At 56.1% G+C, this 229,781-nt stretch carries 215 protein-coding genes, 5 tRNA genes, 1 other RNA gene, 1 pseudogene and 1 riboswitch (2 of these 223 running past the window's edge); of the genes and pseudogenes, 88 read left to right on the forward strand and 134 right to left on the reverse strand.

The window, feature by feature from the left end:
* The 3 genes from gshB to ruvX all read left to right on the forward strand — a co-directional run.
* On the forward strand, positions 1 to 257 hold the end of the coding sequence (gene gshB, locus FA92_RS14565; RefSeq protein WP_013358974.1) for a glutathione synthase. Its footprint begins 688 nt before the window's first position; 257 of the gene's 945 nt are visible here — the last part of the coding sequence; its start codon lies beyond the left edge, outside the window; the stop codon is at positions 255 to 257.
* Between the two features lie 87 nt (positions 258 to 344).
* A complete protein-coding gene (locus FA92_RS14570) occupies positions 345 to 908 on the forward strand; it encodes a YqgE/AlgH family protein (protein ID WP_013358975.1) in 564 nt (187 codons plus the stop codon).
* Positions 908 to 1,327 carry a Holliday junction resolvase RuvX gene (gene ruvX / locus FA92_RS14575; protein ID WP_013358976.1) on the forward strand — a complete coding sequence of 140 codons (420 nt, stop codon included), beginning with the start codon at positions 908 to 910 and terminating at the stop codon, positions 1,325 to 1,327. The genes FA92_RS14570 and ruvX overlap by 1 nt, the downstream gene beginning before the upstream one ends.
* A gap of 5 nt (positions 1,328 to 1,332) precedes the next feature.
* Here ruvX and FA92_RS14580 read toward each other — a convergent pair whose 3' ends face one another.
* The gene (locus FA92_RS14580; RefSeq protein WP_013358977.1) at positions 1,333 to 2,328 is read right to left on the reverse strand and encodes a type IV pilus twitching motility protein PilT; all 996 of its coding nucleotides are present in this window, start codon (positions 2,326 to 2,328) and stop codon (positions 1,333 to 1,335) included.
* Positions 2,329 to 2,342: 14 nt separating this feature from the next.
* Here FA92_RS14580 and FA92_RS14585 point away from each other — a divergent pair, with 14 nt between their 5' ends.
* From FA92_RS14585 to hemW, 4 genes are read left to right on the forward strand one after another with little or no spacing between them, the layout of a single operon-like run.
* Positions 2,343 to 3,050, forward strand: a complete 708-nt coding sequence (locus tag FA92_RS14585) for a YggS family pyridoxal phosphate-dependent enzyme (protein ID WP_033784017.1) — start codon at positions 2,343 to 2,345, stop codon at positions 3,048 to 3,050.
* Between the two features lie 12 nt (positions 3,051 to 3,062).
* Complete coding sequence (locus FA92_RS14590; RefSeq protein ID WP_013358979.1) at positions 3,063 to 3,617, forward strand: YggT family protein; 555 nt, start codon at positions 3,063 to 3,065, stop codon at positions 3,615 to 3,617.
* 21 nt (positions 3,618 to 3,638) lie between these two features.
* Positions 3,639 to 4,232 (forward strand): XTP/dITP diphosphatase, encoded by a 594-nt coding sequence (locus FA92_RS14595; RefSeq protein ID WP_033784018.1) that lies wholly within the window; start codon positions 3,639 to 3,641, stop codon positions 4,230 to 4,232.
* On the forward strand, positions 4,225 to 5,364 hold the full coding sequence (gene hemW, locus FA92_RS14600) for a radical SAM family heme chaperone HemW (RefSeq protein WP_013358981.1): 1,140 nt from the start codon (positions 4,225 to 4,227) through the stop codon (positions 5,362 to 5,364). The genes FA92_RS14595 and hemW overlap by 8 nt, the downstream gene beginning before the upstream one ends.
* 49 nt (positions 5,365 to 5,413) lie before the next feature.
* Here hemW and FA92_RS14605 read toward each other — a convergent pair whose 3' ends face one another.
* The 3 genes from FA92_RS14605 to trmB form a co-directional block, all read right to left on the reverse strand.
* Positions 5,414 to 6,130, reverse strand: coding sequence for a DUF2884 domain-containing protein (locus FA92_RS14605; protein WP_013358982.1), 717 nt, complete (start codon positions 6,128 to 6,130; stop codon positions 5,414 to 5,416).
* Positions 6,131 to 6,195: 65 nt separating this feature from the next.
* Positions 6,196 to 6,522, reverse strand: coding sequence for a YggL family protein (locus FA92_RS14610; protein WP_003853403.1), 327 nt, complete (start codon positions 6,520 to 6,522; stop codon positions 6,196 to 6,198).
* Positions 6,522 to 7,241 (reverse strand): tRNA (guanosine(46)-N7)-methyltransferase TrmB, encoded by a 720-nt coding sequence (gene trmB / locus FA92_RS14615; protein WP_013358983.1) that lies wholly within the window; start codon positions 7,239 to 7,241, stop codon positions 6,522 to 6,524. The genes FA92_RS14610 and trmB overlap by 1 nt, the downstream gene beginning before the upstream one ends.
* Before the next feature lie 154 nt (positions 7,242 to 7,395).
* Here trmB and mutY point away from each other — a divergent pair, with 154 nt between their 5' ends.
* The 4 genes from mutY (at position 7,396) to FA92_RS23350 (ending at position 10,418) form a co-directional block, all read left to right on the forward strand.
* On the forward strand, positions 7,396 to 8,481 hold the full coding sequence (gene mutY, locus FA92_RS14620) for an A/G-specific adenine glycosylase (protein WP_033784019.1): 1,086 nt from the start codon (positions 7,396 to 7,398) through the stop codon (positions 8,479 to 8,481).
* Positions 8,481 to 8,753: an oxidative damage protection protein gene (locus FA92_RS14625; RefSeq protein ID WP_003853409.1), complete on the forward strand. Its 273-nt coding sequence runs from the start codon at positions 8,481 to 8,483 to the stop codon at positions 8,751 to 8,753. The genes mutY and FA92_RS14625 overlap by 1 nt, the downstream gene beginning before the upstream one ends.
* Before the next feature lie 54 nt (positions 8,754 to 8,807).
* Entirely contained in the window at positions 8,808 to 9,887 is a 1,080-nt protein-coding gene (gene mltC / locus FA92_RS14630) for a membrane-bound lytic murein transglycosylase MltC (RefSeq protein ID WP_013358985.1), read from the forward strand.
* 384 nt (positions 9,888 to 10,271) lie between these two features.
* Entirely contained in the window at positions 10,272 to 10,418 is a 147-nt protein-coding gene (locus tag FA92_RS23350; RefSeq protein WP_156105716.1) for a hypothetical protein, read from the forward strand.
* Positions 10,419 to 10,807: 389 nt separating this feature from the next.
* Here FA92_RS23350 and FA92_RS14640 read toward each other — a convergent pair whose 3' ends face one another.
* Positions 10,808 to 12,961 (reverse strand): ornithine decarboxylase, encoded by a 2,154-nt coding sequence (locus FA92_RS14640; RefSeq protein WP_033784021.1) that lies wholly within the window; start codon positions 12,959 to 12,961, stop codon positions 10,808 to 10,810.
* A 564-nt stretch (positions 12,962 to 13,525) separates the two neighbouring features.
* On the opposite strand from FA92_RS14640, the gene FA92_RS14645 reads away from it, so the two are divergent.
* Positions 13,526 to 14,509: an MDR family oxidoreductase gene (locus FA92_RS14645; RefSeq protein ID WP_013358989.1), complete on the forward strand. Its 984-nt coding sequence runs from the start codon at positions 13,526 to 13,528 to the stop codon at positions 14,507 to 14,509.
* 31 nt (positions 14,510 to 14,540) lie between these two features.
* Here the strand turns inward: FA92_RS14645 and FA92_RS14650 are convergent, their stop codons facing one another.
* The 6 genes from FA92_RS14650 to FA92_RS14675 form a co-directional block, all read right to left on the reverse strand.
* The gene (locus FA92_RS14650; RefSeq protein ID WP_033784022.1) at positions 14,541 to 15,038 is read right to left on the reverse strand and encodes a CinA family protein; all 498 of its coding nucleotides are present in this window, start codon (positions 15,036 to 15,038) and stop codon (positions 14,541 to 14,543) included.
* A 93-nt stretch (positions 15,039 to 15,131) separates the two neighbouring features.
* Positions 15,132 to 15,908, reverse strand: a complete 777-nt coding sequence (locus FA92_RS14655) for a heme ABC transporter ATP-binding protein (RefSeq protein WP_197061515.1) — start codon at positions 15,906 to 15,908, stop codon at positions 15,132 to 15,134.
* Complete coding sequence (locus tag FA92_RS14660; protein WP_033784024.1) at positions 15,908 to 16,906, reverse strand: iron ABC transporter permease; 999 nt, start codon at positions 16,904 to 16,906, stop codon at positions 15,908 to 15,910. Before FA92_RS14660 ends, FA92_RS14655 begins: the two co-directional genes overlap by 1 nt.
* Complete coding sequence (locus FA92_RS14665) at positions 16,899 to 17,720, reverse strand: hemin ABC transporter substrate-binding protein (protein WP_013358993.1); 822 nt, start codon at positions 17,718 to 17,720, stop codon at positions 16,899 to 16,901. The genes FA92_RS14660 and FA92_RS14665 overlap by 8 nt, the downstream gene beginning before the upstream one ends.
* Positions 17,717 to 18,748, reverse strand: a complete 1,032-nt coding sequence (locus tag FA92_RS14670; protein ID WP_033784025.1) for a hemin-degrading factor — start codon at positions 18,746 to 18,748, stop codon at positions 17,717 to 17,719. The genes FA92_RS14665 and FA92_RS14670 overlap by 4 nt, the downstream gene beginning before the upstream one ends.
* Before the next feature lie 48 nt (positions 18,749 to 18,796).
* The gene (locus FA92_RS14675) at positions 18,797 to 21,169 is read right to left on the reverse strand and encodes a TonB-dependent receptor (RefSeq protein ID WP_033784026.1); all 2,373 of its coding nucleotides are present in this window, start codon (positions 21,167 to 21,169) and stop codon (positions 18,797 to 18,799) included.
* Positions 21,170 to 21,408: 239 nt separating this feature from the next.
* Here FA92_RS14675 and FA92_RS14680 point away from each other — a divergent pair, with 239 nt between their 5' ends.
* On the forward strand, positions 21,409 to 21,705 hold the full coding sequence (locus FA92_RS14680) for a SelT/SelW/SelH family protein (protein ID WP_033733740.1): 297 nt from the start codon (positions 21,409 to 21,411) through the stop codon (positions 21,703 to 21,705).
* Here FA92_RS14680 and FA92_RS14685 read toward each other — a convergent pair whose 3' ends face one another.
* From FA92_RS14685 to FA92_RS14720, 8 genes are all read right to left on the reverse strand, one after another.
* Complete coding sequence (locus FA92_RS14685) at positions 21,706 to 22,245, reverse strand: PadR family transcriptional regulator (RefSeq protein ID WP_033784027.1); 540 nt, start codon at positions 22,243 to 22,245, stop codon at positions 21,706 to 21,708.
* Positions 22,246 to 22,315: 70 nt separating this feature from the next.
* Complete coding sequence (locus FA92_RS14690) at positions 22,316 to 23,098, reverse strand: siderophore-interacting protein (protein ID WP_033784028.1); 783 nt, start codon at positions 23,096 to 23,098, stop codon at positions 22,316 to 22,318.
* Between the two features lie 386 nt (positions 23,099 to 23,484).
* Positions 23,485 to 23,667: a hypothetical protein gene (locus FA92_RS14695; protein ID WP_223811653.1), complete on the reverse strand. Its 183-nt coding sequence runs from the start codon at positions 23,665 to 23,667 to the stop codon at positions 23,485 to 23,487.
* 230 nt (positions 23,668 to 23,897) lie between these two features.
* Positions 23,898 to 24,767 carry a helix-turn-helix domain-containing protein gene (locus FA92_RS14705; RefSeq protein ID WP_033784030.1) on the reverse strand — a complete coding sequence of 290 codons (870 nt, stop codon included), beginning with the start codon at positions 24,765 to 24,767 and terminating at the stop codon, positions 23,898 to 23,900.
* 330 nt (positions 24,768 to 25,097) lie between these two features.
* Positions 25,098 to 25,271: a DUF2474 domain-containing protein gene (locus FA92_RS22775; protein WP_071822193.1), complete on the reverse strand. Its 174-nt coding sequence runs from the start codon at positions 25,269 to 25,271 to the stop codon at positions 25,098 to 25,100.
* Position 25,272: 1 nt separating this feature from the next.
* Positions 25,273 to 26,277, reverse strand: a complete 1,005-nt coding sequence (cydB, locus tag FA92_RS14710) for a cytochrome d ubiquinol oxidase subunit II (RefSeq protein ID WP_013359001.1) — start codon at positions 26,275 to 26,277, stop codon at positions 25,273 to 25,275.
* 1 nt (position 26,278) lies between these two features.
* Positions 26,279 to 27,691, reverse strand: coding sequence for a cytochrome ubiquinol oxidase subunit I (locus tag FA92_RS14715; RefSeq protein WP_013359002.1), 1,413 nt, complete (start codon positions 27,689 to 27,691; stop codon positions 26,279 to 26,281).
* A gap of 782 nt (positions 27,692 to 28,473) precedes the next feature.
* On the reverse strand, positions 28,474 to 28,854 hold the full coding sequence (locus tag FA92_RS14720; protein WP_033784031.1) for a helix-turn-helix domain-containing protein: 381 nt from the start codon (positions 28,852 to 28,854) through the stop codon (positions 28,474 to 28,476).
* Between the two features lie 98 nt (positions 28,855 to 28,952).
* Between FA92_RS14720 and FA92_RS14725 the strand changes: the two genes are divergently transcribed.
* Positions 28,953 to 29,810 (forward strand): SDR family oxidoreductase, encoded by an 858-nt coding sequence (locus tag FA92_RS14725; protein ID WP_033784032.1) that lies wholly within the window; start codon positions 28,953 to 28,955, stop codon positions 29,808 to 29,810.
* A 351-nt stretch (positions 29,811 to 30,161) separates the two neighbouring features.
* Positions 30,162 to 31,820: an alpha,alpha-trehalase TreF gene (gene treF / locus FA92_RS14730; protein WP_071822194.1), complete on the forward strand. Its 1,659-nt coding sequence runs from the start codon at positions 30,162 to 30,164 to the stop codon at positions 31,818 to 31,820.
* A 74-nt stretch (positions 31,821 to 31,894) separates the two neighbouring features.
* On the opposite strand, the gene FA92_RS14735 is transcribed toward treF, so the two are convergent.
* The 5 genes from FA92_RS14735 to FA92_RS14755 all read right to left on the reverse strand — a co-directional run bounded on the left by FA92_RS14735 (position 31,895) and on the right by FA92_RS14755 (position 35,826).
* Positions 31,895 to 32,401: a DUF892 family protein gene (locus FA92_RS14735; RefSeq protein ID WP_033784033.1), complete on the reverse strand. Its 507-nt coding sequence runs from the start codon at positions 32,399 to 32,401 to the stop codon at positions 31,895 to 31,897.
* A 10-nt stretch (positions 32,402 to 32,411) separates the two neighbouring features.
* Positions 32,412 to 32,894, reverse strand: coding sequence for a DUF892 family protein (locus FA92_RS14740; RefSeq protein ID WP_033784034.1), 483 nt, complete (start codon positions 32,892 to 32,894; stop codon positions 32,412 to 32,414).
* 503 nt (positions 32,895 to 33,397) lie between these two features.
* Positions 33,398 to 33,562 carry a general stress protein gene (locus FA92_RS14745; RefSeq protein ID WP_004571242.1) on the reverse strand — a complete coding sequence of 55 codons (165 nt, stop codon included), beginning with the start codon at positions 33,560 to 33,562 and terminating at the stop codon, positions 33,398 to 33,400.
* Between the two features lie 751 nt (positions 33,563 to 34,313).
* Positions 34,314 to 35,279 carry a sensor domain-containing diguanylate cyclase gene (locus tag FA92_RS14750; RefSeq protein ID WP_013359008.1) on the reverse strand — a complete coding sequence of 322 codons (966 nt, stop codon included), beginning with the start codon at positions 35,277 to 35,279 and terminating at the stop codon, positions 34,314 to 34,316.
* 471 nt (positions 35,280 to 35,750) lie between these two features.
* Positions 35,751 to 35,826 (reverse strand) — tRNA-Phe (locus FA92_RS14755).
* A 222-nt stretch (positions 35,827 to 36,048) separates the two neighbouring features.
* Here FA92_RS14755 and FA92_RS23810 point away from each other — a divergent pair.
* Positions 36,049 to 37,368, forward strand: coding sequence for a PAS domain-containing methyl-accepting chemotaxis protein (locus FA92_RS23810; protein ID WP_013359009.1), 1,320 nt, complete (start codon positions 36,049 to 36,051; stop codon positions 37,366 to 37,368).
* Between the two features lie 29 nt (positions 37,369 to 37,397).
* On the opposite strand, the gene mrdA is transcribed toward FA92_RS23810, so the two are convergent.
* The 13 genes from mrdA to FA92_RS14820 form a co-directional block, all read right to left on the reverse strand.
* Positions 37,398 to 39,269 (reverse strand): penicillin-binding protein 2, encoded by a 1,872-nt coding sequence (mrdA, locus tag FA92_RS14765; protein WP_033784035.1) that lies wholly within the window; start codon positions 39,267 to 39,269, stop codon positions 37,398 to 37,400.
* A 221-nt stretch (positions 39,270 to 39,490) separates the two neighbouring features.
* Positions 39,491 to 40,204 carry a purine-nucleoside phosphorylase gene (deoD, locus tag FA92_RS14770; protein ID WP_013359011.1) on the reverse strand — a complete coding sequence of 238 codons (714 nt, stop codon included), beginning with the start codon at positions 40,202 to 40,204 and terminating at the stop codon, positions 39,491 to 39,493.
* A 26-nt stretch (positions 40,205 to 40,230) separates the two neighbouring features.
* Complete coding sequence (deoB, locus tag FA92_RS14775) at positions 40,231 to 41,454, reverse strand: phosphopentomutase (protein ID WP_033784036.1); 1,224 nt, start codon at positions 41,452 to 41,454, stop codon at positions 40,231 to 40,233.
* A gap of 95 nt (positions 41,455 to 41,549) precedes the next feature.
* Positions 41,550 to 42,878 (reverse strand): thymidine phosphorylase, encoded by a 1,329-nt coding sequence (gene deoA, locus FA92_RS14780; protein ID WP_033784037.1) that lies wholly within the window; start codon positions 42,876 to 42,878, stop codon positions 41,550 to 41,552.
* 62 nt (positions 42,879 to 42,940) lie between these two features.
* Positions 42,941 to 43,720, reverse strand: coding sequence for a deoxyribose-phosphate aldolase (deoC, locus tag FA92_RS14785; protein WP_013359014.1), 780 nt, complete (start codon positions 43,718 to 43,720; stop codon positions 42,941 to 42,943).
* A 234-nt stretch (positions 43,721 to 43,954) separates the two neighbouring features.
* Positions 43,955 to 44,752 (reverse strand): TatD family hydrolase, encoded by a 798-nt coding sequence (locus tag FA92_RS14790; protein ID WP_033784038.1) that lies wholly within the window; start codon positions 44,750 to 44,752, stop codon positions 43,955 to 43,957.
* Positions 44,749 to 45,801 carry a patatin family protein gene (locus tag FA92_RS14795; protein ID WP_033784039.1) on the reverse strand — a complete coding sequence of 351 codons (1,053 nt, stop codon included), beginning with the start codon at positions 45,799 to 45,801 and terminating at the stop codon, positions 44,749 to 44,751. Before FA92_RS14795 ends, FA92_RS14790 begins: the two co-directional genes overlap by 4 nt.
* Positions 45,802 to 46,022: 221 nt before the next feature.
* Entirely contained in the window at positions 46,023 to 46,184 is a 162-nt protein-coding gene (locus FA92_RS22780) for a DUF1328 domain-containing protein (RefSeq protein ID WP_003848537.1), read from the reverse strand.
* A 97-nt stretch (positions 46,185 to 46,281) separates the two neighbouring features.
* Positions 46,282 to 46,896 (reverse strand): molecular chaperone OsmY, encoded by a 615-nt coding sequence (osmY, locus tag FA92_RS14800; protein WP_013359017.1) that lies wholly within the window; start codon positions 46,894 to 46,896, stop codon positions 46,282 to 46,284.
* 257 nt (positions 46,897 to 47,153) lie between these two features.
* Positions 47,154 to 48,740, reverse strand: coding sequence for a peptide chain release factor 3 (gene prfC / locus FA92_RS14805; RefSeq protein WP_033784671.1), 1,587 nt, complete (start codon positions 48,738 to 48,740; stop codon positions 47,154 to 47,156).
* A 290-nt stretch (positions 48,741 to 49,030) separates the two neighbouring features.
* Positions 49,031 to 50,134, reverse strand: a complete 1,104-nt coding sequence (locus FA92_RS14810; RefSeq protein WP_033784040.1) for a M20 peptidase aminoacylase family protein — start codon at positions 50,132 to 50,134, stop codon at positions 49,031 to 49,033.
* A 4-nt stretch (positions 50,135 to 50,138) separates the two neighbouring features.
* Positions 50,139 to 50,612, reverse strand: a complete 474-nt coding sequence (locus FA92_RS14815; protein WP_003848518.1) for a YjiG family protein — start codon at positions 50,610 to 50,612, stop codon at positions 50,139 to 50,141.
* Positions 50,602 to 51,270, reverse strand: coding sequence for a nucleoside recognition domain-containing protein (locus FA92_RS14820; RefSeq protein WP_013359020.1), 669 nt, complete (start codon positions 51,268 to 51,270; stop codon positions 50,602 to 50,604). Before FA92_RS14820 ends, FA92_RS14815 begins: the two co-directional genes overlap by 11 nt.
* Before the next feature lie 490 nt (positions 51,271 to 51,760).
* On the opposite strand from FA92_RS14820, the gene ftnA reads away from it, so the two are divergent.
* Entirely contained in the window at positions 51,761 to 52,267 is a 507-nt protein-coding gene (gene ftnA / locus FA92_RS14825; protein ID WP_010248984.1) for a non-heme ferritin, read from the forward strand.
* Positions 52,268 to 52,627: 360 nt separating this feature from the next.
* On the opposite strand, the gene FA92_RS14830 is transcribed toward ftnA, so the two are convergent.
* Positions 52,628 to 54,991, reverse strand: a complete 2,364-nt coding sequence (locus tag FA92_RS14830; RefSeq protein WP_033784041.1) for a glycoside hydrolase family 31 protein — start codon at positions 54,989 to 54,991, stop codon at positions 52,628 to 52,630.
* Positions 54,992 to 55,001: 10 nt separating this feature from the next.
* Positions 55,002 to 56,312: an MFS transporter gene (locus FA92_RS14835; protein WP_033784042.1), complete on the reverse strand. Its 1,311-nt coding sequence runs from the start codon at positions 56,310 to 56,312 to the stop codon at positions 55,002 to 55,004.
* 23 nt (positions 56,313 to 56,335) lie between these two features.
* Here FA92_RS14835 and FA92_RS14840 point away from each other — a divergent pair, with 23 nt between their 5' ends.
* Together FA92_RS14840 and FA92_RS14845 are read left to right on the forward strand one after the other, a co-directional pair.
* Complete coding sequence (locus FA92_RS14840; RefSeq protein WP_239780542.1) at positions 56,336 to 56,539, forward strand: hypothetical protein; 204 nt, start codon at positions 56,336 to 56,338, stop codon at positions 56,537 to 56,539.
* Positions 56,536 to 57,600: a LacI family DNA-binding transcriptional regulator gene (locus FA92_RS14845; protein ID WP_033733874.1), complete on the forward strand. Its 1,065-nt coding sequence runs from the start codon at positions 56,536 to 56,538 to the stop codon at positions 57,598 to 57,600. Before FA92_RS14840 ends, FA92_RS14845 begins: the two co-directional genes overlap by 4 nt.
* An 11-nt stretch (positions 57,601 to 57,611) precedes the next feature.
* Here FA92_RS14845 and FA92_RS14850 read toward each other — a convergent pair whose 3' ends face one another.
* Both FA92_RS14850 and FA92_RS14855 read right to left on the reverse strand, forming a co-directional pair.
* Positions 57,612 to 60,461 carry a bifunctional diguanylate cyclase/phosphodiesterase gene (locus FA92_RS14850; protein WP_033784043.1) on the reverse strand — a complete coding sequence of 950 codons (2,850 nt, stop codon included), beginning with the start codon at positions 60,459 to 60,461 and terminating at the stop codon, positions 57,612 to 57,614.
* A gap of 272 nt (positions 60,462 to 60,733) precedes the next feature.
* Positions 60,734 to 61,345 (reverse strand): cupin domain-containing protein, encoded by a 612-nt coding sequence (locus tag FA92_RS14855; RefSeq protein ID WP_033784044.1) that lies wholly within the window; start codon positions 61,343 to 61,345, stop codon positions 60,734 to 60,736.
* Positions 61,346 to 61,676: 331 nt separating this feature from the next.
* Here FA92_RS14855 and FA92_RS14860 point away from each other — a divergent pair, with 331 nt between their 5' ends.
* Positions 61,677 to 62,159, forward strand: a complete 483-nt coding sequence (locus FA92_RS14860) for a YlaC family protein (RefSeq protein ID WP_013359026.1) — start codon at positions 61,677 to 61,679, stop codon at positions 62,157 to 62,159.
* Here FA92_RS14860 and FA92_RS14865 read toward each other — a convergent pair.
* The 3 genes from FA92_RS14865 to FA92_RS14875 form a co-directional block, all read right to left on the reverse strand.
* Positions 62,156 to 63,559 carry a PLP-dependent aminotransferase family protein gene (locus FA92_RS14865; RefSeq protein ID WP_033784045.1) on the reverse strand — a complete coding sequence of 468 codons (1,404 nt, stop codon included), beginning with the start codon at positions 63,557 to 63,559 and terminating at the stop codon, positions 62,156 to 62,158. The two genes, FA92_RS14860 and FA92_RS14865, sit on opposite strands and share 4 nt — an antisense overlap.
* 127 nt (positions 63,560 to 63,686) lie before the next feature.
* Positions 63,687 to 65,834 carry a bifunctional diguanylate cyclase/phosphodiesterase gene (locus tag FA92_RS14870; RefSeq protein WP_033784046.1) on the reverse strand — a complete coding sequence of 716 codons (2,148 nt, stop codon included), beginning with the start codon at positions 65,832 to 65,834 and terminating at the stop codon, positions 63,687 to 63,689.
* A 144-nt stretch (positions 65,835 to 65,978) separates the two neighbouring features.
* Positions 65,979 to 68,060 carry a bifunctional diguanylate cyclase/phosphodiesterase gene (locus FA92_RS14875; RefSeq protein WP_033784047.1) on the reverse strand — a complete coding sequence of 694 codons (2,082 nt, stop codon included), beginning with the start codon at positions 68,058 to 68,060 and terminating at the stop codon, positions 65,979 to 65,981.
* A gap of 545 nt (positions 68,061 to 68,605) precedes the next feature.
* Between FA92_RS14875 and FA92_RS14880 the strand changes: the two genes are divergently transcribed.
* The 5 genes from FA92_RS14880 to FA92_RS14900 are packed head-to-tail and all read left to right on the forward strand — an operon-like array spanning position 68,606 to position 73,863.
* Positions 68,606 to 69,175 (forward strand): spore coat protein U domain-containing protein, encoded by a 570-nt coding sequence (locus tag FA92_RS14880; RefSeq protein ID WP_013359030.1) that lies wholly within the window; start codon positions 68,606 to 68,608, stop codon positions 69,173 to 69,175.
* Between the two features lie 22 nt (positions 69,176 to 69,197).
* Positions 69,198 to 69,713, forward strand: a complete 516-nt coding sequence (locus tag FA92_RS14885; protein WP_013359031.1) for a spore coat U domain-containing protein — start codon at positions 69,198 to 69,200, stop codon at positions 69,711 to 69,713.
* 25 nt (positions 69,714 to 69,738) lie between these two features.
* On the forward strand, positions 69,739 to 70,434 hold the full coding sequence (locus tag FA92_RS14890; RefSeq protein WP_033784048.1) for a molecular chaperone: 696 nt from the start codon (positions 69,739 to 69,741) through the stop codon (positions 70,432 to 70,434).
* A gap of 7 nt (positions 70,435 to 70,441) precedes the next feature.
* Positions 70,442 to 72,889 (forward strand): fimbria/pilus outer membrane usher protein, encoded by a 2,448-nt coding sequence (locus FA92_RS14895; protein ID WP_033784049.1) that lies wholly within the window; start codon positions 70,442 to 70,444, stop codon positions 72,887 to 72,889.
* Complete coding sequence (locus FA92_RS14900; RefSeq protein ID WP_033784050.1) at positions 72,886 to 73,863, forward strand: spore coat U domain-containing protein; 978 nt, start codon at positions 72,886 to 72,888, stop codon at positions 73,861 to 73,863. Before FA92_RS14895 ends, FA92_RS14900 begins: the two co-directional genes overlap by 4 nt.
* Here the strand turns inward: FA92_RS14900 and FA92_RS14905 are convergent.
* The 3 genes from FA92_RS14905 to exbB form a co-directional block, all read right to left on the reverse strand.
* Entirely contained in the window at positions 73,860 to 75,182 is a 1,323-nt protein-coding gene (locus tag FA92_RS14905) for an MFS transporter (RefSeq protein WP_033784051.1), read from the reverse strand. The genes FA92_RS14900 and FA92_RS14905 overlap by 4 nt on opposite strands.
* Positions 75,183 to 75,419: 237 nt before the next feature.
* On the reverse strand, positions 75,420 to 75,842 hold the full coding sequence (gene exbD, locus FA92_RS14910; protein ID WP_013359036.1) for a TonB system transport protein ExbD: 423 nt from the start codon (positions 75,840 to 75,842) through the stop codon (positions 75,420 to 75,422).
* A gap of 6 nt (positions 75,843 to 75,848) precedes the next feature.
* Positions 75,849 to 76,571, reverse strand: coding sequence for a tol-pal system-associated acyl-CoA thioesterase (gene exbB / locus FA92_RS14915; RefSeq protein WP_197061516.1), 723 nt, complete (start codon positions 76,569 to 76,571; stop codon positions 75,849 to 75,851).
* Positions 76,572 to 76,920: 349 nt separating this feature from the next.
* Between exbB and FA92_RS14920 the strand changes: the two genes are divergently transcribed.
* The 5 genes from FA92_RS14920 to FA92_RS14940 all read left to right on the forward strand — a co-directional run bounded on the left by FA92_RS14920 (position 76,921) and on the right by FA92_RS14940 (position 81,911).
* Positions 76,921 to 77,892 (forward strand): TRAP transporter substrate-binding protein, encoded by a 972-nt coding sequence (locus tag FA92_RS14920; protein ID WP_033784053.1) that lies wholly within the window; start codon positions 76,921 to 76,923, stop codon positions 77,890 to 77,892.
* A 49-nt stretch (positions 77,893 to 77,941) separates the two neighbouring features.
* The gene (locus FA92_RS14925) at positions 77,942 to 78,448 is read left to right on the forward strand and encodes a TRAP transporter small permease (protein ID WP_033784054.1); all 507 of its coding nucleotides are present in this window, start codon (positions 77,942 to 77,944) and stop codon (positions 78,446 to 78,448) included.
* Between the two features lie 14 nt (positions 78,449 to 78,462).
* The gene (locus tag FA92_RS14930) at positions 78,463 to 79,749 is read left to right on the forward strand and encodes a TRAP transporter large permease (RefSeq protein ID WP_033784055.1); all 1,287 of its coding nucleotides are present in this window, start codon (positions 78,463 to 78,465) and stop codon (positions 79,747 to 79,749) included.
* A 133-nt stretch (positions 79,750 to 79,882) separates the two neighbouring features.
* Positions 79,883 to 81,073: a cystathionine beta-lyase gene (metC, locus tag FA92_RS14935; RefSeq protein WP_033784056.1), complete on the forward strand. Its 1,191-nt coding sequence runs from the start codon at positions 79,883 to 79,885 to the stop codon at positions 81,071 to 81,073.
* A gap of 175 nt (positions 81,074 to 81,248) precedes the next feature.
* Positions 81,249 to 81,911: a DedA family protein gene (locus tag FA92_RS14940; protein ID WP_033733897.1), complete on the forward strand. Its 663-nt coding sequence runs from the start codon at positions 81,249 to 81,251 to the stop codon at positions 81,909 to 81,911.
* Between the two features lie 30 nt (positions 81,912 to 81,941).
* Here the strand turns inward: FA92_RS14940 and FA92_RS14945 are convergent, their stop codons facing one another.
* Positions 81,942 to 82,850 (reverse strand): AraC family transcriptional regulator, encoded by a 909-nt coding sequence (locus tag FA92_RS14945; RefSeq protein ID WP_013359043.1) that lies wholly within the window; start codon positions 82,848 to 82,850, stop codon positions 81,942 to 81,944.
* 203 nt (positions 82,851 to 83,053) lie between these two features.
* On the opposite strand from FA92_RS14945, the gene dkgA reads away from it, so the two are divergent.
* Positions 83,054 to 83,878: a 2,5-didehydrogluconate reductase DkgA gene (gene dkgA, locus FA92_RS14950; RefSeq protein WP_013359044.1), complete on the forward strand. Its 825-nt coding sequence runs from the start codon at positions 83,054 to 83,056 to the stop codon at positions 83,876 to 83,878.
* A 91-nt stretch (positions 83,879 to 83,969) separates the two neighbouring features.
* Here the strand turns inward: dkgA and ftsP are convergent, their stop codons facing one another.
* The 4 genes from ftsP to FA92_RS14970 all read right to left on the reverse strand — a co-directional run bounded on the left by ftsP (position 83,970) and on the right by FA92_RS14970 (position 89,556).
* Positions 83,970 to 85,400 (reverse strand): cell division protein FtsP, encoded by a 1,431-nt coding sequence (gene ftsP, locus FA92_RS14955; RefSeq protein WP_013359045.1) that lies wholly within the window; start codon positions 85,398 to 85,400, stop codon positions 83,970 to 83,972.
* A gap of 142 nt (positions 85,401 to 85,542) precedes the next feature.
* The gene (locus FA92_RS14960) at positions 85,543 to 86,280 is read right to left on the reverse strand and encodes a 1-acylglycerol-3-phosphate O-acyltransferase (RefSeq protein ID WP_033733902.1); all 738 of its coding nucleotides are present in this window, start codon (positions 86,278 to 86,280) and stop codon (positions 85,543 to 85,545) included.
* Between the two features lie 45 nt (positions 86,281 to 86,325).
* Positions 86,326 to 88,599, reverse strand: coding sequence for a DNA topoisomerase IV subunit A (parC, locus tag FA92_RS14965; RefSeq protein WP_033784057.1), 2,274 nt, complete (start codon positions 88,597 to 88,599; stop codon positions 86,326 to 86,328).
* 192 nt (positions 88,600 to 88,791) lie between these two features.
* On the reverse strand, positions 88,792 to 89,556 hold the full coding sequence (locus FA92_RS14970) for a transporter substrate-binding domain-containing protein (protein ID WP_033784058.1): 765 nt from the start codon (positions 89,554 to 89,556) through the stop codon (positions 88,792 to 88,794).
* Between the two features lie 167 nt (positions 89,557 to 89,723).
* Here FA92_RS14970 and FA92_RS14975 point away from each other — a divergent pair, with 167 nt between their 5' ends.
* Together FA92_RS14975 and FA92_RS14980 are read left to right on the forward strand one after the other, a co-directional pair.
* Positions 89,724 to 90,305, forward strand: coding sequence for an NAD(P)H-dependent oxidoreductase (locus FA92_RS14975; RefSeq protein ID WP_013359049.1), 582 nt, complete (start codon positions 89,724 to 89,726; stop codon positions 90,303 to 90,305).
* A gap of 48 nt (positions 90,306 to 90,353) precedes the next feature.
* Positions 90,354 to 90,662, forward strand: a complete 309-nt coding sequence (locus tag FA92_RS14980; RefSeq protein WP_013359050.1) for a putative quinol monooxygenase — start codon at positions 90,354 to 90,356, stop codon at positions 90,660 to 90,662.
* A gap of 373 nt (positions 90,663 to 91,035) precedes the next feature.
* Here the strand turns inward: FA92_RS14980 and FA92_RS14985 are convergent, their stop codons facing one another.
* From FA92_RS14985 to nudF, 6 genes are all read right to left on the reverse strand, one after another.
* The gene (locus FA92_RS14985) at positions 91,036 to 91,935 is read right to left on the reverse strand and encodes a LysR substrate-binding domain-containing protein (protein ID WP_033784059.1); all 900 of its coding nucleotides are present in this window, start codon (positions 91,933 to 91,935) and stop codon (positions 91,036 to 91,038) included.
* Positions 91,936 to 92,028: 93 nt separating this feature from the next.
* Positions 92,029 to 93,924: a DNA topoisomerase IV subunit B gene (gene parE / locus FA92_RS14990; protein ID WP_033784060.1), complete on the reverse strand. Its 1,896-nt coding sequence runs from the start codon at positions 93,922 to 93,924 to the stop codon at positions 92,029 to 92,031.
* 49 nt (positions 93,925 to 93,973) lie between these two features.
* Complete coding sequence (yqiA, locus tag FA92_RS14995; RefSeq protein ID WP_013359053.1) at positions 93,974 to 94,555, reverse strand: esterase YqiA; 582 nt, start codon at positions 94,553 to 94,555, stop codon at positions 93,974 to 93,976.
* A 3-nt stretch (positions 94,556 to 94,558) separates the two neighbouring features.
* The gene (cpdA, locus tag FA92_RS15000) at positions 94,559 to 95,386 is read right to left on the reverse strand and encodes a 3',5'-cyclic-AMP phosphodiesterase (RefSeq protein WP_013359054.1); all 828 of its coding nucleotides are present in this window, start codon (positions 95,384 to 95,386) and stop codon (positions 94,559 to 94,561) included.
* Between the two features lie 42 nt (positions 95,387 to 95,428).
* Positions 95,429 to 95,854, reverse strand: a complete 426-nt coding sequence (locus tag FA92_RS15005; RefSeq protein WP_008925735.1) for a DUF1249 family protein — start codon at positions 95,852 to 95,854, stop codon at positions 95,429 to 95,431.
* Complete coding sequence (gene nudF, locus FA92_RS15010; protein ID WP_033734725.1) at positions 95,851 to 96,486, reverse strand: ADP-ribose diphosphatase; 636 nt, start codon at positions 96,484 to 96,486, stop codon at positions 95,851 to 95,853. Before nudF ends, FA92_RS15005 begins: the two co-directional genes overlap by 4 nt.
* A gap of 213 nt (positions 96,487 to 96,699) precedes the next feature.
* Here nudF and tolC point away from each other — a divergent pair, with 213 nt between their 5' ends.
* The 3 genes from tolC (at position 96,700) to FA92_RS15025 (ending at position 100,148) form a co-directional block, all read left to right on the forward strand.
* Positions 96,700 to 98,166 (forward strand): outer membrane channel protein TolC, encoded by a 1,467-nt coding sequence (tolC, locus tag FA92_RS15015; protein ID WP_033784061.1) that lies wholly within the window; start codon positions 96,700 to 96,702, stop codon positions 98,164 to 98,166.
* A 142-nt stretch (positions 98,167 to 98,308) separates the two neighbouring features.
* Positions 98,309 to 98,980, forward strand: coding sequence for a DUF1190 family protein (locus tag FA92_RS15020; protein WP_033733914.1), 672 nt, complete (start codon positions 98,309 to 98,311; stop codon positions 98,978 to 98,980).
* 7 nt (positions 98,981 to 98,987) lie between these two features.
* Positions 98,988 to 100,148, forward strand: a complete 1,161-nt coding sequence (locus tag FA92_RS15025) for a glutathionylspermidine synthase family protein (protein ID WP_013359058.1) — start codon at positions 98,988 to 98,990, stop codon at positions 100,146 to 100,148.
* 53 nt (positions 100,149 to 100,201) lie between these two features.
* On the opposite strand, the gene ygiD is transcribed toward FA92_RS15025, so the two are convergent.
* Both ygiD and ribB read right to left on the reverse strand, forming a co-directional pair.
* Positions 100,202 to 100,987, reverse strand: a complete 786-nt coding sequence (gene ygiD / locus FA92_RS15030) for a 4,5-DOPA dioxygenase extradiol (protein ID WP_033784062.1) — start codon at positions 100,985 to 100,987, stop codon at positions 100,202 to 100,204.
* Positions 100,988 to 101,223: 236 nt separating this feature from the next.
* On the reverse strand, positions 101,224 to 101,880 hold the full coding sequence (ribB, locus tag FA92_RS15035) for a 3,4-dihydroxy-2-butanone-4-phosphate synthase (RefSeq protein ID WP_033784063.1): 657 nt from the start codon (positions 101,878 to 101,880) through the stop codon (positions 101,224 to 101,226).
* A 110-nt stretch (positions 101,881 to 101,990) separates the two neighbouring features.
* A riboswitch (FMN riboswitch) is annotated at positions 101,991 to 102,148 on the reverse strand.
* Between the two features lie 171 nt (positions 102,149 to 102,319).
* Between ribB and FA92_RS15040 the strand changes: the two genes are divergently transcribed.
* Entirely contained in the window at positions 102,320 to 102,709 is a 390-nt protein-coding gene (locus tag FA92_RS15040; protein WP_013359062.1) for an accessory factor UbiK family protein, read from the forward strand.
* A 38-nt stretch (positions 102,710 to 102,747) separates the two neighbouring features.
* On the opposite strand, the gene hldE is transcribed toward FA92_RS15040, so the two are convergent.
* The 3 genes from hldE to FA92_RS15055 form a co-directional block, all read right to left on the reverse strand.
* Positions 102,748 to 104,172 (reverse strand): bifunctional D-glycero-beta-D-manno-heptose-7-phosphate kinase/D-glycero-beta-D-manno-heptose 1-phosphate adenylyltransferase HldE, encoded by a 1,425-nt coding sequence (gene hldE, locus FA92_RS15045; protein WP_013359063.1) that lies wholly within the window; start codon positions 104,170 to 104,172, stop codon positions 102,748 to 102,750.
* A 70-nt stretch (positions 104,173 to 104,242) separates the two neighbouring features.
* The gene (glnE, locus tag FA92_RS15050) at positions 104,243 to 107,095 is read right to left on the reverse strand and encodes a bifunctional [glutamate--ammonia ligase]-adenylyl-L-tyrosine phosphorylase/[glutamate--ammonia-ligase] adenylyltransferase (RefSeq protein WP_033784064.1); all 2,853 of its coding nucleotides are present in this window, start codon (positions 107,093 to 107,095) and stop codon (positions 104,243 to 104,245) included.
* A gap of 33 nt (positions 107,096 to 107,128) precedes the next feature.
* Positions 107,129 to 108,439 carry an inorganic triphosphatase gene (locus FA92_RS15055; RefSeq protein WP_033784065.1) on the reverse strand — a complete coding sequence of 437 codons (1,311 nt, stop codon included), beginning with the start codon at positions 108,437 to 108,439 and terminating at the stop codon, positions 107,129 to 107,131.
* Between the two features lie 272 nt (positions 108,440 to 108,711).
* Here FA92_RS15055 and FA92_RS15060 point away from each other — a divergent pair, with 272 nt between their 5' ends.
* Positions 108,712 to 109,332, forward strand: coding sequence for a TIGR04211 family SH3 domain-containing protein (locus FA92_RS15060; RefSeq protein ID WP_008925741.1), 621 nt, complete (start codon positions 108,712 to 108,714; stop codon positions 109,330 to 109,332).
* Between the two features lie 159 nt (positions 109,333 to 109,491).
* The gene (locus tag FA92_RS15065; protein ID WP_033784066.1) at positions 109,492 to 110,724 is read left to right on the forward strand and encodes a multifunctional CCA addition/repair protein; all 1,233 of its coding nucleotides are present in this window, start codon (positions 109,492 to 109,494) and stop codon (positions 110,722 to 110,724) included.
* A gap of 15 nt (positions 110,725 to 110,739) precedes the next feature.
* Here FA92_RS15065 and bacA read toward each other — a convergent pair.
* Positions 110,740 to 111,557 (reverse strand): annotated as a pseudogene (bacA, locus tag FA92_RS15070) (undecaprenyl-diphosphate phosphatase).
* A gap of 190 nt (positions 111,558 to 111,747) precedes the next feature.
* Positions 111,748 to 112,107 (reverse strand): bifunctional dihydroneopterin aldolase/7,8-dihydroneopterin epimerase, encoded by a 360-nt coding sequence (folB, locus tag FA92_RS15075; RefSeq protein ID WP_033784067.1) that lies wholly within the window; start codon positions 112,105 to 112,107, stop codon positions 111,748 to 111,750.
* A gap of 108 nt (positions 112,108 to 112,215) precedes the next feature.
* Between folB and plsY the strand changes: the two genes are divergently transcribed.
* A complete protein-coding gene (gene plsY, locus FA92_RS15080) occupies positions 112,216 to 112,821 on the forward strand; it encodes a glycerol-3-phosphate 1-O-acyltransferase PlsY (RefSeq protein ID WP_003848436.1) in 606 nt (201 codons plus the stop codon).
* Between the two features lie 226 nt (positions 112,822 to 113,047).
* Here the strand turns inward: plsY and tsaD are convergent, their stop codons facing one another.
* Positions 113,048 to 114,061 carry a tRNA (adenosine(37)-N6)-threonylcarbamoyltransferase complex transferase subunit TsaD gene (gene tsaD, locus FA92_RS15085; RefSeq protein WP_033784068.1) on the reverse strand — a complete coding sequence of 338 codons (1,014 nt, stop codon included), beginning with the start codon at positions 114,059 to 114,061 and terminating at the stop codon, positions 113,048 to 113,050.
* A 277-nt stretch (positions 114,062 to 114,338) separates the two neighbouring features.
* On the opposite strand from tsaD, the gene rpsU reads away from it, so the two are divergent.
* From rpsU to rpoD, 3 genes are all read left to right on the forward strand, one after another.
* Entirely contained in the window at positions 114,339 to 114,554 is a 216-nt protein-coding gene (gene rpsU / locus FA92_RS15090; protein WP_001144069.1) for a 30S ribosomal protein S21, read from the forward strand.
* A 118-nt stretch (positions 114,555 to 114,672) separates the two neighbouring features.
* A complete protein-coding gene (gene dnaG / locus FA92_RS15095) occupies positions 114,673 to 116,418 on the forward strand; it encodes a DNA primase (RefSeq protein ID WP_033784069.1) in 1,746 nt (581 codons plus the stop codon).
* A 364-nt stretch (positions 116,419 to 116,782) separates the two neighbouring features.
* Positions 116,783 to 118,624 (forward strand): RNA polymerase sigma factor RpoD, encoded by a 1,842-nt coding sequence (gene rpoD / locus FA92_RS15100; protein ID WP_013359071.1) that lies wholly within the window; start codon positions 116,783 to 116,785, stop codon positions 118,622 to 118,624.
* A 74-nt stretch (positions 118,625 to 118,698) separates the two neighbouring features.
* Here rpoD and mug read toward each other — a convergent pair whose 3' ends face one another.
* Positions 118,699 to 119,217 (reverse strand): G/U mismatch-specific DNA glycosylase, encoded by a 519-nt coding sequence (gene mug, locus FA92_RS15105; protein ID WP_033784070.1) that lies wholly within the window; start codon positions 119,215 to 119,217, stop codon positions 118,699 to 118,701.
* The gene (locus FA92_RS15110; RefSeq protein WP_033784071.1) at positions 119,214 to 119,798 is read right to left on the reverse strand and encodes a TetR/AcrR family transcriptional regulator; all 585 of its coding nucleotides are present in this window, start codon (positions 119,796 to 119,798) and stop codon (positions 119,214 to 119,216) included. Before FA92_RS15110 ends, mug begins: the two co-directional genes overlap by 4 nt.
* A gap of 138 nt (positions 119,799 to 119,936) precedes the next feature.
* On the opposite strand from FA92_RS15110, the gene FA92_RS15115 reads away from it, so the two are divergent.
* Both FA92_RS15115 and FA92_RS15120 read left to right on the forward strand, forming a co-directional pair.
* Positions 119,937 to 120,728, forward strand: coding sequence for an SDR family oxidoreductase (locus FA92_RS15115; RefSeq protein ID WP_033784072.1), 792 nt, complete (start codon positions 119,937 to 119,939; stop codon positions 120,726 to 120,728).
* 202 nt (positions 120,729 to 120,930) lie between these two features.
* Positions 120,931 to 121,006, forward strand: a tRNA-Ile gene (locus FA92_RS15120).
* Positions 121,007 to 121,264: 258 nt separating this feature from the next.
* Here FA92_RS15120 and FA92_RS15125 read toward each other — a convergent pair.
* Complete coding sequence (locus tag FA92_RS15125) at positions 121,265 to 121,486, reverse strand: hypothetical protein (RefSeq protein ID WP_051926536.1); 222 nt, start codon at positions 121,484 to 121,486, stop codon at positions 121,265 to 121,267.
* Positions 121,449 to 122,093, reverse strand: coding sequence for a hypothetical protein (locus FA92_RS15130; RefSeq protein WP_033784073.1), 645 nt, complete (start codon positions 122,091 to 122,093; stop codon positions 121,449 to 121,451). Before FA92_RS15130 ends, FA92_RS15125 begins: the two co-directional genes overlap by 38 nt.
* Before the next feature lie 270 nt (positions 122,094 to 122,363).
* Between FA92_RS15130 and ddlA the strand changes: the two genes are divergently transcribed.
* A complete protein-coding gene (gene ddlA / locus FA92_RS15135) occupies positions 122,364 to 123,461 on the forward strand; it encodes a D-alanine--D-alanine ligase (protein WP_033784074.1) in 1,098 nt (365 codons plus the stop codon).
* A gap of 20 nt (positions 123,462 to 123,481) precedes the next feature.
* On the opposite strand, the gene FA92_RS15140 is transcribed toward ddlA, so the two are convergent.
* The 4 genes from FA92_RS15140 to FA92_RS15155 form a co-directional block, all read right to left on the reverse strand.
* Positions 123,482 to 124,903, reverse strand: coding sequence for a GGDEF domain-containing protein (locus FA92_RS15140; protein WP_033784075.1), 1,422 nt, complete (start codon positions 124,901 to 124,903; stop codon positions 123,482 to 123,484).
* 269 nt (positions 124,904 to 125,172) lie between these two features.
* A complete protein-coding gene (locus tag FA92_RS15145; protein ID WP_033784076.1) occupies positions 125,173 to 126,648 on the reverse strand; it encodes a SulP family inorganic anion transporter in 1,476 nt (491 codons plus the stop codon).
* Complete coding sequence (locus FA92_RS15150; RefSeq protein WP_033784077.1) at positions 126,645 to 127,280, reverse strand: carbonic anhydrase; 636 nt, start codon at positions 127,278 to 127,280, stop codon at positions 126,645 to 126,647. Before FA92_RS15150 ends, FA92_RS15145 begins: the two co-directional genes overlap by 4 nt.
* 579 nt (positions 127,281 to 127,859) lie before the next feature.
* Positions 127,860 to 128,669 (reverse strand): 5'-nucleotidase, lipoprotein e(P4) family, encoded by an 810-nt coding sequence (locus FA92_RS15155; RefSeq protein ID WP_033784078.1) that lies wholly within the window; start codon positions 128,667 to 128,669, stop codon positions 127,860 to 127,862.
* Positions 128,670 to 128,775: 106 nt separating this feature from the next.
* Here FA92_RS15155 and FA92_RS15160 point away from each other — a divergent pair, with 106 nt between their 5' ends.
* Together FA92_RS15160 and FA92_RS15165 are read left to right on the forward strand one after the other, a co-directional pair.
* The gene (locus FA92_RS15160) at positions 128,776 to 129,483 is read left to right on the forward strand and encodes a polyphenol oxidase family protein (RefSeq protein WP_033784079.1); all 708 of its coding nucleotides are present in this window, start codon (positions 128,776 to 128,778) and stop codon (positions 129,481 to 129,483) included.
* A gap of 209 nt (positions 129,484 to 129,692) precedes the next feature.
* A complete protein-coding gene (locus tag FA92_RS15165) occupies positions 129,693 to 131,711 on the forward strand; it encodes an NADPH-dependent 2,4-dienoyl-CoA reductase (protein ID WP_033784080.1) in 2,019 nt (672 codons plus the stop codon).
* Here FA92_RS15165 and rlmG read toward each other — a convergent pair whose 3' ends face one another.
* Positions 131,712 to 132,830 carry a 23S rRNA (guanine(1835)-N(2))-methyltransferase RlmG gene (rlmG, locus tag FA92_RS15170; RefSeq protein WP_033784081.1) on the reverse strand — a complete coding sequence of 373 codons (1,119 nt, stop codon included), beginning with the start codon at positions 132,828 to 132,830 and terminating at the stop codon, positions 131,712 to 131,714.
* A gap of 83 nt (positions 132,831 to 132,913) precedes the next feature.
* Here rlmG and FA92_RS15175 point away from each other — a divergent pair, with 83 nt between their 5' ends.
* Complete coding sequence (locus FA92_RS15175; RefSeq protein ID WP_013359120.1) at positions 132,914 to 133,417, forward strand: M48 family metallopeptidase; 504 nt, start codon at positions 132,914 to 132,916, stop codon at positions 133,415 to 133,417.
* Here the strand turns inward: FA92_RS15175 and FA92_RS15180 are convergent.
* Positions 133,414 to 135,102, reverse strand: coding sequence for a chloride channel protein (locus tag FA92_RS15180; protein ID WP_033784082.1), 1,689 nt, complete (start codon positions 135,100 to 135,102; stop codon positions 133,414 to 133,416). The genes FA92_RS15175 and FA92_RS15180 overlap by 4 nt on opposite strands.
* A 146-nt stretch (positions 135,103 to 135,248) precedes the next feature.
* Between FA92_RS15180 and FA92_RS15185 the strand changes: the two genes are divergently transcribed.
* The 3 genes from FA92_RS15185 (at position 135,249) to sstT (ending at position 138,927) form a co-directional block, all read left to right on the forward strand.
* Positions 135,249 to 136,235: a Gfo/Idh/MocA family oxidoreductase gene (locus tag FA92_RS15185; protein WP_033784083.1), complete on the forward strand. Its 987-nt coding sequence runs from the start codon at positions 135,249 to 135,251 to the stop codon at positions 136,233 to 136,235.
* A gap of 255 nt (positions 136,236 to 136,490) precedes the next feature.
* On the forward strand, positions 136,491 to 137,459 hold the full coding sequence (locus FA92_RS15190; RefSeq protein ID WP_013359123.1) for a TerC family protein: 969 nt from the start codon (positions 136,491 to 136,493) through the stop codon (positions 137,457 to 137,459).
* A 235-nt stretch (positions 137,460 to 137,694) separates the two neighbouring features.
* Positions 137,695 to 138,927, forward strand: coding sequence for a serine/threonine transporter SstT (gene sstT, locus FA92_RS15195; protein ID WP_033784084.1), 1,233 nt, complete (start codon positions 137,695 to 137,697; stop codon positions 138,925 to 138,927).
* 340 nt (positions 138,928 to 139,267) lie between these two features.
* On the opposite strand, the gene FA92_RS15200 is transcribed toward sstT, so the two are convergent.
* From FA92_RS15200 to uxaC, 5 genes are all read right to left on the reverse strand, one after another.
* Entirely contained in the window at positions 139,268 to 139,576 is a 309-nt protein-coding gene (locus tag FA92_RS15200; protein WP_033784085.1) for a CcdB family protein, read from the reverse strand.
* The gene (locus tag FA92_RS15205) at positions 139,576 to 139,815 is read right to left on the reverse strand and encodes a type II toxin-antitoxin system CcdA family antitoxin (protein ID WP_013359125.1); all 240 of its coding nucleotides are present in this window, start codon (positions 139,813 to 139,815) and stop codon (positions 139,576 to 139,578) included. Before FA92_RS15205 ends, FA92_RS15200 begins: the two co-directional genes overlap by 1 nt.
* A 278-nt stretch (positions 139,816 to 140,093) precedes the next feature.
* Complete coding sequence (locus FA92_RS15210; protein WP_033784086.1) at positions 140,094 to 141,584, reverse strand: altronate dehydratase family protein; 1,491 nt, start codon at positions 141,582 to 141,584, stop codon at positions 140,094 to 140,096.
* Between the two features lie 4 nt (positions 141,585 to 141,588).
* On the reverse strand, positions 141,589 to 143,037 hold the full coding sequence (locus FA92_RS15215) for a tagaturonate reductase (protein ID WP_033784087.1): 1,449 nt from the start codon (positions 143,035 to 143,037) through the stop codon (positions 141,589 to 141,591).
* 2 nt (positions 143,038 to 143,039) lie between these two features.
* A complete protein-coding gene (uxaC, locus tag FA92_RS15220; RefSeq protein ID WP_033784088.1) occupies positions 143,040 to 144,455 on the reverse strand; it encodes a glucuronate isomerase in 1,416 nt (471 codons plus the stop codon).
* A gap of 400 nt (positions 144,456 to 144,855) precedes the next feature.
* Between uxaC and FA92_RS15225 the strand changes: the two genes are divergently transcribed.
* From FA92_RS15225 to FA92_RS15270, 10 genes are all read left to right on the forward strand, one after another.
* Complete coding sequence (locus FA92_RS15225; protein ID WP_033784089.1) at positions 144,856 to 146,160, forward strand: MFS transporter; 1,305 nt, start codon at positions 144,856 to 144,858, stop codon at positions 146,158 to 146,160.
* 86 nt (positions 146,161 to 146,246) lie between these two features.
* A complete protein-coding gene (gene exuR / locus FA92_RS15230) occupies positions 146,247 to 147,023 on the forward strand; it encodes a transcriptional regulator ExuR (RefSeq protein WP_013359130.1) in 777 nt (258 codons plus the stop codon).
* Positions 147,024 to 147,346: 323 nt separating this feature from the next.
* Entirely contained in the window at positions 147,347 to 148,021 is a 675-nt protein-coding gene (locus FA92_RS15235) for a DedA family protein (RefSeq protein ID WP_003850219.1), read from the forward strand.
* The gene (gene mzrA, locus FA92_RS15240) at positions 148,021 to 148,368 is read left to right on the forward strand and encodes an EnvZ/OmpR regulon moderator MzrA (RefSeq protein ID WP_013359131.1); all 348 of its coding nucleotides are present in this window, start codon (positions 148,021 to 148,023) and stop codon (positions 148,366 to 148,368) included. Before FA92_RS15235 ends, mzrA begins: the two co-directional genes overlap by 1 nt.
* Positions 148,369 to 148,558: 190 nt before the next feature.
* Positions 148,559 to 148,933, forward strand: a complete 375-nt coding sequence (locus tag FA92_RS15245; protein WP_033784674.1) for a DUF1090 domain-containing protein — start codon at positions 148,559 to 148,561, stop codon at positions 148,931 to 148,933.
* 35 nt (positions 148,934 to 148,968) lie between these two features.
* Positions 148,969 to 149,274, forward strand: a complete 306-nt coding sequence (locus tag FA92_RS15250) for a YqjD family protein (protein WP_033733985.1) — start codon at positions 148,969 to 148,971, stop codon at positions 149,272 to 149,274.
* A 2-nt stretch (positions 149,275 to 149,276) separates the two neighbouring features.
* The gene (locus FA92_RS15255; RefSeq protein WP_033733987.1) at positions 149,277 to 149,672 is read left to right on the forward strand and encodes a phage holin family protein; all 396 of its coding nucleotides are present in this window, start codon (positions 149,277 to 149,279) and stop codon (positions 149,670 to 149,672) included.
* Positions 149,672 to 149,956 (forward strand): YqjK-like family protein, encoded by a 285-nt coding sequence (locus tag FA92_RS15260; RefSeq protein WP_033784090.1) that lies wholly within the window; start codon positions 149,672 to 149,674, stop codon positions 149,954 to 149,956. Before FA92_RS15255 ends, FA92_RS15260 begins: the two co-directional genes overlap by 1 nt.
* Before the next feature lie 202 nt (positions 149,957 to 150,158).
* Positions 150,159 to 150,572, forward strand: coding sequence for a DoxX family protein (locus FA92_RS15265; RefSeq protein ID WP_013359135.1), 414 nt, complete (start codon positions 150,159 to 150,161; stop codon positions 150,570 to 150,572).
* 76 nt (positions 150,573 to 150,648) lie between these two features.
* The gene (locus FA92_RS15270) at positions 150,649 to 151,623 is read left to right on the forward strand and encodes a glutathione S-transferase family protein (RefSeq protein WP_033784091.1); all 975 of its coding nucleotides are present in this window, start codon (positions 150,649 to 150,651) and stop codon (positions 151,621 to 151,623) included.
* Between the two features lie 175 nt (positions 151,624 to 151,798).
* Here the strand turns inward: FA92_RS15270 and rnpB are convergent.
* Positions 151,799 to 152,177: RNase P RNA component class A (gene rnpB, locus FA92_RS22360), an RNA gene on the reverse strand.
* Between the two features lie 33 nt (positions 152,178 to 152,210).
* Positions 152,211 to 153,077 (reverse strand): 16S rRNA (cytidine(1402)-2'-O)-methyltransferase, encoded by an 867-nt coding sequence (rsmI, locus tag FA92_RS15275; protein WP_013359137.1) that lies wholly within the window; start codon positions 153,075 to 153,077, stop codon positions 152,211 to 152,213.
* A 62-nt stretch (positions 153,078 to 153,139) separates the two neighbouring features.
* Between rsmI and FA92_RS15280 the strand changes: the two genes are divergently transcribed.
* The 4 genes from FA92_RS15280 to dolP are packed head-to-tail and all read left to right on the forward strand — an operon-like array spanning position 153,140 to position 156,712.
* Positions 153,140 to 155,170, forward strand: a complete 2,031-nt coding sequence (locus FA92_RS15280; protein WP_033784092.1) for a penicillin-binding protein activator — start codon at positions 153,140 to 153,142, stop codon at positions 155,168 to 155,170.
* A complete protein-coding gene (locus FA92_RS15285; RefSeq protein ID WP_033784093.1) occupies positions 155,128 to 155,523 on the forward strand; it encodes a YraN family protein in 396 nt (131 codons plus the stop codon). The genes FA92_RS15280 and FA92_RS15285 overlap by 43 nt, the downstream gene beginning before the upstream one ends.
* Positions 155,524 to 155,537: 14 nt before the next feature.
* Positions 155,538 to 156,125 carry a DnaA initiator-associating protein DiaA gene (diaA, locus tag FA92_RS15290; protein ID WP_003855538.1) on the forward strand — a complete coding sequence of 196 codons (588 nt, stop codon included), beginning with the start codon at positions 155,538 to 155,540 and terminating at the stop codon, positions 156,123 to 156,125.
* Between the two features lie 14 nt (positions 156,126 to 156,139).
* Positions 156,140 to 156,712 carry a division/outer membrane stress-associated lipid-binding lipoprotein gene (dolP, locus tag FA92_RS15295; RefSeq protein WP_013359140.1) on the forward strand — a complete coding sequence of 191 codons (573 nt, stop codon included), beginning with the start codon at positions 156,140 to 156,142 and terminating at the stop codon, positions 156,710 to 156,712.
* A gap of 52 nt (positions 156,713 to 156,764) precedes the next feature.
* Here the strand turns inward: dolP and FA92_RS15300 are convergent, their stop codons facing one another.
* Complete coding sequence (locus tag FA92_RS15300; protein WP_033784094.1) at positions 156,765 to 157,469, reverse strand: pirin family protein; 705 nt, start codon at positions 157,467 to 157,469, stop codon at positions 156,765 to 156,767.
* Between the two features lie 129 nt (positions 157,470 to 157,598).
* Between FA92_RS15300 and FA92_RS15305 the strand changes: the two genes are divergently transcribed.
* Positions 157,599 to 158,498, forward strand: a complete 900-nt coding sequence (locus FA92_RS15305) for a LysR family transcriptional regulator (RefSeq protein WP_013359142.1) — start codon at positions 157,599 to 157,601, stop codon at positions 158,496 to 158,498.
* Between the two features lie 22 nt (positions 158,499 to 158,520).
* Here FA92_RS15305 and FA92_RS15310 read toward each other — a convergent pair whose 3' ends face one another.
* The 11 genes from FA92_RS15310 to pmbA all read right to left on the reverse strand — a co-directional run bounded on the left by FA92_RS15310 (position 158,521) and on the right by pmbA (position 168,204).
* Positions 158,521 to 160,431 (reverse strand): PRD domain-containing protein, encoded by a 1,911-nt coding sequence (locus FA92_RS15310; protein WP_033784095.1) that lies wholly within the window; start codon positions 160,429 to 160,431, stop codon positions 158,521 to 158,523.
* 107 nt (positions 160,432 to 160,538) lie between these two features.
* A complete protein-coding gene (locus tag FA92_RS15315; protein WP_033784096.1) occupies positions 160,539 to 161,279 on the reverse strand; it encodes a KDGP aldolase family protein in 741 nt (246 codons plus the stop codon).
* The gene (locus FA92_RS15320; protein ID WP_033784097.1) at positions 161,276 to 162,397 is read right to left on the reverse strand and encodes a DgaE family pyridoxal phosphate-dependent ammonia lyase; all 1,122 of its coding nucleotides are present in this window, start codon (positions 162,395 to 162,397) and stop codon (positions 161,276 to 161,278) included. The genes FA92_RS15315 and FA92_RS15320 overlap by 4 nt, the downstream gene beginning before the upstream one ends.
* Positions 162,381 to 163,511 carry an amidohydrolase/deacetylase family metallohydrolase gene (locus tag FA92_RS15325; RefSeq protein ID WP_033784098.1) on the reverse strand — a complete coding sequence of 377 codons (1,131 nt, stop codon included), beginning with the start codon at positions 163,509 to 163,511 and terminating at the stop codon, positions 162,381 to 162,383. Before FA92_RS15325 ends, FA92_RS15320 begins: the two co-directional genes overlap by 17 nt.
* A 43-nt stretch (positions 163,512 to 163,554) precedes the next feature.
* Positions 163,555 to 164,196 (reverse strand): DUF4310 family protein, encoded by a 642-nt coding sequence (locus FA92_RS15330; RefSeq protein WP_033734006.1) that lies wholly within the window; start codon positions 164,194 to 164,196, stop codon positions 163,555 to 163,557.
* Positions 164,197 to 164,207: 11 nt separating this feature from the next.
* The gene (locus FA92_RS15335; protein ID WP_008925780.1) at positions 164,208 to 164,984 is read right to left on the reverse strand and encodes a DUF4311 domain-containing protein; all 777 of its coding nucleotides are present in this window, start codon (positions 164,982 to 164,984) and stop codon (positions 164,208 to 164,210) included.
* Positions 164,985 to 165,111: 127 nt separating this feature from the next.
* On the reverse strand, positions 165,112 to 165,411 hold the full coding sequence (locus tag FA92_RS15340; protein WP_033784099.1) for a DUF4312 family protein: 300 nt from the start codon (positions 165,409 to 165,411) through the stop codon (positions 165,112 to 165,114).
* A gap of 2 nt (positions 165,412 to 165,413) precedes the next feature.
* Complete coding sequence (locus tag FA92_RS15345) at positions 165,414 to 165,770, reverse strand: SFCGS family glycine-rich protein (RefSeq protein ID WP_010256477.1); 357 nt, start codon at positions 165,768 to 165,770, stop codon at positions 165,414 to 165,416.
* 13 nt (positions 165,771 to 165,783) lie between these two features.
* The gene (locus tag FA92_RS15350; protein ID WP_033784100.1) at positions 165,784 to 166,119 is read right to left on the reverse strand and encodes a glycine dehydrogenase; all 336 of its coding nucleotides are present in this window, start codon (positions 166,117 to 166,119) and stop codon (positions 165,784 to 165,786) included.
* Between the two features lie 294 nt (positions 166,120 to 166,413).
* Positions 166,414 to 166,800 (reverse strand): cytochrome b562, encoded by a 387-nt coding sequence (cybC, locus tag FA92_RS15355; protein ID WP_033734013.1) that lies wholly within the window; start codon positions 166,798 to 166,800, stop codon positions 166,414 to 166,416.
* Positions 166,801 to 166,863: 63 nt separating this feature from the next.
* Positions 166,864 to 168,204, reverse strand: coding sequence for a metalloprotease PmbA (gene pmbA, locus FA92_RS15360; protein WP_013359153.1), 1,341 nt, complete (start codon positions 168,202 to 168,204; stop codon positions 166,864 to 166,866).
* 115 nt (positions 168,205 to 168,319) lie between these two features.
* Here pmbA and yjgA point away from each other — a divergent pair, with 115 nt between their 5' ends.
* Positions 168,320 to 168,865 (forward strand): ribosome biogenesis factor YjgA, encoded by a 546-nt coding sequence (gene yjgA / locus FA92_RS15365; RefSeq protein WP_013359154.1) that lies wholly within the window; start codon positions 168,320 to 168,322, stop codon positions 168,863 to 168,865.
* Between the two features lie 38 nt (positions 168,866 to 168,903).
* On the opposite strand, the gene FA92_RS15370 is transcribed toward yjgA, so the two are convergent.
* Both FA92_RS15370 and mpl read right to left on the reverse strand, forming a co-directional pair.
* Entirely contained in the window at positions 168,904 to 169,644 is a 741-nt protein-coding gene (locus tag FA92_RS15370) for an oligogalacturonate-specific porin KdgM family protein (protein WP_033784101.1), read from the reverse strand.
* A 352-nt stretch (positions 169,645 to 169,996) separates the two neighbouring features.
* Entirely contained in the window at positions 169,997 to 171,349 is a 1,353-nt protein-coding gene (mpl, locus tag FA92_RS15375) for a UDP-N-acetylmuramate:L-alanyl-gamma-D-glutamyl-meso-diaminopimelate ligase (protein WP_033784102.1), read from the reverse strand.
* Between the two features lie 168 nt (positions 171,350 to 171,517).
* Between mpl and fbp the strand changes: the two genes are divergently transcribed.
* A complete protein-coding gene (fbp, locus tag FA92_RS15380) occupies positions 171,518 to 172,525 on the forward strand; it encodes a class 1 fructose-bisphosphatase (RefSeq protein ID WP_013359157.1) in 1,008 nt (335 codons plus the stop codon).
* A 58-nt stretch (positions 172,526 to 172,583) separates the two neighbouring features.
* Here fbp and FA92_RS15385 read toward each other — a convergent pair whose 3' ends face one another.
* Positions 172,584 to 174,143, reverse strand: coding sequence for a methyl-accepting chemotaxis protein (locus FA92_RS15385; protein ID WP_033784103.1), 1,560 nt, complete (start codon positions 174,141 to 174,143; stop codon positions 172,584 to 172,586).
* Positions 174,144 to 174,312: 169 nt separating this feature from the next.
* On the opposite strand from FA92_RS15385, the gene FA92_RS15390 reads away from it, so the two are divergent.
* The 3 genes from FA92_RS15390 to ppa all read left to right on the forward strand — a co-directional run bounded on the left by FA92_RS15390 (position 174,313) and on the right by ppa (position 175,865).
* The gene (locus FA92_RS15390; RefSeq protein ID WP_033784104.1) at positions 174,313 to 174,723 is read left to right on the forward strand and encodes a lysozyme inhibitor LprI family protein; all 411 of its coding nucleotides are present in this window, start codon (positions 174,313 to 174,315) and stop codon (positions 174,721 to 174,723) included.
* 61 nt (positions 174,724 to 174,784) lie between these two features.
* The gene (locus FA92_RS15395) at positions 174,785 to 175,234 is read left to right on the forward strand and encodes a DUF441 domain-containing protein (RefSeq protein WP_033784105.1); all 450 of its coding nucleotides are present in this window, start codon (positions 174,785 to 174,787) and stop codon (positions 175,232 to 175,234) included.
* Positions 175,235 to 175,334: 100 nt separating this feature from the next.
* Positions 175,335 to 175,865, forward strand: a complete 531-nt coding sequence (ppa, locus tag FA92_RS15400; RefSeq protein ID WP_003855519.1) for an inorganic diphosphatase — start codon at positions 175,335 to 175,337, stop codon at positions 175,863 to 175,865.
* Positions 175,866 to 175,924: 59 nt separating this feature from the next.
* On the opposite strand, the gene FA92_RS15405 is transcribed toward ppa, so the two are convergent.
* The 3 genes from FA92_RS15405 to FA92_RS15415 are packed head-to-tail and all read right to left on the reverse strand — an operon-like array spanning position 175,925 to position 181,760.
* Positions 175,925 to 176,278: a gamma-glutamylcyclotransferase gene (locus tag FA92_RS15405; protein WP_013359161.1), complete on the reverse strand. Its 354-nt coding sequence runs from the start codon at positions 176,276 to 176,278 to the stop codon at positions 175,925 to 175,927.
* A 2-nt stretch (positions 176,279 to 176,280) separates the two neighbouring features.
* On the reverse strand, positions 176,281 to 180,048 hold the full coding sequence (locus FA92_RS15410) for a translocation/assembly module TamB domain-containing protein (protein WP_033784106.1): 3,768 nt from the start codon (positions 180,046 to 180,048) through the stop codon (positions 176,281 to 176,283).
* Positions 180,045 to 181,760, reverse strand: coding sequence for an autotransporter assembly complex family protein (locus FA92_RS15415; protein WP_179291186.1), 1,716 nt, complete (start codon positions 181,758 to 181,760; stop codon positions 180,045 to 180,047). The genes FA92_RS15410 and FA92_RS15415 overlap by 4 nt, the downstream gene beginning before the upstream one ends.
* A gap of 516 nt (positions 181,761 to 182,276) precedes the next feature.
* Between FA92_RS15415 and FA92_RS15420 the strand changes: the two genes are divergently transcribed.
* Entirely contained in the window at positions 182,277 to 183,599 is a 1,323-nt protein-coding gene (locus tag FA92_RS15420) for a hemolysin family protein (protein ID WP_013359164.1), read from the forward strand.
* An 81-nt stretch (positions 183,600 to 183,680) separates the two neighbouring features.
* Here the strand turns inward: FA92_RS15420 and FA92_RS15425 are convergent, their stop codons facing one another.
* The gene (locus FA92_RS15425) at positions 183,681 to 183,887 is read right to left on the reverse strand and encodes a DUF1107 domain-containing protein (protein WP_003855513.1); all 207 of its coding nucleotides are present in this window, start codon (positions 183,885 to 183,887) and stop codon (positions 183,681 to 183,683) included.
* Positions 183,888 to 184,202: 315 nt separating this feature from the next.
* On the opposite strand from FA92_RS15425, the gene FA92_RS15430 reads away from it, so the two are divergent.
* Positions 184,203 to 184,760, forward strand: a complete 558-nt coding sequence (locus FA92_RS15430; RefSeq protein WP_033784107.1) for a YtfJ family protein — start codon at positions 184,203 to 184,205, stop codon at positions 184,758 to 184,760.
* 66 nt (positions 184,761 to 184,826) lie between these two features.
* Here FA92_RS15430 and cysQ read toward each other — a convergent pair whose 3' ends face one another.
* Entirely contained in the window at positions 184,827 to 185,570 is a 744-nt protein-coding gene (gene cysQ / locus FA92_RS15435) for a 3'(2'),5'-bisphosphate nucleotidase CysQ (RefSeq protein WP_033734032.1), read from the reverse strand.
* 293 nt (positions 185,571 to 185,863) lie between these two features.
* Here cysQ and FA92_RS15440 point away from each other — a divergent pair, with 293 nt between their 5' ends.
* On the forward strand, positions 185,864 to 187,807 hold the full coding sequence (locus FA92_RS15440; RefSeq protein ID WP_033784108.1) for a bifunctional 2',3'-cyclic-nucleotide 2'-phosphodiesterase/3'-nucleotidase: 1,944 nt from the start codon (positions 185,864 to 185,866) through the stop codon (positions 187,805 to 187,807).
* 45 nt (positions 187,808 to 187,852) lie between these two features.
* On the opposite strand, the gene fklB is transcribed toward FA92_RS15440, so the two are convergent.
* A complete protein-coding gene (fklB, locus tag FA92_RS15445) occupies positions 187,853 to 188,473 on the reverse strand; it encodes an FKBP-type peptidyl-prolyl cis-trans isomerase (protein ID WP_010256433.1) in 621 nt (206 codons plus the stop codon).
* A gap of 220 nt (positions 188,474 to 188,693) precedes the next feature.
* On the opposite strand from fklB, the gene FA92_RS15450 reads away from it, so the two are divergent.
* A complete protein-coding gene (locus tag FA92_RS15450; RefSeq protein WP_156105718.1) occupies positions 188,694 to 189,371 on the forward strand; it encodes a LysM-like peptidoglycan-binding domain-containing protein in 678 nt (225 codons plus the stop codon).
* A gap of 82 nt (positions 189,372 to 189,453) precedes the next feature.
* On the opposite strand, the gene rplI is transcribed toward FA92_RS15450, so the two are convergent.
* The 4 genes from rplI to rpsF are packed head-to-tail and all read right to left on the reverse strand — an operon-like array spanning position 189,454 to position 190,894.
* A complete protein-coding gene (gene rplI, locus FA92_RS15455; protein WP_003855506.1) occupies positions 189,454 to 189,903 on the reverse strand; it encodes a 50S ribosomal protein L9 in 450 nt (149 codons plus the stop codon).
* 39 nt (positions 189,904 to 189,942) lie between these two features.
* The gene (gene rpsR, locus FA92_RS15460) at positions 189,943 to 190,170 is read right to left on the reverse strand and encodes a 30S ribosomal protein S18 (RefSeq protein ID WP_002210155.1); all 228 of its coding nucleotides are present in this window, start codon (positions 190,168 to 190,170) and stop codon (positions 189,943 to 189,945) included.
* Between the two features lie 4 nt (positions 190,171 to 190,174).
* Positions 190,175 to 190,492 carry a primosomal replication protein N gene (gene priB, locus FA92_RS15465; RefSeq protein WP_013359169.1) on the reverse strand — a complete coding sequence of 106 codons (318 nt, stop codon included), beginning with the start codon at positions 190,490 to 190,492 and terminating at the stop codon, positions 190,175 to 190,177.
* A gap of 6 nt (positions 190,493 to 190,498) precedes the next feature.
* Positions 190,499 to 190,894 (reverse strand): 30S ribosomal protein S6, encoded by a 396-nt coding sequence (gene rpsF, locus FA92_RS15470; RefSeq protein WP_003855334.1) that lies wholly within the window; start codon positions 190,892 to 190,894, stop codon positions 190,499 to 190,501.
* Positions 190,895 to 191,298: 404 nt separating this feature from the next.
* On the opposite strand from rpsF, the gene FA92_RS15475 reads away from it, so the two are divergent.
* Complete coding sequence (locus FA92_RS15475; protein WP_013359170.1) at positions 191,299 to 191,505, forward strand: hypothetical protein; 207 nt, start codon at positions 191,299 to 191,301, stop codon at positions 191,503 to 191,505.
* A 49-nt stretch (positions 191,506 to 191,554) separates the two neighbouring features.
* Here FA92_RS15475 and yjfP read toward each other — a convergent pair whose 3' ends face one another.
* Complete coding sequence (yjfP, locus tag FA92_RS15480) at positions 191,555 to 192,304, reverse strand: esterase (protein ID WP_033784109.1); 750 nt, start codon at positions 192,302 to 192,304, stop codon at positions 191,555 to 191,557.
* 159 nt (positions 192,305 to 192,463) lie between these two features.
* Between yjfP and FA92_RS15485 the strand changes: the two genes are divergently transcribed.
* Both FA92_RS15485 and bsmA read left to right on the forward strand, forming a co-directional pair.
* A complete protein-coding gene (locus FA92_RS15485) occupies positions 192,464 to 194,395 on the forward strand; it encodes a methyl-accepting chemotaxis protein (protein ID WP_033784110.1) in 1,932 nt (643 codons plus the stop codon).
* A gap of 56 nt (positions 194,396 to 194,451) precedes the next feature.
* Positions 194,452 to 194,778 (forward strand): biofilm peroxide resistance protein BsmA, encoded by a 327-nt coding sequence (bsmA, locus tag FA92_RS15490; protein WP_013359173.1) that lies wholly within the window; start codon positions 194,452 to 194,454, stop codon positions 194,776 to 194,778.
* Here bsmA and FA92_RS15495 read toward each other — a convergent pair.
* The 15 genes from FA92_RS15495 to nnr form a co-directional block, all read right to left on the reverse strand.
* Complete coding sequence (locus FA92_RS15495) at positions 194,752 to 196,380, reverse strand: isovaleryl-CoA dehydrogenase (protein ID WP_033784111.1); 1,629 nt, start codon at positions 196,378 to 196,380, stop codon at positions 194,752 to 194,754. The two genes, bsmA and FA92_RS15495, sit on opposite strands and share 27 nt — an antisense overlap.
* A gap of 220 nt (positions 196,381 to 196,600) precedes the next feature.
* Positions 196,601 to 197,335: a 23S rRNA (guanosine(2251)-2'-O)-methyltransferase RlmB gene (rlmB, locus tag FA92_RS15500; RefSeq protein ID WP_033734044.1), complete on the reverse strand. Its 735-nt coding sequence runs from the start codon at positions 197,333 to 197,335 to the stop codon at positions 196,601 to 196,603.
* Between the two features lie 81 nt (positions 197,336 to 197,416).
* Positions 197,417 to 199,912: a ribonuclease R gene (gene rnr / locus FA92_RS15505; RefSeq protein WP_033784112.1), complete on the reverse strand. Its 2,496-nt coding sequence runs from the start codon at positions 199,910 to 199,912 to the stop codon at positions 197,417 to 197,419.
* A gap of 16 nt (positions 199,913 to 199,928) precedes the next feature.
* A complete protein-coding gene (gene nsrR / locus FA92_RS15510; RefSeq protein WP_013359177.1) occupies positions 199,929 to 200,372 on the reverse strand; it encodes a nitric oxide-sensing transcriptional repressor NsrR in 444 nt (147 codons plus the stop codon).
* A 218-nt stretch (positions 200,373 to 200,590) separates the two neighbouring features.
* Complete coding sequence (locus tag FA92_RS15515) at positions 200,591 to 201,889, reverse strand: adenylosuccinate synthase (RefSeq protein WP_013359178.1); 1,299 nt, start codon at positions 201,887 to 201,889, stop codon at positions 200,591 to 200,593.
* Positions 201,890 to 202,055: 166 nt separating this feature from the next.
* Positions 202,056 to 202,256, reverse strand: coding sequence for a DUF2065 domain-containing protein (locus tag FA92_RS15520; RefSeq protein ID WP_010256126.1), 201 nt, complete (start codon positions 202,254 to 202,256; stop codon positions 202,056 to 202,058).
* A 56-nt stretch (positions 202,257 to 202,312) separates the two neighbouring features.
* Entirely contained in the window at positions 202,313 to 203,317 is a 1,005-nt protein-coding gene (gene hflC / locus FA92_RS15525) for a protease modulator HflC (RefSeq protein ID WP_013359179.1), read from the reverse strand.
* 3 nt (positions 203,318 to 203,320) lie between these two features.
* Complete coding sequence (gene hflK, locus FA92_RS15530) at positions 203,321 to 204,559, reverse strand: FtsH protease activity modulator HflK (RefSeq protein WP_013359180.1); 1,239 nt, start codon at positions 204,557 to 204,559, stop codon at positions 203,321 to 203,323.
* 227 nt (positions 204,560 to 204,786) lie between these two features.
* Entirely contained in the window at positions 204,787 to 206,067 is a 1,281-nt protein-coding gene (gene hflX / locus FA92_RS15535) for a ribosome rescue GTPase HflX (protein WP_013359181.1), read from the reverse strand.
* A 72-nt stretch (positions 206,068 to 206,139) separates the two neighbouring features.
* Entirely contained in the window at positions 206,140 to 206,451 is a 312-nt protein-coding gene (gene hfq / locus FA92_RS15540) for an RNA chaperone Hfq (protein ID WP_009087468.1), read from the reverse strand.
* Positions 206,452 to 206,555: 104 nt separating this feature from the next.
* Complete coding sequence (miaA, locus tag FA92_RS15545; RefSeq protein WP_013359182.1) at positions 206,556 to 207,506, reverse strand: tRNA (adenosine(37)-N6)-dimethylallyltransferase MiaA; 951 nt, start codon at positions 207,504 to 207,506, stop codon at positions 206,556 to 206,558.
* A complete protein-coding gene (mutL, locus tag FA92_RS15550; protein ID WP_033784113.1) occupies positions 207,499 to 209,358 on the reverse strand; it encodes a DNA mismatch repair endonuclease MutL in 1,860 nt (619 codons plus the stop codon). The genes miaA and mutL overlap by 8 nt, the downstream gene beginning before the upstream one ends.
* Positions 209,359 to 209,404: 46 nt before the next feature.
* Positions 209,405 to 211,075 carry an N-acetylmuramoyl-L-alanine amidase AmiB gene (amiB, locus tag FA92_RS15555; RefSeq protein ID WP_033784114.1) on the reverse strand — a complete coding sequence of 557 codons (1,671 nt, stop codon included), beginning with the start codon at positions 211,073 to 211,075 and terminating at the stop codon, positions 209,405 to 209,407.
* Positions 211,072 to 211,548: a tRNA (adenosine(37)-N6)-threonylcarbamoyltransferase complex ATPase subunit type 1 TsaE gene (tsaE, locus tag FA92_RS15560; protein WP_033784115.1), complete on the reverse strand. Its 477-nt coding sequence runs from the start codon at positions 211,546 to 211,548 to the stop codon at positions 211,072 to 211,074. Before tsaE ends, amiB begins: the two co-directional genes overlap by 4 nt.
* A complete protein-coding gene (gene nnr, locus FA92_RS15565; protein WP_072008987.1) occupies positions 211,545 to 213,065 on the reverse strand; it encodes a bifunctional ADP-dependent NAD(P)H-hydrate dehydratase/NAD(P)H-hydrate epimerase in 1,521 nt (506 codons plus the stop codon). Before nnr ends, tsaE begins: the two co-directional genes overlap by 4 nt.
* On the opposite strand from nnr, the gene queG reads away from it, so the two are divergent.
* Entirely contained in the window at positions 213,064 to 214,203 is a 1,140-nt protein-coding gene (gene queG / locus FA92_RS15570; RefSeq protein ID WP_013359187.1) for a tRNA epoxyqueuosine(34) reductase QueG, read from the forward strand. The genes nnr and queG overlap by 2 nt on opposite strands.
* A 351-nt stretch (positions 214,204 to 214,554) precedes the next feature.
* Here queG and FA92_RS15575 read toward each other — a convergent pair.
* The 4 genes from FA92_RS15575 to orn all read right to left on the reverse strand — a co-directional run bounded on the left by FA92_RS15575 (position 214,555) and on the right by orn (position 215,538).
* A tRNA-Gly gene (locus FA92_RS15575) sits at positions 214,555 to 214,630 on the reverse strand.
* Between the two features lie 25 nt (positions 214,631 to 214,655).
* A tRNA-Gly gene (locus FA92_RS15580) sits at positions 214,656 to 214,731 on the reverse strand.
* A gap of 28 nt (positions 214,732 to 214,759) precedes the next feature.
* Positions 214,760 to 214,835: transfer RNA gene (locus tag FA92_RS15585), tRNA-Gly, on the reverse strand.
* 154 nt (positions 214,836 to 214,989) lie between these two features.
* On the reverse strand, positions 214,990 to 215,538 hold the full coding sequence (gene orn, locus FA92_RS15590; protein WP_003855299.1) for an oligoribonuclease: 549 nt from the start codon (positions 215,536 to 215,538) through the stop codon (positions 214,990 to 214,992).
* A 101-nt stretch (positions 215,539 to 215,639) separates the two neighbouring features.
* Between orn and rsgA the strand changes: the two genes are divergently transcribed.
* From rsgA to mscM, 3 genes are all read left to right on the forward strand, one after another.
* A complete protein-coding gene (rsgA, locus tag FA92_RS15595) occupies positions 215,640 to 216,689 on the forward strand; it encodes a small ribosomal subunit biogenesis GTPase RsgA (RefSeq protein WP_033784116.1) in 1,050 nt (349 codons plus the stop codon).
* Between the two features lie 171 nt (positions 216,690 to 216,860).
* Positions 216,861 to 217,760, forward strand: a complete 900-nt coding sequence (gene asd, locus FA92_RS15600; RefSeq protein WP_013359189.1) for an archaetidylserine decarboxylase — start codon at positions 216,861 to 216,863, stop codon at positions 217,758 to 217,760.
* Between the two features lie 14 nt (positions 217,761 to 217,774).
* A complete protein-coding gene (gene mscM / locus FA92_RS15605; protein WP_033784677.1) occupies positions 217,775 to 221,104 on the forward strand; it encodes a miniconductance mechanosensitive channel MscM in 3,330 nt (1,109 codons plus the stop codon).
* Positions 221,105 to 221,153: 49 nt separating this feature from the next.
* On the opposite strand, the gene mdh is transcribed toward mscM, so the two are convergent.
* The gene (gene mdh, locus FA92_RS15610; protein WP_033784117.1) at positions 221,154 to 222,092 is read right to left on the reverse strand and encodes a malate dehydrogenase; all 939 of its coding nucleotides are present in this window, start codon (positions 222,090 to 222,092) and stop codon (positions 221,154 to 221,156) included.
* Between the two features lie 440 nt (positions 222,093 to 222,532).
* Between mdh and argR the strand changes: the two genes are divergently transcribed.
* The 4 genes from argR to yhcN (FA92_RS15630) all read left to right on the forward strand — a co-directional run bounded on the left by argR (position 222,533) and on the right by yhcN (FA92_RS15630) (position 224,448).
* The gene (gene argR / locus FA92_RS15615; protein ID WP_013359192.1) at positions 222,533 to 223,003 is read left to right on the forward strand and encodes a transcriptional regulator ArgR; all 471 of its coding nucleotides are present in this window, start codon (positions 222,533 to 222,535) and stop codon (positions 223,001 to 223,003) included.
* A 474-nt stretch (positions 223,004 to 223,477) separates the two neighbouring features.
* Positions 223,478 to 223,741 carry a peroxide/acid stress response protein YhcN gene (gene yhcN / locus FA92_RS15620; RefSeq protein WP_033784118.1) on the forward strand — a complete coding sequence of 88 codons (264 nt, stop codon included), beginning with the start codon at positions 223,478 to 223,480 and terminating at the stop codon, positions 223,739 to 223,741.
* A gap of 83 nt (positions 223,742 to 223,824) precedes the next feature.
* A complete protein-coding gene (locus FA92_RS15625; RefSeq protein ID WP_013359194.1) occupies positions 223,825 to 224,091 on the forward strand; it encodes a YdgH/BhsA/McbA-like domain containing protein in 267 nt (88 codons plus the stop codon).
* Between the two features lie 93 nt (positions 224,092 to 224,184).
* Positions 224,185 to 224,448 (forward strand): peroxide/acid stress response protein YhcN, encoded by a 264-nt coding sequence (yhcN, locus tag FA92_RS15630; RefSeq protein ID WP_013359195.1) that lies wholly within the window; start codon positions 224,185 to 224,187, stop codon positions 224,446 to 224,448.
* 65 nt (positions 224,449 to 224,513) lie between these two features.
* Here yhcN (FA92_RS15630) and FA92_RS15635 read toward each other — a convergent pair whose 3' ends face one another.
* The 5 genes from FA92_RS15635 to aaeX all read right to left on the reverse strand — a co-directional run bounded on the left by FA92_RS15635 (position 224,514) and on the right by aaeX (position 229,509).
* Positions 224,514 to 224,783: a hypothetical protein gene (locus FA92_RS15635; protein ID WP_013359196.1), complete on the reverse strand. Its 270-nt coding sequence runs from the start codon at positions 224,781 to 224,783 to the stop codon at positions 224,514 to 224,516.
* A 55-nt stretch (positions 224,784 to 224,838) separates the two neighbouring features.
* On the reverse strand, positions 224,839 to 226,290 hold the full coding sequence (locus FA92_RS15640; RefSeq protein ID WP_033784119.1) for an NAD-dependent succinate-semialdehyde dehydrogenase: 1,452 nt from the start codon (positions 226,288 to 226,290) through the stop codon (positions 224,839 to 224,841).
* A gap of 113 nt (positions 226,291 to 226,403) precedes the next feature.
* Positions 226,404 to 228,356, reverse strand: coding sequence for a p-hydroxybenzoic acid efflux pump subunit AaeB (gene aaeB / locus FA92_RS15645; protein ID WP_033784120.1), 1,953 nt, complete (start codon positions 228,354 to 228,356; stop codon positions 226,404 to 226,406).
* A 9-nt stretch (positions 228,357 to 228,365) separates the two neighbouring features.
* Positions 228,366 to 229,298, reverse strand: a complete 933-nt coding sequence (aaeA, locus tag FA92_RS15650; RefSeq protein WP_013359200.1) for a p-hydroxybenzoic acid efflux pump subunit AaeA — start codon at positions 229,296 to 229,298, stop codon at positions 228,366 to 228,368.
* A gap of 7 nt (positions 229,299 to 229,305) precedes the next feature.
* Entirely contained in the window at positions 229,306 to 229,509 is a 204-nt protein-coding gene (aaeX, locus tag FA92_RS15655; protein WP_003855277.1) for a p-hydroxybenzoic acid efflux pump operon protein AaeX, read from the reverse strand.
* A 232-nt stretch (positions 229,510 to 229,741) separates the two neighbouring features.
* Here aaeX and aaeR point away from each other — a divergent pair, with 232 nt between their 5' ends.
* Positions 229,742 to 229,781, forward strand: partial view of an HTH-type transcriptional activator AaeR gene (gene aaeR, locus FA92_RS15660; RefSeq protein WP_013359201.1) — the 5' portion only. Its footprint extends 878 nt past the window's final position; 40 of the gene's 918 nt are visible here — the first part of the coding sequence; the start codon lies at positions 229,742 to 229,744; its stop codon lies beyond the right edge, outside the window.

A 229,781-nucleotide genomic window follows, 5' to 3' on the forward strand; every position in this document is an offset into this window, starting at 1 on the left:
GTGAAACGCGTGGCAACCTCGCCGCCGGTGGTCGTGGTGAAGCGCGTCCGCTGAGCGAAAGCGACTGGGAAATTGCGCGCCGTGTTGGCCCGACACTGAAAGCAAAAGGACTGATTTTTGTCGGTCTCGACATCATCGGTGATAAACTGACTGAAGTTAACGTGACCAGCCCAACCTGCATTCGTGAAATTGAGGCTGCGTTCCCGATCTCCATCACCGGCATGTTGATGGATGCCATTGAGAAGCGCCTGGGCTGAGCAAGAAGCCGGGGCGTGGCTCCGTGATCAACCCAATACCGGTGCGGCCGTCGCGTGCCGGTTATTTTTTTGGTACATCGTGTGAGAATGAATTTACAACATCACTTTTTGATTGCCATGCCTTCATTGCAGGATCCTTTCTTCAAGCGTTCCGTGGTCTATCTCTGCGAACATAACGAAGAGGGCGCAATGGGACTGATCATCAATAAACCCATGGAAAACCTGACGGTTGAAGGCATTCTGAAGAAGCTGAAAATCTCTGCCGACGATCGCGACCCGGCCATCAGGCTGGATAAACCGGTGTTTACCGGCGGCCCGCTGGCAGAGGATCGTGGCTTTATCCTGCACTCAGCACAACGCACCTTTACCTCCAGCATCCGTGTCTCAGATAACACCATTATCACCACATCCCGTGACGTGCTGGAGTCGATCGGCACCGCGTCTCAGCCCACCAATGTGCTGGTCGCGCTGGGCTATTGCGCCTGGGAAAAAGATCAGCTGGAAAATGAGCTGATGGAAAATGCCTGGCTGACCACGCCAGCTAACAGCAATATCCTGTTCCAGACGCCGATTTCAGAGCGCTGGCGCGAAGCGGCGCGCAGTATTGGCGTCGATATTCACAACATGGCCAGCGACGCGGGACACGCCTGATGTCAACTCAGACTCTGTTAGGTTTCGACTTCGGCACCAAAAGTATTGGTGTCGCTGTAGGTCAGGAACTCACGGGCAGCGCCCGTCCGCTGACCGCGATTAAAGCGCAGGATGGCATCCCGGACTGGCAGGTGATTGAAAAGCTGCTGAAAGAGTGGCAGCCCGATTTCGTGGTCGTCGGCCTGCCGCTGAATATGGATGGCACCGAGCAGCCGCTGACCGATCGCGCGCGTAAATTTGCCAACCGCCTGCACGGTCGCTTTGGCATCCGGGTAGAGCTGCAGGATGAACGACTCAGCACGGTAGAAGCACGTGCTGGCCTGTTTGAGCGCGGCGGCTATCGCGCGCTCAACAAAGGGTCGGTCGATTCACAGTCCGCGGCCATCATTTTGCAGGACTGGTTCGAAAACCATTACTGATCTGCTTACTCAATCAGACCGGCGGCCTGACGCGCCAGCCGGCTCTGCTCAAACGTCTGCATACCGGCCTGCGCGCCGGTCTGCAGCAGCGCAGGGATTTGGTGCATCTTACCTTCCCGAATCAGATTAGTGATGCCGGGCGTGGCGATCAACACTTCAAACAGTCCGATGCGCGATCCGGCAATTGAAGGCACCAGCCGCTGCGCAATCACTGCTTTCAGGCTGCCCGCCAGCTGCGTACGCACCAGCTGTTTCTCCTCCGCCGGAAAGACATCCACCAGCCGGTCCACCGCCTGCGCTGCGCCGCGGGTGTGCAGCGTCGCCAGTACCAGATGACCAGTCTCCGCCGCCGTCAGCGCCTGACGGATGGTGTCGCTGTCGCGCAGTTCGCCCAGCAGGATGACGTCGGGATCTTCACGCAGCGCCGCCTTTATCCCCAGCGAGAACGAATCGCAGTGCAGGCCAATTTCGCGCTGCTGAATCAGCGACTGCTGGCTGTGATGGATAAATTCAATCGGGTCTTCCAGCGTAATGATGTGGCGCGCCTGCTGGCGGTTCAGCGCATCGACCAGCGCCGCCAGCGTGGTCGATTTACCGCTGCCGGTCGCACCGGTCACCAGAATCAGGCCATCCTGCTGCTCGAGCAGCGTCGGCACAACGGCGGGCAGTTGCAGGCTCTCCAGCGTCGGGCACGCGGTGGCAATGATACGCAGCGCCAGTGACAGGCCGTTGCGCTGCATAAACAGATTTGCACGCAGACGCTGGCCGCAGGTCAGGCTCAGGGCGAAATCGAGCTGCCCTGCATGCTCCAGCTGCTGACGCTGCGGGTCACTGAGCCAGCGGGTCATAAACTCTGCCATCCAGGCGGCAGAAAGTCTGGCCTGCTGCGGAATCACCTCCAGCCTTCCCTGCCGCCGCCAGTAGGGCAAATGTCCGCTGCAAAGGTGCAGATCGGCGGCATTATGCTTTACACTAAGCCCCACCATTTCATCCAGATTCATAATTTCTCCTGACTATGACTTCAATCCAGCAGAACCTACAGCAAGTGCGACAGCGAATCGCCGCCGCTGCCGCGCGTTGCGGCCGCGCTCCGGAAGAAATAACCCTGCTTGCAGTCAGCAAAACCAAACCTGCGAGCGCGGTCAAAGAAGCCTTTGCCGCTGGCCAGATTGCCTTCGGTGAAAATTACGTCCAGGAAGGGGTTGAAAAGGTTCAGGCACTGGCCGCACATCCTGAACTGGCGTGGCACTTCATCGGCCCGTTGCAGTCCAACAAAAGCCGTCTGGTGGCAGAGCATTTCGCCTGGTGTCACACCATTGACCGCCAGCGCATTGCGCAGCGGCTCAACGATCAGCGGCCCGCCTCGCTGCCACCACTGAATGTGTTAATTCAGGTAAATATCAGTGACGAGAACAGCAAATCTGGCATCATGCTGGAGGCCATTTCCGGGCTGGCGGAGCAGATCGCTGCCCTGCCGCAACTGCGGCTGCGGGGATTGATGGCGATTCCGGCAGCGGAGAGTGATTACCAGCGGCAGCTGGCGGTGTGTCAGCAGATGGCGGAAGCCTTCCGGCAGTTGCAACAGCACTATCCGCAGGCAGATACGCTTTCGCTGGGAATGAGCGATGACATGGAGGCGGCAATCGCCGCAGGCAGTACGATGGTGCGTATCGGCACCGCCATTTTTGGCGCACGAGATTATGCGCACAACTCACAACAATAACAGAGGAACTTCATGTTAACACTGACGTTTTTAGTAAAAACGCTGATCGATCTCTACGTCATGGTGCTGTTGTTACGCATCTGGATGCAGTGGTCCCGCTGCGATTTTTACAATCCAGTGGCGCAGTTTGTCGTAAAAGTGACACAGCCGATTGTTAAGCCACTGCGCCGCATACTGCCGGCTCTGGGGCCGATTGATACCGCCTCGCTGCTGCTGGCCTTTGTGCTGACCACGCTGAAATACCCGATTTTACTGCTGATTCAGGTAGGCGTGTTCTCGGTCGATCCGACGAATCTCCTGGTCGGTCTGCTATCGCTGGTGAAATCCGCCGGCTATCTGGTCTTCTGGGTCATCATCGTTCGCTCTCTGATGAGCTGGATCAGCCAGGGCCGTGGCCCGGTCGATTATCTGCTGGTGCAGTTGACCGAGCCGATGATGGCACCTATTCGCCGTATTCTGCCTGCGATGGGCGGCATCGATTTCTCAGCGATGATCGTCATCCTGGTGCTGTATGCCCTGAACTTTCTCGGCATGGACCTGTTCCCGGGTCTCTGGTATCTGCTGTAAATGAATCAAACTGGAACTGTTATGCAAAAAGTTGTGCTCGCAACCGGCAATCCCGGCAAAGTGCGTGAACTGGCGGAGTTACTCTCCGCCTTTGGTCTGGATATCGTCGCGCAGACTGACCTTGGGGTTGAATCGGCAGAAGAGACTGGCCTGACCTTTATTGAGAACGCGATTCTCAAGGCGCGTCACGCGGCACAGATCACCGGATTACCGGCCATCGCCGATGACTCCGGTCTGGCCGTGGATGCGCTGGGCGGCGCGCCTGGCATCTACTCGGCGCGCTACGCCGGTGAAGAGGCCAGCGATCAGCAGAACCTGGAGAAACTGCTGCAGGCGCTGGAAAACGTGCCTGACGGTCAGCGCCAGGCGCAGTTCCACTGCGTGCTGGTCTATCTGCGTCATGCGGAAGACCCGACGCCGCTGGTGTTCCACGGCAGCTGGCAGGGCGAGATTGCCCGCTCCGCCTCTGGCGCCGGTGGCTTTGGTTATGACCCGATTTTCTTTGTCACGGCGCTGGGTAAAACCGCGGCCGGGCTGAGCAAAGCGGAAAAAGGTGCAGTTTCTCACCGGGGTAAAGCATTGACGCTGTTGCTGGAAGCGATGCGTAATGCCTAATCTGCCGCCGTTAAGTCTCTACATCCACATTCCGTGGTGCGTACAGAAGTGTCCCTACTGTGATTTTAACTCCCACGCGCTGAAAGATGAGGTGCCGCACGTTGAATACGTGCAGCACCTGCTGCGCGATCTGGAGATCGACCTGCCGCTGATCAATGGCCGGGAAGTGCGCACGATTTTCATTGGCGGCGGTACGCCCAGCCTGCTGAGCAGCAGTGCGATGCAGATGCTGATGGATGGCGTGCGGGCGCGTCTGACGCTCGCCCCTGATGCGGAAGTGACCATGGAAGCCAATCCTGGCACCGTGGAAGCTGACCGGTTCAGCGCTTATCAACGTGCCGGTATCAACCGTATTTCGATTGGTGTACAGAGTTTCAGTCCGCAAAAGTTGCAGCGTCTGGGCCGTATTCATGGTCCGGAAGAGGCCGTCCGCGCCGCCGAACTGGCAGAGTCGCTGTCGCTGCGCAGCTTTAACCTCGACCTGATGCATGGCCTGCCCGATCAGTCGCTGGAAGAGGCGCTCGACGATTTACGTCAGGCGATTGCGCTGAATCCGCCGCATCTCTCCTGGTATCAGCTCACCATCGAACCCAACACCCTGTTTGGCTCACGCCCGCCGGTGCTGCCGGATGATGATGCATTGTGGGACATTTTCGAGCAGGGCGATCGGCTGCTGCAGGCGGCCGGTTATCAGCAGTATGAGACCTCCGCCTACGCGAAGCCGGGATATCGCTGTGAACACAACCTCAACTACTGGCGCTTTGGCGACTATCTGGGGATTGGCTGTGGCGCACACGGCAAGCTGACCCAGCCGGATGGCCGCATTGTCCGCACGGTGAAAACCCGTCATCCGCGTGGCTTCATGCAGGGTAACTACCGCGAAAAGCAGTATGAGGTTGTCGATAGCGACAAGCCGTTTGAATATTTCATGAACCGCTTTCGCCTGCTGGAGGCCGCGCCGCGCGACGAGTTCAGCCGCTACACCGGTTTGTCAGAGCAGGTGATCCGTCCACAGATGGATGCCGCGATTGCCGCCGGTTACGTGACGGAAACCGCTGAGCAGTGGCAGATTACGGAGAAAGGGAAGCTGTTCCTGAATTCGCTGCTGGAGCTGTTCTTAGCGGAAGAGTGAGTGCGGAAGAGTAAAAAAGCGCCTCAGCCCGTCAGGCTGAGGCGTTAACTTATTTTTTCAGTGCGCCGGTAAGCTGTTTACGCTGATCTTCCAGCGAAATCACGCGATTACACACTTCGTGTCCGAAGTTCTGGAAATCCTGCTCCTGCTTGCTCCACTCAGCCTGAATCGACTGTTGCAGACCGCCCAGATTGCCCATAATCGCCTGCAGCGGATTACTGCCGCCACTGCCCTGCTTACTGCCCATCTCATTCAGACTGTCCTGCATCACGCCGCCCAGCGTTGACTGCACCAGCCTTTCGCCTTCGGCGCGCACCTGATCGATCGCCTGATGGTGGAACGTCAGACCGTCTTCACGGTGTTCAATGATGCGGTTCATCTGCTGTTTCAGCTGGCCATTCAGCGTGGTCAGGCGATTACGCACGTTGCTGTCGGTGCCCAGTTTTTCAACGATGACCCGATCCAGTGCCGCACGTCCTTTCTCCAGACGGGAGGTCGCTCCGCTGTCGATCCACGGCAGATCGCGCCGCAGCGCGTTCTGATAGTCGATCGCTTTCTGACGTTCAGCGATATCCAGCGAAACTTTCTGGCCATTGAACTGCACGTCGCCCTGCGGCGAGATTTCCATATTGCCGTTAGCACCGACCACCTGCACGCTCTGCGGTTTAATCACCACATCGTCCTGCGGCTTAACGCTGCATTCGTAGGCTGCCTGAGCCTGAGTTGCTGCCACCAGCAGCACAGCAAGAAGCGCTTTACGCATCATATCTACTCCCTAAGATCGGGTCTGAAACCCTCCGATCGGGCCGCAGCCCGACACTGTGTGACGACTTAGTCCCACCAGACGTCAAAGAGTTCCGTCATCTGCACATCCTGCAGCTTGCGGTCTTCCAGCCATTTGCGGACCAGCGCACGATGCTCATCGGTGCATTTGCCGGTTTTCTGCAGGCAAACCAGACCTTCCCACACCAGGTAGCCGCTGCCATCAAAGGCCAGGCCGTTAGGATCGATCGCTTCATTGATGAACTGGTTCAGCGTCTCATCAATTTCGCTTTCGCTGGTGCCTTCCGGGAAACGCCAGGCAACGGAGAAGCCCAGTTCCTGAAACTCGTCGATGTGCAGTTTTTTACGTAAACGGCGGCTGCGTTGTGTGGCCATTATTTCACCCTCTCAAACATTAAATCCCATACGCCATGGCCTAAACGCTGCCCGCGCTGCTCAAACTTGGTCAGTGGACGCGTCTCAGGACGCGGCACGTAATTCTGTTGCTCTGACTGATTGCGGTAGCCATCGATGCTGTTCATCACTTCCAGCATATGCTCCGCGTAGGCTTCCCAATCGGTCGCCATGTGGAAAACGCCGCCCAGCTTCAGTTTACGCATCACCAGTTCGGCGAACGGCACCTGGACGATACGGCGTTTATTGTGACGTGCTTTATGCCACGGGTCGGGGAAGAAGAGCTGAACCATGCGCAGCGAGTTATCCGGAATCATTTTCTCCAGCACTTCCACCGCGTCATGGCACATGACCCGCAGGTTCTGTACATCGGCTTCTTTGGCGGCGGCCAGACAGGCACCCACGCCCGGCGCATGCACTTCAATACCCAGGAAGTTCTGATGCGGCGTGTTCTGCGCCATGGTCACCAGCGATGCGCCCATGCCAAAGCCAATCTCCAGCGTGATCGGAGCTTCGCGGCCAAACAGCGCGGGCAGATCGACAGGCTCAGGCTGATATTCCACCCCCATGACCGGCCACAGGGTATCCAGCGCCTGCTGCTGGCCTTTGGTTAAGCGACCCTGGCGGCGCACAAAGCTGCGGATCCGGCGCAATGGCCGCCCGTTCTCATCAAATTCTGGGGTGATGACGTCATTAATCATGTAAAAGCCTGCTGGTTAGCCTGTTCCGGGAAACGGGCATTATGCAAAGTTCATAAGCAGAAGCAAGCCTTTGCAATCTTCCGGTTTACACCCAGGTGCGCATGTGCTGGAATTCCTGCCTGAGTGTAGAGTAAACACGGAAAATTTCCTTCTTATGATGCAAGCGCCGCAGTTCGCGCAACAGGTGCTGGACTGGTATCAGCGCTTTGGTCGCAAAACCCTGCCGTGGCAGCTGGAGAAAACGCCTTATAAGGTGTGGCTCTCCGAAGTGATGCTGCAGCAAACCCAGGTTGCCACGGTTATTCCCTATTTTGAACGCTTCATGGCGCGCTTTCCCACGGTCACCGATCTCGCTGCGGCACCGCTGGATGAGGTGCTGCATCTCTGGACCGGCCTCGGCTACTACGCCCGTGCGCGTAATCTGCATAAAGCGGCTAAGCAGATTGTCGAGGTTCACCGGGGCGAATTCCCGCGTAATTTCGATGATGTTTCTGCCCTGCCCGGCGTTGGCCGCTCCACGGCGGGCGCAATCCTGTCGCTGTCGCTGGGTCAGCATTTCCCGATTCTGGATGGCAACGTCAAGCGCGTGCTGGCCCGCTGCTATGCCGTCAGCGGCTGGCCGGGTAAAAAAGAGGTCGAAAAGCGGCTGTGGCAGATCAGCGAAGAGGTCACACCCGCCGAGGGCGTCAGCCAGTTTAATCAGGCGATGATGGATCTGGGTGCGATTGTCTGTACCCGCTCTAAGCCGAAGTGTGAAATCTGTCCGCTGAACAGCGGGTGTGAGGCGTACGCCAGCAGCAGCTGGGCGAGCTATCCCGGCAAAAAGCCTAAGCAGGTGCTGCCAGAGCGCAGCGGCTGGTTCCTGATGATGCAGGATGGCGATGATGTCTGGCTGGAGCAGCGCCCGCCTGTGGGATTGTGGGGCGGTCTGTTCTGTTTCCCGCAGTTCACCACCGAAGCGGCGCTGAATGACTGGCTGGCGGCGCGTGGCATCCATGCAAAACCGCAACAGCTTACCGCGTTTCGTCACACCTTCAGTCATTTCCATCTCGATATCGTGCCAATGTGGCTGTCGTGGCCTTCTGCCGGGGCGGCGATGGATGAAGCAGGCGGTCTCTGGTATAACTTAGCGCTGCCACCATCTGTGGGATTAGCTGCACCCGTTGAGCGCCTGTTACACGAGCTGCGCCATCCCCGACAACTGGCTTTGGACAGTTGTGAGATTAATGAGGAAGAGTAATGAGCCGCACCATTTTTTGTACTTTTTTACAGCGCGACGCGGAAGGTCAGGATTTTCAACTCTATCCGGGCGACCTGGGTAAGCGTATTTACAACGACATCTCCAAAGAAGCCTGGCAGAAGTGGATGGCGAAACAGACCATGTTGATCAATGAGAAGAAGCTCAACATGATGAATCCCGAAGATCGTAAGGTGCTGGAGAAGGAGATGATCAATTTCCTGTTCGAAGGCAAAGACGTTCATATCGAAGGCTATACACCGCCAGAAGCGTAAACATTCCGGGCCTCATCGCTGAGGCCGGTTATCCAGGTCAGGCTTGCATTTCCAATGAATAAAAAATTAATCGCCCTGCTGGTGATAGCACCACTTTTGGTTTCCTGTTCCGGGTCAAAGAATCAGCAATCCCACGAGGAGTGGGTTAAAGACACCAACGGCTTTGATATTCTGATGGGCCAGTTTGCTCACAATATTGAGAATATCTGGGGTATCAATGAGGTCCTGATCGCCGGACCTAAAGATTACGTCAAATATAGCGACAACTATTACACCCGCAGCCACATCAACTTTGAAAGCGGTAAGCTGACCATCGAGACCATTTCTGGCACCGATCCGATGGCCAGTCTGCGTCAGGCTATCGTGACCACGCTGTTGATTGGCGAAGATCCGGGTAATGTCGATCTCTATTCTGACGCTAACGACATCGAGATCAGTAAAGAGCCGCTGCTCTATGGTCAGGTGCTGGATAACACCGGTCAGCCGATTCGCTGGCAGGGTCGCGCGGAAGCCTTTGCTGACTATCTGATTCAGAATAAATTAATGCGCCGCACCTCGGGTCTGCATGTGATTTACTCTATTTCGATTCCGATGGTACCGAACCACCTGGATAAGCGTGCGCACAAATACCTGCCGATGGTGCGTAAAGCCGCCGAGCAGTATGGTGTGGATGCTTCGTTGATCCTGGCGATTATGCAGACTGAGTCGAGCTTCAACCCCTACGCCGTAAGCCATTCTGATGCGCTGGGTCTGATGCAGGTGGTGCAACATACCGCCGGTGTTGACGTGTTCCGCATGAAAGGTAAATGGGGCAAGCCGAGCCGCAGCTATCTGCTGGATCCGGAGAACAATATCGATGCCGGTACAGCTTATCTGTCGCTGTTGCAGCGCAGCTATCTGGGCGGCATTCAGGATCCGGTATCACGCCGCTATGCGGTGATCACCGCCTATAACGGTGGTGCAGGCAGCGTATTGCGCGTCTTCTCCAGCGATAAAGATCGGGCGTTCTCCATGATCAACGGCATGTCACCCAGCAAAGTCTATTCGACCCTGGCGAACCAGCATCCGTCGGCGGAGTCGCGTCGTTATCTGTATAAGGTGAGTACGGCGCAGAAGAGTTATCGGGGATTCTGATCGGAGCCGCTGAAGCGGAGGGTTGTTCGCTGCGCGAACGGGGCACGCTTCGCAGCGGGCTTGCTATGAAAAGGTTTCGCTTGCAGCAGGGTGGCACTGAGAAGGGTTTCGTTCGCCTGATCAGCTGGGCAGTTTCAGACACGCCTCTGCAGGCGACCGACAAGGGGCGCCAGTCGCCGCGCCCCTTGACCCCCGGCTCCGGCCTGCTTCACCGCCGCTTCGCGGTTCCTTCGCTTCTTCAGGATTTCTTACGGACCGGCAGGACGCGCCATCCCTGGCGCGAACCCGCCTCTTCGCGACATCCCTGTCGCTCGTCCTGAAATCCCTCATCCGCTCAGCGGTTCAGATGGCCTCCCTGACCCCTCGCTGTTATTTCGTGTTCTTGTGTTGGGTATTTTATCGCTTTACGTTTCCGGGATTGGCTTTGGCTTTGGCTTTGGCTTTGGCTTTGGCTTTGGCTTTGGCTTTGGCTTTGGCTTTGGCTTTTCAGGTCAGCAGACAATACAGCACCAGAGAAAACAAAAGAGATAACAGGCGGGGAATTACCAGAGGCATCCGAAGCGCTGAGGAACAACCGGAGGCCAGGATGAGCCGACAGGACGTCGGCGAAAGGACGGTTCGCGCCAGGGATGGCGCGTTCGGACGGTCCGCTGGCCGCAGGGCGTGACGAGGGCACCCCGCAAAGCGGGGCGCGCAGGCTGCCGGACGCCGGGATTGTTAAGGGGCGGGCGTCCGCCCCTTGACGCGTCCGCCTGCACGGGCGACCTGAAACTGCCCATCACCTAGCGGGCGAAACCTTCTCAGTGCCAGCCCGCTGCAAAGCATGCCCACCTCGTGAGACGAACGAAACTCTCTCAGCGCCCTTTCGCGCAGCGAACTAAAGGCCTGGCGGGCCGCTACCCGCCTCTGCCCCGCTCAGATCAGCGCCCCACCATCATATTGGCCACCAGATACTTACGTCCCTGCTCATCCTCTTCGGTGTAAACGCCCTGCAGCTCCGGCGAGAAGCCCGGCAGCAGATTAAGCCCCTCCTCCAGCGCCAGGAAGTAACGCTGCACCGCGCCGCCCCAGACTTCGCCTGGCACGACGCACAGCACGCCCGGTGGATAAGGTAACGCGCCTTCCGCAGCGACACGGCCTGCGGCCTCGGCGATCGGAACCAGCTCCACTTCGCCGCGAATATAAGCCTGATGTGCATCCTGCGGATTTACGCTGACCGGCGGGAACTCGGCGGCGCGGAACATCAGGCGCTGCAGATCCTTCACGTTATGGCTGACGTAAAGGTCATGCATCTCCTGACAAAGGCGACGCAGGGTATACCCGGCATAACGTTCGGCGTTTTTGCGGTAAATCGTCGGCAGCACTTCGGCCAGCGGCGCATCCTCTTTGATGTGCTGCTCAAACTGCGCCAGCATCGCCACCAGATTCGCCATCTTCTCCGGGCTCTCAGCCGGGGTCAGCAAGAACAGGATCGAGTTGAGATCGCACTTCTCCGGCACGATGCCGTTCTCACGCAGGTAGTTCGCCAGAATGGTCGCCGGGATCCCGAAATCACTGTATTCCCCGCTTGCCGCATCGATCCCTGCCGTGGTCAGCAGCAGCTTGCAGGGATCAATCCGATACTGATCGCGCGCGTAACCGGCGAAACCGTGCCACTTCGCCTGCGGTTCAAAGCTGAAGTAGCGCAGATCGCGGGCGATCGTCTCAACAGGCGCATCCTGCCAGCGCTGTCCATCAACAACTTCCGGCACAAACGGCAGGATCATTTCACAGCGTTCGAGGATCGCTTTACGCGCCTCAATGCCCAGCGTGACGCACTCATCCCACATGCGACGCCCTGCTTCGCCCTGATGCATTCTGGCGTTGATATCCAGTGCGGCAAACAGCGGATAAAACGGGCTGGTGGAAGCATGCAGCATAAAGGCGTTATTCAGACGCTTGTGCGGGCAGAAGCGCCGCTGTCCGCGAATGTGATTATCTTTTTTGTGGATCTGCGAAGTCTGCGAAAAACCGGCCAGCTGCTTATGCACGGACTGGGTGACAAAAATGCCGGGATCGTTTTCATTCAGATCCAGGGTCAGCGGCGAACAGCCTTCCATCAGCGGAATGAACTGCTCATAGCCGAGCCACGCGGAATCAAACAGGATGTAATCACACAGATGACCGATGCGATCCACCACCTGGCGGGCGTTGTAGACCGTGCCATCGTAGGTGCCGAGCTGGATAATCGCCAGACGGAAAGGCCTCGCCTCTTCTGCGCGCTGAGGGGCGACGACCGCGATCTGCTCACGCAGATAAGCCTCATCAAAGCAGTGCGCGTCAATGCCACCAATAAAGCCGAACGGGTTACGTGCTGCTTCAAGATAGACCGGGGTCGCGCCCGCCTGAATCAGCGCGCCATGATGGTTCGACTTGTGATTGTTACGGTCAAACAGCACCAGATCGCCGCGGGTCAGCAGCGCATTGGTCACCACTTTATTGGCGCTTGAGGTGCCGTTGAGCACAAAGTAGGTTTTATCGGCGTTAAACACCTTTGCCGCATACTTCTGCGCATCTTTAGCCGAACCTTCGTGGATCAGCAGATCGCCCAGTTTGACGTCGGCGTTGCACATGTCAGAGCGGAAAACATTCTCGCCGTAGAAGTCATAAAACTGTTTGCCTGCCGGATGCTTTTTGAAGAACGCGCCGCCCTGATGTCCGGGACAGGCAAAGGTGCTGTTTTGCATATCGACATAGCGGGTCAGCGTTTCGAAAAAAGGTGGCAGCAGCGCCGCTTCATACGCCTGCGCAGCTGTTTCCAGCGCAAGCCACTCCTGCGGCTCGCCATTCAGCTCCCCGTTGACGCCGGGCAGGTGCATCACCTCTTCTTCAAACGCATTTGCGACAAATACCGGCAGATTAAAGCCGGTGTGACGCAGCAGCGCCAGCACGCCGCTGCGGGTATCCGCCAGCGAGACGACGACCGCAGCCACATCCGTAAAGTCGGTATTATCCAGCGTCACTACGTCACGCGCGGTGTTCAGGGTCAGGCTGGGCGCGACAGCGGCGCTGGCAGCAATTTTCAGTGGAGTCATAACAGGATCCCTAACGTCAGGGAGGAGGTGCCAGAAGCACAAGTATGGGGACAGCGCCCCGGCGAATAATTAAGCGTCAGAAGGCATAGTGCAGTGTGGCGAGCAGATCCACAGCCGCTGCCTGGCTGGCCTCACCGCATGGCGAATAACGGAGAGTGCGGAAAACAGGAAAACCCGGTGAGCGCCGGAAAAAGCGAACGGTAATCCGGGCAGGTGCGCGGTGAACCGGACATGGCGACGTCCTCTGTAGTGAACAAGCAGGGGCCAAAAAGTGGCGGTCATAATGTCATCTTTTTTATGCACGAACAACCCGACCCAGGCAATTATTCAGTCACATAATAAAAAGATAACAACATGATTTTTATAGTCTATTTATCGTAAAAAATTCATGATACGACTAATTATATGAATTATATGCAGATTTATGCATGTAATTTGCTAGCGCTGTCAGCGCACTTTTCCCTGCCTGTTGCCTCCTTAAACCGAAGAGGCGGCCATTGCCCTACCGCATTGCCACTCACGAGCGTAAACTTACCCTCTAATTCACACTCTGCCGGAGGCTACATGTTTAAGGCACTGGTCATTGAAAATGACGAACAAGGTTACCGTTCCCTGCTGAAAGATCTCCCCGAATCCCAACTGCCCGACTATGATGTCACGCTCGACGTCAGCTACTCATCCCTGAACTATAAAGATGCCCTGGCTATCTGCAATAAAGGCCCGATTGTGCGCCAGTTTCCGATGGTGCCAGGTATCGATTTTGTCGGCCGCGTGACGGCCAGCCGTCATCCCGACTGGAAAGAGGATGATGTGGCGCTGCTGACGGGCTGGGGCGCAGGCGAAAAACAGTGGGGCGGCCTGGCGCAGAAAGCCAGCGTCAGCGGCGACTGGCTGGTGCGCGTGCCCGCTTCTCTTAGCCCGCTGCAGACCATGGCCATCGGCACAGCAGGGCTGACCGCAATGCTCTGCGTCATGGCGCTGGAAAAACAGGGCATCACGCCCGAACATGGCCCCGTACTGGTGACCGGTGCCAGTGGCGGCGTCGGCAGCTATAGTGTCAGCCTGCTGGCGCGTCTGGGTTATCAGGTGATCGCCTCCAGCGGTCGCGCCAGTGACCATGCGTATCTTATCGATACGCTGGGCGCGGCATCGGTGATTGATCGCGAAGAGCTTTCCCATCCCGGTAAGCCGCTGGCAAAAGAGCGCTGGGCCGCCGCGATAGACAGCGTCGGCAGTCACACTCTGGCGAACGTGCTGGCCGGTATTCAGCGTGATGGGGTGGTGGCTGCCTGCGGTATGGCGCAGGGACTCGACCTGCCCGCCAGCGTCGCGCCTTTTATTTTGCGTGGCATCACGCTGGCGGGTGTCGACAGCGTGATGTGTCCGAAGCCGCTTCGTCAGCAGGCGTGGCAACGACTCGGTGAGCTGCTGGATAGCGATCGGCTCAGCAAACTGAGCCGGGTGATCCCGCTGAGTGAAGCCAGAGAAGGTGCGCAGGCATTGCTGGATGGCAGCGTACAGGGTCGTCTGATTGTCGACTGCCGCTAACCCGCGTTTATAAGGCGCGTACCGCGCGCCTTTATCGACTGGCTCGCTGCAGCCGTTTGATCAACCCTTCCAGCGCGAACTGCGTGCCCTGCTCCATCACGGATTTCGGATCGCCGCTGAACTGATGGCACTCCGCCTCGTCCCTGCCGTCCGGCAATACCCAGCCAAACCAGATAGTGCCCGCTGGCGTGCCATCTTCGCCACCATCGGGTCCGGCATAGCCGGTAATCGATAACCCTACCGGTTCGCCTGAACGGGCGCAGGCTCCCTGTACCATTTCACGCGCCGTCTGCTCGCTCACCGCCGTGTGCTGTTTCAGCGTGTCAGGATGCACGCCCAGCAGGCGGATTTTGGCATTTTCGCTGTAGGTCACGAAGCCGCTGGTATAGAAGTCGCCGCTGCTTTCCACCGCGGCCAGCGTGATGCTGATCAGCCCCGCGGTACAGGATTCGGCGGTCGTCAGATGAAGTCCGGAGGAGAGTAAAATGTTACCCAGTTGCTCAGCGGTTTGATCTAATGATTTTGCCATTATGGTCTCCTGAGTATTCTGTCCTGAACACCAGGTATAGCGCAAAATCAGTGATTAAAAGCACGCAAGGCAATGTTTTTAAAGCGAAACGGTCTAAACCCGCAGCTGGATATGTGGCTTCCCACTCTCTGCCTGTGACACCACCTGCAAATCAGCCTGATACCAGCGCGTCAGCGTCTTTTCAGTCATCACCGTCTGCGGTGAACCCTGAGCCACCAGTCTGCCCGCGTGCAGCAGCAGTATGCGATCGGCCCATAATGACGCCAGATTAAGGTCATGTAACACGGTGCAGACGGTGAGATCACCCGTGCGCGTCAGCTGACGTAATAAACGCAGAGTCTGCTGCTGCCAGAAGAGATCCAGCGCCGAGGTCGGCTCATCCAGAAACAGCCAGCCGCGCGGTCTTCCCTCCTGCCAGAGCTGCGCCAGCACCCGCGCCAGCTGCACCCGTTGCTGTTCACCGCCGGAGAGCTGGCGGTAATCGCGCTGCGCCAGCGAATCACAGCCGGTCAGTTGCATGACTTCAGCCACAATCTGCGACGTCTGCTTCTCAGGCCACGGCGCACGGCCCATCGCCACTACCGATTGCGCCGACTGGGCAAAGGTCAGGTTGTTCTGCTGCCGCATCATGGCCCGGCGTCGCGCCAGCTGCTCACGCGGCCATGCGGACAACACACGATCGCCCAGCCGGCACTCACCCCGGTCGGGCGCTAAAAATCCGGTGAGCAACCGTAGCAGTGTTGATTTACCTGCGCCGTTGGGCCCGATGAGCGCCACCCGCTCTCCACCTGACAGCGTAACGTCAAGATTATCGATAGCGGTTTTGCCGTCGCGCGCCAGACAGAGTCCCGTCGCCTCTAACCTTTCCATCATTCAAATCCTCGCTGCTGACGCAGGATCAACCAGAGAAACCAGGGACCACCAATCAGGCTGGTCAGCAGTCCGACCGGCATCTCTGCCGGAACCACAAGTGTGCGCGCCAGCGTATCGGCCAGCAGCAGCAGAATCGCGCCTGCCAGCGCTGAACCGGGCAGCAGCCAGCGATGATCGCTGCCAAGACAAAAGCGCATCACATGCGGCACCACTAATCCCACGAAGCCGATCACGCCACTGACCGAGACCGCCGTACCGACCAGCAGCGCACTAAGGATCAGCAGCTGATGCTGGGTACGCTTCACATCAATTCCCATGTAGTGCGCATCCTCTTCACCTGCCTGCAGCAGGTTGAGATGGCGGGCACGGCTCTGTAACAGCAGCAACGCAGGCAGAATCAGCAGCAGGCAGATGAGCAGCGCAGGCCACTGCGCCTGGCTGAGGCTGCCCATCCCCCACAGTGACAGCTGACGCAGCTGCTGGTCATCGCTCAGCCACGACAACACGCCGACCGCCGCACCGCAGAGCGCATTAATCGCAATGCCGACCAGCAACAGCCGGGAGAGATTGCCCTCTGCCAGCCGACTGAAACTGAAGATCAGCAGCGTAACCAGCAGGCTGCCGATGAAGGCGGCAATCATCGGTAGCCACAGTGCCAGCTGGGGTGGCAACGCCAGTGGAATAACGATTGCCAGCGCGACCGCCAGCCCCGCGCCGCTGCTGATACCCAGCAGGCCAGGATCGGCCAGCGGGTTACGGAAAACACCCTGCATCACCGCGCCAGAGACCGCCAGCGCCATACCGATCGCCACCGCCAGCAGCACGCGTGGCAGGCGGATATTCAGCCAGATCTGCCAGATGAGATCGCTGAGCGGTGCCTGCAATAGCGCCCGCACCGACAGCGACATCGCCCCCAGATTCGCCGCCACTACCATCGCCACCAGCAGGAAAATCAGCATCAGCGTCAGACCCCGCTGCGCATTGCCATTAATCATGGTTCAGCGATTCCGCAGCCTGCCGCAATTTCATTATTGCCTGCGGCGTATCAAGGCCAAATCCCAGCAGCGCCTGGGTATCAATGATCAGCAGACGATGCTGCTGTCCGGCTGGCGTCAGCGCCAGGCCGGGTAACTGCCACAGTTGCGCTTCACCACCCAGGGTTTTCAGGCCATCCTCGCCGATCATCACCAGATCTGGCGCGGCGGCGATCACGCCTTCCTGCGACAGCGCCTGATAGTGCGGCACCGAACCCATGGCATTCTCCAGCCCGGCGCTGCGAATAGCGCCGTCGGCTGCGGTCTGATTTCCGGCCGCCATCGTTTTCATGCCGCTGTTTGCCATGATGTAGAGCACCTTCACCGGCAGCGATTGCTGCGGCAACTGGCGAATCTGCTGCGTTATTTGCTGCACCAGGGCCTGAGCTTCGCTTTCACGCTGCAGCGCCTGACCCACCGTGATAATTTTCTGCGGGATCGCCTGCAGACTGTTGTCGCCGCTGACCGTCACTACCCTGACGCCCGCGCGGGCAATCTGTTGTAGTACCAGCGACGGCTTTGCCTGCGCGCTGGCGAGCACCAGCGTCGGCTTCAGCGCCAGGATACCTTCGGCATTCAGCTGGCGCATATAGCCCACATCCGGCAGCCGGGCAGCCTGCGCCGGACGCAGGCTGGTGCTGTCGCGCGCTACCAGCTGTGACTGAGCATCCAGCGCGTAGATAATCCGGGTGACGTCACCCCCAATCGACACCACCCGCTCCGCAGCCAGTGAGGGCAGCGTCAGCAGCAGCCACAACAGACTCAGGTGTTTCATGCCGCCGCTCCTGGCGTACGGAGTGCGTTCACCTGCTCACGCCAGCAGGCCTGTTCTGGCGTGCCTTCCGTACGCTGTCCATAGAGCTGGGCGATCTGCGTGCCGTCGGCGGCGAACAGTTCCAGACTGGTCACAAAGCCATCGCCGGTGGGTTTGCGTGTGACCCAGCTTTCGCTGATCTGGTCCGCCATCAGGTGCAGCGTGAAGCGGGGATTGAAGATGTTGAGCCAGTTATCCATAGGTACCAGCTTCTCTACTTTGCCGGTGAAAATCTGGGTACAGCCACGATTGCCGACAAAAATCATAATTTCGTTGCCCGCCTGCTGTGCCATCTCCAAAACATGCTCAAGTGCATCGTTGCCGGTTTGCCAGGCGAGATCCTCACCCACTGCGCGGAACGCCTGCGGCCGTGAGACCTGATGGCGCTTCAACAGGGCAAAAAACTGATGAACATCGGTCATGGCGCGCCATTCACGGTCAATCGCGGTGGCATCAATGGTCTCTGTCTGAGTAGCAGCGGTAACCGGCTCAACCACCAGCGGCGTCGCAGCGGCGTCAGTGTAGTCGGCGATCAGCGCGTGCCATGCCGCCATGTTGGTCTGCTCCGTGACGTAAACTTTCAGCACCGCATCGCCGTGACGATCGAAGACCTGAATGCTGTGACGTACGCCCTTCGCGGTTGTCTCCTGCAGGGCAAAGGCGCTGAACCACTGTCCGACAAACAGGCGCAGGTCGAGCGCCCGGGGATTCAGCACCAGGCCGCCATGTGCGCCGATCTGCACATTCTGATATTCGCCCAGATGCTCATGCACCGCATAAGCGTTACGGGTAATGCTTTTGGTCTCGCCGACCGCGCCCAGCGCCTTCAGCAGCGCCGGGAAATCGTGTTTCAGCGCCACGGCATCAACGCCGATACGCGCTTCACACAGTTCCGCTTCGCTGATACCGATCAGCGTGGCCAGATCGCGGGCATATTTCTTCGGATGTTCACTCTTCAGGGCGAGATAGTGCTGATAAATCGGGTTCATGATTCGCTTCTCTTAGTCATGCCCTGCATCAGCGCAGGGCGGCGGTGATTAAAAATCGACATTAACACCTAACTGGAAAGTACGACCCGGCATTACGGCCAGTGCCTGATCGTTACGATCCTGTTGGGTAGCGCTGGTCAGTTGACGGCTGCTGAGGTAATCCCGGTATTTACGGTCGGTTATGTTGTAAAGCCCGCCGCTTAACCTGACGTTGTGCGTGACGCGCCAGTAGGCCGTCATATCCACCAGGCCATAACCCGGCACCCGCATGTAATCGGTGCTGGAGTCAGTCAGGCTGTTGCCGGTGTTGGTAAAGCTGTTGCGATTTGTGGCGCTGGCTTTCTTACCTTTAACAAACGTGGCGGTGACGGCAGCACCATAGCCGCGCGCCTCATCATCCCAGGCGAGTCCGACAATTGCTTTCATCGGCGCAACGCTCTCCAGGTCGACGTAGCGGTCTCCCAGGTAGCTCGACTTCGCCGCACCCTGGGTGTACCCAAACGCCAGATTAGCGCTCAGCCCCTCGACCTCGCTGAACCAGCTGCCGACGTTCACCTTGCTGCTGATTTCAGCCCCATAGATATAGGCTTTGTCGCGGTTCTCCGCCTGATAGGTGGTATAGATGTTGCTGGGTACATTGACGAACTTACCCGGATTGGCCGCCCGGCTGTAGCGGGTAAAGGCAATGAAGTTTTTGTAGTCGTTATAGAACGCGGCAGCGTTAAGCGTCACGCCCTCTGCAACCTGGCCTTTTATACCCCATTCGTAGTTGTTGCTGGTTTCGGTTTTCAGATCGGCATTGCCAATCAGCGCATACTGCGCGGGACCGGCATAGCTGGAGCCAAGGTTCCATGAGCCATAGAGCTGAGAGTCGTTAGGGAACTGCGCGCCACGGGTATATTGCAGATAAGTCATCAATGCCGGGGTCAGATCGTACTGGAAGGCGATCGACGGCAACACCTGAGTGTCGCTGTTTGGCGAACCGTAGAGCGCGGAGACTTCGCTGGCGTCGAGCACACTGCTGTTTGTCGTCAGTGTCGCCACATCGCGTGGGCGGGTGTTCTGGTACGCCACACGCACGCCCGGCACGATAGCCGCACGGTGTCCGTCAGCATCGAAGCTGATGGTATCCTGCAGATAACCGCCAACCGTATAACTGCGGCTGTTGGCCTGCGGTTGCATGATCACGCTGGTGGCGCTCGCCGCAGGCGACTGACGGAAAGGCCGTTCGGTATCCACCAGACGCGCATTCAGCCCGGCGCTCAGTTCATGGCGCCCGATGTTTTTAAGCGCGCGGGTGTCAAAACCGTAGCTGTCGCTGTTGTAGTCGGAGTAGACGGTTTGCCAGGTGGTGGCACCTGACGGCATAAAGGTGTTGTCATGTGCCTGGGTCTGCTGCCAGTAAACGCGGGTTGTCAGACTGTCGATCAGGTCATTATAAGGCGTGTACTCATCCACCAGGCTGATGCCCCAGCGTCGTGTATCGCTCTGCTGCTGCGCCGTTCCCCAGACCGTATTGCCGGACGTGCTCCAGCTGTCGTAATGGCTGTGGTGCGTTTTGTGATAGTAATCGAAAGTCGCGCTGAGCTTGTGAAGATCATTGGGCTGCCAGATGCCCGAGGTCATAAAGGCATCGGAATGCCAGTTGGCTGGATAGGCATCAACCGTGTCGCTGTTGTTGCGGGTCTGTTGGCCGTCACGACGACTGTAAACAAAGATCCCCCGCAGCGTATCATCGCCTGCTGCTGCCGTAACGCCGTTGTGCCAGCTGCGGCTGGCGGAGTCATAGTCGCTTTGATAACCGAAATAGTTGCCTTTACCAGGATGCAGATAGTCATCCGGGGATTTGTTACGGAACGAGACATTGCCGCCAATCGAGTTATTCGGCTGATCCACTGCCGTGGCACCCTTCTCAATTCCGATATGGCCAAACATATAGGGATCGATGTAATCGCGGCCAATCCCAAAGCTGTCGAGACCGGCACGTCCCACGTAGCTGCGGCCGGTGGCCTGCGGCAACGGAATGCCATCCACATCGAGACCCACGCGGTTGCTCTCTAAACCACGAATGTTGTAGCCGGTGTAACCGGCCCGGTCAAAGCCGCTCTTACCGGCTGAGGAGCCGCCACTGGTGCCGGTGGCGCTGATCAGCGGTTCATAACGCATGATCGATCCAAAATCAGTAGCGCCACGTTGCTGCAGATCGCTGGCAGAGAGCGTGGTTTTACTGCCCGCCGTTTGTTTAATTTCCGGTGCATTCACCGTCATTACCGGTTCAGCACTGCTGCCATAGCGGTCGGAAAGGGTCAGCGTGGCAGGTTCACTGCCCGCAGCATAGGTGCAGGTGGTATTGATAAAGGTGGCGAGCAACGCCAGCTCAGACAGACGCGGTTGCGTCAATCTCCGAAAACGTGGTGACATAGGCGCGAATTACCTGATTAATTGTTAGTATTCGCTCACTTGCTTGCTGGAACATAAAAAACGGCTCTGCATAAAAGCCGTAAAAAGTCAGAACATCATGCGGGTGTAATCATTATCGCCGCGAATTTAATGCAACTGATAATCATTATCAATCCTATTTACATTAAGACATAAACCACAGCGCACAAATTGTTAACCCGAATGCATCTGCATTTATCAATACGTAAAGGAAGAGAGTTATGGCGCAAAAACCTGTGGTTGTTATTCACTACTGTATGCAATGCAACTGGCTGATGCGGTCAGCGTGGATGGCACAGGAACTGTTGCATACCTTCGCCGAGGATTTGGCAGAGGTCACGCTGAAACCCGGCACCGGCGGTATTTTTGAGATTACGCTGGATGGTCATCTGCTGTGGGAACGTAAGCGGGACGGTGGTTTCCCGGATGCGACTACCCTGAAACAGCGCGTGCGCGACATCTGTTTCCCGGATCGTACTCTGGGCCATATCGACAAGAATAAGAGTGAAATCAGCTGATTAACTGTGGGTGATTTTATCAGCCGCGTCGTGCAGCGCCTTAATCAGCGTCTGCAGCGCGGCTTCTGAAATATCTTCCTGCGCCAGTCGTTGATTCAGAGCCATCTTTAGCCCGTGAATCGCCTGTTCCACAGCAGGAATGCTGCGGTTATTGACCACGATCGCCAGCGTAGAGAGCCGCGTAATCAGGCTGGCTACGGTTTCGCGATTATCAGACAGCTGCGCCTCACCAGCCGCCGTCAATCGGTAGGCTTTACGCGCTGCCTGCGCATCCACCACCTGAATCGCCTCCATCTCTTCCAGCAGCGTCAGATTGGGATAGATGATCCCCGGGCTGGGCGAATACTCTCCCTTTGACAGCTCCTCAACGGACTTGATCAGCTCATAGCCGTGCGCCGCATTCTGCGCCAGGAAATGGAGCATCAGCAGGCGAATCTCACTCGCTTCCAGCATCTTTTCACGTCGTTTACGTCGTCCGCCGCAGCCGCCTGCGCGCGAAGTCTGTTCGTCAGATGAAGTGGAAGTCGGATGCTGTTTCATGACCTGCCCTGCTGAAAAAAGGAGAGTGATGGTAGTCCGCCATCTGGCAAAACTCAATTGCCAGCGCGGCTTACTTCTGATGCCAGTAGGCCACCGCCCGCACGAAGTCGCTGTCGAGACCACACTGCGAGGTAAAGTAGTCAGACAGCGCTTTGACAAACTCACCTTCGCCGGTCAGCCAGATAAAGTAATCCTCTGTCGGAATAGCGATCTGATCCAGCCGGGTAATCAGCTGGCTGAACTGCGCTTTTTGCATCTGACCGCTGCCCAGCCAGTTTGTCGTTACGTCTGCCGTATCCGCTAAATAGTCGCGACCGGTCGCTTCATCAGTAAAGGCATAGAGATGCAGCGCCTGGGCGCGGGCGTCACGCTGACGGCGGGCAAAAGCGGGCAGGCCGGTTTCGTCGCAGACGTAAAGCTGAAATGCGTAATCGGTCGGCACCACCAGCGAGCCGCGTGGCCCACCAACAATCAGTTTATCGCCCACCTGCGCCTGCGCGGCCCAGTCACTGGCCACGCCCTGCTGATGAATATAGAAGTCGAGGGTCAGTGAAGATTCACCATCGAATTCCAGCGGCGTGTAATCACGCGCCTGCGGACGTAAACCTTCCGGCCAGACAATGCCTGCGTCGGTAATCTGCGGCAGAGCCAGTGTTTCGCCTTCAGCAGCAGGGAAAAACACCTTGATGTGGTCATCAAAGCCTGGCGACGTAAAGCCTGCCAGATCGCTGCCGCTGAACCGGATGCGCCAGAATTTCCCGGCAATCCTGGTTTTACTGGCGACCTGAATATGGCGAAAACGCAGTTCATTGCGGACGCGCTGCGGCGTGCGCTTATCGGCTGTTGTAGTCAAAATTTTTCTCCTGAAACAGGGCTTATGCCCGATAGTCAGGGGCATACCCGCCATGATTAAACACCAATGGAATAACAATCATTCTCATCTGAAGCAACAAGATTAGCTATGATATATCTTCGGCACAAGAACGAAAAATGCGATTCTGCAACTTAAGATATATTTTAAGCAGTGTCGTAAGCGAGGAGATACGGACGGGAAGCGGCATGAATCAGAAGCATCAGAGATGCAGCATGCAGGTAAAGACTGTTTCAGATGCAGGTGAATGGGCCTCAGAGAGGAAGCCGCAGGTGCAGAGTATGAGCAGGTAAATCAGGCAGAAGCTGTCCGGCTCCTGATGAGCCGGGCATCATCTCGCGCCGCCGGTTCTGGCAGCGCATCAACACTTACAGCGTGTCGTTGAATCCGGAAAGGGAGGCATTACTGCTGGTGTGATCCGGCAGTTCACCATCACCCAGGATTTCATGCTGGGTAACCTGAGAATGCGGATGCAGTCCGGCAGGCGGTGAGAAAGGCTCAGCCTGCTGCGCCATCGCCATTGCAGGCAATGCCAGGATCAGGGAAATCATTAAGCGTCGCATAGTTGTCTTCGATTGTCGTTTTGGCCAGAAAAGGCCTGAAATGCAGATGAATGTTCCAGCCCTGCCACAGAAGTACGATGATTCAGATATGGCAGGGTTTCGGGGGAGGATTTTACGCCAGAATGGCAACTTATTTTATAAAATCGTGCGGTTTGTCACGGTTTATCGCACGAAAGATGCATTGGCAGGAGCAGAAGTGATCGCCCCTGCCCTGCCGGCTACGCCTGCATCACCGGAATAGAAAAAACGCCGCTGAGCCAGTCGGGCTTACAGTGCGCAAAATCAAGACGCAACAGGTCTTTGCCCGGACGGCGCGACACGCCCAGCATGGGCAAATGCTGATAGTAAATATCCTCGATAAAGCGCGTCAGCTGCTCCGGCCTGCCGCTCCAGCGTATCGACGCATAGAGGCCGCACACCTCGCTCCAGCTGGCAGTATTGTCACCCAGCAGCCCGGCATGTTGTGGTGCCAGCGCCTGAAACAGGCTGATATTCTGCTGGTCAGCAGAGCTATGGCCGGGACCATACTGAAAGCCTAACCAGCCGTGCGTCGCATGGCTGCCCGCCAGCGCGACCAGATGCCGTGCCTGCTCTGCCACCCGGTGGTCGTGGTCGGCAATATACTCACCAAACCTGCACTCCCACTCCAGTGTCTCTCCGCACAGATGCAGTTCTTCCTCACGTTCCACCAGCGTCGCACGCTCTGCCAGCGATCGCACCAGAATGCGGCCATGGAAGTTTTTAACCGGCAAGTGAGGAATACGGCGAAACGCGCCAGGCGTCAGTGAAAAGTGGCCTTTGAACACCCGCGTGAAGTTTTGCTGGTTATCAAAGCCAAAACGTACGGCGATATCGATCAGCGTCATGCGTGTCAGACGCAGCGCCATGGCCGCCATCGTCAGACGCCGTTTGCGGGTATATGCCGCCAGCGTCTGTCCGGTCATCTCCTTGAACATGCGCTGCATGTGCCATTTGGAATAACCTGATTTCAGGGTGATTTGATCGATATTGAGATCGTCGGTGAGGTTGGCTTCTATCCACTCGACCAGATCGTTAATGTGCTGCTTTTTAATAGCCTGACTGAGCATGATGGCGATTTACGACGCGGGTTAGGACTGGAATTTTCGTTACAAAAGAATAACAAAAATTGCGAATCGGTGTAAGGAAAGGGTAAGGCGCACGCGCCTGTTCGGGGCGATTCCGCATTAATTGCTTAGGTTACTAACTAAAAAAGGCTGACTGACGTCAGCCTCAGACAACTCAGAATGTAAAGCGATGGGAGCATACGCCAGGAGCAAAACATCGCGGGCCATGGATGGCCCGCGCTGAGCATGCCAGGGATGGCGTTTTTGCGTCTTTGCGGAGGGCGTATGCTCCCTGAGCTTGCTCGTTATCAATACTCGCAGTCGTCACGACAATTAATGACTACGCATTCCCGCCGCAGTCATCATCATACGGAACAGCGAGGCGACAACGCCCAGCGCCAGCACGCTGGCGGCGTAGATAAACACCAGCCACATCACACGCTTCCACCACGGTGCTTTTGTCTCTGCGGTGTGATTGTGGTCTTTCATGCTGCTGAGGCTTTTCATATCAATGATATCCTGCGTCTGCTTTGATTTTTCCACGGAACACGTAGTAGCTCCAGAAGGTATAGCCCAGGATCATCGGGATAATCAGCAGGCTACCCACCAGCATAAAGGCCTGACTCTGCGGAGGTGCCGCAGCGGCCCAGATGGTCACGGATGGCGGAATAATATTTGGCCAGATACTGATGCCCAGTCCGGAGAAGCCGAGGAAGATCAGCGCCAGCGTCAGCAGGAACGGTGAATAGTGCGCCTCGCGTTTGATGGCGCGAATAATGCCCCACGAACAGAGCAGCACCAGCACCGGAACCGGCAGGAACAGGAACAAATTTGGCGTGCTGAACCAGCGATGAGAGATGTCGGCATGCGCAAACGGCGTCCACAGGCTGACGATGCCAATAATCACTAATAGCGCAATCACCAGCGGCGTCGCCAGCGCAGACATCTTACGATGCAGTTCATTCTCGGTCTTCATGATGAGCCAGGTACAGCCCAGCAGCGCATAGGCCACCACCAGACCCACGCCGCAGAACAGCGGGAACGGTGCCAGCCAATCCATTGCGGAACCGGCAAAGCGGCGTCCCTCAACCGGAATACCATCCAGCAATGCACCGACCGCCACACCCTGACTGAAGGTGGCGATGATCGAACCGGCAATAAACGATTTGTCCCAGAATGCACGATGGCCTTCCACCGCTTTAAAGCGGAACTCGAAGGCAACGCCGCGGAAAATCAGACCGATCAGCATGGCGGTCAGCGGAATAGACAGTGCATCAGCGATGACTGCATAGGCCAGCGGGAATGCACCGAACAGGCCTGCGCCCCCCAGCACCAGCCAGGTCTCATTACCATCCCAGACCGGCGCGACGGTATTCACCATCATGTCGCGCTCGCCAGCATCTTTGTTGAACGGGAACAGCAGACCAATGCCCAGGTCGAAACCATCCATCACGATATACATCAGGGTTGCGAAGACGATAATCACAAACCAGATAACGGAAAAATCGATCATCTTAGTGGTCTCCATCCTTAAAGGTGGCAGCGGAAAGTGGACGCGCTGGCGTTTTCTTCTGACCCGGTCCACCCTCTTCGGTGATATGACCTTCGCCGACAACCGGTCCCTGCTTAATCAGACGCATCATATAGTGATACCCCACGCCAAACACCGAGCTGTAGACCAGAATAAAGGCAAGCAGGCTGATGCTCATGTGCATATCGCCATGTGCCGAGACCGCATCAATGGTGCGCTGCACGCCATAAACCACCCACGGCTGGCGACCGATTTCAGTGGTAAACCAGCCTGCCAGAATCGCAATCAGACCCGATGGACCCATCAACAGTGCAAACCACAGGAACGGACGCGACTCATAAAGACGCCCTTTGAAACGCAGCCACAGGCTGACCACGCCCAGTGTGATCATCAGCAGGCCCAGCGCCACCATCACGCGGAAGGACCAGAAAATTACCGTTGAATTAGGTCGATCCTCTTTCGGGAACGACTTCAGCGCCGGAACCTGCTTGTCCAGACTGTGCGTCAGAATCAGACTGCCGAGATAAGGCACTTCCAGCGCATATTTGGTGCGCTCCTGCTCCATGTCGGGAATACCAAACAGGATCAGCGGTGTGGCTTCACCCGGCGGGTTTTCCCAGTGACCTTCAATCGCCGCGATCTTGGCAGGCTGATGCTCCAGTGTGTTCAGACCGTGAGCATCACCAATCATCGCCTGAATCGGCGCAACGATCAGCGCCATCCATAACGCCATGGAGAACATCCTGCGGATGGCAGGATTATTGTTGCCCTTCAGCAGGTGCCAGGCCGCCGATGAACCGACAAAGAAGGCACTCGCCAGGAACGCCGCCACCGACATATGGAACAGCCGGTAAGGGAAAGAGGGGTTAAAGACGATTTTGAACCAGTCCTGCGGAACCACGATGCCATTCTGAATGATGTAGCCCTGCGGCGTATGCATCCAGCTGTTAGAGGCCAGGATCCAGAAGGTCGAAATCAGTGTACCCAGGGCGACCATGCAGGTGGCAAAGAAGTGCAGACCCGGACCTACGCGATTCCAGCCAAACAGCATCACGCCCAGGAAGCCCGCTTCCAGGAAGAACGCCGTCAGCACTTCATAGGTCAGCAGCGGACCGGTGATACTGCCGGCAAACTCTGAGAAGCCGCTCCAGTTCGTGCCGAACTGATAAGCCATCACCAGCCCTGACACCACACCCATACCGAAGTTAACGGCAAAGATTTTGGACCAGAAATGGTAGAGATCGCGATAGGTTTGATCGCGGGTTTTGAGCCACATACCTTCGAGTACGGCCAGGAAGCTGGCGAGACCGATGGTGATGGCGGGAAAGATAATATGGAAGGAAACAGTAAATGCGAACTGAATCCTGGCCAGATGAAAGGCATCTAATCCGAACATTGCTTACCTCTTTGCCACATAGAACACCATGTATTTACTTATTATTAACAACTTAAGCCTGATGCGCTGACTTCTCTGCGCTTATTGAAATTCCCGCCGCAAATTTAGAACTATTCGCGACGAGGAAACAGAAACAGTGGGGTTAATGAAAACTATAACAGTCTTTGTTGATTTTGATCATTGTTTTTAACGGGAATCACTTATTTAAAAATAAGGCTTAAAGGTTAATCAGAGCGTATTTATGTGTCGTTAATGTTACGGTATTTGTCACTTTAAAAATTCACATCGGCAAAGCAAACCCTGACTAAAAAAAGCCTTCAACCGGCTGTTTTCAGACGTTATTTTGTTATAAACCCTGATTTCAAAAAGGTCAAATTTGAGAGCGGATAAATTAAATAATCTTATTTTTTAACGAGTTAAATCAGTAAATGAGTACCACCACCGCTTTGTTTATTTTTTTTGTATTACCCTTGCTAATTCAGACCTGCACCCAGGCGAAAAATAGCCAGAGCGGCGCCTTTAAGCGCCACGGGAGATGTTAATAAAATGGGTCAAAAAGCTGGACTGAATTAACAGCGCATCCGAAGCAGTCGGTTATTCCGGGCCAGAGCCTGATGAAATGATTTAATAACCAGCAAAGAGGCGAAAAAACCGCTTAGGTTATTTTCGCTGCCGTTACGTTATTCCGGTTTCAGTGAGAGAAATGGGAGAGAAGAACAGATCAGAAATCTCCTGCCAGCATCTCCACACCTTCACGACGGGATGGCTGACAGGCGGGGATTTTACTCAGCTGCAGACTTTTCACGCTGTGCCAGAATCCGGCTCAGGTTCAGCTCCAGCCAGTCCGCCAGCCCCACTACCTGTTCACTGACTTCGCGACCAAGCGGAGTCAGACGATACTCCACGTGCGGCGGTACGACATCGTAAGCGATGCGCTGCACGAAGCCATCTTCTTCCAGGTAGCGCAGATTCTGCGCCAGCATCCGTTCACTGACGCCACCGACCGCCCGGCGCAACGCACTGAAGCGCAACGTCTGGTCCTGTAAGGCCAGCAGAATCAGTACGCTCCAGCGGCTGGTCACCCGTTTCAGTACGTCGCGCGACGGACAGTTAACGTTAAGCAGTTCACCACGACTAAATTTTTCACTCAATTTTTCAGACATTTAACCTGCGCACCTCAAACTAACAATTCTGTAAGTACTTACTAAAAATTAGTTTATACCCTAGTCTGAATTTCACCAACAGCCACAGGAGTCATCCCATGATTGCAGTTACAGGTGCCACCGGCCAGCTGGGCCGAATCGTTATCGATACATTACTGAAAAAAGTTCCGGCGGCAGAAATTGTTGCCGCTGTGCGTACGCCCGCCAAAGCGGCCGATCTTGCTGCGCTGGGCGTGATTGTCCGCCAGGCCGATTATGGCCAGCCAGAGACGCTGGAGGCCGCTTTTGCAGGCGTGGATAAGCTGCTGCTGATCTCGGGCAGTGAAGTGGGCCAGCGTGAGGCGCAGCATAAAGCTGTCATCGACGCTGCAAAGGCTGCAGGCGTGGGCTTTATCGCCTACACCAGTCTGCTGCATGCGGATACCTCACCGCTGGGTTTAGGTGTTGAACATCGCGCGACTGAAGCGCTGTTAAAAGCAGCGGGCATCCCGTTCGCCCTGCTTCGCAACGGCTGGTACACCGAGAACTATGCCGCCAGCATTCCTCCGGCGCTGGCACATCATGCGTTTATCGGCGCGGCAGGTGAAGGCCGCATCGCCTCTGCTGCACGTCAGGATTACGCTGAAGCGGCGGCTGAAGTAATAACCCGTGACGATCAGGCGGGCAAAGTCTATGAGCTGTCCGGCGACGACAGCTATACGCTGGCGCAGTTTGCTGCGGAGATTGCCGCACAGAGTGGTGAGAAAGTTGATTACGTCAATCTGTCTCAGGCTGACTTTGCCGCCGCGCTGAAAGGCGCTGGCCTGCCAGAGGGTCTGGCGGAGATGCTGGCGGATTCTGATGCCGGTGCAGAAAAAGGTGGCCTGTTTGATGATTCGCGTCAGCTGAGCAAACTGATCGGTCGCCCGACCACAAGCTGGCAGGCGGTGATCCGCGCAGCACTGGCGAACACTTAATCCAGCTCTCTCTGAGCGGGCAACCCTGCCCGCTCACTTCTCACTCCTGCCCTGATTTCCGTTGCGTATGCCATTTTCTGCACCCTTTGCGGCTGCGGTTTCTTTTACAAAATGTGAATAAATGCCAGTTTTCTTCAGCTTAAATTTTTTTATTCATGCTGCTAAGAGATTCATCCGAAATGTGTTTTTTGTGAACACTGCTATATTTGGTTGAATTGACTGGAATTTATTAAAAAGCCTCGATTAATCGACAATATTTATTACGTTCATAGATATTCTGCATTGTTGTTCCGCAGGCTGAGAGGTCTATAATTTCTCCTTTGTGCAACCACGACCGCTCAGGAGGCCGTTATTAATACCCATCGCCAGCAACAAAATGCACTTGAAGAGGTTCGTGCCGGGGCGGAAGTTGAGTATCAATACGATCCCCATGAACTGAAACTGGATCGCATGCAGGATTCTGAACCGGAACCGGAGCTGATTGAAGGCTTACCGGCACCGGATGCGCTCACGCCTGCCGATCGTTATCTGGAACTGTTTGAACATGTCCAGATGTCGCGGATTTTTGAGGACAGCAAAACCTTCCCCGACTGTTCGCCTAAGTACGATCCGCTGGATGTGCTGATGCGCTATCGTCGACAGAAACGCAGCAGTGATTTCGACCTGTCGCGTTTTGTCGCCGATCACTTTTATCTGCCTGGCGTAAACGAAAGTTTTTATGTTTCCAACCCGGATAAATCGCTCAACGAGCATATCGATGACCTGTGGCCGGTTCTGACCAAAATGCCGCAGCAGCATATGCCGCATTCATCGTTGCTGCCGTTACCGAAGCCCTATGTGGTACCGGGCGGACGCTTTGGCGAAACCTACTACTGGGACTCCTACTTCACCATGCTGGGCCTGGCGGAATCGGGCCGTGATGATCTGCTGCGTCATATGGCAGACAACTTTGCCTGGCTGATCGATAACTACGGCCATGTGCCAAATGGCAACCGTACTTATTATCTCAGCCGTTCTCAGCCGCCGGTATTTGCCCTGATGGTGGAGCTGTTCGAAGAGGATGGCGTGCGCGGTGCTAAGCGCTATCAGGAACAGCTGATGAAGGAGTATCAGTTCTGGATGGATGGTGCCGGCTCACTGATGCCAAACCAGGCTTATCGTCACGTCGTGCGGATGCCAAATGGCTCGCTGCTGAACCGTTACTGGGATGACCGCGATACGCCACGTGATGAGTCGTGGATGGAAGATGTTGAAACCGCGCGCGAATCTAAACGTCCGGCCAGCGAAGTCTATCGTGACCTGCGTGCTGGTGCTGAGTCGGGCTGGGATTACTCCTCGCGCTGGCTGCGTAACCCGAAACGTCTGTCGAGTATCCGTACGACACAGTTTATCCCTATCGATCTGAACGCGTTCCTGTACAAGCTGGAGCTGATGATTGCCACCCTGTCGCACGCCAAAGGCGAAGAGCTGACGGCGCTGGCCTGGCAGAAAAAGGCGGAAACGCGGAAACGCGCTATTACCCGTTACCTGTGGGACAGCACCGCTGGTGTGTTCCGTGACTACGACTGGCGTCGTGAGCGTTTTGGTGCCTTTACCGTTGCCTCGGTCGTTCCGCTGTTTGTGGGTCTGGCGACGCCGCATCAGGCGCATCTGCAGTCAATCTCCCTGCGTCATCTGTTGCTGAGCAACGGTGGCCTGCTGACCTCAATGGTGGAAAGCGGTGAGCAGTGGGACCGTCCTAACGGCTGGGCACCGATGCAGTGGATGGCCGTTGTGGGTCTGAATAACTATGGTGAAGAGACGCTGGCAAGTGAAGTCGCGGTGAACTGGCTTAATACGGTTAATAACTTCTATCAGTTGCACCACAAGCTGGTCGAGAAGTATGACATCAGCGGCGACCGCGCCCGTCCCGGCGGCGGCGGCGAGTATCCATTACAGGATGGCTTCGGCTGGACGAACGGCGTTACACGTAAGCTGATGACGATGTATGGGCATTTAATGGCTGACTGAGTGTCGCAGCCTGTAAATCACTAAAACGCAAAAGCCGGGTCATTCCCGGCTTTTTTCATACAGGCATTCAGGCGTTACTTCTTCGCTTCTGCGCCCGGCTGCGACGCACGTTGCAGGAATTTCTGAGTCACTTCAGGCAGGTGTTGCAGCAGCCACTCCGCCATGGCCACTTCCTGATCGCGAATCTCGTTGAGGATGCGAACGCCCTGCGTATCGCCCACCTGCTCCGCCGCGGCAATCAGGCTGGTGTAGCTGGCGATCTCAGCATTCTCAAAAACGTAGCCACTGATGGCACCCTTCACCACTTCATCGGAGTTAAACATACCGCCCACCGCCTGGCCGGTCGCCGCCATTTTACCCATCGCATCTTTCACCACAGAGTGATCGATAGCGTGGCTGTCGAGCAGCTGTTCCAGCAGGGTCAGCTGATGCCTGGTTTCTTCCAGATGTTGCGCCAGACGCTGTTCCAGCGCTGGATAGTGTTCAAGACGGCCTGACATCTTGCTCAGCATGCTTTCTGCCTGCTTTTCCATCGCATGCGCATCGCGCAGCCAGTCATGATAATGTTCAATCGCAGTCATGTGTCACTCCTTAAGAGACGGTAATCGCCTCGGCTACCGAGGTGAGTTTCTCATCCGTTTGTTTCTCTTCATTCAGGGTCGCTGCCAGCAGCTCTGCCGCTTTGGTATACCCCAGCTTCAGCGCCAGTGCATGCAGCGTGCCGTAGGTGGCAATCTCATAGTGCTCAACTTTCTGTGCCGCACCGATCAGCCCCTGATCGCGGACTTCGCCCTTTTCGACCGAGTCGATAATTTCCTGGGCTTCTTCAACCAGACCTTCAAGCGCATGGCATTTCATTCTTTTGATTTTGACTTCAGGTGTCACGTCTACCAGTTCATCCAGTCGTTCAATCTGAGCACGGGTCTCTTCAAGATGCTGATTAAACGCAGCGATAAGATTTTCGTCACTGGCAGCACGCGCCATTTTAGGCAATGCACGGGTTATCTGTTTCTCAGCGCTGTATACATCGGAAAGGTCGTGGATGAACAGATCGTTTAACGTTTTCACTGTCATAAGATAGCCTCATTGATTAAAAAGCTGCGTCGGTAATAACGCAACGCCGGTCATATCGTTGGCACCTGAAAAGTTTAGTGGAGATTCTTAATATCGCACGCTGTGGCAGTATGAATTTAATACAAAAGTGGCATGCAAAATGCATTTTTCTTTTTACAGCAGTCATTTAGCCTAAAAGGTTTTTATGGCTGCGGCTTCGCTCGCTGCGGTGGAATTTGTACAAAGCAATAAATCTCTGTATAAATTTTTTAGGATTAAGTGCATAAAAAAAGCACCAGTCAAAACTTAGTTGTACAGAACTTTATTAAACCGTATAGCTTTAATCGATCGGAAATAAAAAAACCGGCAGGGAAAACCCAACCGGTTTAATTAACGGCATCTCTCTGTGTCAATGATAAATCAGCGACATAATTCAGGAGGTAATTATCTTGCAGGAAAATGAAAAGAGAATCTGTGCAGCCCGGCAAACGCGTTAAGCTGCCATCCGGCAGCCTTAAAAGCGTTTAGCTTCTGCGGCTTACCTTACCTCCCTTGCGCCCGGCTTCGATGGCACGTTCGGGATCGTTCTTAAAGTTCCCGCCACTTTTCTGACCGCCTTTGCGCCCTGCTTCCGCAGCACGCTCTTTGTCAGCCGCAAAATTCCCGGCCCCACCACGATATTGAGTCATTCTGTGTTCCTCTTTGAAATTAAAATCAGAATTTGCACAGTTAATGCTTAATCAGGCCGATTCAGCAACCTAAATGTAGACAGAAAACCGTACCGATCAAGCGAGATAAATAAAAAACCCGCTACCGATCTGACTTATTGGCAGCTCAACCCTCATCCGGACTGGTAACGCATTTCAACTATCGCTCTGTTCTATTCAAAAAAGAGCTACGGCTCCAAATACATTTCTTACAAAAATCGCCGCGCCCTATTAATCGATCATTTTCGAAAAATGTCCAATTGAAAAAACAGTAACCGAAGCGGCAATGAGATAACTTCATCAATATCAGTTAGTGAAGATGATCAACAAACGATCAATTTCCCTAAGCGAAGCGGTAAATATATTTACACACCACTGTTTTGGAAGCTGAATTAAGCGAGACGCAAGGCTTTGACCGTGCCAGCTGAAAATAGCTGATTTTGATCAATAAACGATCAATTATACTGATTTAATGAAAATTTTAATCAGAATGATACGCAATAATTGGTACAGATATTCAGGATTAAACGAAGCGGTGATATTCAGGTAAATCGGGGATGAAAATCGGGTTTTCGGAATAGTACTAAAAAATGTTTTCTGTGGAGAAATTCATAGGTTTTATGAGCCTGCAGGCGGCGAGTAGAAGCACAAATTAAAAAATGACGGATGGAATCGTGCAGTGCCTGTCGGGAAATCGTGCGTCAGTGGCCTGCAGGGAGGAAGCCTGGCAGCGTCAGAGGGGGTCAGACACGGCGGAATAAAAGGCAACACCGCGTTTACCGTTCTTCTTTATGCGGTACATGGCTTCATCAGCACGTGCCAGGGCGGTATCAAAGTCATCTTTTACCTCAACCTGTGACACGCCTACTGACGCGCCTATGTGCGCGTGCCCGTTAGCCAAATCAAAAGGGGTAAGTACCGCATCAAGGCAGGCATGCGCCAGCTGTCTGACCTGCGGCTGCCTGAGTGCAAACGGCAATAGCAGGACGAACTCATCGCCGCCGAGCCGGCCAATGATTACTTCTGCCGGGGAGAGCTCAGTCAATCGCTGGCTTAACTGAATTAACACTTCATCACCGCTGCGATGCCCCAGGGTATCGTTGACGTGTTTAAAGTTATCCAGGTCAATAAAGACAACGCAGAGCGGCCCCTGCGCTTTCATTTCACAGAAATCATTTTGCAGGGCATGGCGATTATTGAGCAGCGTAAGGGGATCGTGCAGCGCCAGCAGAGCGAGCTGTTCTTCATATTGCTTTTCTTTGGTCATGTCGATGTGAGTACCGATGACTTTAACCGGCTCGCCATGCGCGTTCCACTCGCTGACCCGGCCCCGATCCAGCACCCACGTGATACTGCCATTTTTGGCGATCATGCGATGCAGCGCTTCATAGTAAGGCGCTTTTCCGGCGATATGATCGTTAAATGCCCGCAAAACTTCGGCGGCATCATCAGGATGCAGACTCTCTTTCCACGATTCGAAGTTGGCGTCGGTTTCTTTAGGCTGGAAGCCGAGCATCGCACCCCAGCGTCGGTTGAAGATCACCAGTTTGCCGCTGGGAATATCAAGCTGCCACAGGAATAATCCGGTGCCATCCAGTGCCGCGTTGAGTTTTGTACGAGCGTCATGCGCTATACGCTTCAGACGCGCATTATGCTTTTTCAGGTTCTGTATCTGCAGACGCAGCGCTTCTTCTGACATGATCATGAGAGAACTGTAAAAATGGCTATTGTGCCTGTCAGGTTGATTCTGTAAAGAGTGGCTACTAAAACACGATTAGCCGCGGCCAATTGCAGGCTGGACAGCACATCAGGCGGTGCGGGTCTGGCAACACAGCACAGAGGCGAAGCAGCAAATTGGTTTCACCGTGAAATCTGTTTGCATTGCTACAGCGTTGTGCGGCGAAATGCGCCGGACTGAAGTGAAATTCGGAAATGTCGGGGGAGTCTGGCGAACCTTCGATAACGGGTTCGTGCCATAACGCAAAAACCCGCCAGAGGCGGGTTCTTTAAAGATGGTGCCCGAACCCGGACTAAAATGCCGGGAGCATTTTTGCATCGCGCGTCAGCGCGACCCGAAGGGCGAGCCACAGGATGTGGCGAGTGTATCGAAACTTCGATAGCGGGTTCGTGCCAGAACGCAAAAACCCGCCAGAGGCGGGTTCTTTAAAGATGGTGCCCGAACCCGGAATCGAACCAGGGACACGGGGATTTTCAATCCCCTGCTCTACCGACTGAGCTATTCGGGCAACGGGGCGCATTAAACCAAAGCGGCCCGGCAGCGTCAAACGCTTTTCACCAAAATCACATCGACTGACGGCTTTTCCATCAACTCAAATATCGGGTTTGACCCGGCGCAAAAATCTCGCGTCTGGCCGGATAAATTTTAGTCAGCGGAGCGGTAAAGGCTCCATTGTGCCGCGATTTTGCCGATATATGAGGCGAGACCAACACTAATAATAAGGATCGCCATGTTTTCCACCATTACATCAGGTATCACTTCACGCCACGGCTGGCAGAAGCGGGCTCACTCAGCGGCCACGCTGAGCTCGCTCAACGGCTCCATCGCCATGGTTGAGTTCTCCCCCGATGGCACCATTCTCAGCGCCAATGCGCTGTTTCTGGCGCGCATGGGCTACACGCTGGCGGAGATTGAAGGCCAGCACCACAGCCTTTTTTGCACGCCGGAACAGCTTCAGTCGCGGGACTATCAGGATTTCTGGCTGCGGCTGAACCGGGGCGAAAGCTTCAGCGATAAATTTCTGCGCATGGCGAAAAACAGCCGCCCGATCTGGCTGGAAGCCAACTATGTGCCGGTGCAGAACCGCCATGGCCGGGTGATTAAAATCGTCAAACTGGCCACCGACATTACGGGCCATATCAACGATGCCCAGGAGCAGCGCGCCATTACCACCGCCATTGAACGGTCGATGGCGGTCATCGCCTTTAACCTCAAAGGTGAAGTGCTGAAAGCCAACGACAACTTTCTGAAAACCATGGGCTACCGTCGTGAAGAGGTCGAAGGGATCCACCACAGTCGTTTCTGTTCGCAGGCCGTACGCGACAGCCGCGAATATAGCGAGTTCTGGCAGCAACTGAACCGGGGTGAATTTGTCTCGGGTCAGTTTCCCCGGGTGAATAAACGGGGTGAGACGGTCTGGCTACGCGCCACCTACAATCCGGTATTTGACGAGCAGGGCCGACTCTACAAAATCGTCAAATTCGCCACGGATGTGACGGCACAAGTTGAAAAGAATCAGCAGGAGCATGATGCGGCGCAGCGGGCTTATCACACCGCACTGCAAACGGATGAAAGCACAAAGCTGGGTGCCGATGTGATCGCCAGCAGCGTGGAAACCATGAATGCGCTGGCGGGTGAACTGCAGGGGATCTCCGGTGATATTACCGGCCTGAGTGAGTCTTCTGATCGTATCGGCGCGATTGTAGAAGGTATTCGCCGGATCGCCGATCAGACCAACCTGCTGGCGCTGAATGCCGCCATTGAAGCAGCGCGGGCGGGCACCCATGGCCGCAGCTTTGCTGTGGTGGCTAATGAAGTCCGCACGCTGGCAGCCAACATTAACCGCGCCACTACCGACATTGAAAACCGGATTCAGCAAAATCATCTGCTGGCAAGCCGGGCGCTGAAAGGTATTGAGTCGAACCTGAAACGTGCCGATCAGGGTGTACAGCTGGCTCAGGAGGCGGGCGGCGTGATTGCAGAAATCCGTGAAGGCGCAACGGACGTGGTGCGTGCCATCGGACAGGTCACTAAAACGCTTAAAGTCTGATGCTCTGCGGGGGCCTTCGTCCCCCTTTTTTACGGTGTGGCCTGAGCGGGTGCTTCTGGCACCGGCGGGATAAAGATATGGTCCAGAATATCCCGCATCACGGGCGCAGCCGTTACCCCTTCCCCGCCACCATTCTCCAGAATTAACGCCACCGCCACTTTCGGGTCATTAAACGGTGCAAAGGCGGTATAGAAGATATGGTCACGCAGCCGCACTGGGATCATCTTCGCGTTATAAGTCTGGTTCTGACGCAGGCTGAATACCTGTGACGTCCCGCTCTTCGCCGCGATGCCATAAGGAGCCGTATGGAAATATTTATAACCGGTGCCGTTGGGCGCGTTAGCCATGCCAAACATCGCGTGACGCACCAGCGACCAGTATGGTGAGTGAGGATCGCCAATCTGCGCCTCGTGCTGTTGTGGATGGTAGTTTTCCACCAGCGTGCCGCGCTGGGTTTTCTCCAGCAGGTGCGGTGCGATGACCCGACCGTTATTGATCAGTGCGACCATCGCCTTCACCATCTGAATCGGCGTCGCAATCCAGTAGCCCTGACCAATGCCTACCGAAACCGTATCGCCCTGATACCAGGCCTTTTTATGCACCTTCTGCTTCCACTCACGGCTTGGCAATAAGCCGTTGTACTCTTCATTCAGGTCGATGCCGGTCGATTTACCATAGCCAAACTGGCTGAGCATGGTGTGAATCCGGTCAATGCCCATCATGAAAGCCACCTGATAGAAGAAGGTGTCGGCGGACTCTTCTATTGCGCGAGTGACATCCAGCATGCCGTGCCCGGTTTTCTTCCAGTCGCGATAGCGCCGGTCCGTGCCCGGCAGCGTCCAGGTCGGCGCACCAAAGAACTGCGACTGTGGCGTAATCACATGGGTCAGCAGCGCCGACATCGCCATATAAGGCTTCACCGTGGAAGCGGGTGGATAGAGTCCCTGCGTGACGCGGTTGATCAGCGGCAGGTCTTTATCCTGCAGCAGCTTTTTGTAGGCCTGATAGCTGATGCCTTTCACAAACGGATTCGGGTCGTAGCTGGGACTGGAGACCATCGCCAGCACGGAGCCGTCGCGCGGATCTTCAATCAGCAGCGCCGCACGCTGTCCGGCCAGCAGGCTCTCCACATACTGTTGCAGATGCAGATCCAGCGTCAGCGTCAGGTTTTTACCCGCGACCGGCGGCACCTCTTTCAGCACCCGCACAATGCGGCCATGGTTATCTACTTCCACTTCCTGATAGCCCGGCTTGCCATGCAACAGCGCTTCGTAATAGCCCTCAATCCCCTGCTTGCCGATGTTGTGGTCAGCCGCATAGTTTTCGGCGATACCTTCCGCATTCAGCCGTTTGTAGTCGTTATCGTTGATTTTCGAGACATAACCGATCACATGGGCCAGATCGGCCCCATAGGGATATTCACGATCCTGGTAGGTCTCAATGCTGGCACCGGTAAAGCGGAACTGATTGACCGCAAAGCGGGCAACCTGCTCTTCGGTCAGCTCCTCCTTCAGCACGACCGGCTTGTAACGACTGGTCTGCTTCAGCGCACGGCGGAAAGTGTCGATCTCATCGGGTGTCAGATTTACGATCGGCGTCAGCGCCCGCAGCGTGGCATTCATATCGTCAATTTTATAAGGCGTCAGCGTGATGGCGTACCAGCTGACGTTACGCACCAGCGGAATACCGTTGCGGTCATAAATCAGCCCGCGCGTCGGGGCGATGGGAATCATCTTGATGTCATTCTGGTTGGAGCGCGTCTGGTAGTAGGCATGGTCGCGCACCTGTAAGCGGAAAAGGTTTACGCCAAGAATAGTGAAACAGAGACAGACCAGAGCAAAGGCGATTGCGGCGCGACGGGCAAACAGCTTCTCTTCAGCATCGAAGTTACGAAAGTTCATCAGGGGGCATTATCAGGCGACTAATTATTATCTGTTATTGCACACTATGATAAAGCGCGATCGCAGGCGTGCCAGCGCGAAGATGCACAAGCCTCGGCAAAAGTGTGTCATTTGATGTGAATGTTACCGGGAAAGCGAGGCGGGAAACTCAGATCCTCCGGTTAGGGAGGATCTGAACAGGCGATCGGGCAGCAGTCGGGAATCGTCACCCGCCGCGCGGATTAATCACCCAGCAGGACAGACTCCAGCGCAATCTTGATCATGTCGTTGAAGGTTGTCTGACGCTCAGCAGCAGTCGTCTGCTCGTGCGTACGGATATGGTCTGATACGGTACAGATGGTCAGCGCTTTCGCACCGAACTCTGCAGCCACACCGTAGATACCCGCGGCTTCCATCTCAACGCCGAGAATGCCATATTTTTCCATTACGTCGAACATCTGCGGATCCGGCGTGTAGAAGAGATCGGCAGAGAAGATGTTACCTACGCGCGCTTCAACACCCAGGTTTTTCGCCGCATCAACCGCGTTACGCACCATGTCGAAGTCAGCAATCGCCGCGAAGTCGTGATCTTTGAAACGCATACGGTTCACTTTGGAATCAGTGCAGGCACCCATACCAATCACGATATCACGCAGTTTTACATCAGGGCGTACGGCACCGCAGGAGCCGACACGGATGATCTTCTTAACGCCGAAGTCCGTGATCAGCTCTTTGGTGTAGATGGAGCAGGAAGGGATACCCATTCCGTGACCCATTACAGAGACTTTACGGCCTTTGTATGTGCCGGTGTAGCCCAGCATGCCGCGCACGTTGTTCACTTCAACCGCATTTTCCAGGAAGGTTTCTGCGATGTGTTTTGCGCGCAGCGGATCGCCAGGCATCAGTACGACGTCTGCGAAATCACCCATTTCAGCATTAATATGAGGGGTTGCCATTGTTTAATCCTTATTAAATTGCTGATTTACAGCATGTTCTTGCCATAGTCCATCTCGGACAGGCCAAAATAGTGTGCAATTGTCTGACCAATATCAGCGAAAGTCTCGCGGTATCCCAGTGAACCCGGCTCCACTTTCGGTCCGTAGATCAGAATCGGAATGTGCTCACGCGTATGCTCGGTGCCTTCCCAGGTCGGATCACAGCCGTGGTCAGCAGTCAGGATCAGGATGTCATCTTCGCCAACCAGCGCCATCAGCTCAGGCAGACGACGGTCAAACAGCTCCAGCCCGCCCGCATAACCGGCGACATCACGGCGATGTCCCCAGGTTGAATCGAAATCAACGAAGTTGGTGAACACAATCGCCTGATCCGGCGCGGTTTTCATCTCCTGAATCGTCGCGTCAAACAGCGCATCCAGACCGGTCGCTTTGACCTTTTTGGTAATGCCCTGCTCCGCATAGATATCGGCGATTTTACCCACGGAGATCACGTGACCGCCCTTCTCATCCACCAGCTTTTTCAGCATGGTGGCGGATGGTGGCTCAACAGCCAGATCGTGACGGTTACCGGTACGCTCGAACTGACCCGCTTTATCACCCACAAACGGACGGGCGATCACGCGGCCAATGTTGTAGCCCCCTTCGGTCAGCTCTTCACGGGCGATTTCGCACAGCGCATAGAGCCGCTCAAGACCAAAGGTCTCTTCGTGACAGGCGATCTGGAATACGGAGTCCGCAGAGGTATAGAAAATCGGCTTGCCGGTTTTCATATGCTCTTCGCCCAGCTGGTCGAGGATCACCGTACCTGAAGAGTGGCAGTTACCGAGATAGCCTGGCAGGTCGGCGCGCGCAACCAGCTTGTCCAGCAGTTCCTGCGGGAAGCTGTTCTCTTTGTCGCTGAAGTAGCCCCAGTCAAACAGCACCGGCACACCGGCGATCTCCCAGTGGCCTGACGGCGTATCTTTACCTGACGAAAGCTCACTGGCGTAAGCATACGCGCCGGTGATTTTTGCCTCAGGATCCAGACCCGCCGGGAAGCGGCCGGTCGACAGCTCGGCGGCTTTACCCAGCCCCAGCGCGGTGAGATTAGGCAGATGCAATGGGCCTTTACGTCCCTTGTCTGCTTCACCGTTAAAACAGGCTTCGGCGATATGACCTAGGGTATCTGAACCTGCGTCGCCGAATTTATCGGCATCTTTACTGGAGCCAATTCCAAAGGAATCGAGAACCATAATAAAAGCACGTTTCATGCAAGTCTCCTGCGCATTGGCGCGTGACAAGTCAAAAAAAAGCGATCAGATCAGTATACCCGAATGCATCGCGGCTGGCACCGGTTACTGGTCAGTTAGCTGAGATCGCTCACACGGCGATAGACGACCGGCGTCTCAGCCGGGGCGGAATCCCCGAGCACCAGCGCAGCTTTAACCGCTGCGGCGGCCTGCTGCCATTTGTCTTCGCTGCTGGCGTGAATGACCGCCAGCGGACGATGCGCATCGGCACGTTCGCCCAGGGTGATCATTTCGCTGAAGCCGACGCTGTAATCGATGCTGTCGCTGGCGCGCTGACGTCCGCCGCCCATCGCCACCACCGCCAGACCCAGCGCACGGGTATCCATGCTGCTGACGATGCCTGGCTGGTCGGCATAGACCGGTTTGCTTAGCAATGGCGCGGGCAGATAAGCGTCGTAACGTTCGACGAAATCAGCCGGTCCCTGCTGGGCAGCGACCATGCGGCCAAACACCTCAGCCGCCTTACCGTTATCCAGCACCGTCATCAGCTTCTGACGCGCGTCGACGTCGCTGGCGGCGAGTTTGCCGGAGATCAGCATTTCGCTACAGAGCGCCAGCGTCACTTCCAGCAGGCGCGGATTCCGCTGTTCACCGGTCAGGAAGCGCACCGCTTCGCGCACTTCCAGCGCGTTACCGGCTGAAGAAGCGAGAACCTGATTCATGTCCGTCAGCAGCGCGGTGGTCTGGCAGCCTGCGCCGTTGGCAACGCCAACAATCGACTGCGCCAGACTTTCTGAGGCTTCATAGGTTGGCATAAATGCGCCGGAACCCACTTTGACATCCATAACCAGCGCATCCAGTCCTTCTGCCAGCTTCTTGGCCAGAATCGAGGCGGTGATCAGCGGAATGGAATCGACGGTGGCGGTGATGTCACGCGTCGCGTAGAAGCGCTTATCCGCCGGGGCCAGCGAGCTGGTCTGGCCGATAATCGCCACACCGACCTGCTTAATGATGTCGCGGAAACGGTCATCACTGGGGAAAATATCGAAGCCCGGAATCGCTTCCAGTTTATCCAGCGTGCCGCCGGTATGACCCAGACCACGACCGGAAATCATCGGCACATATCCACCGCAGGCAGCGACCATCGGCCCTAACATCAGCGACGTCACATCGCCGACGCCGCCGGTCGAGTGCTTATCCACCACCGGCCCGTTAAGATTGAGTGATTTCCAGTTAAGTACCGTACCGGAATCACGCATCGCCATCGTCAGCGCGACCCGCTCTGGCAGCGTCATGTCGTGGAAATAAATGGTCATCGCCAGCGCGGCAATCTGACCTTCCGAGACGGTGTTATCACGCACGCCATTAATGAAGAAGCGAATCTCCTCTTCAGTCAGCGCCTGGCCGTCACGTTTTTTGCGAATAATTTCTTGTGGCAGAAACAAAGTAGCCCCCTGGTTCAGGGAAATCAGGATGGAGAACAGGCGGTCAGCGACCGCCTGAAAGATCAGTAACCCGCTTTGCTGGTGTCGCTGTCATGACCCAGGGTGTTGAGCAGGCTCGCCAGCAGGCTTGATGCACCAAAGCGGAAATGGCGTGCATCGGCCCAGTCGGCACCTAGCGTCTCTTCTGCCATCTGCAGATAGATCGCGGCATCTTCAGCAGTGCGTACGCCGCCCGCCGGTTTAAAGCCAACTTCCTTACTAACGCCTTTGTCACGGATCACATTCATCATGATCTGCGCCACTTCCGGCGTGGCGTTAACCGGCACTTTACCGGTGGAGGTTTTAATGAAGTCGGCACCCGCGTCGATAGCAATCTCAGAAGCCTGACGGATCAGCGCTTCTTCTTTAAGCTCACCGGTTTCGATGATGACTTTCAGCAGCACGTTCGCTTCAGCACAGGCGGTTTTACAGGCTTTCACCAGATCGAAACCAACCTGACTGTTACCGGCGATCAGCGCGCGGTACGGGAAGACCACATCCACTTCATCTGCACCGTAGGCGATGGCGGCGCGGGTCTCTGCCAGTGCAATATCGATGTCGTCATTGCCGTGCGGGAAGTTAGTTACCGTGGCGATGCGGATTTCCGGCGTACCCTGCTCGCGCAGCGTTTTACGCGCAATCGGAATAAAGCGCGGATAGATACAGATGGCGGCGGTGTTACCTGCCGGGGATTTAGCCTGATGACAGAGGGCGATCACTTTTGCGTCGGTGTCGTCGTCATTCAGGGTGGTTAAATCCATCAGTTTCAGGGCGCGCAGGGCAAGAGGTTTAATATCGGTCATGAGGCTCTCCAAAAGATCGGGGTGCAACCCACCGGCTTGCCGGCGGAATGTTATAATAATAACACTCAGAAGCGGCCTGATATGTGCCAGTAGTCACATAGGGATAAGAAATTGATGCAATTGCGTCACAATCACTGTGACTTAAATCGCAGATAACAGCGTTTAATGGCCATTATACGCCAGCCGACCCAATGTTACTATTATCACATTTAAGCGCTGATGAGGCAGATCCGGTCAGTTACGCAGCGTTGGGAAAGCGGGATCGAGCCGGAACAGCTGCTGACTGTTGTGCCACAGTGCATCGGCAATCTCTTCGGGTGATTCCTCTCGCAAGCTGCAGAGTACTTCCCACACCTGACGCGCCCGTTCCGGGCGGTTTGGCTGGCCCTGAAAGCCCTGCAGTGGCATATCGGGTGCATCGGTTTCCAGCAGCAGCGCAGAGAGCGGCAGCTGTGCTACGGTCTGACGGGTTTTGCTGGCGCGTTCATAGGTAATGGTCCCGCCAATGCCAATCGCATAACCCAGCTTAATAAAGGCCTGTGCCTGCTGCAGGCTGCCTGCAAAACCGTGCACCACGCCACGGCGCGGCAGATCGAGACGACGCAGAATCTGCGCCAGCTTGTCATGGGTGCGCCGCGAATGCAGGATCACCGGCAGCTGATACTGTTTTGCCAGCTTCAGCTGTGCTTCGAGAAAGCGTTGCTGCTTATCAAACTGCGGATTGTCGCGATAGAGATCCAGCCCGATCTCGCCGATCGCCACCAGCTTACGTGGCCGCTGTTGCAGTAAGGTTTCCAACTGCCCGAGATGCACCTCAAGGTGATTTTCAATGACGATGGGGTGCAGGCCCAGCGCCGCGTAGAGCGGCGAATGTTCCGCGGCCAGCGCACAGACACGTTCGAAGCGGCTGGCATCAATCGCCGGAACAATAATCTTCTCTACGCCCGCCTCAGCTGCGCGCGCCAAGCTGGCGGCAACATCCCCTTCGAAAGGCGGAAAGTCGAAATGACAGTGCGTATCGATAAACGTCATGCCAGCGATCCCTTGTCGTAATCCGCATCATTGTCCGCCAGCGGCGGCGTGATAATCAATCGGGTATCCGGCGCATTGGCAACCGGCGCAGGCGGGGTGACGATGCGCGCTGAGACCATCGGTTCAGCATCGCTCAGCCACTGGCCCAGCGTGGCGAGGAAATAGCGACCACAGCGCCGCCCCAGATGATAATCCTGATTCAGCGCGGCAACCCGGCTGCCCAGGGCACTGCTGGCCAGCACGTGCGGCGGAAAAATTTCGATAATGCGCAAATCGTCGGGAGGATTCTCAATAAACTGCTGAATTTCCCGATAGCTCTGCTCATGCTTATTCAGCACGTTGATCATCGGCTGCAGCGCGCCAGTACTGAGCCAGCGCTCCATCCGTTTAAACCATTTTGGGGTGTAGAACATCTGCGATGGCACTGTGCGGATCACCACAATGGTATCCGCACCGCGACGTGCGGCCTCGCGCACCGGAATCGCATCGCTGATGCCACCATCGAGATAGCTTATCCCTTCCAGATTGACGCCCAGCCGGTAGAAACCGGGAATCGCACTGGAAGCTTTGATCAGATCCAGCCAGTTGTCGGCGGTGGGCGTAAAGTAGCCGGGCGAATAGTCGTCGCTGCGGCAGGCGCACATATAAAACTCGCGGCCGCTGGAGAACAGCTGTTCCGCACTACTCATCGCCAGCGGAAATTCACTGCGGGTGATATCGATCAGCCAGTCGAGGTCGATCAGGTTGCCGCCACGCACAAAGCGCAGCGGATCAAAAAAGAGTTTACTGGTGGTATAGCGGGTAATCACGCGACGGGCATAGCCGGGCTGACCACAGACAAAGGCAGAGAGATTTTGTGCACCGGCAGAGGTGCCGAGCATCAGTTGAAAAGGATTAAATCGGGCGCGCTGAAATTCGTCCAGTACCCCTGCGGTGAAAATGCCGCGCTGACCGCCGCCTTCACAGACCAGGGCAATTTTCTGAGCTTTAAAGGGTGTCAGGGCCAGAGGTTCAATGGCGCCGAGTGTGACAGGAATGCGTATACCCACTGTGCGAACCTCAAAAAAGGGTTCCGGGTATGCTGGAGGAGGGATCCGTTAAAGACAGCAGCATTCCGGAGAACCAGTCATCTATTCCTTTAACCGGCAGGCCAGCTGAACTGGCTTGCCATCGCAGCGATGTGAAGGTGTCCCTTTCTTCACGTCAGTCGCTGCAGATGACTGGTCTCCGCTCTATGCTTTGCGTTGCATTACGCTGCAGGACTCATCGGCTAAAGCTTTTTACGGCCGGTAAACAGGCTGATGAGGAACAGGATAATACCAACGACGAAGACAACTTTAGCTGCCCATGCTGCTGTGCCCGCTAAACCGCCAAAACCTAACGCTGCAGCGATCAGTGCGATCACCAGAAAAATAATGCCCCAACGAAACATAAGCCTCTCCTTACCCTATTTAAAAATCGAACTGCTTATTTAATCCCCGGATGGGTATCTTTTATCCATGCGGTCAACGAAGTGACCGCACGCAAGCTTAAGATTTAACCGTCAGGTCATTCTTAACGCTTTTCACGCCTTCAATGGCTTTAGCGATGCTTTCTGCACGATCTGACTGTGCCTGAGTAGCAACATGCCCTGAAAGCTGAACAACACCGTCGGTGGTCTCAACTTTTACGTTGCGCGACGGAACAATGTCGTCTGCTAATAGCTTAGCTTTAATTTCGCTGGTCGTAGCGGCATCGCCGGCATAACCTTTCACTGAAGATGATTTGCTGTCTCTGACGTGTAGTTTGTCGCTGACGGATTTAACACCTTCGATTTTCTGCACCACCGCCACAGCCTTTTCAGCCTGATCCTGTGAGGTGACGAAACCGCTTAAGGTCACGACGCCGCTATGCGTTTTTACCGAGATATCCGTGCTTTTAATGGCGTCGTCATCCACCAGTGCCGCTTTGGCTTTGGCGGTGATGCCGCTGTCATCCATATAACCATCGACTTTTTTCATAGAACTATCGATTTTCGAACCCGCGCTGTCGGCTGTCTGTGACGCTTTCTGCGACACTGATTCGTCAGCCAGTGCACTGCCGCTGATCAGTGCTGAGCCAATCATGGCGGCCATCAGGGTTTTAGCAATCTTAGTCTTGTTCATCGATATCTTCCTTCTATCAGTTAACTCACCCAAAACTGTGGGCGAAACAGAGGCACAGGTGCCGCTGCGTTACAGGACGTAAGGACAAGAGAAGTCTCTTCCGCCGTCCGATAGAATAATCATAGACGGCATTTTGCGATTTGCCTGGCTAACTGGTTGATCACACGTCAAAACAGAAAAAAAACGGGGTTTTTAGGAGGAGTCTGGAGTGGGGAAATCAGGGCCATTCCCTGCTGGAATGGCCCTGAAACAGGCGATTAGTGCTCGCGCGTTTTACGGAAGGTCACGTCGGGATAACGTTCCTGCGTAATATTAAGATTGACCATGGTTGGCGCAATATAAGTCAAATTATTGCCGCCATCGAGCGCCAGGTTAACTTCGTTTTTACGCTGGAAGTCCTCAAACTTTTTCGCGTCGCTGCATTCAACCCAGCGCGCCGTAGAGACGTTAATCGCTTCGTAGATCGCTTCGACGTTATATTCGCTTTTCAGACGTGCCACGACCACATCGAACTGCAGTACCCCGACCGCGCCAACGATAAGATCGTTGTTATGCACCGGACGGAACACCTGCACGGCACCCTCTTCCGACAGCTGAACCAGCCCTTTCAGCAGCTGTTTCTGCTTCAGCGGATCGCGCAGGCGAATACGACGGAACAGTTCTGGCGCGAAGTTCGGAATACCGGTGAACTTCATGTTCTCACCCTGGGTAAAGGTGTCGCCAATCTGAATGGTGCCGTGGTTATGCAGACCGATGATATCGCCAGGATATGCTTCTTCAACGTGTGAACGGTCGCCCGCCATAAAGGTCAGGGCGTCGGAGATCACCACATCTTTGCCGGTGCGTACCTGACGCAGCTTCATCCCTTTTTCATATTTACCGGAGACCACACGCATAAAGGCCACGCGGTCACGGTGTTTCGGGTCCATGTTGGCCTGAATCTTAAACACGAAGCCGGTGAACTTCTCTTCTTTCGCTTCAACCGTACGGGTATCGGTCTCACGGGGCATCGGACGCGGCGCCCAGGAAACCAGGCCATCCAGCATGTGGTCAACGCCGAAGTTACCCAGCGCGGTGCCGAAGAAGACCGGCGACAGTTCGCCACTCAGGAAGGCCTCCTGCTCGAACTCGTGCGAGGCGCCCTGCACCAGCTCCAGCTCTTCACGCAGCTGTGCCGCCAGATCTTCACCGACCGCGGTGTCGAGATCCGGGTTGTTCAGTCCCTTCACGATGCGCACATCCTGAATGGTATGCCCTTTACCGGTCTGGTAGAGATAGGTCTCATCTTTGTAGAGATGGTAAACCCCTTTGAACAGCTTGCCGCAGCCGATAGGCCAGGTGATCGGTGCGCAGGCGATTTTCAGCTCGCTTTCAACCTCATCCAGCAGCTCCATCGGATCGCGGATGTCACGGTCAAGTTTGTTCATAAAGGTCAGGATGGGCGTATCGCGCAGACGGGTCACTTCCATCAGCTTGCGGGTACGATCCTCGACGCCTTTGGCGGCATCGATCACCATCAGACAGCAGTCAACCGCAGTCAGCGTACGGTAGGTATCTTCCGAGAAGTCTTCGTGACCTGGGGTATCCAGCAGGTTCACCAGGCTATCGCGGTAAGGGAACTGCATCACCGAGGTGGTAATGGAGATACCACGCTGTTTCTCCATCTCCATCCAGTCCGACTTGGCGTGCTGGTTAGAGCCACGGCCTTTTACCGTACCGGCGGTCTGGATAGCCTGTCCGAACAACAACACTTTTTCGGTAATGGTGGTTTTACCGGCATCCGGGTGAGAAATGATCGCGAAGGTGCGGCGGCGTGCCACCTCTTCTAAAAAGGGATTAGACATGGAATTCTTCTCAATAGGCAGCGCAACGTACTGGCGCTGCTGATAAATCACGGTGGCCGGCAGAACCTTACCGGCGGGTAAACGGTGCCAAAACGATGTTTTATCGTTGGCGGGTCAGCGCGAAGTTACATTGGCGTGAAGTCCGGTTACCTGGTCAGCTTTAAGGCGGCATAGCATACAATATTTTGCGCGCGCGGCCTACAGGGAAGGGGCGGCATTTCGCAGAGGGAGAATCGGAGAACAGCGGATGCGGCAACAGAATCTGGCGGGTCTGCACCCGCCCCACTCTGTTATCCCAATACCTTTCTGACGCAGGCTTTGAAGATCTGCACACCAATCTCCAGCGAGCTGAGATCGAAACGCATGTCGGGATGATGCAGTCCTGGCGTCAGGTTAGTGCCCAGCCCCCAGAAGCCCGCCTTCACACCCGGACGCTTCACCGGATAGTAGAAAAAGTCCTCGCTGCCCGGCGTGGTTCGGATCGGCAGTGCGCCCTCTTCACCCAGCACTTCAACGATGGCCGCGCGGATTACCGCCGTCGCCTCATCATCAATCTCGGCGGCGGGCATCTCTTTCAGCACGCGGACCTCGGCAGTGGCACCCAGTGCCGCCACGCTGTGAGTAATGGCGCGCGTGACCTGCTCTTTCAGCTGCGTCATCGGCCCGTTCTCCTGCGAACGCAGATCCCATACCACGCGGGCTTCATCCGGCACCGAGTTGGTGACACCGGCATCACACAGGAAGCGGGTCGCCTTGACGCTCCAGGTCAGGCCGGGTGAAAGATGGAGGGCGTTGACGGCCTGAACCGCCTGCACGGCGGCATCCAGCGCGTTCACGCCAAGATGCGGTCGCGCCGCATGAGCGGGCTGGCCTGTGATCGTCGCTTCCAGCGTGCTGCAGGCGGAGTAGAGCACCGCAGGCACCGCCTGACCAACCACGCACTCCTCCAGCGGACGCAGATGGAAGCCCAGAATCATCTCCACATCATCCAGTGCGCCACCTTCGATCATCGAGAGCGCACCCGCACCCAGCTCCTCGGCGGGCTGGAACAGAATCTTCAGCCGGCCACGTTTCACCGTGCCCTCCTGCAGCAGCGCCGATGCTGCCGTCAGCACTACCGAAGAGTGTCCATCGTGACCACAGGTGTGACGCGCACACGGCACGCCATCAATGATGTGGCCCAGCGCATCCATATCAGCACGCAGCGCCAGCACCGGCCCCGGCACACCGCTGTCGATCTCCGCCACAATGCCGGTGGTGTTATTGATGTTGCGCGTCACCTTCAGGCCCGCTTTCTCAAGCTGATCGGCGATGTAGGCCGAGGTTTTCACCTCCTGAAAACCCAGCTCCGGAATTTCATGCAGATAGTGGTAATGCTCTAATACCTTAGACACAGCGTTACTCCTGAATAAACAGACGCATAACAGACATTGCGATCAGCGCGTTGATGATGCTCACCAGCATCAGCAGCGGCCAGTATTTTTTGGGCACATCGGCCACGCCCAGCAGCCGCCCCATATATTGCAGCTGCGATCCCATCAGGAAAATCGCCGGCGCCAGAATGGTGATATCTGCACCGGTCAGCAGCCCTTTGGTCAGCAAGCTTACCGCGACGCCGGTGCCCGCCGACGAGGAGAGCCAGGCGGTGAGCAACACAGTAATCGCCTCGCCCGGCAGGCCAAACAGCCCCATCACCGGCGCAAACACATGTCCGAGGAACTGCATAATGCCGAGCAGGTTCAGCACTTCTGCCAGCACATAGGCCATCACCACATTCGGCATCAGGTTGTGAATGGCGATATGAAAGCCTTTACGCGCACCGGTCACAAACACATCGAACGGATTACTGCTTGTCGCAATTTTATTTTCCATCCGCGAAATCCTTCTTATAAACACTGTTTAACACAGCGCGCGTTATCGCCGCACCGACAAATTTCAGCACGAACATTAATAACAGCGGAATAATGATCGGCAGCGTCATTGAGGCGAACAGCGCTGAACCGATGGCGAAGTAATTATTGATTAATCCGGCACCCGAATATTGCCAGGCACTCATCACCACCAGCTCTTTTTTGCCAATCTGTTTCTGGTCAGCCATCTCTTTGGTTAATGCCGCGCCCGCGTCGGTGCTTTGCAGGTCAGTGATTAACGCCAGACCGCAACGACCCGGCAGCCCCATCAGCGGCTTAAGCAGCGGCGTCAGTAAGCGATGTGCCGCGCGAATCGCGCCATAGTGGGTAAAGATTTCCAGCACGCCCAGCGCCAGCATTACCGTCGGCGTCAGCGACAGGGCAAACAGGAAGCCTGCTTTGGCACTGAGTCCGCCTGCGCCAAGAAAGGTGTTGCTGGCGGGATCTTTCATGGTGCCGAAGCTGCCGCCCAGCGTGGTGAAGTCAAACGCACCCAGCCATTTAAGGCCCTCGACGTTATAAAACAGCCCTGAGAAAAACAGAATGGCAAAAATTAAAGCGATATAACTGCCTTTGGTCGCCGTCATTTTTACCGGATTAACCACACTCTCTTCTGACATTATTTTCTCCTGATAACATGGCCTGCCGCCCGTTTCCTGCCGTGGCAAGTTTCAATATATGGAACTCAGTTCTAAGCAGGATTTATGCCAGAGCCGCCTGGAGAACGATTGGTAACGCCTTATTTGCCGACACAGGACGTTTAATCCACGCCATACCTCTTATCGCGCTCTGAAAATGATTTTTCAGAACACAACGTTATATTTCCGGGACGTCATCAGATGGTGGGTATTTCGTCTGCCGCAGCGACCATTGCACCAGCAGAATAGCTATCGCCCGCACTATCATGGTGCTGATTCTCCTGATGTTGTTGCCTGATATTGCGCGATACAGAATGAGAATTGGTCGCATTCAATTTCCGAAATAATTCTATTTAAATCAATCAGATAAATTGACTCATTTTGCGGAAAAGGCTTCACTTTACTAACATGTATGATGCATAATTCACCGCATCCACCTGTTTATTTAACATCTTCTTAAAAGGACTCGGCCATGCTGACTGCTGAAATGACTGGGCGTTTAAACGACCAGCTGAACCTGGAATTTTTCTCTGCCAATCTTTATCTGCAAATGAGCGCCTGGTGCAGCGACAAAGGCTTTGAGGGTGCCGCTTCCTTCCTGAAGATGCATTCACGTGAAGAGATGCAGCACATGCAGCGTCTGTTTGACTACCTGAGCGATACCGGCGGCATGCCGGTGCTGGGCACCATCGCAGCGCCACCGGTTTCTTTCACCTCGCTGAATGAAATCCTGCAGCAGGCGCTGGAGCATGAGCAGCTGATCACCAGCAAAATCAATGAGCTGGCACACGCCGCTATGACGTCACAGGATTACTCTACCTTCAACTTCCTGCAGTGGTATGTTGCCGAGCAGCACGAAGAAGAGAAGCTGTTCAAAACCGTGCTGGATAAACTGGCGCTGGTCAGCAACAGCGGCAACGGTCTGTTCCTGGTCGATAAAGACCTGGGCCGCATGAGTACCGAGAACCACGCAGAGTAATATCTTTCAGGTCGGTTCAGGCTGCTGACAATTCCCTGGTACGCTTTCAGGAAGCAATGATAAAGCTTATGTAGCAGGGAATACGGTCAGAGGAGGAAAGCGTCCCGCGCCATGGACAAAAAACGCCGGGAGCGTTTTTGAACAACGCAACGCGTTGGCCCGGCCAGGGGCGCACCTCAGGGATGAGGTGCGTAATCGCGCGGGTCGAGCGTGTCATGGATGACAGCTTTTGCGTCTTTCCGATCTGACCGTATTTCCTGTTCAAGCACGATCTCACAGCGAAGCAGGTCCGATTTTGCTGTTGCCCTTAACGGCCCTCGCTTCGGGGCCGGACTTTTCTTCACTGCCTCCTCAACACCGCTATCCCAGACGGTAACTCGCCGCTTTCTCGCCATTTACCCACAGCTCACGACGTTCACCCGCAGGCAGTAATAGCGCGATCTCCCGCCAGGCGGGCTGATAATCGCCGCGTTTTTCTACCGTCAGGTCGATTCGGCTGGCGCTGCTGCACAACGTCCAGCTCAGCCACAGCGCGTTGCCCTGCTGCCAGCCGTGGCTCTCGCCATCATCGTCAAACATTTCGCCTTGGGTGGTTACGCCTTCCGGTGCCGGCCACAGTTGCCACTGCCGCACAGTATCGCGCCGCGCATCGGTGGTGGTTTCGCACTCACCCAGCGGGATCACCGCACCCGCCCGCACCAGCAGCGGCAGCCGATCCAGCGGCGCATCAAGGGTGATGGTCTCGCCGCCCGCAAACGCTTTGCCGCTGTGCCAGTCATACCAGCCGCCCTGGTTACGTGGCAGATAGACTTTCCGACTGCGCGCGCCCTGCTCCACGACGCTAGCGACCAGCAGATCGCGGCCCAGCATAAAGTCATCACACTCCTCATACGTCAGCGGATCCTGCTCATGGTCGAGGAAGGTCGGACGCAGCATTGGCTCATCTTCCACGCTCGCCTGCCATGCCAGGTTGTAGAGATAAGGCATCAGACGATAACGCAGGCGGATCGCTTCGCGGATCATCGGTGTCACGTCCGGGTACATCCACGGCTCGTTCACCGTGTGATCGTCATTCCACGAGTGGATGGTAAAGCGCGGATGCATCACGCCATTCTGAACCCAGCGCACAAACAATTCAGCGTCCGGCTTGTCGCCAGAGAAGCCGCCGACATCGTGTCCGACGTTAAACAGCCCGGAGAGACTCATTCCCAGCCCCATGCGGATGTTATAGCGCAGGGTCTGCCAGCTGGTACGGTTATCGCCGCTCCAGGTCTGCACATAGCGCTGCATCCCGGCACAGCCGGAACGGGAGATCAGATAGGGGCGTTTGTCTGGCGCAAACTGCTGCTGCGCTTCCATCGAGGCGCGCATCATCAGCAGCGGCATCACCGGCCGGATATGCTTGATGGCGATCGGCTGACCAAAACCGTGACAGCGCGCCTCACCATCCCACACTTCATATTCGTTGTTATCGTTCCAGGTGGAATCGATGCCTTTCTCCAGCAGCTGCTGCGTGACATTCTCCTGCCACCAGCGCACCGCTTGCGGATGGGTGAAATCAAGGTGCGATCCCTCATCATCCCAGAACACCGAACGTTCGGGACGATCGAACTCAGAGTCACGAATAAACAGCCCCTGCGTCGCCACTTCCTGGTAGCGCGGATGATCCTGCAGCAGACAGGGCTTGATGTTGGCCGCCAGCTTCATTCCGGCAGTGTGAAATGCGTCGCTCAGCGCGTTGGGGTTCGGGACTTTGTCGTAGTTCCAGTTGAAGACATAGCGCTTGTTATTGATCGAGGTATAACCGGACGAGAGCTGGAACGAGTCGCAGGGGATTTCATGCTCGCGACACAGGCGGATAAAGGATTGCAGCTGCTGCTGTGCGTCCGGCGCGTCGGTGTAGTGCATGGTCGAACCGCTGTAGCCCAGGCTCCACTTCGGCTGAAACAGCGTACGCCCGGTCAGACGGACAAAAGCTTTGGTGACGTCGAGCAGCGTCGGGCCGAGCATCATATAGTAATCGAGATCGCCCGCCTCGGCACGGTAACGGCGATAAGGCAGATGGTAGTTATCCAGCTCGTTACCCAGATCGAGCCAGCTGCTGCTGAGGTTGTCATAAAACAGGCCGAAGCTGACGCCATCGCGCTGCGTCAGGGTAAACGGAATATGTTTATAGAGCGGATCGGTGCTGGCGGCGTTATAGCCCATCGCGTCGAGATTACGCATCTCGAAACGCCGGTTAACGCGGTTCAGGTCGCCGCTCTTCTCGCCCAGACCATACACCCGATCCTGCGGCTGACGACGCTGATAGTGCTCGACGCCATCGCCGTGGGCATTGAGCAGATAGGCACCGGTGTGACGATCGGCGGTCAGCGGCTGCCAGCTCTCACCATCAAACTGCTCCCAGCTCAGGCAGAGCGGCTGATGCACGGTGACCCGCAGCTGTCGGGTGCTGATGCGCAGTTGCTGCGCATCATGCTCCACCTGAAACGCGGGCAGCGTAAAGCCATCCAGCGCCTCACGGTCACGTCCCTGCCAGGGCACATCGTGCTCTGGCGCAATGCTCCAGGTGCGGTTCAGCGCCAGCTCGCCGTCGCGCTTCAGCAGCACGCGCACCAGCTTCTCTTCCAGCACGTAAAGTCGCAGGAAATGTCGAGCGTCGACCTTGAGTTCAACAAAGTGATCGGCCTGCTGATGCAGCGTCCAGTTCTTCAGGGTTTTCATCGCGATATCCTTATTGGTTAGCAGGGCGCTGGCGGCGTTCGGCGATCAGCATCACCAGGAAAACGGCACCAATCAGGTCAAAGAAGCCCATCGCCACAAACAGCGGATTAAAGCCGATGGTATCGGCGGTAACACCGATAATCAGCGAGAAGATAAAGCTGGCGATCCAGGCGCAGGAGCCGCGCATGCCGTTAACAGTGGCCATCTGGCGGCGATCAAAGCGCTCCACCACCAGCGCACTCAGCATGCAGGAGATCACCTGATGACCGAAGCCGCCGACGGAGATCAGGGCGATAGCCAGCCAGGGATCTTTCACCAGCGTCATCAGCGCCAGCGACACCATCAGCAGCGCACCGGTGACGGAACTGGCGATAATGGAATTCACGCGGGTCATACCAAACCAGCGCACATAGATTCTGGTGAGATAGCCGCTGGCGACGCTGCCGAGGTCGGCGGCCAGAAACGGCAGCCAGGCGAACATGACGATCTGCTTAAGATCCATGCCGCGCTCGTTGGCAAGATAGAGTGGCACCCAGAAGCTCAGCACCGCCCAGGCGGGTTCAGCCAGAAAGGCTGGAATGGCGATGCCGTAGAATTTCTTCTCTTTACCAATCACTTTCAGCGCGGTGAAGAACGGCAGCTTTTCACCCATCGCCTCGTTGTCCTGGTTAATAAAGGCGCGTTCATTATCGGAAAGACGGGGATGGCTCTCCGGCGAGTGATAGCCCCACCACCAGAGTCCCACCCACAGCAGGCCCAGGCCGCCGGTCAGCAGAAATGCGCCCTGCCAGCCAAAGGTAATGTGGGCAACATAGATAATCGGTGGCGCCAGCATCGCACCAATCGAAAAGCCGACGCCCGCCCAGCCCGCCGCAACCGGACGCTCCTTTTTCGGAAACCAGTCACCGATCGCTTTGGCGTTAGCAGGCGTGGCCGCCGCTTCGGACGCGCCCATGACAAAACGCAGCAGCGCCAGATGCAGCCAGCTTCCCGCACCGGCGTGCAGCAGACAGGTTACCGACCAGATCAGCGCGCAGATCAGGAAGCCCATCTTCAGTCCGATTACATCGATCAGCCAGCCGCAAATCGGCTGAAACAGGGTATAAGCGAGCTGAAATGCGGCTACGACCCACGAATACTGTTCGGTGGTCATGTTCAGACTGGTTTTCAGTTCCGGTGCCAGAATGCCGAGGGAGTTACGGGTGATGTAGTTGACGGTTACACCCAGCAAAAACATTCCCAGCATCCACCAGCGCAAATTTTTAATCACGCGCACCGTGCGTGACGCACTGATGGGTTTGGTTGTTGATTCGAGGCTCATTGTGCCACTCCTGATTGCCATTGATGACGCACACCGCCTGCTGGCGTACCGCGTGTGCTTTTATCGAACTTAGAAAAGTGCGAAACGTGGGTACAGCCACTTTTTTGCAACGCTTTTCATGGCAGGCTGAATCCCGACAGGAAATGGCACTGGAACGCTTATCTGACGCGATTCAGCAGACTATGAAAAATTTTTCATCAGCAGATTTGAAGGCGATCACAGAATGAAACAAAGGCTGAAAATCGGTGAGATTGCGGCGCTGAGTGGGGTCTCGATCAGTACGGTATCGCGGGTGCTGGCGGGAAAAGCGAATACCCGGCCCGCGACGCGGGACAAAGTGCTGGCCGTGGCGCAGCAGCAGGGCGTGCTGGATAACCTGCACAGCGGTCGCCTGCTGCTGAATAACCTGATGGTCTTTGCCCCGCCGCGCGCCTTTGACGTACGCAGCGACATTTTCTACTACAAGGTGATTCAGGGGATCAGCCAGGCGGTGGAGCCGCATGAGGTGCGGCTGCGCTACTGCCCGCTGGAAGAGGTAGAGAGTAATGCCGCGCTGTTTATCGATAAAATGCAGCAGACCGAAGCCGCCCTGCTGATCGGCATTGATGATGAGCATATTCATCAGCTGGCGGCGGAGATGAACAAACCCTGCGTGCTGATCAATGCCCGCGATCGCCGGATGCGCCTGCCCTCGGTCTCACCACATCATCAGCTGATTGGGGAATTCTCCGCGCGCTATCTGTTTGAGCAGGGACACCGGCAGATCCTGTCGCTACACTGCCTGCGCCGCTACACCATGGAGCAGCGCTTACAGGGCGTACGTGACGCCTGGCACGCCATGAATCTGCGCTTTGACAGCCGCCAGCATCTGCTGACCCTGAACAGTTTCAGCAGCAATGAGGCGGCGGAGCGACTGGGTGAATATCTGCGCCACTGCCCTGACGCGCTGCGCCCGACGGCGATTCTCGCCAGCGGGGATTACATCGCCGCAGGTGCCGTCACCGCGCTGGAGCAGGCCGGATTGCGGGTGCCGCAGGATATCTCAGTAATGAGCATGGACGGGTTTAACCTGGCCGCTATCCACGACATTCCGCTGACATCGGTACAGGTGCCACGTGATGAGCTGGGCGCCGCAGCAGTCAGAATGCTGCAGGAGATGCGGCTGAATCCCGGCACACCCACTGGCAGCCTGCTGCTGAATGGCAGGCTGGTGGTGCGCGAGTCGGTGCGCCGCATTCGCGATAATCTCAGCCATGCGCCGGTTCAGCAGCATGGCCTTTATGATTAACCCGGTGCTGATTAATCCAGCGTTTTCAGCCGCAATTCCGACGGCTGAGGCCGTCCGAACAGGAAGCCCTGGAACAGCGTACAGCCCTCATCGCGCAGCTTCGCGAACTGCTCATCGCTCTCCACGCCTTCAGCGGTAATCTGGATATCCAGACTGCGGCTCATGCCGGTAATCGCGCGGATAATCGCCAGCGCCTCGCGGCTGTCGCCCATATCGTTGATAAACGATTTGTCGATTTTGATTTTGTCGAACGGGAAGGATCGCAGATAGCTCAGCGACGAATAGCCGGTGCCGAAATCATCCAGCGCAATCTGTACGCCCAGCGCCTTGAGATTCTGCAGGGTACGGATATTCCCCAGTGAGTCATCCAGCAGCACCGATTCGGTGATCTCGACTTCCAGTCGCGCCGGATCGAGACCCGACTCTTTCAGCGCGCCTTCGACCACCGGCACCAGCGAGCTGTTTTTAAACTGCAGCGGTGAGAGGTTGACCGAGACCGACTGCTCCCCTTCCCAGCTCGCCGCTTCACGACAGGCTTCATAGAGCGCAAAAGCTCCCAGCATATGAATCAGGCCGGTCTCTTCTGCAATCGGGATGAAGTCGTTGGGCATGATCAGCCCGCGGATCGGATGATGCCAGCGCATCAGCGCCTCATAGCCAATAATCGTGCGATGATCGCCATTGGTGATGGGCTGATAGTAGAGCCGCAGATGCCCGCCGCTGATTGCATCGCGCAGATCGTTTTCAATCAGGCGGCGGCTGCGCGCAACATCATCCATCTCCAGCGTAAAGTGCTCATAGCGGTTGCGGCCATTACGCTTGGCTTCATACAGCGCCATATCCGCACAGCGCAACAGCTGCTCCGGCGTATTGGTGATGGTGGTGCTGAGCGCAATGCCTACGCTGAGCCCGACCGACAGATTATGACCCTCAACGTTAACCGGCGGACGAATCGCCTCGATCAGACGCTGCGCCACAATGCTCGCCTCCTCACTGTTCGCGACCGAGGGCAGCACGATAGCGAACTCATCGCCACCGATGCGCGCCAGCGTATCCTGATCGCGCAGCGTGTTACGCAGACGTTTAGCCACGCTGCGCAGCAGCTCATCGCCAATCTGATGGCCCAGCGCATCGTTCACATTTTTGAAGTTATCCAGATCAAGGCACAGCGCGGCGGTCTGGCGCTGCGTCTGATTCGCGGTGCGCAACGCCTCACTCAGACGCTGGCGGAACAGAATGCGGTTCGGCAAGCTGGTCAGGTTGTCGTGGTGCGCCATATGGTGAATACGGGCATCGGCGGCACGCTGGTCGGTGACATCTTCCACCAGCAGCATCAGGTAGTTGCGGCGTGCATCCTGGCCATTAATCGCGGTGGCGCGGGTATGCAGAATGCGTTCGCCGCTGGCGGTCATCAGTAACTGCTCACGCTCATGCATGCCCTCACTGCGCAGTGCAACGTCCGCCAGATTGTTAAAATAATCACTGAGCTCAGGTGACATGCATTCGTGCGGACGCTTGTTGACGATCAGTGCTTTCGACAGGCCAAACAGTTGCTGAGTACGGTCATTCACCAGCAGGATCTCGCGGGTGATCGCATCTTCAACAATCACGCAGGAGGGAATATTAGCAATGATATTGTCCAGGAATTTAGATAAGGCGGTTTTCTGCGTGCTCTGGGCTTCGGCCAGATCCCGGGCGCGCAGGATCTGCTGCTCCTGCTCACGGCCTTCCGTGCGGTCGCGGGTGATCTTGGCGAAACCGATCAGCTTACCGTCATCATCATGGATCGCGTCGATGACCACATGCGCCCAGAACGCGCTGCCATCTTTACGGTAGCGCCAGCCTTCATCCTCAAAGCGGCCGGTTTTCAGCGCGATACCGAGGTTGGCTTCCGGCGTGCGGTTCAGTCGCTCCTGAGCGCTGTAAAACAGCGAGAAGTGCTGACCCACTACTTCTTCCGCTTTATACCCTTTGGCGCGCTGGGCACCGGCATTCCAGTTGACCACCACGCCGTCGACATCGAGCATATAGATGGCGTAATCGGTAACGCCCTCTACCAGCAGGCGAAAACGCTGCTCCTGTTCCCGTTGCTCGCTGCGGACACGCTGCTGTTCGGTGCAGTCACGGGTGATTTTGGCGTAACCCAGCAATTTACCCTGATCGTCACGGATCGTGTCGATCACCACATGGGCCCAGAACGCGCTGCCATCTTTGCGGTAGCGCCAGCCCTCATCTTCAAAACGGCCGGTACGATACGCCGTTTGCAGGTTCTGGCTGGGGATATGATTGAGTCGATCCTGCGCGCTGTAGAAACGGGAAAAATGCTGGCCAACAATCTCTTCCGCCACATAGCCTTTGGCCCGCTGTGCGCCGGCGTTCCAGTTCACTACGTTTCCGTCCTGATCGAGCATGTAGATGGCGTAATCGGTGACGCCCTCCACCAGCAGGCGGAAGCGCATCTCCTGTTCCCGCTCTTTGCGCTGCTGCTCCTGCTGCCGGGTGCAGTCACGGCAGACAGCAGCAAATCCTATCAGCTGAGCGGTCTCGTCGCGGATCGGATAGATGACCACGTGTGCCCAGAAGCTGCTGCCATCCTTGCGGCAGCGCCAGCCTTCGTTTTCGTAACGTCCGGTGGTGACGGCGATATCGAGTTCGCGCTGCGGCTGACCGCGACGGCGATCCTCGTCGTTGTAAAACAGGGCGGCGTGCTGTCCAATAATTTCGTCTGGCCTGTAACCAAGGACGTGCAGACCCCCACCGTTCCAGCTGGCGACAGTTCCGTCCGGTTTAAGCATGGTGATCGCGTAGTCGATCACGCTTTGTACCAGCATGCGATACATGACATCAGAGTTATTATCCATTGTTATTTGCCTGCTGATCGGTAGCCCGGTAAAGGCTTAAGAATGTTCTTAATCGCGAGCCGAGACTACAGCGGAAAAGGTCTGCGAAGACAAGCGTATTAAGAAGAATAACTAATCTTAACAGGGGAGTTATCGGCAGCGGCGAGCAAATGTTCAATGATGTGATGATCGGGATAAGCGCCTGAGCTCAGGCGTTAAGGCAGGTTTTACAGCCAGCCAGGTCAGAGCGCGAGACTGGCTCGCGCTTAATCATTTCTTGGCAGAAACGACGTTTACAGGTCCATCTGTTGCTGTAAATGCATCGCGGCAATCGGCTGCCAGATCTCGGTTAACGCGCCCTCTTTACCGGTGAACGGATCCTGTGTCGGCAACGGCACTTTTTTCACCTGCTCCTGCGCCATTTTCAGCTTCGCGGGTTCGTCGCGCAGCGTCTCAGGCGACATGCCGTGCGGATAGGCGCCAATCACCATAAAATCTTCGCTGGCGCTGACCTGCCGATGACCGACACCCGCCGGGATCAGCACCGCATCGCCTGCGCGCAGGGTGACCATCCGGCCACTGTCGCCGCCAAACAGCACTTCCGCCCAGCCTTCCGCAACCCCGAGCAGTTCATGGGTGTTGGGATGAAAGTGGGTATAGGGGAAAATCGGATAGCGCCAGGCAGGTGGCCAGCCGTTTTCGTCGAAAGTTTTCTCAAACCACGCTGCGATCTCCTCCTCTTCCGGCACCACGCGCGGCCAGATAATCAGAGGTAACGGGTTATTAGGTACGCCGCCCGACGGGATGGCGAGCATCAGATGCTGAGGATTATCAGAGGCCCCGGCCGCAAAAGTGCCCGCGGCAAAGGACATCGTTAACAACAGACTGGAGGATGAGGCACGCATACAGGTTCTCCGGTTTTTTTCTAAGTGTGGCAAACCCGCAGCACAATGCAATGTGCGCCGGACGACACAATTGAGATAATGGACTGATATTGCTGACTAAAGCCAAATGTGTCGTTAACAATAGGGCCAGATAGTGCCTGTACGCCTGCGGATAGCGGTTCTTACTGCGGCAAAGTGTTGCAAAATGTCAGGCGGCCCGGCACGCAGATACGGCAGCCCGATGTCCGGACACTCTTTTGATAAACTGTTATACAAAAATCGCACAGATCTGTTTCTGATATGCTTGACTGTTATCTGTTGTAATAGCTAACAGATGACAGTGAGGTAACAAATGGACGCTATTAAACAAATCCTGATTGACGAGATCGCCACGCTTAACCGCGAAGAACGTCGCGACAATTTGCCGCGATTTAGCCTCTCGTTTCTGAAGAACCATCCCGGCCTCTGGGCCGTTATGTATCTCTGCTACGGCCTGTGCGTGGCGCTGATCTTCACCACCGAGATGCTCGGCTGGCCCGCCTTCTGGTTTGCCACCGCATTTGTGCTGGTGATGAGCGTGCTGATGCTGCTTGATATCAACCCGAAATATCGCTTTGAAGATATCGATGCGCTCGATCTGCGTGTCTGCTACAACGGTGAGTGGTATTACGTTCAGCCGGTGCGCGAACAGGCTATCTCACGCATTCTGTCGCTGCCTGAAACGCCGGAGCGGGTGAAAAGTGGTATCCAGCGTCTGCTGACGCAAAAAGGGGAAGTGGACTTTTATGATGTCTATTACCTGACCTGGGGCCACCAGGAAGCGGCACGCGTCTAATCCGCCTGCGGTTGCGCCATTAACTGACCCAGCGTCGCTATTGCCGCCTCGGCCCGGCTATCCCACGGCCAGGCGGTATTCAGTCTGAAGCAGTGACTGAACTGCTCTCCTGCCGAAAACAACTGCCCCGGTGCGATACTGATCCCCTGCGCCAGCGCCTGCTGGTAGAGCCGGGTAGTATTGATGCTGTCCGGCAACGTCACCCAGAGAAAATAGCCGCCGCGCGCTTCGCTGACCGTCGCCTGCGGCGGCAGCACCTTCAGCAGCGCCTGACGCACCATCTGCTGTCGCTTCGCCAGTATCTGTCGCAGCCGCTTCAGATGGGTGTCGTAACGCCGCGTGGCAAGAAAGTCGGCCAGCGCCAGCTGCATCGGTGCGCTGGTCGAGAGCGTGCTCATCAATTGCAGGCGCTGAATGCGCTGCGCATGCTGTCCCGCTGCCACCCAGCCGACGCGGAAACCCGCCACCAGCGACTTGGAAAACGAGCCACAGTGCAGCACGTTTCCCTGGCGATCCCAGGCCTTTGCGGGCAGCGGCGCAGCCTCACCCGCCCAGAGTTCGGCATAGACATCATCTTCAATCATCGGCACCTGATAACGCGCCAGCAGCGCCACCAGTTGCTGTTTGCGCTCCGGCGTTAACGTCACGCTCAGCGGATTCTGCAGCGTCGTCATCAGCCAGCAGGCTTTTACCGGCCAGCGTTGCAGTGCCTCCTCCAGCTGGATGAGATCGATGCCCTGCTTTGCATCGACCGGAATCGCCAGCGCCTTAAGCTTGAGCCGCTCGATCGCCTGCAGCGCGCCATAAAAACTCGGTTGCTCAATCACCACATAGTCGCCCGGCTCGGTCAGGGATTGCAGGCTGAGGTTCAGCGCCTCCAGTGCCCCGCTGGTGATGACAATTTCATCCGGCGACAGGGTGATGCCCTGACGCGCATAGCGCTGCGCCAGCAACTGTCGCAGCGTAGCGTTGCCGGGCGGCAGATTGTGCAGCGCATCGGTTGGGGTCAGATGATGTGAGACGTTCGCCAGCGAGCGCATCAGCTGACGCTGCGGAAAGAGTGCCGGATCGGGGAACGCAGAGCCAAACGGCACGATGGCGGGATCGCGCGTGGCCTGCAGTACATCAAACACAAAGTCGTTGATATCGACCTGCTCGCTGATTGCCACACTCAGCGGTGCGGGCGCTAAGGCGCGCGGTGCCACGTAGTAACCTGACTGTGGACGCGAGACGATCCAGCCCTGACTCTCCAGCAGCTCATAGGCATGCAGCACCGTCATCAGGCTGACACCCTGATGCGCAACCTGCTGACGCAGCGACGGTAAACGGGTGCCCGGCAGCCAGATGCCGGCCTCTATCTGCTGCTGAATCTCATCCATCAAGCGCTGGTATTTCGCCACGGGTCGCCTCTCCTTGTTTACCGCGAGTCGTCTGACCGCGAGACTTTACCACGCACGGCGGCCAATGACAGGCGGCGCGCATCGCTTATCGTCTCCGATTACGCTGATTCAGCGCTACTCAGGCGCGTCAGATCACCGCCACCTGCGGCGTCAGGGGCTGATCGGCCTCAGTCATCGGGCTCACGTTTGCCATCGCCACCTCCGTTTCCGGCACCACAAAATTAGCCAGATCCGGCACCCGCTCAGGGGGAACCGGCTTGCCCAGCAGATAGCCCTGCAGCGTATTGCAGCCCAGGCTGGTCAGAAAGGCCTGCTGCTCAGCGGTTTCAACGCCTTCAGCCACCACTTTCAGCTGCAGCGACTGCGCCAGCGCCACAATCGCCGACACGATGGTGGCATCTTCTTTCTGATGCTGCAGCTCATTCACAAAGGCCCGGTCGATCTTAAGCTCGCTGGCCGGCAGCCGTTTCAGATAGAGCAGGCTGGAGTAGCCGGTGCCAAAGTCATCAATCGAGGCTTTCACGCCGAGCTGGGTCAGCTCGGTGAGAATACGCACGCTCTCATCGGGATCGCGCATCGCAGTGGTCTCCGTCACTTCCAGCGTCAGCAGTTCGGCCGGAATCTGATGTTTTGCCAGCGCATCCACCACCGTCTCTACCAGATTCGATTGTTCAAACTGCAGCGCCGACAGGTTCACCGCCACCGACCAGTCCGGATGGCCCTGCAGATGCCACTGGCGCAGCTGACGACAGGCTTCATGGATCACCCAGTTGCCGATGCTGACAATCATGCCGGTCTTTTCCGCCATCGGCAGGAATTTATCGGGTGACAGCAGGCCACGCTTCGGATGCTGCCAGCGCAGCAACGCCTCAAAACCGAGGATCGGGCCGCGCGGCGCACAATATTTGGGCTGATAGAACAGGCGCAGTTCGTCGTTCTCCAGCGCATGCCAGAGATCGTTATTCAGCTGAAGCTGGCTCTGCGCCTGAATGTTCATTGAGGGCTGGAAGAAGGTGTAGCCGTTGCGGCCATTATTTTTGGTGTGGTACATCGCCGCATCGGCGTTGAACATCAGTTCCCGCTCATCCACGCCATCACCGGGATAGACGGCGATACCCAGACTCAGTGAGACCACCAGTTCATAGCGTGAGATATCAAACGGGCGATCCACCGCTTTAACCAGCTTATCGGCGATGGCAGCTGCATCATTGGGATCGTCTATCTCAACCAGCAGCACAAACTCATCACCACCGAGCCGCGCCAGGGTGTAGTAGCCGGTCATCTGCTGACTCATCCGCTCGGTCACACCGACCAGCAGACTGTCGCCAATGTGATGTCCGAAGGCGTCGTTAACCGCCTTAAACCCATCGAGATCCATAAACATCAGGGCAAACTGCGTCTGCTCACGGTTCGCTTTGTTGATCGCCTGCTCCAGTCGATCCTCCAGCAGGATACGGTTCGGCAGCCGGGTCAGGTTATCGTGCAGCGCCAGCTGAGCCAGCTCGCGATTCGCTTCAGCCAGCGAACTGGCGAGAATCGAGGTACGCGCCTGCATCCGCGCATCCAGCATCGAGACCAGCAGGGTAATGCCCAGAATCGAAATGGTGACCACCGTGACCAGAATCGCCAGCCAGTTGCTGTTGACGCCCTGCCCGACCGGATGACTGTGGGTGGGAAACTCTGCTGCCATCATGCCGGTATAGTGCATGCCAGCAATCGCACAGCCCATCACCACCGAAGCGCCAATGCGCAGCAGTGTGACCCGGCCAGTCTGACCCTCACGCAGGTTAAACGCCAGCCACAGCGCCGCGCCCGAAGCGGCCAGAGCAATCGCCACCGACAGCGCTACCCAGCCCCATTGCCAGACGATACCGGGCGAGAACATCAGCGCCGCCATGCCGGTGTAGTGCATCGCCGCGACACCACTGCCGAGGATCAGCGCGCCGCCCGCCAGACGCGGCAAAGGCAGATCGCCACTGCTGCAGACCAGCCACAGTGCAAATATCGACGCGCAGACGGCAATGGCGGCGGAGAAGGCGGTAAGTCCGGCGTTGTAGCTCATGACCATCTCCATGCTCATCGACAGCATGCCGATAAAGTGCATCGCCCAGATGCCGATGCCCATGGAGAAACCGCCGCCGAACAGCCAGACCAGCGCCACTTTGCCGGTAGAATGTACCACCCGCCCCGCCATATCTAAGGCGGTAAACGAAGCCAGCATCGCGACAAGAACTGAGACGATGACGATAAAAGAGTCGTATGAGGTTGCTAACATAGTGCATTCCCGCGAAAGCCGTGCTGGTGGTTGGGCAGAGGTTTTTTTAAATTTGTATGAGTTATCGGCATAGCCCGGCGGTTAATGAGCCGCGAACCCTGCCTCCTTTCCACTCATTCTGAGTGATGAAATCTATCGTCAGCTTCAGCCAGAAACCGACGACACCGGCTGCCGCAGTGCGGGAAAACTGAACGCGTCAACCCGATCCGGAGGCGTTGGCTTGCCCAGCAGATATCCCTGCAATGCATCAAAGCCTAAGCTGGTGAGCAGATGCTGCTGCTCTTCCGTCTCAACGCCTTCCGCTACCATGCGCAGGTTGAGGCTCTGCGCCAGCGTCAGCATGGCGCTGACCACGGTCGCATCTTCGCTGCCAGGTCGCAGGCAGTTGATAAAGCTGCGATCAATTTTAAGTTCACTGGCATCCAGATGCTTAAGATGCAACAGGTTGGCATAGCCGATGCCGAAGTTATCAATGGCGACGCTGACGCCTGCCTGCTGCAACTCCCGAATCCGCTGCTGGCTGAAAACAGGGTCGCGCATGGCAATCGTTTCGGTGATCTCCAGCATCAGCGCGCTCCCTGACAGCTGGTAACGCGCCAGCGTCCCGGTCAGCGTGCTGAGGAGATCACGCTGGTGAAACTGCAATGCCGAGAGATTCACCGAGACCGTCCAGTCGCTGTGTCCCTGGCTGTGCCAGATCCTTAACTGACGGCACGCCTCCTCAATCACCCAGTTGCCCAGCGCCACAATCTGACCGGTTTTTTCGGCGCGCGGCAAAAACAGCTCAGGCGTCAGCAGACCGCGCTGCGGATGCTGCCAGCGCAGCAGTGCTTCAAATCCCATTAATCGTGTGCCACCGGAACGGAATTTGGGCTGATAGAACAGCCGCATCTGCTGGCGATCGATCGCTTCCCACAGATCGTTGGCCAGCTCCAGCTGATGCTGCGTTGCCGCGCTCATGGCGGGCTCAAACAGGCACCAGCCGTTTCGCCCACTGTGTTTGGTGTGGTACATCGCCGCGTCGGCATTAAACAACAGCTCCTGCCGGCTGCGGCCATGCAGTGGAAAGATTGCAATACCGGCACTGAGTGAAACGTGCAGTACATAGCGGTCAAGTTCAAACGGCGAACCGATTACTTTCACCAGTTTTTGCGCCAACTGCCGGGCCGGGCTGATATCACACTCCGCCATCAGCACAAACTCATCCCCGCCCAGCCGCACCAGCAGCATGGTGTTACTGAGCTGACTGCGTAGCCGTTCCGCCACTGCCACCAGTAGCCGGTCACCGACGTGATGTCCCCAGGTGTCATTGACCGCCTTGAAGCCGTCCAGATCCATATAGATCACGGCAAAGCGATCTTCATTCAGCGTCGCCTGTTTGATGGCGAGATCAAGCTGCTGCTCCAGCATCACCCGGTTGGGCAGCGCCGTCAGGTTGTCATGCATCGCCAGCTGACGCAGCTCCTGGTTAGCGCGATTGAGCCGGGTTGCCAGCCGCGCGGCGCGCACCTGAGCGTCCAGCATCGAACTCAGCAGGGTGATCCCCAGAATACTCAGCGTAATCAGCGAGACCCATACCGCCAGTCCCGGATTACTGACGCCGTGCGGTAGCATGGTGCTGTCGTGGCTGAACACCGCCGCCGCCATGCCCACATAGTGCATGCCTGCAATCGCGATCCCCATCACTATTGAGGCCAGCCCACGCATCAGCAGCAGATGATGGTCACCCTGCCGCAGATGAAACGCCAGCCACAGCGCCACGCCCGAGGCGACGAACGCAATCAGCACCGAGAGCGCCACCAGCAGCGTATTCCACTCAGGTTGCGGATCAATCAGCAGGGCCGACATACCAAGATAGTGCATCACCACCACGCCCGCGCCCAGGATCAGCGTGCCGCGCAGCAGCCGCTGACGGGTGAGATGCAGGCCGCCAACCGTCTGGCCGAAGGCGAATATTGACGCCAGGATCGCCACCAGCAGCGAGAGGATCGTCAGCCGCGTGTCATAGCGCATCGTCATCGGCATCATCATTGCCAGCATCCCGATAAAATGCATGGCCCAGATGCCAATCCCCATTGCCGTGCCGCCCACCAGCAGCCAGAACCGCGCGCTCCAGCCATGGGAGACCGCCACCCGTCCGGCAGTGTCCAGCGCTGTAAAAGAGGCAATAAACGCCACGAGCAGCGAAACGCAGATCAGCACGCTATCCCAGGTGACAAGCAACATGTACAACTCCTCACCACCCGCAGAAAAGCAGGTGCTGTGTAAAGTCAGAAAAGTAATTTTAAAAACACCCAATGGGTGAAAGTTAATTAACTTCAGTATTTACTGGCCCTGAAGACCGGGCAAAACAGGCCCATAAACGCAGGGCCATTTGTGACCTGCATCTTATTAACCGCCTGCTGTCTCTGGCGGTAAATCGTTATTATGTCTGATTGGTACAGGAACATATCACCGAAGCAGAAAGCATACCAGAGGCCGAAAAAACAAGGGATTTTGTTTTGCCGTCTCGCTTTTACGCCTTGCTGTAACTGGGTTATCGGCCAGAAAGACCATTTGATTAACGAAAAATAAACAGCCGCACTTCGCGTAACGCTTTAACTGATCTATAGTAAATAAAACTGATATAAATCATCATTCTTAAGTCTGAGATTTTTCTTAGGGCTACGGCGCTGCCGGACTTGTTATTTTTATTTCCTTACTTTGGGTTGAATCGTTAATAAACACCGGGTGAAAAAGCACTGACTCTCGATAATCCGTAAGGAAATATTATGAAACTCAAGCTTTTTCTGTTTGCCGCTGCAGGATTAACTGTTGCTGTTCCATCATTAACCCAGGCGGCTACGACCTCGGGAACCATCAATGCCACGTTAACACTGACCACCGGTTGTCTGGTAAACGGACAGTCAGCCACGGCGGGCGTTAACTTTGGTACCCTGAACTTTGGTAGCAGCGCCGCCACCTTTGATACCCTGAACGCCACCCTGGTCGGTGCAGCCGGTAACGGTATTTTTGTGCGCTGCACCACCGGCCAGGATTACAACGTGGTGGTGACCAGCAGCAATGCTGCGCCAGCCACTATCTATGGCACCGCCTCTACGTCGCCGCGTTATCTGATTCTGGGATCGAATAATGCGCAGGGTATCGCCTATACCCTCTACAGTGACGCCTCCTTCACCACAGCGATCGCCAACAATACGCCGATCGCCTCCAGTGGTACGACCGATCCGACGCGGGGAACCAACTACGCCATTTATGGCCGGGTGGTCGGCGGCGGCTTTAACCCCCTGATCCCTGCCGGAACCTATACCGATACGATCAACGTTGCCGTGAACTATTAACTGCTCTCGCAGGTAAAGAAAGGTGGTTCTCTGGCGAGCCTGCCTGACGATCGCACGCGGTCTGCCTCTGCTGATAGGGAGCGTTAACGCCTGGAGTCTGCCTACCAGCACTTTCCAGGTTACGGCGTCGATTGTGGCAGGCTGCGTGATATCCGGTACCAATACCGGCGTTTTCGGCACGCTTGATTTCGGCACGCAGTCTGGTGTGGCGACCAGCACCGTCAACGCCAGCTTCGTGCAGAGCACTTCCATTAACCTTGCCTGTACGCCAGGCACCACGCTGAGCATGAGCATCAATCAGGGCAGCAACTTCACGACGACCCGTAATCTGAAGCTGCCCAATTTCACCAATACCGTTCCCTATACGCTCTTTAGCAACGCCAGCCGCACCACGGTCATCCCGGTAAACCAGGCGGTGTCGCTGAGCTATAGCAATGCCAATAACATTACGCTGCCGATCTATGGCCAGCTACAACTGCCCGGCACTGCGCGCGCCGGCGTCTATACCGACACACTGACCGTCACCCTGAGCTGGTGAGGCGATAGAAAACAAGGATATGATCATGAAGCCACTGCGCGCCCTGCTGCTGCTGAGTCCCACCCTGCTCTCTCCGGCCTTCGCCGCTAACTCGGTGATGATCTGGCCTATCGACCCCGCCATTAACCCTGAAGAGAAAGCCAGCGAACTCTGGCTGGAGAATCGCGGTAACAGTACGACCATGATGCAAATCCGGGTTTTCAGCTGGCAGCAGATTAACAGTCAGGAGCAGTATCAGACCCAGCAGCAGGTGGTCGCCAGCCCGCCGATGGTACGAATGGAGCCGGGCCAGAAACAGCTGGTCAGGCTGATTAAACAGACGCCCCCGGCGGCCGGTAAAGAGCTGGCCTATCGGGTGGTGCTGGATGAGATCCCGACGCCGAACATTCCTGGCGAGAATCAGGCCGGGCTGACCTTTCAGATGCGCTATTCGGTGCCGCTGTTCGTGTATGGTACCGGGCTCTCCACCGACAGCGCCCGCCCTGCTCTGCGCTGGCAACAGGTCAGCGAGGGCGGCAAGCGCTGGCTTCAGCTGACCAACAGCGGCAACGGCCACGCCCGGCTCAGCAATGTGGCGATTGGCGGTCGCAAACTGGGCGAAGGCTTATACGGCTATGTGCTGGCGGACAGCACGCATCGCTGGCCGCTCACCTCGCCGGTGGGGGGCGAACTTACCGCTGACGTGAACAAAAGCCAGTGGCGCAGCGCTGCTCAGAAGTAAGCGCTGAATGAGACCCTTTTCCCTGCATCCCTGCGCGCTGGCGGTGGCCAGCGTGATTTACGCGCTTACGCCGGATCCTTTGCTGGCGGAGACTTACTCATCCCTGCCCCCGCCGCCCAGCCTGCAGAGCACCGGCAGCGGTCAGCGTTATATGCTGGAACTGGTGATTAACCAGCAGGCGAACGGCAACATTGTGGCGGTGGAGCAGCGCAACGGTCATTTCTGGCTGCGCAGCGGCGATCTACAGCGTGCCGGTCTGCCACCGGCTAAGCTGGGCCAGCAGCCAGAGGTTGATGTCAGCAGCCTGCCATCCATCAGCGTGGAGTATGACGCTGCGCGGCAGCGCCTGCTGCTGACCGTGCCGCCTGACTGGCTGCCCGGTCAGGTCATTGGTGAGGCAAAGAACGGACCGCGTTATCCAGGCCGCACCAGTAGCGGTGCGCTGATTAACTACGATCTTTACGCCAGCCGTACCGATAACAGCGGCACCCGCCTTGCCGCCGGACATGAACTGCGGATGTTTGGTGAGACCGGACACGTCTCCACTAACGGTGTCTGGCAGCAACAGCTGGAAGGCAATAAGACTTATCAGAACGATGGCTACATCCGCTACGACAGCTGGTGGAGCAATGAAGATGAGAACACGGCGGTAAGCTGGCGGGTTGGCGATCTGGTCACCGATTCGCTGGCGTGGAGCAGCAGCGTGCGGCTTGGCGGCATCCGCGTCGGCCGCGACTTCAGCGTCCGTCCCGATCTGGTGACCTATCCGCTGCCCGCTTTTTCCGGCCAGGCCGCCGTTCCCTCCACTGTCGATCTCTTTATCAACGGCTATCGTTCCAGCCAGGCAAACGTGCAGCCCGGCCCCTGGTCAATGACCAATGTGCCGTTTGTTAACGGCGCGGGTGACGCGGTGATCACCACCACCGATGCGGTGGGCCGTCGCGTCACTACCACCATGCCGTTTTACGTCTCCAGTAATCTGCTGAAGTCGGGCCTGTCGGATTATGCCTTTTCCGCTGGCGCGATCCGCGAGAACTACGGCATAAAAAACTTCGATTATGGGCAGGCCGCCGCCAGCGGTTCTTACCGATACGGCATGACCGACTGGCTGACGCTGGAGAGTCACGCTGAAGGCAGCGAAAGCCTGGCGATGGGCGGGCTGGGCGGTCAGTTGCGCGTCGGCAGCTGGGGCGTGGTCAACGGCGCGGTAGCGCAGAGTCAGCTTGAGGGCGAGAGCGGCAGGCAATACAGCTGGGGTTATCAGTACAACAACAGCTGGTTCAATATCGGCACGCAGCAGACCCAGCGCAGCAGCGACTTCGGCAATCTGGCGCTGGTCGGCAGCCGTGCCGGAAGCCAGGCGGATAGCCGTTACGCGCTGTCGCGCCGGAGTGCGCAGTACAGCGCCAGCGTCTCGCTGAACCAGTTTGGCAGCGTCGGTGCCGCTTTCATCGATATCACCGACGGTCAGGGCGACCGCACCCGCCTGTGGAACCTCTCATGGAGTAAAAACCTGTGGGGTAACAGCAGCCTCTATGTCTCTGCCAGCCGCGATCAGCAGGAGAAGAGCTGGACCGGTGCCCTCTCGCTGGTGATCCCGTTTGGTGAACAGGGCAGCGCGGCCATCAGCACCGAACGCGATCAGCGCGGTCGCGACAGCCAGCGTATCTACGCCTCCAGCGCCATGCCCAGCGACGGCGGGTTCGCCTGGGATGCCTCATGGGCGAATCAGAGCGGTGACAGCGGCGATTATCGTCAGGGCAGTCTGCGCTATCGCAATAACCAGATTGATACCTCCGGCGGTTTTTATGGCGATGATGACAACCTCACGCAATGGGCCGATCTCTCCGGTGCGCTGGTATTAATGGATAACAGCGTCTTTGCCGCTAACGCCATCAACGACGCCTTTGTGCTGGTGAAAACAAGCTATCCCGACGTGAACGTGCGCTACGAAAATCAGTCGATGGGACGCACCAATCAACAGGGCTATCTGCTGGTGCCCGCCATCAGCAGCTACTATCCGGCCAAATATGATATCGACACCCTCGACCTGCCCGCCGATATGACCACGCCGCGGGTTGAGCAGCGCTTCGCGGTGAAACGTCAGAGCGGCTACCTGCTCAATTTCCCGGTGGAGAAACTGCGCGCCGCCAGTGTGATCCTGGTCGATGCGCAGGGCCAGCCGCTGCCGGTCTCAAGCCTGGTGCAGCGTCCTGACCATCCCACCGGATATGTCGGCTGGGATGGCATCGTCTGGATGGAAGATCTTACCGCCAGCAATCCGATCGAGGTAGTGACGCCAGATGGTCGCCGCTGCGAAACCGAATTGCATATCGCCAGCGGTCAGCCGCAGGCGCTGAAAACCTATGGCCCTCTGACCTGCGCGCTGCCGGCTCCTGTTGCAGGCAGCGCCGCCGCGCCTGCTGAACCTTTTACGTCCGGAAATCCACTATGATGAGATCGCTGTTACTGGCTGGCCTGTTGCTGCTACTGCCGTCACTGAGCTACGCCGCCTGTACCCTTCCCGCCTCCACGGCAAGCTTTGGTTCGGTCACCACCTTTGTGGCGAATACCACCGTCAGTTCGGTCACCACCAACGCCAACGTCAACTGTGGCTCCGGCTCGTCGCTGTCGCTGCTGGGCAATAACCAGATAACCTTTCAGCTGACCGGCGCAACCACTGTCAGCGGCACGCGCGGCATCCTCAAGCGTAGCGGTGACACCGGCAGCGATAATGTGCCGGTGCAACTCTGCACCGACAGTGCCTGCGCCACCGAACTGACTATCGGTGGCACGCCCTTTGTCTATGGCTCACAAACGCTGATTAACCTGGCGGGATTGCTGGGCAGCCTTAACTTCGCCATTCCGGTCTATCTGCGCACCGTTCCCGGTCAGGTGGTTGCCGCCGGAACCTATCAGGTGACGCTGAACATGGCGGTGACTTATCGCATCTGCACCAGCGTCGGCGTGGGCAATCTCTGCTTAAGTGAGCAGACCGGCAGCGGCGTAATCCCGATTAACATCACCGCTATCCTGACCAATGACTGCACGACGATTACCTCACCCAATATCAGCTTTGGCAGCGCGCCGCTGGTGGGCAGCTTTTCCACCGTCTCGCAGACCATCAACGTATTGTGCAGTAAAGGCAGCACCTATACCGTCGGACTGAGCAATGGCAGCTATGCGCTAAGCAGCGTCAGGAATATGGCGAGCGGGACGAATCGGCTGAGCTATGAGATTTATAAAAGTACCACCAGCAATCGCTGGGGCCCGGCAGGTACGGAACGCTGGAGCAGTACCACCTCGACGGCGGTATCTACGGATGGACTGACGCGCGGCTTTAACTACACCGCGCGCATCCTGACCACGCAAAACACGCCGCCTGCCGGTAACTACAGCGACAGCGTGGTGGTCGATTTGTCTTTTTAAAGGGAAGCGCTGGCCGGCGTCGCGCTGTGGCGCAACTGATACTGTTTCACCATCCGGCCAATCAACAGTGTACCGATCAGCCCGCAGACGGCAGCAAAGGTCAGCCAGACGCCCGGCATCGCCTTATCACCGGTGGCGTGGATCAGATAGCTGGAGATGGCAGGCGTGAAGCCGCCAAACAGCGCCGTCGCCAGACTGTAGGCCATAGAGAAACCGGCGGCGCGCACCTCAGCAGGCATAATCTCCGCCAGATACACCACCATTGCCCCGTTGTAACTGGCATAAAGAAACGACAGCCACAGTTCCGCTTCCAGCAGATGAGCGAAGCTGGCCGAGCCCACCAGCCAGTGCAGCACCGGCCAGGTGGTCACAATCATCAGCAGGGTAAAAATGATCAGCAGCGGACGGCGACCGACGCGGTCCGACAGCGCGCCCATCAGCGGCAGCCAGAACAGGTTTGAGACACCCACGCAGAGGGTGACCAGAAATGCCTGCTTATCGCTCATCATCAGCACGGTTTTACCAAAGGTCGGGGTAAAGGCAGTGATCATGTAGAACATCACCGTGGTAGTGACCACCATCAGCATGCCCGCCAGCACCAGCGCCCAGTTGCTGGCAACTGACCGCATGATTTCCGTCATGCTCGGGTGATGTTTACGTTTGCTGAACGCTTCGGTCTCTTCCAGCATCCGGCGAATGTAGAACAGGAAAGGCACAATCAGGCAGCCGACCACAAACGGGATACGCCAGCCCCACTCCGTCACCGCCTCTTTCGCCAGCAGATGATTGAGCATCAGGCCCAGCAGGGCGGCAAAAATCACCGCAATCTGCTGACTGCCTGATTGCCAGCTGACGAAAAAGCCTTTGCGGCCTTTCGGCGCGACTTCCGCCAGATAGACCGATACGCCACCCAACTCGACGCCTGCCGAGAAGCCCTGCAACAGGCGTCCCAGCAGAATCAGAATCGGTGCCGCCGCGCCCAGCGTGGCGTAGCCTGGCACCAGCGCAATGGTCAGGGTACCAATCGCCATTAAGCCCAGCGTCAGTAATAAGCCTTTACGACGACCATGATGGTCGATGTAGGCACCCAGAATGATCGCCCCCAGCGGACGCATCAGGAAACCGGCACCAAAGGTCATCAGAGTGAGCATCAGGGAAGCAAACGGGTCATCACCGGGAAAGAAGGTTTTGGCAATGGCGGTGGCGTAATAGCCAAACACCATAAAATCATACATCTCCAGAAAGTTACCACTGGTGACGTTAAAGATGGTCCGGGCAGCACTTTTCGGCGGCTTATGTAAAGACGGGGTGTGACTCATAACGGCTTCCTGTTGTTTTTTAGCCGTTTTAGCCTGCCTGAGGCGAGATTAATGTGACCTGGCTCACCATTGCACTTTACAATTCTGTGTACATAAGTAACAACCAATTAACAATTCAAATCAGCCAGCATAAGTGATCAGCTCTGGTGCTGATCTGCCTGATTTTATCTGGCTGAAGAGCCGCCATAAAAAAAAGGCGACCTTAACAGTCGCCTTTTCATATTGCCGGATAACCCGCTATTTCTTCACGGTTTCCATGCCCATCAGACCGATTTTCAGGTAGCCCGCCGTGCGCAGCTTATCCATCACGCTCATCAGCGTTTCATAATCTACCGACTTGTCTGCCTGGAAGAAAATGGTGGTCTCTTTATTGCCCTGCGTCTGGCTGGTCAGTACATTCACCAGCGAGTCCGGGGTGACCTGATCGTTACCCACGTAAAGCTGTTTATCTGCTTTAATCGACAGATAGACCGGCTTTTCCGGACGCGGTTGCGGCGCGCTGGTGGAAGCAGGCAGATTAACGCGCACATCGACCGTGGCCAGTGGCGCGGCCACCATAAAGATGATCAGCAGCACCAGCATGACGTCGATAAACGGCGTCACGTTGATCTCATGCATTTCACCATCGGTTTCCAGATCGTCGTTTAATCGCATGGCCATAACAACTTACCCTAAGCGCAGTTTCTGGGCGGTCGCAGGACGCGGAACCTCTGTAGCGACGGTGCCCAGATCGATATCACGACTCTGCAGCAGCATCACCTGCGCGGCGACATCACCCAGCGAGGCTTTGTAGTTGGCAATCATGCGGGCAAAAACGTTATAGATGACGACGGCCGGGATCGCAGCAACCAGACCAATCGCGGTCGCCAGCAGCGCTTCGGCGATACCCGGTGCCACCACCGCAAGGTTGGTGGTCTGGGTTTTCGCGATGCCGATAAAGCTGTTCATGATGCCCCAGACGGTGCCGAACAGGCCGATAAACGGAGCGACAGACCCGATGGTCGCCAGGAAACCGTTGCCACGACCCGCATGGCGGCTGAAGGCGGCTACACGGCGCTCGAGGCGGAAACTGGTGCGATCTTTAATGCCGTTGGTATCTTCCACGCCAGCCGACAGTTCAAGTTCATTCTGCGCATCGTTCAGCAGCACCACAGAGTGGCTGTGCCCGGTAAACGTCTGGGCAATGCGGGCGGCGTCATTCAGATTGCGGGCTTCGCCCAGTGCCAGTTGCTCACGCTTCAGGCGACGCTTAGCCGCGCTGAGTTCGGCATATTTGCCGAAGAAGATCGCCCAGGTCACCACTGAGGCCAATAACAGGCCAATCATGACCACCTTTACCACGATATCGGCATGTTGATACATGCCCCAAACGGAGAGGTCCGTTTGCATCAAATCACTGGCTACCACGCTGCTTCTCCAACTTCTGATTCAGGGATGCGAAACAAGCGCAAATAATAGCAAAACGGCGGCGAATTGATAGTAGTTCTCATTACTATTTACAAAGCTGATCCGCGTTATTGACCTGCTGTTGAGCAGGTTCAGGCACGGTTTGTGAGGATGTTTCGAAAATGTGAAGCCGCATGAAAATTTATTAAAACAACGTTTCAAAATGTGACGGAATTCATTCAATCAGCATTGCTGCATTTTACTCAGACACGTTTTCACTATGCTGGCTCCTTACGGCCCTCTGCGGTTAGCCCTGACCGCAGGCCGTATTACCTCTGCGGGAGACAATATAATGAGAATGATGAGAACATGCGTGGCCAGTGCCCTGGCGGCGATGATAGCGAGCGCCACCGCCACGGCACAGGTGATTAAAGTGGCTGAAGTGCAGCCTGCCGGTTATCCCACTGTGGTCGCTCTGCAACATATGGGCGACAAACTGAAACAGGCCACCGATGGACGGCTGGAGATGAAGCTCTACGCCGGTGGCGTGCTGGGTGATGAAGATCAGACGCTGCAACAGGTGCAGCTGGGGGCTATCGATATGATTCGCGTCTCGCTGGCCCCGGTCACCTCGATTGCCCCGGAAACCAGCGTGCTGACCCTGCCCTACATTTTCCGCGACGTTAATCATATGCACAACGTGCTGGATGGCGATATAGGCCGCGAGATTGCCGACAAATTCGATAACGATCCCAACGCCCGCATGGTGTTCCTGGGCTGGACCGATGCCGGTGAGCGCAACATGATCACCAAAAAGCCGCTGGCAAAACCGGACGACCTCAAAGGCATGAAGATCCGGGTACAAAACAGCGCCATCTCGCTGGCAACCCTGAAAGCGATGGGCGCCAATCCGGTGGCGATGGGCGTCAGTGAAGTGTTCAGTGCGATGCAGACCGGCGTGGTTGATGGCACCGAGAACAACCCACCTACCTTCGTCGCCCATAACTATATGCCGGTCGCGAAGTATTACACCCTCAGCGGCCACTTTATCCAGCCAGAGATGATCCTGTTTTCAAAACGCGCCTGGGATCGCCTGAAACCCGACGATCAGGCCCTGCTGAAAAAGCTTGGCAAAGAGGCACAGGATGAGGAGCGCCAGCTCTGGGCGACCTATACCGAAGCGTCGATCGCCAAAATGAAGGCGGGCGGGATCACCTTCCAGCAGACCGACCGCGACTTTTTCGTCAAAGCGACTCAGCCGGTACGCGATCAGTTTGGCGGCAAATATCAGGATCTGATGACCCGTATCGCTGAGGTGAAATAACCCTTCCCGCGCCACGCTGCCGTGTGGCGTACTTAATCAGGTATCAATTATGTCTGCTTATGCACGTCTGATGGATGGGCTTTATCTGCTCTGCATGCTGGTGGCCGCCGTGGCGCTGTTGATCATGGTGACGGTGATCCCGATTGGGATCTTCGCCCGTTACGTGATGAACGGCGCGCTCTCGTGGCCAGAGCCGGTTGCCATTATCTGCATGATTATTTTTACCTTTATTGGCGCGCCGGTGGGTCTGCGCGCCGGAACCCATATCTGCGTGTCGATGGTCACTGACCGCCTGTCGCCTGCCCGGCAGCGCCTGATGCTGCGCGTCAGCGATCTGTTGATGATCGTCACCTGTCTGGTGATCTTCCAGGCCAGTTACAGCCTGTGCGAAGCGATGTGGGTGCAGACCCTCGCCTCACTTCCGGCGGTGACCTACGGCGAGATGTATCTGCCGATCCCGATTGGCGCAATTTTCACCCTGCTGTTTGTTATTGAGCGCCTGCTGATCGGCGATCAGAGCCAGCGGCCGATTGTCACGCTGGGCGGCACCCACTAACGCGGAGCAGAAAAATGGATGCATTGATCTTGATAGGCAGTTTGCTGGTGTTACTGATGGTGGGTTTTCCGGTCGCCTTTGCGGTGGGACTGAGCGCCTTTATCGGAGCCTGGTGGATCGATCTGCCGCTGGAAGCGGTGGTGATTCAGGTGACCAACGGGATTAACAAATTTTCGCTGCTGACCATTCCGTTCTTTATCCTCGCTGGCGCGATTATGGCAGAGGGCGGTATTGCCCGTCGTCTGGTCAACTTCGCCTATATCTTTGTCGGCTTTATTCGCGGCGGGCTGTCGCTGGTTAATATCGTCGCTTCAACCTTTTTTGGCGCTATCTCCGGGTCGTCGGTAGCCGATACCGCCTCGATTGGTTCGGTGATGATTCCGCAGATGGAAGAGAAAGGCTATCCGCGTGACTTTGCGGCGGCCGTAACCGCCAGCGGCTCCGTTCAGGCGGTGCTGACGCCCCCCAGCCACAACTCGGTAATTTACTCGCTGGCAACCGGCGGCATGGTGACTATCTCCTCACTGTTTGTCGCCGGGATCTTTCCTGGCCTGCTGCTGGGGGCCTGCCTGATGGTGATGTGTCTGGGCTTTGCCCGTAAACGCGGCTATCCCAAAGGCGAGCGCATTCCGTTTCGTCAGGCGCTGAAGATTTTCTTCGACGCGTTCTGGGGTCTGTTTACCGTAGTGATCATTATGGGGGGGATCCTCTCCGGCATCTTTACCGCCTCGGAGTCCGCTGCGATCGCCTGCATCTGGGCGTTCTTCGTCACCATGTTTATCTATCGCGACTTTAAATGGAGCCAGTTGCATATCCTGCTGTTCCGCACCATTAAAACCGTCACCATCGTGATGGTGCTGATCGCTTTCGCGGCCGGGTTTGGCGCGGTAATGACCTTTATGCAACTGCCAACCATTATTACCGAAGCGTTCACCAGCCTCTCCGATAACAAATATGTGATCCTGATGTGTATCAACATCCTGCTGCTGGTGGTGGGCACGCTGATGGATATGGCGCCGCTGATTCTGATCCTGACGCCGGTGCTGCTGCCGGTAGCGACCACGCTGGGGGTCGATCCGGTTCACTTTGGCATGATCATGCTGACTAACCTGGGCATCGGGCTGATTACGCCGCCGGTCGGCACCGTACTGTTTGTTGCCAGCGCGGTGAGTAAGCAGAAGATTGAGCAGGTCGTCGGGGCGATGCTGCCGTTCTACGGCATGCTGTTCCTGGTGCTGATGCTGATTACCTATATTCCCGCTATTTCACTCTGGCTGCCGCGCCTGATGGGCGTGATGTAAGGCAATGAAAACCGGCTCGCTTGCGGGCCGGTTTTTTTCCTGCGACGCACTCTGATAATCACCATTGAGTCTCAACCCTGCTGGCCGTTTCATGATAACGTGAAGGCTTAGTGTGAAGCGGTAAAGGCGACTCATGACCACCAGAAAAATTGATACCACGCTCGTCAGTGCAGGACGCAGCAAGCGTTATACTCAGGGCTCGGTGAACAGCGTCATTCAGCGCGCCTCTTCGCTGGTTTTTGATACGGTTGCGGAGAAGAAACGCGCCACCGCCGGTCGGGCAAAAGGCGAACTCTTTTATGGCCGTCGCGGCACCCTGACGCATTTTGCGCTACAGGATGCGATGACCGAGCTGGAAGGCGGTGCGGGCTGTGTGCTCTACCCCTGCGGCGCGGCTGCCGTGGCAAACGCGATTCTGGCATTTGTCGAGGCGGGCGACCACGTACTGATGAGCGGCGCGGTCTATGAACCGACGCAGGACTTCTGTACTAAAATTCTCGCTAAGCTGCAGGTTTCCACGGGCTGGTTCGATCACTGCATCGGCAGTGAAATCGGTGAGCTGGTGCAACCCAACACCCGTGTTGTCTTCCTGGAGTCGCCCGCTTCAATCACGATGGAAGTTCAGGATATTCCGGCGATTGTGGCATCGGTACGCGCTAAAGCGCCCGAGGCGATCATCATGATCGACAACACCTGGGCGGCCGGTATTCTGTTTAACGCGCTGGCGTACGGCATCGACATTTCGATTCAGGCTGGCACCAAATATCTGATTGGTCACAGCGATGCGATGATCGGCACGGCGGTCGCCAATGCACGCTGTATCGACCAGTTGCGTGAGAACTCTTATCTGATGGGCCAGATGGTGGATGCCGATACCGCCTACATGGCGAGCCGCGGTCTGCGTACGTTGGGCACCCGTCTGCGTCAGCATGAAGAGAGCGCAATTCAGGTGGCTGAGTGGCTGGCGGCGCGCCCGGAAGTGGCACGTGTCAATCACCCGGCACTGGCGCAAAGCAAAGGTCATGCATTCTGGCAGCGCGATTTTAACGGCAGCAGCGGCCTGTTCTCGTTCATCCTGCAGGAAAAATTAGACGCGCCCCAACTGGCGGAATATCTCGATCACTTCCATCATTTCAGCATGGCTTACTCCTGGGGCGGCTATGAATCGCTGATCCTGGCAAATCAGCCGGAAGAGCTGGCTGAGATTCGTCCGGCGGGCGGTGTGGATTTCACCGGCACGCTGGTGCGGCTGCACATTGGTCTGGAGCACGTTGATGATCTGCTGGCTGACCTGGAGGCCGGTTTTGCGCGCCTGACGCGCTAAGTCAGATAAACAGAAAGTAAACAGAAGATAAACCACGTAGCGGCGGCCCGGAGAGTTTGCCGGGCACCGGCTCATTTGTTGTTAAAATTTATCCCGCATCGTTCAGCTTACCGGTGAGATTGCCGTGCTGCCTGAACGCAGACGGATTGTTCCTTGTGACGTGATGGAATCGCTAATGGGTGTTTTACACGAGATTGTCCAGGCGCTCTGGCATCAGGATTTTGCCGCGCTGGCAAATCCGGATGTGGTGTGGGTGGTGTACGGCGTGATGTTCCTGACGCTGTTTCTGGAAAATGGTCTGTTGCCCGCCTCTTTCCTGCCGGGCGACAGTCTGCTGCTGCTGGCAGGCGCGATGGTGGCTAAAGGGGTGATGGATTTTGTGCCGACGATGGTGATCCTCACGACCGCCGCCAGCCTCGGCTGCTGGCTGAGCTATCTGCAGGGCCGCTGGCTGGGGAATACCCGACTGGTGAAAAGCTGGCTGATGCATCTGCCGGCACAGTATCACCAGCGCGCCTGGAATATGTTTAACCGTCACGGGCTGATGGCGCTGCTGGTTGGCCGTTTTCTTGCCTTTATCCGCACTATCCTGCCGACCATGGCGGGCATTGCAGGCCTGCAGAATGGCCGCTTCCAGCTGTTTAACTGGCTCAGCGGCGTGCTGTGGGTCGGCATTGTGGTTGCCTTTGGCTATGGCATCAGCCAGGTGCCGTTTATCAAGCGTCATGAAGATCAGGTAATGGCGATTCTGATGATACTGCCGATGGTGCTGCTGGTGCTCGGCCTGTCCGGCAGCATTGTGGTGATCTGGAAAAAGCGTCGCCAGAAACGCGCCTGACGCGCGTCTGGCTTTCGGATCCGCCGCCACTCAGGCGGACGGATCCGCTACCGTCTGCCTGACACGACTCACCTCTTCCCCCGGCGTCACGCCGAAATAGCGTTTAAACTCCCGCGAAAATTGCGAAGGGCTTTCATAGCCCACCCGCACCGCCGCCGCACTCGCCTTGAGTCCATCGTGCAGCATCAGCAGCCGCGCCTGATGCAGGCGATAGCGCTTGAGATACTGTAACGGTGAGGTCTGCGTCACCGCTTTGAAGTTATGGTGAAAGGCTGAGACGCTCATGTTCACTTCCGCGGCCAGCGCATCGACGCTGAGGTTTTCCGCATAGTGATTCTCAATCCGTCGCAGGGCGCGCGCGATCAGGCTGAACTGCGTCTGTCGGCTCACCAGCGAAAGCAGCGCGCCGCCAATCGGGCCGGTCAGCACATAGTAGATAATTTCCCGCACGATATGCGGCCCCAGCACGCGCGCATCGCGCGGCTGGGTCATCACATCCAGCAGTCGCTCCGCGGCGCACAGCATCGGTTCCGTCAGCCAGGCCGAGTGAATACCCGAAGTCTGCGGCTGCGGCTGAAACTGATCGTCGTCGCCAATTTCAATCAGCAGATCCTGCAGGCTGGCGGTATCAACCCTGAGACACAGCCCGGCAATCGGGATCTCCGGCGAGGCCCAGGTTTCGCACTCCACCGGCAGCGGCACGGTCAGCATCAGGTATTTGCTGGCGTCATACTGAAACACGGTGCTGCCGAGATAGCCGGTTTTGCTGCCCTGAAACAGGATGACAATGCCGGGCTGATACATCATCGGCGTACGGGGACGATATTGATTGGCATAAATCAGCGACACATTTTCGACCGGGCAAAGACGGTCGCGACCATGGGTCATTAAGGTGACTACCTGCTGTGCCAGCCGGTGACACAGTGCATCGTGCGCCATAGCGACTCCTTTACGGGCAAAAAGCCAGTGTGCCGTGCTAATGCCTGAACCGCCAGCAGCCTGGAGAATCAGGCAAGAAATTTACCGAATCGGGCAGAAGAGCAGACCCGCTGTTGTTGCTGGCGCTGAGCAGGCTGAAAATTGTTGGCTAGACTTAAGCACAGTGAATTCTCACGGGTTAACCGCAACGGAAAGGAGCAACTATGGCAGACCAACCCATTATCAAACTGCGCGATGGCAATATGATGCCGCAACTCGGACTCGGTGTGTGGCAGGCCAGCATCGAAGATGCGCGTCATGCGGTGCTGAAAGCGCTTGAGGTCGGCTATCGCTCAATCGATACCGCCGCCGCCTATAAGAATGAAGAGGCGATTGGCCAGGCTCTGCAGGAAACCGACGTACCGCGCGAAGAGATTTTCGTGACCACCAAACTGTGGAACGACGATCAGCAGAATGTTCAGCAGGCGATGGAAACCAGCCTGGAGAAACTCAAACTGGATCAGGTCGATCTCTATCTGATGCACTGGCCGTGCCCGGAAAAAGACCACTACGTTGATGCCTGGAAGAAGATGATTGAACTGCAGCAGCAGGGGCTGACCAAAAGCATCGGCGTCTGTAACTTCCATGAAGCGCACCTGAAGCGTCTGCTGGATGAAACCGGTGTGACGCCGGTCGTGAACCAGATAGAGCTGCACCCGATGCTGCAGCAGCGCACGCTGCATGCGTGGAACGCGCTGCACCAGATCCAGACCGAATCCTGGAGTCCGCTGGCCCAGGGCGGCAAAGGGGTCTTCGATCAGGAGATCATCAAGTCGCTAGCGAAGAAATATGGCAAGACCCCGGCGCAGATCGTGATCCGCTGGCATCTGGATAGCGGTCTGGTGGTGATTCCGAAGTCGGTGACGCCAGCGCGTATCGAAGAGAACTTTAAGGTGTTCGACTTCCGTCTGGATAAGCATGAAGTGAGTGATATTGCGAAACTGGACAGCGGCAATCGTCTGGGACCGGATCCGGAAACCTTTAACTGACGTGAAGGTGACCTTAACTACTTGGCCCTGCTGTTGACGGGCAGAAAAGGCTTAACGTGGTCAGGCGGGTTCTTCCCGCCTGACCACGCTGTTATGCCGTGGGCTGCACCACCAGCTGACCCGCCGTACCGCGATCGGCCAGTTCCAGGGTCTGACTGTGGTAGACAAACGGGAAGTGATCTGACGAACTTTGCGGGAAGCTGACCATCAGTTCCACGCTGCCATCGACCCACACCGTATCTTTCCAGCCACGATCTTCACCCATCGGTTGTGCGCCATTCACACTTTTAATCAGGAACATCACGCCCTGAATATGCAGCGACTGCGGCCGATCGGCGTGCAGGATCCAGCGCTCAAAGGTGCCCTGCTGCGCAGTGGTGTCAATGCGGTTCATATCCCAGAGCGCGCCGTTGATGCCCGGCATGCTATCACCGATGCGGAATTCACGGGTGCGCACCGCCACGCCATCCAGAATCTGGTCGGCCAGCAGCCGCATCGGCAGATTATCCGTCACCAGCGGCAGTAAGCCGGTTGGGCGCAGCGTCAGGATCAGGGTGGAGGTCAGAATAGAAGATGGCTCAAAGAACCCGCGCAGCCGATCCATAATGCCTGCCGCCGTTCCCGCCGTAATCGACACTTCATCACCCTGCGACATATCCACCAGCACTTCACGACGTTCGCCCGGCGCCAGTGACAGACGCTGCACCGCAACCGGCGCAGGCAGATAGCCCTGATCGCTGGCAATCACCATAAATGGACGATTGTCGCTGAGCACCATCTCATAGCGTCGCGCATTCGAGGCGTTCAGCAGACGCAGGCGCACCCAGCCGCGTGACACCTCAACATAAGGATTGCGTACCCCATTCACCAGCAGCGTATCACCCAGGAAACCACCATCCTGCGGCGGGTCATAGACCGGCGTGGCAAAGTTATCGAGCCGCTTGTCCTGAATGATGATGGGGAAGTCATCGACGCCGTAATGTTTCGGCAACGGCAGCTGTTTGCCGATGTCATCTTCCACCAGCCACATGCCCGCCAGACCGTTATAGATATGCGGCGCCATGCGGTTTGGGGTATTGGCGTGATACCAGCAGGTTGAGGCTGCCTGACGAATCGGCAGCACCGGCGCCCAGTCGACACCGGCCGACATCATACGTGGCGCGCCACCCATTAACGCACCCGGCAGCTGCAAACCGCTGACGGTCATGGAGACGGACTCATTCAGCCGGTTGCTGTAGATCAGCTTAACGTCGTCACCGCTGTAAACCCGGACGGTCGGGCCAAGGTAGAGGCCATTGATGCCCCACACCGGCACTTTGTTATTGTCGCCATTAAATGACCAGTGGCTGCGCTGCATCGTCAGGAACAGCGGCTGGCCGCGACGGGATTCCAGCAACGGCGGAACCGGAAGTGGCGTATCGCCATTAGCTGAAGAAGCGGCATGTGCCGCATGAGGGAGTAAACTGGCGCTAAGCGCCGCTCCGGCAGAAAGCTGGATGAACTGACGTCTGCTGAAAGACATAAAACTTCTGACCCTTTACGCGTGGCGCTAAGCGCCGGCCCTGTTTTTATTGATCTGTTTTTGCTGTGCTGCGTTCACGACGAGCCGGATAAGGCTCGCCGCGCGGCATCCATGCAGGATAGTTCGGCGAATGACTCGCCGGTCAGATTTTTCCGTTTTTTTCGCGTTCTGCGACTTCGGCATTGAGCTCTTCCAGCTTCGCCGCCATCAGTTCGCGGCAGTGAGTTGCCAGCTTACGCACCGACGAAGACTCGAATGCTTTTACATCAACCGGCGGCAGCATCTCAACAATGACCAGACCGTTGTTCCAGCGATTGAGATCGATCTTGCCATGGGTATTGGAGACCACAATCGGAATGATCGGCACGCCCGCCGCCACGGCAGCGTGGAAGGCACCGGTTTTAAACGGCAGCAGGCCACGGCCACGACTGCGCGTCCCTTCCGGGAACATCCAGATAGAGATGCGCTTGCGGTTAAACTGATCCACCAGCTCACCGATGGTGCCGCGCGCTTTCGCCCGGTCATCGCGGTCAATCAGCAGGTTGCCGGTCAGCCAGTAGAGCAGGCCAAAAAACGGCACCCACAGCAGGCTCTTCTTGCCCACGGTAACCGTATAGGGCTGCACCATTTTGGCCGCGGTGACCATGTCGTAGTTGTTCTGATGGTTGGCGATATAGATCGCATTGCCATAATTCTCCGCGCCTTCCGGTCTGCGCAGATCGACTTTAAGACCAAATACCGTCGACAATTTGCCGAACAGATGGCCAAAAGTGGCGACGTGGCGCGGATCGCGTGGTGAAAAAAGACACCAGATACAGCCAAAGATACAGATCAGGATCGAATAAATGACGACAATAATGGCACGCAGAATCAGTAACATAGTTCCCTCATTGAGCCACGGCTGACGCAGGGTCAGCCGGGTTGTTTACGCTTCGCTATCCGGGCTCACCGGACGCGCAGGCGCATCCAGTTCAACACGATCAATTTTTTGCAGGCCGCGCGGTAACAGCGTGCCGCGACGTCCGCGATCGGCGCGGAATTTCTGCAGCTCTTCACTGCGCAGCAGCATTTTACGCTTGCCCACGTGCAGTGTGATCGCGCTGCCCGGCGGCAGGATCATCAGCCAGGCCAGTTTGTCCTGACCCGCAGCAGCTTCTGCTGACGGAATGGAAATGATTTTGTTGCCCTTGCCTTTCGACATCTGCGGCAGTTCGCCAACCGGGAACATCAGCATGCGTCCCGCCTGGGTAATCGCCAGCAGCATGTCATCTTCATGATGCACCGCCATTGGCGTCATCACGCGGGCATTGTCCGGCAGCGTCAGCAGCGCTTTACCGGCGCGGTTGCGCGACACCAGGTCGCTGAAGGTACAGATAAAGCCGTAGCCCGCATCAGACGCCATCAGCAGACGCTGGTCATCTGGCTCCATCAGCACCTGTTCAACCACCGCACCCGGCGGTGGCGTCAGCTTACCGGTCAGCGGCTCGCCCTGTCCGCGCGCAGAAGGCAGCGATGTCGGATCCAGCGTATAGCTGCGGCCCGTGGAGTCGATAAAGGCCACAGGCTGATTGCTCTTGCCGCGTGCGGCAGCCAGATAGCTATCACCCGCTTTATAGCTCAGTCCGGCGGGATCGATATCGTGGCCTTTGGCGCTGCGCACCCAGCCCATCTGCGACAGCACAATGGTGACCGGTTCAGACGGCACCAGCTCGGTTTCGCTCAGGGCTTTGGCTTCTTCACGCTCACACAGCGGCGAACGACGATCGTCGCCGTAGCTGGCGCTGTCAGCCTGTAACTCTTTTTTCAGCAGGGTATTCATCTTGCGTTCAGACGCCAGCGTCGCCTGCAGCTGATCGCGCTCTTTTTCCAGATCCGCCTGCTCGCCACGGATCTTCATCTCTTCCAGTTTTGCCAGGTGGCGCAACTTCAGTTCGAGGATCGATTCGGCCTGCGTTTCACTGATGCCAAAGCGCGACATCAGGACCGGCTTCGGCTCATCCTCAGTACGGATGATCTCGATCACTTCATCGATGTTCAGGAATGCGACCAGCAAACCTTCCAGAATATGCAGGCGGCGCAGCACGCGATCCAGTCGGTAGTTCAGACGACGTTTAACCGTGTCGCGGCGGAACACCAGCCATTCGGTCAGGATCTCATGCAGGTTTTTCACCGCCGGGCGGTTATCCAGGCCGATCATATTGAGGTTAACGCGGTAACTCTTCTCCAGATCGGTGGTGGCGAACAGATGGTTCATCACCTGATCGAGATCGACGCGGTTAGAGCGCGGCACGATCACCAGACGGGTCGGGTTCTCGTGATCTGATTCATCACGCAGATCCTCCACCATCGGCAGCTTTTTGTTGCGCATCTGGTTAGCAATCTGCTCCAGCACGCGCGCGCCTGATACCTGATGCGGCAGCGCGGTGATAACCACCTCGCCCTCTTCTTTCTTCCATACCGCACGCTGGCGGATGGAGCCGCGCCCGGTCTGATAAATTTTGCGGATTTCGTCACTCGGCGTAATGATCTCCGCCTCGGTCGGATAATCAGGTCCCTGGACAATATCCAGCAGCTGGTCCAGCGTGGTTTTCGGCGCGTCGATCAGTGCGATCGCCGCCTGAGCCACTTCGCGCAGATTGTGCGGCGGAATATCGGTCGCCATACCTACGGCAATACCGGTGGTGCCATTGAGCAGAATATTGGGCAGACGCGCTGGCAGAATTTTCGGCTCCTGCAGCGTGCCGTCAAAATTTGGCTGATATTCTACCGTTCCCTGGCCTAACTCACCTAACAACAGCTCGGCATATTTTGACAAGCGTGATTCGGTGTAACGCATAGCTGCAAACGACTTAGGATCATCCGGCGCACCCCAGTTACCCTGACCGTCGACCAGCGGATAACGATAGGAGAACGGCTGCGCCATCAATACCATTGCTTCATAGCAGGCGCTGTCGCCGTGCGGATGGTATTTACCCAGCACGTCACCCACGGTACGCGCCGATTTTTTAAATTTGGCGCTGGCATTAAGACCCAGTTCCGACATGGCGTAGATAATGCGTCGCTGTACAGGCTTCAGCCCGTCGCCGATATAAGGCAACGCGCGGTCCATGATGACGTACATCGAATATTTTAAATACGCATCTTCGGTAAAGGTATGCAGGGCAAGACGCTCTGCACCATCCTGCGTCAGTTCACTCATGAATTTTTCATCCTCACATCGTGACCCACAACGGCGGGACACCCGGCGGTGGTTTGGCGAGGATAGTACCTTATTCCCTGGTGTTAGTCACAGGGGAAGCACGGGACAAGAGGCGTCCCGCCGCGCGATTTCATGTGCCGGAGGCACGCCGGATTCAGACCGGCAAGTCCCTGACCTCTCTGCGGAAGTGAATCAGGGCTTTGCTCCTATCCACTGGCGGGCAATATCGCGATATTCACCGGTGGCGGTGCTGAGATGCACCCACTGATCGACATAGAGCTTCCAGCTGATGTCGTCACGCGGGATCATGTAAGCCTTCTCGCCATACTGCAGCGGTTTATCAGGATTGATCGCGCACAGCGTCGGGTAATGCTGCTGCTGAAAACGCGCTTCAGAGGCATCGGTGATCATCACATCCGCCTTGTTGTCGACCAGCTGCTGAAAGATGGTGACGTTATCGTGGAACAGCGTCAGTGAGGCTTCTGGCAGATGGCTGTGGACAAAGGCTTCGTTAGTACCGCCAGCCGGTTCAATCAGCCGCACGTCTGGCCGGTTGAGCTGTTCGATAGTCTGGAAGCGATCTTTATCGCTACAGCGCACCAGCGGGATTTTGCCATCCACGTCCAGCGGCTGTGCGAACCAGGCGGTCTGCTGGCGCTTCAGCGTGACGGAGACGCCGCCAACGGCAATGTCACACTGCTTTGCCAGAAAGTCTGGCATCAGGTTTTTCCAGCTGGTCTGTACCCACTCCACCTTCGCACCAAGCGAGGTAGCCAGCGCGTTCGCCATGCTGATATCCAGCCCTTCATACTGACCATTGGGTCGCAGATAGCTGTAGGGTTTGTAATCGCCGGTGGTGCAGACTTTGAGCGTCTTAGAACTGAGAACGGTGTCGAGATGAGACTGCGCCTGGACAGCACCGCTGACCAGCAGCAAAGCGAGAACTGATTTTTTCATTCTGATTATTTTCTATGATTTTTTATGGTGAGTTTGCCCACCGATGGTGCCATAAACCGGCGTATTGTTGCTGCTACAGCAAAAGTGTTGTGATCAACCTCGCATTTTTCTGCGGCTGCGGCGCGCGTAAGCTGAGCGCCATATTCAGGAAACGAGGCAACCTATTCATGAGCAGGATTTTAATTATCGATGGCGGCAAAACTTTTGCCCACTCTAAAGGCGAACTGAACCACACGCTGACCGATGTTGCGGCCAGCCAGCTGCGTGACATGGGACATGAGGTGTCAGTCACCGTAGCTGACAGCGATTACGTGATCGCCGATGAAGTGCAGAAATATGTCGACAGCGATGTGGTGATTTATCAGATGCCGGGCTGGTGGATGGGCGAGCCCTGGACGGTGAAGCGTTACATCGATGAAGTCTTTACTGAAGGCCACGGTTCGCTCTATGCCAGCGATGGCCGTACCCGTTCCGATGCAGCAAAAAAATATGGTTCCGGCGGTCTGCTGCAGGGCAAAAAATATATGCTGTCGCTCACCTGGAATGCGCCGCTGCAGGCCTTTACCGACCCGGAGCAGTTCTTTGAAGGCGTCGGCGTCGATGGTCTCTATCTGCACTTCCACAAGGCCAACCAGTTCCTGGGAATGGACGCGCTGCCGACCTTTATCTGCAACGACGTGATTAAAGCGCCGGACGTGCCACGCGATATTGCCGCTTATCGGACCCATCTTAGCCGCGTTTTTGCGTAAGATGGTAAGGGGCTATCCCCTATTTTCCCACGAAAGAGGAATTCGCGAATGTTAACAGTCGTTGCTGAAATTTGTGTTAAACCCGGTCGCCGTCAGGCTGTGCTGGATGCAGTGAAAAAGCTGATCCCGCAGGTCTTAGAAGAAGATGGCTGCCATCAGTATGACGCGCTGCTGGATCACCAGGCGCAGGTGCCATGGAAGCAGAACTCGCCAGACTCTATTTTCATGCTGGAGCAGTGGGAAACGCTGCGCCATCTTGAGCAGCATCAGCAGATGCCGCACATGGATGCGCATCGCGCCATCATTAAAGATGATGTGGTGGATGTGAAGATTCTGGTGCTGGAACCGAGTGCCTGACTAATAAGCTGATTGCTAATGCTCCTGTATTCGTGCCGGAGGCTGCTGGCAAACTCAAAGCTGAGTGGCTCTGGCAGCAACGCATTAGCTCAACCCGAAGGGAATATGGGCAGAAGAGGAAAGCGTCCCGCGTCAGGGACAAAAACGCCGGGAGCGTTTTTGAACAACGCAAAGCGTTGGCCCGACAGGGGCGCACCTCAGGGATGAGGTGCGTAATCGCGCGGGTAGAGCGACCAGGGACTGGCTTGAGCGTCTTTCCGATCTGTCCATATTCCCTGAGCGGGCACAATCAGAAAGCAAAACCGGCCAGACTTTGTCACCCTCCTCAAACCTCTGTTCTGTGACAGAGGTTTTTTGTTTCTGACATACCGGTTTAAAGCATCTGACGCCGATCAATCTCGGTGCGGAGAAAATCGAGAAAACAGCCGATACGCGACGAGAGCGTGGTATTACGGTAATAAACCGCATGCACCGGCAACCGCAAATCGCGGGTTTCCGCGGTAAGAACCGGCACCAGTCGGCCAGCGGCACAATCTTCCCGGCTGACAAAGTCGGAGAGCCGTGCGATACCCTGTCCTGCCAGCGCCAGCTGCCGGATGGTTTCACCGCTGGAGGCTACGAGTGTCGGCTTGACGCGCATAAAATCCCCATCAGGCTGCCAGATCGGCCAGACGTTGAGGCTGTCAGGATAACTGAAGCCGATGGTCTGATGCTGCGCGAGATCGGCAACACTCTGTGGCGTGCCCGCTTTCGCCAGATAGGCCGGACTGGCCATCAGCCGGATTGCACTACTGCCAAGCAGCCGGGCGCGCAGCGTGGAGTCGCGCAATTCCCCGATACGAATGGCAATGTCGGTCTGCTGCTCCAGCAGATCGATCATAATATCGTCGGTATTCAGCTCAAGCTGGATCAGCGGATAGCGGGCGCGAAAATCGTCCACCAGCGGCACAATCACATGCAGCATAAAGGGCGTCGCAGCGTTCACCCGCAGCCGTCCTGACGGCATCTCGCGCCGCAGCGCAATCTGCTCTTCCGCCTGCTCAACCGAGGCCAGGATCTGGCGCGCATGCTCCAGAAAGACCTGTCCCTCTTCAGTCAGCGCCAGCCGTCGGGTAGTCCGATGCAACAGCGTGGTCTGCAGCTTACTCTCCAGCCGCGACAACGCCCGGCTAATGCCCGAACTGGTCTGCGCCAGCTGGGTTGCCGCCGCCGTAATGGAACCGCTGTCCACCACCGCCACCCAGGCGCGTAGCTCTTCCAGGGTAATTTTCACAAGGGTTACTGTCTCTGCTCTGAATCTGCCGGGTTCTCTGAGGATGTGCGGGCTGAAGCACAAAGAGAACAGGACGCTTTCGCGTCCTGTTTTTTACACTTCAATATCGGCCAAATCGCCTTTTTCCTGCAACCAGTTACGCCGGTCTTCGGAACGTTTTTTCGCGAGCAGCATATCCATCATGCGCAGCGTCTGGTCAACATCCTCTTCACTGATCGTCAGCTGGACCAGACGGCGGGTATTCGGATCCAGCGTCGTTTCACGCAGCTGTAACGGGTTCATCTCGCCCAGCCCTTTAAAGCGCTGAACGTTCGGTTTGCCCTTTTTGCGTTTCAACTGCTCCAGCACGCCCTCTTTCTCATCTTCGTCCAGCGCGTAGTAGACCTCTTTGCCGAGATCGATGCGGTAGAGCGGCGGCATCGCAACGTAGACGTGACCATTTCTGACCAGTGAACGGAAATGTTTCACGAACAGCGCACAGAGCAGCGTAGCAATGTGCAGACCATCGGAGTCCGCATCCGCCAGAATGCAGATCTTGCCATAGCGCAGCTGCGACAGATCTTCGCTGTCAGGATCGATGCCGATCGCCACGGAAATATCATGCACTTCCTGCGACGCCAGCACCTCATCGGAAGAGACTTCCCAGGTGTTCAGGATCTTGCCTTTCAGCGGCATAATCGCCTGATATTCACGATCGCGCGCCTGTTTGGCCGAGCCACCTGCCGAGTCCCCTTCGACCAGGAACAGTTCTGTTTTATTCAGATCCTGTGCGGTGCAGTCCGCCAGTTTACCCGGCAGTGCCGGTCCGCTGGTGAGCTTTTTACGCACCACTTTTTTGGCTGCCCGCATACGCCGCTGGGCGCTGGAGATCGCCAGCTCAGCCAGCATTTCCGCCGTCTGAATATTCTGGTTCAGCCACAGGCTGAAGGCATCTTTTACGACGCCAGAGACAAAGGCAGCACACTGACGGGAAGAGAGACGCTCTTTGGTCTGTCCGGCGAATTGCGGATCCTGCATCTTCACCGACAGCACATAGGCGCAGCGATCCCAGATATCTTCCGCTGAGAGCTTCACGCCACGCGGCAGAATGTTGCGGTATTCGCAGAATTCACGCATCGCATCCAGCAGCCCCTGACGCAGGCCGTTGACGTGCGTCCCGCCCTGCATGGTCGGGATCAGGTTAACGTAGCTTTCCGTTAACAGCTCGCCGCCTTCCGGCAGCCACAACAGCGCCCAGTCCACCGCTTCCACATCACCGGCAAAGCTGCCGACAAAAGGTTTTTCCGGCAGCGTCGGCAGGCCATTCACCGCTTCACACAGATAGTCGGTCAGGCCATCTTCGTAGCACCAGCGCTGCTCGGTATTGTTCAGCTTGTCTTTGAAGACAATCTCAACGCCAGGGCAGAGCACCGCTTTGGCTTTCAGCAGATGGGAAAGACGCGATACCGAGAAGCGCGGGCTGTCGAAGAAGCTTTCATCGGGCCAGAAATGGACGCGCGTGCCGGTGTTGCGTTTCGCCACCGTGCCGGTGACGGTGAGATCCTGCACTTTGTCGCCATTTTCAAACGCCATGTCATAGATTTCGCCATTACGGCGCACCGTGACTTCAACACGTTTTGACAGGGCATTAACCACAGAAATGCCGACGCCGTGCAGGCCGCCCGAGAACTGATAGTTTTTGTTGGAGAACTTGCCACCCGCATGCAGACGACACAGGATCAGCTCGACGGCGGGCACGCCCTCTTCCGGGTGGATGTCCACCGGCATGCCGCGACCATCATCAATCACTTCCAGCGACTGATCAGCGTGCAGAATCACTTCAACCCGCTTCGCATGGCCGCCCAGCGCCTCATCGACGCTGTTATCAATCACTTCCTGACCCAAATGGTTGGGACGCGTCGTATCGGTGTACATGCCCGGACGACGGCGAACAGGCTCAAGGCCAGTCAGGACCTCAATGGCATCCGCGTTATAGTTAGATTGACTCATCGTAAATGTCTGATTAGAAGGGTGAAATGGGGTGCGATTTCCGCATTACTCAGGGATGATTCAGACCGAGAAAGTCCAGAATCTGCGGGAAATGGCGCTCGAATCCAGTAAATGCATGATTACCGCCCTCTTCTACCGTATGACGGCACGCGCTGTAATAGTCGAGCGCCTGGCGGTAATCGAGAACTTCATCGCCGGTCTGTTGCAGCAGCCAGAGTAAATCGGGCGCTTCCAGCGGTTCAATCTGCATTACTTTGAGATCGTAAATGTGGCGTGACTCTAACACATATTGCTGGCCGGTGTAGGGATTCTGATTTTCGCCCAGGAAATCCGCCAGCAGCTCAAAAGGTCGCACCGCAGGATTAACGACCACGGCAGGCAGCATAAAGCATTGCGACAGCCAGGTGGCGTAATAACCGCCCAGCGAGGAGCCCACCAGCCCCAGCGTTTCGCCACTACGGCTTAATACCAGATCTTCCAGCATGGCCGCGGCATCGGCCGGAAAAGTCGGCAACTGAGGCACGATCATCTCGATCCCGGGATGCTGCGTCTCTAACCATTGCCGGAACTGCGTTGCCTTCGCCGACTGCGGCGAGCTGTTAAAACCGTGCAGATAAAGCAATGCCGCCACGCGTCAGTATCCTTCTGAGTCTAAATCGGGACGAAAAGCGTCGGTGTCGAGCCGGTTGACCTCGGTCTCAAGGCCGCCATCCGGATGCAGGGTAAACCAGCGCCAGCCCGGTGCCACGGTATCAATTGTAAAGCTGGTGCAGTGCGGTTTGAACTGGACGCAGGTTGATGGTGTGGCCAGCACGCGGCGGCCGTGCCACTCCAGATCCAGCTCCTGATGAATATGACCACAGACCAGCGTCCGGGCTAAGGGGTAGCGCTGTAACACCGCATCGAGCTGATGGGAATTACGCAGGCTGTGCTGATCGAGCCAGGTACAGCCCGAGGCCAGCGGATGATGATGCAGCAGGACCAGCGTATGACGTTGCGGAAAGCGGGACAGCGCGTTGTCGAGCCACTCCAGCTGATAGTCGCTCAGCATCCCATGCGGGACACCGTAAACCTGGCTGTCGAGCAACACAATCTGCCACTGCTCACCCACCAGCACCTGCTTGTGGGCATTGATGTGCGCTGCCGCCAGCGTGTCGACCATCGCGGGCTGAAAGTCGTGATTACCGGGCAGCCAGACACAGGGGCGCGGTAAACGTGAGATACCCTCAGCAAAATGCTGATAGGCTTCGACAGAGTGATCCTGGGCGAGATCGCCGGTGGCGATGATCAGGTCATAGTCGCGCTGTTGCGCAATAATCGCATCCAGCACCGCGTCATAACTCGACCAGGTGTTCACGCCAAGCAGCGATTCATGTTTTCCCGCGAACAGGTGAGTATCCGTGATTTGCAAAATCCTGATTTCGGAACCGTTCGCTGCAGGAAGAGTTAGCAGGCTATCCAAAGCGTTTCCTTCGTCTCCACGCCATTTACTGCATTATACGCATCAGCAGACCGGAACTGCCATTGCGCCATGCGCCAGGCAGTAGCGCAGCCAGTCTGCAAGAAACTGGTTTATCTGATGCTTTTCATCGCGCTGATGCAATTTTTTATTAGGATAATCATAGCGCGCTTTGAAGCGATAGATCTGTTGAGTTGAACACACTTCGGCGACCATCGCATCGTGATAGAGCCGGACCGACATTGAGGGCAGGCTCCAGTAACTTACGGCAGGCGCGACCTGGCGGATCTCCACCAGCGTGGTGTAGCGCGTCGACTCCTGAATCGTCAGCTGATAACGGGCGCCACTCACCTGATAAATCACCGATTCGCCCGCCTCATCGTTGCGCGGCAGCAGGCGGCGTAACTGGGCGAAGTTGGTTTCGCAGAGCCGCATCATTTCGGGAAAGTCAGGGGTATAGCGCTGTTTCATTTTTGTATCCACTCTTCGCGTAGTTTTTCATGGTGCAACGCCAGCCATTGCAGGGCGATGACAGACGCCGCATTGTCGATTATCCCCTCTTCCACCCAGCGATAAGCCTGTTCGCGGCTCACCACATGCACAAGAATATCCTCATTCTCTTCCTCCAGACCATGGCATCCCTCTGCCTGGCTGGCATCCACTTCCCCAATCAGCACCGACAGGCGTTCGCTGGTGCCACCAGGGCTGGCCAGATAGCTAAGCACAGGCTTAACCCGGCCAACGTCTAAACCTGCTTCTTCAACGGCTTCACGGCGCGCAACCTGCTCAACCGATTCGCCGGGTTCAATAATGCCGGCGACCATCTCCAGCAGCCAGGGTGAAGCACTGCTGTCATAAGCCGGGATGCGGATCTGTTCAATCAGCACCACTTCATCGCGTAAGGGATCATAAGGTAGCAGCACGGCGGCATGTCCGCGCTCAAAAACTTCACGCTGCACTTCCCCACTCATTTCGCCATTAAACTGGCGGTGGCGGAAGCGGTAACGTTCGACGGAAAAAAAACCATCATAGACGGTTTCGCGTGCAATAATTTCTACATCGTTTTTTGTGAAAGTCACAGGGGATTTTTTTTCTTCCGGCATCATCAGGTTCCTTGTGCAGATTGGAGTGGAGCGAAAAAAGCCTGTAACTGTGCTCCATGTAAGTAGTTCTTTCTGAATTATTTACGTAAATTAGGGGGAGAAGGCACGTTCAGCCAACTTATCTCACAGTTGCCCTCTGCTAGAATCGGCGATAATTTTTTGGCTTACCCGGCAGCGCACCCACTGCAATTTGCTGCAACAAAAGGAATGCAAATGAAAAAACTGCTCCCATTTTTTATTGGGCTGAGCCTGGGCGGTTTCAGCTTCGCCAGCCAGGCAGAAGACCTGCTTCAGGTTTATCAACAAGCGCGTCTGAGCAACCCGGATCTGCGCAGTGCCGCTGCCGATCGCGATTCTGCTTTTGAGAAAATCAACGAAGCGCGCAGCCCCCTATTACCCCAGCTCGGCCTGGGTGCAGACTACACCTATAACAACGGCTATCGCGACAGCAGCGGTCTTCATTCCAACACGACCAGCGGCTCGCTGCAATTAACCCAGACTATTTTCGACATGTCGAAATGGCGCGCGCTGACCCTACAGGAAAAAGCAGCCGGTATTCAGGATGTCACCTATCAGGTCGCACAGCAGGATCTGATACTGAACACCGCGACCGCCTACTTCAACGTGCTGAAAGCGATTGATACGCTTTCTTACACCGAAGCGCAGAAACAGTCGATCTATCGCGAGCTGGATCAGACCACGCAGCGCTTTAACGTTGGCCTGGTTGCCATCACTGACGTACAGAACGCCCGCGCGCAATATGACAGCGTACTGGCCAATGAAGTCACCGCGCGTAACAACCTTGATAATAACGTAGAAACGCTACGTCAGATCACCGGTATGGATTACATGTCGCTGGCTTCGCTGAGTATCGATCGCTTCAGAACCGATAAGCCCGAAGCGGTCAGTGCGCTGCTTAAACAGGCTGAAAGCCGTAACCTGTCGCTGCTCTCTGCACGTCTGAATCAGGATTTAGCCCGTGAGCAGATTCGCTCTGCAGAAACAGGTCATATGCCGACGCTGGATCTGACCGCCTCTACCGGCATGTCGAACAGCAAATATGGCGGCAGCCGTGCCAATCAGAGCCAGGGGGCTACTGACTCGATTACCGGTTCAAATCAGGTTGGCCTGAGCTTCTCTCTGCCACTCTATAGCGGCGGCAGCGTCAACTCTCAGGTAAAACAGGCGCAGTACAGCTTCGTCAGCGCCAGCGAATCGCTGGAAAGCGCGCACCGCTCAGCCGTCCAGACGGTACGTTCATCGTTTAACAACGTGAATGCGTCTATCAGCAGCATCAACGCCTACAAACAGGCCGTCGTTTCTGCACAAAGCTCTCTGGATGCGTCAGAAGCAGGCTATCAGGTGGGTACGCGTACTATCGTCGATGTGCTCGATGCGACTACCGTGCTCTATAACGCGAAGCAGCAGCTTTCCGATGCGCGCTATAGCTACCTGATTAACCAGCTGAATATCAGCTATGCGCTGGGTACGCTCAATGAGCAGAGCCTGCAGAAACTGAACAGTCAGTTGGGTAAAGAGATCCCGACGTCACCGGAAACCGTGGCACCGGAAAATGCCCAGCAGACCGCACGTGTGGATAGCGGTCCGGCGGCAACCGGCTCTTCTGAGGCAGCGCGTCCTGCAGCTCGCCACAGCAGCGGTAATCCTTTCGGTAATTAATCTGCGGGCGGGCTGCTTTGCGGCCCGCCTCTCTGTTGAACGTATAACTAAGTAAAGATCCCTGTTGTATCAGGCCTCCAGCTTCAATTTTACCCCCCCATCCCCTATTCTATGCGCTACCTTTGGGCACAGGATAATCATAATGAAACGCACAAAATCTATTCGCTATGCCGCTTTTCGTAAGAGCTGGCAGGCACGCCATTTAACGCCCGTTGCTATCGCCGTTTCGGCGGTATTTATGCTGGCTGGCTGTGAACAGAACGATGAAACGGTTTCGATGTACCAGAACGCCGATGACTGTTCGAAAGCCAATCCGGGCCAGAGTGCGCAATGTACCACCGCATTCAATGAGGCTAAAAAAGAGGCGGAACGCACCGCGCCAAAATATGCCACCCGTGAAGATTGTGTCGCTGAATTTGGCGAAAACCAGTGTCAGCAGACACCGGCTCAGGCAGGTGTAGGCACCACCAATGCGGAATCACAGCAGAGCGGCGGAAGCTTCTGGATGCCACTGATGGCGGGTTACATGATGGGCCGCATGATGGGCGGTGGTTCAGGCTTTGCGCAGCAACCGCTGTTCTCGCCGAAAAATGCCCGTAGCCCGGCCAATGGTCAGTTTGTTGATGCATCGGGCCGTAACTACGGCGCAGCTACCTCCGGCAAAACCATGACCGTGCCGAAAACGGCGCTGGCACCAAAACCGGCCACCACGTCGACCATTACCCGTGGTGGCTTCGGTGAAACCGTCGCGAAGCAGAACAGCATGCAGCGCAGCAGCGCCACCGGCACCTCCAGCCGCTCAATGGGAGGCTAACGCCCCGATGGAACGCATTGCCATTTCAGAGCGCCCAGGCTGGCGCGAAAAAGCCACCGAGTTCGGTTTTCGTTTTCACACCATGCATGGCGAACCCTACTGGTGTGAAGAGGCCTATTACCAGTTCACGCTGGCGCAAATCGAGCATCTGGAAGAGGTCACCGCCGAGTTGCATCAGATGTGCCTGCAGGTGGTGGAAAAAGTGGTCAACAGCGAAGCGCTGCTGACTAAATTCCGCATCCCCAAGCATACCTGGGATTTCGTGCGCGATTCATGGCATCAGCGTCAGCCATCGCTGTACTCTCGTCTGGATCTCGCCTGGGATGGCAAGGGTGATGTGAAGCTGCTGGAGAACAATGCTGATACGCCGACCTCGCTGTATGAAGCAGCATTTTTCCAGTGGCTCTGGCTGGAAGACCAGCTTAATGCCGGTCAGCTCCCCGCTGGCAGCGATCAGTTTAATAGCCTGCAGGAAAAGCTGATTGAACGCTTTGCCGCGTTACATCAGCAGCACGGCTTTAACTGGCTGCACTTCGCCTGCTGCCGCGACACCGACGAAGATCGTGGCACCGTGCAGTATCTTCAGGATTGCGCTACCGAAGCGGGTCTGCCGAGTGAGTTTCTCTATATTGATGAGATTGGCCTGGGCGAAAAAGGTGAATTCACCGACGCTCATGATCAGGTGATTAGTAACCTGTTCAAGCTCTATCCATGGGAGTTCATGTTGCGTGAAATGTTCTCTACTAAGCTGGGCGATGCGGGCGTGCGCTGGCTGGAACCGGCATGGAAAAGCATCATTTCGAACAAAGCTCTTCTGCCGCTGCTGTGGGAGATGTTCCCGAATCACCCTAACCTGCTGCCCGCCTGGTTCGCGGAAGATGACGTGCCACACATGGAAAAATATGTGGTGAAGCCGCTGTTTTCACGTGAAGGGGCTAACATCCGCATCGTAGAGAATGGTCAGGAGATTGCCCGCGTTGATGGGCCGTACGGCGAAGAGGGAATGATCGTCCAGCAGTTCCATCCGCTGCCAAAATTTGGCGACAGTTATACGCTGATTGGTAGCTGGCTGATCGACGATCAACCGGCTGGGATCGGCCTGCGTGAAGATCGCGACCTGATCACTCAGGATCTTTCCCGTTTCTATCCGCACGCCTTTATCGGTTAACGCACCGCGATAATAACAGGCCAGCTTCTGGCCTGTTTTCTCTCAGCTTCGCCCTAACCTACCTGAACCGACAGCATGCTGATAGCACCCATCTCCATGCCATCAACCGGAATACTGATGACGTCATCCGGCTGACGTGCGCCCAGCACATAGAGCAGCGGCAGATAGTGCTCAGGCGTCGGGTTAGAAAGTGCCGCGCCGGGATGATCCATAAAGCTAACCAGCGGATGAGAAGCCGCATCGCTCTGTACTGCCAGGTTATTGCGGACGAACTGTTCAAAACTGCTGGCCCACGGATAGACTTCGCTGTTGCCATCCCAGCGCACTTTACGCAGGTTGTGCACCACGTTGCCGCTGGCGACAATCATTACGCCCTGATCGCGCAGTGCAGACAGTTTCTGGCCCATCTCAAAATGCCATGCCGCAGGTTTAGTGCCATCAACGCTGAGCTGTACCACCGGAATATCGGCATCCGGGTACATCTTAATCAGGACGCCCCAGGAGCCATGGTCCAGTCCCCAGTCCTGATCCAGCTTCACCTCAACGGGCGCTAACTGCTCCACCAGCTGCTGAGCCAGTTCAGGCGATCCGGGTGCCGGATAGCGCGTATCAAACAGCGCCTGTGGGAAGCCACCAAAATCATGAATGGTCTTCGGCTGTGCCATTGCCGTCACGGCGGTGCCACGCGTATACCAGTGCGCCGAAACCGCAATAATGGCGCGTGGACGTGGCAGCGTGTCGCCTGCGTGACGCCACGCGGCGGTATAGCGGTTCTCTTCAAGGGCATTCATCGGGCTGCCGTGGCCTAAAAACAGGGCTGGCATGCGTAACTGGCTCATTCGTACTCTCCGGCATCCGGTGGTTTAATAGCCACTACGATACGCGCATTCGTCAGGTTATCACGCGGATAACCATGATGATGATCACCAGGAAATTTGAATGAAATCTGACGTAACAGCTGGCATAGGTATTCAGCAGAGAGAAGTGTGGAAAAGCGAGAGTTCAGCCGGCGTCATGACGGTATGAAAAAAATGAAACAGGCCCTGATCGGGGCCTGTTTATCGCAGCAGAAAGATTAACTGGCGTGGCGCGTTTCGTGCGTACGACGCCAGGCGATCAGATCTTCGATTGTCACTACCGGCATGTTGTGCTGACGCGCGAACGTAATCGCTTCAGGCGCATGGGCCATGGTGCCGTCGTCGTTAGTCAGTTCACACAGCACACCCGCAGGCTTAAAGCCGGCCAGAGTGACTAAATCGATAGTCGCTTCAGTATGCCCGCCACGGGTTAACACGCCGCCTTCGCTGGCACGCAACGGGAAGACATGACCAGGGCGATGCAGATCGGCAGGTTTAGCATCATCGGCAATGGCCGCGCGGATAGTAGTGATGCGATCCTGCGCGGAGACGCCGGTAGTGACGCCTTCAGCCGCTTCAATGGTCACGGTAAAGCCAGTGCCAAAGGAGCTGGTGTTGTTTTCCACCATCATTGGCAGGTCAAGCTGCTGGCGACGCGCTTCGGTCAGGCAGAGGCAGACAATGCCGCTGCCGTGACGAATAGTCAGCGCCATCTGTTCAACGGTCATGGTTTCTGCGGCGAAGATCATATCGCCTTCGTTTTCACGATTTTCATCGTCGAGTACCATCACACCGCGTCCCTCACGCAGGGCGGCGATAGCACGTTCTACACGCTGTTCAGGCGTGCCAAATTCAGAAAGTAGCGTCTGATTCATGGTAATAAAAACCTTAAAATGTATGGGTTACCAGAATCAGGGCGTGCTTAGGAGTGACGTCAAAAAGACGTGGCAATAACGTGATGCAGACACAATTGTCCGACAGATGTCGTTACCCTCTCCCATCCGGACTGTAACCGTCGGCCCCGGAATTACACCGGATCTGCTGACCTTTACCTCTCTTTTCATCAAGATAAAGCGCTCGCGGGCTTTCAGCCGAAGCTGATTTACCGCCGGTGGGGAATTGCGCCCCGCCCTGAGAATAAGCCTTTCAACTATAACGCCGATCGTTTGAGGCGGCAATCATCAATAGCGCAATTGCTTTTGCATTTCCTGCGTTACCGATTTGAGGTTTATCCTTTTCATTTCTGGCATTACACTTAACACTTATTACGTTGGTAAACACGCTGACACAGCTCCCCGTAACCAGGAAATCATCATGATCGACACGAAAAAAATTGAACAACTTGCCCGTCAGGTTCACGAAGCGATGCCTAAAGGTGTTCGTGAGTTTGGTGATGATGTCGAAAAGAAAATTCGTCAGGTTCTTCAGGCGCAGCTGACGCGTATGGATCTGGTCAACCGTGAAGAGTTTGATGTGCAGACGCAGGTGTTACTGCGTACGCGGGAGAAACTGGCGGCGCTGGAACAGCGTCTGGCCCAGCTGGAAAGTCAGGGTTCATCAGCCGGTACGCCACCGACGGCAACTGCACCGGCAGCACCTGTTGCAGTGGCCACACCATCTGCTTCAGTAGCCACCTCACCCGCCGTTTCACCGCCACCGGTTGCCGATGTCGTGAAACCTGTTCCGGACAACAAGTCAGAATAAGCGTTAAGCGGGAGCCAGGCTCCCGCTTACCCTCTGCGTTAGCTGCCGCGAATGGTTTTGATGATGTTGGTAGTGGAGATACCATCCTCGAAGTTCAGCACCTGCACGTCGCCGCCATTTGCCCAGACTTCTTTACTGCCCGCGATATCTTCCGGCTTGTAATCACCGCCTTTGACCAGCAGGTCAGGCAGAATGCCCGCAATCAGCCTCTGCGGCGTATCCTCTTCAAAGACGACCACCCAGTCGACCGCTTCCAGCGCACCCAGCACGATCATCCGGTTTTCCTGCGGATTGACCGGACGGCTTTCACCTTTCAGACGCTTAGTCGACGCATCGCTGTTCACCGCAACGATCAGTCGATCGCCGAGCTTGCGGGCGTTGGCCAGATAAGAGACATGTCCCGCATGCAGAATGTCGAACACGCCGTTAGTCATCACCACTTTTTCGCCACGACGGCGGGCCATCTCAACGGCGGCTTTTAACTGCGCTTCCGTCATGATGCCAAAACCCTGTTCCGGGCGGGCATGAATCGCATTTTCCAGCTCAACCGTACTGACGGTCGAGGTACCGAGTTTACCCACAACCACGCCCGCCGCCGCGTTGGCCAGGAAACAGGCTTCTTCCAGCGAGTCGCCCGCTGCCAGCGCTGCCGCCAGCACGCCAATCACCGTATCGCCGGCACCGGTCACGTCGTAGACTTCCTGCGCCTGAGTCGGCAGATGCAGAGGCGCTTTGCCCGGCTGCAGCAGCGTCATACCGTTTTCAGAACGGGTCACCAGCAGCGCGGAGAGATCAAAATCAGCGATCAGCTGCGTGCCACGCGCCACGATCTCCTCTTCGTTTTTGCATTTGCCGACCACGGCTTCAAATTCGGAGAGGTTCGGCGTCAGCAGCGTCGCGCCACGGTAGCGCGCAAAATCAGTGCCTTTCGGATCGATCAATACCGGCACGCCCGCTTCGCGCGCAAGGGTAATCATGGTCTGCACGCTGGAGAGCGCGCCTTTGGCATAATCGGACAGCACCAGCGCACCCGCTGCGGCCAGTGAATCACGCATTTTCTGGTGAATCGGCTCCGGATCGACCTGTTCAAAGCCCTCTTCAAAGTCGAGGCGGATCAGCTGCTGGTTGCGGGAAAGCACGCGCAGTTTGGTAATGGTCGGATGGCTTTTGACCGCCACGAAGTCACAATGAACGTTGACGTCTTTCAGCGTGTTGCTCAACACGCGCGCCGCATCATCTTCGCCGGTCAGGCCGATTAGCCGGGACGCGGCACCGAGTGCTGCAATGTTCATCGCTACGTTTGCCGCGCCGCCAGGGCGCTCTTCAACCGTGTCCACTTTCACCACCGGAACCGGTGCTTCAGGGGAGATACGGCTGGTTGGGCCATACCAGTAACGATCCAACATTACATCGCCAACAACCAGCACTGAGGCTTGGCCGAACGCGGGCAGAGTCACTTTCATTCCAGACACTCCAGACTGCATTAAAAATAGTGCGCGGATGATAGCACAGTTGCGATTTGTGCTATCAGCATCACGCCAGGATAGACGCAGGCGTTATCAGCCAGCGCTGCCAGCTGTTCAGAACCGTCTGCCGCTCCGCTGCGTAAGCCTCTGGCTCAACGTGGCCCGGCAGCTCCTGCAGGGCGCGATGGTGCAGGGCGTCGCGCAGCGTGACATAAGCCTGCGTCAGCGCCTGCGCTTCATCGGCGGGCATTTTATGGTACTTCGCCATCAGCTCGAAAATGCGCACATTGTCAGACCAGCGCGTCAGTTCAGGCTGCTCAGCGGCGTAGCGTAAGACAAGATATTGGGCGATGAATTCAATATCGGTGATGCCACCCGCATCGGCTTTGATATCCCAGCGACCTTTATGTTTGTTGCTGAGGTGAGCGCGCATCTTTTCACGCATCTCACGCACTTCGGTTTGCAGCGCGTCTGCAGGACGTGGCAGCGACAGAATCGTCTGACGAATCGCGTTGAAACGATCACCCAGCTCTGCTTCGCCAAACACCACGCGCGCCCGGACCAGCGCCTGATGTTCCCATGTCCAGGCTTCACTGCGCTGATACTCTTCAAACGCCTCAAAGGTACTGACCAGCATCCCTGCCGCGCCGGAAGGACGCAGCCGCGCGTCCACTTCGTAGAGAATGCCGGAGGCGGTGCGGGTACTGAAGAGATGCATAATGCGCTGAGCAAGACGCAGATAGAACTGACGGCCATCGATGCTGCGCTCCCCTTCGGTCACCGCGTCTGCCGGACAGTCATGCAGGAAGACTAAATCGAGATCAGAACTGTAACCCAGCTCCCAGCCACCCAGTTTGCCGTAACCCAGCACCGCAAAACCGCGTTCATGTTCATTGCTCAGGTGAGAGGGACGACCGTAGCGCTGCACCATCATGTTCCACGCCTGACGCACCACAGAGTCGATGATTGCTTCCGCCAGCCAGGTAAGATGATCGCTGACTTTCATCACCGGCAGCGTGCCCGCGATGTCAGCAGCAGCAATACGCAGATGCTGCGCCTGCTTAAACTGCCGCACCGCTTCCAGCTGCTGTTCCTCATCCTCAGTGGGGATGCGCAGCAGATACTGCCGCAGCTCGTCACGATAGGCGTCGGTGGCAGTCGGCTGATAGAGCGTGGCGGGATCGAGCAGTTCATCCAGCAACAGGGGGTGGCGCGCCAGCTGGCTGGCTACCATCGGTGAGGCCGCACACAGGCGAATCAGGTGACGCAGGGCACCGTGATATTCGGTCAGCAGCTCCAGATAGGTGCTGCGGGTCAGCACGCCGAGCAGCAGTGGCGTCAGACGGCTCAGCGTGACCGCCGCGTCTTCACGCGGGCAGACCTCGCTCAGCAGGCGCGGCATCAGTTGATCCAGCGCCTGACGGCCACGCGGGCCGATGGTGCGCCGGCTGATGTCCTGACGAAACGCCTCCAGCGTCTGATGCAGCGTAAGCCGCTGATCGTCGCTGAGCTGCGGCACCAGGGGAGCCAGTTCACTATCTTCCAGCTGGTCCTGCCACAGCACCTGAAACTCCGCCAGCTCACGCTGATCGCCAATCTCAGGCGTATCTTCCCCAATCAGCTCATCAAAGATTGTCCGTACCGCTGCCATCTGAGCATCAAGTTGGGTCATCAGCGCAGGCCAGTCGGCACAATCCATCGCCCACGCCAGCCGGGCGCGATGCAGCTCATCCTCGGGCAGCGTCTGGGTCTGCTCGTCGCCCAGGCTTTGCAGCAGATTCTCCAGCCGCCGCAGGAACAGATAGGCGTCACGCAGCGCATCCACCTGCTCAGCAGGCAGCAGGGCCAGCGTTTTGATCGCCTCAAGCGTCGGCAGCAGCGAACGCAACTGAAGCGAGCGTTCACGTCCGCCGCGAATCAGCTGGAACACCTGCACGATAAACTCGGTTTCACGGATGCCGCCCGCGCCCAGTTTGATATTGTTTTTCAGCCCGCGTCGCCGGACTTCACGGCTGATCATCCCTTTCATGTTACGCAGCGACTGGATCACGCTGAAATCGATGTAACGCCGATATACGAACGGCCGCAGCATCTGCTGCAGCTCCAGGCTCCAGCGGTCGTGGTCATCGCCCATCAGGCGGGCCTTGACCATGGCGTAACGCTCCCAGTCACGTCCCTGCTCCTGGTAGTAATCTTCCAGTGCGGCAAAGCTCATGACCAGCGGACCGCTGTCGCCAAACGGCCGCAGCCGCATATCCACACGATAGACAAAGCCATCCATGGTGGGTTGATCCAGGACTTTGATCAGCCGCTGGCCCATACGGGTAAAGAACTGAGCATTATCGAGCTCACGCCGTCCGCCGCGCGTGGTGCCGTTTTCTGGCCAGGCGAAAATAAGGTCAATGTCAGAGGAGAAGTTCAGTTCACCGCCACCCAGCTTGCCCATGCCCAGAATCAGCAGCGGCTGAGCGTCGCCATCGGCATTACAGGGCGTACCAAAATCACGGCAGCAATCCTGATATACCCAGTCGCGCGCCCTGCTGACCAGCACCTCAGCTAAGACACTAAGCTGTTGCAGACTCTGTTCAGTCGTGGCGTGTTGCAGAGCCTGCATCCAGGCGATACGCACCAGCATACGGCGGCGAAACAGCCGCAGTTCGCGCATCAGGCTCGCTTCACTGTCAATGCCCCTGAGTACCTCATTTAGCCATACAGCGTAGTGCTGCCACTCATCAGGCTGCGGCGGCTGGTCGAGCATCGTCTGCCACCAGTCGGGATGTTGTTGCAGGTTTTCCAGCACGAAATCGCTGAAAGCCAGCCCGGCGGCCTGCTCCGGGCTAAGCGAAGTCAGCGGAACCCCAAGCTGTCGGGCGGCCTGGTCGGCCTGGTCGCGTAGCAACGCGGGAAGTGCTGCCAACATAACGCCCTCCTTGATGGCGGTACGAATTACCCGTTAGCGGCTAGCGCCGCTGGTGAGCCAGAATGGCTGCTGTTTCAGTGCCTGCGACGTCAGCCAGGCTAATCCGGATGACTGCTTTTCATGAATCGCCGACAGCAGTTGCTGCCAGGGTTCGAGCCAGGCCATCACCGTTTCCACGGGATAGGAACCCGCCAGCAGGTGCACCGTCAGCAGCTGACGCGCCAGACGGGTAGCTTTGTCCTGATACTCATTGGGCTGTTTGACCGTGATGAATGTCTCTCTCAGATCGGCATTGACGCGGCTCAGCATGATGTCGCTGAAACGCTTAAACGAACCCTGCAGCTTGGCTTCTCCTTTGGCATCGATCCACTGACGCCACTGAGACTCCGCCAGCCAGTGGGTCAGCGCCAGCTGCGTTTCAACCGAGAGGGAAGATAAGCAGAACGCCGCCGCCTCCTGCTCTTCGTTTACCAGCGTCTCTTCCAGCGTGGTCAGCTGCTGACGCAGAGCACTGCTGGCTTTGCGTGGCACCAGCGCACCAAACAGGCTGAACGCCTGACGCAGCAGATCCAGCGCTTCGCGCACCGCATCCTGCGCCGCCGCGTTGCCGCGCAGCCAGACTTCTTCATGATATTGCCAGTGACGCAGCCCCGCCGACATTGCAGCGACCATGCCCTGCTCAACGGTCGCTTTAGCGCCTGCTTTCAGCAGCGGGAAAGCCTCAATCTGGCGCGGCGGATTACCCTGCGCCAGCTGATAACCGCGGGCGGCTTTGCTCAGGCTGCCCATACGCAGACCGCCCAGCGCCACCAGTTGCTGCGCAAAGGCCAGCAGATCCTGGCGTTCGCCACTTTTCAGCTCCAGTTCGATCTCGCACAGCAATTCGCTAAGCTCACCCGCCGTGACCGCGCCCTGATCAAACGCGACTTCAATTTCACTGTTGCCTGTGGTGATCAGCCAGATTTCGCGCTGGAAATGGGTGGTGAATAGCGGCTGTAACCGCTGTTGCAACGCCGCGACATCGGTGCCCTTAGGCCAGATCTCTGCGGGCAGGCGCGCAATATCCAGCACCGGCTCGCTGAGCTCAACGTTATATTCCGGACGCTGATGCAGGCCGCCGAGCGTCTGCCCCGCCGCTTTTAGCGTCATTTCATAGCGCTGATCGACGCCACGGATACGTAATCCCATATCCCAGCGTCGAAGCTGGTTGTCGTCAGTTTCGAAGTAGATGTTGGTCAGCTCGCGAGCAGCCTGATGCTGATGCGGCAGAGTGGAGAGCAGTTCAGCCATTTTCCCGGCTGCCTGTGGAGTTGCAATGAACTTTAGTTCGATTTCGATGGTCATAATTTTTTATTCACTACGCCGCTGGCACTTAAGAGGGTTTTTCCTGCATATTTCAGGCGATTATCAGCAGGTTACTCACGCTGCCGCCTGGAGGGCAAGGGGTTATCAGGCGAAGATTAATGCACAGAAGCCGCGCTGTCTCTGCTTTCTTTGCTCTTTCGCAGACCTTTTCGCACTCTCATGAGACCAGGATAGTTCTCATTCAGATTTATGCGAGGCCTCTCCAGACTGTGCCGGTAAATTTTAAGTCAGACTAAGCCAAACGAAATCGAATGAAAAAAATCACACTCGCTGGACTCACTTTGCTGGCCCTCAGCACCCTTGCACCTGCCCATGCCGACGAAAAACGCTATGTTTCTGATGAACTCTCAACCTGGGTCCGCAGCGGGCCGGGCGATCAGTTCCGCCTGCTCGGTAAGCTGAACGCCGGGGAAGAGGTGCAGCTGCTACAGACTAACAATGACACCCATTATGGCCAGATCCGTGATTCGGAAGGCCGCACCACCTGGATCCCCCTGTCGCAGCTCAGTGCCAATCCGAGCCTGCGTACCCGGGTGCCGCAGCTTGAGCAGCAGGTGAAAGATCTGACGGCCAAGCTGGATAACATCGACAACAGCTGGAATCAGCGTACTGCTGAGATGCAGAACAAAGTCGCCAGCAGCGACGGCGTGATCAACGGGCTGAAAGGCGAGAATCAGAAGCTGAAAAATGAGCTGATCGTCGCCCAGAAGAAAGTCAGCGCCGCTAACGTTCAGTTGGATGACAAGCAGCGCACCATCATCATGCAGTGGTTTATGTATGGCGGCGGCGTGCTGGGTGTTGGCCTGCTGCTGGGACTCTTATTGCCGCACATGCTGCCGCGCCGTAAGAAAAGCGATCGCTGGATGAACTGACCCCCCTTCTGTCGGGTTTGAGCAGGGGATCGCAGGATCCCCCTTTTGGCATGTCTGCAATCCGGGGAATCTGTGCAACAATAAAATGAGATGCACCGCTGATTTCAGGCGCGGGATACGCCCGGCGTGCAGGTCATTTCTTTTTCTCTGGAGTTTTGCGTGAAGACGTTTCTTGTTGGCGGTGCGGTGCGAGATGCGCTGCTGAATCTGCCGGTTACAGACAAAGATTGGGTGGTAACAGGCTCCACGCCCGAAGCCATGCTTGAGCAGGGTTATCAACAGGTCGGTCGCGATTTTCCCGTTTTCCTGCATCCCGTCAGTCGCGAAGAGTATGCGCTGGCCCGGACCGAGCGGAAAAACGGGAAAGGCTACACCGGCTTTGTCACCTGGTCTGCGCCCGACGTGACGCTGGAGCAGGACTTACAGCGCCGCGATCTGACCATCAATGCTATTGCGCAGGATGAAAACGGCGAGCTGGTTGATCCCTACAACGGCCAGCGTGATATTGCCCAGCGCCTGCTGCGTCACGTCTCAGAAGCCTTCAGTGAAGACCCGCTGCGGGTATTGCGCGTCGCGCGCTTTGCTGCGCGTTTTGCCCATCTCAACTTTCGTATTGCCCCCGAAACCCAGCAGCTGATGCAGCAGATGGCCGAAAGCGGTGAGCTGTCGAATCTCACTGCCGAACGGGTGTGGAAAGAGACGGAAAAAGCGCTGAGTTCACGCAATCCACAGGTCTATTTTCAGGTGCTGCGCGACTGTGGGGCGTTGCAGGTGCTGTTTCCTGAGCTGGATAATCTGTTTGGTATTCCTGCACCGATTAAATGGCACCCGGAGATCGACACCGGTGTGCATACGCTGATGACGCTGGCGATGGCCGCCGCGCTCTCCAGTGAGATCGATGTGCGCTTCGCCACACTGTTTCATGACGTCGGTAAAGCGCTGACGCCGCCTGAGCTGTGGCCGAGCCATCACGGTCATGGTCTGGCAGGCGTTCCGCTGGTCGAGGCGCTGTGCCAGCGACTGCGGGTGCCCAATGCAATTCGCGATCTGGCGCTGATCGTGACCGAGTTTCACGACATTGTGCACACCATTGAGCGGCAATCTGCGGCGTCGCTGGTAGCGCTGTTCGACCGCATCGATGCCTGGCGTAAGCCGCAGCGCGTTGAGCAGATGGCGCTGACCAGCGAAGCAGATGCGCGTGGGCGTGCCGGGCTGGAGAGTATGCCTTATCCGCAGGGCGACTATCTGCGTCGTGCTTTTGCGCTGGCGCAGGCGGTGCCGACCAAAGCGGTTATCGAAGCGGGATTCAAAGGGATGGAAGTGCGGGAAGAGATGACGCGACGACGCACTGCCGCCGTCGCGCAGGGTCTGGCGATCGGGCAGCCTGACTAGCAGGCTGCCACGGGTTTACATGAAGATCATGTAAACCGCTGCCGCCACGATAAAGCGGTAAATGGCGAACGAGACAAACGAGATGCGTTTGATCAGCTCAAGGAAAGCTTTAATCGCAATCAGCGCCACGATAAATGCCGTTACGAAGCCCACGGCGAACATCGGAAAGTCTGCCATGGTCAGGAAGCCGATGCTCTTGTACATGTCCAGTACGGTCGCACCCATCATCATTGGCACCGCCAGGATGAAGGAGAACTCTGACGCGGCATAGCGGCTCACACCCATCAGCATTCCGCCGGAGATGGTTGCACCGGAACGTGAGAAGCCCGGCCATAGCGCTAAGCACTGGAAGCAGCCAATCATGAAGGCCTGACGATAGGTAATATCATCGACGCCGACGGCTTTCGGCTGTTTTGGCTTAAGATACTCTGCGGCCAGCAGCAGCACCCCCCCACCACCAGCGCGTACATCACGTTGATCGGATTGAACAGCGTTTTGATCTGATCGTGCAGCACCAGACCCACTACCACAGCCGGAACCATACCCAGCAGGATATGGATCAGCGACAGGCGCCCGGTGCCGACACCTTCATGTTTGACTTTGCCAAAGTGAATGCCGATCAGGCCAAACAGACGGCGCCAGAACATCACTACTACAGCCAGAATCGATCCTAACTGGATCACAACTTCAAAGGTCTCGGCTTTTTCACCTTCAAAGCCCAGCAGGTGACCCACTATAATCATGTGCCCTGTGGAAGAGACCGGTAAAAATTCGGTCAGTCCTTCCACAACGCCCAGGATTGCAGCTACCCAAAGCTGATGAATATCTGCCATCAAATGTTCCCTCTATCCGTTTCAAACCATTAAAAAGGCGGTAGCGCGCTGCTATCGCCTGAAATTATGCCGCTATTAGCCTGAATTAAACCTTAAGATCTACACCGTTTCGCCTGCTGTAACGAAACGGTCCACGCTATGACAGACAGTAATTTGGTTTGGTTTCATTGTGATGGCAATCACATCGTATTTATTTAGGAATAGTCCCGCGCTCAATTCGCACGCCAACCTGCGCCGCCTGGGCTACAGCGCCCGGTTTGCTTACCCTTATACGCACGCCAGGCGAACTGAAACGGTTCATCAACAGATCCGCGATTTCTTCAGCTACCCGCTCAACCAGGGCAAAACGCCCTCCGTTCAGATGGGTCAGAATCGCCGAGGAGACATCGGCATAGCTGAGACAATCTTTCACATCGTCGCTGCTGGCCGCCAGACGATTATCCCAGGCCATTTCGACATCGAGCACCAGCTTCTGCTGTATACCCTGTTCCCAGTCGTAAACGCCAATGGTGGTGAACACCGTGAGTTGTTCTATAAATACGATATCCATGATGAGGTTCTCTGTTTTTGGCTAAGCCGGATACCACTTCCGGCGGATTATGCGTATTATCCACGGTTGATGAGATCAAAACGACCCTAAAGGGAACGGTACGGTGTTATGAGTGCTTTCGCGCTTGGTATGATTATTTTCGCGTATCTTTGCGGTTCGATTTCCAGTGCGATTCTGGTTTGCAAACTCGCTGGCCTGCCCGATCCCCGCACACACGGTTCCGGTAATCCGGGTGCCACCAACGTACTGCGTCTGGGCGGTAAAGCCGCAGCAGCAACCGTATTAGTGTTTGATGTGCTGAAGGGGATGGTGCCGGTCTGGCTGGCTTATCTGATGCACGTGACGCCGCTCTATCTTGGCCTGACCGCCATTGCCGCCTGTCTCGGACATATCTATCCGGTGTTCTTTCACTTCCGCGGAGGCAAAGGTGTGGCAACGGCATTTGGCGCGATTGCGCCGATTGGCTGGGACTTAACCGGGCTGGTCACCGGCACCTGGCTGCTCACAGTTTTACTCAGTGGCTATTCCTCGCTGGGGGCGATTGTCAGTGCACTGATCGCGCCATTCTATGTCTGGTGGTTCAAACCGCAGTTCACCTTTCCGGTGTCCATGCTCTCCTGTCTGATCCTGCTGCGTCATCACGATAATATTCAGCGGCTGTGGCGCGGTCAGGAAGGCAAAATCTGGAAGCGCAAAAAGAAATCTCAGCCATAAAAAAAGCCGGCAATAGGGTGTCCAAAAAATGTGGCTGTGCGACCGGCACTGCTCAGGAAACAGGGTCAGATCGGAAAGACGCAAAAGCCGTCATCCCTGACCGCTCGGCCCGCGCCATCCATGGCGCGTGACGCTTTCCTCTTCTGACCCAGTTCCCTGCGTGTTGAGCTTATCCGTTGCGGCCAGATGCACTCTCATTCAGGCTGTTGAGTCTGCTTTTTTTACGTCAGATGGCAGGTAACTCCGCCAACGGCCAGCGCGGTCGCACACTGACGCTCAACTCGCCCCGCGTCCCGCCTTTTAACCGCACCATGCCCGCATACGCGATCATCGCACCGTTGTCGGTACAGAACTCCGGGCGGGCGTAAAACACTTCGCCCCCGCGCTTTTGCATCATGACCGCCATCTGCTCGCGCAGTGTGCGGTTAGCGCTGACGCCACCGGCAATGACCAGACGCTTAAAGCCGGTCTGATCCAGCGCGCGCTTACATTTGATCGACAGCGTATCCACCACCGCATCTTCAAAGGCGCGGGCGATGTCAGCACGGGTCTGCGCATCATCAGGATTAGCGCGAATCGTATTCGCGGCAAAGGTTTTCAGGCCGGAGAAGCTGAAGTCCAGACCTGGACGATCGGTCATCGGCCGCGGGAAGGTGAAACGCCCCGCCGTGCCCTGCTGCGCCATCTTCGACAGCATCGGCCCGCCCGGATAATCCAGACCCAGCAGCTTCGCCGTCTTATCAAAGGCTTCGCCCGCTGCATCATCGATCGATTCACCCAGCAATTCATATTCACCGACGCCAGTGACACTAATCAGCTGGGTATGTCCGCCGGACACCAGCAGTGCGACAAACGGAAATTCCGGTGGATTCTCTTCCAGCATCGGTGCCAGCAGGTGGCCTTCCATATGATGAACCGGCACGGCAGGCACTTTCCACGCAAACGCCAGCGCGCGGCCAATGGTGGCGCCGACCAGCAGCGCACCCACCAGTCCGGGACCGGCTGTGTAGGCTACGGCATCAATCTGCTGCGGCGCCAGACCGGCCTCTTTCAGTGCGGCCTGAATCAGCGGCACGGTTTTACGCACGTGATCACGTGAGGCCAGTTCCGGCACCACACCGCCATAATCGGCGTGCAGTTTTACCTGGCTGTAGAGCTGGTTAGCCAGTAATCCAGCCTCGTCATCATAGATTGCGATGCCGGTTTCATCGCACGACGTTTCAATACCCAGAATTCGCATTGCATCACCTCATTCTTGCGGCGCGCAGTTTATCACAGCAATGTGATGTGCAGCGCGGGCATCCCGCGTAAAAAGTCATTTTCTGTCGGCTAAAGAGTGCGCTATACTCCCGCCCCTGGAAAAACCGGCAGCCGCACAGGCAAACGCTCCTGTTGGTTTCAAATTATCCTTGGTGCTTTACAAACCAACATGAGTTGGAGTAAAATGCTGCACCATTTTGAAATGTGCTGGCGCCGCAGTCAGCAGCAAAACCGAATTTTATCGAGGTGAGAGTTACATGCCGGTAATTAAAGTACGTGAAAACGAGCCATTTGACGTAGCACTGCGTCGCTTCAAGCGTTCATGCGAGAAAGCAGGCGTTCTGGCTGAAGTTCGTCGTCGTGAGTTCTATGAAAAACCGACTACCGAACGTAAGCGCGCTAAAGCGTCAGCAGTTAAGCGTCACGCCAAGAAACTGGCTCGCGAAAACGCACGCCGCACTCGTCTGTACTAAGTCGTTCCGGAGGTCCGCCTCCACCGCGTGATTCACGCAGACAGAGTCAAGTAAAAGGCCGTGCTTTCCGAAAGGAAGCGCGGCTTGTTGCCGTTTATGAGCTGAAAATCTGGGGCGTATGGCTGGACGAATTCCACGCGTATTTATCAATGATTTACTTGCCCGCACGGATATCGTGGATCTTATCGATGCCCGCGTTAAGCTGAAAAAGCAGGGTAAGAATTTCCATGCGTGCTGTCCTTTCCATAATGAAAAAACGCCCTCTTTCACCGTAAACGGCGAAAAGCAGTTCTATCACTGTTTCGGCTGTGGTGCACACGGCAACGCTATCGACTTTTTAATGAACTTTGATCGTCTGGAGTTTGTTGAAAGTATTGAAGAGTTAGCCACTTCCCACGGTTTAGACGTGCCTTACGAAGCAGGCAGCGGGCCCAGCCAGATGGAACGCCATCAGCGCCAGAGCCTGTATCAGCTGATGGAGAACCTGAACGGTTTTTATCAGCAGGGTCTGCAGCAATCCAGTGCGCAGCCAGCACGCGACTATCTTGATCGTCGTGGTCTGAGCGCCGACATCATCAATCATTTCGCCATAGGTTACGCGCCAGCCGGCTGGGATAATGTTCTCAAGCGTTTTGGTAAGCAATCGGAAGACCGCGAATCGTTGATGGAAGCGGGCATGCTGGTCAGCAATGACAAAGGCCGTACCTATGACCGGTTTCGCGACCGCGTCATGTTTCCGATCCGCGATAAACGCGGACGCGTCATCGGTTTTGGTGGTCGCGTACTGGGTAACGATACGCCGAAGTATCTGAACTCACCGGAAACCCCTATTTTCCATAAAGGCCGCCAGCTTTATGGCCTGTATGAAGCAGTTAAGAACCATCCTGAACCCGCCCGCCTGTTAGTGGTCGAGGGATACATGGACGTGGTTGCGCTGGCGCAGTACGGCATTGATTATGCTGTTGCGTCGTTAGGCACCTCCACCACGGCTGAACACATTCAGTTGCTGTTTCGCAGTACCGATACCGTGATCTGCTGTTACGACGGCGACAGGGCGGGTCGTGAAGCAGCATGGCGTGCGCTTGAGACCGCATTGCCTTACATGAATGATGGTCGTCAGCTACGCTTTATGTTTTTACCCGATGGTGAAGATCCGGACACGCTGGTACGCAAAGAGGGTAAAGCCGCCTTCGAAGCGAGGATGGAGCAGGCGATGCCGCTCTCTTCGTTTTTGTTTGATAGCCTGCTGCCGCAGGTTGATCTGAGCTCACGCGACGGAAAAGCGCGTCTGAGCACGCTGGCTTTACCGCTGATTACGCAGATCCCCGGTGAGACCTTACGTATTTATATGCGTCAGGAGCTGGGGAACAAGCTCGGTATTCTTGACGACAATCAGCTTGAAAAGCTGATGCCAAAGCTGGCCGCAAGCGGAACGGCGCCGGTTGCGCCACCGCTGAAACGGACCACCATGCGCGTGCTGGTAGCATTGCTGATTCAGAACCCGCAGCTGGCGACCCTGGTGCCTTCGCTTGATGGGCTGTCTGAGTCAAAAATGCCGGGTTTACAGCTATTTATTGAGTTAGTGGGTCGTTGTACTGAGAATCCTGGATTGACCACCGGACAGCTACTAGAGTTATATCGCGGAACAAATTTTAGTCAGACGCTTGAAACGCTGGCGATCTGGAACCACATGATAGTAGATGAAGAAGCCGAAGCGGTGTTTCAGGACTCGCTGGCCAGCATCTACGATTCTGCTCTTGAAGAGCGCCTGGAGTTTTTAATTGCGCGTGAGCGCACCCAGGGACTGAGCGCCGATGAGCGCCGTGAACTCTGGACACTCAGTCAGGCATTTGCCAGGAAATAATTTAGCACGCTGCCCGTTCTGACGAAGGGCGGCGTGGCTGTTTTAAGGCCGGGAGCGTTAAGCCAGGCCATGAGCACAGATTTTAAAGGCCAGGCGTCGAAGCCAGTCTGTTTTACCGCCAGCGCACAGCTCCCGCAGCGTACTGAAGTACGTGAGGAGAGCGAGCACTGCCGGGGAGCAGAATGGCGAGTAAGCCAGGCCTGTACCACCAAAAATTTATACAAGCGGCTTAAGTGCCGATTACTGTTGGGCAAAGCCCACGCCGCGACGAAGGCAGCGGCAAGAATTAAACGCCTTCACTGCTATTGTTGGCGCGCTGCCGACCGACACCAATCTAATTTAACAGAAGTGTGGATACCGTCTTATGGAGCAAAACCCGCAGTCACAGCTCAAGCTTCTTGTCACCCGTGGTAAGGAGCAAGGCTATCTGACCTATGCTGAGGTCAATGACCATCTGCCGGAAGATATCGTCGACTCAGATCAGATCGAAGACATCATCCAGATGATTAACGACATGGGTATTCAGGTGGTTGAAGAAGCCCCGGATGCCGACGATCTGATGCTGAATGAAAACAGCTCCGATACTGACGAAGATGCCGCGGAAGCTGCCGCTCAGGTGTTATCCAGCGTTGAATCTGAAATCGGGCGCACCACTGACCCGGTTCGCATGTATATGCGTGAAATGGGTACCGTTGAACTGCTGACGCGCGAAGGCGAAATCGACATCGCCAAACGTATTGAAGACGGTATCAACCAGGTTCAGTGTTCTGTAGCCGAATACCCTGAAGCGATTACTTATCTTCTGGATCAATACGACAAAGTTGAAGCAGGTGAATCACGCCTCTCCGATCTGATCACGGGTTTCGTCGATCCTAACGCAGAAGAAGATCTGGCCCCGACGGCAACGCACGTGGGTTCTGAACTTTCTGAAGCCGATCGTAACGACGACGATGAAGAAGATGAAGAGGATGATGACAGCTCCGACGACGATAACTCTATCGACCCGGAACTGGCGCGCGAGAAGTTTTCTGACCTGCGTAAGCAGTATGAAACCACCCGCGACGTGATTAAAAGCAAAGGTCGCAGTCATGCTGCTGCCGTTGCCGAAATCCAGAACCTCTCCGACGTCTTCAAGCAGTTCCGCCTGGTACCGAAGCAGTTCGATTACCTGGTAGGCAGCATGCGCACCATGATGGAACGTGTTCGTACCCAGGAACGTCTGATCATGAAGCTCTGTATTGAGCTGTGCAAAATGCCAAAGAAAAACTTCATCACGCTGTTTACCGGTAATGAAACTAATGAAAGCTGGTTCAAAGCCGCACTGGCAATGAACAAGCCGTGGTCTGAGAAGCTGCTGGAAGTGCAGGATGACGTAATGCGTTCCCTGCAGAAACTGGCACAGGTTGAAGAAGAGACCGGCCTGACCATCGAGCAGGTTAAAGACATTAACCGTCGCATGTCGATCGGTGAAGCCAAAGCGCGTCGCGCGAAGAAAGAGATGGTGGAAGCAAACCTGCGTCTGGTTATTTCGATTGCGAAGAAATATACCAACCGTGGTCTGCAGTTCCTCGACCTGATTCAGGAAGGTAATATCGGCCTGATGAAAGCGGTAGATAAGTTTGAATATCGCCGTGGTTACAAGTTCTCGACCTATGCGACCTGGTGGATCCGTCAGGCTATCACACGCTCTATCGCTGACCAGGCGCGTACCATCCGTATTCCGGTGCATATGATTGAGACCATCAACAAGCTCAACCGTATTTCGCGCCAGATGCTGCAGGAGATGGGCCGCGAACCGACGCCGGAAGAGCTGGCTGAGCGTATGCTGATGCCGGAAGATAAAATCCGCAAAGTGCTGAAAATCGCTAAAGAGCCGATCTCGATGGAGACGCCGATTGGTGATGATGAAGATTCACATTTGGGCGATTTTATCGAAGACACCACGCTGGAGCTGCCGCTGGATTCTGCTACCTCAGAGAGCCTGCGTTCTGCCACCCATGACGTGCTGGCTGGCCTGACCGCGCGTGAAGCGAAAGTACTGCGCATGCGTTTCGGTATCGATATGAACACGGACCATACGCTGGAAGAAGTGGGCAAACAGTTTGACGTTACGCGTGAGCGTATTCGTCAGATTGAAGCGAAAGCCCTGCGTAAACTGCGCCATCCGAGCCGTTCGGAAGTGCTGCGTAGCTTCCTCGACGATTAAGTCCGACAAAAACCCCGGTTCGCCGGGGTTTTTTATGCCTGCCTGTTAGCACCTCTCCCCAGCCCTTCGCAGGTTCAACTGCTCTCCGGGTGCAGTTCCAGCCAGAGCTGACGATATGCCTCAACCATTTCGTCCAGTGATGCGCGATTCAGTCCGCTGGGATTCGGCAACACCCACACCTGCGTCTTTCCCATACAGATCGGCTGTTTCCCCCATTCGACTTTGCTCTGCTTAAAGGCGCGACGAAACGCATCTTTACCCAGAATCGCCAGCGCGGCGGGCTGGTAATTCAGCACCTTTTCCATCAGGCGTTTACCGCCGTCACGCAGCTCATCAGGCGCTAACTCATTCGCCTGCACCGTGGGCCGCTCGACAAGCATCGTGATGCCGCAGTCGGTTTCTGTCAGGCGCTGTTCTTCTTCAGGTTTCAGCTGTTCCCGGGTGAATCCCGCCAGATGGATTACCTTCCAGAAGCGATTGCCAGGATGTGCAAAGTGGAACCCCTGATGGGCCGTTGACTGGCCGGGGTTAATGCCGCAGAACAGCACATCAAGACCGGAACTGATGATGTCGCGAATAGCGTGTTCACTCATGCTGCGACCTCCAGCATGCGCTGCTTCAGCGCTGCATGACTGCGTTGCAGCAGCAGGCTGGCCTGCTCCGCATCCGGACAGGCTCGCGCCAGCGCCAGCGCGCCAATCATCTCTGCCATCATGCTTGAAGCCTGCGTATCCGCATCCGTCCACCCCAGCTCACTCAGCAACTGCGTCAGACGGGCATGCATCGTACTGAAGCCCTGGGCGAAGATCTGCCGCGTCGGTTGGGGAAGATGCGCCACTTCGCTTACCAACGCTGCCAGCGGACAACCCTGCGCCGGTGCATTGCGATGCGCCTCGGAAAGATAGCTATCAATAAAGTCTGCCAGCTGCTGCGCTGGCTGGGTCACTGACTGAGCGGGCTTAAAGGTATCGGCTTCAGCGAACATATGTTTCAGCACCTCCTCAACCAGCTCCTCACGTGACGCAAAATGTGCATAAAAACCGCCGTGTGTCAGCCCTACCCGCTTCATCAGCGCCGCCACACCGATCCCTTCGGTACCGGTTTCACGCATCACACGCGCCGCCTCATCAAGGATACGCTGCCGCGTCTGTGCTTTGCTGCTCTGCTTCTCCATCTTATTTCCTTCGGTTTCTGCCCAGTAGCTTCTGGCTATTATAGTAATTATTACGGTCATCATATTCCAGCTTGACGGCTGATATGATGATCGTCATATTTATAGCCATTATGACGATCATCATACGAGGAAGAAAAGATGTCAAAATCAGGCACAGCATTAATCACTGGCGCATCCAGCGGTATCGGCGCGACTTATGCAAAACGACTGGCAGCACGCGGTTATGATCTGATCCTGGTCGCCCGGGATCAGGCGCGACTCACCACCCTGGCGGATGTACTGGCACAACAGCACGCTATCCGGGTGACCGTCATGAAGGCTGACTTAACGGAGGATCAGGACCTGAAGCGCGTGGAGTCTGAGCTGGCGAACAACCCAGAGATTACGCTGCTGCTGAACAACGCTGGCATGAGCGTGGAAGGCGAGTTTCTGGAGGCAGACATTACACGCATCAACAGCATGCTGGCGTTAAATATTCTGGCCCCAACCCGACTGGCACAGGCGGCGGGCCGGGCATTCAAAGCACGCGGTCACGGCATCATTATCAATATCGCCTCGGTGCTGTCGCTAATGCATGAGATGTTCAATGGCGCCTATAACGCCACCAAATCTTACGTGCTGACTCTGACGCGCGCCATGCAGCGAGAACTTGCAGAGAGCGGCGTGCAGGTACAGGCCGTATTACCTGGTGCGACGCGCACCGAAATCTTTGACCGTGCCGGTCAGTCGATCAATGAAATCCCGGCTGAGATGCTGATGGACGTTGATGAGATGGTGGATGCCGCGCTGGCTGGTCTCGACAGCAAAGAGGCGGTAACCATTCCGGCGCTGGAGGATCTGCAGATGTGGCACAACTACGATCGGGTGCGTGGTGCGATGGTTCCTCACCTTTCCAGGGATAAATCCGCATCACGCTATCGCCAGAAGTGAGTCAACGTTAACTCATCGCGGCTGAAGTCCGGTTTCGTTAACGGTACGGAGAAGCATTATCCGTGCCGTTTTGCGACTGCAGCTTTAGGCGTTGCCAGATTTGTTATAGAAATCAGCAGCTAAAACGCTGCTGCTTATTTCAGCAACCAGTGGCGGAGTGCTGGATTGCCCTGAAGAGATACTTTATAATCCCCGCTCCGCTGGCCCCTTAGCTCAGTGGTTAGAGCAGGCGACTCATAATCGCTTGGTCGCTGGTTCAAACCCAGCAGGGGCCACCAATTTTTAGCTGTAAAATCAGTAGATTAAAGCCACCTTTCAGGGTGGTTCTTTAGTTTTCTGATTTCTGAAGCGGCGATAAAGGTGCGGCAGATGCTTTAAGAGAGTCACATGCATAGCATCTGAAAGGCAATGCTTTACTAAGCACATCCTTGAGATCTACTGTTTTAGATATGAGAAAATAAGCAATAAAAAAGGCCACGTTCAGTATCATGACCTTGACGCCTGATAATATAATTACCGATTACGTGACAAAGGAATCATGCTTCTCCTTTTAGCTTATCCATCAGGTAAGCAACAAAGTAGGCCAGCATGAAGAACCCGAAGAAACCCACAATTTTCCACAGCCATCCATCAAGTAACAACAAAGAGAAAAATGCGGCAAATGAGCAAAGACCTGTAGAGATAGCTTCAAAAATATTTGTGGTTTGTATACCAATGAACTTAACGAACTTTAGAAGAAATGATTTTGCAGAGTTCATTTTGTATCCTTTCACACATTAATGGATGGCTATTGATATAAACCAGATAGGGCTCGAGTGGCTTCTCTACGAGGAAATAGACCATATCTAAATTTATTCGGGAAACCTTTGAATAAGTCACAGGGAATCTCATTTGCATCCGTCTTGATGCGCATGAAGCCTCTTCAATTAATCCTTGCAGCATAATAACATTCAAAGATAGCGACGAACCAACTCTTACAAAACGTTTGAAGGGCTCAACTGTAACGATACGAGTTAATATTTTTTTAGCGATAAACTGAGCCAGAATAAATTGCGAACCAATTCTTCCCCCTAGCCTGCCAGCACCATAACCCAGCTTACTATTGATAGCCTGTTTACCTTCATCATCAAGCTTTAAGTAAAAGTCGTTAATCACAATAGTAACCAGTTGCCGGATGGGTTCATGTCTGTCTGCGGTGGCTTTGATCAACCGCATAAACCGTTCTGTTTCCCGTTGATTCCGGTTCTTAAGATCGCTCCCGGCAAGACCGCTTCCCTCCCACGTTCTTACAACTCCCTGATACATGCCTGAAGGGACAGATGAGATACCCTCCATAATCCCATGTGCAATTTGCTTTGCGTCCATACCTTTCCTTGTAAGCAAATAATATTTTTCGCAAAGAATATCTAATATGAAATAGCATTTCAATTGACACCCTGTTTCAGCGCCTTTATTCATCAGTCATAATTTAAGTTTTACTGTTTTCGATAATTTTCAACAGAACAGGGAGTTATCATGCGGTTATACGCTTAAATCTTATAGTGAATCTCAATCCAAATAATCTCTCCCCACCCTATTCCCTCGCGCAAACCCCATGCTATCTTGTGGTTTTGATTTTTTCAGTGGGCAAAATTGATGACAAAGTTGCGGGTAGGGATCGTGTTTGGCGGCAAATCGGCTGAGCATGAGGTGTCGTTGCAGTCGGCCAAAAATATCCTTGAGGCGATCGACAAAACCAGGTTTGACGTGGTGTTGCTGGGCATCGACAAACAGGGACACTGGCGTCTGAATGATGCGTCGAACTTCTTACTGAACGCTGAGAATCCGGCGCTGATCGCGCTGAATCACGCCGCTGAAGATGTGGCGCTGGTGCCGGGTAACACGCAGCAGCAGATCATCACCCGCCACAACGCCCATCCGCTGTCGCAGATCGACGTTATCTTCCCTATCGTGCACGGTACGCTGGGTGAAGATGGCTCCCTGCAGGGCCTGTTGCGCATGGCCTCGTTACCCTTCGTCGGTTCCGACGTGCTGGGTTCTGCTGTCAGCATGGATAAAGATTTTACCAAACGCCTGTTACGCGATGCTGGCCTCAACGTGGCGCCATGGCTGAGCGTCACCCAGGCGCAGCGCGCGCAACTGGACGCCGAAGCCGTGATTGCCCGCTTTGGCCTGCCGCTGTTTATCAAACCTGCCAACCAGGGTTCATCAGTTGGCGTCAGCAAAGTGGATAGCATTGAAGAATTTGATGCCGCGCTGGCGCTGGCCTTCTCCTTTGACCGCAAAGTGCTGATTGAGCAGGGCATCAAAGGCCGGGAGATTGAGTGCGCGGTACTCGGCAACGATGCGCCTGAAGCCAGCCCCTGCGGCGAGGTGGTGGTGCATGACGCCTTCTACTCTTATGACACCAAATATATCTCTGAAAGCGGTGCACAGACGGTGGTTCCGGCAGCCATTGCAGCGGAAACCAGCGATGCAATCCGTGACGTCGCCATCAAAGCCTTCTCCGCGCTGGAGTGCTTTGGCATGGCGCGCGTCGATGTGTTCCTGACTGATGATGGCGAGATTATCGTCAATGAAGTGAATACTCTGCCCGGCTTCACCAATATCAGTATGTATCCGAAACTGTGGCAGGCGGCCGGACTCAGTTATCAGGATTTGATCAGCCGTCTGATCGACCTGGCGATTGAACGCCACCAGCAGGCCAGCACCCTGAAAAGCAGCGTCAGCTGACCGAACACGGCGACGTGGCGTTATGCCACGTCGCTGGTAATGGCGCGGTAGTTAACCGGCGAAGTCTGATTACGGCCATTGCGCTTCGACAGATAGAGATTTTTATCCGCCGCGGAGATCAGCCGGTTGATCACGCGATGCCACTCCGTTGCCTCATCCGCACTGCCATGGGCCAGCCCCAGGCTGACGGTCACCGTGGCCGTGCTGCCCTGCAGCCAGAACTTCTCTTTCGCCATCTTCTGCCGGATTGCCTCCGCCAGAAAATAGAGCTTTTCCGCGTTCTGGTCGAACAGCACTACCACAAACTCCTCTCCGCCAAAGCGACAGATGCGCCCTGCTTTACCCACTACCCGCTGCATCCGGCGGGCGATCTCTTCCAGCACGCTGTCACCCGCATCGTGACCAAAATTGTCATTGATAGCTTTGAAGTAATCGACATCCAGCAGGATCACGCCCACTTTCCGATCCGGGAAAATCGGCTCCGTACGCAGGCTTTCATATAAACCGGAACGTGACAGCAGACGGGTCAGGAAATCGTAATTCGCGCGCAGCGCCAGACGCTGATTAAGCTGGCGGATTGCATCCATGCTTGCAGCTACGATCAGCGGACTTATCGCGATGGTTGCTACGCCCAGCCGCGCAGAAGTCAGATGGCTAATCGGCAACAGATTATCGTCGCCCTGAATGTTCATCACACCATGAGAGACCAGAATGATTTCGGTAATGCCGGTCAGCAGGATCACCAAGCTGGTCAGCGGCATCGGCAACACAATGGCGCACCAGACCAGCGCCGGAACCGGCAGCGTCAGGCTGCCCGCGCCGCCCATCATCGCGCCGATCATTAGCGAAACCATCACAGCGATGACCGGTGCCAGCTTGCGGATTTGCAGAAACTGGCGGGGCGACAGCGACGACCAGTCGCGCGTCAGCAAAAAGGGTAGCAGCATCAGTCCGGTTGAGAACTGCTCGCTGAACCAGTCACCCCATGCCACCGCCAGTCCGGCATTAAAATCAGCCTGCTGTGCCAGCGCTCCCCAGCTGGCACAGGCGAGTGCGGCCAGCAGACAGGCCGGAAAAATACGCAGCACACTGGTAATACGCTCGCTGCCGGAGTCGTGCTGAAGATGCTTTACCAGCAGCGTGGCGGCCACCAGCACAAACAGAAGATTCGCCAGGTTGAGGGTAAATGCAGAGAGCGCCCAGCCGGAAAATACGGTGTCGTTAAACACCATCGCGGCAAAGATGGCCAGGTAAGAGCGGGTCTGATGCAGAAAAGGATTACGGACGATAACGCCAGTGACGATCGCGTTGACCGGCCAGAACAGAGACAGCTCCTGGGGGAAACGCAGGTGTCCGCCGATAAAGCAAAACAGCAGCGTGATCAAAAACAGCAAAAATGCGTTCTTCTTAGCGTTGTGCTCTTCAAACAGCTGTATGCGCATACATCCGGACCTTGTCGCAGAGAGGCTGGCTGTCCACGCCAGCCTGAACAGGCGCGTGGTGTCAGAATGATTAAATCCTGAATACCCTCAATGTCATCCGGCGATAAAGCCTCATTTCACGGGCTGATTCAGGAAAGTTATCCTGCAGAGGTTAAGCCCATCAGATGACAGCAGAAATTAGGAACTTATTATGCCTCGCAAATAAAAAAATCGGATATCCGAGATATCCGATTTTTGCCTTTTAAACGACTTTACCGTTGCGCTAAGCGCTATTTTACCGCGACCGGCCACTGACTCAGGCGGATGCCACGTTTGTCGGCGTTATCACCAAAATCTTTCAGCACCGCTTTAACGTCCGGATCGATATACTCCGCATTGTCGTTATCAACAATGACGACGCTGTTCTCCGGGATCTCATCCAGCAATCCCTGCAGCTTTGGATTGTGCATAAAGGTCAGGTTCTGCTGGAAACGCAGCACGTAGTGGTCGTCATAGCGGGTAAGCTGCAGCGCGTTACGATGGCTCTTATAGATGCTGTAGAGGATTTGCGTGGCGATGCCGATGCCGATACCGACCAGCATACCCAGCGTGATAATGCCGACGATGGTGGCCAGAAACGGCACGTACTGCTGTGCCCCCATCCGGAACTGCTCAACAAACAGTTTGGGTGTCGCCAGTTTATAACCGGTATAGAGCAGCACGGCAGCCAGGCTGGCCAGCGGAATGGCATTCAGCATCTCACTGAACCACATGCCGCAAATCAGCAGCAGCACGCCGTGAATGAAGATCGAGAGCTTCGTCTGCGCGCCCGCACTGACGTTGACTGAGCTGCGCACAATCACTGCCGTTATCGGCATCGCCCCAAGAAAACCGGCCGCCAGATTACCGATACCTTGCGCGAACATCTCTTTGTTGGGCGATGGCGCGGGTGTCTGAGGACGCAATTTTTTCAGCGCCTCCTGACTCAGCAGGGTCTCCAGACTGGCGACCAGTGCCAGCGTCACCGCAACCACCCAGACCTGCGGATTCTGCCAGGCCATCCAGTCGGGCGTTTCCAGTTCAGCCACCAGCGCAGAGACGCTGTCAAAAGCGGGTAAAGAGATGCGCGCCAGCCCCTGGGTCATCTCAGGAAAAAGTCGTCCTCCCACCACGGTAGCCAGGCAACCGATCAGCACCGCAATCAGCGGGCCGGGGATCCAGGCGAGCGCTTTGATCCGTTTCACCGGCGCGGTCGTCCAGAGACACAAAATGGCCAGACCGACACCCGCTACCATGATTGCGGGCAGCGAGAAAGTCATCTGGCCGGTCACCAGTGACACCAGTTCTGCATCACCAGCGGCACCCAGCGCTACCGGGATCTGCTGCATAATCAGCAGCAGGCCAATCGCCGCCAGCATCCCTTTGATGACACTGCCCGGCACCAGCGAAATAAACCGCCCGGCGCGCAGCAGACCAAACACGCATTGCAGTGCCCCGGCAATAATCAGCGCAGTGAGAAAGGCGGAGAAACTGCCCAGTGAGGCCATTGAGGCGACGACGATGGTGACCAGGCCCGCCGCCGGGCCACTTACGGCAAACCGGGATGGGCTCAGCGACGTCACCACCAGACCGCCAATCACACCGGTAAGGAGACCGGCAAACGGGGGTAATCCGCTGGCCTGAGCGATGCCAAGGCAGAGCGGTAAGGCGACCAGGAAAACCACCAGACCCGCAGGAATATCGCGACGCAGGGTATCGAGGTTCATAATGAAGGCTCCTCTGCAGATTGATGAATCAGCTCTTTGAGATGACCGGAGCGCAGGTCGTAAACACAACCAAACACCTCCAGTTCCTGGCCCGATTGCCAGATTTGCCTGACCGGTTCAGATTTCACCAGTCTGGCGAATTGCGCCTTAACATTGGCCTCAACCAGCCGATCGAGCTGTTCACCCGGCGGTGCGCCTGAGGAAGGCATTTCTGCCAGGCCATGCTGAATATCATCACGCAGGGTCTGGATGCGTCTCGCCAGTGCGCTCTCCTGCCCGTCCAGTACGCTGCCCGGCAGATTTTGTGCGGCTTCTACACCGCCGCAGCCATAGTGACCGCTTAATACAATGCGTTTAACGCCGAGAAAGAAGAGTGCGTATTGCAGCACGCTCAGTAAATTGTCATCGTCCTCGATCACCATGTTGGCGATATTGCGATGCACAAAGAGTTCGCCAGGATGGGAGCCGGTTAAGACTTCTGCCGGAACGCGACTGTCAGAACAGCCAATCCAGAGTGAGTGCGGCTTTTGCTGATGAAGGAATTTATTAAAATAATCCGGATTACGCTGGCGGCGCTGTAATGCCCAACTGCGATTTTTCGCTAATAAGGGTTTAAGTGTCGTCACAATCATCTTCTCTCTACTACCGGGATGTCGCATCCTGGCTAACCACAAAGTGTATCGGCTCACAAATAAAGCGTGAGCCGCCAGGTTAATAAGAACTGAGTCACAGAAAAAGGTTATAGACGCTAACCAATTTCAATGCACGCGCAATATTTCACAGCGATTTAACAACGCGGTTTTTGTCAGTCAACGGTCAGTAAAGGTCAGGCTTAAGTAAATTTAATTCAGCAGCAGAAATGAGGCCAGATAAACCAATCGCCTTATTAATCCATTAAAATCAATTAGCTAAAAAAGAAGTAAAAATAAACTAAGGTTGCCGCTGACAAATAAATACAAACATTAAATAAGGGGATATTCACTGCCATACCAACCGGCGTGCTTTTTACCAGGAATACTCTTAATTAAAAAATTAACCATTAGCACAATCCACCAGCTTAATTACTGACAGCCAGTTAAATATGCCTGTAATAAGAGAAGAATGAAGCAAGAGATGATTAATTTGATTTGCAGCAGAATAGTGACGGCAGTAAGTAAATCAGGGCCATTTCTGAACAGAGCCTGAACGGGCAGGCTCTTTTTCTTGACGAATTATTTACCGTTCCAGCTCTGCAGCCGTGATTCCCGCACCGACAGCTGCTGTTCGGGTGTCAGTTTATTGTAGTTTTCCGCCATTCCACTCTCCCAGTCGCCGTAGAGCGGATTCGGCAGCACGATGAACTGCGTACCAAACTGCTGGTGGTTAAGATTCACAAAATCGCGACGCGTCTGATTACCCTTATGCCAGGTCGAGCCACCGAAATCGTTGAGGTTGTCGCCGACATAGAGCACCACGTTGTAGCCCGCGTTTTTGATAGCATCGAAACGCGCCTGCTTGTTGGAGCTGTCGGTATTCAGACGTACCGTTTTATCGCTGACGTTCGGGAAGCCGAGCTGCTGCATATTGGCGACCGTGGCGGCGTAATCTTTCTGATCGCGGTTCGACACATAAAACAGCGTACCGCCCTTCTCTGTCACATGACGTGCGAACTCTACTGCACCCGGCACCGCTTTCGCCTGACGCGCCTGCGTCCAGGCTGACCAGGTTTTGCTGCTGAACGGCTGGCCGTTCTTCGCCTGCCATGCACTGTAGGCGCTGTTATCCAGCATGGTTTCATCCAGATCGACAATCACCGCTTTGGGTTTGCCGGTCAGCGACGGTGCCTGATCAAACGCCATGCGCGCGGTGTTAAACGCCTGCCAGGTCAGCGCCTGATATTCACCAGACTGCTGGAACCAGTTCAGCGCCAGCACCGATTGCTGGCCGAGCTGCTGTTGTGCGGTCTGATGTGACGACGAGGCGCAACCGGTCAGCAGCAATGCGACCAGTCCGGATGCAGCGAGTTTTGCGGAGGTTTTCATCATTTCATCCTTAAGGTGATAAAGGTCTGAGGAGAAGCTTCAAAAATGTAGCAGTTAACGTAAGCTGTGGGCAGCCCAACGCACGCTGTTATAACAGGAGATTCTTATGGCCGTGATCCCGCGCTCGCCATTGCTCGATTCGCTGGAGTGGCTCGATTATGCGTTTCAGCCCGCTGGTGAGCCGCCTCCCGCCGATGCCGCCTGGGGCCATCAGTGCCACAGCGCGACCGTGGTCACCGACATTGAGAACACCCCGTCGAAAAGCTGCGAGTCGGATGGCGTGATCGGCAGCGGGACGCGCCCGGTGGCGGTCTACACCGCTGACTGCCTGCCGGTGCTGTTCGCCGATCGTAATAAGCGAATCGTGGCGGCGGTTCATGCCGGACTTAAGGGCACGCTGGCGGGCGTGCTGACCCGCGCCGTGGAAAAACTGGGCGAGCAGGGCTGTGAGCCGCAGGATCTGGTGGTGGCCATCGGCCCGGCGATGGGCCCCTGCTGCTATGAACTGGCCGAACCGCAACTGGCGGAGATAGCGCAGAACCCGGCGTTTGCCCTCGGGCTGCGCTGGCACCAGAAGCAGCCGGTCAATCCGCTGGCGCAGCGTGCTCAGGCCTCTGCTCACCAGCAGGGCGTCTGGTTCGATTTGCCTGCGCTGGCGACGCAGTTGCTGGTGAACGCGGGCGTCCCGGCCGCGCAGATTGATAACGTGAATGTCTGCACCTACTGCATGGCTGAGAGCGGATCAAGCTACCGCTTTAATACTCACCATGGTAGCGGCTATCGCTCACGCTATTCGTGGATCCGGCGGCGTTAGCGGTTTCAGAGCCGGTTAATCGGTCTGAACATCAAAAGCGATGCAGGAGATGGCGGTGCTGCGTAACGCACAACCTCCCTGCTCCCACTCATTCGCCTTTCCCCACCGATGTTTATGATTTCACTCACACCATGACATTCTTTCACTTTTTTTTAACGCAGAAGTGGCTAGAGTAAACTCATCCGACCACTTAACTGTGAGTGACTATCATGTCCGTCAATCCTGATTATCCTGCGCTGTTTACGCCGCTGGATCTTGGCTTTACTCAACTGAAAAACCGCTTTCTGATGGGATCGATGCACACCGGTCTGGAAGAGCATCCGGATGGCGCAGCCCGGCTGGCGGCGTTCTATGGCGAGCGGGCGCGTGAAGGCGTCGCGCTGATCGTCACCGGCGGCATTGCGCCCAATGCGCAGGGTGTCACCACCGCGCATGGCGCGATGCTTACCGATGAGGCGCAGTGCAGCTGGCATCGTCAGATCACGGCGGCGGTGCATCAGCATCAGGGCAAAATCGCCCTGCAGATCCTGCATACCGGCCGTTACAGCTATCAGCCCGATCTGGTTGCGCCTTCGGCACGTCAGGCCCCGATTAACCCGTTCACGCCACAGGCGATGAGTGAGGCGGCGATTGAACAGACCATTGAGGACTTTGCCCGCTGTGCCCGTCTGGCGCAGCAGGCGGGCTACGATGGCGTGGAGATTATGGGTTCCGAAGGCTACCTGATTAATCAGTTTCTGGTGAAGCACACCAATCAGCGCACCGATCGCTGGGGCGGCGACTTCCGCCAGCGGATGCAGTTCGCGCTGGCAATTACCCGCGCGGTGCGTGCCGCAACCGGCGACGCCTTTATCATCATCTTCCGGCTGTCGATGCTCGACCTGATCGAAGAGGGCAGCGCGCTGGAGGAGACGCTGCTGCTGGCGGGCGAGCTGGAGCAGTGTGGCGTCACGCTGTTCAATACCGGCATTGGCTGGCACGAGGCGCGCATCCCGACCATCGCTACCTGCGTGCCGCGCGCGGCCTTTGCCTGGGTAACGCAGCGCCTGCGAGCCCACGTGTCTGTGCCGGTGATCGCCACCAACCGCATTAACCACCCCGCCGTTGCCGAAGAGCTGTTGCAGTCGGGCTGCGCCGATATGGTCTCGATGGCGCGCCCTTTCCTCGCCGATCCTGCTTTTGTCAGCAAAGCACAGCGCGGCGAACCCGACAGCATCAACACCTGCATTGCCTGTAACCAGGCCTGCCTCGACCAGGTGTTTGCCGGAAAGATCACCTCCTGTCTGGTTAATCCGCGCGCCTGTCATGAGTCGCTGATGCCGGTCATCGCCAGCACCACGCCGCGCAGGCTGGCGGTGGTGGGCGCCGGTCCCGCCGGAATGGCGTTTGCGCTGCAGGCGGCGCAGCGCGGCCATCAGGTGACGCTGTATGAAGCCGCGCCCGACATTGGCGGCCAGTTCAATATTGCCCGGCAGATCCCCGGCAAATCAGAGTTCAGCGAAACCCTGCGCTATTTCCGTAATCAGCTCGCGGCTGCGGGCGTGACGGTTAAAACCGGCTGTCGGGTCACGGCGGATCAGCTGTGTGACGCCGATGAAGTGGTGCTGGCAACCGGCATCCAGCCGCGCACGCCCGATATTCCGGGCATCGATCACCCCAGCGTGCTCAGCTATCTTGAGGTGCTGCGCGATAAGCGCCCGGTGGGTAAACGGGTGGCGATTATCGGCGCGGGCGGGATTGGCTTTGATGTGGCGGAGTATCTGTCACAGCCTTCCCATGACGAGGATCGGGCGGCGTTTTATGCCGAATGGGGCATTGACCACAGTCTGACGCAGCGCGGCGGCATCGTGAAACCTGAGCCGCCTGCCGCGTTACGGCAAATCTGGCTGCTGCAGCGCCGGACGGGGAAACCCGGTGCCGGCCTGGCAAAAACCACCGGCTGGATCCATCGCACCAGTCTGCAGGCGCGCGGCGTAAAGATGTGGGGCGGCGCGGAGTATCTGGCGATTGATAACAACGGCCTGCATCTGCGGCGCAACGGCGAAACGCTGCTGCTGGCAGTCGATAACGTGATTATCTGTGCCGGACAGGAGCCGCAGCGCGAACTGGAAGCCGCGCTGCGTGCAAAAGGACAGGTGGTGACGGTGATAGGCGGTGCAGATGTGGCGCAGGAACTGGATGCGCGCCGCGCGATTGCGCAGGCGACGCAGCTGGCGTTAACGGTCTGACTAGCGCATTTTCACCGCGCGCAGCACCACAAACTTCTGGTTAGAGGCGATCAGCGTGCAGTTGCCGAACAGCTTCTTCAGCTTGTGGTGATAATCGAGGTGGCGGTTGCCGACAATGCGCAACTCGCCGCCATACTGAAGGCAGCGTTTCGCATCGCGGAACATCTGCCATGCCAGATGATCGGTGACGGCGTGCTGTTGATGGAACGGCGGGTTGCACAGCACCGCATGCAGCCGATCCGACGGATAGCCGCTCAGCACGTTGTTCACCAGGAACTGACAGCGCGACAGATCGTCAGGGCGGTTTACTTCCACGTTAAGCTTGCTGGAGGCGACCGCCATATAAGACTCATCAAGGAAATGCACTTCGGCCTGCGGATTCTGCTCCAGCGCCACCAGTCCTACCACGCCGTTGCCACAGCCCAGATCGACAATCTCACCCTCAATGTTTTCCGGCAGATGCTGCACAAACAGCCGTGCGCCGATATCCAGCGACGAACGTGAGAAGACGTTGGCGTAGTTGTGAATCTGGTAAGGGGTGCCATCCAGCGGCCAGACCACCGTCGGCGTCGCCTCACGCAGTGCAGGCTTGCTGAGCTGGCTGAAAATCAGACGCGCTTTTTTCCACGCCAGTGAGGTTTTGGTTTCACCGATGATCTGTTCGAACAGCTGCAGAGTCGAGTTATGGATCTCTTTGGCGCGCGCCGCCGCCAGAATCACCGTATCGGGTGTGACGACTTCGCGAATGGCACGCAGCTGATGCTCCAGCAGCGCCAGCGTTTTCGGTATCTTAATCAGCACCGCCGCCGGAGCCGCCGGCAGTTCAGCCAGGCTATCAACAAAATGTACGTCGCTGTCATCCAGCCCATTGAAGGAAAGGTTCTGACGGGCGGCCTGCTGGCTGAGCCAGGAGTCGCTGACGTTCCAGACGGTGCGTGGACTCAGGGCGCAGGTTAATGCCCCGAAACTGTCGTTGAAGACCAGCACGGGTCCTTCCGGCAGCGCCTGCTGTAACAGATATTCATCAGCCGCATCCCAGGCTTGTAATGGACTTTCGTCACGCATCTGCGGGAAGCGATGCAGGATCAGTGTGCGATCGTTCAGCTCAAGTTGGCTCATGAATTCTCCGGCGTGGTACACTTTGGTTGATTTTCGCCCCAAAAACGGGGGCGCAGTATACTGTCTTTCGCCTGGAATCCCTAATGTCCTCACTGATCTACCTTCAGGGCTATCCTGCCCCTCTGCTTGAGCAGGTTCAGACGCTGATTACCCACCAGCGCTTAGGTGCGTTTCTGCAGGAACGTTATCCCGACACGCACGACGTGATGAGTGATAAAGCGCTGTATGACTACACTCAGGCGCTGAAAAACCGCTATATGCGCAACGCACCACCGATCAGCAAAGTGATGTGGGATAACAAGATTAAGGTGATGAAACACGCACTTGGCCTGCACACGGCCATCTCACGGATTCAGGGCGGTAAACTCAAGGCGAAAGCGGAGATCCGCATCTCGACCTTTTTCCGCCTCGCGCCAGAGCCGTTTCTGCGGATGATCGTGGTGCATGAGCTGGCGCACCTGAAAGAGAAAGATCACGATAAGGCGTTCTATCAGCTCTGCTGCCATATGGAGCCGGATTACCACCAGCTCGAATTTGATGCGCGACTCTGGATGACTGACCAGGCGATGCGCGGCAACGCAGCTTAAAGAAACTCCTGCGCTTTCTGAATCAGGCTGGTTTTGGTCAGCGCCCCCAGAAAGCGTCGCTCCCGGGGATTGTTCAGCACCGGCAGTCGCTCCAGCGTGACCGCCGCAAACGCCTCCCAGCCCTCGCGCATACTCTGATTCTCAAACACCACCGGGAAATCCTGATCCATCACGCACTGCACCGGTGAATCGAGGGTGATCTCCTGCGCCAGCACCCGGCGCGAAATCTCATGAATCGACACCACGCCGAGGAAAGCGCCGGCGGCATTAATGACATAGACGTAGCGTTCACGCTTCAGCGAGCTGACCGCCAGCGCCTGCCCCACTGACTCTTCCGGCTGCAGCGCCGCACCGGGAATGATTAACTCGGCAATGCGCATGTTATCAAAATCATATTTCGCCTCTGAACGGCTGAAATGATGACTCACTACTGGATAGGTACTGGCCGATTGCAGGCGATAGACCACCATTGAAGCCAGCACGGTGGCGATCATCAGCGGGAACAGCAGGCTGCTGTTAAGCGTCATCTCCAGCACCATCAGCATCGCCATCAACGGCGCCTGACTGACTGCCGCCAGCACCGCCGCCATGCCAATCGCGGCATAGAGCAGCACATTACCCAGCGGCAGATGCAGCGCTGCCCCCACCGTGGCGATTATGACGCCAAGCAGCGCGCCAATCAGCAGCGAAGGTGTGAAGAGTCCGCCGACGGCGTTCGACCCTACCGACAGGCTGGTGGCGAGGGTTTTCAGCACCAGCAACAGCAGCAGCCCCGGCAGCAGATAGTTGCCCGCCATCACTTTGACGATGACTTCATAGCCGTTGCCGAGGATATCGGTGGAGATCAGCGCCAGTAAGCCTACCGCAAAGCCGCCCACGCCCAGACGCACGGGCAGCGAGGCAACCCGGCTGAACATCATTTTGCTACGGGCGATGCACTTAATCAGCATCCAGCCCGCCAGTCCGGCGCTCAGACCAATCACTACCGTCATCAGCAGGCTGCTGAGATCCATGGCGAAGCTCGCCTCCGCCAGCGGATAGAGCGCGCTGCGAAAGCCCAGCGTCCACATGGTCATCACCGCCGTTGCCGAGGCGATGATCAGGGGGATCAGCCGCTGCAACGCGGAAATGCCGAAGGCGATCTCCGCGACGAAAATCGCGGAGGCCAGCGGCGCATGGTAGACCGACGCGAGGCCTGCCGCGGCCGCCATCGCCACCACGTCACTGTTTTTCAGGTTAAGCGAGGACGGTAACAGGCGGCCAATCGCGCTGCCGCACAGTGCCGAGAGCTGCACCATCGGCCCCTCTTTACCGATCGACGCACCGCTGCCGATACTGGCAATCGACGACAAGGCGCGGAACAGCGAGGTTTTGGTCGGCACCGCGTCGAGCCGGGCGTTGATCACTTCAAGGTAATCCGTTTTCAACGTCTGCTGCTGCTCGATGGCTACCGCATAACGCAGGAAATAGCCCGCCAGCACCCCGCCTGCGCCCACCAGCAGCGGCCAGAAGATCCACGGCCAGAGATGCAGTGATTCGGTAATGTCGCCGCTGCGGGCAAACAGCAGATGGTTGATCAGCTCAATGACGCCGCGAAAAGCCAGCGTCACCAGCGACGCCGCACACCCGACCGGAATGGCAATCAGCAATGTGGTCCAGTTTAATGCGTGCTTACTTGCTTTCACCTGTGCTCCCTGGTTGATGCCTGTTTATTATCGCTTCCGCATAGTATTGGAATGCGGATCGCAGGATCAATCCCTGCCTGCCCGGCGCGCTTGCACCGCGTCGGTGAGATGTTACTCTGCCGCTTTACCGCTGCCGGAGAGATGACGTGATTCGTTTTGCCATTGTGGGAACAAACTGGATTACACGCCAGTTTATTGATGCCGCTCATGAAACCGGAGCGATGAAGCTCTGCGCGGTCTATTCACGCAGTCAGCAACAGGCTGACGGCTTTATTGCCGATTATCCCTGCAAACAGACCTTCACTTCACTGGATGCCCTGGCCGCCAGCCCGGCGATCGATGCGGTCTATCTTGCCAGTCCCAATGCCCTGCACTGCGAGCAGGCGCTGCTGTTTATGTCGCACGGCAAGCATGTCATTTGCGAAAAACCGCTGGCCTCGAATCTGGCGGAAGCAGAGAAGATGATCGCCTGCGCCCGTGAGCATCAGGTGGTACTGTTTGAGGCGTTTAAAACCGCCAGCCTGCCGAATTTCCTGCGGCTGCAGCAGGCGCTGCCTGACGTGGGCAAACTGCGAAAAGCGCTGCTGAGTTACTGCCAGTACTCCTCACGTTACCCGCGCTATCTCAACGGCGAGAACCCCAATACCTTTGATCCGCGCTGGTCAAATGGCTCGGTGATGGATATCGGGTATTACTGCCTGGCCTCGGCGGTGGCGCTGTGGGGCGAGCCGGATCGTGTGCAGGCCACCGCGACATTGCTGGCGAGCGGCGTGGATGCGCATGGCGTCGTCGTGCTGAACTACGGCGACTTCGACGTGACGATCCTGCATTCAAAGGTGAGCGATTCCAGCCTGCCCAGCGAGATTCAGGGGGAGGCGGGCGCGCTGGTGATTGAAAAGCTATCGGAGTGCCAGCAGCTGACCTTTATCCCTCGCGGTGCGGAAAAGCAGGCGCTGAGCCAGCCGCAGCATATCAACACCATGCTGTATGAAGCAGCCGCGTTTGCCCGGCTGGTTGAGCAGCGTCAGGTGGACCATCCGGGACTTGAGGTTTCGCGGATTACCTCCGCACTGCTGACTGAAATCCGCCGTCAGACCGGCGTGATCTTCCCGGCCGATCGGGCGGCTGTGTAAATATTTCTAAATATGTCTGCGAGGTGTTGCTTCCTGTGCGGCGAGACCGTAACTTACCCTCCTGCAAAGGGGAGTAACTTGTAAGCTGATTGATCGTCATTACGTTGCGCAAGCATCCGGTCATCAGGCAACCCGGAATCCATTTCTGTGTTGTAAGTGAGACCTTGCCGGAAGGCGAGGTTTGCTTACACAAAAATAAGCGGCTGACGTCTTCTGACTTCAGCCGTTTTTTTATTTTTAAGACAGGATACGAATATGCAAACTGTGGGTACGCCTCTACTGTGGGGCAGCTTTGCGGTTGTGGTGCTGATCATGCTGGCTATCGACCTGCTGTTGCAGGGACGCCGCGGCGCGCAGACCATGTCTTTCAAACAGGCGGCTGTCTGGTCGCTGATCTGGGTTTCTGTCTCACTGCTGTTCAGCGCCGCCTTCTGGTGGTATCTGGAGGGTAGCGCAGGACGTGAAGTGGCTAATACGCAGACGCTCGCCTTTCTGACCGGTTACGTGCTGGAAAAAGCGCTGGCGGTCGATAATGTCTTCGTCTGGCTGATGCTGTTCAGCTACTTCTCTATTCCGGCTAATCTGCAGCGCCGCGTGCTGATCTACGGCGTATTGGGCGCTATCGTACTGCGTACCATCATGATCTTCGCGGGTAGCTGGCTGGTCACGCAGTTCAGCTGGATCCTCTATGTCTTCGGTGCCTTCCTGCTGTTTACCGGCGTGAAAATGGCGCTGGCGAAAGAGGATGACGGTGCGGTCGGCGACAAGCCTGTGGTGCGCTGGCTGCGTAAGCATTTACGCATGACCGACGATCTCGACGGCGAGAAGTTCTTCACCCGCAAAAACGGCGTGCTGTTTGCGACCCCACTGCTGCTGGTGCTGATTATGGTGGAACTCAGCGACGTGATCTTTGCCGTCGACAGTATCCCGGCGATCTTCGCCGTGACCACCGACCCGTTCATCGTGCTGACCTCAAACCTGTTCGCTATCCTGGGCCTGCGTGCCATGTACTTCCTGCTGGCGAACGTGGCGGAACGTTTCTCGATGCTGAAGTATGGCCTGGCGATTGTGCTGGTGTTCATTGGCTTCAAGATGCTGATTGTCGACCTTTACCATATCCCGGTGGGTATCTCCCTGGGTGTAGTCGGTGCCATTCTGGCGTCTACCCTGCTGATCAACGCCTGGGTTAACCGCAAAAGAGACCAGAAAAAGCTCGCACCATAATTATCTGCGGGGGCAGCGGATGCCCCTGTTTTATTTTGTGGCAGCCTGTCACGCCATTTCATCTCTCTGTCACACTTCCACTATCCAGCATAATAAAAACCTGACCTGTGCCACAACGACAGAACTTTCTCTTTTCTCAGCCTGTCATTTCCTTATACTCCGCCGGGCAAACCGTTTTAGCCGATGTAAAACATCGCGTCTGAAACTACATCCGCGACAAAATATAGAAAATATTATGCAGAAAACTCTCTCCGCACGTCTGGGCACACTGCTCGCCGGAAGCCTGGTGAAGCAAATCATGATTGGGCTGATCGCCGGTGTGGCGCTCGCCTGGATTTCACACGATGCCGCGCTGGCGGTTGGTCTGCTGGGTGAACTGTTTGTCAGTGCGCTGAAAGCGGTCGCGCCATTGCTGGTTCTGGTACTGGTCATCGCTTCGATTGCCAACCACCAGCAGGGCCAGAAAACCAATATCCGGCCAATCATCATGCTCTATCTGCTGAGCACCTTTTTCGCGGCGGTCGTCGCGGTGGTCTTCAGCCATCTGATCCCGCAAACGCTGACGCTGGCGGTGGGCAGCACGGAAATCGTTCCCCCTTCCGGCATTACCGAAGTGTTGCGTGGACTGTTGATGAGCATGGTGTCGAATCCGATCACGGCTCTGATGCAGGCGAACTACATCGGCATTCTGGTATGGGCGATTGGCCTGGGGCTGGCGTTCCGTCACAGCAGTGACAGCACCCGTGCCTTTCTCAACGATGCCTCTGAGGCGGTGACCTGGCTGGTGCGCTGCGTCATCCGCTGCGCCCCGGTTGGTATTTTCGGTCTGGTGGCGTCGATTCTGGCCTCAACCGGCTTTGGCGCGTTGTGGCAATATGCCCATCTGCTGGCGCTGCTGCTGGGCTGCATGGTGCTGATGGCGCTGGTGGTAAACCCGCTACTGGTGTTCTGGAAAATCCGTCGTAACCCTTATCCGCTGGTCTTCACCTGCCTGCGTGAAAGCGGCGTGACCGCCTTCTTTACCCGCAGTTCTGCCGCCAATATTCCGGTGAATATGGCGCTGGCGAAACGTCTGGATCTGGATGAGGATACCTATTCGGTGTCGATTCCGCTGGGCGCGACCATCAGTATGGCGGGGGCGTCGATCACCATTACCGTGCTGACGCTGGCAGCGGTGCATACGCTGGGGATCAGCATTGATGTGCCGACGGCGATTCTGCTGAGTCTGGTGGCGTCACTCTGTGCCTGTGGCGCATCGGGCGTGGCGGGCGGTTCGCTGCTTTTGATTCCGGTTGCCTGCAATATGTTCGGCATTCCGAATGATCTGGCGATGCAGGTGGTGGCGGTCGGCTTTATTATCGGCGTCCTGCAGGATTCAGCGGAAACCGCGCTGAACTCCTCAACCGATATTCTGTTTACCGCCGCGGTCTGTCAGGCAGAAGCGGAGCGCGAAACCAGCCGGGCCTGATTCTGGAATACAAAAAGACGATTAGTCGGTATATGGCCCTGGACGGCTCACAGTAAGCCTTTGCGCCTTGCCTGAACCAGTACCGACTGAATTCGTTAACTGATTACATTTTTGAATTCAGATTTGGGTCTTACGCCTGTTTCAGCCTGATAAGCCGATAATACGAAGGTTGCTTCAATGCCTGAATCATCAGGCAATGGGTAACCGGGCGCGACATGACGTTTTTGGCATACTGCCCGTCCTTTAAAGCGGGCAGGATTTCAAATGGCGGACACGTTAGGGTGTGATAAACGCGATAGGGTTTAACGTGGGTCTTAAAACCAGCCCTTTCAGTAAGTTTTCAGATACGATCAAACAGAAAATCGAGGGCAGATTTTATCACCACCGCCTGACCGCTGATGTTCTCCACGTCTTCGCGTAGCGCCTTTTCCGGTACACTCGCCATTTCGTGGGTCATCATCACGTATTTTTGCCCCTCTATGACCAGAATTGGCGTTAGCCGGTCAGCACGTGGCCCTTTGTAGTTCTCATGCGGGAACAGAGGAATAGCCATCCGGGTTTTCCGCCGGCCAATGATGTCGCTCTGAACGTCCAAAACTAATGGGTATATCTCCGCCTTCCCGGTGTTCCTGTAAACGTCAAACTGCATCAGAACGTCCTGTGTTCGTCAGAGAAAAGGCCATGCTCATCACTGAGCTGGTTCAGATAGTCGATAGCGTCCGCGTTTTCATGTTTCCAGCGTTCTGCTGCGAGAGATTTCAGCTCTGCGCGCACCGCTTTAGCAAGTGTCTGAGAGAAGTTAATCCCTGCTTCACGCGCTTCCAGGGCCAGTTTCGTGTCGATAGTGACGTTGATGTTTTTCGTTGGTTTTGTGGCTACTTCACCCATATAAACCTCCAGCGTGCGTATTGATGTGGGTAGACTACACACATCAATAGCTCGCAAACAAGGAAAATTAAGTCCAGGCGATCGAAAAGATGTTCCTTTGTGTCTGACATTCTCTTCGCCTTAAAGCGCAGGGAATACGGGCAGAGCAGGATAAGCGACCCGCCCCCCGGATAAAAATGCCATGAGCATTTTTTGAACAACGTAAAACGTGGGTCCTGCAACCGGCCAGAATTTATCAACGATTTGAAACGACCCGCACTTTAGCGGGTCGTTTTTGTTTAGAGCGTCACACCGCTTTTGAAAATCGCCAGCTCGCGGAAATCGTTCTTCTCATTGTTGGTCTGCTGACCGCTGGCAATTGCCACAATGCTGTCGACAAAATCTTCCAGCATCGCATCCATGCTCATCCCCTCGATCAAACGTCCGGCATTAAAGTCGATCCAGTGCGGTTTTTTCTCCGCCAGCGGCGTGTTGGTCGCCAGCTTCACCGTCGGCACAAAACCCCCATACGGTGTGCCGCGTCCGGTACTGAACAGCACCATGTGGCAACCGGCTCCGGCCAGCGCACTGGTGGCAACCGCATCATTACCCGGTGCGCTCAACAGATTCAGCCCCGGCGTTTTTAACCGCTCGCCATACTTCAGCACATCGACCACCTGGCTCTGTCCTGCTTTCTGGGTACAGCCCAGCGACTTCTCTTCCAGCGTGGTGATGCCGCCCGCTTTGTTGCCCGGTGACGGGTTCTCGTAGATCGGCTGCTGGTGATCGATAAAGTACTGTTTGAAGTCGTTGATCATCGCCACCGTTTTGCTGAAGGTCTCTTCGTCGCGGCAGCGGCTCATCAGAATCCGCTCTGCGCCAAACATCTCCGGCACTTCAGTCAGCACGGTCGTGCCGCCATTAGCGATCATCTGATCTGAGAAACGCCCCAGCAGCGGGTTGGCAGTGATACCTGAAAAACCGTCTGAGCCGCCGCACTCCAGACCAAACTTCAGCTCGCTGAGCTTGCCTGGCTCGCGCCGGTCGTGGCGCATTTTTTCATACAACGCATGCAGACGCTCCAGCCCGGCTTCCACCTCGTCATCGTGCTGCTGGCAGACCATAAATTCGACCCGGTCACTTTCGAACGCGCCAAGCGTATCGCGGAAGGCATCGACCTGATTGTTCTCACAACCCAGACCAATCACCAGCACCGCGCCCGCGTTGGGATGGCGCACCATATTCTGCAGCATGGTGCGGGTGTTTTCGTGGTCCTGCCCCAGCTGCGAGCAGCCGAAGGTGTGGCTGAACAGGAATGCACCGTCAATGCCTTCTGCCTCCTGGGTCTCTTTCAGGAAACGCTGCAGGATCTGACGTGCAATCCCGTTGACGCAGCCAACGGTCGGCAGGATCCACAGCTCATTGCGGATGCCGACTTCGCCGTTAGCGCGACGGTAGATCTGCACCTCACGGTCACCCGGCTGCGGTGGCAGCGTCACAAAATCGGGCTGATACGCATAATGATCCAGATCGCTGAGATTAGTGCGGGCGTTCTGCGAATGGATGACCTCACCGGCGGCCACAGGTTGTGTGGCATGGGCAATTGGCAGCCCATATTTGATTACCAGCTCATCCTGCGCGATAGGCTTCAGGGCAAATTTATGCCCGCGTCCGACGGCCTGTTGCAACGCCACGCTCAGTGGCGGCAGCGCTATCGTGGCGCCCGCATCCAGGTCACGTAACGCCACGGCGACATTGTCGCGGGGATCAATTTTGATTGCATCTTGCATAGCGTTATCTCAGTTGGCTCAGCGCCTCACGCATTCCGTGAGCGATGATATTTTGCAGGTGTCGGGTAACAACCGCAGCCAGTCCGGGCTGACGGGTTAAATCTTCGCCCCAGTGTTGCGCGTCGCTGAGCACAGCGTGCACCAGCTGTTGCGGCGACATCTGGTCCGCATCAACCGCTTTCCAGCCGTCGGCGTAGCGCTGTAGCCACTGCGGCTCATCCTGTAACGGCCAGCTTTTTCCGGCTGACTCACCGCGGTAGAAAGCAATCAGCGCCGCCAGCGCAAAGGTGATGTGTGTCGGCCATTCACCGGTTTGCTGATGTGCGGCAAGCAGTGGCGTCAGGAGACGGGTGCGGAATTTGGTCATGCCGTTGAGGGCAATCGACAGCAGCGCGTGACGAATGAACGGATTGCGGAAGCGCCGCTGAACCGCATCGGCAAAGGCGTGCAGTTCGTTTGTCGGCAGATCCAGCGTCGGGATCACTTCGTGACGCAGCAGGTTGTCCACAAATCCGGCAATGGCCGGATCGGCCATCGCCTCACCCACGCTCTCAATCCCGGCCAGAAACGCCACCGGCACCATCGCGGTATGCGCGCCGTTAAGGATGGCCACTTTCTGCGCTTTATAGGGCGCAATGTCATCCACATGCCGGACCTGCGGCGACAGCGCCGCCAGCTTCAGCTCACTGAACAGCGCCGACGGCCCCTGAATAACAAACTGATAGTAGACTTCACCCGCCACCAGATAGCGATCTTCATAACCCAGCTCACGTTGCAGCTGCTCGCTTTCCGCCGGGAAGCCGGTAACGATGCGGTCAACCAGGGTGTTGTAGAAAGCACAGTGCTGATGAATCCAGGTTTTAAATTCGGATGGAAGATGCCAGTGATAGGCGTAGCGCAGAACCAGATCGCGCAACGCGTCGCCGTTATGGTCAATCAGCTCGCACGGCACCACCAGCCAGCCCCGATCGCTGGCCCCATTGAAGTGTGAATAGCGCGCCCACAGCAGTTGCGTCAGTTTGCCCGGGAAGCTACTGGCAGGCTGATCGGTGAGCTGGTCCGTGCCGACAAAAGTGATGCCCGCCTCAGTGGTGTTGGAAAAGACCATACGCAGGTCAGGATTCCGGGCCAGCGCCATAAATTCGCCGAACTGCTGCCAGGGCTGGATTTCACGGTTGAGGCTGCGGATCAGCCGGGTTTCGCTGACCTGCTCGCCCTGATCGTTCAGTCCGCGGATCAGCGTGGTGTAGAGGCCATCCTGCTGGTTCAGGCTGTCGCTGACTTCACGGTTGCGCGGCCGCACCACCACGATCCCGGCGTCGGTGCCCTGATGTTCATTCAGCCAGTCAACCTGCCAGTCGATAAAGGCGCGCAGGAAATTGCCTTCGCCAAACTGGATCACCCGGTCGCGATAGACTGCACCGGGAAAGTCGTGGCGGTTTAGCCTTTTCATTATCAGGCTCCCAGCTCGATACCGAAGTAATCGCGGGCGTTGTTAAAGCAGATGTTCTGTACCATCTGACCTAACAGCGCTTCATCGGCGGGGGCTTCACCCTGCTCTACCCAGCGGCCAATCATCTGGCACAGCAACCGGCGGAAATATTCGTGGCGGGTGTAGGAGAGGAAGCTGCGGCTGTCGGTCAGCATCCCGACGAAGCGGCTCAGCAGGCCAATCTGCGCCAGCTGCGTCATCTGACGCTGCATACCGTCCAGCTGATCGTTGAACCACCAGGCTGAACCGAACTGCATTTTGCCCGCCTGACCTTCTCCCTGGAAATTGCCCGCCATGGTGGCCAACACTTCGTTGTCGCGCGGATTCAGGCAATAGAGGATAGTTTTCGGCAGTGCATTGTTGAGATTCTGCGCGCCCAGCAGACGTGCCAGCGGTTCCGCCAGCGGCTGGTCGTTGATGGAGTCAAAGCCCACATCCGGCCCCAGCAGCTGATACTGGCGCGGGTTGTTATTGCGCAGTGCGCCAATGTGGTACTGCTGTACCCAGCCACGGCGGGCATATTCGCTGCCCAGCCAGACCAGTACCGCCGTTTTAAACTGGGCCGTTTCCTGCGGGTTCGGCGCGGCACCGCTACGACGACGCGCCAGGATTGCATCCAGCGTGGCGTCATCCGCCTCGGCATAACAGACCACATCCAGCGCGTGATCGGAAACTTTACAGCCGTGAGCCGCAAAGTGATCCAGCCGCTGATACAGTGCGCGGCGCAGATCGTCAAAACGCTGAACGCTGATGTCGGTCAGCTGCTCCAGCGTCTCGATCCACGGCAGGAAGGTGTCGGCTTCGATATTAAAGGCTTTATCCGGACGCCAGCTCGGCAGCACCTTGACGCTGAAGCTGGCATCGTCTGCCAGTGCACGGTGATGGCGCAGGTCATCCAGCGGATCGTCGGTGGTGCCGACCATCTTCACCTTCATCTGCTGCATGATGCCGCGCGTGGTAAAGCTATCCTGAGCCAGCAGTTCATTGCAGCGATGCCAGATGCTGTCGGCGGTTTTATCAGAAAGCAGCGTATCGGTAATGCCGAAAGGCCGGCGTAATTCCAGGTGGGTCCAGTGATAAAGCGGGTTGCCGATGGTGTGCGGCACGGTGCGTGCCCAGGCATCAAATTTTTCACGATCGCTGGCGTTACCGGTACAGAACGCTTCAGCCACACCGTTGGCGCGCATTGCCCGCCATTTGTAGTGATCGCCCTTCAGCCAGATGTCATAAAGGTTAGCGAAACGATAATTTTCGGCAATCTGCTGCGGCGGTAAGTGGCAGTGGTAGTCGAAAATCGGCTGATCCTTCGCGTAGTCGTGATAGAGACGACGGGCGAATTCGCTATCCAGTAAAAAATCCTCGGTCATGAAACGTGACATACAAGCTTCCTCATCGACTGAACCACTGATGGCCCAAAGTTATCATACCAATTTTAGTCCGTTACGGATTTATTTGCGATCCTGCTCACATAAACGGCGGTCCCTGACTGCCGTTATGGACGTTTCTGTCGCCCGCAGCGCGCTAAATGGCTGTCATTACGCAGGTTTCCAGTATCCCACAGTGCAGAAAGGGTTTTTGTGATGGCTCTCAACTTTTAAAGTTGTATAACAAGTTAGGCTCTCGCTCCATCATGAGGTCGTTAGAGACTCAGATAACGGCAAGGTCATAACAGGGTTGCTCACACAGAACCTGCGGGCGTGAGCAGAGCTGCATCACGTGCTGTCCCGCTCCAGATAACAACAGCGGCAAGACCGCATACAGAACTGGAAGAGGTAGAGGATGTGTAAGATCAAAGGGTTACGCTGGTACATGATTGGACTGGTGACGATCGGCACAGTGTTGGGATATCTGACCCGTAACACCATTGCCGTGGCGGCTCCGACATTAATGTCAGAGCTGCATATCACCACGCAGCAGTACTCCTACATCATTGCGGCCTATTCAGCCTGCTACACGCTGATGCAACCGGTGGCAGGTTATGTGCTGGATCTTCTCGGCACCAAAGTCGGCTATGCCATGTTTGCCGTGTTGTGGGCAATATTCTGTGCCGCAACCGCGATGGCAGGCAGCTGGGGCGGCCTGGCTCTGGCACGTGGCGCCGTCGGTGCAGCTGAAGCAGCGATGATTCCGGCTGGACTGAAGGCAAGCAGTGAGTGGTTCCCGGCCAAAGAGCGTTCCGTCGCAGTGGGTTATTTTAATGTCGGTTCGTCTATCGGGGCGATGCTGGCTTCGCCGCTGGTGGTCTGGGCGATCGTGGCGCACAGCTGGCAGATGGCCTTTATCATGACCGGCGTACTGAGCATGGCCTGGGCGCTCTGCTGGCTGGTGTTTTACAAGCACCCGAAACAGCAGAAGAAGCTGAGCGATGAAGAGCGCGACTATATTCTCTCCGGTCAGGAAGCGCAGCATCAGACCGGCAACACCCGCAAAATGTCGGCCCTGCAGATTATCCGTAACCGCCAGTTCTGGGGCATTGCCCTGCCGCGTTTTCTGGCAGAACCGGCATGGGGTACGTTCAACGCCTGGATTCCGCTGTTCATGTTCAAGGTGTACGGCTTCAACCTGAAAGAGATTGCGATGTTCGCCTGGATGCCGATGCTGTTTGCGGATTTCGGCTGCATTCTGGGTGGCTATCTGCCGCCGCTGTTTCAGCGCTGGTTCGGCGTTAACCTGATCGTCTCCCGTAAGCTGGTGGTGACAATGGGTGCAGTGTTAATGATAGCGCCGGGCACCATCGGGCTGTTCACCAGTCCTTACGTCGCCATTGGTCTGCTGTGCGTCGGCGGGTTTGCGCATCAGGCCCTCTCTGGCGCGCTGATCACCCTGTCGTCAGACGTTTTTGGCCGCAACGAAGTTGCGACAGCTAACGGCTTAACCGGCATGGCCGCCTGGACCGCCAGCACCCTATTTGCGCTGGTTGTCGGCGCCCTGGCCGATACGCTGGGCTTCAGCCCGCTGTTTGCCGCACTGGCGGTGTTTGATCTGCTGGGTGCCGTTGTTATCTGGACGGTCCTGAAAAATAAACCGATTTCAGAGCTGAATACTGAAGCGGTTATTCCACAGGCTAGCATTGTTCGCAGTTAATCTGCCGGGCTGGCTTGCGCCAGCCCATTTCCTCGCACGCCCTGAAGTGGTATAACAACTTATCTGTCTGCTACCAGGATTGTGCTATGGACATCACTGAATCCCGTCGACTCTATCAACAGCTGGCCAGCGAGCTGAAAAGCCGCATTGAAACCGGAATCTATCCGGTGGGTGACAAACTGCCTGCTGAGCGCCTGATTGCCGAAGAGATGGAAGTGAGCCGTACCGTCGTCCGCGAAGCGATCATCATGCTGGAAGTGGAAGGCTATGTTGAGGTCCGTAAAGGTTCAGGCATTCACGTCATTGCCAGCCAGCAGCAGAATCGTATCGCCGCCACCAGCAGCCAGCTCGAGTTTGCCACCTTTGGTCCGTTTGAATTACTTCAGGCGCGCCAGCTGATTGAGAGTAACGTGGCGGAATTCGCTGCCACCCAGGTAACGCGTCAGGACATTATCGATCTGATGGCGATACAGGAAAAAGCCCGCCAGGAGGATCACTTCCGCGACTCCGAGTGGGACATGCAGTTTCATGTGCGTATTGCGCAATCCACCCAGAACAGTGCCTTAGCCGCCATCGTTGAAAAAATGTGGCTGCATCGTCTGCACAATCCCTACTGGCTTAAACTTCACGAACATATCGACCAGCGCAGCATTCTCAGCTGGTGCGACGACCACGATCAGATTCTTAAAGCGCTGATGCGTAAAGATCCCGCCGCCAGCAAACTGGCGATGTGGCAACATCTGGAAAATACTAAACAGATGCTGTTTAACGCGACGGCGGATGATTTTGAATTTAACGTGGATCGTTACATGTTTGGTGAAAATCCGGTCATCCTGCCTGATGGGTCCAATAACGCCCGCTAAACGTGCCTGAAAACACCCTGAGATGGTCAGTTAATCTGCAATAGTGTCAGGTCATGTAAAGCTCCTTTTTACACGCCGTTTCACAAGGTAAAACTCCTGTTCGCCAGAGAGTTTTCCTGTCTCAGACAGGCGATTTTTGTTACAGTTATCGCCCTTTTATTACCCTTTGCGACAGGGTTTTATAAAGTCGCTGATTTAACAATCAATTCTGGAAGGATCCGGAAAACCCCGCCCAGGCTGCGCTCCTAAAATTTATAACTAAATGCCGGTCTGCGTTTAAGTCCCTGTGGGACATATTTAACAATGATGTTCAGGAATGATTGATGGATATTTTGCAAGCGTTGCTGCATGCCCTGTGGCAACAGGACTACGAAACCCTCTCCGACCCCACGCTGGTATGGGCCATTTACGGCGTGCTGTTCATGATTTTGTTTTTAGAAAATGGCCTGCTTCCTGCCGCATTTCTGCCGGGTGACAGTCTGCTGATTCTGGTCGGCGTTCTGATTGCCAAAGGCACCATGAGTTTCCCATTAACGATTCTGGTTTTAACCACCGGAGCCAGCCTCGGCTGCTGGGTGAGCTACATTCAGGGCCGCTGGCTGGGCAATACACCTACGGTACAGAAATGGCTTTCTCATCTACCCGCCCAGTATCATCTGCGCGCGCACAGTATGTTCCACCGTCACGGCTTATCTGCCCTGTTGATTGGCCGCTTTATCGCCTTTGTGCGAACGCTGCTGCCAACCATCGCCGGGTTATCAGGCCTCAGCAATGCCCGCTTTCAGTTCTTTAACTGGGTGAGTGCTTTTCTCTGGGTGGTCATTCTGACCGTTATCGGCTTTGCACTGGGTAAAACCCCCATTTTCCGTCGTTATGAAGATGAGATGATGTTCTTCCTGATGATGCTGCCGCTGGCGCTGCTGGTCTTTGGCCTGGTGGGGTCGCTGGTCGTGTTATGGCGTAAGCGTCAGGCGAATCAGAACGGGAAAGCCGAGTAATGAAACTGCTGCAGGCTATTCCTAAACGGTGGATACCGTGGTTGATTGCTGGCGCGCTTGCGCTGACCGCGCTTTGTGTGGTTCCTCCTCTGATGCAGCACGAGACGGTGGTGCAGATTCGGGTTTCTCATGCTGGCGCAACGCTGCCTGATGGCTTTTATCTCTATCAGCAATTAAGCGCGCAGGGGATCCGTATCAAAAGCATCACGCCTGCGGGTGACGCACTGATCATTCATTTTGACAGTGAAGAGCAGAGCCTGGCCGCACAGAAGGTATTACGCCGCCTTCTGCCGCAGGGCTTTATCGTCGCTCAGCACGATCACGCTCAGCACCTCTCTCTGGCGTAATCTGACCCTCTCTTTGCTTTCAGACCGCCGCGAAAGGGTGCGGCGGTCTGAAAGGCTCTCTATCTCCCGGTCTTCTTTGAACTTTTTACTATCGATGTCTATGCTTAACCGAGAGTCGATTTTCAGCACCTGCAGGCATAATGCCTGACGCGTGATGACGAATCAGGTCGCAATGGAAGGTTCAGGACCGATGAAATATCAAGTATTGCTGGGCGTCGCGCTGCTTTCGCTGTCGGGGTCGCTGCTGGCAGCAGAATCGCTTTGTGAACAGAAAGAACAGGATATTCAGCGTGAAATCGGGATGGCGCAGAAGCATAACAACCAGCGCCGGGTTAACGGCCTGGAGCGTGCGCTGACCGAAGTCCGGGCTGATTGCAGCGATAAAAAGCTGGAAGCCGCCCATCTGGAAAGAATTAATGCTCAGAAGCAGAAAGTGGCTGAGCGTGAGCACGCACTCAGGGAAGAGCGTGAAGAGGGCCATGACAGGGAGAAGATTGCCAAACGACAACAAAAACTGGATGAAGCACGCCGGGAGCTGAAAAAGTTACAGGCGGAGCCCTATTAATCGGAATTAACCCACTGATGTTAAAGGAGTATTTTATGTCTAAAGACACATCATCGGAACATTTGCGTGCTGAACTGAAAAACCTTGCCGACACCCTGGAAGAAGTGCTGAGCAGCAGCACCGAAAAATCCAAAGGCGAGCTGGATAAACTTCGCAGTAAAGCGCGTGATGCGCTGGACAGCTCACGTGAGCGTCTGGGCGAATCAGGCGAACGCATCGCAGCGACTACGCGCGAAGCGGCGCAGAAAGCCGAAGGCTACGTGCGTGAGAATCCATGGCATGGTGTGGGTATCGGTGCAGCGATTGGCGTCGCACTCGGCATGCTCATTTCGCGTCGCTAACCATGGCCGACTCACAGCAGAACCACGGCCCGGCTAAAGGGGTCATTAACATCGGCCAGCGTATCGTTACCACGCTGGTTGGCATGGTTGAGACACGCGTTCGTCTGGCAGTGGTGGAACTGGAGCATGAGAAAGCGAATCTGATACAGATGCTGTTGATGATTGGCCTGACAATGCTGTTCACTGCATTTGGTCTGATGAGCCTGATGGTTCTGATCATCTGGGCAGTCGATGCACAATATCGTCTGATGGCGATTGGCATCACGACCGGTACGCTGTTTTTGCTGGCGGTTATTTTCGGGCTCTGGACGCTTCACAAATCACGTCAGTCCACGCTGTTGCGCCATACGCGCAAAGAGCTGGAAACAGACCGTAATTTGCTTGAGGACCAGCGCTGATGAGCCGCCGCGAGCGTGAAGAACGCATCCATGAACTGCTTAAGCATGTGCAGCAGCAGCGGCTGGATTTAAGCGCTGCGCGGCGTGACTGGCTGGAAGGCACCTCCCACTACGATCGCGGCTGGTTTACTTTCCTCAGCTTACGTCGCTATCTGGCCATTGGCAGCAGCGCGCTCGCCGTTTACTCCATTCGCAGTCCGAGCAAGCTGTTACGCTGGGCGAAGCGGGGATTCGGTGCCTGGAGCACCTGGCGCATGATCAAGTCTGCTATGCCCCCGCGTTAATCCCGCTTAAAGCCGGTCCTGAAAAGGCCGGCTTTTCTTCTTCAGAATTTCTGAAGAACACTGACAGTATATCTCGCTTACAACCTTTCCACGCCGCGATTATCATCTCCAGCTATCAACCCAATGAATGCAGAACTGCTTTCAGCGGGCATAAACCCTGCGGGCAGTCTGCCCTGCATCCCTGATAGCGCTGGAGTAAATGATGAAAAAATTCGAAGACGTTGGTTTATTAGTGGCTCGTATCCTGATGCCAATCCTGTTCATTACGGCTGGCTGGGGCAAAATCACCGGTTATGCAGGTACTCAGCAATATATGGAAGCGATGGGCGTCCCTGGCTTTATGCTGCCACTGGTTATCCTGCTGGAGTTTGGCGGCGGTCTGGCGATTCTGTTTGGTTTCCTGACCCGTTTTACTGCCCTGTTCACTGCCGGCTTCACCATCCTGACCGCGTTTCTGTTTCACAGTAACTTCGCAGAAGGCGTAAACCAGCTGATGTTCATGAAGAACCTCTCTATCGCAGGTGGTTTCCTGGTGTTAGGTCTGGTGGGCCCGGGTGCATACAGCCTTGATCGCCTGATCAGCAAAAGAAAACCACAGGCATCAATTGCGCGCTAATCTCACATAAAGCGTATTGCCACATATACTTAACAGGGCGGGGACATTTCCCCGCCCTGCTTGCATTGGAGCCATTATGGGACAGTTAATTGACGGTGTCTGGCATGACACCTGGTACGACACCAAATCTACCGGCGGACGTTTCAAGCGTTCAGAATCGGCTTTTCGCAACTGGGTAACGCCGGATGGCAGCGCCGGTCCGGTCGGTAAAGCGGGATTTGCCGCTGAGCGCGATCGCTATCATCTTTATGTCTCGCTGGCCTGCCCCTGGGCGCACCGCACGCTGCTGATGCGTCAGCTGAAAGGTCTGGACAGCATGATCGATGTCTCCGTGGTAAATCCACTGATGCTGGAGAATGGCTGGACGTTCGATGACACCTTCCAGGATGCGACCGGCGATAAGCTCTACCAGAACGAGTTCCTTTATCAGCTCTATCTGCACGCCGACCCGCAATACAGTGGCCGCGTTACTGTGCCGGTATTGTGGGACAAGCAGCAGAACACCATCGTCAGCAATGAATCAGCGGATATCATCCGCATGTTCAACAGTGCGTTTGATGCGGTGGGCGCCCGTGCCGGTGACTACTATCCCGTTGCGCTGCGTGAAAAGATTGATGAGCTGAATGGCTGGATTTACGACACCGTGAATAACGGCGTCTATAAGTCGGGCTTCGCCACGTCGCAATCCGCGTACGATGAGGCCGTCACTGCGCTGTTCCATTCGCTGTCACGGCTGGAGCAGATCCTGGGCCAGCATCGCTATCTCACCGGCGATCAATTGACCGAAGCGGATCTACGTTTGTGGACCACGCTGGTGCGCTTTGATCCGGTCTATGTGACCCACTTCAAATGCGATCGTCACCGGATCGGTGACTACAGAAACCTCAGCGGTTTCCTGCGTGATATCTATCAGATGCCGGGCATTGCGGAGACGGTCAATCTGCCGCATATCCGTCATCACTACTACTGCAGCCACAAGACCATCAACCCGAGCGGCGTCATTTCGCTGGGCCCGGCGTTTGACTGGGATGAACCGCACGGCCGCGGTTAAATGTTGTTAGCGCCACAAAGCAAAAACCCCGCCGAAGCGGGGTTTATGGTAAAAAGTCGACGCTGACCGTTAAGCCGCGTTCTTTTCATAGAGAGCGTCGTGGACAGTCATTCATTGCTGCCTGCACCAGGCCCGCAAAAGCAAAAACCCCGCCGAGGCGGGGTTTCTGGTAAAAAGTCGAAGCTGACCGTTAAGCCGGGTTCTGTCGTGGACAGTCATTCATCTAGGCCAGCAATCGCTCACTGGCTCAAGCAGCCTACCCGGGTTCAGTACGGGCCGTACCTTGTGAACCCCTATTTGGCCTTGCTCCGGGTGGAGTTTACCGTGCCACGAACTGTTGCCAGTCGCGCGGTGCGCTCTTACCGCACCCTTTCACCCTTACCTGATCCCATTTCTGGGCCATCGGCGGTTTGCTCTCTGTTGCACTGGTCGTAGGCTTGCGCCTCCCAGGCGTTACCTGGCACCCTGCCCTATGGAGCCCGGACTTTCCTCCCCTCTGCCCGTCTCCCCACAAGTGAGGACGACGACAAAGCGGCGACTGTCTGGTCAGCTTCGGCGCGGGATAATAGGACATTCGCCGGCATTTGTCACGCCTCTTGCTGCTCCAGCGCATACTTATAGAGGGCATTTTTCTTCACGCTGTGGATCTCAGCGGTCAGCGCAGCGGCGCGCTTCAGTGGCAGCTCTTTTTGCAGCAGCGCCAGCGTACGCAGCGCATCGGCCGGTAACGCGTCTTCGTCATCGACCTTGTGCCCTTCAACAATCAGCACCATTTCACCTTTACGACGATTGTCATCTTCTTTCACCCAGGCCAGCAGTTCGCCAACCGGTGCACCGTAAATTGACTCCCAGGTCTTGGTCAGCTCGCGCGCCAGCACGACGTAGCGTTCAGCCCCCAGCTCACTCACCATATCCTGCAGACTGTCGATCAGACGGTGGGTCGATTCATAAAAAATCAGCGTGCGTGGCTCCTGTACCAGCGCCCGCAGCGCATCGCAGCGGCCTTTGGTTTTGGCGGGCAGAAACCCTTCGTAACAGAAACGATCGGATGGCAGTCCTGCAGCACTTAACGCGGCAATGGCAGCACAGGCACCGGGCAGCGGCACCACACGAATACCCGCTTCACGGCAGCGACGCACCAGATGGTAGCCCGGATCGTTGATCAGCGGCGTGCCAGCATCGGAAACTAAGGCTATGCTTTGACCCTCCTGCAGCTTCGTTAACAGCAGTTCAGCCTTGTGCTGCTCGTTGTGGTCATGAAGTGAGAAGAGTCGCGCATTGATGGCGAAATGTTGTAGCAACAGCCCGGTATGACGTGTATCTTCCGCAGCGACCAGATCGACGCTCGAAAGCACCGTCAGCGCCCGCTGGGTGATATCACCCAAATTACCAATCGGGGTTGGAACGATGTAGAGCGTGCTGGCAGAAATCTCTGCCCGATCGAGTTGTTTCATTGTTTCATCCGAATTGCCGATTTAATATTGAGCATCTTGAAAAAAACATCACTGGATACAGTATGCTTCCTTCAAAAGTCGTTCGTCATAAAGCAGGACGCTTTCTGCCTGTCATTCTTGCTGGGCTGATTTTAGCCGCATGTAGCGGTCAGGGGCCGCAAACCTCAACCGTCAATATTCAGGGGCCAGTCACCGCCAGCTCCGCTTACTATCTGCAGCAAGCGCAGCAAAGCAGCGATGATAGCAAGACCGACTGGCAATTACTCGCAATCCGCGCCCTGTTGAAGGAAGGAAAGTATCCTGAGGCGACCCAGCAACTGAGCCAGTTGCCGCAGCAACTCTCTGAGACGCAGCAACAGGAATCCCTGCTGCTGAAAGCGCAATTGCTGATTTCACAGCAGAAAACCAAAGAAGCTGAACCGCTATTAGCTGCCGTGAAAACCGGTTCGCTGTCGCAGGATCAGCTGGCGCGTTATTACAGCCTGCAGATCGCCAGCGCCCAGGGTCGCCCTTCACTCTCACTGCTGCGCACCTATATTGCGCAGGAGCCGCTGCTGAAAGGCACCGATCATCAGGCCAACATTGACGCCACCTGGCAGACACTGACGCAGATGTCGCCGCAGGAGGCCAGCAACCTGGTGATTAATGCCGACGAAAATGTGCTGCAGGGCTGGCTCGATCTGCTCGCGGTCTGGCGCGCCAACGCGCAGGATGCGGAGATGCTGAAGTCAGCTATCAAAGACTGGCAGACCCGCTATCCACAGAACCCGGCGGCCAAAACGCTGCCGACGCAGCTAAGCCAGATGCAGAACTACACCAAAGCCTCAACCAGCATCATCGCGCTGTTGCTGCCGCTGAACGGCCAGGCGCAGGTGTTCGCGAATGCGATTCAGAAAGGCTTTAACGACGCGAAGAACGGCGTCTCCGCACCGGTCGCTCAGCCTGCTGCTGCCCAGCCTGCCGCTGCAGATGCGACGGCCAGCACGCAACCTGCCGCTGCAGCGGGATCGGCTGCCGATCCCATCAGCGCGCCGCAGCAGTCTGCTGACACCACAACCCAACCTCAGTCACAGCCCCAGTCTCAGCCTGCTACTGCCGCACCGGCCAGCAACGCCCAGATCAAAGTCTATGACACCAGCAGCCAGCCTATTGAGCAGGTCATGCAGCAGGCTCAGCAGGATGGCGCGACTATCGTGGTCGGCCCGCTGCTGAAGAGCAACGTTGAAAAGGTCGCCAACAGCCAGACGCCACTGAATGTGCTTGCGCTCAATGAGCCGGAGAAGATCCAGAACCATCCGAATATCTGCTACTTTGCGCTTTCTCCTGAAGACGAAGCGCGCGATGCCGCGCACCATATCTGGGATCAGGGCAAACGCCAGCCGCTGTTGCTGGTGCCGCGCAGCGGACTGGGCGATCGCGTCACCAACGCTTTTGCTCAGGAGTGGCAGAAACTGGGTGGCAGCACCGTCATGCAGCAGCGATTTGGCTCGACCTCTGAGCTGAAACAGGGAATCAACAGCGGTGCGGGCATCAGCTTATCGGGTACGCCGGTGAACGCTGCACCTGCTGAGCCGCAGGGTGTTTCGATTGCGGGCCTGACCATTCCGGCACCGCAACAGAGCACGCCAGATGTGGTCAGCACCAGCAGCGGTGGCGACGTCGATGCGGTCTACATCGTCTCCACGCAGGATGAACTGCAGCTGATCAAGCCTATGATTGCCATGCGCACCGGCAGCCGCAGCAACATTTCGCTGTATGCCAGCTCGCGCAGCGCGCAGGCGGGTGCCGGCCCGGACTTCCGTCTGGAAATGGATGGCCTGCAGTTCAGCGATATTCCGCTGCTCTCCGGCAGCAACCCTGGCCTGATGCAGCAGACCTCAAAGTCATTCAATAATGACTACTCGCTGGTGCGTCTCTATGCCATGGGTATGGATGCCTGGACGCTGGCGAATCACTTCAACCAGATGCGTCAGTCTCCTGGCTTTACGCTGGATGGCAATACCGGCAAGCTCAGCGCCGACACGGATTGTGTGATCAACAGGAAGTTGACATGGAACCAGTATCGTCGGGGCGAAATCGCACCGGCCAACTAAATCGCCGTCAGATTGGTGCCGGGCATGAAGAAGATGCCCGGCGCTATCTGGAGCAGGCTGGCCTGATATGGGTCGCCAGCAATGTTCACTTTCGCAATGGTGAACTTGACCTGATTATGCGTGACGGGCACTGTTGGGTGTTTGTTGAAGTCCGCTACCGGCGCGATGCGCGTTACGGTGGCGCACTTGCCAGCGTTACCCGGAATAAACAACAAAAGCTGCTGCGCGCTGCCGCTCTCTGGCTGGCGCAACGCGGCGGCAGTTTTGAAACAGTGAATTGCCGTTTCGACATCATCGCCATTACCGGCACGGCGCTCGAGTGGCTGCCGAATGCCTTTAATGCAGACGTTTAGAACCAGGTGGTCGTGTGCAGGAAAGAATTAAAGCGTGTTTTACCGAAAGTATTCAAACCCAGATTGCCGCAGCCGAGGCGTTGCCCGATGCTATCTCGCGCGCGGCCATGACGCTGGTGCAGTCGCTACTGAATGGCAATAAAATCCTGAGCTGTGGTAACGGTGCTTCATCTGCCAATGCCCAGCACTTCGCCGCCAGCATGATCAACCGTTTTGAGACCGAACGCCCCAGCTTACCGGCGCTGGCCTTAAGTGCCGACAACGTGATGCTGACCGCGATTGGTAACGACCGTCTGCATGATGAAATCTATGCCAAGCAGGTACGCGCACTGGGACACGCAGGCGATGTGTTACTGGCTATCTCAACCCGGGGCAACACCCGCGACATCGTCAAGGCGGTAGAAGCGGCGGTAACACGCGATATGACTATCGTTGCGCTTACCGGGTATGATGGCGGAGAGCTCGCCGGACTGCTGGGTCCGCAGGATGTGGAAATCCGCATTCCGTCGCACCGCAGCGCCCGTATTCAGGAGATGCATATGCTCACCGTTAATTGCTTATGCGATCTGATCGATAACACTCTCTTTCCCCATCAGGAATGACCGAAGGAGCACGAATGAAAGCATTGAATGCTATAGCTATTCTGTTAACCGCCATGCTGCTGCAGGGCTGCGTTGCGGTTGTGGCTGGCGGCGCAGCGGTTGCCACCAAAACGGCGACCGATCCCCGCTCGGTAGGGACGCAGGTTGATGACGGCACCCTGGAGCTGCGCGTCACTAACGCGCTGGCGAAAGATCAGCAGATTAAAACCGATGCCCGCGTCATCGCCACGGCTTATCAGGGCAAAGTGCTGCTGACCGGCCAGGCACCTTCGCAGGAGATCGCCAATCGTGCCAAACAGATCACCATGGGCGTCGATGGCGCAACCGAAGTCTATAACGAGATTCGCATCGGCCAGAAAGTGACGCTGGGCACCACGTCGTCCGACACCTGGATCACCACCAAAATTCGCTCGCAACTGCTGGGCAGCGATCAGGTGAAATCCTCCAACGTGAAGGTGACGACCGAGAATGGCGAAGTGTTCCTGTTGGGTCTGGTGACGCAACAGGAAGCACAGGCCGCGGCCGATGTTGCCAGTCGCGTCAGTGGCGTGAAGCACGTCACCACCGCCTTTACCATGCTGAAGTAACCGGTAAAAACGCAAAAAGGCGGCCCTGGCCGCCTTTTTTATTGCCCGATTTTCAGACCGGAATGTCGATAACCAGCGCGCGGGTCGCGGTTTTTGCAGTCAGCTGCAACTGCTTCTCTTCCTGCAAAAAGGCACCATCGCCACAGCCCAGCTTCTCCTGATGATCCGTGCCGGACATCGCCTCCAGCGAGCCGTGAATCGACTGCAGATAGGCTCGCGGCCCCTGTATCGGCAGCGAGTAATGTTCGCCCGGTGCCAGCTCGACCTGATGGATCCACACCTGCTGACGCAGTTGCAGACTGTCGTCCACGCCATCAGGCGAGGCGATTAGCTGAGACACGCGGCCATCTGTGAGGACTATTTTCTGCATCCGCGGATTTTCGCGCTCTGGACAGGCGGCCAGCCAGAGCTGCATGCGCGTCAGCGGGCGATCTTTGCTCAGGTTAATTTCGGTGTAACTCACTCCGGGCTGAGCAGAGAGCAGCAGCCCTTCCCCTTCCCGCACGCTGATCGTGTTGCCTTCACTGTCGCGGTATTCGGCTTCACCCTGCAGCACGATGTTCAGCACATCGACCTGAGGATAAGTGCGCGGCTGAAAAGCGGCACCCGGTGCCAGCACTTCCTGGTTCAGTACGCGCAGCGACGCGTAACCCATCAGTTTGGGATCAAAATAGTGGCCAAAAGAGAAACTGTAGCGGCCCTGTAACCAGCCGAAATCGGCCTGACCACAGGCGGACGCACTGCGTGTCGTTATCATTATTTACCTCCGGCATCCGGTGACGAGGATCGGCCACGGACTTTATGCACCCATGGTAAAAGTCTGGACGCCGGATTGTTAGCCAGTTAATCTGCCCGGCATGTTCAAATTTCCTGACAGAGACCCGGGATGGCCAAAGAGCGTGCGTTAACCCTTGAATCGTTACGCGTTATGGATGCGATTGATCGGCGTGGCAGTTTTGCAGCAGCCGCAGATGAACTGGGGCGAGTGCCTTCCGCCCTCAGCTACACCATGCAGAAGCTGGAAGAGGAGCTGGATGTGGTGCTGTTTGACCGCTCCGGTCACCGTACCAAATTTACCAACGTGGGACGCATGCTGCTGGAGCGTGGCCGGGTACTGCTGGAAGCGGCCGATAAGCTCACCACCGATGCGGAAGCGCTGGCACGTGGCTGGGAAACCCATCTGACCATTGTTACCGAAGCGCTGGTGCCCATTGATGCACTGTTTCCGCTGGTGACCCGTCTGGCCGACAAAGCCAATACGCAGTTTTCGCTGGTGACGGAAGTGCTGGCGGGTGCGTGGGAACGACTGGAACAGGGCCGCGCCGATATCGTGATTGCCCCCGATATGCACTTCCGCGCCTCCACCGAGATCAATACCCGCAAGCTCTACACCATGATGAGCGTCTACGTCGCCAGTGCGGATCACCCGATTCATAACGAGCCGGAACCGCAGTCTGAAGTGACGCGGGTGAAATACCGTGGCATTGCGGTCGCGGATACTGCGCGCGAGCGTCCGGTGCTGACCGTGCAGTTGCTGGATAAGCAGCAGCGCCTGACCGTGAGCAGCATGGACGATAAGCGACGTGCGCTGCTGGCGGGCCTGGGCGTGGCAACCATGCCCTATTCATTAGTCGAGCAGGATATTGCTGAAGGTCGTCTGCGGGTAGTGAGTCCGGAGTATACCCGCGAGGTCGATATTATTATGGCGTGGCGACGTGACAGCATGGGCGAAGCCAAATCCTGGTGCCTGCGCGAGATCCCGCGCCTGCTGGCGAAGAAAAACTAAGTATCATGGTTTCAGGGCGAAGCTAAGACCGGCTCAGGCAATCCATCGCCACCGCCCTGAAGCTGCTGAAATCGCTGCTGTCCCGCAGGCGGGTCATCGCCCGTTCACGCAGGAACGTCACAAACAGATCGTATATCGCCATTGCCTCTTCATACTCACTTTTGCTGATGGCCAGCAGGAAGATGACATAGGCGGTATCGTCGCCCCACGCGATGCCATGCGGAGCCAGCACGGTATAGACCACGGTTTTCTTTGCCAGCAGTCCCAGCGAGTGCGGCAGTGCGATCCCTTCGCCCAGCATGGTGCTGACAATCGCTTCACGCTCTTCAACCGACGGACAGAACGCCGCATCCACAAAGCCCTCCTCCTGCAGCTGATCGCACAGCTGACGAAATAGTTCAGACTGGGTCATCGGCCTGTCAACAATATGAAAATGCTGTGCATCAAAAAATTTCGCCAACATGTAGGGCCGGGTCCGGTCAACCAGCACCAGCTTGCCAATCTGCTCCAGCTGAAAACCGGTGGGAAACGGTGACATCACCACCACCGGTTTCTCTTTTTCACTGAGCCGGATGGTCGAGATAACAAAATCCTCGTCGATACGGCTGCGCGCCTCATATTCGCGCTGTGACAGGCGCGCCGTGACCTGTAACTGCGGGTATTTACGCAGCAGCATTGCCTCAATCATGCGCAGCGTAGAGTTACCGCTGTCGCACACCAGCAGCACCTGCGGATGGCGCTGATAGCCGACGTCATAGTGGCGCTCCAGCCCGACACCGATATGCAGAACCAGAAAGCCGATCTCATTCTCGGAGATAACATACGGGGTATATTTCCCCCAGCTGGTTACCGCCGCTAAGGTGACGTCGTAGGCCATCGGATAGTGCTGCTTGATGTTGCTGAGCAAGGGGTTGGGAATGTGGATCTGATAGCGCACCCGGGTAATCATGGTTTTGATGTGGGTGAGCAGATCGGCACGCAGCTGCTGATCGTTTTGCAGATTGAAGTTGTAGTGCGTGTTGATAAAGCTGAGCAGGTAATCCACCAGCGCGTCGGCGTCATCGGCATTAATAGCGCTGGGGGCGATCGCCTGAATGCGCCGCGCCGCAATATTGACCCGCAGCCAGTTCTCTTCCGCCGGTGAGATCGGTTTGCTGACCAGCGGGCGCATCAGATTAATCAGCTGATGTGCCGCTTCACGCACCTCATCACCAATCTCCTCGGCTCCAGGATCGTTTAACGGATAGCCTTCACTGATGCGACGCACCGCCACGGCGCAGTAAAGCCGCAGATAGCGCTCGCCCTCATCGCTGAGGCGAATATTGTGCTGGGCAAAGCAGTTTTGCAGCAGCGGGCGCAGCGTATCCAGCATGCCGCTGTTAAGCGCTTCAATCGTCAGCAGCGGACTCTCCGGCTGCGCCTGATCGATTTGCCATAACAGATCGGTCAGGCAGGTCCGAATCGCCACTTCGCTGCCGAACAGCTTCATGCCGTAGTGTGGCTTGCTCTCAATAGTAAGATGATAGCGCCCCAGCCATTCGCGGACTTCTGCCATATCATTCTGCAGGGTAGCGCGGCTGACAAACCACTCTTCGGCCAGCTCTTCAAGTTTCAGCGAATAGGCCGCAGTGAGAAAACGGGTCAGCAGGTAGCGAACCCGGTCTGGCGAGGTGCGTGGCACCCGCAGCGGCGACGCGGTGTGCTGCTGCAGATGCTGAAAGCGCTGAGCATCCTCAATCTTCAGCTGATAGCCCGCGCCACGGCTCAGGATAAACTGCGCGCCATGCTCTGCCAGCAGCGCATTCAGCGCCGTGATATCGGTGCGCACGGTGCGGGTCGAGACGGCAAAACGCCGCGCAAGCTCATCCTGAGGCAGCGTTTCGTTTTGCAGGGCATCGAACAGTTGCGCGAGGCGCTGATTAGGAAATCTCACAAGCGTTACCTGTTTGCAGACAGAAAGTGGGAACATCAGCCTACGGCGATCGTCACACAACGTCCATGTTGCGCGATCCGCCTGCTGCAGGCTGATCGTGTCGATCTCTACGCCAGTAGCGTTTTACAGATAGCCAGTAGCTGCTGCACATCTTCGATGCGGGTTTCTCCGCTGGCTTTGTCGATGATCGAACTGTAGACGTGCGGGATCACTTTGCTGACGCCGGACTCCAGCGCAATGCGCACGATCTCGCCGAAATTCTCCAGATCGATACCGCCGGTGGGCTCCAGCCAGAAATCGAGTTTTGCACAGGCTTCCGCCACGGCGCGATACTCATCCACCGCCTGCAGACCGCCCATCGGGAAATATTTCACCGAGCTGCCGCCCATATCCTGCAGCATCGCAATCGCCGTTTCGATAGGCACGATCCCGTCGCGCTGCTTTGCGCTGCGCGGTCCGGTAGAGATTTTCACCTGACCCGGCGTGCCGGTGGGCGAGATCAGACCGTTCACGATGGTCTGTGACTGGCCCAGCAGCGCACGACTGGTGGCGACGCCGGTAAAGACCTGGTTCACATGCTGCGGTTGCAGCACCGCGGAGATCTCACTCACCATCTGTGACTGTTCAGGATCACCCGCACCCAGCCCCACCGACAGCGCATTATCAATCAGCGCAGCATACTCGCGCATATCAGCGATAGCGGCGTCATTGCTGGCGTAGTTTTTTGACAGCACGCCGACCAGCACGTGCCCTTCTGCTGCCTGCCAGATGGCGCGGGCGTTCTCTTTTGATCCCGCCAGGACGTTAAGGCAGATGCGATCCTGATAAAAGTTGGGGGTCAGCGTCATGCGTGTTTCTCTCCGTTTAACAGTGCCTGAATGCGGGTGAAAATAGTGTTCAGTTGATCGGCGCTGACGCTGCGCACGTCTGCTTCAATGATCCCCTCGTTGGCTTTGTAGCCACGGAAGTAGATCGCGACGTCGCCCTTTTTCAGCGCCTGCACCAGATCGCCGGTGCGCTGCTGGATCGCAGCTTCGTCAAAGGCGATCTCCGCGCGGGCAATATCGCGTCCGGCGGCATCCCATACGATCCGAGCCGTCACGCCATGCAGGCCATTGAGCTGCTCAATAAACGGCGTCATTTTTTCCACCATCTGCGCGCCGCTGATTTTTGGCTGCGTCAGATAGTTTTCAATCGCCTGGGTCAGCCCCAGAATCCCCTCTTTGCCCACTTTCATCGCGCGGCCAATGCCGTTGGTCTGGCGTTTGACCCACTCAACGTAGTGGTGTCTGCCAATGACCAGCCCGCTGGTCGGCCCTTCAATCGCTTTTGCGCCGCTGTAGATCACCAGATCGGCGCCCGCCTGGTAGTAACACTGCAGATCCTCTTCCGCGGCCGCATCGACGATCAGCGGTACACCATGCTCACGCGCAACCGCCGCGGCCTGCGCTACATCGAGATGGCTCTTTTGCACGCAGTGATGCGATTTCACATAGAGGATTGCTGCGGTCTGCGGCGTGATCGCCGCCGCCAGCTGGGCAGTTGAGCACTCGTTGCTGTAACCCGCTTCCACCAGTTGCCCGCCACCCAGTGCCACCATGCTGCCGACCGGGGCGCCATAGTTCACGTTGTGCCCTTTCGGCACTACAATCTGGTGCGGGATGGTCAGCGGTGCGGCGTGCAGGTTATCCACCAGCCAGTCATTGTCTTTCACTATCACCGCCGCCACGCACTGGGCGATGCCTGCGGAGGCGCAGGAGACCACCAGCGCGTTCTCCACCTTCAGCAGACCGGCGATATAAGCACCGGTCTTATCCACCAGATCTTTCATTTCGAAGTAGTGGTCGAGGCCGTATTTCACCGTATCGATCACGTCACTCGACGGCGTAGAGACGCCGAGGATCGTCATACGGCCAGAGGCGTTAATTACCGGCTTCAGGCCATACTTTTCATATACCGAGGTCATGCGCTATTCCTTCTTCTGTCGCGATCCACGTACCAGCGACCACGGCCGCCAGCGGAACCAGATGCTTCTCACCGGTTACCTGTTCACCTTCTGAATCGATAAAGGGCCGGATTTCCTCTTTGACGCTAAAAACAGTCAGGTCGGCGTCGTAACCCACTTTCAGCTGGCCCTTGCGCTGCAGGCGCAGTCCTGCAGCCGCATTGACCGTCACGCAGTCGATCACCTGCGGCAGCGTCATGCCGACGCTGAAGAATTTCGACATCACATGCGCCAGGCTGTGAACCGGCCCGGTCAGGCGATTACGGCAGTAGATGTCAGAGCTGATGGTGTCGGGCAGAATGCCCTGCGCAATCGCCACGCGGGCGACCTCGAAGCTGAAGCTGGCGCTGCCGTGGCCAACATCGAGTTTTACGCCACGTGCGATGGCATGTTTTACCGCCGCTTTGAGTTCACCCTGCGGCGTCAGAATGCGGTTGGGTTTGCCATTAAAGCAGTGCGTGATGATGTCGCCCGTGGTCAGCAGATCCGCAATCTGGTCGAGATTGGGTGGATTATTGCCGATATGAACCATCAGCGGCAGACCGCCGCTCTCCTGCTGGATCGCTTTGGCTTTGATCAGCGGCTGAACGCCGTTCTGACCGACCACGCTGCTGCTGATGCGCGCCTTGAGGCCGACAATAAAATCGGGCAGTCGAGCCACGGCCTGCTGCACCGCCTCGCCATCGATCTGCGTCATATCGGCCAGCTCATTCTGAGTGACGATGCCGGTGCGGGCGATATTGATCAGCGCATAGACCTGGGTCTGCGCCGCGCGCGTCAACTGGTAGAAGTCATCGATGTGTTCTGCGCCGGTGCTGCCCGCATCGACCACTGTGGTGACGCCATGCGCCACGCCAATCGCGTCTGCTTCATCATGGTAAATCGGTGATTTGGGATAGCAGTGAACGTGGGAGTCGATCCAGCCCGCGCTGAGGTAGTAGCGGCCCGCCAGATCGCGCTCACGCGGTGCGCTGCCCTGCACCTTGCCGATGGCAGCAATGCGGCCATCCTGCAACGCCATATCGACCACCTGCTCATCGCTGAGGCGCGCATTGCGGATAATCAAGTCGTACATGGTTTCTCCTTAACGACAGCCCGCTGGCGGGCTGCCGGTGAGATCAGAGAGCAATCGGGAACAGCGCACCCAGAATCATCGCGCCGAGGATGGCACCGCCGGTAATCGGCTTGTTCCAGAGATAGAACAGCAGCGCACCCAGCAGCGAGCCCAGACCAATCGGAATGGAGGCCGCCATGGCGGACAGGATGATCAGCGGCCCCAGAAAGCGACCTGAAGCATTACCTGCACCCATCATCACGTCTGCGCCGTAGGTGGAATCGCTCTGATTGATGGTGAATTTACGCGCCAGAATAATCAGGTAGCCAATCGCCACACCAATCACCAGGCCCGTCGCCAGCGAAGCTGCGAAGTTCGCCACGGGGAAGATGATGCCCGCCCCCAGCAGCAGTGCCGGCACACCCAGCCCGACCCCGGTCTGGATCGCGCCGCCGATATCCAGAATACCCACCAGCGAGCCTTCGATAATGCGGGCAAACAGGAAGCTGGCACCGAAGGCGGCGACCGCGCCGTAGACGCCGGTTTCCATCCCTGCGCGCAGCATCGAGACAAACGCCACTTCGTTAAACGCGCCAATACCATAGAGGTAATACATGTGGGTCCCGGCGAAAACGCCCGACGAGAGCAGGCCAACAAAGATCGGGAAAGACCAGTCGGCGTACCAGAAGCCTTTATTTTCGTTCATCACATTGCCTCTTATTTGCCGCTGACTGAGTTGTGGATCATGTCGAGCCAGCCTGGAATGCCGAGCTGGAAGGACTGCAGCAGCTTCATGTCGAAACCGCGGAAGAAGCCGCTCAGCACAAACAGCAGCACAATGGCGGTCATCATTACTTTGGTGACCCGGTTCCAGCCGCTCTCTTCCACGCCTTTACCGATCAGGATCCCCAGCACCAGACCTGGTACGGCGTTGCCCATGATCAGTTGCGCCAGACCGCCAAAAATGGTGGCCCAGAAGCCTGATTTTTTGCCTGCATCGATCGCCGCCAGCCAGAAGATGACCGGCATGACGGTATTCACCAGCAGGTTAGCGGCGGGCACCAGCACTTTGACCGCCGTCACCTGCAGCGCAGCCGGCACCGCAGAGGCAGTGGAGTTAAGGAAGGCGACCACGATCATGCCGATGATGCCGCAGGCGATGGCCATTTTTTTCGGATCGTGCAGCGTCTCCGCCACATTACGATTCTTCACCATCAGGGCAGCCGCACCCCAGTTTGGAATGATGCGATGGTCCACATCCTGCGTGAATGAACCGGCTGCGACAGACGATGCCCAGGCATTGAAAAAGAAGCCAAGACCAAAGGAGAAGTGAGAGGCCGGATCGCCTTCACACGAGTTCAGCTCGCCCAGCGTACGAAACGCCCCCATGCCCTGGGTGGTGGGCGCGTGGAACATACGTGCAGCCCCCGCGCCAACGCCGACGCCTACCAGGCCTCCAATGATCAACGACTTAAACAAAATGATTAAAAACATGTTGTTGTACCTTGTTGTCGTTTTTACCTGCTCTATTCGCGCCGCCACATCGCCCCGGCCTGACCGCCGCGCTATCGCTACAGCAGTGGAATGGGCAAACGGCGGGCTGATGTAAACAGGTTCTGTTTTATGATGCCGCCGTGAACGCCACCTGTTCGGTGTCGAAAACGGTGACGCTGACGGTGATCTCCAGCGTCACGCTGAAGCTCCGCCGTTGGCGCGCCAGAAAGAAAAAGAGAAACTTCTCGGTTCTGACGCTCTCCTGCGCGCGCAGCACCCGGACATCCTGAGGTTCGATGCGCAGCAGAATTTTTTGCGTCGCGCGCAGAACCTGGTTCTGCACACGACTCAGGGCATCGGCAAAGGCTTTCGCTTTGGTATCGCCTTTGCCCTCAACCGTCACCTGGGTAACGTAGTGTTCTTTCATAATCAGCTGCCGTGCTTCTTGTTCCAGGCCTGCACCAGCCGCTCGCCTAACTCTTCTTTATCCATAAAGCCGAAGCCCAGCACCGTGGCGCCTTCATTGATGGCGGTGACGCCTTCGTCAACAGAACGCATGCCGTGTTTGGCTTTGTAGCCATATTTGTTCTGCGCGGTGATAGCACCCGCGCCGCCGCTGCCGCAGAACGAGATGCCGAAATCGGCGTTCTCTGCCTTCATCACGTCACCCAGCTTCATGTCAGCGGCCACGCCTGGCACCACGACAGCACGACCACCCGCTTTCTCAATGCCCGCCGCCACTTTCTGGCCCTTACCTAAACGATCGCCAATCACTACTGTTACCATGGTGTGTTCCTCTTCAGTTATTTGATCGCGCAACTTCAATATGCACTGACAGCAGCCAGGCCTCTTCGCGGGGGAGATTGCCAAACAGGTCGACGACCTGCTGCGCCAGCGCGACCGTTTCAGGCGGAATATCCTCAAACAGCTCCGCTTCCACTTCCGGCAGCGGCTCCCCGCTCAGCGAGCGTGACGCCATTGCCCCGACATGCGATTGCAGCATCTGCTGCTGGACCGCATTGGGCTGAATGCCATGCTGCTGATAGATCGCCGCAATCTGCGTCATTACGCTTTCAGCCAGCTGTTGCACTTTCTCCGGTGGCGCTTCATACACCGGGACGCCGTTATTGCTCACCTTGCTACTCCTGTTAAACCGGATAATTCGCGTTAGAAATAAATTAGCGGTCATGACCCCGGCTGTGGAGAGGCAACATTTCCAGCAGTAAGTGGAAATTGAAGTGAAGGTTGTGCGTCAGATCGCAGGCTGCACGCTTAGTGCGATATGCGTCGCAAAATGCGCAAAATGATGGCATTAGCCTCGCAAGGCGGTGATGTTGTGCGGCGACCAGACTGCCGGGCGGTGGTTTACGGTGCGGTGATAAGCAGAAGTGATGGTAAAAACCGCCGGTCGGGCTGACCGGCAGTCGGATTAGCGGAATTTCTTATGGTTGGTATTACGGATGTCATCAAATTTAGCGGCTTCGCGCTTTGCGCCGTCCACGTTGTTGGCTTTCGCCAGCGCGCTGACCACGTCAATCTGTGCGATAAGTGAGTCAAGGCCCGCGTGGTAGTCTTTGATCTGCGCACTGTCAGCAGGCTGACCTTCCAGCTTATCGGGCGTCGACTTTTTGGCATCCTGCGCCGCGGTTCGCATTTTGGTTAACGCCTGCTGCATCTCCTGCGCACTGTCCGTTTTCTTAACGATTTTCAGATTCGCATTGAGCGTATCCATATCCTGCTCCAGATCTGCCGCATAGAGGCTGACGCTGGAGAACAACAGAGAAGCCGACAACATTGCAATCACATGCTTACGCATCATTACTTCCTTTTTATTGTGATGAAAAAAAAGCAGCCAACAGGCTGCTTCAGGAATTCATCTTTATTGGCCCGCTATCTTCATCTCAGGCAGTAACACGGAACCGCACTGGATATTACTGCGGGTTTCAATATCGTCACCGATGGTCACCATGTTGTGCCACATCTCTTTAAGATTGCCGGCAATAGTGACTTCGCTGACCGGGTACTGAATGACGCCATTCTCAACCCAGAAACCGGCTGCACCGCGTGAGTAGTCACCGGTAATAGCGCTGACGCCCTGGCCCATCAGCTCGGTCACCACTAATCCGGTTCCCATCTGCTTCAGCAGGTCGTCAAAGCTGTGGCCCTGACCCGCAATGCGCCAGTTATGAATACCACCAGCATGACCGGTGCTGGTCAGACCCAGTTTACGGGCGGAATAGCTGGTCAGCAGCCAGGTCTGCAATACGCCATCTTTGATGATGTCGCGCGCCTGAGTCCGCACTCCTTCGCTGTCGAACGGCGTGGAGGCGAGCCCTTTCAGCAGGTGTGGCTGTTCACTGATGGTGAGCCACTCCGGCAGAATCTGCTGACCCATTGAATCCAGCAGGAAAGTCGATTTACGGTAAACGCTGCTGCCGCTGATCGCACCAACCAGATGACCAAACAAGCCGGTCGCCACTTCAGCGGCAAAAATCACCGGGGCTTTCATGGTCGGCAGTTTACGCGGGGCCAGACGGGAGAGCGTACGGCGCGCGCACTCGGCTCCTACCCACTCCGGGCTTTTCAAATCTTCAAATGCACGGCCAATGGTATAGGCGTAGTCGCGCTCCATGTTGCCATCCTGCTCAGCGATGACGCAGCTGGAGAGCGAATGGCGGCTTGAGCAGTAGCTCTGCAACATTCCGTGGCTGTTGCCAAAGACTTTGATGCCGACGTGGCTGTTGAAACTGCCGCCTTCGGTGTTGGTAATTCGCTTGTCGGCACGCAGTGACGCCTGCTCCGCCTGCGCGGCCAGTTCAATGGCGCGGTCAGCGTCAATTTCCCACGGATGGTAAAGATCCAGATCCGGCGCATCATAGGCCAGCAGCTCTGCGTCGGCCAGACCGGCAAACGGATCGGGCGAGGTGTAGCGGGCAATATCAATCGCGGCCTGCACGGTACGTTTGATCGCATCCGGGCTGAGGTCGGTCGATGAGGCACTGCCTTTACGATTCTGATGATAAACGGTGATGCCCAGCGCACCGTCGCTGTTAAATTCAACGTTTTCCACTTCGCCATAACGGGTGCTGACCCCGATGCCGGTGGTCTTACTGACAGCCACTTCCGCGCTGTCAGTGCTTGCTTTAGCCAGTTCAAGTGCCTGCGCAATGGCCTGCTCCAGTACTTTTCGCTGTTCTGCAACCTGAGTAGATACGTTCATCGACCTGCCGTCTAATCTTATGTGTGAATGATTTGAGTCTATCAGAGTCAGAGAACAATTTCGCAGTCACCCGATAAACTGGTAGGATTAGCCTCTTTTTTTTGGGAGCCCGGAAATGACCAGACAGCCCGATGAGTGGCTCGACGATGTGCCAGATAATGACGAAGAAGAAGATGAAGAGATTATCTGGGTCAGTAAGAGTGAAATTAAACGCGATGCAGAAGAGTTAAAGCGCCTGGGAGCCGAACTGGTTGATCTGGGTAAAAACTCGCTGGATAAAATCCCACTGGATGAGCGCCTGCGCACCGAGATCGAACTGGCACAGCGCATCAAGAAAGAGGGTCGCCGCCGTCAGCTGCAGCTGATCGGTAAACTGCTGCGCAGCATTGATGTGGAGCCTATCCGCATTGCGCTGGATAAGCTCAAGAATCGCCATAACCAGCAGGTTGCGCTGTTCCATAAACTGGAAATGCTGCGCGATCGTCTGATTGAACAAGGTGATGAGGCGATGAGCGACGTGATTGCGCTTTATCCCGATGCCGATCGTCAGCAGTTACGCAGCATGATTCGTAACGCGCAGAAAGAGAAAGCGGGCAACAAGCCGCCGAAGTCTGCCCGTCAGATTTTCCAGTATCTGCGCGAGCTGGCCGAAGCGCAGTAATGCCATGGCGGGCAGTCTCGCCCGCCTCCCGGCAGCACTTACCGATAGATATAGAGAATACCGGTGCGCAGCCGCAACTGGCGTTCGCTCGATGTAGCAGAACGTCCGATATCGCCAAAGGTGACGTAAGGCACCCAGACGCGATCGTTGCCAAGCGCATAATCGAACTGTAACTCCTGTTCATAGTCATCATGCTTATTAGCAAACAGTTTCGCATCCGCGTGCTTATACACCAGCTTATAGGTGGTGGTGAGGCGATCGGTTTTATTCCGCAGATAGAGATCAAAACGGTTAGCCGTGCGATGCCGGTCAGTATCGCAATAATCAATACCCCCGGTGCGGCAGTGATCGTCATGGGCATAATCGGTCAGTTCAAGGCGATATAATCCGCCAACAGACCAGCGGTCATTAATTTTATACCAGGGTGCCACACCAAACTTCCATTCGGTGCGCGAGGAGTTAAATTCCGGCTGAATAAAAGGCGATAGCGTCCAGTTCCCCCAGTACCAGGACTTCAGAAAGGTGACTTCCACCACATTTAACACGGTGTCGTTATAATATTTATCTTTTGGATCTGCGCCACCGGTTTTAAATTTGGTTTCGACGCCAAGAAACATATTATCCGGCAGTGTGGTACTCAGCCCCAGCTTGTCATAGTGCGTGCGGTCGCGAAGACGGTACTCGTGCCGGTAATCCACCGTAGCCGTTGCCAGCGCTGCCGCCGAAGTGCATAACAGCGTGACGCCCAGAGCTAATGATCGTGTTGTACTTTTTCCCATAAAAATGTCCTTATTCTCAGTAATAAGGGCAATGAATTATCCGAATTCATTTAACCCAAATTTAACTTATATTTAAACCCTGTATTAATATAAGATGCCACATAAAGAAAACCTGTTAATTGTTTCTTTAATCTGAATCCTTCTGATTATTATTTATTTCTCAGCTGCAACAGAGACGATGCTAAAAATAACCGGCAGGTGTGGCCTTTCTGTTTCAGACACTAATAAAGAAAATATGGCAACTGAAGGAAGAGTGAGCAGATCGGATTCAAACTATGCGGGATTTATTCAGGAAATAATATTAACGGCAATAACGCTTTAAAAAAAAGCGCCCGAAACGGGCGCCTGATTTTCAGGCCAGCCTGTCCAGCAGCTTCTGATGAATGCCACCAAACCCGCCGTTGCTCATCACCAGAATCGTGTCGCCAGGCTGAGCGGCTTTGGCCACCATTTCCACCAGGGTATCGATATCCGCGCTCCAGTGCGCAGGCGGAATGCACGCTTCTGCTACATCTGAAACCTGCCACGGAATATGGTGCGGCTGGAACAGGAAGACCTCATCAGCACGCGCCAGCGACGGCGCCAGGTCGTTTTTGCTGACGCCCATCTTCATCGTATTGGAGCGAGGCTCCAGCACGGCCAGGATGCGCGCTCTGCCACCCACTTTACTGCGCAGGGCAGCCAGTGTCGCCAGAATGGCCGTCGGATGGTGAGCGAAGTCATCATAGACTTTGATGTTATTCACTTCACCACGCAGCTCCAGCCTGCGACGTGCATTGATAAAGGTGTTCAGCGCCTGGCCGGCATCTTCCGGCTTCACACCTACATGCCGCGCGGCAGCAATTGCCATCAGGCCGTTGTGCATGTTGTGTTCGCCCACCAGCGCCCAGTTCACTTCCCCGACTTTCTCGCCGTCGAGCCAGATTTCCCAGTGAGACGCATCGTTGGTCAGCTTCTTCGCCTGCCAGCGCCCGTGCTCACCAACGCTCTCCTGCTCGCTCCAGCAGCCCATCGCCATCACCTGTTTGAGGTTAGGATCATGTTCCGGCAGCAGGATCTTGCCCTGGCCCGGCACGATCCGCACCAGATGGTGGAACTGTTTCTGGATCGCCCGCAGATCGTCAAAGATATCGGCGTGATCAAACTCAAGGTTGTTGAGGATCAGGGTTCGTGGAGAGTAATGGACAAACTTGGAACGCTTATCAAAAAACGCGCAGTCGTACTCATCCGCTTCAATCACGAAGAATGGACTTTTTCCTAATTTTGCCGAGACATCGAAGTTTCCAGGCACACCACCAATAATGAAGCCGGGTTCAAGGCCGCAGGCCTCGAGAATCCACGCTGCCATGCCGGCTGTGGTGGTTTTACCGTGGGTTCCGGCCACGGCCAGCACCCAGCGGTCGCGCAGCACGAAATCGTGCAGCCATTGCGGGCCAGAGAGGTAGGGAATGTTGCGTTCCAGCACTGCTTCCACACAAGGATTACCTCGCGTCATCGCATTGCCGATAATGACTAAGTCAGGCACCGGATCAAGCTGACTGGCGTCATAACCTTCCGTTAATTCAATGCCTTGCTGTTCGAGCAGTGTACTCATTGGTGGGTAAACGTTGGCGTCTGAACCGGTCACCTGATGACCCAGTGAACGAGCCAGCACCGCCAGACCACCCATAAAAGTGCCACAAATCCCGAGGATGTGAATGCGCATAACATGATCCATTACTCAAAAGTTCGGCGCACAGTGTAACGCCGCTCGCAGACGGAAGAAACGGATTAGGACTATGGTTTTTGAAGTTCAATCGGCTAAACTGCGTACGCATCCGTTGGCAGACTGTTACGCGTGCTGCCACTCCATCGAAGATTCAGGGAATGTGTTATGAAAACGTTGGGCGAATTTATCGTCGAGAAGCAGCACGACTTTCCGCACGCCACAGGTGAACTGACGGCGCTGATTTCAGCTATCAAGCTGGGTGCCAAAATTATCCACCGCGACATCAATAAAGCCGGTTTAGTGGATATTCTCGGTGCCAGTGGTGTGGAAAATGTTCAGGGTGAACAGCAGATGAAACTGGATCTGTTCGCTAACGAAAAACTGAAGGCAGCACTGAAAGCACGTGGCATCGTCGCCGGTATCGCTTCTGAGGAAGAAGACGAGTTCGTTATCTTTGAAGGTGAGGAAAACGGTAAGTACGTGGTGTTAATGGATCCACTGGATGGTTCTTCTAACATCGACGTTAACGTTTCCGTCGGTACCATTTTCTCTATTTATCATCGCGTCAGCGAGCCGGGTACGCCAGTGGTTGAAGCGGACTTCATGCAGCCAGGCAACAAGCAGGTTGCTGCCGGTTACGTGGTTTACGGCTCATCCACCATGATGGTGTACACCACCGGTGCAGGCGTGCATGCGTTTACTTACGATCCGTCACTGGGTGTGTTCTGCCTCAGCCACGAACGTATGACCTATCCACCAACCGGTTACACCTACTCGATTAACGAAGGTAACTACATTCGTTTCCCGCAGGGTGTGAAGAAATATCTGAAGTTCTGTCAGGAAGAGGATCTGCCAACGCACCGTCCTTATACCTCACGTTACATCGGATCGCTGGTCGCGGATTTCCATCGTAATCTGCTCAAAGGCGGGATCTACCTCTACCCAAGCACCGCCAGCCATCCTCAGGGCAAGCTGCGTCTGCTGTATGAGTGCAACCCTATGGCGTTCCTGGCCGAGCAGGCGGGCGGTAAAGCCAGCGACGGTCAGAAGCGTATTCTGGATATTCCACCGGTCACGCTGCATCAGCGCTGCCCGTTCTACTGCGGTAATGAGGCAATGGTAAACGACGTTGAGCGTTTCCTGGCCGAGTTCCCGGATTGCCGTCAGGGTTAATCTGGTCGTAGTATAAAAAGAGATATAAAAAGGGCGCGATATCGCGCCCTTTTTGCTTTTACGCCGTCTGTAATCTGAACTGCGCCATGGTTGCCTGAAGCTGATCAGACTGCGCTTCCAGCGACTGAGTCGCGGCGGTTGCCTGCTCCACCAGCGCGGCGTTCTGCTGCGCCGCCGCATCCATCTGCGTGACCGCCAGATTGACCTGCTCAATGCCACGGCTCTGCTCGTCGGAGGCCATCGAGATCTCTTTCATCAGTGCCGTTACGCGCATCACTTCGCCAGAAATCTCATCCATGGTTTCCCCGGCGCGCGTCGCCATCTCGCTGCCCTCTTTGACCCGCGACTGTGAATCACTGATCAACGTGCGAATCTCTTTGGCGGCGTTAGCACTGCGCTGTGCCAGCGTGCGCACTTCATTTGCGACAACCGCAAAGCCACGGCCCTGCTCGCCTGCACGCGCCGCTTCGACGGCAGCGTTGAGCGCCAAAATGTTGGTCTGGAAGGCGATACCGTCAATCACGCTGAGAATGTCGCCGATGCGATTGGCGCTGTCGGTGATCTCATGCATTTTTTCCATCACGTAGCTGACCACCTCAGCGCCGCGATCGGCAGTCTCGGAGACCGCGCTAGCCAGCTGATTCGCCTGCTGAGCATTCGTGGCGTTAAGGCGCACGGTTGCCGTGAGCTGCTCCATGCTGGCCGCCGTCTGCTCCAGCGAAGCGGCAGACTCTTCGGTGCGCTGCGACAGATTGACGTTACCCGCGGCCAGTTCACGGCTGCCGATGTCGATCTGCATACTCGCTTCACGCACCTGACTCACTGAGGTGCGCAGTGACTGCTGCATCCCGCTCAGCGCGTGGTTAAGTCGTCCCAGCTCGTTGTTACTTGACGGTGGTAACGCCTGTGACAGGTCGCCCAACGCGATCTGCTCAAGATGGACAATTGCCTGGTTCAGCGGCTGCAGCAGCATCCGGCGCAGCAGTTGCCAGGCGAGCACCAGCAGCAGCAGGGTTAATACCCCCGCTACGGCGATCAGGATTTTCATTTTGGTTTCGTTGTAGGCCGCCTGTGCGAGCTGGGCTTCGGTGACCTGTCCGGCGAACTGGCTGAAGTCTGTGACAGCTTTGTTGTAGCTTGCCGCCAGCGTCGCCAGGTTGCCTTCCAGCAGCTGGTAATATTCGTCAGTGTATTGCTTGTCCAGCGCGTCCATCATCGGTTTGATGCCCTGGTCGAGATAGGCTTTGTAACTGGCTGAAATCGCATCCGCCAGCATTTTCCCGTGCGCCGTCACCGTTCCGGCATCCACAAAGCGCTTCAGGTTTTGCTGTGATGACACCACATCTGCCTGCGACAGTTTTGTGACTGCCGCGCCCTCTTCCAGCATACCAATTTCAATTTTACGTACCGCCAGCGCCGCATTCGCGCGGGCCCGCATCAGATCTGAATTACTCTGGTAAAGACTGTTCAGCTCGATCCCCTGAATGCGATTGATTACATCCAGCGAGCGATTCCCTTTATTAATTGCCACGATACCCATAAAACTCACCGCCAACAGCAGCAGTGTCATAAATGCCAGCAATGCCAGCAACCCCGTGCGAAGTGATATCTGTTTCATCCTGATGATTTCCGTGTAAGAGAAAAGGCGAAATTTCCAGCGGCCCTAAAACGGAAGAGGTATCGGCAGTAACGCTCCGAAACTTTAACCCTGATTAGAGTTAACAACTTGATCATCACGGAAACATCGCTCAATCTGATCGCCGCCTGCCCGCTATCCGGAGAAAAGAATGAAATCGGGATTACTTCTGATGCTACTGTTCGTCAGTACGGCGACGATAGCAAAGGATTTGCCTTCAGACGCCGCACTGGATCGCTGCCTCAATGACGCCTCTGCGACCCTTGCGATGAACCAGTGCTATGCTGCGGCCACAACGATCTGGGATCAGCAGATGAATCAGCAGTACAACACACTGATGAAAAACCTGACCGGCGACGCTAAAAACAGACTGCGTATTGCACAGCGCGCCTGGCTGAGCTACCGCGACAGCTGGCTTGAGGCGAGCCGCAGTCAGCTGGCGACGCAGGGAACGCTGGGCAGCGTAGCGCTGAGTGCCCAGGGCCTGAGCCTGGTACGCAATCAGGCATTGATGTTGCAGTCACTGGCTTCAGGCAGCTGTGCTAACACTGATGACTGCTGATCGTTAACCCGCTTTTTCGCTGGCACAAGTCAGCGCGTTCATTAACCTTCAGGAAGAAACTATGGCTGCTTACGCTTCAACCCTCATTCTGATCGGCCTCGCCGTGTTGAGTTATTTCGTTCACAACAATGCGGTCACTATCTCCATACTGGTGTTGCTGGCAATTAAAATTACCCCGCTGGCGCAGTTCTTCCCCTATGTAGAAAAACAGGGCATTACCTTAGGCATCATCATTCTTACCGTGGCGGTGATGGCGCCGCTGGCTAGCGGCTCCCTGCCCGCCTCTGAGTTGCTCAAATCCTTTGCCAACTGGAAGTCGATTGTGGCCATTCTGGTGGGGATTTTTGTCGCCTGGCTGGGCGGTCGCGGCGTGAATTTTATGAGCATGCAGCCGTCGGTGATCGGAGGTCTGCTGATTGGCACGGTGATTGGCGTAGCGTTCTTCCGCGGCGTGCCGGTAGGACCACTGATTGCCGCAGGCATTGTTTCGCTGTTTGTGGCGGCTAAGTAGCGTTAGGGCGCATTCCGAAACGCCAAAAAGAGGGCATACTTTCAGAGTCAGTTGGCTATAATAGCCGACACTCAACATACGACTACTGAAGGAATGCCAGATGAGTTTGAACCAGGTGCCAGCAGGTAAAGACCTGCCAGAAGATATCTACGTTGTCATTGAGATCCCAGCGAATGCTGATCCGATCAAATATGAAGTTGATAAAGAGTCTGGTGCCCTGTTTGTAGACCGTTTCATGTCTACCGCCATGTTCTATCCGTGCAACTACGGCTACATCAACCACACCCTTTCTCTGGATGGTGATCCGGTTGACGTACTGGTTCCGACCCCGTATCCACTGGTCCCGGGCTCAGTGATCCGCTGCCGTCCGGTTGGCGTGCTGAAAATGACCGACGAGTCTGGCGAAGATGCCAAACTGGTTGCCGTTCCGCACACCAAACTGTCTAAAGAGTACGATCACATCAAAGATGTGAACGACCTGCCAGAACTGCTGCGTGCACAGATCACCCACTTCTTTGAGCACTACAAAGATCTGGAAAAAGGCAAATGGGTGAAAGTGGATGGCTGGGATAACGCCGAAGCCGCTAAAGCCGAAATCATCTCCTCTTACGAGCGTGCACAGAAGAAGTAATTCTGCTGCCGGTTTGTGAGTCGAAAAAAAAACACCGTCCAACTGGACGGTGTTTTTGTTCAGGCCTCTGGCTCCTCATCGCGCTTCAGCCAGTCACCACTCATAATGCGCTGGCGTCCTGCCACTGAGCGTTGATAGACATAAAGCCATGCACTGCCAAACGGCGTCTGAGTCAGATAACGTTTGTACTCTCCCCCTTTGGTGCGAAGCGCATCCAGCTCCGCAAGGGTTGAGGCATCAATGCGGTACACTTCACACTGTACCGCTCCATTGCCCTCTATGACGCCGGGATAATGCCCCAGACTGTAAAGCTCAAAGCCTTCAATCTGGTGATCACCCAGCCACTGCGCATTCGTCATCCAGTGACTGTTTCCCTGTTTGCGCCGTAAACTGCCGTAGACAATTATTCGCATTGCTAAAACTCAAACTGATAGAGCAAATCGAGAGCCTGATCCACACCGGATACGGCTTCCAGATAGAGCTTAGGCATCAGGCGGTAACGCAAGGTTAACGTCGCCAGTGAATCAAATATGCCAACACCGTATTTTACCTGCAGACCCGGTAGTACATAGCCACTGACCTGCACCTGCTGGCTGTCGCCAACACCCGCAGTATCAACGGCCAGATTACTGACACCGAATGTCTCCCCGATTTTACCCACAACCTGCCCACTTTGTGCAACCCCTAAGCCAACAAGGGCCGAAGTAAGGGCGTTACTGTCGCCGTCACTGCCCAGTCCCTGACCGCGCAGCAGGTAGGAAAGCGCTTCCTGCTGCGACATTGCCGGATCGGAGAAGACTTCTGCTTTCGGCTCATCAGCAAGGCCAGTGACGCGCAGACCGGCGGTGACGCCATCTTCAGTCGCATCCGGGTTACGGATAGCTTCCAGATTGACGTAAGGCTGATCCGGCGGACCGGCAAACTGCAGTTCACCTTTGCGCACAATCAGATCCTGACCGTAGGCGTGGAAACGACCGGACGGAATGTTGATCTGGCCATTCAGACCAAGCCCTGTCCTATCCTGTACCAGTTTAAGATCGCCATTCAGTTTCGCTTTCAGGCCAAACGCCGAGAGCCGCACATCGTTACCGACGTGGATCACCAGATTACTGTTAATCGGGATCGCGGCGGTTTGCGGTGCAATTGGCTTCAGCTGTTCATCCAGCATCACCTCATCCGACGAGACGCCAGTCGCGCTTTCCGGCACTTCCTGCACCGTGATGCGCGCCCACGGAATGTCGACCCGGCCATCAAGGTTAAAGGCGGCTGGCGTCGCTTCAAACACCAGATCCGGCGAGACATCCATACGCACCATTGGCGGCACGGTCACGCGAACCCGGCTGCCCTGCGCCGCAATGCGCGCACGCCAGTTATCAAGCTGACTCCAGTCCGCGTTACCGCTGAGGTTAATGTTGCCCTGCGCGGTCTGCACCAGCCCGTTCAGGGTCGAGCTCATGCCGTTGAACACCAGATTCAGGTTAGCGGCTGTGAGATCGACTGGCATAAAGTTGCCATCCACATCGACACCCGTCAGACCAAGCTGACCAAATACCTGCGGCTGCTGGATGCTGCCACCCAGACGCAGGCTGCTGTTCAGGCTGCCTTTGATCTTCTCACCCTGCATCAGCGCCGGATTGATCATCGCCAGCGAGATATTGCGGATATTAACGTTGCCGCCCAGCGTACGGCGGTTTTGCGGATCGTCGATCTGCACGTTGCCATCCAGCTGCCCGTTTTTGGCGATGCGGATCAGCCAGTCGAGCTTAGCACGTCCGTTTTGCAACGCGGCATTGAGGTTCAGCGTGTCGAAGGCGATCGGCAGGTTATTGCCCTGCACATCCTGCACCACTTTCACGCCGTTGCCTTTCAGCGCCACGGTGCCGGTCGGCAGCGCGCCGTCGGCCGTCCAGTTGACGCGCGCATCGCCGCTGAACAGGCCGCTGAGCTGGGTCGCATCCGGCATAAACGGCTTCACCATCGCCAGGTCAAAGCGATTCAGCACGACATGCGCCTTGCCTGCCGGCCCGGCTTCTACCGGCTCTGGTACACAAATCTGTGCATTCGGGTTCTGCCAGCAGTGCGGCCCGATGGTCGCCGTCTGGCGGCTATTGAGATAGTCGATGGCCATCGCGCGGGTCAGACGCCACTCGCCGACAGGCGTATCAAAATGGGTATCGTTCAGCGTGCCTCTCCAGCGTTCGGTCTGGCGATCGAAGCTGCCGTTCAGCGCCAGCTGGCCAGAGACCGGTTTGCCCTGCACATTCAGCTTCAGCTGATGCTGATGCTCGTTGCCGTCCGCATTCAGCGTCAGCAGGCTGATGTTCAGCGCATCCTGCTTCAGTTGCTCGACGCGCAGTTGCAGTTTACCCGCCACCTGTTCGCCGGAGCGCACGTCACCATTCAGCGTAACGCGATTGATCTGCATCTGCTGCCAGCGCAGACCACGGGCATTGAGATCGGCCAGCAGCTGTGGGGCTTTCAGGGTGCCACGCGCTTTGATAGTGCCGTTGACGACACCGCCCAGACCTGGCAGCGCATTGTCGAGCTGTGGCGCGTCGATGCTGGCATCAAGATCCAGACTATCGCCCAGCGCCCCTTTGACATCCAGATGGTTGCGTCCCAGCGCCAGCTTAATGCCCGGCACCGTCCACTGGTTGTAGCTGTTACCGGTCAGCGAGCCGTCAGCGGTCACGGCGTTCTGCTTCACGTTTCCTTTCAGTTGAAGCTGCGGCACACTCAGCTGCCAGCTGCCGCCATAGAGACTGCCGCGGGTGGTGATTTTTCCATCCAGCCGCGCCGGCCAGTCAGGATACTGTTTTGCGGTGTTGATCCCGGCCAGCGTCAGCTCACTGCGCCAGCTGATCGCCTTGCTCCAGTCCACCAGCGCGGTGAGGTCAATGTTGCCCTGCAATGCAGCCACGCGCAGGCAATCCAGGCTGAACTGTTCAACATTGCCTTTACCCGTCAGCGAGACAGTGGCTGGTGGTACGGACTGGCCCTTCACGGCGGTCTGCATTGACATCACATAGTCGGTGGCTTTGCCTTTGAACTGATAGTCCAGGTTATCCGCCTGATACTGAACCGGGCCGGTTAACGGCCAGCGCAGCTGCGGACTGGTCAGCTGCAGCGACAGCGGCAGTCCCGCCACGGCCAGTTGAGTTGTCGCATCCAGCTGTGCTTTCACCGGACCGGAAAGATTCAGTCCCAGCTTCAACTCGTCGCGCATTGCACCATTCAGTTTCAGCGCCAGCTTTTCGCCTTTGATCGGGTCGGTGTTAACCGTGCCGTTCAGGGTGAAATCGACCGGCCAGTTATCCGCCAGCGTCGCCTGTCCGCTGCCGTTGAGGTTGCCAAGATTCGAGTCCACTTCAAGCGTCGTCAGTTGCATATGACGATCGGCAGTTTTAACTTTCAGCAGTAACCGGCTGACGGAGATATCGGTGTCGCCGGTAATGCGCAGCTGTTCACCCAGAATCTGCTGCACCTCAATATCCAGCGGCAGACGGAAATCGGGCAGCGCAGGCAGCAGCGGTTGGGCAAACATCGCCTGCAGCGTTTCACCCAGCGGTTTCTCCGCAGGATGAGGCTGCTGAACCTTCGGCTCCACCACCTCTTCATTCACGACTTTCGCCGCTTTCGGCAGCGCAATCAGCAGGCTTTGAATATGGGTCGGATTCAGCGTCAGCGCGCGATCCTGCCATTGCAGGCCAGTAGTGAAGTCGAGCAGCGAGATCGCCGTGTCATCCACTTTGACATTGATGTTGTGCAGGCCAAGGTGACGCAGCGTAATCGGGTATGGCGTACTGAGGTTGGTGTTGCCACTTTCCTCTTCCGGCGCTGGCGCAGCAGGTGTCATCTTCTTACTGTCGACGACCACGCTGATATCACGCAGGGAAACATCGTTAACGCATACGGAGGAGTGCAGCAGGCAGTTGAGATCCACCGCCAGATGGATTTGCCCGGCATCGACGCTGACGCCTGGCATCTCAAAACGCAGACCGTTGAGCGTCAGGTTACGCCAGCCGCCATCAACCTGTCTGATGGACAGGCCGGGCACCCAGCGCGATGCCCCCTTCAGCACTAAATGCAGCCCCGGCGTGGTACCGATTAAAAATGCCACACCGCCCAACAGCAGTACCAGAAAGATCAGAATACCGATCAGGACCTTTTTCCACAGCTTCATAGTTCTGGCCCCAGCCCTACGTAAAATTGTAATCCATGTGCCTCGTCATCCCCGATGGGTCTGGCGATATCAAATTTGATGGGGCCAACCGGCGAAGACCAGCGCACGCCGACGCCCGCGCCGGTTTTGATATTGCTCTGTTTGATGTCGTTAACGGCTTCACCCGAGTCAACGAACACCGCGCCCCACCATTTTCCGGTGACGTTGTACTGATATTCCAGCGATCCGGTGGCGAGTTTGGATGCACCAGTGAGTTTGCCGTCGTCGTCACGCGGTGAAATGTTTTTGTATTTGTAGCCGCGAATACTGCGGTCGCCCCCGGCAAAGAAGCGCAGATCCGGCGGCACTTTGTCAAAGTCGTTGGTTTCGATCCAGCCAAGATTGCCGCGCGCCACAAAGCGATGGCTGTCGCCCAGCGTGCGGATCCAGACGTTCTGCGCCTGCAGGATCAGGAAGTCAACGTCTGAACCCCAGGTCGTATCCGAGACGTCCACCGAGTAGCGCTGTGAATCGCCCCACGTCGGCATCAGACCGCCCCGCGAACGGGTGCGGTTTACGCTGACGCCGGGATAGAGCAGCATCGTGGTGTTGGTCACGCTGCCCTGCGTAAAGTGATCCAGGCTCCAGCGCAGGTTAACTGCCTTCTGCCAGCCGCTACTGCTGTCCCAGTTGCGCGACATCGCCAGCGTCGTGGTGTCGGCTTTAGTGTCGTTGAGGTCGGTGCGCTTCAGGCCGCCAGAGAAGGTGTAGTACTGCTCCAGCGGGCTTTTCAGCAGCGGCACTTTGTAGCTGAGATCGACCTGCTGTTCCGGCGCAGAAACGTAGGCGCTGGCCGCCAGGCTGTGGCCGCTATCGTTGATCCACGGTTTTTTCCAGGTGCCTTTCAGGCGCGGACCGACATCTGTGGAGTAGCCGACACCGGTTTCAATGGTGTTTTCGGTGCGGGGCGACATCACGGCATTCAGCGGCAGGACTTTAGTCTGACGTCCCTTGCTGAACTCCGGCGCAACCACCACCGAATTAAACCAGCCGGTAGCGGAGAGACGACGATTCAGCTCGGCTAAATCGCGGGAGCTGTAGTAATCCCCCTCTTTGAACGGCACCAGGTTCTGCAGGTACTCTTCGCGAATCTGCGAACCCTGGAACGTGACGTCGCCAAAGCGATAGCGCTCGCCGCTGTCGTAATCAATATCCCAGAAGGCTTCCCGCCGCTCTACCGAGACGCCGAGCTGGCTTTTTTTAAAGGTGCCGTCGAAATAGCCGTTACGCAGCGCAAGATTTGAGAAGCCGCTTTTGAATTTGTCATATTGCCCGTGGTTAAGCTGCGTACCCACTTTGGGCCGTCCCTGCTTCACCCAGGCTTTATAATCTGCGTCATTGCGCGCATCGCCTTCGACCACGATGGTGCTGCCGCCGATTTTTACCGGTTCGCCGGGGGTGACATGGGCCACTAATACCGGGCGTCCGCCCTGCGCTGGCGCGGGGCGGGATTCAAAATCAATGGTGGGCTCATAATAACCGAGTGCGCGCAGCCCCTCTTTTATCGCAACAGAAACACGCGCACGAAAACGACCATCGTTAGAGACCTCATCGCTGCCGATGGTCGACAGGCGCGCCCTGACATTTCGCTGAAGATCCCCGGTTAAGCCGTCTACCTGTAATCGCACTGTCGCCGCCTCAAGGGCGGGCGCGGCAAGCAGCAGGCCAGCCATGCAATAAACATAAAATCGTGGCACCTGTACTCCTGTTAATCATGCCGGCCCCTTTTCCGCGGGGCACTTATTAATCATCTTTGCCCGCACTACCGCAACGGCAACACCCTCATCATAGCCGCACTTTATGGTAAACGGCGACGCAACGCTGACATCTAAGTCAAATAACAGGGTATTGTCGGTAAATGGGGATCGCGATACAACTCCCGAGGGGCGGAATGATCAAATCCGGATGACTCACTCAGATAAATCCGAGTCAATAACCGGCCGCTCTGGACGCAGATGCGGTGTGATGCGGCGGTTTGCCCTCTGGCGGCACAATGAGCGCTCCTGCTATAATCTGCCACCACAGGCATTCCGCCTGTTTTCATTTCTGCCCCGACATCTTTTTCCTGTCGAACAGGCGCAGACATTTTTGGCACGGATAGCTGTGATTCACGGATAAACCAACTCTGTTTGCGCTTACCCACGCTGCCCAGGCCAAAAATGACAAGTGGATAACCCTTTGGATCTCATATGTTAGATAGCTTGCTTGTCATTCTGTTGCTGATCGTAATCAGTGCCTTTTTTTCTCTGTCAGAGATATCGCTGGCGGCCGCCCGTAAGATCAAACTGAAACTGCTCGCCGATGAAGGCAATGTTAATGCGCAGCGTGTGCTTAAAATGCAGGAAACGCCGGGCATGTTCTTCACCGTGGTGCAGATTGGCCTTAACGCCGTCGCCATCCTGGGCGGTATTGTCGGCGACGCTGCTTTTTCACCGGTTTTCAGCGGCCTGTTTAACCGCTTTGTTTCACCGGAACTGGCGGAGCAGCTCAGCTTTATCTGCTCCTTCACCATCGTCACCAGCCTCTTTATCCTGTTCGCTGACTTAACGCCGAAGCGGGTTGGCATGGTCGCCCCGGAAACCATCGCGCTGCGCATCATCAACCCAATGCGTTTCTGCCTGCTGGTGATGCGTCCGCTGGTGTTTCTATTTAACGGCCTGGCCAACGTCTTCTTCCGCATATTCAAACTGCCGATGGTGCGTAAAGATGACATCACCTCTGACGACATCTATGCCGTCGTTGAAGCGGGTGCGCTGGCGGGCGTGCTGCGTAAGCAGGAGCACGAGCTGATTGAAAACGTGTTTGAGCTGGAATCGCGTACCGTTCCCTCTTCAATGACCTCACGTGAGAATATCGTCTGGTTTGATCTGCATGAAGATGAGACCAGCCTCAAGACCAAAATCGCTGAGCATCCGCATTCTAAGTTTCTGGTCTGCAGCGGTGATATCGATCATATCGTTGGTTATGTCGACTCTAAAGAACTGCTGCTGCGTGTGCTGGGCAATCAAAGTATGGCGCTGAACAGTGGCCTGCAGATTCGCTCTGCGCTGATTGTGCCGGACACGCTGACCCTCTCCGAAGCGCTGGAAAGTTTTAAAACCGCTGGTGAAGATTTCGCAGTGATCATGAACGAGTATGCGCTGGTCGTGGGCATCATTACTCTGAATGACGTGATGACCACGCTGATGGGTGACCTGGTGGGCCAGGGCATGGAAGAGCAGATTGTGGCGCGCGATGAAAACTCATGGCTGGTTGAGGGCGGTACGCCGATTGATGACGTGATGCGCGTGCTGGACATCGATGATTTCCCGCAGTCAGGCAACTACGAAACCATCGGCGGCTTTATGATGTATATGCTACGTAAGATTCCGAAGCGTACTGATTTTGTGAAGTTTGCTGGCTACAAGTTCGAGGTGGTGGATATTGATAGCTATCGCATCGACCAGCTGCTGGTTACCCGCATCGACGAACGACCGCCTGTGCTGAGCATGACGAAAAGCGAAGAAGAGTAGAATGACCGAGGGCCAGGTTCAGACTGTGAAATAAATAGTCTGACGGGCCAGACACTAAGGGCGCCATCGGCGCCCTTGATATTAGTTGAACTCAAGCTTGAGACGAACGACCTGGCGGTTAATTTCTGACATCACGCTCAGATGCTGTTTGTCTTTGACGCGCGGGATTAAGACTTTCCCTTTATCGAACTCAAACGCGCCAACGTCCTTGATATACAACCTTCCTTTGAACAGCGTTTTTACATATTTCGCTATTTGTAGCGGATTATAGCGCTGGAAGATCTTCATACTGACTAACTCCTGTACATTTTTAAAGCACGCTTCGCCGTTTCCAAATTTGGTTCCAGCCCATGAAGCGCGAATTCGCGATAACTATAGAACACTAAAATCGACTGGTGTTCCGAAAAGTGAATTTTTTTACTGAATTGACACATCATTACAGAACACTCTGTTATCAGGGTCATACAAGACAGTATAAACCTTCATTGGTTAAGGAATTGTGGTGTCCATAACAAACCTGACACCTTTCCATGACAGGCGCATCATCCCTGCTTACTATTGCAGTAAAATGACTGACTGGTCCGATCACTTAAGGAAATAGCAATGCGAAACATTCTGACCGCTGTGGCGTTGTCTTTGCTGATACCAGCAAGCGTGATGGCCCATGACCTCAGGCTGGGATCACGAGTCCCCGCCACTGGCGTCAACGATAAGGGCGAATTGTTATTACAGCAGGAGAAGTTTAGCTACAAAAACTGGAATAGCGCGCAGATCAGTGGAAAAGTTCGTGTGGTCCAGCATATTGCTGGTCGCTCTTCCGCTAAAGAGATGAATGCGGCACTGATAGAGGCGATCAAAGCGGCGAAGCTGCCACACGATCGCTATCAGACCACCACTATCGTGAATACCGATGACGCCATTCCTGGCACCGGCATGTTTGTTCGCAGTAGCGTCGAGACCAACAAGCAGCAATATCCGTGGTCGCAGTTTATCATCGACAGCAAGGGCAATGTCCAGCACGCCTGGCAGTTACAGTCGGGCGGTTCCGCCATTGTGGTACTGGATAAACAGGGCAAGGTGAGATTTGTGAAGGATGGATCGCTGACGCAGGATGAAGTGACAAAGGTGATGGCGCTGCTGGCCTCACTGCTGAAAGAGTAATCGCTGAAATCCCGGCGGTCACAGCGCAACCGCCGGGATTTCATCAGCCTGCAAATTCAGACAGCATTAAAACAAGGAGACGCGGAAGCCAGGATTAAGGAAGGATTCGCGTGGCGCGTAGTCCAGGGTTTTACCCTGCCAGTCATGCACATGGGCGCCAGCGGCCATCGCCACGGCGTGACCCGCGCCGGTATCCCAGATGTTGGTGGGCCCGAAACGGGGATAGAGCTGGGCTTTACCTTCCGCCACCAGGCAGAATTTCAGAGAAGAGCCGGTGGCGACGGTCTGATGTTCACCCAGCTGTTTCAGGTACTCTTTCATCTCGGCGTCATCGCCATGTGAGCGGCTCACCACGACCAGCGGAGGACGCGCGTCACGGGCATGAATCTGTTCACGCTGACCGCCCTCTTCTTTCCACGCTTTACCGTCTGCAGCGGCGTACATGACGCCCAGCACCGGTGCATAAACCACGCCCATCACCGGCTTGCCCGCTTCGATTAGCGCAATATTGACGGTAAATTCGCCGTTGCGTTTGATGAACTCTTTGGTGCCATCCAGCGGATCGACCAGCCAGTAACGCTGCCAGTGCTGACGCACCTCCCAGGCTGGGGGATCTTCTTCTGACAGCACCGGGATCTCTGGCGATAACTGCTTCAGGCCCTTCATGATAACGTTGTGCGCCGCAATATCCGCAGCGGTCACCGGTGAATCGTCCGATTTGTGAGAAACGTCAAGCGGCGCGGCACCGTTATAGACCTGCATAATCGCGTCGCCCGCTTCGCGTGCCAGTTGGCAGATTTGCTCTAACATTTTTCACCTCGTTGTGTCTGTCTGCTGCGGGATAGGTTCACCCCAGCTAGTGACATTTTAGCAGTTCAGCCTGCAGTGCTCATGTGCAGGCAGGGTGACCCATCAATTCATAGATATATCAATATCATAGTTATCCGACAATCGCCACGCCTGCGCTGCTGCGCCTTCGTCGTATAAGAATCCGCCGCTGGCTGATGCGTCAAAACGTTATATCCATCACGATTTAAAATGACTATCTGTCATGCTTTTACATTATTTTGAGAGCCTTAATTTAATTTGCAGCAGGAGCAAGCATGTTTAAGCCCGGAATGATGTTACTGGCCCTGAGCGTTTCCGTCGCAACCCAGGCCGCAACGGTAGATTTGCGGATACTGGAAACCACCGATCTGCATAGCAATATGATGGATTTCGACTATTACAAAGACACCCCAACCGCGAAGTTTGGCCTGGTGCGAACCGCCACGCTGATTCACGCCGCGCGCCAGGAGGTGAAGAACAGTCTGCTGGTCGATAACGGTGACATCATCCAGGGCAGCCCGCTGGGTGATTATATGGCGGCCAAAGGATTACGTGAGGGCGAGATCCATCCGGTCTATAAGGCGCTCAATACGCTGGATTACAGCGTCGGCAACCTCGGTAATCATGAATTCAATTATGGCCTGCCCTACCTGAAAAAAGCGCTGGCAGGCGCCCGCTTTCCTTATGTAAATGCCAACGTGATTGACGTGAAGAGCGGCAAACCGCTGTTTACCCCATACATCATCAAATCCACCACGGTGGTTGATCGCGACGGCAAAACACAGACCCTGAAGATTGGCTATATCGGCTTTGTGCCGCCGCAGATCATGGTGTGGGATAAAGCCAACCTGCAGGGCAAGGTGCGGGTCGATGACATCACCGAAACGGCACGCCGTTATGTGCCTGAGATGCGCGCGCAGGGTGCCGATCTGATTATCGCTATCCCTCACTCCGGCCTGAGCAGCGAGCCGTATCACACGATGGCGGAGAACTCAGTTTACTATCTCAGCCAGGTGGAAGGCATCAACGCCATCCTGTTTGGTCATGCACATGCGGTCTTCCCCAGTGAGGAGTTCGCCGCCATTAAGGGTGCGGACATTGCTAACGGCACGCTGAACGGCATTCCGGCGGTGATGCCAGGCATGTGGGGCGATCACCTGGGCGTGGTCGATCTGGTGCTGAGCAATCAAGATGGACACTGGCAGGTAAGCAGCGGCAAAGCGCAGGCGCGGCCGATTTATGATATCGCCGCGAAGAAATCGCTGGCGGCGGAAGATCCGGCGCTGGTGCAAGTGCTCGCTGACGATCACCGCGCGACGCGGGAGTTTGTGGCGAAGCCGATCGGTAAGTCCGCCGATGTGATGTACAGCTATCTGTCGCTGGTGCAGGACGACCCGACCGTGCAGATCGTCAATAATGCGCAGCGCGCCTACGTAGAGCACTTTATTCAGGGCGATCCGGATCTGGGCCGACTGCCGGTGCTCTCTGCTGCTGCGCCGTTTAAAGCGGGCGGACGTAAAAACGACCCATCGAGCTACACCGAAGTGGAGAAAGGCGCGCTGACCTTCCGTAACGCCGCCGACCTTTATCTTTATCCCAATACGCTGGTGGTGATGAAAGTCACGGGCGCACAGGTCAAAGAGTGGCTGGAGTGTTCGGCGGGCCAGTTTAACCAGATCGATCCGCACAGCAGCAAAACGCAGTCGTTGATCAACTGGGATTTCCGCACCTATAACTTCGACGTCATTGATGGGGTAAATTACCAGATCGATGTGACCCAGCCTGCGCGCTACGATGCGGAGTGTCAGCTGATCCACCCGGATGCTTCACGTATCCGTCAGCTCACCTGGCAGGGTAAGCCCGTCGATCCGCAGGCCATTTTCCTGGTCGCGACCAATAACTATCGCGCTTACGGCGGCAAGTTTGCTGGCACCGGGGATAAATACATTGCCTTTGCTTCGCCGGACGAGAACCGGGCAGTGGTTGCGGCTTATATCAGCGCGGAAACCAAAGCACACGGTGAAGTGCAGCCGAAGGCGGACAATAACTGGCGTCTGGCACCGATTACCTCATCCACCCCGCTCGATATTCAGTTTGAAACGGCACCGGGTGATAAGGCGACCGGCTTTATTCAGCAGCATGCACAATATCCGCTTCAGCCCAAAGGGACAGACGCGATTGGCTTTGCGCTGTGGCAGGTGAATTTACAGCAGAAATAAGGCGGGAGAAGACGCTGCAACCGGGTTGGTTGCAGCGTCCGGGTATTACAGAATTTCCAGCAGCTCAACTTCGAAGATCAGGGTGCTGAATGGCGGGATAGAGGCACCCGCACCGCGCTCGCCATACGCGAGGTTCTGTGGGATGACCAGTTCCCATTTTGAGCCAACCGGCATCAGAGTCAGTGCTTCGATCCAGCCAGGGATAACACCGCTGACCGGGAATTCTGCCGGTTCGCCACGGGCAACCGAACTGTCGAATACGCTGCCGTCGATCAGTTTGCCGGTGTAGTGAACGCGTACGCGGTCCTGACGTGATGGGATTGGACCTTCGCCCTGAGTAATCACGCTGAACTGCAGGCCTGATTCGGTGCTGCTCACGCCTTCACGCTGCGCATGTTCCTGCAGGAACGCCTGACCTTCTGCTGCCATGGCTTCGGTACGCTCACGACGTACGCCTTCCGCACGTTCGTGTACTTCACGCAGTGCGCGATGAACCACGTCAACCGGTACGGCCGGTGAGTTCCCTTCCAGCGCGTCGCGCAGACCCGCGAGCAGTGCTTCTGGTTGCAGACCCTGCAGACCAGATTCCAGCAACTGCTGGCCAACCTGTAAACCAATACCGTAACTTGCTTGTGCTTCGACGCTGTCGAAAGAAGGGGTAGTCATCTTCGTTCCTTTCACTCTCGGATAAATTCGAACCGGCAGCATAGCAGCGCAGGCCGCTGGCGTAAAATGCCCTGCGTCGCAGATGACTTTTGCGGGGGAAAGAGAAACAATAGAGCCGTCAAATTTATCAATGCTGGCAGGCACTTCGCGCCGGTATTGCCCATACTATAACTATCGATGGGGATCATCCCGTCTGTAGCACCTGAATAAGAGAGCAAACATGGGCCAGATTGCCCCACGACGCCGCAGGATGCGTGCACAACATATTGTATCCCGGCTGCAGAGCTGGCTGGCCGCACGCAGGCCACAGCAGCCTGCCGGAGAGGAGAAACCCCGAATGGCTTCAGACGCGTCATCCCGCCTGCCGACATGGCTTCAGCGTATCTGGCATTTTACCGACCACATTCGCTGGATGGACCCGCTGCCTGCGCCGCACCGTCGGGGCATCGTTGCCGCTCTGCTGGTGATGCTGGTGGCGTTTCTCTGGCCCGCCAGTACATTGCGCTATCCGGTTGAGCAGCCTGTCGCACCGCAGGCTGAGAAAGAGGTGCCGATGCAGGCGGATATTTATGAAAACAACGGTACCCGTCAGCCTTCATCCTCGCAATCTCAGCAGACGCCAAAAGCCGATTCTCAGGGGGAATGGCGTAACCTGACCATTGCATCCGGTCAGACGCTGGCGCAGCTGTTTCGTGACAATAGTCTGCCGGTCAATGATGTGTTTGCGATGGCGCGGGTGGAAGGCAGCGATCAGCCGCTCAGCACACTGAAAAGTGGCCAGCAGGTTAAAATCCGTCAGGATGCGCAGGGCGTGGTAACAGGACTGACCGTGGATGGCGCTAACGGCCCGGTGCTGTTTACCCGTCAGCCCGATGGCAGCTTTATTCGCGCGCAGTAACGCGAACAGTGCCTGGAGAAAGGCATAAAAACAAAAACGCCGGCACAGGGCCGGCGTTAATGTCGTGCTCAGTTAATCAGGATTAACCAGCAACAACTTTCACGTTCAGTTTAGCGAAGACTTCGCTGTGAACCTGGAAGCTTACTTCATGCTCACCGGTAGTGCGCAGAACGCCGTTTGGCAGACGAACTTCGCTCTTAGCCACTTCAACCCCTGCTGCAGTCACTGCATCAGCGATGTCGCGGGTACCGATTGAACCGAACAGTTTACCTTCATCGCCTGCTTTAGACGTGATGGTTACCGTGCCCAGTGCATTGATTTTCTCAGCGCGAGCAGTTGCTGCAGACTGAACGTCAGCCAGTTTGGCTTCCAGTTCAGCACGGCGTGCTTCGAAGAACTCAACGTTTTTCTTAGTAGCAGGAACAGCTTTGCCCTGTGGTACTAAGAAGTTACGAGCGTAGCCCGCTTTAACGTTAACCTGATCACCCAGGGTGCCAAGGTTTGCTACTTTATCAAGCAGAATAACTTGCATTACCTTATCCTCTTAAAGTCGTTAATGGACAGTTGCCGATTACTGATGACGATCAGTGTACGGCAGCAGAGACAGGTAACGCGCGCGCTTGATGCAGCGAGCCAACTGACGCTGGTATTTTGCACGAGTACCGGTGATACGGCTCGGGACAATTTTACCGCTTTCGGTAATGTAGTTTTTCAACGTTGCGATGTCTTTGTAATCGATCTCAACAACGCCTTCCGCGGTGAAACGGCAGAACTTGCGACGACGGAAATAACGTGCCATTAGGCTAGTCTCCAGAATCTATCAATTCAATCTGCTCGGCATGGAACACCACTTTGCTCTGGCCATTTCGTGCCTGATGGCAACTAATGAAACCGTCGAGTGTGAGTTGCGTGCCGACCGTTATATGTTGAGTAATCACCTGATGGGCGCTGCCGCTAATAATAACAGGCATACGACACCAGGCTTGCCGGTGAAACCCGGCCTCCTCCTGCACTGAGCGGTGCTCAAGCACGAACTGACAGTGAGGAATTCCTGACGGGCTAACTCTTCGAACCGGTGTCCTGCACACAGTGCCAGACAGGCGAAGCCGATTGACCGTCACGATGGATTACTCTTCAGAATCCCCAGCATCTGACTCATCAGCGGATTCGTTAGCAAAATCTTCGCGACGATCACGACGCTCATCTTTCGCTTTAACCATCGGCGATGCTTCAGTTACCGCGTTTTTAACGCGCATAACCATGCTACGGATAACGGCGTCGTTGAAGCGGAAGTTCGTTTCCAGCTCATCGATCGCTTCCTGCGGCGCTTCAACGTTCATCAGAACGTAATGCGCTTTGTGCAGTTTGTTGATCGGGTAAGCCAGCTGACGGCGGCCCCAGTCTTCCAGACGGTGAATCGTGCCTTCTGCACCAGTGATAGCACCAGTGTAACGCTCGATCATGCCAGGAACCTGTTCGCTCTGGTCAGGATGAACCATAAATACGATTTCGTAATGACGCATCGAAATTGCTCCTTACGGATTATTCAGCCTCCTGTCGGGGTCAACCGCGGCCCATGGAAGCAAGGAACGTTATAGGCTGTGTCCCACAAAGGTTCGCTGTGACGAGCGCTTGTGGGACACAGCCTGAGAATGCGGCTGAAAAATTGACGCGTAATCATACTGGCGACGGCCCCTGAACTCAAGCGCACATTTAAACAAATTGCCGGCAGCGTGCCAGATACCGTGGCTTTTTGTGCTAATGATGTGAATACAGCGGGTTAATACCGCTTTGTTCAAAAACGCTGACAGAAAGGTTCAGAGGAACGATCTGGCGATAATATGCTCAGTCGCTAAACTGAATAAAGACGCGACGGTTCGCTTAGTGGCGTCATTCAGAGTGTGTTCCCTGAAGTGAGGAGTCGGGCATGAAAACGTTCGTCATCGCCACTTTACTGGGTCTCTTCCTGTCTCCACCCGCTCTTGCCAGCTATGCTGACTGTGCGCAGCAGATGAGAAGTCACAGCAGCGAAGCGGCATCGGGTTATGTCTACGTTAACCGGCTGGATACGCCGGAAAGAAACCCGGTTAATGCACCTGCCAGAACAGCAGAAAAATCGTCTGCACACTGGTAAGGGCCGGTAAGTTTACGGGCGGCAGAGTCCTTCTCCGCCCGTTCATTGTTTAAAGCTTATTTTTAAAAAATCTGACCAGCGCCGTTAAGGCGGATGGGGTGATCTTATGCCCAATCTGCTTTTCTGACAGTGAGGTCAGATGCTGCGCCAGCCCGTTTTCACGCAGTGTGCGCTCCAGTCGTACGCTCTCCGCCCAGGGCACCACCTCATCCGCCTCGCCATGCCACAGCAGCAGCGGACGGTTTGCCAGTGCCTCCAGATGGTTGCAGGGATCATAGTCCGCCAGCGGGGCCATGCGGGCCGCAAACTGCGCCTTTTGCTCCGGCGTGTCAGCCATCAGCGGCGGAAACAGCGACTCGCTGAGCTGCATAAAATAGCCCGATCCCATCATGCAGGCGACGCTCTGAATCTGCGGATAACGTGCCATCGCACCCAGCGCCGTCATGCCGCCCATTGACGCACCCGCCACCGCGAAATGTCCGTCAGCGATCAGACTCTTATTATGCAGCGCAGTCTCCAGCAGCGGCAGCTCATCAATGTTCTGCTTCAGAATCTCCCAGAAGCGCCCCAGGCGTGCTTCGGCGTCACCGTGATAACGCGCGCCGTGCAGCTCGGCATCCGGCATAACTGCCCGAAATCCCGCCTGCGCCAGCGCAACGGCGAAGTAGGCGTAGACCTCTTTTGATGAGGTGAAGCCGTGATAAAACAGTATGGTCGGCAGTGGCTGATGCCGCTGTCCGGCAGGCGTAGCATGCAGGCATTCGATACCAGCCAGCGTTTCTGTGGTGAGTTCAATCATGGTCTCTCCTGAGCAGGGGCAAGGCGTGCCGTTCAAGTGTACGTTCTGCGGGTTAATTTGCGAAATTCCCCGCTGCGCTTAGTTATGCTTTTCCACGCTAAACTTTTTCCGCAGCGTGCCGTTGATCGTGTATTCCCCTAACTTGATCAAAGGTAATTTATGAAGCGTCTCTCTCTCAGCGGACTGAGTCTCGGAGTTAAGCTGTCTGTACTGACGTCTCTCAGCGTAGCGCTGCTGTTGCTGGTACTGACACTGACTCAAAGCCACAACGCCTCGCGCCAGCTGGAAAATCTCGCCATTGATGACATGCACAATCAGGTGCAGGGCATCAGTGAAATGGTCACGATGTTCAATGCCACTCTCACCGAAGAGGTGTCTCATTACACCAGCCTCTTTACCAGCTTTCTGCCTAAGCGCTTTAGCCTGGATGAAAGCTCGCGGGTGCAGGTCGGTGCCTTTTCGACGCCCGTGCTGCGCGCCGGGTTAAAAACGCTGAACCTCGACCAGAGCGCCGTAGACGATTTCACCGAACGTACCGCCGCCGTGGCGACCATTTTTGTGCGCGACGGCGACGATTTTATCCGTATTTCCACCTCCCTGAAAAAGCAGGATGGCAGCCGCGCGATTGGTACGCAGCTTGACCGCGCTGGTGCCGCTTGGAAAAGCGTTCATCAGGGCGAAGTCTATCAGGGGCTGGCGACACTGTTTGGCCATCGCTACATCACCCAGTATCAGCCGGTAAAAGATGAGAGTGGCAAGGTCGTTGCCATCCTGTTTGTCGGCGTAGGCATTGATAAGCAGTATGCCCTGATGCGCGAGAAGATTCTGGCGCGCCGGCTGGGCGACAGCGGCCATTTCTATGTGCTCAACGGCACGCCCGGCAAGAATCAGGGCGAGTATCTGTTCGATCAGCACAGCGAAGGGAAACGGCCAGACTGGGATAACGCGACACTGCAGCCGCTGCTGACGCAGTCGCAGGGCATGCAGCAGGTGGAGATTAACGGCGAGCAGCAGATGCTGGCATGGCAGCAGTTGCCGGGCTGGAACTGGGTGATTACCGGTGAAGTTAACCGTGCCAGCCTGCTCGCCCCGATTACCCACAGCCGTAACCTGTTCCTGATTACCGGACTGATTCTGGTAGTGATCTTCGCGCTGGGCTTTGTCTGGTACAGCCGTCGGGCGATTACCCGTCCGCTGCAGCAGGTGATCCATCTGGCGGAGCAGTATGCCGCCGGAAATCTGCAGGTCCATATGGATACCCGCCGTCGTGATGAAGTCGGTCAGTTGATTATTGCGATTAACGGCATTGGCGATGGGCTGGAAAAAATCGTCGGCCAGGTGCGTGGCGCAGCGCAGGAGATCAGCGACGGCACGGACACCATCGCGGCCAGCAGCCATAACATCAGCGAGCAGATCGGACGTCAGGCCAGCAGCGTGGAGCAGACCTCAGCCAGCATGGAGCAGTTTGGTGCCACGGTCGAACACACTGCTGACAGCCTGCGTCAGGCGATGTCACTGGTGGCCGAAGCCAGCGATATCGTCAGTCATGGCAGCCAGACGGTGGTGCGCTCGGTCAACACCATGTCAGCCATTAAGGTGTCATCGCAAAGCATTGCGGATATCACCCATGTGATTGAGTCGATCGCCTTCCAGACCAATATTCTGGCCCTGAATGCGGCCGTTGAAGCGGCCCGAGCCGGTGAACAGGGCCGTGGCTTTGCCGTGGTGGCCGCAGAAGTGCGTGCGCTGGCACAGCGTTCCGCGCAGGCCGCCAAGGAGATAGATGGACTGATTGCCACCTCCATCACCAATGTGGCGGAGGGCCACCAGCTCTCTGAGCAGACGCGCGATGCGATGACCGACATTGTGACCCACATCGAACAGGTGCAGGCGCTGATGGGCGAGATCAACGTGGCAGCACAGGAGCAGGCGGCGGGTATCGGCCAGGTGAATCTGGCGATGAACCAGATCAGCCAGGCGACCCATCAGAACAGCGAACTGGTGGCACAGGCAGAAAACAGCGCACAGAACCTGAGTGATAAAGGGCATCACCTGACCCAACTGGTCAGCGTTTTCAGCCTTAAATCCTGACGTCATTCAGGACGATGACATACACTTACTATTTCGTCCTGAACAGGGGTTTTGCTATGCGTTCCGCTTACTTACTGATAATAAGTCTGTTGCTGGCAGGCTGTTCTGCGCTTGAAACCACGCCCAAAGCCCCGCCTGCGCCAACCCAACAGGCGCAGGAGATTTCACGGGCACAGAGTGGCGGTTTGCCGAAGCTGGGTAACATTACCGTTAACGTGCATGGCTCACCGGATGATGCCCAGCGGGCCATCGCCGCTCAGGCTAATCAGGCTGGCGCGGCTTACTATCAAATTGTGATGCTGAGCGAAACGGTGATGCCCGGTTTATGGTACGCCAGCGCGATTCTGTACGGTGCCTCACCGGCCACAGGCACGGGCCAGTAACCGGTCAGTCACTGCAGCCTCAGACGGGTGCGAACCGCGCTGGTCGAGCCACTGCTGGCACCACGCATCAGCCAGGGGTGGCTCACTGTATTTCAGTAGCTGAGCGCCTGTCGCCAGCTGCAGCAGCGTGTGGGTGATGTCGCGCGCCTGCTCTTCGGGAACGTTCTTGAGCCTCAATCGCAGCTGACGCCAGCGCGTATCGAAATGCCGATTACTCCCTTTTACCGCCTCAAACTCCTGACTCAGCATCTCGGTCACCTCTGCATGGCGGCTGAGTACGCGCAGCACATCAAGACACATTACATTGCCCGATCCTTCCCAGATGCTGTTGACCGGCATGTCACGATAGAGGCGCGGCAGCTCACTCGCTTCGCAGTAGCCGATGCCCCCCAGCACTTCCATCGATTCCGCCACAAACGGCGCACCCGCTTTGCAAATCACATATTTTGCCGCTGGCGTGAATAAGCGGGCAAAGGCGACCTCATGCGGTTTGGCCGGTTGTGACCAGGCACGAGCCAGACGCATCAGCAGGGCAGTTTGCCCCTCAAGCTGCAGCGCCTGCTGTGCCAGAACCTGCCGCATTAGCGGCTGATCCACCAGATTTTTCCCCATGACCTGACGCTGATGAGCATGCCAGAGCGCCACCGAGAAGGCGCGCCGCATCTGACCATGACTGCCGAGCGCGCAGTCAAAGCGCGTCATACCGGCCATTTTCAGGATCAGCCGTACGCCTTCGCCCTCCTCCCCCAGCAGCCAGCCGGTCGCGTCGCGAAACTCCACTTCGCAACTGGCATTTGAGCGATTGCCCAGCTTATCTTTGAGCTGCTCAAGCTGGATGGCGTTACGTGACCCGTCGGGCAACAGGCGCGGCAGGAAAAAGCAGCTTAGTCCCTCGGGCGTCTGGGCCAGGACCAGATGCGCATCACTCTGCGGCGCTGAGAAAAACCACTTGTGGCCGGTCAGCCGCCAGGCTTCACCCGGGCCTCGTGCGCCCAGCGGCTCGGCACGGGTGGTGCTGGTAAGCAGATCGCTGCCGCCCTGCTTTTCTGTCATGCCCATCCCGATCAGCAATCCGCGTTTCTGGTCGCCGGGTTGTGCGTGCGTGTCGTAGCGATCGCTGAGCAGCGGATCGAGCCAGCTTTCAAACGCGGCGGGCAGATAAGCCTGCAGCAGCGGAATGGCGGCGTGCGTCATGGTCACCGGGCAGAGCGTACCCGCATCTACCTGTGCGTGCAGAATAAAGCGTGCAGCGCGCGCTACGCTGGCCTGTTCACGCACCGTCGGTTGCCAGCTGAGATTGTGCAGACGACTGGCGCAGACGCCCTGCATCAGCAGGTGCCAGGCAGGATGAAAGCGAACCTCATCCAGGCGCACGCCACGGGCATCGTAGCGCAGCAGTTCAGGCGGTTCAGCATTGGCGAGCCGCCCCAGCTCCAGCGACTCGGCGCTGCCCAGCTGGCGGCCGACTGACGCCAGCCATTCCCCATCCCATCCGGCGCCTTCGCGTGACAGTGCCTCGCCAAGCGGCGTGTCGGACAGGAACAGGTTACTGTTGCTCAGAGGATGGGGCTGATTAAAAACGGTGTGTGTTGTCCAGGTCATAACCACTCCTCGCGGATGTCACTCACTAAGTATACCCGTCGTCTTTCAAGCTGCATTTTTGTTGGCTGCGTTCACTCACCCGAATCACTTACTCATGTAAGCTCATCGGGATTCGTTCTCTTGCCGCCTCAATGCAACCCGAAATCCTTTGGGTATATACGAATGACGCGCAGTTATGCCTGGTACAGAAACTAATTTGTGGCGAGGATCACATCGGGGATCAGGCGTTGCGCTGACGCACCGCTTCAAACAGGCAGACACCGGTTGCGACCGAGACGTTGAGTGAAGAAACACTGCCCGCCATCGGAATGCTGATCAGCTCATCACAATGCTCGCGGGTCAGACGACGCATGCCTTCGCCTTCCGCACCCATCACCAGTGCCATCGGACCGGTCATTTTGCTCTGGAAGACGGTATGATCCGCTTCCCCTGCGGTGCCGACCACCCAGATGTTGTACTCCTGCAGCAGGCGCAGTGTACGCGCAAGGTTAGTAACGCGAATCAGCGGCACATTCTCTGCCGCACCGCTGGCCACTTTTTTGGCCGTGGCATTCAGGGGAGCAGAGCGATCTTTCGGCACAATAATCGCATGAACACCCGCCGCATCGGCGCTGCGCAGGCAGGCACCCAGGTTGTGCGGATCGGTAACCCCATCCAGCACCAGCAGGAAAGGCTTCTCCAGGCTCTGCAGCAGATCCGGCAGGTCGCCTTCCTGATACTGACGACCCGGTTTTACCCGCGCCACGATGCCCTGATGCACACCGCCTTCAACCTGGCTGTCGAGCCACTTACGCTCGGCCAGCTGAATCACGATCCCCTGAGCTTCCAGCGCGGCGACCACGGGTTGCAGGCGACGATCGTCGCGGCCTTTGAGGATAAAGACTTCCTGGAAACGTTGTGGATCACGTTCCAGCAGCGCCTGCACGGCATGGATACCAAAAATAATTTCGCTCATCGATCTGCTCAGTGGTTGGAAATGAATAAATGACCGCCCTTTCTGCGGAGAGAAAGGGCGGGTACGCGCATCCTGTTACGCTCAGCCTTCAGGCTCAGCTTTTTTTCTGGCGCGCTTCGCCCGGGTGGCGGCGGCGATTTTACGGGTTTTTTCCGAGACGTTTTTACTTTTTTTCTCGGTATTGGCGGCGGCAGGTTTGCCCCTGTCACCCCGGAATGCAGCATCCGGCTCGAAGTTGGACTTTTTGTTCACGTTACGACGACGCTTAGCTGGCGCGTTGTCTTCACGCTTCGCCCGATCACGCGCAGTTTTACCTTCACCACGCACCTGACGCTGGCTGGAGATAAGAGCAAAGTCGATTTTACGCTCGTCCATATGGACCGCCTCGACACGCACTTCAACGGTGTCACCCAGACGATAGGTGCGGCCGCCCGATTCACCGATCAGACGCTGACCTACCGGGTCAAAACGGTAGTAATCGTTGTCGAGGGTTGAAACGTGCACCAGACCATCGATGAACAGATCGCTCAGGCGGACAAAGAAGCCAAATCCGGTCACGCTGGAGATGACGCCGTTGAAGACATTGCCGACCTGATCCTGCATGAAGTCACACTTGAGCCAGTCCGCGACGTCGCGGGTTGCTTCATCGGCGCGACGCTCGGTCAGGGAACAGTGCAGACCCAGCTGCAGCATCTCCGGCATCTCGTAGTGATAGCCGCCGGTTGCTGTCGTCATATCTTTGGCGACATTGCGCTCCTTCGGCATCAGATATTTGATGGCGCGTTGTACCAGACCTTTACCTTCATCCTGCTCTTTTGCCAGCAGATATTTAATGGCGCGGTGCAGCGTCAGATCCGGGTAGCGGCGAATTGGCGAAGTAAAGTGCGCATACGATGAGAGTGCCAGACCAAAGTGACCGCGGTTTTCCGGATCGTATACCGCCTGCTTCATCGAACGCAGCAGCATGGTTTGCAGCATTTCTGCATCAGGACGATCGGCAACCTGCTTCAGCAGCGCCGCATAATCCACAGGCTGCGGTTTGTTGCCGCCTGGCAGAGTCAATCCCAGTTCGTTGAGCACGGTACGGAAGCTCTTGATGCTCTCATCGGTCGGGCGATCGTGATCGCGGAACAGTGCCGGTTCCTGATTTTTCTCAACGAAGCGTGCTGAGGCGATGTTCGCCAGGATCATGCACTCTTCGATCAGCTTGTGGGCGTCATTACGTGACGTGCGCTCAACCCGTTCAATACGGCGCTCGGCGTTGAAGATGAACTTCGCCTCTTCCGTTTCAAACGAGATACCGCCGCGCTCTTCACGTGCAGCGTCCAGTACCTGGTAGAGGTTGTGCAGCTCTTCAAGATCTTTGACCAGCGGTGCATACTGCTGACGCAGCTCTTTGTCGCCCTGCAGGATGTTCCAGACTTTGTTGTAGGTCAGACGCGCATGGGAGTTCATCACCGCTTCGTAATGCTTAAAGCCGGTGAGCTTACCTTTGGTCGAAATGGTCATCTCGCACACCATACAGAGTCGATCGACCTGCGGGTTAAGCGAGCATAAGCCATTCGACAGCACTTCCGGCAGCATCGGCACAACCTGCGACGGGAAGTAGACTGAGGTGCCGCGCTGATGCGCTTCGTCATCCAGTGGCGTGCCAGGACGGACGTAATAGCTCACATCGGCGATAGCGACCCACAGACGCCATCCGCCACCGCGTTTTTTCTCGCAGTAGACCGCATCATCAAAGTCACGGGCATCTTCACCATCAATGGTGACCAGCGGCAGTTTGCGCAGATCGACGCGGCCTTTTTTGGCCTCTTCCGGGACTTCTTCTTTCAGCTTGCTGACCTGAGCTTCCACTTCTGGCGGCCAGGTGTGCGGAATTTCATGGGTACGCAGCGCCATATCAACGGCCAGGCTGGTGCCCATGTCATCGCCCAGAATCTCAGCCACTTTACCGATCGCTTTGGTGCGGCGGTTCGGACGCTGGACCAGCTCAACCACCACCACGGAACCCATGCGGGCATTCATCGTCTCTTCAGGCGGGATGAGGATATCAAAACTCAGGCGACTGTCGTCCGGTACCACGAAGCCGGCACCGGCATCGGTAAAGTAGCGGCCAACGATCTGATTGTTACGTGGTTCCTGCACGCGGACCACGCGCGCTTCGCGGCGGCCTTTGCGATCGGCACCCAGCGGCTGCGCCAGGATTACGTCACCATGCATACAGAATTTCATCTGCTCTGCGGAGAGGTAAAGGTCATCTTTCTGACCTTCTGCCCGCAGGAAGCCGTAGCCATCACGGTGGCCAATGACTTTACCGCGCAGGAGATCAAGACGTTCTGGCAGCGCATAGCATTGACGGCGGGTGAACACCAGCTGACCATCACGCTCCATGGCGCGAAGGCGGCGACGCAGCGCCTCAAGGTGCTCTTCTTCGTGCAGGTTCATCTCTTCAGCCAGCTCTTCACGGCTGGCTGGTTTTTCACGTTTTTCTAACAGCGCCAGAATAAATTCACGGCTTGGAATAGGGTTTTCGTATTTTTCAGCTTCTCTATCCTGAAAAGGATCTTTTGACATAGCGGTTCCTCCGATGTCATTTAATATTTATTTCCGCCGGCGATTTGGAAAGGATGATTTCATAAAGTGGTGTATTTCCTTCGACCAAATCTGCCAGCGTATAGCTATCCAGCTCCTGCAAAAAGCGCTGCACTGCATCGTGCAGTGCCTGCTTCAGACGGCAGGCTGGTGTGATGGAACAGGAGGCGCAATCCACTAATTGTAGCGGTTCCATCTTGCGTACCACGTCGCCAATAACAATCTGACGAGGCGGCATACCCAGGCGAATGCCCCCATTTTTTCCACGTGTTGCGGCAACGTAGCCCGCACGGCTCAGCTGATTGATGATTTTGACCATATGATTACGGGACAAACCATAGGTATTTGTCACTTCCGTAATATTGGTTTGCTGACCTTCAGGCAACGCTGCCAGATAAATCAGCGCCCGTAAGCCATAATCAGTAAAACTCGTGAGCTGCACAGTAACCTCAGTGAACCTTCAGGCGTGGCATTGCATTATTCGCCCTGTGATTGATGTCAGAATTAAATCGGATCGTCATTCGATTAGCTACGATGATAAACCAGAGTCTGATTTGCCGTGCGTTTTTTTAAGCCAGCACAAGGTTTGACAAGCGAAGGGAGGTAAAGTGGCATCAAAGAGTGGAAAAACAAGGGCCGGACAGCGTCCGGCCTGAATGATTATGCGTCGAATGGATCGCGCAGAATCATCGTTTCACTGCGGTCTGGACCGGTTGAGATAATATCAATCGGCACACCCGTTACCTCTTCTACACGCTTAATGTAGTCGCGTGCAGCCTGAGGCAAACCTTCCAGCGTCTTCACGCCAAATGTAGTCTCGCTCCAGCCTGGCAGGGTTTCGTAGATCGGCTCAATGCCTTCCCAGTTCTCTGCCGCCAGTGGCGTAGTAGTCACTTCACGGCCATCAGGCATACGGTAAGCAACACAGATTTTCACCTCTTTCAGGCCATCCAGCACGTCCAGTTTGGTCATGCAGAAACCTGACAGGGAGTTGATCTGAACCGCGCGGCGAACCGCGACCGCATCCAGCCAGCCGGTACGACGACGACGTCCGGTGGTCGCACCAAACTCATTGCCCTGCGCACAGAGGAATTCGCCGGTTTCATCGAACAGCTCAGTCGGGAACGGACCTGCGCCCACGCGGGTTGAGTACGCTTTCACAATACCCAGCACGTAGTCGACATAGCGCGGACCAATGCCTGAGCCGGTTGCCACGCCACCTGCGGTCGTGTTGGACGACGTCACGTACGGATAAGTTCCGTGATCGATATCCAGCAGCGTACCCTGCGCGCCTTCAAACATAATCAGATCGCCACGCTTACGCGCGCTGTCCAGCAGTTCTGAAACGTCAACCACCATGCCAGTGAGGATGTCAGCAACTTCCATCACATCGCTCAGCACTTTGTCGAAGTCCACTGCCGGCTCTTTGTAGTACTCAACCAGCTGGAAGTTGTAGAAATCGACCACTTCTTTCAGCTTGGCAGCAAAGGTTTCTTTGTTGAACAGATCGCTGACGCGCAGTGCACGACGGGCGACTTTGTCTTCATAAGCAGGACCGATGCCACGACCGGTAGTACCAATCGCTTTGGCACCACGGGCACGTTCACGCGCCATATCCATCGCAACGTGATATTGCAGAATCAGCGGACAGGCTTCAGAAATCAGCAGACGTTCACGTACCGGGATCCCGCGCGCTTCCAGGCCTTTCATCTCTTTCATTAAGGCTTCAGGAGAAAGCACTACGCCGTTACCGATAATGCTGGTGACGTTATCGCGCAGAATGCCAGAGGGGATCAGGTGGAGGACGGTTTTTTCACCGTTGATGACAAGCGTGTGGCCCGCATTGTGGCCGCCTTGATAACGCACAACGTAATTCGCGCGCTCAGTCAGAAGGTCTACAATCTTACCTTTACCTTCGTCACCCCATTGGGTGCCCAGTACGACGACGTTCTTACCCATTTCTCAAAATCACCGATTGCTTAAAAAAGGATTCTACCATCTGATCCCATGGTTTTCAGCACTTTTAGCATACGATTGCGCGCTTTTTTGCCTGAGTTTTGATCACTACAACATGTTGGGGATAATGGCGCGAAGAGGCACAATTTAGCCGGTCTTAACCCTGGTATCAGAGGTTGCCATGCAGGCTGAGCATGCAGTAAATCACCATGCCCGCGACCACCAGTCCGCCGCCAAAGCGATGCAGCAGACGGTCGGGTAAGCGGGTCATCGTCAGGATCATGCGTCGCCAGGCGCGTGGCATAAACATCGGTCCCAACCCTTCCAGCACTAATACCAGCGCCAGTGCCATCCAGATGCTTGTTTTCATCTTGCTACCCAAAAAAAAGGCCGACAACATTGTCGGCCCACAGGTTATATCAGTTCTTAACGTGTCGCGTTAGAGGGCGCCTTCATATATCGGAAGAAGTCGCTATCCGGGCTTAACACCATCACATCCTGATTTTCATTAAAGCTGTTTTCATAGGCACGCAGGCTACGAATAAAGGCGTAGAAGTCAGGATCTTTGCTGAACGAATCCGCAAACAACCGCGCCGTTTCTGCATCACCGTCACCGCGAGTGATCAGGGCTTCACGCTGGGCTTCAGCCAACGTACGCGTCACCTGATAATCGGCCTGAGCACGCAGTTTTTCTGCCTCTTCCTGACCCTGTGAACGCTGACTACGCGCTACGGCTTCACGCTCAGCACGCATACGGTTGAAGATTGCATCGGACACTTCGGTCGGCAGGTTGATCTGCTTGATGCGCACATCCACAACCTGAATACCCAGTGCTGCCATGCTGTTCGGATTCGGCGCTGGCTCGCTGCTGTTGGTTTCACGCTCTACACGGGCTGCTGCGCTGGCAATCGCATCATCAGCCGCAGGCGTGGCGATTTCATCATCGCTGCCCGCAGAACCGGTATTCAGCGCGTCACGCACATCGGTGGTCAGGCGACCACGGGAATCTGTGACGATATCCTTCACATCCAGACGACCCATTTCAGAACGCAAACGGTCACTGAACTTACGTTTCAGCAGCACTTCTGCCTGAGAAACATCACCGCCACCGGTTGCCAGGTAGTAGCGACTGAAATCGCTGATACGCCATTTGATGTAGGAGTCCACGATCAGATCTTTCTTCTCTTTGGTGACGAAGCGATCGGCCTGGTTATCCATAGTCTGAATGCGTGCATCCAGCGTTTTAACCGTTTCCAGGAAAGGGATCTTAAAATGCAGACCCGGCTCAAACACCTGGGGTTTATTTTCGCCGTCGCGCAGGACTTTACCGAAGCGCAGAACAATGCCCCGCTGCCCTTCCTGCACCACAAACAGCGACGCATAGAGCGCCACCAGCACGACAATGATTAAAAATACTATTGGCTTACGCATCGATTACTCTCTCCCTTCGCGCTGGCTGTCGCTGCGCTGAGCATTCGCCCGACGCTGATCCATAATATTGTCCGGACTGTATGACGACGTGTCATTGCGGCTGGCGTTGCGATCGGAGGTGGCTGGCAGCGAAGAACTGTTACCGCCTTTCTGACCATTCTGACCCGATGTCGCCTGACCGCCACGCATCAGCTGATCCAGCGGCAGCATCATCAGGTTGTTACCCCGATCGTTAACCAGTACTTTGCGGGTATGGCTCAGCACACGTTCCATGGTCTCGATATAGAGACGCTCTTTGGTGATTTCAGGCGCGGCTTTATACTCCGGCAGAATCTTGGCGAAACGCGCCACTTCACCCTGTGCTTCCAGAACGGTACGCTCTTTGTAAGCGCGCGCTTCTTCCAGAATACGTTGCGCCTGGCCATTAGCACGAGGCTGAACTTCGTTGGCGTAAGCTTCTGCTTCACGAACATACTGTTCGCGGTTTTCACGTGCGGCAATCGCATCATCAAATGCAGACTTCACCTCTTCCGGCGGACGGGCAGCCTGGAAGTTGACGTCCAGCACCGCGATCCCCATGTTGTAAGGGCGAATTGTTTCATCGATTTCACGCTGGGTGTCGCTACGCACCACGGTACGGCCTTCGGTCAGAATGCGGTCCATGGTAGAACGACCAATCACGCCGCGCAGCGCACTGTCAGTGGCCTGGCGCAGGCTGTCATCCGCGCTGGTCACGGCATAAAGATAACGTTCCGGATCGGTCACGCGATACTGCACGTTCATTTCCACGCGCACGACGTTTTCATCTGAGGTCAGCATCACGCCAGAAGCCGCCAGTTCACGCACTGCTTCAACGTTAACCGCGCGTACCTGATCAACAAATGTCGGTTTCCAGTTCAGACCGGGCTCAACCAGGTGACTGAACTTACCGAAGCGCGTTACCACGCCACGTTCCGCTTCTTTGATGGTGTAGAAACCGCTTGCAGCCCAGATGACTACAGCAGCAACAGCCACGATGCCAACGATTTTGCCACCGCTGCCGGAGCCGCGCTGACCGTTGTCGCTCTGTTTGCCACCGCCCAGTCCACCAAGCTTCTTGCTCAGCTTACGGAAGATATCATCCAGATCAGGAGGCCCGGATTCCCGTCCTCCCTTATTTCCCCCAGAGTTGCCGCCTTGATTATTGCTGCTTCCCCACGGGTCGCGGTCCTGTCCGTTATTTCCGGGCTGATTCCACGCCATGTCTCTACTCCATTTATTGTAATTACGGTTTTTACCCTTCATCTTTCGGATTGCAGCGGTACTGGCTGCCTTCGCTCATCCCATTCACTTACCTGCGTAAGCGCCCGGGGATTCACTCAGTTGCCGCCTTGCTGAAATCCGAAATACCCGGGTAAATCCTGCGTATTCAGGCCTGCAACGAAAGTGCGACAATCTTCAATTTTTAAGGTAAATGCGTTTGGGCAATATCAAACAATGTAACTGGTCAGCGACGGTTCCTGTTTACATAAACGCATCCACTCAATGATGGGCATACGTATCTGCAATCCTACACTGCCGTCCTCTTCATTCCACTCTTTCTCAATCGCCTGCAACTGATAGAAACGGCTGCGAAGTCGCCCCGCCTCCGGTGGCAGACGTAACGCGTGCTGGGCAATTTCCCCTGACAGGCGCTCGGACAAAGCCTGCCACAGCAACGGAATGCCTGCACCGGTCTGGGCGGAAAGCCAGACGCGGATGGGCAGGTTCTCTTCGTTGCGATCGATACGCGGTTCGAATCCGTCGAGCATATCGATTTTATTCATGACCAGTAAGGTCGGAATTTCGTCCGCTTCAATCTCTTCCAGTACGGCATCAACGGCGGCGATATTTTCCGTAACGCGAAGATCGGCACCATCAATCACGTGCAGTAACAGCGTCGCCTGACGTGTCTCCTGCAGCGTGGCTTTAAATGCGGCAACCAGATCGTGAGGAAGATGGCGAATAAAGCCGACCGTGTCCGCCAGAACCACGTCTCCGACATCGGCAACATTCAGACGACGCAGTGTGGGGTCAAGTGTCGCAAACAGCTGGTCTGCGGCAAAGACGTTGGCAGAGGTCATAGCGTTAAAGAGGGTCGACTTGCCGGCGTTGGTGTAACCCACCAGCGAAACAGTTGGCACATCCGCTTTAGCACGAGACTGTCGTCCCTGCTCACGCTGTTTTTCAACCCGCTCAAGACGAGACAGGATCTGACTGATACGTCCGCGCAGAAGACGGCGGTCGGTTTCTAACTGTGTTTCACCCGGGCCACGCAAGCCGATCCCGCCTTTCTGACGTTCAAGGTGCGTCCAGCCACGTACCAGACGTGTCGCAAGGTGACGTAGCTGCGCCAGCTCAACCTGCAATTTACCTTCGTGGGTACGCGCGCGTTGAGCAAAAATATCCAGAATAAGACCAGTGCGATCAATGACACGGCATTCGCACAGGCGCTCGAGGTTTCTTTCCTGAGCGGGCGTAAGGGCATGATCGAATAATACGACCGATGCTCCAGTTGTTTTTACCGCATCGGCAATTTCAACGGCTTTTCCTTCACCGACAAAATACTTGGGGTGTGGCGCTTTACGGCTGCCAGTAACCACTTGCAGCGCCTCAACGCCAGCAGAAGAGACCAGAGTTTCAAACTCCTGTAAATCTTCTACTTCTTTGTCTTGGGAGAACCAGATGTGTACCAGTACGGCCTGCTCACCGGCATCATAACGGTCAAACAAGCTATAACCTCGCTAAATAAAAGACCAGGACGGAAAACCTCTGTTCTCCGTTCCTGGCTGTACGGCGACGCGTTATTCTGCGTTATCACCGTCTTGTTGTGGCTGTGGCTGCGCAGATGTGTTGCTGCCACCATGATGGTAATTGTTGCTGCCGCCACCGGTATTATTGCTATGGTGAGAAACCGGGCGCGAAGGAACAACGGTAGAAATGGCGTGCTTATAAACCATCTGGCTTACCGTGTTTTTCAACAAAATGACGAACTGATCAAATGACTCAATCTGACCCTGCAGCTTAATACCGTTAACCAGATAAATCGAAACCGGAACACGTTCACGACGCAATGCGTTCAAAAACGGGTCTTGTAATGATTGCCCCTTAGCCATTCTATCTTTTCCTTATATGCTTGTTGTTTGTTGCTAGTAGAACCTATGGTTCTGAAAAAAACTGCGTAAAAATTTGCGCACGATAACCCATCAATTGTACACAATCACCCATGCTTCGCACTAAGAACCTGTAACACTGTATCACGCGCCAGCCGGGGCTCGTCACTGTCAAGCCAGTGAACATTTTCCCAACCGCGTAACCAGGTCATCTGTCGCTTAGCAAGCTGCCGGGTTGCGCAAATTCCCCGATAAACCATCTCGCTGTAATCGATTTCGCCCGACAAATAAGACCACATCTGACGATAACCAACACAACGAATGGAAGGCATGTCCGTATGCAAATCACCTCGTGCAAACAGGGCCCGAGACTCCGCTTCAAATCCTGACGCCAACATCTGCTCAAAACGCAACGCGATGCGCTGGTGCAGCAATTCGCGGCTCGCGGGGGCGATGGCAAACTGTTGCACGTCGTAGGGTAACGCTTCACCGGATGTTTTTGTCAGTTCCGTTAAAGTTTTACCCGAAATAAAAAAAACTTCCAGTGCTCGCGAAAGTCTCTGCGGATCATTCGGATGAATACGACTGCCGGCAACCGGGTCGATTTCACACAGCTGGCGGTGTAAAGCTTCCCAGCCTTTTTCACGCGCCGTTTGCTCTATCCGCTGACGAACGTCGGGATCGGCCGAGGGCAACGGCGACAATCCTTCAAGTAACGCCTTGAAGTAGAGCATGGTTCCACCAACAAGCAACGGTATTCGTCCGGCTTCAACGATATCCGCCATTTCTGCTAAAGCATCCCGCCGGAACTCCGCTGCCGAATAAGCTTCTGCGGGGTCGCGGATGTCGAGCAGACGATGGGGTGCCACTGCTAACTCCTCAGCCGACGGTTTCGCCGTGCCAATATCCATCTGACGATAGATTAAGGCAGAATCTACGCTGATTAGTTCCACTGGTAACTGCTTACGCAATTCAATTGCTAAAGCCGTTTTGCCAGACGCCGTGGGTCCCATCAAAAAAATAGCCTTTGGCCGGCCAGCCTGGTTTAGTTCACTCATGCTTCAACGCGTTGACCGCGCTCTCAATCTCTATGGGCTGTAATAAGCCTGAAGGCGGCGATTTCAGCAACTGAGGGCAAAGCCGTTCAAGCTCTGCCAGCAGGTTGATCGCCTGTGAGTGATTCCAGTCAGAGGACTCTGTTTCCTGACGCCGCGCCAGCCACTGGGCCAGTTGCGTCGCAGAATTCTCCTGCTGCCGGGCGAGATAGCCTAACAGCTCAGGAATCAAGATTTGTAAATTTTGTGTTCGTAACGGTAAAGGCACCGCGCGCAACGTCACGTGGTCTCCTTCGGGCTGAAGTTCAATGCCCATCTGATTGAGCAGGCTGCTATTTTCTTTTGCCGCCTGTCGTTCTTCCTGGGCGACTTTCAGGCGCACCGGGATCAGCAATGGCTGCGGTTTAAGTCCCTCTTCGCCTGGTTCAAGCTGCGCCTGTTTCAGCCAGCGCGCCGCCACCGGCAACGCCATCAGCATTAATGTCTGATCCTGCTCCAGCAGTGCAAAATGATTGTGCAACACGGTCAGTACACGGCCAAAACTTTGAGCATGCGCGGCCAGTGGCGAAGGTCTTTCGGCCTGACGCGCTATCGGCTCGCGGGCTTTTGTCGGTGATGACGTGCTGACAGGGGTTTTCAGTAACTGCTGATAAACCGCCCCTTCACGCTGACGATACACATTCTCTTTGTTCTGCCAGGCCTGTGCAGGCTGTGTTTCACGCCCGGATGCTGCTGATTTCTTCTCGCTGGCAGACGCCGCAGGCTGCGCAAAATGATTACCGCCTGCTGCCTGACGGTTTTCCGGCTGCCAGCGCGGTGCGGGCTCTTCTGCCTGAAGCGCAGGTAAGTTCGGTGCCGCCATCGCCTGTAATGCGCTGACCACACCCTGATAGATAAAATCATGCACCAGGCGTGACTGATGAAACCGTACTTCATGCTTAGCCGGATGGACGTTGACATCAACCTGATGCGGGTCAATCTCCAGATAGAGCACATAAGCGGGCTGCTGGTCATCCTGAAGCTGGGTCTGGAATGCCTGGCGGATAGCGTGGTTAATCAGCTTATCGCGCATCATCCGGCCATTCACATAGCAATACTGCAGATCGGTGACCTGACGCGAACCGGCAGGGTCGGCAACCCAGCCGCGCAGCGAGAGGTCGTCATGCTGCCAGTCGATGCGCAGCGCATGCTGCATAAACGTGGTGCCGCAGATAGAAGCCAGTCGCCGTTCGCGCTGGCTCTCCTCGCTGACGGCCCGATACTGACGCATCATTTTACCGTTGTGGCTCAGCGACAGTGCCACGTCGAAACGTGCCAGGGCAATACGGCGAATGACCTCGTCGATATGACCGAACTCCGTTTTTTCGGTGCGCATAAATTTGCGGCGTGCCGGCGTATTATAAAACAGGTCCAGTACTTCCAGCGTGGTACCGCAGGGATGTGCCGCCGGTTTAACCGTTACCGCCATATCACGCCCTTCTGCATAGGCCTGCCAGGCTTCAGTTTGATCGGCGGTGCGTGAGGTGAGTGTCAGGCGGGACACAGAACTGATACTGGCCAGCGCTTCACCGCGAAAACCCAGGCTCATGATCGCTTCCAGGTCATCCAGTGAGGCTATTTTACTGGTTGCGTGTCGGGCAAGTGCCATCGACAGCTCGCTTTTCACGATGCCGCAGCCGTTGTCACGAATGCGGATGAGCTTTGCGCCGCCCTTTTCAATATCAACGTCAATGCGCGTCGCGCCGGCATCCAGGCTATTCTCCACCAGCTCTTTAACCACGGAGGCAGGACGCTCAACCACTTCACCCGCCGCAATCTGGTTAGCCAGCTGGGGTGGTAAAATTTGAATCGGCATGATTTTCCTTTTAGCTGGCAGCCCGGCGCAGTGGCCGGGCAAACAATCAGGATGCAGGAATTTTAAGGTTCTGCCCCAACATGACGTTGGTCGACTTCAGATTATTAGTCTGCATTATCGCTTTCGGACTGACGCCGTAGTGTGCGGCAATGCCGGTTAATGAATCACCCACCACAACTTTGTGGCGCACAACGCCGCGTGGCGTAGCGGGCGCGGTGCGACTGGCGACTGCACTGGCCGGCACTTTCAGCCGCTGTCCGACCCACACCACATCCCGCTTCAGGGTATTCATCTCACGCAGGGTGTCCATGCTGACGCCATACTTCGCGGCAATCCCGGAAAGTGTCTCACCGCGCGTTACCGTATGGCGCTGCGTTGCGCCGGTATATTGCGTCACTCCGGTCGCCGGGTTGCTGGCGACGCTAACCGCTGGCGATGAGCCCAGCGGCCGGTTTTCCTCCTTTGGGATGGATTGTAGCGGGTGCGCCAGGAAATAAGTGCGCAGACCTTTGTAGATCGACTGCGCAATCTTATCCTGGTGTGCGCTACTGCCTAGCAGTCGCTCCTCCGAGGAATTACTGATGAAGCCGGTTTCCACCAGCAAAGAAGGAATATCGGGCGAACGCAGCACGCCCAGGCTGGCATGCTCAGGCAGACGTTTGTGCAGCGAGGTGACGCTGCGCATCTGCTGCAAGACTTTCTGCGCGATGTCATAACCGACACGCTGCGAGTGGCCGAACTGCAAATCCAGTACTGCCTGACTGAGGTAGGGATCGGCCTGACTGTTAGCCAGCAGGTCACCCGCGCCGCCCAGCAGCTCAGACTGTTTCTCTTTCTGTTCCAGCCAGTTTGCCATCTCGTTGTTGGCGCGACGGTTGGACAGGACCCAGACCGAGGCGCCGGTCGCCGCATGGCTTGGCGCGGCGTCAGCGTGAATAGAGACCAGCACATTGGCATTAGCTTTACGCGCCACGTCGGAACGTCCCATGACCGAGATAAAATAGTCACCATCGCGCGTCAGGACGCCTTTGAACATCGGATCGTTATTGAGCAACACCCGCAATTTGCGCGCAATGGCGATAGTGACGTTTTTCTCTTTCAGTCCGCGCTGCCCGATAGCGCCGGGATCCTGACCGCCATGTCCGGCATCGATTGCCACAATCACAGTGTCATTCTGGCTGACGGCAGTGCCGGGACGTACGGAACTCGCGGTGCTGGTCACGGACGTCACCGGATTCGAATTGAACGGGTTAGCCGCTGCGGCACTCTGCGCAGGTACGCGCGTCGGTGCTGTGACGGGCGCAGGCAGACTTCGCGTGACAGCGGGCGGCTTGCCGGTAATTGTGAAGACCACGCTGTAGCTGTTGCCATTGCGTTGGGTGACTGCCCGGGTTTTACCCGCCTGCGTCAGTTCAAACACCAGCCGCACGCTCTGTTTGTCTTTTGGGGTGCTGGTACGAATTCGCTTTACGATGTTTTCGCCACTGAAATTCAGCGGCAGCCCCTGAACTACGCCGCTCTGGCGCACATCCAGCACCACACGATTCGGGTTGTGCAGAGAGAAGAAGGCATAGACCGGCTGTCCGGCAAAGTTCAGCGTAACGGTAGCCTGACTATCGCCATTGGCCACTTTGATATCAGACAGCGTGGCGGCAAACAGGGGCGTACAGACCAGCAGCATCAATGATACCAGTGCTATTTTCATCCGTGACATCATGCCTGATCCCTGCCCTGACCAACGTGTTCAAGCCATTGCTGGCCGGACGCGGATTGTGCCGTCAGTTCCGCTTCACGCGCCTCACCTACATAACGCAGCGTTAAGGTGAGATCGGGCTGCGGCAGAAAACCGGCACCCTGCTGCGGCCATTCCACCAGACAGATGGCTTCACCGCTGAAGTAGTCGCGGATGCCCATAAACTCAAGCTCTTCGGGATCCGCAAGGCGATAGAGGTCGAAGTGGTAGAGCGTACGGTCATCCAGCGAGTAAGGTTCAACGAGGGTGTAAGTAGGACTTTTGACATTGCCCTGATGGCCCAGCGCCTGCAGAAAGCCGCGGCTGAAGGTGGTTTTACCCGCCCCCAGATCGCCATAGAGATAAATCACTGCCGCGCTGCCACAGGCGCGCGCCAGCTGAGCGCCCAAACTGAGCGTAGCCGCCTCATCGGGCAAAGAGATAACACAGGTCTTCATGCTTCTTTATTCATCTCAGGATTAACAAACTGCCACAGCAGATCCAGTAAATCAGTGGCCAGCATACCGCGAGTACCGCGTTCTGCCGCAACCGCATCGGCCGCTGCACCATGTGCAACGCAACCCGCGCAGGCCGCATCGAACAGCGTCAGTTTCTGACCCACCAGCGAGGCAATAATTCCACTCAGGAGATCGCCCATGCCGCCGGAAGCCATACCGGCATTGCCCACATCCGCAACGGCCATTTCGCCCTGCTCGCTGGCAATCAGCGTGCCGGCACCTTTCAGTACCACTACGCCACCATAACGTTGCGCCAATGTCTGCGCTGCATGTAAGCGGTCACTCTCAATTTCACTGGTCTCGATATTCAGCAAACGCGCCGCTTCGCCAGGATGCGGCGTAATAATGCGATTCTGACGTTTCTCAGCACTGATTGCCAGCAGGTTAAGTGCATCCGCGTCCCAAAGCATCGGCTTTTCACTGCCTGCTACCCGCTTCAGTGCCTGCTTTCCCCATTCACGCTGACCCAGACCGGGTCCAATCGCAATGACATCAGCCCACTCCAGCGCCTCCGTCAGGCGTTCATCCGTCAGTTCATCGACCATAATTTCAGGCCGTGCGGTCAGAATCGGAATAATATTATCTTTGTGAGTAAGTACTCGCACCAATCCACTACCGCTGCGTAACGCGGCTTCTGCCGTCATGCGTACTGCGCCAGCGGTACCTGCATCGCCTCCCACGACCAGCAGACGGCCATGACTGCCCTTGTGCGAGGTTGGTCTGCGTGGCTTAAGCCAGCGGGTTAATGTGCTGGCATCATAACGGGCGATAGGTGCCTCTTCTCCGGCCAGAAAAGCAGCCAGACCAAGATCGGCATACCAGAGCTTTCCGATGTAGTCTCGCGCCTTGCCAGTGATCTGGCCCGGTTTCAGGGCGATCATACTCAGCGTGTGACTGGCATTAATCACCTCGCCGGGCGCGGTGCCGTTGCGCGCGGATAAGCCGGAGGGCATATCAATGGCAACTGTCGGTGCTGCATGGGCGTTTGCCCGCTGGATCAGCATGGCATAGGGCTCTTCGGGCGCGCGATTGCTGCCGGTTCCCAGCAGGGCATCGACAATCACATCAATCTGCTCTGGCCAGGCCGCATCGGCCGCATGGATTTCACCGCCCGCGTCCAGCCATGCGTCCCGCGCGCGCTGCGCCTCTTCCGGCAGCGCTTTTTCACTTTCGCACGCCAGCACCGTAATGGTTTTCCCCGCCGCCTGGCCCAGTCGCGCCAGCACATAGCCATCACCGCCGTTATTGCCGTGACCGCACAGGATTAACCAGTGGCTGGCTTCGGGCCAGTGTGCTGTCAGATGCTCGTAAGCGGCCTGCCCGGCACGCTGCATCAGCTCATACAGAGTAATCCCGAGCACATCGGCTCCCTCTTGCTCAAGCTGCGCCACAGCCTGCGCAGGCCAGACAGAATATGGTAAACTGCGGCTGTTTTTCTTCGAATCCTGGTTACTCATGTCATACCCTCTCGATCTTCATGAACTCGCACAACAGATTAAACAGTGGGGATTGGATCTCGGCTTTCAGCAGGTCGGCATCACCGATACCGATCTCAGTGCAGAAGAGCCGCGCCTGCAGGAATGGCTGGATAAGCAGTATCATGGTGAGATGGCATGGATGGCGCGACACGGCATGATGCGGGCGCGTGCTCATGAGTTGCTGCCCGGCACGCTGCGCGTCATCAGCGTTCGTATGAACTACCTTCCGGCCAAAGCTGCCTTTGCCAGCACGCTGAAAAATCCCCGACTGGGCTATGTCAGCCGTTATGCACTCGGCCGTGATTACCACAAAGTATTGCGCAATCGACTGAAAAAGCTTGGAGAAATGATCCAGCAGCATTGTGGCGAGCTGAATTTCCGGCCGTTTGTGGATTCGGCACCGCTGCTTGAGCGCCCGCTGGCGGCTAAAGCCGGACTCGGCTGGACCGGCAAACATTCGCTGATACTGAATCGGGAAGCCGGCTCGTGGTTTTTCCTCGGCGAGCTGCTGATCGACATTCCGCTACCGGTCGACTCCCCGCAGCAGGAGCAGTGTGGCCGCTGCGTTGCCTGCATGACCATCTGCCCTACCAGCGCTATCGTTGAGCCTTACGTCGTCGATGCCCGGCGCTGTATCTCCTATCTCACCATTGAGCTGGAAGGGGCTATCCCGGAAGAGTTTCGTCCGCTGATGGGTAACCGGATTTATGGCTGCGATGACTGCCAGCTGATCTGTCCGTGGAATCGCTATGGACAACTCAGTGACGAAAGCGACTTTTCACCGCGTGCGGCGTTACATGCACCGGAGCTGCTCGATCTGTTTCAGTGGGACGAAGCGAAATTTTTACGCATCACGGAAGGCTCAGCGATTCGCCGTATTGGCCATTTGCGCTGGCTGCGCAATATTGCCGTGGCGCTGGGTAATGCACCCTGGTCGCCCCACATTATTCATGTGCTGGAACAACGACTGGGTGAGAGTGAACTGCTGGATGAACATATTCAGTGGGCAGTGATGCAACAGCAGCAGAAACGCGAGCAGCTGGTAGTTGAAGTGCAGCCCGCCCAGCAGAAACGGCTGGTTCGTGCAGTTGAGAAGGGTTTACCGCGTGATGCATGATTGAACAGTGAGCCGCTGGATATCTTTTTCCACATGCTGTGTATAAAAATAAAAAGCTGTTGTCATTCAACTGCAACAACGCTGATTTCACTGTGAAACAACAAATTGAAATATCTTCATAAACATAAATATCAACAACTTATGAAAAAGTTGTGTTTATTTAATAATGAGACTACCGCTGCGGTTAAATCACAAAGCTGTGGATAACTCTGTTCAGAACGCATTTGCAGATCGCCCTGACAGGCACGAAAGATGGGAGGTGGTGCTGTGGATAACCTTCTGGAGACAACTAAAATCACGCGACCAAAAACAGTCGTATAACGAACTGAAACAGGGGGGTGATGTAAAATCTGGAGCGGGAAACGAGACTCGAACTCGCGACCCCGACCTTGGCAAGGTCGTGCTCTACCAACTGAGCTATTCCCGCATAGAAGGGTACTGCTTTATAAAACTGGAGCGGGAAACGAGACTCGAACTCGCGACCCCGACCTTGGCAAGGTCGTGCTCTACCAACTGAGCTATTCCCGCAAAGAGGTTACTGCTAACATTTTAAATCTGGAGCGGGAAACGAGACTCGAACTCGCGACCCCGACCTTGGCAAGGTCGTGCTCTACCAACTGAGCTATTCCCGCGCCTTGTACCGATACTAAATTCTTCACCGGTACGGGGTGCGCATTATACGAGAAATCGTTGCTGCTGCAAGCGTCTGAAAGCAAAATTTTTCGCTTTCCGCGCGTTTGCTGATTAAATCAGCAATCTGGTGATTTCATGCGCACCCGTCGTCGATTAAAGCTGCAAAAAGTGTTCGCGGTAGTAAGCCAGCTCCGCCACCGACTCGCGGATATCGTCCAGCGCCTGGTGCGTACCGCCTTTTTTGAAGCCGGGCAGGATTTCCGGTTTCCAGCGACGAGCCAGCTCTTTCAGGGTACTGACATCCAGATAACGATAATGGAAATACGCTTCCAGCTCAGGCATGTACTTAAACAGGAAGCGGCGATCCTGCCCGATACTGTTGCCACAGATTGGCGACGTGTTAGCCGGCACCCACTGTTTCAGGAATTCAATAGTCGCCAGTTCGGCTGCGCGATCGTCAATCTGGCTTTCCTTCACCCGCGCAACCAGACCGCTGTTGGTGTGGGTGCGGACATTCCACTCATCCATCAGCGCCAGCTGCGCATCGGACTGATGGACGGCCATGACCGGCCCTTCCGCCAGAATGTTCAGGTTGGCGTCAGTCACCAGGGTCGCAATTTCAATAATGCGATCGTGCGTCGGATCAAGTCCGGTCATCTCAAGATCAATCCAGATCAGATTCTGTTCATTTCCAGTAGCCATGCTGTTTCCTGCGGTTGCTGTAGTCGTCATTCACGATGAATAAGGTGTATCATAGACGTTTTGCCCAGCCGGGCGAAATCTGGCTAACGCTGTGAGGGTGAGTGAGTAAAAATAAACTGTCGAAGGGCCAACAACGTCGCGTAAGCGCTAACCACGATCGCCGTCTCAACCAGCGCAGAGAGCGTCCGGAAGCGGATGACAACCTGTTTGGTGAAGCTGCAGATGGGGTCGTTGTGAGCCGTTTTGGCATGCATGCTGATGTTGAGGATAGCGCAGGCGTCGCCCACCGCTGCAATATCCGCCGTACTATCCGTTCGCTGGTTACGGGCGACCGTGTGCTGTGGCGTCCGGCCACCAGCGGCGGTAAAGGCATTGTTGAAGCGGTGCATGAACGCACCAGCGTATTAACCCGCCCCGATTTTTACGACGGCGTAAAGCCGATGGCGGCGAATATCGATCAGATCATCATCGTCTCTGCGATCCTGCCGGAACTGTCGCTGAACATCATCGATCGCTATCTGGTTGCCAGTGAAACGCTGGACATCGAGCCGTTACTGGTCCTGAATAAAACCGATCTGCTGGATGACGAGGCGCGCGGCTTTGTTGATCAGCAGATGGATATTTATCGCGATATTGGCTATCGCGTGGTGATGGTCTCCAGCCGGGCGAAAAACGGCCTGGACGATCTGGAAGCGGCCTTAACCGACCGTGTGAGTATCTTTGCCGGTCAGTCTGGTGTCGGTAAGTCGAGCCTGCTGAATGCCCTGCTCGGCTTCGACAAAGATGAGCAGGTCGCGATTCTGACCAATGAAGTATCAGATGGCTCAGGCCTGGGCCAGCACACCACCACCGCATCCCGCCTGTATCACTTCCCGCATGGCGGCGATGTGATCGATTCTCCCGGCGTGCGTGAGTTTGGTTTGTGGCATCTGGAGCCGGAACAGGTTACGCGTGGCTTTGTCGAATTCCGCCCTTTCCTGGGCTATTGCAAATTCCGTGACTGCAAACATGGCAGCGATCCCGGCTGTGCGATTCGTGAAGCGGTCGAACAGGGAAAAATCAACCGGTCCCGTTTCGATAACTACCACCGTATTCTGGAGAGCATGGCGCAGGTAAAAACGCGTAAAAACTTCCCTGATGGTGAAAGTTAATCGGTGTAACCGCGTCTGAGCGGATAAGCCGCTGCATTTTGCGAGGTGGATTCCGATCAGGCGTCCGGAGCGTGCAGCGTGCCGGAAATCAGGTATAGTCGCCATCTGAACGGGGCACTGCTACAATCCGCCCCCTTTTTTACCATGTCCTGAAATAGCCAGGAGGCTAAGGTGTTTGATCGTTTAAAACTCGGCTTGAATCATATTCTCCCGAAGAAATGGCTGACTGAACTTGCCGGTTGGGGCGCCAGTCGCCGCGGTGGTTGGTTGACCAAACTGGTCATTGACATCTTTGTCTGGTTTTACAAAGTCGACATGGCGGAGGCGCGTAAGCCCGATACCGCCAGCTATCGCACGTTTAATGACTTTTTCGTTCGTCCGCTGAAAGACGATGCGCGTCCGGTGGATGCAGACGCCAGCCTGATCGCCCTGCCCGCAGATGGTGCTATCAGCCAGCTCGGCCATATTCATGGCGATCAGATTTTCCAGGCTAAAGGTCATCACTACACCATCGATGCTCTGCTGGCGGGTGATGAGCGGATGGCCGCTCAGTTTGTGGAGGGTGAGTTCGTCACCACCTATCTGGCTCCGCGCGATTATCACCGCGTCCACATGCCGTGCAACGGTATCCTGCGTGAGATGATTTATGTGCCTGGCGATCTCTATTCAGTTAACCCGCTGACCGCGCGTAATATTCCCAACCTGTTTGCCCGTAACGAGCGCGTCATCTGCTATTTCGAAACGGATATCGGACCGATGGTGCAGATTCTGGTGGGTGCAACGATTGTCGGCAGCATTGAAACTGTCTGGGCGGGCACCATCACGCCACCGCGTGAAGGTGTGATCAAACGCTGGCACTATCCGGCAGCGGATGATGAAGGCGCGGTAGTACTGCTGAAAGGACAGGAAATGGGCCGCTTTAAACTTGGCTCTACCGTCATCAACCTGTTCGCACCTGGCCGCGTCAAACTGGCTGAAAGTCTGGAAGCAGAAAGCAAAACCCGTCTGGGCCAACCGCTGGCGATCGCGCTGCCTGTGGCGACAGACATTTCCGACGTCATCGTCGACTAAATTGAGTGTCCTCTGTGCGTTCGATTCTCCTCCTGCTGCTGAGCCTGTGGCTCAGCAGCCCGGCCTTCGCGGCCAGCCTTCCTGACGCCAGCCAGCTCAAACAGCAGCTGGAAGAGATAAAATCGGCCAAAAGTTCTCCATCCCAGGCGGAACAGATCCAGACGATTGAAGCTGCCTTGAACTTCCTCTCTGAACGCGATGACTCGCTGGAGCGCGCGGCGCAATATCAGCAGGTGATTGATGACTTTCCGCGTCTGGCGCGCGAACTGCGTCAGCAGATCGCCGCGCTGAGCGACAGCGGAAAAACCGTACGCAGCAACATGAGCAGCGCCGAGCTGGATCAGGAGATTCTGCAGGTCAGCAGCCAGCTGCTGGAAGAGGGGCGTCAGGCACGCCAGGAGCAGGATCGGGCGAGGGAAATCAGCGATTCGTTGTCGCAACTGCCGCAGCAGCAGACCGAAGCGCGCCGGGCGATGACGGAGAGTGAACGGCGGCTGCAGGGCGTCAGTACCAGTTCACCGCAGGGCCAGCTGCAACTGGCGGCGCGTCAGGCGGAAAGCGCCGCTAATAAAGCGCTGGTCGATGAACTTGAGCTGGCCCAGCTCTCCGCCAATAACCGTCAGGAACTGGCGCGGATGCGGGCTGAAGTTCACCAGCGTAAAGCGACACAGCTCGATAACTACCTGCAGGCACTGCGCAATCAGCTTAATGACCAGCGGCAACGAGAAGCGGAAGTCGCCTTGGCCCGCACTGAACAGCTGGCGGAAAACAGTGGCGATCTGCCACCAGCAATCAGCGATCAGTTTCGGGTTAACCGCGAACTCTCGGTTGCGCTGAATCAGCAGGCGCAGCGTATGGATCTGGTGGCATCGCAGCAGCGGCTGGCCACCAATCAGATTATTCAGGTCCGTCAGGCGCTCTCTACGTTGAGAGAACAGTCGCAGTGGCTGGGCGCCTCTAATCTGCTGGGCGAAGCGCTTCGGGCGCAGGTCGCACGTCTGCCAGAGATGCCTAAGTCCCAGCAGATTGATAATGAGATGGCACAGCTTCGCGTACAGCGTCTCTATTATGAAGATCTGCTGGAGCGTCAGGAGACGCTGCGCAAAGGACGGCAGGCCGATGGTCAGCCCTTCAGCGCAGAACAGAAGCGCATTCTTGATGCGCAGCTACGCACCCAGCGTGAACTGCTCAATTCCCTGATCTCCGGCTGTGACACCCTGATTCTGGAGATCACCAAGCTCAAGGTCGGCAACACTCAGCTGCAGGATGCGCTGACGGAAGTCAAAGACGCGACGCACCGCTATCTGTTCTGGACCGCTGACGTGAGTCCGATCGGTCTGAGTTATCCGCTGGATCTGGCTAAAGACCTTTCCCGCCTGCTGTCGCTGGATACGCTGGGTCAGCTCGGCAAAGCGATGGCGATGATGTTTACCAGCCGCAACTCGGTGCTGCCGATTATTGGTGCGCTGCTGCTGGTCGGTTTCAGCATCAGCTCGCGCCGCCACTTCAATGCCTTTCTTGAACGTTCTGCCAGTAAAGTCGGCAAGGTCACCCAGGATCGTTTCCGTCTGACCATCCGTACCGTGTTCTGGTCGATTCTGGTGGCGCTGCCGCTGCCGGTGTTGTGGGGTGCACTGGGTTATGGCCTGCAGAACGCCTGGCCCTACCCTATCGCCGTGGCGATTGGCGATGGCATTACCGCCACGCTGCCGCTGCTGTGGGCATTTATGATCAGCGCCGCCTTTGCCCGTCCGAATGGCCTGTTCATTGTGCATTTCCGCTGGCCGCAGAACCGGGTGGCGCGCGCCATGCGCTACTACTCGCTGAGCATCGGGCTGATTGTGCCGCTGATTATGCTGCTAATCGCCTTTGGCAATCTGGAAGATCGGCAGTTCTCCTCGTCGCTGGGTCGCCTCTGTTTCATCCTGATCTGCGGAGCAATCAGCATTGTTACCGTCAGCCTGAAGCGGTCCGGTATTCCGCTCTATCTCGATAAAGAGGGAAATGGCGAGAACATAGTGAACCGGATGCTGTGGAACCTGATGATCGCCATGCCGCTGATGGCTGCCCTCGCCTCCGCTGTAGGGTATCTGGCAACCGCGCAGGCGCTGCTGGCGCGACTGGAAACCTCCGTCGCCATCTGGTTTCTGCTGCTGGTTATCTATCACATTATCCGACGCTGGATGCTGATTCAGCGTCGCCGTCTTGGATTTGACCGCGCCCGTCAGCGCCGTGCCGATATGCTGGCTAACCGGGCGCGCAGTGAAGAAGAAAAAGAGCAAAGCGCGCTGAATACCGACGCGATTGAAATCGAAGAACCGGTGATTGATCTGGATGCGATCAGTGCGCAGTCGCTGCGGCTGGTGCGTTCTATCCTGACGCTGATTGCCCTGGTCTCGGTGATCGTGCTGTGGTCAGAAATTCACTCGGCCTTCGGCTTCCTGGAGAATATTCAGCTGTGGGATGTCAGTACATCTGTACAGGGCGTGGAGTCGATTCAGCCAATTACCCTGGGTTCGGTGCTGATTGCTATTCTGGTGTTTATCATCACCACTCAGCTGGTGCGCAATATGCCCGCGCTGCTTGAGCTGGCACTGTTGCAGCATCTTAATCTGACGCCGGGTACCGGTTACGCCATTACTACACTGACCAAATATCTGCTGCTGCTGATTGGCGGGCTGATTGGTTTCTCGATGATTGGTATTGAATGGTCGAAACTGCAGTGGCTGGTTGCTGCGCTGGGTGTGGGACTGGGGTTTGGCTTGCAGGAGATTTTTGCCAACTTTATCTCTGGCCTGATTATCCTGTTCGAAAAGCCGATTCGTATCGGCGATACCGTGACGATCCGCGACCTGACCGGCAGTATTACCCGGATCAACACGCGTGCGACCACGATCACCGACTGGGACCGCAAAGAGATCATCGTGCCAAACAAGGCCTTTATCACCGAGCAGTTTATTAACTGGTCGCTGTCCGATTCCGTAACGCGGGTGGTACTCACTATCCCTGCCCCGGCCAAAGTCAGCAGTGAGCAGGTAACCACCATTCTGGTGCAGGCGGCCGAGCGCTGCAGTTATGTGCTTGATACGCCACCGCCGGAAGCGTTCCTTGTCGATCTGCAGCAGGGGATTCAGTTGTTTGAGATCAGGGTACATGCTGCAGAGATGGGGCACCGTATGCCGCTGCGTCATGAACTGCACCAGCTGATTCTGCTCGGATTTGAGCAACACGGTATCGAGATGCCGTTCCCACCGTTCCAGATGCGCATGGAAACGCTGGGTAAGAAGCTGCCTGCCAGCAACGGTGCGCCCGCGGCCCGCGCCTACAAATCTGGCGGCCTGTAATGCAAAACGCCCGGCAAAGCCGGGCGTTATTTCAGATCTGAGCCGTCAGTTACTGTTTAACGAACTCTTCACCCTGAGCGATATCTTTCTTCAGCGTATTGAGCATGCCTGACAGCGCCTGCTGTTCGTAAGCGCTAAGTGTGCCAATTGGCCTGCGTTCAGCAATGCCATTTTTACCGAGCAGCAGCGGCTGAGAGAAGAAGCGGGCATATTCGCCCTCGCCTTCCACGTAAGCACACTCTACAACATTCGCTTCACCCTTCAACGCGCGTACCAGCGACAAACCAAAACGCGCGGCCGCCTGGCCCATCGACAACGTAGCCGATCCGCCACCCGCTTTAGCTTCCACGACTTCTGTGCCAGCATTCTGAATGCGTTTGGTTAAATCAGCCACTTCCTGATCGCTGAAGCTGACGCCTTTGACCTGTGACAGCAGCGGCAGAATGGTTACGCCAGAGTGGCCGCCAATCACCGGGACTTCCACCTGATCCGGCTGCTTGCCTTTCAGCGCGGCCACAAAGGTGTTAGCACGGATAATGTCCAGCGTGGTCACGCCAAACAGACGATTTTTGTCGTAGACGCCGTGCTTTTTCAGCACTTCTGCCGCAATGGCAACAGTGGTATTGACCGGATTGGTAATAACGCCAATCAAGGCTTTAGGGGCCGTTGTGGCAACCTGTTCAATCAGATTACGAACAATGCCTGCGTTCACATTAAACAGGTCAGCGCGATCCATACCAGGTTTACGTGCGACGCCCGCAGAAATCAGTACCACATCGGCACCCTGTAAGGCAGGCGTGGCGTCTTCTCCACTAAAACCTTCAATAGAGACAGCAGTAGGAATATGGCTGAGATCAACGGCGACGCCAGGCGTAACCGGCGCAATGTCATACAGTGAGAGTTCTGAACCTGCGGGAAGCTGGGTTTTGAGCAGAAGTGCGAGCGCCTGGCCTATGCCGCCAGCGGCACCGAGAACGGCAACTTTCATTCTTAACTCCTTATTAAGGTGGGGCAGAGATGGGCCGAAATTCTATCTGTGTCAGACCTTAATCAACTGCTCAGGCGATGATAAATATCCGCTGTTAATTCTACGTGTTTTCACACTTGCTCGCCGGATTCAAAAGTTACTTATCATTGCGCCTGAATGACCGACAACTTTGCCGTCGTCAGACAGAGAGCGGCTATGTGCGTTTTCTGTTACTACTTCTGATACTACACCACCAATAATATAACAACTTTGCAACCTTCGCCTTTCGGGGCTGTGACGGGGGTTTTGGTCTGAGCGGATTTATTTGCTATTATCGCCTCCCGCTAGCCGCCCGAACTCTGCTCATCAATCGACCGATTGCATAAAAATGCATTTAAATGCATAATCACCACTCTGCCGCGGGCGGATGCGCGGTTATTCTCTCTATTTATTGGTAACCTATGCGAAACCCATCGAAACAAGACGATCTGATCAAGGCTTTCAAAGCCTTATTAAAAGAAGAAAAATTCAGTTCCCAGGGCGAAATTGTTCAGGCGCTTCAGGATGAGGGCTTTGAAAATATCAACCAGTCCAAAGTCTCGCGGATGCTGACCAAGTTTGGCGCAGTGCGCACCCGTAATGCCAGGATGGAAATGGTCTATTGCCTGCCCGCTGAACTGGGCGTGCCGACCACCACCAGCCCGTTAAAAAACCTGGTACTGGATATCGACTACAACGATGCGCTGGTGGTGATTCATACCAGTCCGGGCGCAGCACAGCTGATTGCACGTATGCTGGATTCGCTGGGCAAAGCACATGGGATTCTTGGCACGATCGCTGGTGATGACACGATCTTTATTACCCGTGCGCGCGACTTTACGGTTAAACAGCTGCACAGCGCGATCCTCAACCTGTTTGAACAGGAACTCTGATCGCTGACTGACGGCCTGCTATCCCGCCCCAGGTCGTTAGTTTGTTCTCTCTGCCCATTGTTTTGCGGCACACTGCCGCGCTGTTTAATACTAATAAGCCAGTTTTAATACACCTGACTCCTGGTCAGATCGCTTACTCTGCTTAACCTTCTGCGCTATTTTACACTGCTTTACATCACTGATCCGGCACCATTGCCCGGATCCAGATCAAACTCCAGTCCAATACGCCTCATAGTTTCGCACTAAACGTTAAAGTGATCTATCTCGCTGTTTTTCTGATTAAAATCATCGTAAAGGCTATTTTTTATGCTGTTTTTATAACGTTAAGTTATTAAAAGTAGACATAAGGATAAAGAATCACAAAAAAACATTATTAGCCGGTTATTAATTTCTCTCGTTATTAGTTCTATACTTCTTTTCGTGATGCAAATCACACTAACTAGAAAGATAAAAATAGACGACGAGGAAATATCTATGAACGTAAAAACTACCATCGCTACCCTGAGCATTCTCTCTGCCCTGTCATTTGGTGCAATAGCAGCAGAATCTATCGATGCCGCACAGGCACAGGATCTGCAGGCTGTCGGCACCATCAGTGTCAGCGGCGTCGCGGGTTCCCCGATGGATATCAAACAGAAGCTCAGCGACAAAGCGGATCAGCAGGGCGCAAAAGCCTATCGCGTGATCGAGGCTTACAACAACGGCAATTATCACGCTACTGCCGCGCTGTATAACTAAACCCAATAATGCCAGCGGCTCTCTGTCTGACGCGCCTTTTTGCGCTCCGGAGGGCCGAAGCAAAATCTTCAGGAGAGTTGACCATGAAAATGAAATTAGCGATTGCTGCTCTTAGTCTGGCGTCCCTGTTCTCAGTGGGTGCCAGCGCCGCCAGCCTGGTATCAAATGAACAGGCGCAGGGTTTGCAGCCCATGAATCAGACCATCAGCATTGGTGGACGTAACGGCGACCAGACGCATATCCGTCAGGTGCTGTCAGAGAAAGCGGATGCACAGGGCGCAAGCCATTATCGCATCATCGAAAACAACCAGGACAACACCTGGCATGTCACCGCTGAGCTTTATAAATAATTAACCGTGATGACGCCTGAAGGCGCATAACAAATATCGACGACCGGCCCTTACGAGTAACCGCAGGTTGTTGAATGTATTGAGGAGATAATCATGAATATCAAAACAACCATCGCTACAGTCAGTCTGCTTTCCGTTATGGCGTTCGGCGCATCAGCCGCACAGCTGGTCACCAGCGAACAGACGCAGAACCTGCAGCCTGCGGGCACCGTAAGCATCAGTGGAACCGGGGGATCCCCAATGGATTACCGCGCTGAGCTTTCACAGAAAGCTGATGAACAGGGTGCCAGCGCCTATAAAGTCATTGAAGCGCGCACCGGTGATAGCTATCACATCACTGCACAGCTTTATAAGTAATTCCTCGTCAGATTAATGACGAACCCTTTGGCCCCGCTCGCCGGGGCCTTTTTTCATCTGATGTATTATCTGACGTTAAAGTGCAGCCGGCCTTCCAGCTCCTCTTCCGCTTCATCAAATAACAGAATCAGCGCGCCATAGCGCCGTCGCTGTCCCCTGCCCAGATTGACAAACTCAATCTCCAGCGGCATCGGTAACAGATCGCCCGTCACGACATCCCATAATCCATCCAGATCGCAGATGCGGCGCTCCTCCAGTGCAAATCGCTCGCTGAACTGGCGAAAGAAATGGGACTGGTCGACTATTTCATTAAAATCAAAACGCTCGATTTTCATGCTGACGGCTCCCATGCTCCGTCTGCGGGCGACCTCTGCCGCCCGTTCGTGACCGTTAGCTCAAACCGCCCAGGTGCAGCGCTTTGACCTCCAGATACTCTTCCATACCGAGTACCGAACCCTCGCGGCCCAGACCCGACTCTTTCACACCACCAAACGGCGCCAGCTCGGTGGAAACGGCGCATTCGTTAATGCCAATCATGCCGCTTTCCAGCGCCGCTGAAACGCGAAACACCCGTTGCAGATTCTGGGTATAAAAGTAAGCGGCAAGGCCGAATGGCGTATCATTGGCGCGGCGGATGACGTCATCTTCATCATCAAAGCGGAAACAGGCAGCTACCGGACCAAAGGTCTCTTCCTGCGCGAGCTGCATACCTTCGTGCGCCTCGGTAATGACGGTCGGCTGCCAGAAGTTGCCACCCAGCGCATGTCGCTCGCCACCCGCCAGTAATTTGCCGCCTTTGGCTACTGCATCTTTTACGTGCTGCTCAACCTTTTCCACCGCCGACGCTTCAATCAATGGCCCGACAATCACGCCTTCGTCCATGCCGTTGCCCACCTTCAGCTTGTTCACTTCGGCAGCCAGTTGCTGAGTAAACGCATCATAGACAGCGTTATGAATATAGAAGCGGTTAACACTGACGCACACCTGACCCGCATTACGGAATTTGTTGGCAATCGCACCCTGTACAGCGGCATCAATATCGGCATCGTCGAACACGATGTATGGGGCATTTCCGCCTAATTCCATCGACACTTTTTTCATGGTTTCGGCAGCATTACGCATCAGCAGCTTGCCTACCTGGGTGGAGCCGGTGAACGAGATTTTACGCACCGCTTTGCTGGCCATGATCGCATCGCTGATGGCATGGGTATCACCCGCCACCGCATTCAGCACGCCATCCGGCACGCCCGCCTGCTTCGCCAGCGCCAGCAGGGCAAAGGCGGAGAGTGGCGTGTTATTAGCGGGTTTGATAATGCCGGTGCAGCCTGCCGCCAGAGCCGGACCCAGCTTGCGGGTCAGCATCGCCATCGGGAAATTCCACGGCGTAATGGCAGCCACTACGCCAATCGGTTCGCGGGTCGCCAGAATGCGGGATCCAGGTTTTGCCGGCGGAATGATCTCGCCGTTCGCCCTCTTCGCCTGCTCGGCGAACCACTGAATAAAGCTGGCGGCGTATTCAACCTCTCCCTCCGCCTCCTTCAGGGGTTTGCCCTGTTCGGTCGTCATCAGCTCGCCCAGCCAGCGCTTGTTCTTAATGATCAGCTGGTACCAGCGAGTGAGAATTTCAGCACGCGCTTTTGCGGTCTGCGCCCGCCAGGCGGGAAAGGCGCGTTCCGCGGCGGCGATCGCCTGTTCCGTTTCCGCCTTACCTGCTTTTGCCACCTGCGCAATCACCTCGCCGGTTGCCGGATTGGTCACGTCAAAGGTGGACGCCGCCTGATGCCATTGGCCGTCCGCTAAATAGCCGGTCCGAAACAGTTCGCTCTCTTGCAGTGATTTCATTGATTCGCTCCTGTCAGTTTTGCTCTTCCGTCTGGAGAGTATAGTTGGCAAAAGCGACAGATTTTGTGATGGATGGGGATTGCACAGGTCGCTGCAGGTCGCAGCGGCCAGATTCAGATTTGGATGAGCGTGTTCTGGTATTTATCCAGCATCGTCGCCAGTCGTTTGACCGGTTCCGTTACGCTGACAGGAGCCTCGTAATGGACCAGTTTTTCCTGATAGACATCCAGCTCTTTGAGCAGACGTTCAAAGTAGTAACGGCGCTTGTCGTCGCTGCTGGCGGAGATCACCCGGTCGGCGGTGTAACGCAGCTGTCGGTGATACGCAGAGAGATCGGCGTTAACGGGCACTTCTGCGTCGCGTAATCGCTGATGACCGATAATCAGCGTCAGGGCGATGCGATATTTATTGATGTCGCCAGGAAACAGGTTCAGCAGCAGAAACAGTTGCTGATAGAGCGCCGGCAGATGATTTTCGCGCCGACGCGCCTGATTGGTGGTCATGGCCGAGACCGCTGCATACATAAAGCGGTTCAGCAGTTTGCGGCCGGTGCGCGCCTTCGATTTATCCCGAATCAGCAGAATAACCATCATCGCGACAAAGCAGCCGATAACCTGACCGAGCACATTATCGAGGAAAACGTTAATGTGAAACTCCATCGGATTATCAAGGACCAGAACGTTAAGCGTACCAATCAACGCACCCAGCGTGCCGAGCTGACGCCGCTGAATGAAGATGCCGCCGATAAAACCCAGTATGCCGATGGCGATGCAGAGCAGTAGTGCGCTCTGCTGCGTCGCGGGCAGAACATACATAAAATAGAGCGCCCCGAGTGGAACCGCGACCGTCATGCCGTAGAGAAAATCCTTGGCCATCATCAGCGGGTTAGGCATACGCATCGCCAGCGCGGTAATAACGGCCAGCATGACCATACAACCACTGCCAGACGTCCAGCCCGTATAGAGCCAGAACAGCGAACCCAGCGCGGTTGCAACGAAGGTACGGATGCCGTTAATCATTGCATGATGTGTTTCAGCCGAACGCGCCTGAATCACCACTTCGCGCTGCAGAATCTCCTCTTCCAGCGAGGTTATCCGGCTGTTGCTTTTGATGCCTTTAAGCAGCAGCAGATATTCGGTAGCGGTGCCTACCCAACTGGCCAGCGTGACCGGCGTTGTTTTGCCCGTAGCGCCAATCACCCGCCGCATCACTTTCATCCGCTTATGTACCTCTTCAACCGTCGAGGCCGGTTTTTCAACCATCAACCGATACTGGGGCGGAATGTAGTCCGGACGGGAATTCTGAATGAGGAAGGTTTCGGCAGCCTGCGTTATCAGCGTCAGTGACAGGGTATTAAGCATCTGCAAACGGCGGTTGCTGTTCTTCCAGCGTGACGACTCCATCATCAGCTGGCTGCGCATGCTGTTCAGCGCCGTGGTGCGCCGCACCAGCGCGCTCCAGGCTTTATCGACCTCTTCTTTATCACCATGGGCGACGCAGAGTTGCAGCAGGTGATAGTGGGCCACCAGCAGCGAATCAACTTCCGCGTCGATCACTTTTTTAATCGAACGTGGCGAGAAGATCATGTCGGCCAGAATGGCGCACAGAATACCGAGTACGATTTCACTGCAGCGCTCAACCGCATATTGCGGCACCAGCGTCAGACCGCCGCTGGCGTTAGCCGTCACCACAATAATCAGCGCGGTATAGCCTGCCAGTCCCAGCGCATAGGAGTTTTCTACCTTAATCAGCGAAGAGAGCCAGACGCAAAGCCCTGCCCAGATGCAGCACAGCAGCAGCATCACAACCGGCGCACGCACGGTGGCGATCATGATGGTGAGTGCAGCGATACAGCCGATGAATGTCCCGATAATACGTAAAACGCCGCGATAGCGCAGTGCACCGGAATAGGGATCGCCACCCGCTGCAAACGCGGTGCCGCCCGCCACGATCCCGGCGGTCATGACTGCCCAGCGTGGTGTTTCAAGATTAAAGTGAAACCCTACCATCAGCGCTAACACCAGCGCGAAGGTCAGCTTTACCGGGAAACGCAGGAACTCGATCATATCGCCCTCTTAACCAAACTCACGCAGGCGATTGAACAGTCGGATCATGGGTGAAACCTGTTCAGGCTGGCGATCGGCCTGACCGGTAATCACCACGGTCGCGGTGGTTCCCGCCGGGAAGCGATTACCGGGCTGCTGATCAAGCCGGATGCGCACCGGCACACGCTGTGCCAGACGGACCCACTCCAGATTGGAATCTACCGTTGCCATGCCTTTACTGTCGACCGAGCTGCTGCTGTTGGTGACGCCCGCCGCGACGCTGTCGACGGTGCCACGCAGCACAATGTTGCTGCCAAGTGGCGTCACTTCAGCGCGGAAGCCCTTCTCAACGCCGTGCAGTTTGGTCTCTTCCAGGTAAGCCAGCACATAGAAAGAGTGCTGCTGAACCAGCGCCACCGCCACAGAACCACGGGTAATAAATTCGCCCTGATAGACGTTGAGGTTGGTGACCCAGCCATCGGATGGCGCTTTCACGGTGGTGCGCTCAAGATCGATCTTCGCCAGATCGCGCGTCGCCACCGATTTTGCCAGCTGATGCTCGCTGGTTTGCAGATCGTTGTTAGATTGCTCGATCGCCTCGCGCGACATTGCAGAGGTACCAAGCTGATTACGGCGGCCGGCTTCGCGACGTTTCTCACTCACCAGGGCCTGGTAATATTCAACATCCGCCTGTGCCTGATCGAGCGCCTTCTGATAGCGAGGGCGGTCAACCACAAACAGCGTATCGCCCTTCTTCACCAGTTGGTTGTCGTGTACCGGGACCTCAGTAATCAGGCCAGTGACGTCAGGCGAGATCGCCACCACGTCAGCTGCAAAACGTGCATCACGAGTCCAGGGTGATTCGGTATAGAACACCCAGGCGCGGAAGATGATAACCACTGCGATGATGACCAGCAGAATCGTGATCGCGTAGCGCGCGATTTTTCTTATGAGTGCTTTCACTTCAACCTCAGACTAATAAACGGGAGACAAGGTAAAACACACAGCAGTAAAGCGCTGTATTAAAAAGTGCCGGATGCCAGACAAGATCGTAGATGCCGCTCGGCGTCAGCACGCGTTTCACTAACCAGAACAGCATCAGTGAAATAATCAATTCGATGAAAACGGGCGGAAAAGAGAGCCCAAACATGACAAATACCGGAAGCACACTCATCACAAATCCTTAGTTCGACCTTGCCGGGATACTTCGTTGCCCTTTCAGATGTTGCAGGAAAACCCTCTGGCAGCGCTATCCGAACCGCAGCTGGCTTAATAATAGCGTATCATCGAAGGGTTTAAGGCAATGAAGAATCACCGGGAAATACCCCGGCGCGCTTATAATAACGCGCCTGACTATAAGTTTTCTACAGAATGTGATCTAAATCACTTTTAAGCCAGAGTAAATAATGGAACGACTGAAAGGTATGTCTGTCTTCGCCAGAGTGG

The sequence above is a fragment of the Pantoea sp. 9140 genome (assembly GCF_000745295.1).
Classification (GTDB): domain Bacteria; phylum Pseudomonadota; class Gammaproteobacteria; order Enterobacterales; family Enterobacteriaceae; genus Pantoea; species Pantoea vagans.

Bases quoted from the DNA above. Each gene is read 5' to 3' on its own strand.
- FA92_RS15145 (WP_033784076.1), bottom strand. From the start codon at position 126,648: ATGAACCTCGATACCCTGCGTCGCGATATTCCTGCGGGTCTGGTGGTT.
- FA92_RS14640 (WP_033784021.1), bottom strand. From the start codon at position 12,961: ATGACTCCACTGAAAATTGCTGCCAGCGCCGCTGTCGCGCCCAGCCTG.
- FA92_RS14840 (WP_239780542.1), top strand. From the start codon at position 56,336: ATGACGCACACCGCCTGCTGGCGTACCGCGTGTGCTTTTATCGAACTT.
- FA92_RS15190 (WP_013359123.1), top strand. From the start codon at position 136,491: ATGCAAACTGTGGGTACGCCTCTACTGTGGGGCAGCTTTGCGGTTGTG.
- aaeB (WP_033784120.1), bottom strand. From the start codon at position 228,356: ATGATCGAGTTCCTGCGTTTCCCGGTAAAGCTGACCTTCGCGCTGGTG.
- FA92_RS14650 (WP_033784022.1), bottom strand. From the start codon at position 15,038: ATGGCAAAATCATTAGATCAAACCGCTGAGCAACTGGGTAACATTTTA.
- FA92_RS14645 (WP_013358989.1), top strand. From the start codon at position 13,526: ATGTTTAAGGCACTGGTCATTGAAAATGACGAACAAGGTTACCGTTCC.
- dkgA (WP_013359044.1), top strand. From the start codon at position 83,054: ATGGCAGACCAACCCATTATCAAACTGCGCGATGGCAATATGATGCCG.
- FA92_RS15405 (WP_013359161.1), bottom strand. From the start codon at position 176,278: ATGCGAATAATTGTCTACGGCAGTTTACGGCGCAAACAGGGAAACAGT.
- FA92_RS15420 (WP_013359164.1), top strand. From the start codon at position 182,277: ATGTTAGATAGCTTGCTTGTCATTCTGTTGCTGATCGTAATCAGTGCC.
- mpl (WP_033784102.1), bottom strand. From the start codon at position 171,349: ATGCGCATTCACATCCTCGGGATTTGTGGCACTTTTATGGGTGGTCTG.
- FA92_RS15335 (WP_008925780.1), bottom strand. From the start codon at position 164,984: ATGTTTTTAATCATTTTGTTTAAGTCGTTGATCATTGGAGGCCTGGTA.
- FA92_RS14610 (WP_003853403.1), bottom strand. From the start codon at position 6,522: ATGGCCACACAACGCAGCCGCCGTTTACGTAAAAAACTGCACATCGAC.
- nnr (WP_072008987.1), bottom strand. From the start codon at position 213,065: ATGAGTAACCAGGATTCGAAGAAAAACAGCCGCAGTTTACCATATTCT.
- cysQ (WP_033734032.1), bottom strand. From the start codon at position 185,570: ATGTTAGAGCAAATCTGCCAACTGGCACGCGAAGCGGGCGACGCGATT.
- exbB (WP_197061516.1), bottom strand. From the start codon at position 76,571: ATGCAAACGGACCTCTCCGTTTGGGGCATGTATCAACATGCCGATATC.
- FA92_RS15040 (WP_013359062.1), top strand. From the start codon at position 102,320: ATGATCGACACGAAAAAAATTGAACAACTTGCCCGTCAGGTTCACGAA.
- FA92_RS15160 (WP_033784079.1), top strand. From the start codon at position 128,776: ATGGCCGTGATCCCGCGCTCGCCATTGCTCGATTCGCTGGAGTGGCTC.
- rsmI (WP_013359137.1), bottom strand. From the start codon at position 153,077: ATGAAACAACTCGATCGGGCAGAGATTTCTGCCAGCACGCTCTACATC.
- FA92_RS14725 (WP_033784032.1), top strand. From the start codon at position 28,953: ATGATTGCAGTTACAGGTGCCACCGGCCAGCTGGGCCGAATCGTTATC.
- ygiD (WP_033784062.1), bottom strand. From the start codon at position 100,987: ATGAGCCAGTTACGCATGCCAGCCCTGTTTTTAGGCCACGGCAGCCCG.
- FA92_RS14705 (WP_033784030.1), bottom strand. From the start codon at position 24,767: ATGCTCAGTCAGGCTATTAAAAAGCAGCACATTAACGATCTGGTCGAG.
- FA92_RS15175 (WP_013359120.1), top strand. From the start codon at position 132,914: ATGTCCTCACTGATCTACCTTCAGGGCTATCCTGCCCCTCTGCTTGAG.
- FA92_RS15485 (WP_033784110.1), top strand. From the start codon at position 192,464: ATGAAGCGTCTCTCTCTCAGCGGACTGAGTCTCGGAGTTAAGCTGTCT.
- FA92_RS15640 (WP_033784119.1), bottom strand. From the start codon at position 226,290: ATGAAATCACTGCAAGAGAGCGAACTGTTTCGGACCGGCTATTTAGCG.
- FA92_RS14905 (WP_033784051.1), bottom strand. From the start codon at position 75,182: ATGAGTCACACCCCGTCTTTACATAAGCCGCCGAAAAGTGCTGCCCGG.
- FA92_RS14970 (WP_033784058.1), bottom strand. From the start codon at position 89,556: ATGAAAAAATCAGTTCTCGCTTTGCTGCTGGTCAGCGGTGCTGTCCAG.
- FA92_RS14835 (WP_033784042.1), bottom strand. From the start codon at position 56,312: ATGAGCCTCGAATCAACAACCAAACCCATCAGTGCGTCACGCACGGTG.
- FA92_RS23810 (WP_013359009.1), top strand. From the start codon at position 36,049: ATGTTTTCCACCATTACATCAGGTATCACTTCACGCCACGGCTGGCAG.
- bsmA (WP_013359173.1), top strand. From the start codon at position 194,452: ATGCGTTCCGCTTACTTACTGATAATAAGTCTGTTGCTGGCAGGCTGT.
- FA92_RS14900 (WP_033784050.1), top strand. From the start codon at position 72,886: ATGATGAGATCGCTGTTACTGGCTGGCCTGTTGCTGCTACTGCCGTCA.
- hldE (WP_013359063.1), bottom strand. From the start codon at position 104,172: ATGAAAGTGACTCTGCCCGCGTTCGGCCAAGCCTCAGTGCTGGTTGTT.
- FA92_RS22780 (WP_003848537.1), bottom strand. From the start codon at position 46,184: ATGTTTCGTTGGGGCATTATTTTTCTGGTGATCGCACTGATCGCTGCA.
- ddlA (WP_033784074.1), top strand. From the start codon at position 122,364: ATGACAAAGTTGCGGGTAGGGATCGTGTTTGGCGGCAAATCGGCTGAG.
- FA92_RS15330 (WP_033734006.1), bottom strand. From the start codon at position 164,196: ATGAACGAAAATAAAGGCTTCTGGTACGCCGACTGGTCTTTCCCGATC.
- FA92_RS15020 (WP_033733914.1), top strand. From the start codon at position 98,309: ATGAAACGCACAAAATCTATTCGCTATGCCGCTTTTCGTAAGAGCTGG.
- FA92_RS14975 (WP_013359049.1), top strand. From the start codon at position 89,724: ATGAGCAGGATTTTAATTATCGATGGCGGCAAAACTTTTGCCCACTCT.
- orn (WP_003855299.1), bottom strand. From the start codon at position 215,538: ATGGCTACTGGAAATGAACAGAATCTGATCTGGATTGATCTTGAGATG.
- FA92_RS14685 (WP_033784027.1), bottom strand. From the start codon at position 22,245: ATGAAACAGCATCCGACTTCCACTTCATCTGACGAACAGACTTCGCGC.
- FA92_RS15315 (WP_033784096.1), bottom strand. From the start codon at position 161,279: ATGACGCTGACCCCCAACTTTTATCAGGATCGCATCTGCCTTAACGTC.
- ribB (WP_033784063.1), bottom strand. From the start codon at position 101,880: ATGAATCAGACGCTACTTTCTGAATTTGGCACGCCTGAACAGCGTGTA.
- FA92_RS15210 (WP_033784086.1), bottom strand. From the start codon at position 141,584: ATGCAAGATGCAATCAAAATTGATCCCCGCGACAATGTCGCCGTGGCG.
- FA92_RS15320 (WP_033784097.1), bottom strand. From the start codon at position 162,397: ATGACCTCGGTATATGAAAAGTATGGCCTGAAGCCGGTAATTAACGCC.
- FA92_RS15280 (WP_033784092.1), top strand. From the start codon at position 153,140: ATGCTTCCTTCAAAAGTCGTTCGTCATAAAGCAGGACGCTTTCTGCCT.
- fbp (WP_013359157.1), top strand. From the start codon at position 171,518: ATGAAAACGTTGGGCGAATTTATCGTCGAGAAGCAGCACGACTTTCCG.
- FA92_RS14815 (WP_003848518.1), bottom strand. From the start codon at position 50,612: ATGGAAAATAAAATTGCGACAAGCAGTAATCCGTTCGATGTGTTTGTG.
- FA92_RS14920 (WP_033784053.1), top strand. From the start codon at position 76,921: ATGAGAATGATGAGAACATGCGTGGCCAGTGCCCTGGCGGCGATGATA.
- FA92_RS14665 (WP_013358993.1), bottom strand. From the start codon at position 17,720: ATGAAACACCTGAGTCTGTTGTGGCTGCTGCTGACGCTGCCCTCACTG.
- parE (WP_033784060.1), bottom strand. From the start codon at position 93,924: ATGAGTCAATCTAACTATAACGCGGATGCCATTGAGGTCCTGACTGGC.
- FA92_RS14660 (WP_033784024.1), bottom strand. From the start codon at position 16,906: ATGATTAATGGCAATGCGCAGCGGGGTCTGACGCTGATGCTGATTTTC.
- FA92_RS14940 (WP_033733897.1), top strand. From the start codon at position 81,249: ATGGGTGTTTTACACGAGATTGTCCAGGCGCTCTGGCATCAGGATTTT.
- exuR (WP_013359130.1), top strand. From the start codon at position 146,247: ATGGACATCACTGAATCCCGTCGACTCTATCAACAGCTGGCCAGCGAG.
- rlmB (WP_033734044.1), bottom strand. From the start codon at position 197,335: ATGAGCGAAATTATTTTTGGTATCCATGCCGTGCAGGCGCTGCTGGAA.
- FA92_RS14820 (WP_013359020.1), bottom strand. From the start codon at position 51,270: ATGTCAGAAGAGAGTGTGGTTAATCCGGTAAAAATGACGGCGACCAAA.
- tsaD (WP_033784068.1), bottom strand. From the start codon at position 114,061: ATGCGAATTCTGGGTATTGAAACGTCGTGCGATGAAACCGGCATCGCA.
- FA92_RS15245 (WP_033784674.1), top strand. From the start codon at position 148,559: ATGAAATATCAAGTATTGCTGGGCGTCGCGCTGCTTTCGCTGTCGGGG.
- FA92_RS14675 (WP_033784026.1), bottom strand. From the start codon at position 21,169: ATGTCACCACGTTTTCGGAGATTGACGCAACCGCGTCTGTCTGAGCTG.
- deoC (WP_013359014.1), bottom strand. From the start codon at position 43,720: ATGACCGATATTAAACCTCTTGCCCTGCGCGCCCTGAAACTGATGGAT.
- argR (WP_013359192.1), top strand. From the start codon at position 222,533: ATGCGAAACCCATCGAAACAAGACGATCTGATCAAGGCTTTCAAAGCC.
- FA92_RS15285 (WP_033784093.1), top strand. From the start codon at position 155,128: ATGGAACCAGTATCGTCGGGGCGAAATCGCACCGGCCAACTAAATCGC.
- FA92_RS15255 (WP_033733987.1), top strand. From the start codon at position 149,277: ATGGCCGACTCACAGCAGAACCACGGCCCGGCTAAAGGGGTCATTAAC.
- FA92_RS14790 (WP_033784038.1), bottom strand. From the start codon at position 44,752: ATGACGTTTATCGATACGCACTGTCATTTCGACTTTCCGCCTTTCGAA.
- FA92_RS15205 (WP_013359125.1), bottom strand. From the start codon at position 139,815: ATGGGTGAAGTAGCCACAAAACCAACGAAAAACATCAACGTCACTATC.
- ftsP (WP_013359045.1), bottom strand. From the start codon at position 85,400: ATGTCTTTCAGCAGACGTCAGTTCATCCAGCTTTCTGCCGGAGCGGCG.
- FA92_RS14735 (WP_033784033.1), bottom strand. From the start codon at position 32,401: ATGACTGCGATTGAACATTATCATGACTGGCTGCGCGATGCGCATGCG.
- FA92_RS14890 (WP_033784048.1), top strand. From the start codon at position 69,739: ATGAAGCCACTGCGCGCCCTGCTGCTGCTGAGTCCCACCCTGCTCTCT.
- FA92_RS15055 (WP_033784065.1), bottom strand. From the start codon at position 108,439: ATGACCATCGAAATCGAACTAAAGTTCATTGCAACTCCACAGGCAGCC.
- FA92_RS14870 (WP_033784046.1), bottom strand. From the start codon at position 65,834: ATGTTAGCAACCTCATACGACTCTTTTATCGTCATCGTCTCAGTTCTT.
- FA92_RS15025 (WP_013359058.1), top strand. From the start codon at position 98,988: ATGGAACGCATTGCCATTTCAGAGCGCCCAGGCTGGCGCGAAAAAGCC.
- FA92_RS15005 (WP_008925735.1), bottom strand. From the start codon at position 95,854: ATGAAACAGCGCTATACCCCTGACTTTCCCGAAATGATGCGGCTCTGC.
- osmY (WP_013359017.1), bottom strand. From the start codon at position 46,896: ATGAACAAGACTAAGATTGCTAAAACCCTGATGGCCGCCATGATTGGC.
- yjgA (WP_013359154.1), top strand. From the start codon at position 168,320: ATGACCAGACAGCCCGATGAGTGGCTCGACGATGTGCCAGATAATGAC.
- ruvX (WP_013358976.1), top strand. From the start codon at position 908: ATGTCAACTCAGACTCTGTTAGGTTTCGACTTCGGCACCAAAAGTATT.
- FA92_RS14680 (WP_033733740.1), top strand. From the start codon at position 21,409: ATGGCGCAAAAACCTGTGGTTGTTATTCACTACTGTATGCAATGCAAC.
- FA92_RS15395 (WP_033784105.1), top strand. From the start codon at position 174,785: ATGGCTGCTTACGCTTCAACCCTCATTCTGATCGGCCTCGCCGTGTTG.
- FA92_RS15165 (WP_033784080.1), top strand. From the start codon at position 129,693: ATGTCCGTCAATCCTGATTATCCTGCGCTGTTTACGCCGCTGGATCTT.
- FA92_RS14945 (WP_013359043.1), bottom strand. From the start codon at position 82,850: ATGGCGCACGATGCACTGTGTCACCGGCTGGCACAGCAGGTAGTCACC.
- FA92_RS14590 (WP_013358979.1), top strand. From the start codon at position 3,063: ATGTTAACACTGACGTTTTTAGTAAAAACGCTGATCGATCTCTACGTC.
- mug (WP_033784070.1), bottom strand. From the start codon at position 119,217: ATGAGTGAACACGCTATTCGCGACATCATCAGTTCCGGTCTTGATGTG.
- ftnA (WP_010248984.1), top strand. From the start codon at position 51,761: ATGCTGACTGCTGAAATGACTGGGCGTTTAAACGACCAGCTGAACCTG.
- mutL (WP_033784113.1), bottom strand. From the start codon at position 209,358: ATGCCGATTCAAATTTTACCACCCCAGCTGGCTAACCAGATTGCGGCG.
- FA92_RS14625 (WP_003853409.1), top strand. From the start codon at position 8,481: ATGAGCCGCACCATTTTTTGTACTTTTTTACAGCGCGACGCGGAAGGT.
- hflC (WP_013359179.1), bottom strand. From the start codon at position 203,317: ATGCGTAAGCCAATAGTATTTTTAATCATTGTCGTGCTGGTGGCGCTC.
- FA92_RS15140 (WP_033784075.1), bottom strand. From the start codon at position 124,903: ATGCGCATACAGCTGTTTGAAGAGCACAACGCTAAGAAGAACGCATTT.
- amiB (WP_033784114.1), bottom strand. From the start codon at position 211,075: ATGATGTCACGGATGAAAATAGCACTGGTATCATTGATGCTGCTGGTC.
- FA92_RS15200 (WP_033784085.1), bottom strand. From the start codon at position 139,576: ATGCAGTTTGACGTTTACAGGAACACCGGGAAGGCGGAGATATACCCA.
- tolC (WP_033784061.1), top strand. From the start codon at position 96,700: ATGAAAAAACTGCTCCCATTTTTTATTGGGCTGAGCCTGGGCGGTTTC.
- FA92_RS15060 (WP_008925741.1), top strand. From the start codon at position 108,712: ATGAAAAAAATCACACTCGCTGGACTCACTTTGCTGGCCCTCAGCACC.
- hfq (WP_009087468.1), bottom strand. From the start codon at position 206,451: ATGGCTAAGGGGCAATCATTACAAGACCCGTTTTTGAACGCATTGCGT.
- pmbA (WP_013359153.1), bottom strand. From the start codon at position 168,204: ATGAACGTATCTACTCAGGTTGCAGAACAGCGAAAAGTACTGGAGCAG.
- miaA (WP_013359182.1), bottom strand. From the start codon at position 207,506: ATGAGTGAACTAAACCAGGCTGGCCGGCCAAAGGCTATTTTTTTGATG.
- FA92_RS15495 (WP_033784111.1), bottom strand. From the start codon at position 196,380: ATGACCTGGACAACACACACCGTTTTTAATCAGCCCCATCCTCTGAGC.
- queG (WP_013359187.1), top strand. From the start codon at position 213,064: ATGTCATACCCTCTCGATCTTCATGAACTCGCACAACAGATTAAACAG.
- FA92_RS15430 (WP_033784107.1), top strand. From the start codon at position 184,203: ATGCGAAACATTCTGACCGCTGTGGCGTTGTCTTTGCTGATACCAGCA.
- rplI (WP_003855506.1), bottom strand. From the start codon at position 189,903: ATGCAAGTTATTCTGCTTGATAAAGTAGCAAACCTTGGCACCCTGGGT.
- mltC (WP_013358985.1), top strand. From the start codon at position 8,808: ATGAATAAAAAATTAATCGCCCTGCTGGTGATAGCACCACTTTTGGTT.
- FA92_RS15410 (WP_033784106.1), bottom strand. From the start codon at position 180,048: ATGAAGCTGTGGAAAAAGGTCCTGATCGGTATTCTGATCTTTCTGGTA.
- cydB (WP_013359001.1), bottom strand. From the start codon at position 26,277: ATGATCGATTTTTCCGTTATCTGGTTTGTGATTATCGTCTTCGCAACC.
- FA92_RS15325 (WP_033784098.1), bottom strand. From the start codon at position 163,511: ATGTACGACTTGATTATCCGCAATGCGCGCCTCAGCGATGAGCAGGTG.
- FA92_RS14695 (WP_223811653.1), bottom strand. From the start codon at position 23,667: ATGATTTCCCTGATCCTGGCATTGCCTGCAATGGCGATGGCGCAGCAG.
- FA92_RS15250 (WP_033733985.1), top strand. From the start codon at position 148,969: ATGTCTAAAGACACATCATCGGAACATTTGCGTGCTGAACTGAAAAAC.
- hflK (WP_013359180.1), bottom strand. From the start codon at position 204,559: ATGGCGTGGAATCAGCCCGGAAATAACGGACAGGACCGCGACCCGTGG.
- metC (WP_033784056.1), top strand. From the start codon at position 79,883: ATGACCACCAGAAAAATTGATACCACGCTCGTCAGTGCAGGACGCAGC.
- FA92_RS15260 (WP_033784090.1), top strand. From the start codon at position 149,672: ATGAGCCGCCGCGAGCGTGAAGAACGCATCCATGAACTGCTTAAGCAT.
- FA92_RS14585 (WP_033784017.1), top strand. From the start codon at position 2,343: ATGACTTCAATCCAGCAGAACCTACAGCAAGTGCGACAGCGAATCGCC.
- exbD (WP_013359036.1), bottom strand. From the start codon at position 75,842: ATGGCCATGCGATTAAACGACGATCTGGAAACCGATGGTGAAATGCAT.
- FA92_RS15305 (WP_013359142.1), top strand. From the start codon at position 157,599: ATGGCCAAAGAGCGTGCGTTAACCCTTGAATCGTTACGCGTTATGGAT.
- FA92_RS14930 (WP_033784055.1), top strand. From the start codon at position 78,463: ATGGATGCATTGATCTTGATAGGCAGTTTGCTGGTGTTACTGATGGTG.
- FA92_RS15475 (WP_013359170.1), top strand. From the start codon at position 191,299: ATGAAAACGTTCGTCATCGCCACTTTACTGGGTCTCTTCCTGTCTCCA.
- FA92_RS14855 (WP_033784044.1), bottom strand. From the start codon at position 61,345: ATGCGTGCCTCATCCTCCAGTCTGTTGTTAACGATGTCCTTTGCCGCG.
- nudF (WP_033734725.1), bottom strand. From the start codon at position 96,486: ATGCCGGAAGAAAAAAAATCCCCTGTGACTTTCACAAAAAACGATGTA.
- FA92_RS15130 (WP_033784073.1), bottom strand. From the start codon at position 122,093: ATGGACGCAAAGCAAATTGCACATGGGATTATGGAGGGTATCTCATCT.
- mzrA (WP_013359131.1), top strand. From the start codon at position 148,021: ATGAAACTGCTGCAGGCTATTCCTAAACGGTGGATACCGTGGTTGATT.
- FA92_RS15415 (WP_179291186.1), bottom strand. From the start codon at position 181,760: ATGGCTGGCCTGCTGCTTGCCGCGCCCGCCCTTGAGGCGGCGACAGTG.
- FA92_RS14960 (WP_033733902.1), bottom strand. From the start codon at position 86,280: ATGTTACTGATTCTGCGTGCCATTATTGTCGTCATTTATTCGATCCTG.
- FA92_RS14980 (WP_013359050.1), top strand. From the start codon at position 90,354: ATGTTAACAGTCGTTGCTGAAATTTGTGTTAAACCCGGTCGCCGTCAG.
- glnE (WP_033784064.1), bottom strand. From the start codon at position 107,095: ATGTTGGCAGCACTTCCCGCGTTGCTACGCGACCAGGCCGACCAGGCC.
- FA92_RS15440 (WP_033784108.1), top strand. From the start codon at position 185,864: ATGTTTAAGCCCGGAATGATGTTACTGGCCCTGAGCGTTTCCGTCGCA.
- FA92_RS14655 (WP_197061515.1), bottom strand. From the start codon at position 15,908: ATGGAAAGGTTAGAGGCGACGGGACTCTGTCTGGCGCGCGACGGCAAA.
- FA92_RS15300 (WP_033784094.1), bottom strand. From the start codon at position 157,469: ATGATAACGACACGCAGTGCGTCCGCCTGTGGTCAGGCCGATTTCGGC.
- FA92_RS15270 (WP_033784091.1), top strand. From the start codon at position 150,649: ATGGGACAGTTAATTGACGGTGTCTGGCATGACACCTGGTACGACACC.
- FA92_RS14570 (WP_013358975.1), top strand. From the start codon at position 345: ATGAATTTACAACATCACTTTTTGATTGCCATGCCTTCATTGCAGGAT.
- FA92_RS14845 (WP_033733874.1), top strand. From the start codon at position 56,536: ATGAAACAAAGGCTGAAAATCGGTGAGATTGCGGCGCTGAGTGGGGTC.
- deoB (WP_033784036.1), bottom strand. From the start codon at position 41,454: ATGAAACGTGCTTTTATTATGGTTCTCGATTCCTTTGGAATTGGCTCC.
- mutY (WP_033784019.1), top strand. From the start codon at position 7,396: ATGATGCAAGCGCCGCAGTTCGCGCAACAGGTGCTGGACTGGTATCAG.
- FA92_RS14850 (WP_033784043.1), bottom strand. From the start codon at position 60,461: ATGGATAATAACTCTGATGTCATGTATCGCATGCTGGTACAAAGCGTG.
- FA92_RS22775 (WP_071822193.1), bottom strand. From the start codon at position 25,271: ATGAAAAGCCTCAGCAGCATGAAAGACCACAATCACACCGCAGAGACA.
- FA92_RS15450 (WP_156105718.1), top strand. From the start codon at position 188,694: ATGGGCCAGATTGCCCCACGACGCCGCAGGATGCGTGCACAACATATT.
- trmB (WP_013358983.1), bottom strand. From the start codon at position 7,241: ATGATTAATGACGTCATCACCCCAGAATTTGATGAGAACGGGCGGCCA.
- FA92_RS14895 (WP_033784049.1), top strand. From the start codon at position 70,442: ATGAGACCCTTTTCCCTGCATCCCTGCGCGCTGGCGGTGGCCAGCGTG.
- FA92_RS15150 (WP_033784077.1), bottom strand. From the start codon at position 127,280: ATGATTGTGACGACACTTAAACCCTTATTAGCGAAAAATCGCAGTTGG.
- FA92_RS14605 (WP_013358982.1), bottom strand. From the start codon at position 6,130: ATGATGCGTAAAGCGCTTCTTGCTGTGCTGCTGGTGGCAGCAACTCAG.
- mrdA (WP_033784035.1), bottom strand. From the start codon at position 39,269: ATGAACTTTCGTAACTTCGATGCTGAAGAGAAGCTGTTTGCCCGTCGC.
- rpsU (WP_001144069.1), top strand. From the start codon at position 114,339: ATGCCGGTAATTAAAGTACGTGAAAACGAGCCATTTGACGTAGCACTG.
- dolP (WP_013359140.1), top strand. From the start codon at position 156,140: ATGAAAGCATTGAATGCTATAGCTATTCTGTTAACCGCCATGCTGCTG.
- FA92_RS14670 (WP_033784025.1), bottom strand. From the start codon at position 18,748: ATGAACCCGATTTATCAGCACTATCTCGCCCTGAAGAGTGAACATCCG.
- prfC (WP_033784671.1), bottom strand. From the start codon at position 48,740: ATGTCTAATCCCTTTTTAGAAGAGGTGGCACGCCGCCGCACCTTCGCG.
- cybC (WP_033734013.1), bottom strand. From the start codon at position 166,800: ATGCGTAAGCATGTGATTGCAATGTTGTCGGCTTCTCTGTTGTTCTCC.
- FA92_RS14745 (WP_004571242.1), bottom strand. From the start codon at position 33,562: ATGACTCAATATCGTGGTGGGGCCGGGAATTTTGCGGCTGACAAAGAG.
- FA92_RS15515 (WP_013359178.1), bottom strand. From the start codon at position 201,889: ATGGGTAAGAACGTCGTCGTACTGGGCACCCAATGGGGTGACGAAGGT.
- FA92_RS15390 (WP_033784104.1), top strand. From the start codon at position 174,313: ATGAAATCGGGATTACTTCTGATGCTACTGTTCGTCAGTACGGCGACG.
- FA92_RS15115 (WP_033784072.1), top strand. From the start codon at position 119,937: ATGTCAAAATCAGGCACAGCATTAATCACTGGCGCATCCAGCGGTATC.
- FA92_RS15155 (WP_033784078.1), bottom strand. From the start codon at position 128,669: ATGAAAACCTCCGCAAAACTCGCTGCATCCGGACTGGTCGCATTGCTG.
- FA92_RS14880 (WP_013359030.1), top strand. From the start codon at position 68,606: ATGAAACTCAAGCTTTTTCTGTTTGCCGCTGCAGGATTAACTGTTGCT.
- FA92_RS14830 (WP_033784041.1), bottom strand. From the start codon at position 54,991: ATGAAAACCCTGAAGAACTGGACGCTGCATCAGCAGGCCGATCACTTT.
- FA92_RS14715 (WP_013359002.1), bottom strand. From the start codon at position 27,691: ATGTTCGGATTAGATGCCTTTCATCTGGCCAGGATTCAGTTCGCATTT.
- FA92_RS15110 (WP_033784071.1), bottom strand. From the start codon at position 119,798: ATGGAGAAGCAGAGCAGCAAAGCACAGACGCGGCAGCGTATCCTTGAT.
- FA92_RS15340 (WP_033784099.1), bottom strand. From the start codon at position 165,411: ATGAAAGAACACTACGTTACCCAGGTGACGGTTGAGGGCAAAGGCGAT.
- FA92_RS15125 (WP_051926536.1), bottom strand. From the start codon at position 121,486: ATGAACTCTGCAAAATCATTTCTTCTAAAGTTCGTTAAGTTCATTGGT.
- yhcN (WP_013359195.1), top strand. From the start codon at position 224,185: ATGAATATCAAAACAACCATCGCTACAGTCAGTCTGCTTTCCGTTATG.
- FA92_RS14925 (WP_033784054.1), top strand. From the start codon at position 77,942: ATGTCTGCTTATGCACGTCTGATGGATGGGCTTTATCTGCTCTGCATG.
- FA92_RS14720 (WP_033784031.1), bottom strand. From the start codon at position 28,854: ATGTCTGAAAAATTGAGTGAAAAATTTAGTCGTGGTGAACTGCTTAAC.
- FA92_RS15635 (WP_013359196.1), bottom strand. From the start codon at position 224,783: ATGAAAATCGAGCGTTTTGATTTTAATGAAATAGTCGACCAGTCCCAT.
- FA92_RS15345 (WP_010256477.1), bottom strand. From the start codon at position 165,770: ATGGTAACAGTAGTGATTGGCGATCGTTTAGGTAAGGGCCAGAAAGTG.
- hemW (WP_013358981.1), top strand. From the start codon at position 4,225: ATGCCTAATCTGCCGCCGTTAAGTCTCTACATCCACATTCCGTGGTGC.
- tsaE (WP_033784115.1), bottom strand. From the start codon at position 211,548: ATGAAGACCTGTGTTATCTCTTTGCCCGATGAGGCGGCTACGCTCAGT.
- FA92_RS15520 (WP_010256126.1), bottom strand. From the start codon at position 202,256: ATGAAAACAAGCATCTGGATGGCACTGGCGCTGGTATTAGTGCTGGAA.
- rnr (WP_033784112.1), bottom strand. From the start codon at position 199,912: ATGTCAAAAGATCCTTTTCAGGATAGAGAAGCTGAAAAATACGAAAAC.
- FA92_RS15215 (WP_033784087.1), bottom strand. From the start codon at position 143,037: ATGAAAAGGCTAAACCGCCACGACTTTCCCGGTGCAGTCTATCGCGAC.
- FA92_RS15235 (WP_003850219.1), top strand. From the start codon at position 147,347: ATGGATATTTTGCAAGCGTTGCTGCATGCCCTGTGGCAACAGGACTAC.
- FA92_RS14580 (WP_013358977.1), bottom strand. From the start codon at position 2,328: ATGAATCTGGATGAAATGGTGGGGCTTAGTGTAAAGCATAATGCCGCC.
- rpsF (WP_003855334.1), bottom strand. From the start codon at position 190,894: ATGCGTCATTACGAAATCGTATTTATGGTTCATCCTGACCAGAGCGAA.
- parC (WP_033784057.1), bottom strand. From the start codon at position 88,599: ATGAGTGAACTGACGCAGGATGGTGCAGAGCGTCTTGCCCTGCATACC.
- uxaC (WP_033784088.1), bottom strand. From the start codon at position 144,455: ATGTCACGTTTCATGACCGAGGATTTTTTACTGGATAGCGAATTCGCC.
- folB (WP_033784067.1), bottom strand. From the start codon at position 112,107: ATGGATATCGTATTTATAGAACAACTCACGGTGTTCACCACCATTGGC.
- FA92_RS15385 (WP_033784103.1), bottom strand. From the start codon at position 174,143: ATGAAACAGATATCACTTCGCACGGGGTTGCTGGCATTGCTGGCATTT.
- dnaG (WP_033784069.1), top strand. From the start codon at position 114,673: ATGGCTGGACGAATTCCACGCGTATTTATCAATGATTTACTTGCCCGC.
- FA92_RS14595 (WP_033784018.1), top strand. From the start codon at position 3,639: ATGCAAAAAGTTGTGCTCGCAACCGGCAATCCCGGCAAAGTGCGTGAA.
- yhcN (WP_033784118.1), top strand. From the start codon at position 223,478: ATGAACGTAAAAACTACCATCGCTACCCTGAGCATTCTCTCTGCCCTG.
- rpsR (WP_002210155.1), bottom strand. From the start codon at position 190,170: ATGGCACGTTATTTCCGTCGTCGCAAGTTCTGCCGTTTCACCGCGGAA.
- rlmG (WP_033784081.1), bottom strand. From the start codon at position 132,830: ATGAGCCAACTTGAGCTGAACGATCGCACACTGATCCTGCATCGCTTC.
- plsY (WP_003848436.1), top strand. From the start codon at position 112,216: ATGAGTGCTTTCGCGCTTGGTATGATTATTTTCGCGTATCTTTGCGGT.
- rpoD (WP_013359071.1), top strand. From the start codon at position 116,783: ATGGAGCAAAACCCGCAGTCACAGCTCAAGCTTCTTGTCACCCGTGGT.
- FA92_RS15625 (WP_013359194.1), top strand. From the start codon at position 223,825: ATGAAAATGAAATTAGCGATTGCTGCTCTTAGTCTGGCGTCCCTGTTC.
- FA92_RS14750 (WP_013359008.1), bottom strand. From the start codon at position 35,279: ATGTCAGAAGAAGCGCTGCGTCTGCAGATACAGAACCTGAAAAAGCAT.
- FA92_RS15225 (WP_033784089.1), top strand. From the start codon at position 144,856: ATGTGTAAGATCAAAGGGTTACGCTGGTACATGATTGGACTGGTGACG.
- ppa (WP_003855519.1), top strand. From the start codon at position 175,335: ATGAGTTTGAACCAGGTGCCAGCAGGTAAAGACCTGCCAGAAGATATC.
- FA92_RS14875 (WP_033784047.1), bottom strand. From the start codon at position 68,060: ATGTTGCTTGTCACCTGGGATAGCGTGCTGATCTGCGTTTCGCTGCTC.
- mdh (WP_033784117.1), bottom strand. From the start codon at position 222,092: ATGAAAGTTGCCGTTCTCGGTGCCGCTGGCGGCATAGGCCAGGCGCTC.
- yjfP (WP_033784109.1), bottom strand. From the start codon at position 192,304: ATGATTGAACTCACCACAGAAACGCTGGCTGGTATCGAATGCCTGCAT.
- aaeX (WP_003855277.1), bottom strand. From the start codon at position 229,509: ATGAGTGTGCTTCCGGTATTTGTCATGTTTGGGCTCTCTTTTCCGCCC.
- sstT (WP_033784084.1), top strand. From the start codon at position 137,695: ATGCAGAAAACTCTCTCCGCACGTCTGGGCACACTGCTCGCCGGAAGC.
- FA92_RS15370 (WP_033784101.1), bottom strand. From the start codon at position 169,644: ATGGGAAAAAGTACAACACGATCATTAGCTCTGGGCGTCACGCTGTTA.
- fklB (WP_010256433.1), bottom strand. From the start codon at position 188,473: ATGACTACCCCTTCTTTCGACAGCGTCGAAGCACAAGCAAGTTACGGT.
- FA92_RS14740 (WP_033784034.1), bottom strand. From the start codon at position 32,894: ATGACAGTGAAAACGTTAAACGATCTGTTCATCCACGACCTTTCCGAT.
- FA92_RS14860 (WP_013359026.1), top strand. From the start codon at position 61,677: ATGGACGCTATTAAACAAATCCTGATTGACGAGATCGCCACGCTTAAC.
- FA92_RS15425 (WP_003855513.1), bottom strand. From the start codon at position 183,887: ATGAAGATCTTCCAGCGCTATAATCCGCTACAAATAGCGAAATATGTA.
- FA92_RS15265 (WP_013359135.1), top strand. From the start codon at position 150,159: ATGAAAAAATTCGAAGACGTTGGTTTATTAGTGGCTCGTATCCTGATG.
- deoD (WP_013359011.1), bottom strand. From the start codon at position 40,204: ATGGCAACCCCTCATATTAATGCTGAAATGGGTGATTTCGCAGACGTC.